This window comes from Streptomyces sp. NPDC026394 (assembly GCF_055567735.1).
Genome location: NZ_JBVHPX010000002.1, coordinates 222,731 through 450,951 on the forward strand (window position 1 = coordinate 222,731; position 228,221 = coordinate 450,951).

The 228,221-nt window shown below is 72.7% G+C and carries 190 protein-coding genes, 5 tRNA genes and 2 pseudogenes (1 of these 197 cut by a window edge); 80 read left to right on the forward strand and 117 right to left on the reverse strand.

Annotation, left to right across the window (positions count from 1 at the left end; all coding sequences use genetic code 11):
- The 3 genes from ACZ4QV_RS05195 to ACZ4QV_RS05205 all read left to right on the forward strand — a co-directional run.
- A protein-coding gene (locus ACZ4QV_RS05195; RefSeq protein ID WP_467762696.1) for a TetR/AcrR family transcriptional regulator crosses the window boundary here: on the forward strand, positions 1–375 show its 3' portion. It extends 186 nt beyond the left edge of the window; the window shows 375 of its 561 coding nt (coding positions 187–561); its start codon lies off the left edge, out of view; its stop codon occupies positions 373–375.
- Between the two features lie 74 nt (positions 376–449).
- Positions 450–1,778 carry a pyroglutamyl peptidase gene (locus ACZ4QV_RS05200; protein WP_467762596.1) on the forward strand — a complete coding sequence of 443 codons (1,329 nt, stop codon included), beginning with the start codon at positions 450–452 and terminating at the stop codon, positions 1,776–1,778.
- Positions 1,775–2,554, forward strand: coding sequence for a carbon-nitrogen hydrolase family protein (locus ACZ4QV_RS05205; RefSeq protein ID WP_467762597.1), 780 nt, complete (start codon positions 1,775–1,777; stop codon positions 2,552–2,554). Before ACZ4QV_RS05200 ends, ACZ4QV_RS05205 begins: the two co-directional genes overlap by 4 nt.
- Before the next feature lie 140 nt (positions 2,555–2,694).
- Here the strand turns inward: ACZ4QV_RS05205 and rbsK are convergent, their stop codons facing one another.
- From rbsK to ACZ4QV_RS05240, 7 genes and pseudogenes are all read right to left on the reverse strand, one after another.
- Entirely contained in the window at positions 2,695–3,594 is a 900-nt protein-coding gene (gene rbsK / locus ACZ4QV_RS05210; protein WP_361145222.1) for a ribokinase, read from the reverse strand.
- Positions 3,595–3,601: 7 nt separating this feature from the next.
- A pseudogene (locus ACZ4QV_RS05215) lies at positions 3,602–5,700 on the reverse strand (ABC transporter permease/substrate-binding protein).
- Positions 5,690–7,549, reverse strand: a complete 1,860-nt coding sequence (locus ACZ4QV_RS05220) for a sugar ABC transporter ATP-binding protein (RefSeq protein WP_467762598.1) — start codon at positions 7,547–7,549, stop codon at positions 5,690–5,692. Before ACZ4QV_RS05220 ends, ACZ4QV_RS05215 begins: the two are co-directional and overlap by 11 nt.
- A complete protein-coding gene (locus ACZ4QV_RS05225; RefSeq protein ID WP_361591269.1) occupies positions 7,546–8,580 on the reverse strand; it encodes a LacI family DNA-binding transcriptional regulator in 1,035 nt (344 codons plus the stop codon). Before ACZ4QV_RS05225 ends, ACZ4QV_RS05220 begins: the two co-directional genes overlap by 4 nt.
- 1,428 nt (positions 8,581–10,008) lie before the next feature.
- Positions 10,009–10,458 carry a hypothetical protein gene (locus tag ACZ4QV_RS05230; protein WP_361591302.1) on the reverse strand — a complete coding sequence of 150 codons (450 nt, stop codon included), beginning with the start codon at positions 10,456–10,458 and terminating at the stop codon, positions 10,009–10,011.
- A gap of 206 nt (positions 10,459–10,664) precedes the next feature.
- A complete protein-coding gene (locus ACZ4QV_RS05235) occupies positions 10,665–11,093 on the reverse strand; it encodes an organic hydroperoxide resistance protein (RefSeq protein ID WP_361143824.1) in 429 nt (142 codons plus the stop codon).
- 94 nt (positions 11,094–11,187) lie between these two features.
- Positions 11,188–12,210 carry an NADP-dependent oxidoreductase gene (locus tag ACZ4QV_RS05240; RefSeq protein ID WP_361143827.1) on the reverse strand — a complete coding sequence of 341 codons (1,023 nt, stop codon included), beginning with the start codon at positions 12,208–12,210 and terminating at the stop codon, positions 11,188–11,190.
- Between the two features lie 89 nt (positions 12,211–12,299).
- On the opposite strand from ACZ4QV_RS05240, the gene ACZ4QV_RS05245 reads away from it, so the two are divergent.
- The 3 genes from ACZ4QV_RS05245 to ACZ4QV_RS05255 all read left to right on the forward strand — a co-directional run bounded on the left by ACZ4QV_RS05245 (position 12,300) and on the right by ACZ4QV_RS05255 (position 14,354).
- Positions 12,300–12,731 (forward strand): MarR family winged helix-turn-helix transcriptional regulator, encoded by a 432-nt coding sequence (locus ACZ4QV_RS05245; protein ID WP_361143830.1) that lies wholly within the window; start codon positions 12,300–12,302, stop codon positions 12,729–12,731.
- Positions 12,732–12,871: 140 nt separating this feature from the next.
- Entirely contained in the window at positions 12,872–13,510 is a 639-nt protein-coding gene (locus ACZ4QV_RS05250) for a mycothiol-dependent nitroreductase Rv2466c family protein (protein ID WP_361591264.1), read from the forward strand.
- A gap of 40 nt (positions 13,511–13,550) precedes the next feature.
- Positions 13,551–14,354, forward strand: coding sequence for a maleylpyruvate isomerase family mycothiol-dependent enzyme (locus ACZ4QV_RS05255; protein ID WP_361143836.1), 804 nt, complete (start codon positions 13,551–13,553; stop codon positions 14,352–14,354).
- Here ACZ4QV_RS05255 and ACZ4QV_RS05260 read toward each other — a convergent pair.
- Positions 14,341–15,996, reverse strand: coding sequence for an MFS transporter (locus ACZ4QV_RS05260; RefSeq protein ID WP_361591260.1), 1,656 nt, complete (start codon positions 15,994–15,996; stop codon positions 14,341–14,343). The genes ACZ4QV_RS05255 and ACZ4QV_RS05260 overlap by 14 nt on opposite strands.
- Before the next feature lie 168 nt (positions 15,997–16,164).
- Here ACZ4QV_RS05260 and ACZ4QV_RS05265 point away from each other — a divergent pair, with 168 nt between their 5' ends.
- Positions 16,165–17,232 (forward strand): GntR family transcriptional regulator, encoded by a 1,068-nt coding sequence (locus ACZ4QV_RS05265; protein ID WP_361614699.1) that lies wholly within the window; start codon positions 16,165–16,167, stop codon positions 17,230–17,232.
- Here ACZ4QV_RS05265 and ACZ4QV_RS05270 read toward each other — a convergent pair.
- Together ACZ4QV_RS05270 and ACZ4QV_RS05275 are read right to left on the reverse strand one after the other, a co-directional pair.
- Positions 17,198–18,433, reverse strand: a complete 1,236-nt coding sequence (locus tag ACZ4QV_RS05270) for a PucR-like N-terminal domain-containing protein (protein WP_361638006.1) — start codon at positions 18,431–18,433, stop codon at positions 17,198–17,200. The two genes, ACZ4QV_RS05265 and ACZ4QV_RS05270, sit on opposite strands and share 35 nt — an antisense overlap.
- 14 nt (positions 18,434–18,447) lie before the next feature.
- On the reverse strand, positions 18,448–18,591 hold the full coding sequence (locus ACZ4QV_RS05275; protein ID WP_361638004.1) for a hypothetical protein: 144 nt from the start codon (positions 18,589–18,591) through the stop codon (positions 18,448–18,450).
- A gap of 284 nt (positions 18,592–18,875) precedes the next feature.
- On the opposite strand from ACZ4QV_RS05275, the gene pgfA reads away from it, so the two are divergent.
- The 9 genes from pgfA to ACZ4QV_RS05320 all read left to right on the forward strand — a co-directional run bounded on the left by pgfA (position 18,876) and on the right by ACZ4QV_RS05320 (position 30,722).
- Positions 18,876–19,823: a cell envelope lipid trafficking protein PgfA gene (gene pgfA / locus ACZ4QV_RS05280; protein WP_467762599.1), complete on the forward strand. Its 948-nt coding sequence runs from the start codon at positions 18,876–18,878 to the stop codon at positions 19,821–19,823.
- A gap of 291 nt (positions 19,824–20,114) precedes the next feature.
- Positions 20,115–21,332 (forward strand): glycosyltransferase family 4 protein, encoded by a 1,218-nt coding sequence (locus tag ACZ4QV_RS05285; protein WP_467762600.1) that lies wholly within the window; start codon positions 20,115–20,117, stop codon positions 21,330–21,332.
- Positions 21,333–21,339: 7 nt separating this feature from the next.
- Positions 21,340–22,065: a class I SAM-dependent methyltransferase gene (locus tag ACZ4QV_RS05290; protein WP_467762601.1), complete on the forward strand. Its 726-nt coding sequence runs from the start codon at positions 21,340–21,342 to the stop codon at positions 22,063–22,065.
- Entirely contained in the window at positions 22,062–26,531 is a 4,470-nt protein-coding gene (locus ACZ4QV_RS05295; protein WP_467762602.1) for an alpha-(1->3)-arabinofuranosyltransferase domain-containing protein, read from the forward strand. Before ACZ4QV_RS05290 ends, ACZ4QV_RS05295 begins: the two co-directional genes overlap by 4 nt.
- The gene (locus ACZ4QV_RS05300; RefSeq protein WP_361143859.1) at positions 26,528–28,075 is read left to right on the forward strand and encodes a condensation protein; all 1,548 of its coding nucleotides are present in this window, start codon (positions 26,528–26,530) and stop codon (positions 28,073–28,075) included. The genes ACZ4QV_RS05295 and ACZ4QV_RS05300 overlap by 4 nt, the downstream gene beginning before the upstream one ends.
- Positions 28,072–28,851, forward strand: a complete 780-nt coding sequence (locus ACZ4QV_RS05305; RefSeq protein ID WP_467762603.1) for a class I SAM-dependent methyltransferase — start codon at positions 28,072–28,074, stop codon at positions 28,849–28,851. The genes ACZ4QV_RS05300 and ACZ4QV_RS05305 overlap by 4 nt, the downstream gene beginning before the upstream one ends.
- A 4-nt stretch (positions 28,852–28,855) precedes the next feature.
- A complete protein-coding gene (locus ACZ4QV_RS05310) occupies positions 28,856–29,821 on the forward strand; it encodes a hypothetical protein (protein ID WP_467762604.1) in 966 nt (321 codons plus the stop codon).
- Positions 29,818–30,054, forward strand: coding sequence for a Trm112 family protein (locus tag ACZ4QV_RS05315; protein WP_361143864.1), 237 nt, complete (start codon positions 29,818–29,820; stop codon positions 30,052–30,054). Before ACZ4QV_RS05310 ends, ACZ4QV_RS05315 begins: the two co-directional genes overlap by 4 nt.
- Before the next feature lie 38 nt (positions 30,055–30,092).
- Entirely contained in the window at positions 30,093–30,722 is a 630-nt protein-coding gene (locus tag ACZ4QV_RS05320) for a hypothetical protein (RefSeq protein WP_361143867.1), read from the forward strand.
- Here the strand turns inward: ACZ4QV_RS05320 and ACZ4QV_RS05325 are convergent.
- Entirely contained in the window at positions 30,702–33,014 is a 2,313-nt protein-coding gene (locus ACZ4QV_RS05325; protein ID WP_467762605.1) for an ATP-binding cassette domain-containing protein, read from the reverse strand. The genes ACZ4QV_RS05320 and ACZ4QV_RS05325 overlap by 21 nt on opposite strands.
- A 61-nt stretch (positions 33,015–33,075) precedes the next feature.
- On the opposite strand from ACZ4QV_RS05325, the gene ACZ4QV_RS05330 reads away from it, so the two are divergent.
- Together ACZ4QV_RS05330 and ACZ4QV_RS05335 are read left to right on the forward strand one after the other, a co-directional pair.
- On the forward strand, positions 33,076–34,131 hold the full coding sequence (locus tag ACZ4QV_RS05330) for a helix-turn-helix transcriptional regulator (RefSeq protein ID WP_361143873.1): 1,056 nt from the start codon (positions 33,076–33,078) through the stop codon (positions 34,129–34,131).
- Between the two features lie 87 nt (positions 34,132–34,218).
- Entirely contained in the window at positions 34,219–35,250 is a 1,032-nt protein-coding gene (locus ACZ4QV_RS05335; protein WP_361143875.1) for a rod shape-determining protein, read from the forward strand.
- Between the two features lie 154 nt (positions 35,251–35,404).
- Here ACZ4QV_RS05335 and ACZ4QV_RS05340 read toward each other — a convergent pair whose 3' ends face one another.
- The 4 genes and pseudogenes from ACZ4QV_RS05340 to ACZ4QV_RS05355 form a co-directional block, all read right to left on the reverse strand.
- On the reverse strand, positions 35,405–36,001 hold the full coding sequence (locus ACZ4QV_RS05340) for a histidine phosphatase family protein (RefSeq protein ID WP_361591240.1): 597 nt from the start codon (positions 35,999–36,001) through the stop codon (positions 35,405–35,407).
- Complete coding sequence (gene trxA / locus ACZ4QV_RS05345) at positions 35,994–36,395, reverse strand: thioredoxin (protein WP_361143880.1); 402 nt, start codon at positions 36,393–36,395, stop codon at positions 35,994–35,996. The genes ACZ4QV_RS05340 and trxA overlap by 8 nt, the downstream gene beginning before the upstream one ends.
- A 116-nt stretch (positions 36,396–36,511) precedes the next feature.
- Positions 36,512–39,343 (reverse strand): molybdopterin-dependent oxidoreductase, encoded by a 2,832-nt coding sequence (locus ACZ4QV_RS05350; RefSeq protein ID WP_467762697.1) that lies wholly within the window; start codon positions 39,341–39,343, stop codon positions 36,512–36,514.
- Between the two features lie 168 nt (positions 39,344–39,511).
- Positions 39,512–40,390 (reverse strand): annotated as a pseudogene (locus tag ACZ4QV_RS05355) (FAD binding domain-containing protein); the annotation flags it as partial.
- Between the two features lie 255 nt (positions 40,391–40,645).
- Between ACZ4QV_RS05355 and ACZ4QV_RS05360 the strand changes: the two are divergent.
- Positions 40,646–41,005 carry a PucR family transcriptional regulator gene (locus tag ACZ4QV_RS05360; RefSeq protein WP_467762606.1) on the forward strand — a complete coding sequence of 120 codons (360 nt, stop codon included), beginning with the start codon at positions 40,646–40,648 and terminating at the stop codon, positions 41,003–41,005.
- Between the two features lie 87 nt (positions 41,006–41,092).
- Here the strand turns inward: ACZ4QV_RS05360 and ACZ4QV_RS05365 are convergent, their stop codons facing one another.
- The 3 genes from ACZ4QV_RS05365 to ACZ4QV_RS05375 all read right to left on the reverse strand — a co-directional run bounded on the left by ACZ4QV_RS05365 (position 41,093) and on the right by ACZ4QV_RS05375 (position 43,717).
- A complete protein-coding gene (locus ACZ4QV_RS05365) occupies positions 41,093–41,518 on the reverse strand; it encodes a hypothetical protein (protein WP_030023067.1) in 426 nt (141 codons plus the stop codon).
- Positions 41,519–42,298: 780 nt separating this feature from the next.
- Positions 42,299–42,841 carry a hypothetical protein gene (locus tag ACZ4QV_RS05370; RefSeq protein ID WP_467762607.1) on the reverse strand — a complete coding sequence of 181 codons (543 nt, stop codon included), beginning with the start codon at positions 42,839–42,841 and terminating at the stop codon, positions 42,299–42,301.
- Between the two features lie 54 nt (positions 42,842–42,895).
- On the reverse strand, positions 42,896–43,717 hold the full coding sequence (locus tag ACZ4QV_RS05375; RefSeq protein WP_467762608.1) for a DUF1963 domain-containing protein: 822 nt from the start codon (positions 43,715–43,717) through the stop codon (positions 42,896–42,898).
- Between the two features lie 267 nt (positions 43,718–43,984).
- Between ACZ4QV_RS05375 and ACZ4QV_RS05380 the strand changes: the two genes are divergently transcribed.
- Positions 43,985–44,563, forward strand: coding sequence for a TetR/AcrR family transcriptional regulator (locus ACZ4QV_RS05380; RefSeq protein WP_361143892.1), 579 nt, complete (start codon positions 43,985–43,987; stop codon positions 44,561–44,563).
- 75 nt (positions 44,564–44,638) lie between these two features.
- A complete protein-coding gene (locus ACZ4QV_RS05385; protein ID WP_467762609.1) occupies positions 44,639–45,517 on the forward strand; it encodes an alpha/beta fold hydrolase in 879 nt (292 codons plus the stop codon).
- A gap of 745 nt (positions 45,518–46,262) precedes the next feature.
- Here ACZ4QV_RS05385 and ACZ4QV_RS05390 read toward each other — a convergent pair.
- The 3 genes from ACZ4QV_RS05390 to ACZ4QV_RS05400 form a co-directional block, all read right to left on the reverse strand.
- Positions 46,263–46,339: transfer RNA gene (locus ACZ4QV_RS05390), tRNA-Ile, on the reverse strand.
- A gap of 180 nt (positions 46,340–46,519) precedes the next feature.
- A tRNA-Asn gene (locus ACZ4QV_RS05395) sits at positions 46,520–46,592 on the reverse strand.
- Between the two features lie 5 nt (positions 46,593–46,597).
- Positions 46,598–46,670: transfer RNA gene (locus tag ACZ4QV_RS05400), tRNA-Asn, on the reverse strand.
- 280 nt (positions 46,671–46,950) lie between these two features.
- On the opposite strand from ACZ4QV_RS05400, the gene ACZ4QV_RS05405 reads away from it, so the two are divergent.
- Positions 46,951–47,250 (forward strand): YtxH domain-containing protein, encoded by a 300-nt coding sequence (locus ACZ4QV_RS05405; RefSeq protein ID WP_125047183.1) that lies wholly within the window; start codon positions 46,951–46,953, stop codon positions 47,248–47,250.
- 124 nt (positions 47,251–47,374) lie between these two features.
- Positions 47,375–48,814, forward strand: a complete 1,440-nt coding sequence (locus tag ACZ4QV_RS05410) for an FGGY family carbohydrate kinase (RefSeq protein WP_361143899.1) — start codon at positions 47,375–47,377, stop codon at positions 48,812–48,814.
- 34 nt (positions 48,815–48,848) lie between these two features.
- Here the strand turns inward: ACZ4QV_RS05410 and ACZ4QV_RS05415 are convergent, their stop codons facing one another.
- From ACZ4QV_RS05415 to ACZ4QV_RS05440, 6 genes are all read right to left on the reverse strand, one after another.
- The gene (locus tag ACZ4QV_RS05415) at positions 48,849–50,045 is read right to left on the reverse strand and encodes an RNA polymerase sigma factor (RefSeq protein ID WP_361143902.1); all 1,197 of its coding nucleotides are present in this window, start codon (positions 50,043–50,045) and stop codon (positions 48,849–48,851) included.
- 301 nt (positions 50,046–50,346) lie between these two features.
- Complete coding sequence (gene dnaG, locus ACZ4QV_RS05420; protein WP_361143904.1) at positions 50,347–52,269, reverse strand: DNA primase; 1,923 nt, start codon at positions 52,267–52,269, stop codon at positions 50,347–50,349.
- Positions 52,270–52,436: 167 nt separating this feature from the next.
- A complete protein-coding gene (locus tag ACZ4QV_RS05425) occupies positions 52,437–53,399 on the reverse strand; it encodes a pyridoxal-phosphate dependent enzyme (protein ID WP_361143906.1) in 963 nt (320 codons plus the stop codon).
- A gap of 79 nt (positions 53,400–53,478) precedes the next feature.
- Entirely contained in the window at positions 53,479–54,756 is a 1,278-nt protein-coding gene (locus ACZ4QV_RS05430) for an NAD(P)/FAD-dependent oxidoreductase (RefSeq protein WP_467762610.1), read from the reverse strand.
- A 324-nt stretch (positions 54,757–55,080) separates the two neighbouring features.
- On the reverse strand, positions 55,081–56,430 hold the full coding sequence (locus ACZ4QV_RS05435) for a deoxyguanosinetriphosphate triphosphohydrolase (protein WP_361143911.1): 1,350 nt from the start codon (positions 56,428–56,430) through the stop codon (positions 55,081–55,083).
- A complete protein-coding gene (locus ACZ4QV_RS05440; RefSeq protein ID WP_361582150.1) occupies positions 56,427–57,383 on the reverse strand; it encodes a sirohydrochlorin chelatase in 957 nt (318 codons plus the stop codon). The genes ACZ4QV_RS05435 and ACZ4QV_RS05440 overlap by 4 nt, the downstream gene beginning before the upstream one ends.
- A 381-nt stretch (positions 57,384–57,764) precedes the next feature.
- Here ACZ4QV_RS05440 and ACZ4QV_RS05445 point away from each other — a divergent pair, with 381 nt between their 5' ends.
- The gene (locus ACZ4QV_RS05445) at positions 57,765–59,822 is read left to right on the forward strand and encodes a molybdopterin oxidoreductase family protein (protein ID WP_467762698.1); all 2,058 of its coding nucleotides are present in this window, start codon (positions 57,765–57,767) and stop codon (positions 59,820–59,822) included.
- An 18-nt stretch (positions 59,823–59,840) separates the two neighbouring features.
- Here the strand turns inward: ACZ4QV_RS05445 and ACZ4QV_RS05450 are convergent, their stop codons facing one another.
- The 4 genes from ACZ4QV_RS05450 to ACZ4QV_RS05465 all read right to left on the reverse strand — a co-directional run bounded on the left by ACZ4QV_RS05450 (position 59,841) and on the right by ACZ4QV_RS05465 (position 62,617).
- Complete coding sequence (locus ACZ4QV_RS05450; RefSeq protein WP_361143919.1) at positions 59,841–60,299, reverse strand: nuclear transport factor 2 family protein; 459 nt, start codon at positions 60,297–60,299, stop codon at positions 59,841–59,843.
- Between the two features lie 117 nt (positions 60,300–60,416).
- On the reverse strand, positions 60,417–60,872 hold the full coding sequence (locus ACZ4QV_RS05455) for a MarR family winged helix-turn-helix transcriptional regulator (RefSeq protein ID WP_361143921.1): 456 nt from the start codon (positions 60,870–60,872) through the stop codon (positions 60,417–60,419).
- Positions 60,873–61,012: 140 nt separating this feature from the next.
- Positions 61,013–62,047, reverse strand: coding sequence for an adenosine deaminase (locus ACZ4QV_RS05460; RefSeq protein ID WP_361143924.1), 1,035 nt, complete (start codon positions 62,045–62,047; stop codon positions 61,013–61,015).
- 75 nt (positions 62,048–62,122) lie between these two features.
- The gene (locus ACZ4QV_RS05465) at positions 62,123–62,617 is read right to left on the reverse strand and encodes a gamma-glutamylcyclotransferase family protein (protein WP_467762611.1); all 495 of its coding nucleotides are present in this window, start codon (positions 62,615–62,617) and stop codon (positions 62,123–62,125) included.
- A gap of 172 nt (positions 62,618–62,789) precedes the next feature.
- On the opposite strand from ACZ4QV_RS05465, the gene ACZ4QV_RS05470 reads away from it, so the two are divergent.
- Positions 62,790–63,476, forward strand: a complete 687-nt coding sequence (locus tag ACZ4QV_RS05470) for a SanA/YdcF family protein (protein WP_467762699.1) — start codon at positions 62,790–62,792, stop codon at positions 63,474–63,476.
- A 67-nt stretch (positions 63,477–63,543) separates the two neighbouring features.
- Here ACZ4QV_RS05470 and ACZ4QV_RS05475 read toward each other — a convergent pair whose 3' ends face one another.
- Positions 63,544–64,482: a trypsin-like serine peptidase gene (locus tag ACZ4QV_RS05475; RefSeq protein ID WP_361143929.1), complete on the reverse strand. Its 939-nt coding sequence runs from the start codon at positions 64,480–64,482 to the stop codon at positions 63,544–63,546.
- A gap of 106 nt (positions 64,483–64,588) precedes the next feature.
- Positions 64,589–64,885 (reverse strand): divalent-cation tolerance protein CutA, encoded by a 297-nt coding sequence (gene cutA / locus ACZ4QV_RS05480; RefSeq protein ID WP_031002013.1) that lies wholly within the window; start codon positions 64,883–64,885, stop codon positions 64,589–64,591.
- Between the two features lie 343 nt (positions 64,886–65,228).
- On the opposite strand from cutA, the gene ACZ4QV_RS05485 reads away from it, so the two are divergent.
- Entirely contained in the window at positions 65,229–65,561 is a 333-nt protein-coding gene (locus ACZ4QV_RS05485) for a cupin domain-containing protein (protein WP_031002012.1), read from the forward strand.
- A gap of 26 nt (positions 65,562–65,587) precedes the next feature.
- On the opposite strand, the gene ACZ4QV_RS05490 is transcribed toward ACZ4QV_RS05485, so the two are convergent.
- The 3 genes from ACZ4QV_RS05490 to fes all read right to left on the reverse strand — a co-directional run bounded on the left by ACZ4QV_RS05490 (position 65,588) and on the right by fes (position 68,423).
- Positions 65,588–66,373, reverse strand: a complete 786-nt coding sequence (locus ACZ4QV_RS05490) for a sulfite exporter TauE/SafE family protein (RefSeq protein WP_361143932.1) — start codon at positions 66,371–66,373, stop codon at positions 65,588–65,590.
- Positions 66,374–66,582: 209 nt separating this feature from the next.
- On the reverse strand, positions 66,583–66,876 hold the full coding sequence (locus tag ACZ4QV_RS05495; RefSeq protein WP_361614723.1) for a hypothetical protein: 294 nt from the start codon (positions 66,874–66,876) through the stop codon (positions 66,583–66,585).
- Positions 66,873–68,423: an enterochelin esterase gene (gene fes, locus ACZ4QV_RS05500; RefSeq protein ID WP_361143937.1), complete on the reverse strand. Its 1,551-nt coding sequence runs from the start codon at positions 68,421–68,423 to the stop codon at positions 66,873–66,875. The genes ACZ4QV_RS05495 and fes overlap by 4 nt, the downstream gene beginning before the upstream one ends.
- Positions 68,424–68,639: 216 nt before the next feature.
- Here fes and ACZ4QV_RS05505 point away from each other — a divergent pair, with 216 nt between their 5' ends.
- A complete protein-coding gene (locus tag ACZ4QV_RS05505) occupies positions 68,640–70,664 on the forward strand; it encodes a glycoside hydrolase (protein ID WP_361614726.1) in 2,025 nt (674 codons plus the stop codon).
- Positions 70,665–70,826: 162 nt separating this feature from the next.
- On the opposite strand, the gene ACZ4QV_RS05510 is transcribed toward ACZ4QV_RS05505, so the two are convergent.
- A complete protein-coding gene (locus ACZ4QV_RS05510; RefSeq protein ID WP_361143942.1) occupies positions 70,827–71,054 on the reverse strand; it encodes a con-10 family general stress protein in 228 nt (75 codons plus the stop codon).
- A gap of 328 nt (positions 71,055–71,382) precedes the next feature.
- Here ACZ4QV_RS05510 and ACZ4QV_RS05515 point away from each other — a divergent pair, with 328 nt between their 5' ends.
- The 5 genes from ACZ4QV_RS05515 to ACZ4QV_RS05535 all read left to right on the forward strand — a co-directional run bounded on the left by ACZ4QV_RS05515 (position 71,383) and on the right by ACZ4QV_RS05535 (position 77,004).
- On the forward strand, positions 71,383–72,684 hold the full coding sequence (locus ACZ4QV_RS05515) for an NAD(P)/FAD-dependent oxidoreductase (protein WP_361614730.1): 1,302 nt from the start codon (positions 71,383–71,385) through the stop codon (positions 72,682–72,684).
- 2 nt (positions 72,685–72,686) lie between these two features.
- Complete coding sequence (nirB, locus tag ACZ4QV_RS05520; RefSeq protein ID WP_361582174.1) at positions 72,687–75,311, forward strand: nitrite reductase large subunit NirB; 2,625 nt, start codon at positions 72,687–72,689, stop codon at positions 75,309–75,311.
- Positions 75,308–75,667 carry a nitrite reductase small subunit NirD gene (gene nirD / locus ACZ4QV_RS05525; RefSeq protein WP_361143949.1) on the forward strand — a complete coding sequence of 120 codons (360 nt, stop codon included), beginning with the start codon at positions 75,308–75,310 and terminating at the stop codon, positions 75,665–75,667. Before nirB ends, nirD begins: the two co-directional genes overlap by 4 nt.
- Before the next feature lie 153 nt (positions 75,668–75,820).
- Positions 75,821–76,759, forward strand: coding sequence for an oxidoreductase (locus ACZ4QV_RS05530; protein WP_361143952.1), 939 nt, complete (start codon positions 75,821–75,823; stop codon positions 76,757–76,759).
- Complete coding sequence (locus ACZ4QV_RS05535) at positions 76,756–77,004, forward strand: DUF1737 domain-containing protein (RefSeq protein WP_467762612.1); 249 nt, start codon at positions 76,756–76,758, stop codon at positions 77,002–77,004. Before ACZ4QV_RS05530 ends, ACZ4QV_RS05535 begins: the two co-directional genes overlap by 4 nt.
- A 27-nt stretch (positions 77,005–77,031) precedes the next feature.
- On the opposite strand, the gene ACZ4QV_RS05540 is transcribed toward ACZ4QV_RS05535, so the two are convergent.
- The gene (locus tag ACZ4QV_RS05540; protein WP_361143954.1) at positions 77,032–77,592 is read right to left on the reverse strand and encodes a hypothetical protein; all 561 of its coding nucleotides are present in this window, start codon (positions 77,590–77,592) and stop codon (positions 77,032–77,034) included.
- Positions 77,593–77,928: 336 nt separating this feature from the next.
- Here ACZ4QV_RS05540 and ACZ4QV_RS05545 point away from each other — a divergent pair, with 336 nt between their 5' ends.
- From ACZ4QV_RS05545 to ACZ4QV_RS05555, 3 genes are all read left to right on the forward strand, one after another.
- Positions 77,929–79,902 (forward strand): APC family permease, encoded by a 1,974-nt coding sequence (locus tag ACZ4QV_RS05545; RefSeq protein ID WP_361614733.1) that lies wholly within the window; start codon positions 77,929–77,931, stop codon positions 79,900–79,902.
- A gap of 119 nt (positions 79,903–80,021) precedes the next feature.
- Positions 80,022–80,186: a hypothetical protein gene (locus tag ACZ4QV_RS05550; RefSeq protein WP_361143958.1), complete on the forward strand. Its 165-nt coding sequence runs from the start codon at positions 80,022–80,024 to the stop codon at positions 80,184–80,186.
- 838 nt (positions 80,187–81,024) lie between these two features.
- The gene (locus ACZ4QV_RS05555; RefSeq protein WP_361582194.1) at positions 81,025–81,696 is read left to right on the forward strand and encodes a dioxygenase family protein; all 672 of its coding nucleotides are present in this window, start codon (positions 81,025–81,027) and stop codon (positions 81,694–81,696) included.
- Here the strand turns inward: ACZ4QV_RS05555 and ACZ4QV_RS05560 are convergent.
- On the reverse strand, positions 81,638–82,105 hold the full coding sequence (locus ACZ4QV_RS05560) for an ATP-binding protein (protein WP_361582197.1): 468 nt from the start codon (positions 82,103–82,105) through the stop codon (positions 81,638–81,640). The genes ACZ4QV_RS05555 and ACZ4QV_RS05560 overlap by 59 nt on opposite strands.
- Positions 82,106–82,299: 194 nt before the next feature.
- Between ACZ4QV_RS05560 and ACZ4QV_RS05565 the strand changes: the two genes are divergently transcribed.
- The 4 genes from ACZ4QV_RS05565 to ACZ4QV_RS05580 all read left to right on the forward strand — a co-directional run bounded on the left by ACZ4QV_RS05565 (position 82,300) and on the right by ACZ4QV_RS05580 (position 85,946).
- On the forward strand, positions 82,300–83,154 hold the full coding sequence (locus ACZ4QV_RS05565) for a helix-turn-helix domain-containing protein (protein WP_361143966.1): 855 nt from the start codon (positions 82,300–82,302) through the stop codon (positions 83,152–83,154).
- Between the two features lie 3 nt (positions 83,155–83,157).
- The gene (locus ACZ4QV_RS05570) at positions 83,158–83,343 is read left to right on the forward strand and encodes a DUF397 domain-containing protein (protein WP_361143969.1); all 186 of its coding nucleotides are present in this window, start codon (positions 83,158–83,160) and stop codon (positions 83,341–83,343) included.
- 5 nt (positions 83,344–83,348) lie between these two features.
- Positions 83,349–83,543: a DUF397 domain-containing protein gene (locus ACZ4QV_RS05575; RefSeq protein WP_467762700.1), complete on the forward strand. Its 195-nt coding sequence runs from the start codon at positions 83,349–83,351 to the stop codon at positions 83,541–83,543.
- Between the two features lie 126 nt (positions 83,544–83,669).
- Positions 83,670–85,946, forward strand: a complete 2,277-nt coding sequence (locus tag ACZ4QV_RS05580; protein ID WP_361582203.1) for an FG-GAP repeat domain-containing protein — start codon at positions 83,670–83,672, stop codon at positions 85,944–85,946.
- A gap of 99 nt (positions 85,947–86,045) precedes the next feature.
- On the opposite strand, the gene ACZ4QV_RS05585 is transcribed toward ACZ4QV_RS05580, so the two are convergent.
- A complete protein-coding gene (locus ACZ4QV_RS05585; RefSeq protein WP_361582206.1) occupies positions 86,046–86,330 on the reverse strand; it encodes a putative quinol monooxygenase in 285 nt (94 codons plus the stop codon).
- Between the two features lie 331 nt (positions 86,331–86,661).
- Between ACZ4QV_RS05585 and ACZ4QV_RS05590 the strand changes: the two genes are divergently transcribed.
- The 3 genes from ACZ4QV_RS05590 to ACZ4QV_RS05600 all read left to right on the forward strand — a co-directional run bounded on the left by ACZ4QV_RS05590 (position 86,662) and on the right by ACZ4QV_RS05600 (position 89,843).
- A complete protein-coding gene (locus ACZ4QV_RS05590; RefSeq protein WP_361582209.1) occupies positions 86,662–87,942 on the forward strand; it encodes an ABC transporter substrate-binding protein in 1,281 nt (426 codons plus the stop codon).
- Positions 87,943–88,055: 113 nt separating this feature from the next.
- Entirely contained in the window at positions 88,056–88,934 is an 879-nt protein-coding gene (locus ACZ4QV_RS05595) for a carbohydrate ABC transporter permease (protein ID WP_361145241.1), read from the forward strand.
- Positions 88,935–88,937: 3 nt separating this feature from the next.
- The gene (locus ACZ4QV_RS05600; RefSeq protein WP_467762613.1) at positions 88,938–89,843 is read left to right on the forward strand and encodes a carbohydrate ABC transporter permease; all 906 of its coding nucleotides are present in this window, start codon (positions 88,938–88,940) and stop codon (positions 89,841–89,843) included.
- A gap of 15 nt (positions 89,844–89,858) precedes the next feature.
- Here ACZ4QV_RS05600 and ACZ4QV_RS05605 read toward each other — a convergent pair whose 3' ends face one another.
- A complete protein-coding gene (locus ACZ4QV_RS05605; RefSeq protein WP_361582215.1) occupies positions 89,859–90,737 on the reverse strand; it encodes an SGNH/GDSL hydrolase family protein in 879 nt (292 codons plus the stop codon).
- 146 nt (positions 90,738–90,883) lie between these two features.
- On the opposite strand from ACZ4QV_RS05605, the gene ACZ4QV_RS05610 reads away from it, so the two are divergent.
- The 3 genes from ACZ4QV_RS05610 (at position 90,884) to ACZ4QV_RS05620 (ending at position 92,646) form a co-directional block, all read left to right on the forward strand.
- Positions 90,884–91,330, forward strand: a complete 447-nt coding sequence (locus tag ACZ4QV_RS05610; protein WP_361582218.1) for a GNAT family N-acetyltransferase — start codon at positions 90,884–90,886, stop codon at positions 91,328–91,330.
- Between the two features lie 62 nt (positions 91,331–91,392).
- The gene (locus ACZ4QV_RS05615; RefSeq protein ID WP_361143994.1) at positions 91,393–91,533 is read left to right on the forward strand and encodes a hypothetical protein; all 141 of its coding nucleotides are present in this window, start codon (positions 91,393–91,395) and stop codon (positions 91,531–91,533) included.
- Positions 91,534–91,698: 165 nt separating this feature from the next.
- On the forward strand, positions 91,699–92,646 hold the full coding sequence (locus ACZ4QV_RS05620; protein ID WP_361143995.1) for a TauD/TfdA dioxygenase family protein: 948 nt from the start codon (positions 91,699–91,701) through the stop codon (positions 92,644–92,646).
- A gap of 103 nt (positions 92,647–92,749) precedes the next feature.
- Here the strand turns inward: ACZ4QV_RS05620 and ACZ4QV_RS05625 are convergent, their stop codons facing one another.
- The 3 genes from ACZ4QV_RS05625 to dusB form a co-directional block, all read right to left on the reverse strand.
- Positions 92,750–93,658, reverse strand: a complete 909-nt coding sequence (locus ACZ4QV_RS05625) for an ArsR/SmtB family transcription factor (RefSeq protein ID WP_361143998.1) — start codon at positions 93,656–93,658, stop codon at positions 92,750–92,752.
- Between the two features lie 552 nt (positions 93,659–94,210).
- A complete protein-coding gene (ppdK, locus tag ACZ4QV_RS05630) occupies positions 94,211–96,949 on the reverse strand; it encodes a pyruvate, phosphate dikinase (RefSeq protein WP_361582223.1) in 2,739 nt (912 codons plus the stop codon).
- A gap of 429 nt (positions 96,950–97,378) precedes the next feature.
- Positions 97,379–98,506, reverse strand: a complete 1,128-nt coding sequence (dusB, locus tag ACZ4QV_RS05635; RefSeq protein WP_125056367.1) for a tRNA dihydrouridine synthase DusB — start codon at positions 98,504–98,506, stop codon at positions 97,379–97,381.
- Positions 98,507–98,782: 276 nt separating this feature from the next.
- On the opposite strand from dusB, the gene ACZ4QV_RS05640 reads away from it, so the two are divergent.
- Positions 98,783–100,261, forward strand: coding sequence for an MFS transporter (locus ACZ4QV_RS05640; protein WP_361582227.1), 1,479 nt, complete (start codon positions 98,783–98,785; stop codon positions 100,259–100,261).
- On the opposite strand, the gene ACZ4QV_RS05645 is transcribed toward ACZ4QV_RS05640, so the two are convergent.
- Complete coding sequence (locus ACZ4QV_RS05645; protein ID WP_361582230.1) at positions 100,234–101,250, reverse strand: helix-turn-helix transcriptional regulator; 1,017 nt, start codon at positions 101,248–101,250, stop codon at positions 100,234–100,236. The genes ACZ4QV_RS05640 and ACZ4QV_RS05645 overlap by 28 nt on opposite strands.
- A gap of 101 nt (positions 101,251–101,351) precedes the next feature.
- Here ACZ4QV_RS05645 and ACZ4QV_RS05650 point away from each other — a divergent pair, with 101 nt between their 5' ends.
- The 3 genes from ACZ4QV_RS05650 (at position 101,352) to ACZ4QV_RS05660 (ending at position 104,703) form a co-directional block, all read left to right on the forward strand.
- A complete protein-coding gene (locus ACZ4QV_RS05650) occupies positions 101,352–102,827 on the forward strand; it encodes an MFS transporter (protein WP_361582232.1) in 1,476 nt (491 codons plus the stop codon).
- A gap of 168 nt (positions 102,828–102,995) precedes the next feature.
- The gene (locus tag ACZ4QV_RS05655) at positions 102,996–104,003 is read left to right on the forward strand and encodes an aldo/keto reductase (protein WP_361582235.1); all 1,008 of its coding nucleotides are present in this window, start codon (positions 102,996–102,998) and stop codon (positions 104,001–104,003) included.
- Positions 104,004–104,118: 115 nt separating this feature from the next.
- Complete coding sequence (locus ACZ4QV_RS05660; RefSeq protein ID WP_361145244.1) at positions 104,119–104,703, forward strand: TetR/AcrR family transcriptional regulator; 585 nt, start codon at positions 104,119–104,121, stop codon at positions 104,701–104,703.
- Positions 104,704–105,137: 434 nt separating this feature from the next.
- Here ACZ4QV_RS05660 and ACZ4QV_RS05665 read toward each other — a convergent pair whose 3' ends face one another.
- The gene (locus ACZ4QV_RS05665; RefSeq protein ID WP_361582629.1) at positions 105,138–105,770 is read right to left on the reverse strand and encodes a response regulator transcription factor; all 633 of its coding nucleotides are present in this window, start codon (positions 105,768–105,770) and stop codon (positions 105,138–105,140) included.
- Between the two features lie 20 nt (positions 105,771–105,790).
- Entirely contained in the window at positions 105,791–107,002 is a 1,212-nt protein-coding gene (locus ACZ4QV_RS05670) for a sensor histidine kinase (RefSeq protein WP_361582238.1), read from the reverse strand.
- 176 nt (positions 107,003–107,178) lie between these two features.
- Between ACZ4QV_RS05670 and ACZ4QV_RS05675 the strand changes: the two genes are divergently transcribed.
- The gene (locus ACZ4QV_RS05675) at positions 107,179–107,586 is read left to right on the forward strand and encodes a hypothetical protein (protein WP_361582241.1); all 408 of its coding nucleotides are present in this window, start codon (positions 107,179–107,181) and stop codon (positions 107,584–107,586) included.
- 106 nt (positions 107,587–107,692) lie between these two features.
- Here the strand turns inward: ACZ4QV_RS05675 and ACZ4QV_RS05680 are convergent, their stop codons facing one another.
- Positions 107,693–109,075, reverse strand: a complete 1,383-nt coding sequence (locus ACZ4QV_RS05680; RefSeq protein WP_361144021.1) for a glycine--tRNA ligase — start codon at positions 109,073–109,075, stop codon at positions 107,693–107,695.
- Between the two features lie 199 nt (positions 109,076–109,274).
- Between ACZ4QV_RS05680 and ACZ4QV_RS05685 the strand changes: the two genes are divergently transcribed.
- The 4 genes from ACZ4QV_RS05685 to ACZ4QV_RS05700 all read left to right on the forward strand — a co-directional run bounded on the left by ACZ4QV_RS05685 (position 109,275) and on the right by ACZ4QV_RS05700 (position 112,559).
- On the forward strand, positions 109,275–110,264 hold the full coding sequence (locus tag ACZ4QV_RS05685; RefSeq protein ID WP_361582244.1) for a metal ABC transporter substrate-binding protein: 990 nt from the start codon (positions 109,275–109,277) through the stop codon (positions 110,262–110,264).
- A 70-nt stretch (positions 110,265–110,334) separates the two neighbouring features.
- A complete protein-coding gene (locus ACZ4QV_RS05690) occupies positions 110,335–111,108 on the forward strand; it encodes a metal ABC transporter ATP-binding protein (RefSeq protein ID WP_361144025.1) in 774 nt (257 codons plus the stop codon).
- Positions 111,109–111,124: 16 nt separating this feature from the next.
- Positions 111,125–112,045, forward strand: coding sequence for a metal ABC transporter permease (locus ACZ4QV_RS05695; RefSeq protein WP_361144028.1), 921 nt, complete (start codon positions 111,125–111,127; stop codon positions 112,043–112,045).
- A gap of 85 nt (positions 112,046–112,130) precedes the next feature.
- Complete coding sequence (locus ACZ4QV_RS05700; RefSeq protein ID WP_031001961.1) at positions 112,131–112,559, forward strand: Fur family transcriptional regulator; 429 nt, start codon at positions 112,131–112,133, stop codon at positions 112,557–112,559.
- A 77-nt stretch (positions 112,560–112,636) separates the two neighbouring features.
- Here the strand turns inward: ACZ4QV_RS05700 and ACZ4QV_RS05705 are convergent, their stop codons facing one another.
- From ACZ4QV_RS05705 to leuA, 4 genes are all read right to left on the reverse strand, one after another.
- On the reverse strand, positions 112,637–113,455 hold the full coding sequence (locus ACZ4QV_RS05705; protein WP_361144031.1) for an isoprenyl transferase: 819 nt from the start codon (positions 113,453–113,455) through the stop codon (positions 112,637–112,639).
- Positions 113,456–113,558: 103 nt separating this feature from the next.
- Entirely contained in the window at positions 113,559–114,305 is a 747-nt protein-coding gene (recO, locus tag ACZ4QV_RS05710; RefSeq protein WP_125047120.1) for a DNA repair protein RecO, read from the reverse strand.
- A 132-nt stretch (positions 114,306–114,437) separates the two neighbouring features.
- Complete coding sequence (locus ACZ4QV_RS05715; RefSeq protein ID WP_361144035.1) at positions 114,438–115,163, reverse strand: TerB family tellurite resistance protein; 726 nt, start codon at positions 115,161–115,163, stop codon at positions 114,438–114,440.
- 250 nt (positions 115,164–115,413) lie between these two features.
- Entirely contained in the window at positions 115,414–117,201 is a 1,788-nt protein-coding gene (leuA, locus tag ACZ4QV_RS05720) for a 2-isopropylmalate synthase (protein WP_361582251.1), read from the reverse strand.
- A 302-nt stretch (positions 117,202–117,503) separates the two neighbouring features.
- On the opposite strand from leuA, the gene ACZ4QV_RS05725 reads away from it, so the two are divergent.
- From ACZ4QV_RS05725 to ACZ4QV_RS05740, 4 genes are all read left to right on the forward strand, one after another.
- The gene (locus ACZ4QV_RS05725; protein ID WP_361144040.1) at positions 117,504–118,568 is read left to right on the forward strand and encodes a M4 family metallopeptidase; all 1,065 of its coding nucleotides are present in this window, start codon (positions 117,504–117,506) and stop codon (positions 118,566–118,568) included.
- Between the two features lie 61 nt (positions 118,569–118,629).
- Complete coding sequence (locus ACZ4QV_RS05730) at positions 118,630–118,896, forward strand: protealysin inhibitor emfourin (RefSeq protein ID WP_361144043.1); 267 nt, start codon at positions 118,630–118,632, stop codon at positions 118,894–118,896.
- A gap of 78 nt (positions 118,897–118,974) precedes the next feature.
- Positions 118,975–120,366, forward strand: a complete 1,392-nt coding sequence (locus tag ACZ4QV_RS05735) for a GH1 family beta-glucosidase (RefSeq protein WP_361582255.1) — start codon at positions 118,975–118,977, stop codon at positions 120,364–120,366.
- Complete coding sequence (locus ACZ4QV_RS05740) at positions 120,363–121,643, forward strand: MFS transporter (protein ID WP_361582258.1); 1,281 nt, start codon at positions 120,363–120,365, stop codon at positions 121,641–121,643. The genes ACZ4QV_RS05735 and ACZ4QV_RS05740 overlap by 4 nt, the downstream gene beginning before the upstream one ends.
- 41 nt (positions 121,644–121,684) lie before the next feature.
- On the opposite strand, the gene era is transcribed toward ACZ4QV_RS05740, so the two are convergent.
- The 5 genes from era to ACZ4QV_RS05765 form a co-directional block, all read right to left on the reverse strand.
- Positions 121,685–122,632: a GTPase Era gene (gene era, locus ACZ4QV_RS05745; RefSeq protein ID WP_467762614.1), complete on the reverse strand. Its 948-nt coding sequence runs from the start codon at positions 122,630–122,632 to the stop codon at positions 121,685–121,687.
- Between the two features lie 70 nt (positions 122,633–122,702).
- On the reverse strand, positions 122,703–123,971 hold the full coding sequence (locus ACZ4QV_RS05750; protein WP_361144053.1) for a cation:proton antiporter: 1,269 nt from the start codon (positions 123,969–123,971) through the stop codon (positions 122,703–122,705).
- 111 nt (positions 123,972–124,082) lie between these two features.
- Positions 124,083–125,561, reverse strand: coding sequence for a cytochrome P450 (locus ACZ4QV_RS05755; RefSeq protein ID WP_361582263.1), 1,479 nt, complete (start codon positions 125,559–125,561; stop codon positions 124,083–124,085).
- The gene (locus tag ACZ4QV_RS05760) at positions 125,558–126,658 is read right to left on the reverse strand and encodes an alpha-hydroxy acid oxidase (protein ID WP_361144058.1); all 1,101 of its coding nucleotides are present in this window, start codon (positions 126,656–126,658) and stop codon (positions 125,558–125,560) included. The genes ACZ4QV_RS05755 and ACZ4QV_RS05760 overlap by 4 nt, the downstream gene beginning before the upstream one ends.
- Positions 126,655–128,256 (reverse strand): NAD(P)-binding domain-containing protein, encoded by a 1,602-nt coding sequence (locus ACZ4QV_RS05765; RefSeq protein WP_361614770.1) that lies wholly within the window; start codon positions 128,254–128,256, stop codon positions 126,655–126,657. The genes ACZ4QV_RS05760 and ACZ4QV_RS05765 overlap by 4 nt, the downstream gene beginning before the upstream one ends.
- A 307-nt stretch (positions 128,257–128,563) precedes the next feature.
- Here ACZ4QV_RS05765 and ACZ4QV_RS05770 point away from each other — a divergent pair, with 307 nt between their 5' ends.
- Complete coding sequence (locus ACZ4QV_RS05770; RefSeq protein WP_361582267.1) at positions 128,564–130,111, forward strand: class I adenylate-forming enzyme family protein; 1,548 nt, start codon at positions 128,564–128,566, stop codon at positions 130,109–130,111.
- Between the two features lie 120 nt (positions 130,112–130,231).
- Here ACZ4QV_RS05770 and ACZ4QV_RS05775 read toward each other — a convergent pair whose 3' ends face one another.
- Together ACZ4QV_RS05775 and ACZ4QV_RS05780 are read right to left on the reverse strand one after the other, a co-directional pair.
- Entirely contained in the window at positions 130,232–130,585 is a 354-nt protein-coding gene (locus ACZ4QV_RS05775; RefSeq protein WP_361144063.1) for a cytidine deaminase, read from the reverse strand.
- Positions 130,586–130,658: 73 nt separating this feature from the next.
- Positions 130,659–131,489 carry a helix-turn-helix transcriptional regulator gene (locus ACZ4QV_RS05780; RefSeq protein ID WP_361614773.1) on the reverse strand — a complete coding sequence of 277 codons (831 nt, stop codon included), beginning with the start codon at positions 131,487–131,489 and terminating at the stop codon, positions 130,659–130,661.
- Positions 131,490–131,722: 233 nt separating this feature from the next.
- Here ACZ4QV_RS05780 and ACZ4QV_RS05785 point away from each other — a divergent pair, with 233 nt between their 5' ends.
- The gene (locus ACZ4QV_RS05785) at positions 131,723–133,234 is read left to right on the forward strand and encodes an MFS transporter (RefSeq protein WP_467762615.1); all 1,512 of its coding nucleotides are present in this window, start codon (positions 131,723–131,725) and stop codon (positions 133,232–133,234) included.
- On the opposite strand, the gene ACZ4QV_RS05790 is transcribed toward ACZ4QV_RS05785, so the two are convergent.
- A complete protein-coding gene (locus ACZ4QV_RS05790; protein WP_361144066.1) occupies positions 133,216–133,992 on the reverse strand; it encodes an AraC family transcriptional regulator in 777 nt (258 codons plus the stop codon). The genes ACZ4QV_RS05785 and ACZ4QV_RS05790 overlap by 19 nt on opposite strands.
- 101 nt (positions 133,993–134,093) lie before the next feature.
- Between ACZ4QV_RS05790 and ACZ4QV_RS05795 the strand changes: the two genes are divergently transcribed.
- Positions 134,094–135,326: an MFS transporter gene (locus ACZ4QV_RS05795; protein WP_361614750.1), complete on the forward strand. Its 1,233-nt coding sequence runs from the start codon at positions 134,094–134,096 to the stop codon at positions 135,324–135,326.
- On the opposite strand, the gene ACZ4QV_RS05800 is transcribed toward ACZ4QV_RS05795, so the two are convergent.
- From ACZ4QV_RS05800 to ACZ4QV_RS05815, 4 genes are all read right to left on the reverse strand, one after another.
- On the reverse strand, positions 135,317–136,633 hold the full coding sequence (locus ACZ4QV_RS05800; protein WP_361144072.1) for a hemolysin family protein: 1,317 nt from the start codon (positions 136,631–136,633) through the stop codon (positions 135,317–135,319). The two genes, ACZ4QV_RS05795 and ACZ4QV_RS05800, sit on opposite strands and share 10 nt — an antisense overlap.
- 14 nt (positions 136,634–136,647) lie before the next feature.
- Positions 136,648–137,145, reverse strand: coding sequence for an rRNA maturation RNase YbeY (gene ybeY / locus ACZ4QV_RS05805; RefSeq protein WP_031001943.1), 498 nt, complete (start codon positions 137,143–137,145; stop codon positions 136,648–136,650).
- Positions 137,146–137,165: 20 nt separating this feature from the next.
- Positions 137,166–139,265 (reverse strand): PhoH family protein, encoded by a 2,100-nt coding sequence (locus tag ACZ4QV_RS05810; RefSeq protein ID WP_361144075.1) that lies wholly within the window; start codon positions 139,263–139,265, stop codon positions 137,166–137,168.
- Between the two features lie 231 nt (positions 139,266–139,496).
- Positions 139,497–140,711, reverse strand: a complete 1,215-nt coding sequence (locus tag ACZ4QV_RS05815; RefSeq protein WP_361633405.1) for a carbohydrate kinase family protein — start codon at positions 140,709–140,711, stop codon at positions 139,497–139,499.
- Positions 140,712–140,777: 66 nt separating this feature from the next.
- On the opposite strand from ACZ4QV_RS05815, the gene ACZ4QV_RS05820 reads away from it, so the two are divergent.
- Positions 140,778–142,115, forward strand: a complete 1,338-nt coding sequence (locus ACZ4QV_RS05820; RefSeq protein ID WP_361582280.1) for a family 4 glycosyl hydrolase — start codon at positions 140,778–140,780, stop codon at positions 142,113–142,115.
- A gap of 13 nt (positions 142,116–142,128) precedes the next feature.
- Here ACZ4QV_RS05820 and ACZ4QV_RS05825 read toward each other — a convergent pair whose 3' ends face one another.
- The 3 genes from ACZ4QV_RS05825 to ACZ4QV_RS05835 all read right to left on the reverse strand — a co-directional run bounded on the left by ACZ4QV_RS05825 (position 142,129) and on the right by ACZ4QV_RS05835 (position 145,299).
- Positions 142,129–142,767: an MBL fold metallo-hydrolase gene (locus ACZ4QV_RS05825; protein ID WP_361614753.1), complete on the reverse strand. Its 639-nt coding sequence runs from the start codon at positions 142,765–142,767 to the stop codon at positions 142,129–142,131.
- Positions 142,767–143,852: an S-(hydroxymethyl)mycothiol dehydrogenase gene (locus ACZ4QV_RS05830; RefSeq protein ID WP_361144084.1), complete on the reverse strand. Its 1,086-nt coding sequence runs from the start codon at positions 143,850–143,852 to the stop codon at positions 142,767–142,769. The genes ACZ4QV_RS05825 and ACZ4QV_RS05830 overlap by 1 nt, the downstream gene beginning before the upstream one ends.
- Before the next feature lie 103 nt (positions 143,853–143,955).
- Positions 143,956–145,299, reverse strand: a complete 1,344-nt coding sequence (locus tag ACZ4QV_RS05835) for an enolase C-terminal domain-like protein (protein WP_361614756.1) — start codon at positions 145,297–145,299, stop codon at positions 143,956–143,958.
- A 402-nt stretch (positions 145,300–145,701) separates the two neighbouring features.
- On the opposite strand from ACZ4QV_RS05835, the gene ACZ4QV_RS05840 reads away from it, so the two are divergent.
- Entirely contained in the window at positions 145,702–146,505 is an 804-nt protein-coding gene (locus tag ACZ4QV_RS05840; protein WP_361144090.1) for an HAD family acid phosphatase, read from the forward strand.
- Between the two features lie 31 nt (positions 146,506–146,536).
- Here ACZ4QV_RS05840 and ACZ4QV_RS05845 read toward each other — a convergent pair whose 3' ends face one another.
- The 3 genes from ACZ4QV_RS05845 to ACZ4QV_RS05855 form a co-directional block, all read right to left on the reverse strand.
- Positions 146,537–147,442: a ribonuclease Z gene (locus tag ACZ4QV_RS05845; protein WP_361582285.1), complete on the reverse strand. Its 906-nt coding sequence runs from the start codon at positions 147,440–147,442 to the stop codon at positions 146,537–146,539.
- A gap of 24 nt (positions 147,443–147,466) precedes the next feature.
- Entirely contained in the window at positions 147,467–147,823 is a 357-nt protein-coding gene (locus tag ACZ4QV_RS05850; protein ID WP_030021988.1) for a histidine triad nucleotide-binding protein, read from the reverse strand.
- 192 nt (positions 147,824–148,015) lie between these two features.
- Positions 148,016–148,828 (reverse strand): hypothetical protein, encoded by an 813-nt coding sequence (locus ACZ4QV_RS05855; RefSeq protein WP_361614758.1) that lies wholly within the window; start codon positions 148,826–148,828, stop codon positions 148,016–148,018.
- Between the two features lie 161 nt (positions 148,829–148,989).
- Between ACZ4QV_RS05855 and ACZ4QV_RS05860 the strand changes: the two genes are divergently transcribed.
- Entirely contained in the window at positions 148,990–149,418 is a 429-nt protein-coding gene (locus ACZ4QV_RS05860; protein ID WP_361144098.1) for an OsmC family protein, read from the forward strand.
- A 138-nt stretch (positions 149,419–149,556) separates the two neighbouring features.
- On the opposite strand, the gene ACZ4QV_RS05865 is transcribed toward ACZ4QV_RS05860, so the two are convergent.
- From ACZ4QV_RS05865 to hrcA, 4 genes are all read right to left on the reverse strand, one after another.
- A complete protein-coding gene (locus tag ACZ4QV_RS05865) occupies positions 149,557–150,300 on the reverse strand; it encodes a 16S rRNA (uracil(1498)-N(3))-methyltransferase (RefSeq protein WP_361619056.1) in 744 nt (247 codons plus the stop codon).
- Positions 150,297–151,448 (reverse strand): nitronate monooxygenase, encoded by a 1,152-nt coding sequence (locus ACZ4QV_RS05870; protein WP_361633398.1) that lies wholly within the window; start codon positions 151,446–151,448, stop codon positions 150,297–150,299. Before ACZ4QV_RS05870 ends, ACZ4QV_RS05865 begins: the two co-directional genes overlap by 4 nt.
- A gap of 234 nt (positions 151,449–151,682) precedes the next feature.
- On the reverse strand, positions 151,683–152,819 hold the full coding sequence (dnaJ, locus tag ACZ4QV_RS05875; protein ID WP_467762616.1) for a molecular chaperone DnaJ: 1,137 nt from the start codon (positions 152,817–152,819) through the stop codon (positions 151,683–151,685).
- Entirely contained in the window at positions 152,820–153,836 is a 1,017-nt protein-coding gene (gene hrcA / locus ACZ4QV_RS05880; protein ID WP_030021995.1) for a heat-inducible transcriptional repressor HrcA, read from the reverse strand. It lies immediately after the preceding gene.
- Between the two features lie 252 nt (positions 153,837–154,088).
- On the opposite strand from hrcA, the gene ACZ4QV_RS05885 reads away from it, so the two are divergent.
- Entirely contained in the window at positions 154,089–154,823 is a 735-nt protein-coding gene (locus ACZ4QV_RS05885; protein WP_361582297.1) for an MBL fold metallo-hydrolase, read from the forward strand.
- 28 nt (positions 154,824–154,851) lie between these two features.
- Positions 154,852–155,679, forward strand: coding sequence for a DUF3097 domain-containing protein (locus ACZ4QV_RS05890; RefSeq protein WP_361144111.1), 828 nt, complete (start codon positions 154,852–154,854; stop codon positions 155,677–155,679).
- A gap of 15 nt (positions 155,680–155,694) precedes the next feature.
- On the opposite strand, the gene ACZ4QV_RS05895 is transcribed toward ACZ4QV_RS05890, so the two are convergent.
- The 3 genes from ACZ4QV_RS05895 to ACZ4QV_RS05905 all read right to left on the reverse strand — a co-directional run bounded on the left by ACZ4QV_RS05895 (position 155,695) and on the right by ACZ4QV_RS05905 (position 159,906).
- Positions 155,695–156,318 (reverse strand): Uma2 family endonuclease, encoded by a 624-nt coding sequence (locus tag ACZ4QV_RS05895; protein ID WP_361633394.1) that lies wholly within the window; start codon positions 156,316–156,318, stop codon positions 155,695–155,697.
- Between the two features lie 73 nt (positions 156,319–156,391).
- A complete protein-coding gene (gene hemW, locus ACZ4QV_RS05900) occupies positions 156,392–157,624 on the reverse strand; it encodes a radical SAM family heme chaperone HemW (RefSeq protein WP_361633391.1) in 1,233 nt (410 codons plus the stop codon).
- A 185-nt stretch (positions 157,625–157,809) separates the two neighbouring features.
- Positions 157,810–159,906 carry a SpoIIE family protein phosphatase gene (locus ACZ4QV_RS05905; RefSeq protein ID WP_467762701.1) on the reverse strand — a complete coding sequence of 699 codons (2,097 nt, stop codon included), beginning with the start codon at positions 159,904–159,906 and terminating at the stop codon, positions 157,810–157,812.
- Between the two features lie 917 nt (positions 159,907–160,823).
- Here ACZ4QV_RS05905 and ACZ4QV_RS05910 point away from each other — a divergent pair.
- Positions 160,824–164,855 (forward strand): HAMP domain-containing protein, encoded by a 4,032-nt coding sequence (locus ACZ4QV_RS05910; protein WP_467762702.1) that lies wholly within the window; start codon positions 160,824–160,826, stop codon positions 164,853–164,855.
- A complete protein-coding gene (locus ACZ4QV_RS05915; protein WP_361144120.1) occupies positions 164,852–165,448 on the forward strand; it encodes a response regulator in 597 nt (198 codons plus the stop codon). The genes ACZ4QV_RS05910 and ACZ4QV_RS05915 overlap by 4 nt, the downstream gene beginning before the upstream one ends.
- A gap of 161 nt (positions 165,449–165,609) precedes the next feature.
- On the opposite strand, the gene ACZ4QV_RS05920 is transcribed toward ACZ4QV_RS05915, so the two are convergent.
- The 3 genes from ACZ4QV_RS05920 to lepA all read right to left on the reverse strand — a co-directional run bounded on the left by ACZ4QV_RS05920 (position 165,610) and on the right by lepA (position 170,492).
- A complete protein-coding gene (locus ACZ4QV_RS05920; protein ID WP_361144123.1) occupies positions 165,610–167,499 on the reverse strand; it encodes an AMP-dependent synthetase/ligase in 1,890 nt (629 codons plus the stop codon).
- 536 nt (positions 167,500–168,035) lie between these two features.
- The gene (locus ACZ4QV_RS05925; protein WP_361582305.1) at positions 168,036–168,323 is read right to left on the reverse strand and encodes a hypothetical protein; all 288 of its coding nucleotides are present in this window, start codon (positions 168,321–168,323) and stop codon (positions 168,036–168,038) included.
- Between the two features lie 300 nt (positions 168,324–168,623).
- Positions 168,624–170,492 carry a translation elongation factor 4 gene (lepA, locus tag ACZ4QV_RS05930; protein ID WP_361144128.1) on the reverse strand — a complete coding sequence of 623 codons (1,869 nt, stop codon included), beginning with the start codon at positions 170,490–170,492 and terminating at the stop codon, positions 168,624–168,626.
- A 191-nt stretch (positions 170,493–170,683) separates the two neighbouring features.
- Between lepA and rpsT the strand changes: the two genes are divergently transcribed.
- Together rpsT and ACZ4QV_RS05940 are read left to right on the forward strand one after the other, a co-directional pair.
- On the forward strand, positions 170,684–170,950 hold the full coding sequence (gene rpsT, locus ACZ4QV_RS05935) for a 30S ribosomal protein S20 (protein WP_030023016.1): 267 nt from the start codon (positions 170,684–170,686) through the stop codon (positions 170,948–170,950).
- Between the two features lie 771 nt (positions 170,951–171,721).
- Positions 171,722–172,345, forward strand: a complete 624-nt coding sequence (locus ACZ4QV_RS05940) for a hypothetical protein (protein ID WP_361144132.1) — start codon at positions 171,722–171,724, stop codon at positions 172,343–172,345.
- A gap of 34 nt (positions 172,346–172,379) precedes the next feature.
- On the opposite strand, the gene holA is transcribed toward ACZ4QV_RS05940, so the two are convergent.
- Positions 172,380–173,363, reverse strand: a complete 984-nt coding sequence (gene holA, locus ACZ4QV_RS05945; RefSeq protein ID WP_361144135.1) for a DNA polymerase III subunit delta — start codon at positions 173,361–173,363, stop codon at positions 172,380–172,382.
- Positions 173,364–173,520: 157 nt separating this feature from the next.
- On the opposite strand from holA, the gene ACZ4QV_RS05950 reads away from it, so the two are divergent.
- Entirely contained in the window at positions 173,521–173,766 is a 246-nt protein-coding gene (locus ACZ4QV_RS05950) for a hypothetical protein (protein ID WP_030023012.1), read from the forward strand.
- Positions 173,767–173,832: 66 nt separating this feature from the next.
- Here the strand turns inward: ACZ4QV_RS05950 and ACZ4QV_RS05955 are convergent, their stop codons facing one another.
- Together ACZ4QV_RS05955 and ACZ4QV_RS05960 are read right to left on the reverse strand one after the other, a co-directional pair.
- Positions 173,833–174,627 (reverse strand): arylamine N-acetyltransferase family protein, encoded by a 795-nt coding sequence (locus ACZ4QV_RS05955; RefSeq protein ID WP_361144138.1) that lies wholly within the window; start codon positions 174,625–174,627, stop codon positions 173,833–173,835.
- A 362-nt stretch (positions 174,628–174,989) separates the two neighbouring features.
- The gene (locus tag ACZ4QV_RS05960) at positions 174,990–175,475 is read right to left on the reverse strand and encodes an RrF2 family transcriptional regulator (protein ID WP_361144141.1); all 486 of its coding nucleotides are present in this window, start codon (positions 175,473–175,475) and stop codon (positions 174,990–174,992) included.
- Between the two features lie 181 nt (positions 175,476–175,656).
- On the opposite strand from ACZ4QV_RS05960, the gene ACZ4QV_RS05965 reads away from it, so the two are divergent.
- Positions 175,657–177,213, forward strand: a complete 1,557-nt coding sequence (locus ACZ4QV_RS05965) for a substrate-binding domain-containing protein (RefSeq protein ID WP_361633388.1) — start codon at positions 175,657–175,659, stop codon at positions 177,211–177,213.
- Here ACZ4QV_RS05965 and ACZ4QV_RS05970 read toward each other — a convergent pair.
- The 5 genes from ACZ4QV_RS05970 to leuS all read right to left on the reverse strand — a co-directional run bounded on the left by ACZ4QV_RS05970 (position 177,116) and on the right by leuS (position 185,942).
- Positions 177,116–179,812 carry a ComEC/Rec2 family competence protein gene (locus ACZ4QV_RS05970; RefSeq protein WP_467762617.1) on the reverse strand — a complete coding sequence of 899 codons (2,697 nt, stop codon included), beginning with the start codon at positions 179,810–179,812 and terminating at the stop codon, positions 177,116–177,118. The genes ACZ4QV_RS05965 and ACZ4QV_RS05970 overlap by 98 nt on opposite strands.
- Positions 179,809–180,579, reverse strand: a complete 771-nt coding sequence (locus ACZ4QV_RS05975; protein WP_361633382.1) for a ComEA family DNA-binding protein — start codon at positions 180,577–180,579, stop codon at positions 179,809–179,811. Before ACZ4QV_RS05975 ends, ACZ4QV_RS05970 begins: the two co-directional genes overlap by 4 nt.
- A 558-nt stretch (positions 180,580–181,137) precedes the next feature.
- Complete coding sequence (locus tag ACZ4QV_RS05980; protein ID WP_361144151.1) at positions 181,138–181,983, reverse strand: DegV family protein; 846 nt, start codon at positions 181,981–181,983, stop codon at positions 181,138–181,140.
- 153 nt (positions 181,984–182,136) lie between these two features.
- Positions 182,137–182,901, reverse strand: a complete 765-nt coding sequence (locus ACZ4QV_RS05985) for a hypothetical protein (protein ID WP_361582329.1) — start codon at positions 182,899–182,901, stop codon at positions 182,137–182,139.
- Between the two features lie 167 nt (positions 182,902–183,068).
- Positions 183,069–185,942: a leucine--tRNA ligase gene (leuS, locus tag ACZ4QV_RS05990; RefSeq protein WP_467762618.1), complete on the reverse strand. Its 2,874-nt coding sequence runs from the start codon at positions 185,940–185,942 to the stop codon at positions 183,069–183,071.
- Between the two features lie 714 nt (positions 185,943–186,656).
- Between leuS and ACZ4QV_RS05995 the strand changes: the two genes are divergently transcribed.
- Together ACZ4QV_RS05995 and ACZ4QV_RS06000 are read left to right on the forward strand one after the other, a co-directional pair.
- Complete coding sequence (locus ACZ4QV_RS05995) at positions 186,657–187,646, forward strand: hypothetical protein (RefSeq protein WP_361633376.1); 990 nt, start codon at positions 186,657–186,659, stop codon at positions 187,644–187,646.
- Entirely contained in the window at positions 187,643–189,184 is a 1,542-nt protein-coding gene (locus ACZ4QV_RS06000; RefSeq protein ID WP_361144162.1) for an NADH-ubiquinone oxidoreductase-F iron-sulfur binding region domain-containing protein, read from the forward strand. Before ACZ4QV_RS05995 ends, ACZ4QV_RS06000 begins: the two co-directional genes overlap by 4 nt.
- A 34-nt stretch (positions 189,185–189,218) precedes the next feature.
- Here the strand turns inward: ACZ4QV_RS06000 and ACZ4QV_RS06005 are convergent, their stop codons facing one another.
- Complete coding sequence (locus tag ACZ4QV_RS06005; protein WP_467762619.1) at positions 189,219–189,527, reverse strand: hypothetical protein; 309 nt, start codon at positions 189,525–189,527, stop codon at positions 189,219–189,221.
- Positions 189,528–189,564: 37 nt separating this feature from the next.
- On the opposite strand from ACZ4QV_RS06005, the gene ACZ4QV_RS06010 reads away from it, so the two are divergent.
- Positions 189,565–189,987, forward strand: a complete 423-nt coding sequence (locus ACZ4QV_RS06010; RefSeq protein ID WP_467762620.1) for a winged helix-turn-helix transcriptional regulator — start codon at positions 189,565–189,567, stop codon at positions 189,985–189,987.
- A 24-nt stretch (positions 189,988–190,011) separates the two neighbouring features.
- Here the strand turns inward: ACZ4QV_RS06010 and ACZ4QV_RS06015 are convergent.
- Positions 190,012–190,084: transfer RNA gene (locus ACZ4QV_RS06015), tRNA-Ala, on the reverse strand.
- A 168-nt stretch (positions 190,085–190,252) separates the two neighbouring features.
- Here ACZ4QV_RS06015 and ACZ4QV_RS06020 point away from each other — a divergent pair.
- Complete coding sequence (locus ACZ4QV_RS06020; RefSeq protein WP_467762621.1) at positions 190,253–191,635, forward strand: glycosyltransferase 87 family protein; 1,383 nt, start codon at positions 190,253–190,255, stop codon at positions 191,633–191,635.
- 200 nt (positions 191,636–191,835) lie between these two features.
- Here the strand turns inward: ACZ4QV_RS06020 and phsA are convergent, their stop codons facing one another.
- The 10 genes from phsA to ACZ4QV_RS06070 form a co-directional block, all read right to left on the reverse strand.
- Positions 191,836–193,671, reverse strand: a complete 1,836-nt coding sequence (gene phsA / locus ACZ4QV_RS06025) for an O-aminophenol oxidase PhsA (RefSeq protein WP_467762622.1) — start codon at positions 193,669–193,671, stop codon at positions 191,836–191,838.
- A gap of 255 nt (positions 193,672–193,926) precedes the next feature.
- Positions 193,927–194,160 carry a hypothetical protein gene (locus ACZ4QV_RS06030; protein WP_030020510.1) on the reverse strand — a complete coding sequence of 78 codons (234 nt, stop codon included), beginning with the start codon at positions 194,158–194,160 and terminating at the stop codon, positions 193,927–193,929.
- A 3-nt stretch (positions 194,161–194,163) separates the two neighbouring features.
- Complete coding sequence (locus tag ACZ4QV_RS06035) at positions 194,164–194,394, reverse strand: hypothetical protein (protein WP_361582345.1); 231 nt, start codon at positions 194,392–194,394, stop codon at positions 194,164–194,166.
- A 265-nt stretch (positions 194,395–194,659) separates the two neighbouring features.
- Positions 194,660–194,732: transfer RNA gene (locus ACZ4QV_RS06040), tRNA-Ala, on the reverse strand.
- A gap of 149 nt (positions 194,733–194,881) precedes the next feature.
- Positions 194,882–195,535, reverse strand: a complete 654-nt coding sequence (locus tag ACZ4QV_RS06045) for a histidine phosphatase family protein (protein WP_361145264.1) — start codon at positions 195,533–195,535, stop codon at positions 194,882–194,884.
- Entirely contained in the window at positions 195,532–195,966 is a 435-nt protein-coding gene (gene rsfS / locus ACZ4QV_RS06050; protein ID WP_361144177.1) for a ribosome silencing factor, read from the reverse strand. The genes ACZ4QV_RS06045 and rsfS overlap by 4 nt, the downstream gene beginning before the upstream one ends.
- A 179-nt stretch (positions 195,967–196,145) precedes the next feature.
- Positions 196,146–198,032, reverse strand: coding sequence for an LCP family protein (locus ACZ4QV_RS06055; protein ID WP_361618958.1), 1,887 nt, complete (start codon positions 198,030–198,032; stop codon positions 196,146–196,148).
- 60 nt (positions 198,033–198,092) lie between these two features.
- A complete protein-coding gene (nadD, locus tag ACZ4QV_RS06060) occupies positions 198,093–198,722 on the reverse strand; it encodes a nicotinate-nucleotide adenylyltransferase (protein WP_050510248.1) in 630 nt (209 codons plus the stop codon).
- Positions 198,723–198,774: 52 nt separating this feature from the next.
- Positions 198,775–198,936 carry a hypothetical protein gene (locus ACZ4QV_RS06065; RefSeq protein ID WP_031001894.1) on the reverse strand — a complete coding sequence of 54 codons (162 nt, stop codon included), beginning with the start codon at positions 198,934–198,936 and terminating at the stop codon, positions 198,775–198,777.
- Between the two features lie 164 nt (positions 198,937–199,100).
- Complete coding sequence (locus ACZ4QV_RS06070; protein ID WP_361144183.1) at positions 199,101–199,277, reverse strand: hypothetical protein; 177 nt, start codon at positions 199,275–199,277, stop codon at positions 199,101–199,103.
- Positions 199,278–199,417: 140 nt separating this feature from the next.
- On the opposite strand from ACZ4QV_RS06070, the gene ACZ4QV_RS06075 reads away from it, so the two are divergent.
- Positions 199,418–200,536, forward strand: coding sequence for a M48 family metallopeptidase (locus ACZ4QV_RS06075; protein WP_361144186.1), 1,119 nt, complete (start codon positions 199,418–199,420; stop codon positions 200,534–200,536).
- On the opposite strand, the gene ACZ4QV_RS06080 is transcribed toward ACZ4QV_RS06075, so the two are convergent.
- The 13 genes from ACZ4QV_RS06080 to ACZ4QV_RS06140 all read right to left on the reverse strand — a co-directional run bounded on the left by ACZ4QV_RS06080 (position 200,499) and on the right by ACZ4QV_RS06140 (position 218,958).
- Positions 200,499–201,647, reverse strand: coding sequence for an SCO2583 family membrane protein (locus ACZ4QV_RS06080; protein ID WP_467762623.1), 1,149 nt, complete (start codon positions 201,645–201,647; stop codon positions 200,499–200,501). The genes ACZ4QV_RS06075 and ACZ4QV_RS06080 overlap by 38 nt on opposite strands.
- Positions 201,648–201,801: 154 nt before the next feature.
- Complete coding sequence (locus ACZ4QV_RS06085; RefSeq protein WP_361144191.1) at positions 201,802–202,437, reverse strand: SCO2584 family spore wall biosynthesis protein; 636 nt, start codon at positions 202,435–202,437, stop codon at positions 201,802–201,804.
- Between the two features lie 138 nt (positions 202,438–202,575).
- Complete coding sequence (locus tag ACZ4QV_RS06090; RefSeq protein ID WP_125056295.1) at positions 202,576–203,844, reverse strand: glutamate-5-semialdehyde dehydrogenase; 1,269 nt, start codon at positions 203,842–203,844, stop codon at positions 202,576–202,578.
- A gap of 153 nt (positions 203,845–203,997) precedes the next feature.
- The gene (locus tag ACZ4QV_RS06095) at positions 203,998–204,495 is read right to left on the reverse strand and encodes a hypothetical protein (protein WP_361144194.1); all 498 of its coding nucleotides are present in this window, start codon (positions 204,493–204,495) and stop codon (positions 203,998–204,000) included.
- 357 nt (positions 204,496–204,852) lie between these two features.
- On the reverse strand, positions 204,853–205,971 hold the full coding sequence (proB, locus tag ACZ4QV_RS06100; RefSeq protein WP_361633360.1) for a glutamate 5-kinase: 1,119 nt from the start codon (positions 205,969–205,971) through the stop codon (positions 204,853–204,855).
- 265 nt (positions 205,972–206,236) lie between these two features.
- Positions 206,237–207,673: a GTPase ObgE gene (gene obgE / locus ACZ4QV_RS06105; RefSeq protein ID WP_361144200.1), complete on the reverse strand. Its 1,437-nt coding sequence runs from the start codon at positions 207,671–207,673 to the stop codon at positions 206,237–206,239.
- A 142-nt stretch (positions 207,674–207,815) separates the two neighbouring features.
- The gene (gene rpmA, locus ACZ4QV_RS06110) at positions 207,816–208,073 is read right to left on the reverse strand and encodes a 50S ribosomal protein L27 (RefSeq protein WP_030020524.1); all 258 of its coding nucleotides are present in this window, start codon (positions 208,071–208,073) and stop codon (positions 207,816–207,818) included.
- Between the two features lie 14 nt (positions 208,074–208,087).
- On the reverse strand, positions 208,088–208,408 hold the full coding sequence (gene rplU / locus ACZ4QV_RS06115) for a 50S ribosomal protein L21 (protein ID WP_031001886.1): 321 nt from the start codon (positions 208,406–208,408) through the stop codon (positions 208,088–208,090).
- 227 nt (positions 208,409–208,635) lie between these two features.
- Positions 208,636–212,661, reverse strand: coding sequence for an Rne/Rng family ribonuclease (locus ACZ4QV_RS06120; protein WP_467762624.1), 4,026 nt, complete (start codon positions 212,659–212,661; stop codon positions 208,636–208,638).
- Positions 212,662–212,911: 250 nt separating this feature from the next.
- Entirely contained in the window at positions 212,912–213,655 is a 744-nt protein-coding gene (locus tag ACZ4QV_RS06125; RefSeq protein ID WP_361144206.1) for a TIGR03936 family radical SAM-associated protein, read from the reverse strand.
- Between the two features lie 118 nt (positions 213,656–213,773).
- Positions 213,774–214,982 carry a hypothetical protein gene (locus tag ACZ4QV_RS06130; protein ID WP_361582365.1) on the reverse strand — a complete coding sequence of 403 codons (1,209 nt, stop codon included), beginning with the start codon at positions 214,980–214,982 and terminating at the stop codon, positions 213,774–213,776.
- A 123-nt stretch (positions 214,983–215,105) separates the two neighbouring features.
- Positions 215,106–217,031 (reverse strand): TIGR03960 family B12-binding radical SAM protein, encoded by a 1,926-nt coding sequence (locus ACZ4QV_RS06135; RefSeq protein ID WP_361144211.1) that lies wholly within the window; start codon positions 217,029–217,031, stop codon positions 215,106–215,108.
- A gap of 232 nt (positions 217,032–217,263) precedes the next feature.
- On the reverse strand, positions 217,264–218,958 hold the full coding sequence (locus tag ACZ4QV_RS06140; RefSeq protein ID WP_361582369.1) for a CYTH and CHAD domain-containing protein: 1,695 nt from the start codon (positions 218,956–218,958) through the stop codon (positions 217,264–217,266).
- A gap of 296 nt (positions 218,959–219,254) precedes the next feature.
- Here ACZ4QV_RS06140 and ACZ4QV_RS06145 point away from each other — a divergent pair, with 296 nt between their 5' ends.
- The 3 genes from ACZ4QV_RS06145 to ACZ4QV_RS06155 all read left to right on the forward strand — a co-directional run bounded on the left by ACZ4QV_RS06145 (position 219,255) and on the right by ACZ4QV_RS06155 (position 223,071).
- Positions 219,255–220,634, forward strand: a complete 1,380-nt coding sequence (locus ACZ4QV_RS06145; RefSeq protein ID WP_361582372.1) for a family 2B encapsulin nanocompartment shell protein — start codon at positions 219,255–219,257, stop codon at positions 220,632–220,634.
- A 367-nt stretch (positions 220,635–221,001) separates the two neighbouring features.
- Positions 221,002–222,450, forward strand: a complete 1,449-nt coding sequence (locus ACZ4QV_RS06150; protein ID WP_361582644.1) for a cysteine desulfurase — start codon at positions 221,002–221,004, stop codon at positions 222,448–222,450.
- Positions 222,451–222,612: 162 nt separating this feature from the next.
- Entirely contained in the window at positions 222,613–223,071 is a 459-nt protein-coding gene (locus ACZ4QV_RS06155; protein WP_361144220.1) for a hypothetical protein, read from the forward strand.
- A gap of 43 nt (positions 223,072–223,114) precedes the next feature.
- Here ACZ4QV_RS06155 and rodA read toward each other — a convergent pair whose 3' ends face one another.
- The 4 genes from rodA to mreC are packed head-to-tail and all read right to left on the reverse strand — an operon-like array spanning position 223,115 to position 228,116.
- Positions 223,115–224,323 carry a rod shape-determining protein RodA gene (gene rodA, locus ACZ4QV_RS06160; protein WP_361144223.1) on the reverse strand — a complete coding sequence of 403 codons (1,209 nt, stop codon included), beginning with the start codon at positions 224,321–224,323 and terminating at the stop codon, positions 223,115–223,117.
- Positions 224,320–226,461 carry a penicillin-binding protein 2 gene (gene mrdA, locus ACZ4QV_RS06165; protein ID WP_361582377.1) on the reverse strand — a complete coding sequence of 714 codons (2,142 nt, stop codon included), beginning with the start codon at positions 226,459–226,461 and terminating at the stop codon, positions 224,320–224,322. The genes rodA and mrdA overlap by 4 nt, the downstream gene beginning before the upstream one ends.
- Positions 226,458–227,180 (reverse strand): rod shape-determining protein MreD, encoded by a 723-nt coding sequence (mreD, locus tag ACZ4QV_RS06170; protein ID WP_361144229.1) that lies wholly within the window; start codon positions 227,178–227,180, stop codon positions 226,458–226,460. Before mreD ends, mrdA begins: the two co-directional genes overlap by 4 nt.
- A gap of 3 nt (positions 227,181–227,183) precedes the next feature.
- Positions 227,184–228,116 carry a rod shape-determining protein MreC gene (mreC, locus tag ACZ4QV_RS06175; RefSeq protein WP_361144232.1) on the reverse strand — a complete coding sequence of 311 codons (933 nt, stop codon included), beginning with the start codon at positions 228,114–228,116 and terminating at the stop codon, positions 227,184–227,186.
- Positions 228,117–228,221: the final 105 nt, after the last annotated feature.

Below are 228,221 nucleotides of genomic sequence, written 5' to 3' on the forward strand. Positions count from 1 at the left end.
GACACCCTCGCCGGGCTGGTCGAGTACAACGCCGGGCGGCCCGGGGTCGTCCAGACGTACACGGTCCTGGCCGGGGACAGTGTCACCGAGGACCACCCGGCCCGTGACTTCTTCGAGCGGCGGTTCCGGCGGGTGCGGGAGGCGCTGGCCGGAGTGCTGCGGGCGGAGTACGGCGACCGGCTGCCGGGCGGGCTGACACCGGAGCGGGCCGCGCCGCTGCTGGCCGCCGTGATGGACGGCCTCCAGTTGCAGTGGCTGCTGGACCCGGCGGAGGTGGACATGCCGGCGGCGTTCGGGGACTTCCTGTCGCTGCTCGGGGCGGCCGACGGGGAGGGTGGCGCTCCGGCGGCCGGCGAGGGTGCGGTCGAGGGCTGACGGCGGCCGGTCCGCGCGGGAAGGAAGAGGATCAACCCCTTCCGCGCACGGTACGGCGCCGCTTTACTCACCCCATGAGACGCATACGCACCAGGATGGGTGTGCTCGGCGCCGCGCTGCTGACCGCGGCCCCGCTCGCCCTCACCGCCCCTTCCGCCACAGCGGCCTCCCCCGCCGCCGCCACCTCCCGGCCGGCGTCGGCCGCACCGACCGTCGAGGCGCAGCGGCTGTCGCAGCGCGCGCCGCAGGAGATCCTGCGGCGCAGCGGGTTCGCCGACGTGGCCGGGACGTTCGGCGACGGGCTCGCACGGGTGCACTCGTACGGGGCGGCGAAACGGTACGTCACGGAGGCCGGACGCGGCCTGTGGCGACGCGCGGTGGACCGCGTCCAGGGGCGAGGGCCGCAGGGCGGCGACCTGAGCCGGGACGACGACCGGCCGCTGTACTGGGCGCGGCTGGGCATGACCGAGGCGCTGCGCGAGTGGAAACCGCCGTTCCGGTTGACCGTTGGCCAACGGAACACACTGGCGGGGGCGCTGGAGCGCGGGTCGCGGGGGCAGGACTCGATCGACCTGCCCGGCGGCGGGCACGCCGGGAAGCGGACCCTGCGCGTCGTCGTGACCGGCTTCGACCCCTTCCAGCTGGACGCGGACGCCCGCCGCAGCAATCCGTCGGGGGCCGCGGCGCTCGCGCTGGACGGTACGACGGTCCGTACGTCCTCCGGGCGGCTCGCGCGGATCGAGGCCGCCGTCTTCCCCGTACGGTGGGCGGACTTCGCGGCGGGCACGGTGGAGCGGACACTGCTGCCGCACTTCCGGCGCGGGCCGCGGCAGGTGGACCTGTTCACCACCGTCAGCCAGGGACGGCCGGGGCGGTTCGACCTGGAGCGGACGAACGGCGCCTGGCGGGGCGGCTATCCGGACAACGCGCGCGTGTCCCGTACCGGGACGGTGCCCGTGCCGAAGGGCGTGCCGACCGTACGGCCGCAGCCGCAGTGGACCACCACGACCCTCCCGTACGCGCAGCTCACCACCACCGCCACCGGGCCGTTCCCGGTACGGGACAACACGGAGGTGACCGAGATCCCGGCGGGCGGCGGGGCACCCGTCGAGCGGCCGGACGGGCCGACGCCGGGCTCCACGGCCCGCGCGGGCGGCGGCGGTGACTACCTGTCCAACGAGATCGGCTACCGGGCGACGCTGCTGCGGGACGCGCTGAAGCTGAAGGTGCCGGGCGGCCATCTGCACACGCCGGTCCTCCAGTTCGGCGCCGGGAACACCGATCCGGCGACCGGCACGGTCACCGATCCCGACTTCGTACGGAACCGGACGGCCATCACCGGGCAGGTGCGGAGCCTCCTGGCCGCCGCGTTGTCAGTGGCACCGGGCATCATGGAGAAATGATCGTCGCAGCAGCGCAATTCCCGTCCGCGTCCCGGGACATCGAGGGCAACGCGGCGCGGATGGCCACTCTGCTCGCCGAGGCCGCCGGCCGCGGCGCCGAGCTGGTCGTCTTCGCCGAGCTGGCCCTGACCAACTACGAGCTCGACGCGATAGCCGCCGCCCCGGAGCGGTACGCCCTCGCGCCGGACGACCCGCGGCTGGCCCCCGTCCAGGACGCGTGCCGGACGGCGGGCGTCGCCGCGGTGGTCAACGGCCCGGGCCGTGGCCCGGCGGGGACGGCGGACGGCATGACCATCGCTTCGTTCGTGTACGGACCGGACGGCGCGCTGCTGACCCGCTACGACAAGCACCACCTGTACGGCCGGGAGAACGGCCTGTTCACGGCGGGGACGGACGCGGGCGGCCGGTTCACCTTCCGCGGCCTGAAGTTCGCCCTCGCCACCTGTTACGACAACGCCTTCCCCGAGGTGGCGGAGCAGGCCGCGGCCGACGGCTGCCAGGTGTATCTGGCCAGCTCGTTCCACGACTCGGTGGAGCGCACGGAGCAGTACGCCGCCAAGGCGCGGGACACCGGGCTCGACGTACTGCTCGCCAACGGCGTCGGCCCGGGGAGCGAGAGCGTGGCCTGCGGGTACAGCGGCATCTGGGCGGCGGACGGGACAGGCCTCGCGCGCCTGGCCGACGAGGCCGGGCCGGCCGTGGCCGAGGTGGGCCGGGCCGCCGGGCATGTGGCGGCGGGTGCGGAAGGCATACGGGAGCGGGTGAACGACCGGTGATCCGTGACCGGGACAACGTCCGGCGGCGGTCTGCGGAAGGCGGCTCCACATCGCTGACGAGGCACCACAGGTGAGCGGGCGCGGGCGGGACGGCCTGCGTACGGCCGCCCCGCCCGCGTCCCCGCGGCCGTGCCCGCCGGTCAGGACGGCAGTTCGTCCAGCGTCGGGTAGGACGGCTGGGCGCCCGGCTTGGTGACGGCCGCGGCGCCCACCCGTACGGCGAAGCGGGCGGCGTCCGTGAGGGAGGCGCCGCCGGCCAGGCGGGTCGCGAGGGCGCCGGTGAACGCGTCGCCCGCGCCCGTGGTGTCGACGGCCTCGACCTTCACGCCGGGGACCCGGCCGGTGCCGCCCTCGCCGTCCACGACCAGCGCGCCGTCGCCGCCGAGGGTGACCACGACCGAGCGGGCGCCCTGCTCGCGCAGCGCCCGGGCCCAGTCCTCCGGGGTGCCTTCGGTGCGGCCCGCGAGCTGCTGCGCCTCGTGCTCGTTGACCACGAGGGGGTCGGCGGCGGCGAGCAGCTCCGGGTCGAGGCTGTCGGGGGTGGGGGACGGGTTGAGGACGACCCGGGTGCCGGTCTCCGTGGCCGTGGCGGCGGCGGCCCGTACCGTCTCCACGGGCACCTCCAACTGGAGGGAGACGGCGGCGGACGCGGCGATGACGTCGCGGGCGGCCGCCACGTCCGCGGGGGTGAGCGCCGCGTTGGCGCCCGGGGAGACGACGATGCTGTTGTCGCCGTCCGGCCCCACGATGATCATCGCGGTGCCGGTGCGGGTGCCGGACTCGACAATCACGTGCGCGACGTCCGTGCCCGCGGCGCGCTGCGCGTCCAGCAGCAGTTCGCCGTACGCGTCGTCGCCGACCCGGGCCAGCAGGCCGACCCGGCCGCCGAGCCGGGCGGCGGCGGCCGCCTGGTTGGCGCCCTTGCCGCCCGCCGACTCGACCAGGTCGGAGCCGTGCACGGTCTCGCCCGCGCCGGGCCGCCGCGCCACCCGGACCGTCAGGTCCGCGTTGGCCGAGCCCACTACCAGTACGTCGTACATCTGCTTCTCACCCATCGAATTCCGCCGCGTTCTTGCCGGTCACCAGGACCACCGGCACCTTCACCTGCTTCGGCAGCCGCTCGCCGCGCGCCGCCCTGAGCGCCTGCGCCACGGCCTGCCTGCCCAGCAGCTTGGGCTGCTGGGCGACCGTGGCGGTCAGCGTCCCGCCGCGTACCGCCGCGACGCCCTCCGGCGTCCCGTCGAACGCCACGATCTTCACGTCCTTGCCCGCCCGGGCGCCCAGCGACTTGGCGGCGCCGAGCGCCATCTCGTCGTTGGCCGCGAAGACGCCGCCGATGTCCCGGTGTACTTGGAGCATATTGGACATCACGTCCATGCCCTTGGCCCGGTCGAAGTCGGCGGGCTGCCGCGCCACCACCTGGATGCCCGGGTACGCCTTGATGCCCTCCTCGAAGCCCTGCCCGCGCTCCCGGGCGGCCGAGGTGCCGGGCTGGCCCTCCAGGAAGGCCACCTTGCCCTTGCCGCCGAGGGACTCGGCCAGCGTCTTCGCGGCGAGCCGGCCTCCCGCGACGTTGTCGGAGGCGATGGCCGAGCCGACCCGGCCGCCGTTGACGCCGCGGTCCAGGGAGATCACCGGCACGTCCGCCCGGTTGGCGACCCCGACGGCCGGCACGGCGGCGTCGGAGTCCACCGGGTTGATGATCGCCGCCTTGACGTCCTGGCTGGTGAACGTCTCCATCTGGTTGATCTGCTGCATCGGGTCGTTCTGCGCGTCGGTGATGTTGATGTGCAGGCCGCGCCGGTCCGCCTCGGCCTGCGCGCCCTCACGGACGGCGACGAAGAACGGGTTGTTCAGGGTGGAGAGGGCCAGGCCCAGGTCGGTGTCGCCGCCGCGGTCGCAGCCGGACAGGGCGAGGGCACCGGCCAGGACAGCCGCGCCGAGCAGGCCCGTACGCCTGCGGAGCGAGTCGGTGCCCCTGCCGGGCGTACCGCTGTCGAGCGGCTCCGTACGCCGCTCGCGGAACGAGCCCGTACCCCCACCGGACGCGGCCCTGCCGGACGTACCCTTCCCGGGCGTACCCGTCCTGTACGTACCCGTCCTGGGCGTACCGCCGTCGAGCGGTCCCCTGGGCCACCTCATCGCGCGCTCCGGCGCCGCAGCGTGTCCAGGAGCACCGCCAGCGCGATGACCAGACCGGTGGCCACCTGCTGCCAGAACGCCGAGACGCTCAGCAGGTTCAGGCCGTTGCGCAGCACGGCGAGGATCAGGGCGCCGATGAGGGTGCCGGACGCCTTGCCGGAGCCGCCGGAGAGGCTGGCGCCGCCGATCACGACGGCGGCGATGGCGTCGAGTTCGTAGCCGACGGCGGCCTGCGGCTGGGCGGAGGTCAGCCGGGCCGCGAGGACGATGCCCGCGACCGCCGCGAACAGTCCGGACATCGCGTAGATCACCAGCTTGCGGCGCTTGACGTCGATGCCGGAGAGCCGGGCGGCCTCCTCGTTGCCGCCGATCGCGAACATCGCGCGGCCCGCGTACGTCCGGTTGAGGACCAGCGCCGCCACGAGCCCCATCGCGATCATGACCAGGACCGGGACGGGCAGCCAGCCGCCCAGCGTGTCCCCCAGCTTGCTGACCGAGGCGGGGAAGGCGATCGGCGTACCGCCGGTGATCACCAGAGCGAGGCCGCGGCCGACGGAGAGCATCGCGAGGGTGGCGATGAAGGCGGGCAGCTTCCCGTACGCGACCAGCGCGCCGGAGACCAGGCCGGCCGCCGCGCCGAGCGCGAGCCCCAGCAGGACGGCGGCCCACACCGGCAGGCCCGCGTCGGTCGCGGCCCAGGCGACCACGGTGGCGCTGAGGGCGGCCACCGAGCCGACCGACAGGTCGATGCCGGCCGAGACGATCACGAAGGTGACGCCGAAGGCGAGGATGGCGGTGACGGACGCCTGGACGCCGACGTTGAGGAGGTTCTGCCCGTTCAGGAAGTCCCCGGACAGGATCGCCATGACCACGATCAGGGCGATCAGGCCGCCCAGCGGGCCGTTCTTCAGGACCGCCCGGGTGAACCAGGGGCCGAAGCCGTCGTCGGGCGGGGCGGTGCCGACCGCCTCGGCGGCCGCTCCCGTCTTCACATCAGCGGACATCGGAGCCCTCCTTCGCGCTCTCGTTCGTCGTCGGGTGCGGTGACGTGCGCGACGCCGTCCCGTGCGGTGCCGTCCCGTGCGGTCCGGACGCGTCGGCGTCGGACCGCACCGCCAGTTCCATCACCGCGTCCTGCGTCGCCTCGTCGCCGGAGAGTTCACCGGCGAGCCGCCCCTGGGCCATGACCAGCACCCGGTCGCTCATACCGAGCACCTCGGGCAGGTCGCTGGAGATCATCAGCACCGCGCGGCCGGCTGCCGTCAGCTCGTTGACGAGCTGGTAGATCTCGACCTTCGCGCCCACGTCGATGCCGCGCGTCGGCTCGTCCAGGATCAGCAGCCGGGTGTCGGCCAGCAGCCACTTGCCGATGACGACCTTCTGCTGGTTGCCGCCGGACAGGGTCCGGGCGTGCTGCCCCAGGCCGCTCATCCGTACCTTCAGCCGGGCGGCCACCTCAGCGGCAGCGCGCCGCTGGCCGCGCCGGTCGACCAGGCCGCCGCGGGTGTCGCGGTCCAGCCGGGCCAGCGTCAGGTTGTCCTGGAGCGAGGCGTCCAGGACCAGCCCCTGGCCCTTGCGGTCCTCGGGGACCAGGCCGAGCCCGGCGCGCATCGCGGCCCGTACGTCGCCGGGGGCCAGCACCTGCCCGTCGACCTCGACGCTCCCGGCGTCGTAGTGATCCACGCCGAAGACCGCCCGCGCGACCTCGGTACGGCCGGCGCCGACCAGGCCCGCGAGGCCGACGACCTCACCGGCCCGCACCTCGAAGCCGATGTCCTCGAAGACGGGCGTGCCGTTGAGGCCGTGCCGTGTCAGGCCGCGGACGCGCAGCAGCGGCGCGCCGGGCTCGTCCGGGCGCTGCCGCGGGTACTGCTCGGCGATGTCCCGGCCCACCATCAGGCGGATCAGCTCGTCCTCGTCCGTACCGGCCGGCACCTCGGCGACCGAGCGGCCGTCGCGCAGTACGGTGACGCGGTCGCCGAGGGCGCGGATCTCCTCCAGGTGGTGGGTGATGAAGATGATCCCCACGCCGCCGGCGCGCAGTTCGCGCACGATGGTGAAGAGGGTATCGACCTCCTCGGAGGTCAGAACGGCGGTCGGCTCGTCCATGATCAGGACGCGGGCGCGCAGGCTCAGCGCCTTGGCGATCTCGACCATCTGGAGCCGGGCGATGCCCAGTTCGGCGACCGGGGTGTCCGGGGAGACGTCCAGGCGTACCCGGCGCAGCAGTTCGGCGGCGCGCGCCCGCATGGCCTTCTTGTCGATCAGACGGAGCGCGGTGCGGGGCTGCCGGCCCAGGAAGATGTTCTCCGCGACGGTCAGGCGGGGGACGAGATTGAACTCCTGGTAGATGGTGGCGATACCGAGCCGTTCGGCGTCCTGCGCGGTGCGGATGTGCACCTCGTGGAGAGCGTCGGGAGGGGTGGCGCGTGAGGTGCCGGGGGCTGGAGTGGTGTCGGGGGCACCGGGGCCGACGTGATCGCCGGGACGGCTGAGGCCGCCGTTGCTGACGTGGCCTACGGTTCTGCTGTGGTCGCCGGGCCCACCGGGACCGTTGTGTTCGCCAGGGCCGCCGGGGCCGCCGGATCCACCGGGGCCACCGATCGGGCCTGGACCGTCGGCCACGAGGATGCGGCCCGCGTCGGGGCGGTGGGCGCCGGAGAGCATCTTGATCAGGGTGCTCTTGCCCGCGCCGTTCTCGCCGAGCAGGACGTGCACCTCGCCCGCGCGCAGGCTCAAGTCCACGCCGTCCAGCGCGCGCACGCCGGGGAACGACTTCGTCACCCCCTCCATGCGCAGCAGTTCGCGGCCGGCCGGTGCGTCGTCCCGAACGTCGTCGTTGACGTCGGTCATGCGCTGCCCTCCTCCTCTTGGGTTTCCTCGCGGGTGGTGCCCGGTTCGCCGCAGGAGCGGCGGGTGACGAGGCGGGCCGGCAGCAGCACGGAGCCGGGCGCGCGCCCCTCGATCCGTTCCAGCAGGGTGTGCAGGGCGGCCCGGCCCAGCTCGCGGGTGGGCTGCGCGATGGCGGTGAGCGGCGGGTCGGTGTGTGCGAACCAGGGCACGTCGTCGTACACGACCAGCGCCATGTCGTCGGGGACGCGCAGCCCGCGCGCGCGGATCTCGTCCATCGCGCCGAGCGCCATCAGGTTGTCGGTGGCCAGTACGGCGTCGGGCGGCTCGGGCAGGTCCAGGAGGCGGCGCATCACCGCGCGGCCGCCGGTGGGCTGGAGGTCGGGCGTGGAGCCGACGCGCTCGTCCGGCAGCGCTATGCCGTGCGCGGCCAGCGCCGTACGGAAGAGTTCCAGCCGCTCGTCGCCGGTCGGCGTACCGGCCGGAGCCACGATGACCGCGGGGCGCCGCCGGCCGAGGGCGGCGAGGTGGGCGGCCAGGTCGGTGAGCGCCGCGGCGCCGTCGGCCCGTACGCACGGCGCGTCGACGCCCGGCACGATCCGGTCCAGCAGCACCAGCGGCGTGCCGGAGGCGACGACCTCGCGCAGCATCGCGGAGCCGGCACCGGCCGAGCTGACCAGCAGGCCGTCGATACGGCGGTCCAGCAGCGTACGGATGTAGTCGTCCTGCTGAGCGGTGCGTTCGGCGGCGTTGCCGATGATCAGGCTGTAGCCGAGGCCGCGCGCGGCGTCCTCGACGGCGTCGGCCAGCTCGGTGAAGAACGGGTTGGTCAGGTCGCTGATGACCAGTCCGAGCGTGCCGGTACGGGCGGTGCGCAGGGCGCGGGCGACGTTGTTGGGCCGGTACCCCAGCTCCTCGACGGCGGCGAGCACCCGCTCACGCGTCTCGGCCACCGGACTCCGCCCGTTCAGCACCCGGGAGACGGTCGCCACGGACACCCCGGCCCGCTCGGCCACATCCTTGATCTTCGCCATCCCGCCCCAGCCCTTCCATGCAGGTCCGCGCAGGCAGGTCGAGGACACCACGGCGCAGGGCGTCTCGATCGCACAACGGCGTGTAATCGATTTCGTGTGGGCTTACGTAATCGATTACACGACTCCGCCGTCAAGACGGCGCGAGAGTGGCCTGCGTCACAGGAGAGTCCGATAGGGGTGACGGCAGGCGGTGGTACACCGCTCGGCCCGCCCGTCACTCGACCCCTCGGACGCCTCGCGCCACCACGTTAGCCATCGCCCGCACGACACCCCAGAGCGTTTACGGCATTGGCGCGAACCTGACACCGGGTGGGCGCCGCTCCGGCCCTGGGGCGGGTTGCCCCTGGGGCCGCGGAACGCCTCTCGGGGCGCCCAGGGAACCGCTCCTGGGCAGGCCGCTCCAAGACAGCCCGCCCCCTCCGGAGCACTCCGGGGAGACCGGCGCCCGGGTAGATCACCCAGGGGAGGCCGCCCGGGGAAGGCCGCCCCAGGGCAGAAGCCCCCGGGAGAAGCCCCGACAGAGGCCGCCCCTCGGGGGACAGATTCTGGACAGGCCGCCCCGGGGGCCAGTTCCTGAGACAGACCGTGCCCGGGGGCAGTTCCCGAGACAGACCGCCCTTCAGGTGACTCCCCTAGGACAGGCCACCCTTCAGGTGACTCCCCTGGGACAGGCCACCCCTCGGAGACTTTCCGGCGGCAGGCCACCCCTTGGGGACTCCCCCGGGACAAACCGCCCCTCGGGGACTCCCCTCGGGACAGGCCACCCCTCGGGGCCCCGGGACAGATCACCTCTCGGGGCCCCGGGGACAGACCACCCTCAGGGCAGACCGACACCCAGGCCAGGCGCCCCCGCAGCAGACCGTCCACTCTCCCACGCAAGCCGCCCTCGAAGGAGCAGCCCACGGGGCAGGCCGCTCCGAGCAGACCACCTCCCCGGGGTAGCCCCCCAGCCCATCCAGCCCATCCATCCCATCCAGCCCCTTCAGCCCTTCTCCACCGGCAGCCCACAAAGGGGCTCCCGACCCCGGAGCAGGCATGACTCTCTCCCCGCCGGACGCGTGGCCCAGAGGTGATGTCCCCGGCTCCATAAGCATCGGCTGGCCGCCGGCCAAGAGCATGACCAGCGGCCTTTCCGCAGATCGGAAGGCCGCTCATCATGCGGATGGGGCGATCGATCGCTGCCGTGGGACGGCCGGACGGGGACGAGCAGAGGATGCACGCGGCCGGCGATCAACGGCATCGGTGACACCGGCGCCTTCCTCGGCCTGGCCACCCCCGCCTTCAGGACCTGACCTCCTCCTACGACAGGTCGGTCGCCCAGGGAAAACGCCGCACCCAAGCCCTCCCCTGCCTCGCTGGCCCAAGCCGACGTCCCGCCCGCGACACTCCGTGACGGGACCTCCTGCGGCCCGCAGCCGCCGGCCTCAGTCACCTGACCTGCGGGTCTGCGAGGAGAACGACTCGATCGGTCTCGACGTCGAAGCCGAGCACCGGATGGCCGTAGTCGCCTGCCGGGTCCATCGGCACGGGCTTGCGCAGCCACCGCCCTATCTCCCGAAGGAAGCCACGGAACACCCCAAGCCGCTTCCGGCCCTGCAACTCCCGCAGGTCGACGACGAAGTCGACCTCGTCGTCGGCGCGGGATCGGAAGATCGCCAACACCTCGGCAGTCATCCGCACCCGCAGCTCCGGGCACTCGGCGTACGCACCCGCGGGGCGGGACAGCACAGACTCCGCCCGGGGCACGGGGAGCACCGTCTCCCCCTCGGAGCGCCGGCGCCGCCAGCCCCTCTCCGCGATGAGATCGAGGGCCGCCTGCCAACCCTCTGCCGAAGCACTCGCGACACGCACGTACGGCAGCGACCCCACCAAGTCCAGGCCGAAGCAGGAACGACCAAGGGCCGCACCCCCTCCAGGAGTGCGGCCCTCAGCCCGAAGCCTCGCGTCAGCCGACGGCCGACGGCCAACCGTCGCCGGACACCCAGTCGCCAGCCGATGCCCGACCGCCGGTCGACACCCGAACGTCAACTGCCGGTCGACGCCCGGCTGCCGGTCGATCGACGCCGACCGATCGACACCAGCCGTCAGCCGACGCTGAGCTTGACGTCGATGTTGCCGCGGGTGGCGTTCGAGTACGGGCACACCTGGTGGGCCTTTTCGACCAGGTCCTTGGCGGTGGCCTCGTCCACGTTCGGGATGGTGGCGTTGATCTCGACCGTGAGGCCGAAGCCGCCGGACGGGGTCTTGCCGATGCCGACCTTGGCGGTCACCCGGGAGCCGGAGACGTCCGCCTTCTCCTGGCGGGCGACGACGCTGAGCGCGCCCTGGAAGCAGGCGCTGTAGCCGGCTGCGAAGAGCTGCTCGGGGTTGGTGCCGGCGCCGCTGCCACCCTGCTCCTTGGGCGGGTTGACGACGACGTCCAGCTTGCCGTCGTCGCTGGCGACGCGGCCGTCCCGGCCGTTCTCCGCGGTGGCGACGGCGGTGTAGACGACATCTACGGGCTGGATGGACATAGAGATCCTCCTGTGGTTCGCCGCGACTCGCGCCCACGATCGCGACGGCTTGGGGCCGAGCCTAGTGGCCCGGCGGAACCGGCTCCGTAAGGGGTCAGTCCGTGAGATCGACGATCATCTTGCCGGTGTTGTCACCGCGCAGCAGGCCGAGAAACGCCTCGAAACCGTTCTCGATGCCGGCGACCTTCGTCTCGCTGAACTTCAGCTCTCCCGAGCGCACCCAGGCCGAGACCTCGGAGACGAACTGCTCCTGGAGGTGGGAGTGGTCGGCGACGAGCATGCCCTGGATGCGCAGCCGCTTGCCGATGACCAGCGCGAGGTTGCGCGGCGCCGGGGTCGGCTCGGTGGCGTTGTACTGCGAGATCATGCCGCAGACGGCGACCCGGCCGTGCAGGTTCAGCGAGTCGATGGCGGCTTCCAGGTGGTCGCCGCCGACGTTGTCGAAGTAGACGTCGATGCCGTCGGGGGCGGCGTCCCTGAGCTGCTCCTTGACAGACCGGTCGGACTTGTAGTTGAAGGCGGCGTCGAAGCCGTACTCCTCCGTCAGCAGCTTGACCTTCTCGTCGGAGCCCGCGCTGCCGATGACGCGCGAAGCGCCCTTGAGCTTGGCGATCTGGCCGACCTCGCTGCCGACCGCGCCGGCCGCGCCGGACACGAAGACGGCGTCGCCCTCCTTGAAGGAGGCGACCTCCAGCAGGCCCGCGTAGGCCGTCAGGCCCGGCATGCCGAGCACGCCCAGGTAGGCGGAGAGGGGCGCCAGCGAACCGTCCACCTTGGCGATCTTGGCGGCGTCCACCACGGCGTACTCGCGCCAGCCCTTGAAGTGCAGGACGTGGTCACCGACCGCGAAGCCGTCGGCGTTGGAGGCGACGACCTCGCCGACCGCGCCGCCCTCCATCGGCTCGTCCAGCTTGAAGGGCGGGCTGTAGGACTTCACGTCGTTCATCCGGCCGCGCATGTACGGGTCGACGGAGAAGTACAGGTTGCGGACGAGGAGCTGCCCCTCGCCGGGCTCGGGGACCGCGGCCTCGCGCAGCGCGAAGTCCTCCGGCTTCGGCCAGCCGTGCGGACGGGCGACGAGATGCCATTCGCGGGCGGACGTGGGGAGTGCGGACATGGGCTGCTCCTCCTCGAAATGCTTCAGGTGCTGAAACAACCATGCTCCTAGATATTTCATGTTGTCAAGCAATTCGCTACCCTGGTGCCATGACTCCTCGCGCAGACCACCTGACCGCCGAGGTCGTCGAGCTGATCGGCACCGTCGTGGCCCGTTATCACGAGGAGTACGAGCACGCGGCGGCCGAGCATTCCCTGACCGGTGCCCAGGCGCGCGTTCTCGGCCTCCTCGCCCGCGAGGCGATGCCGATGCGCCGGATAGCCCTGAGCCTGAAGTGCGAGCCGTCGAACGTGACCGGGATCGTGGACCGGCTGGAGTCCCGCGGCCTGGTCGAGCGCCGCCCGGATCCGGCCGACCGCCGGGTCAAGCTGGCCGCCCCCACCGAGACGGGCCGGGCGACGGCGGCGCAACTGCGCGACTCGCTGGACTTCGCGCGCGAGCCGCTCGGCGAGCTGTCCGTGGCGGAGCGCGCGCTGCTCAAGGAGCTGCTCCAGCGGATGCTGGGCGTCACACCGGAGTAGCGCCGCGAGCCGGGCGGACGAGAACCGGCGTCCGCCGGCCGGCGGACGCGTCCCGGAAGCCGCCCGTCCGGATGCCGCGCCTCCGGAAGCCGCCGCTCTTACTCCCGGCCGGAAGTTGTGAAGCGAACTATCGTGGCGTCATGACTGCTCAGAATGCGTCTTCCCCGAACACCACCCGTCACACAGTCGACTTCTACTTCGACCCGCTCTGCCCGTTCGCCTGGATCACCTCGCGCTGGATCCTGGAGGTGGAGGCCCACCGCGACATCGACCTGCGCTTCCGCGTGATGAGCCTGGCCGTCCTCAACGACGGCCGTGAAGGGCTGCCGGAGCAGTACCAGGAACTGCTGGCCAAGGCGTGGGGGCCGGTGCGGGTGTGCATCGCCGCCGCCCAGAAGCACGGCGAGGAGGTACTGCGCGACCTGTACACCGCGCTCGGCACGCGCCTGCACAACGACAGCCGGGAGGACTACGCCACCGTCATCGAGGAGGCGCTCGCCGAGGCGGGCCTGCCCGTGGAGCTGGCCGGCGCCGCCGACAGCACGGAGTACGACGACGCGCTGCGCAAGAGCCACCACGAGGGCATGGACCCGGTCGGCGAAGAGGTCGGCACGCCCACCATCCACATCGACGGCGTGGCCTTCTTCGGCCCGGTGCTGACGGCGATCCCGCGCGGCGAGGATGCCGTACGCGTCTTCGACGGCGCCCGGCTGCTCGCCGGTTACGACAAGTTCTTCGAGCTGAAGCGGACGCGGACGGGGGACCTGGACTTCAGCTGACCCGAAGCCGGTTGTCAGTGGCGGGACTTACCGTGGCGTCATGAACGCTTCGACGTACGACCGCCACTGCTCCGAAATCGTCGAGCAGACCGACCTGTTGAGGTCGCTCGTGCGGGGCGCGGCCCGGCTGAGGACCCCGGTGCCCTCCTGCCCCGGCTGGAACGTCGGCCAGTTGCTGCGGCATCTGGGCGGTGCGCACCGCTGGGTCGAGGAGGTCGTGCGCACCGGTACGGAAAGGCCGCCCCCCGACGGGCACTTCCGTGATCTGTCGCCGTACGCCGACGAGGACCCGGCCGTACTGGACGGCTGGCTGGGCGAGGGGGCCGCCCTGCTGGCCGAGACCCTGCGGACCGCCGGGCCGAGCGCGGAAGCCTGGGTGCCCCTCCCCCAGCTCGGCCCGGCGGCCGCGTTCTTCGCCCGCCGGATGGCCAACGAGACGGCGATCCACCGCGCCGACGCGTTCCTGGCCGAGGGCGCGCCGTTCACCCTCGGCGAGGAGACCGCCGCCGACTGCTTCGGCGAGTGGCTGGAGCTGGCCGCGCAGCCGCAGACCCTCGATCACCGCCCGGAGCTGCGGGAACTTCTCGGCCCCGGCCGCACGCTGCGCTTCCGGGCCACCGGCACGGCACCGGGGACGGCGGCCGACTGGCTGGTCGACCTCACCGGTGCGGCGATCTCCTGGCGCCACGCGCCGCGCGAGGAGGCCGCCGTCACCGTCAGCGGTCCGCTGACCGACCTGCTGCTGGTCCTCTACCGCCGGCTGCCCGCCCGCAGCCCCGGCATCGTGATCGGTGGTGATGCGGAACTGCTGGACTCCTGGCTGGAGCGGGTCAGCTTCGGGTGACGGGGGCGCTGACGGAAGCGGTATCGGCGGAGGCGCCGTCGACGGAAGCGGCGTCGACGGACTCGCGCTCGCCCGCGGCCGGCCCGCACCCGGTCGCCTTCTCCCCCGGCTCCGGAGGCTGTGTCCGTACACCCCTGAGCAGCGCCGCCGCCAGCAGCGCGCCCAGGACCATGACGGCCGCCGCGCCGAGCATCGCCGCGTGCAGACCGCCGAGGAACGCCGTACGGGCCGCCGTGAGAAGCGCCTCGCCCGCCCGCCCCGGCAGTTCTCCCGCGACTGCCGCAGCTCCGGCCAGGGTTTCCCGTACGGTGTCCGCCGCGCCCGCGGGCAGCCCGCCGGGGACGACGCCGTCGATGTCGCCGCGGTAGACGGCGTTGCCGAGGGTGCCCAGGAGTGCCAGGCCCAGGGCGCCGCCCAGTTCGGAGCCGGATTCCAGGAGGGCGGAGGCCGAGCCGGCGCGCTGCGGCGGGGCGACGCCTAGGGCCAGTTCGGTGCCGAGCGACATCACCATGACCAGACCCGCCGCGTAGACACTGGCGCCCAGGAGCACGATCCACAGCGGGGTCTCCGCCGCCGTCCGGGACACCCACACGAACCCTCCCGCGGCGGCCAGGAAGCCGCCGGCGATGACGAACGCCCGGTCCACGCGGCGGGCGAGGGCGGTGGCGGCCGGGGCCGTGCCGCCGACCACGACGGTCGGCACGACGTTCCACAGGGCGGCCTCCAGCGGGCTCATGCCGCGTACGGACTGGAGGTACTGGGTGAAGAAGACCGCGCTGCCGACCAGCGCGAACATCGCCAGCAGGTTCATCAGGACGGAGCCCGAGTAGCCGCGGTGGCGGAAGAGTTCCAGGTCCAGCATCGGGTGCCGGGCGGTGCGCTGGCGGCGTACGAACGTGGCGGCGACCAGCAGTCCGGCCGCGACGGCCAGTGCGGGCAGCACCTCGAAGCCGTTGCGGGCCATCTCCTTGACGCCGTAGACGACCGGGAGCATCGCCGCCAGGGAGAGCAGCGCGCCCGGCAGGTCGAACCGGCCCGCCGCCGGGTTCTTGAACTCGGGCAGCAGCAGGGGCCCGGCCACGAGCAGCAGCACCATCGCCGGGGCGTTGATCAGGAAGACCGAGCCCCACCAGAAGTGCTCCAGCAGCACCCCGCTGAGCACCGGACCGAGCGCGATGCCGCCCATCATGCCGCCGGACCAGATCGCGACGGCCTTGCCGCGCTGCCCGGCGTCGTGGAAGAGGTTGCGGATCAGGGCCAGGGTGGACGGCATGAGGGTGGCGCCGCCGACGCCGAGCACCGCGCGGGCGGCGATGAGCATCTCGGCGCTCTGCGCGTAGGCGGCCAGGGCCGAGGCGACGCCGAACAGGACGGCGCCGGTGAGCAGCAGCTTGCGGCGGCCGATGCGGTCGCCGAGCGCGCCCATGGTGATCAGGAGTCCGGCCAGGACGAAGCCGTAGACATCGAGGATCCACAGTTGTTCGACGCCGCTGGGCGCGAGTTCGGCGGAGAGGAACGGTACGGCGAAGTAGAGCACCGAGACGTCCATCGAGACCAGCAGGCAGGGCAGCAGGAGCACCACGAGCGCGGTCCACTCGCGGCGCCCGGCGCGCGGAGGAGGTGCGTACGGAGTAAACGTCATAGCAAGGAAGGTAGACAGGGCGCGCTTACAGTGCAAACCATAGGCACTGCAAGGGAATTGGAGGTGCATCACACTAGTGCACCTCACCTGCCGCCACCGGCGCTGTCGCGACCTTGCTACCCTCGCAGCCCCTTGGTGCACTAGTACGGAGAACCGGAGGCCGCCACCATGGACCGCCCAGTCACCCCCGCCACGGGCCCTTCCGCCACCCCCGCGACGAACCCTTCGGCCGCCCCGCCGTACCGCCGCATCGTCGCCGAGATCCGGCGGCGTATCGATACCGGCGAACTGGCCGCGGGCGACCGTGTGCCGTCGACACGGCGGATCACCCAGGAGTGGGGGGTGGCGATGGCGACCGCGACCAAGGTCCTCACCACGCTGCGCCAGGAGGGCCTGGTCAGGGCGGTGCCGGGGGTGGGCACGGTGGTGGCGGAGGCGGCTACGGAAACGGGGGCGCGCGCGGACGGTGGGCCCGCGCCCCGGCCGCGCGGCAGCAGCGCTTCCGGCAGCAACGCCTCCGGCGACGGCCACCGCCCCCTCCCCGACGGTGATCACCAGCCCCCCGGCCTCAGCCGCGACCGCATCGTGCGGGCCGGCGTCCGGATCGCCGACGCCGAAGGGCTGCGCTCCCTGTCGATGCGCCGCGTGGCCGCCGAGTTCGGCGCTTCTTCCATGGCGCTCTACCGTCATGTGGCGAACAAGGACGAGCTGGTCATGCTGATGGCGGACGCCACCTTCGCCGAGATCGAACTGCCCGCCCCGGCGCCGCGGCACTGGCGCGCGCGGATGGAGGCCGGGGCCCGTCTCCAGTGGCAGCTCTACCAGCGGCATCCGTGGGTCGCCCAGTGGCTGTCGATCACCCGCCCGCAGCCGTTGCCGCACGCGATGACCCTCATCGAGTGGACCATGGGCTCGGCGACCCAGTTCGACCCGCTGACCAAGCTGCGGCTGGCCCTGACGCTGCTCAACCACGTACGCGGCACGGCGGTGGCCCTGGAGGAGGACCTGGAGGCCGAGCAGCAGACCGGCATGGACCAGGACCAGTGGATGGCGTCGCTGGAGCCGGAGTACGAGCGGATCATGGAGTCCGGTTCCTTCCCCATGTACGCGGGAATCGACGACATGGACGACGGGGGGACGCTGCGGCTGGACGCCATGTTCGAATTCGGGCTGGCCCGGCTGCTGGACGGCTTCGAGGTGTTCAGCGACGGCTGGACGGGCCGCCCGGCACACTGAGTTCGCCGCGCAGCCGCCGGGCCCGCAGCACCAGTTCCAGTTCGAAGCGGCGGTCCGGGTCGTCCACCTCGTCACCCCACAGCTCGCGTATCTGGCGCAGCCGGTAGCGGACGGTCTGCGGGTGGACGCCGAGCCGGGCAGCCACCTCGGGCGCGCCGCCGCGCGTCTCCAGCCAGGCGAGGAGGGTCTCGGCCAGCCGGCGTCCATGGGTGGGGCCGCAGTGCGCCAGGGGCTCCAGCCGCCGCCGGGTCAGGTCCTCGATGAGTTCCTCGGGCGGCAGGAGGACCAGCGCCTCGGTGTGATCGGTGCAGTGCAGAAGCTGCCCGGCGGGCAGCAGGCCCCGCTCGATCAGATCGACCGCGGTGTTCGCCCAGCGCAGCGACTTGGCCGCGTGCGCCAGCGGTACGGCCGGGCCGAGCGCGCCCGACCACCCCGCCGTGGCGCGCTGGAGCAGTTCCCGGCGCCCGGCGGCGTCCGGCTCCGGCACCACCATGCGGGGCCGCTCGCACTCCATGTCCAGGAGGACGTCCGTACCGACGGCGGGCGCGACGGACTCACGGGCGGGGCGCAGCAGTACGGCCACGGCGACCTGCGCGGGCAGCGCCCAGCCGATCCGGGCGGCGCGGTCGGTGAGCGCGGGGGCCGTGTGCGCGCGTGCCCCGGCCGCGAACAACTGGTCCATGAGGCGGCGTTGGTGCCGCAGCCGTTCGCCCGCCTGGCGGGCCGCGGCCTCGGCGAAGCCGCGTACCGATTCGGCGACCAGCCCGTCCAGGTACTCGAAGCCCGATTCAGCCAGTTCGTACATGGCCGGGGCCGGAATCGCCACCTGCTGGCCGATCTCGGCCAGCCGCCGCCAGGCCAGCCGTACGCCCAGCCGGTAGATGGCTTGCAGGGCGTCCAGGCTGCGGCCCTGGATGCCCGCGCCCCGGCCGAACTCCTGGAAGATGCGCGGGTGGACGTGCGGGCTGTCCAGGCCGACGGACATGTGCTCCACGAAGTGCTCCAGCGACTGCCGGATGCCGACCAGCGCGCGCGGCTCGCCGTACTCGTCCAGCGCCAAGGGAAGTTGCGGGTATTCGCGGCGGATCTCCGCCAGGATGCACTGGGCCAGCGCCGGGACCTCGTCCAGAGCGCGCGCGGCGAACTCCCTCACCTGCGCCGGGGGTACGTCACGCCAGGCCGAGCGGACCGTCTCCACCACGCCTGCGGCCTCCCCTAAGGCGCCCGGTCGAAGGTCACCAGGGGCACGTTCGGCTGTTCCGGCGTGGCGTCCAGGGCGGCGACGATACCGAGGGAGGCGCCTAAGGCCAGGGCGGCGGCGCCCAGCGAGGTCAGTACGGCGGCGAGCAGTCTGTGCATGGCGCGGCGGGCCCCTTCGGTGGCAGGTACGTCGAGGGTTGCGCGGCGCACCGGCCCGGTCCGGCCCGGTCCGCGGACGGCCTCGGGCGCACGCGGGACCGCACGGTGGCGGCCGCGGTGCCCTACCGCGCCGGCGGAGCGCCGGGCCGCGGCGGCCGCGGTGCCTGCCGAGTGTGTGGGGGCATTGACGGCATGTCAAGCATTCCCCTACGGTTCCCGCCCGTTCACCCGGACCACCGCCACGCCGCACGTGCACTGCCCCCGCCGCCCTCAGGAGTGCTCGTATGCGTAAGACCGCCTCACCCTTTTCCCTGGTCCTGCTGGGCCTCGGCGTCTTCCTCCTGGTGCTCGCCCCGATGCTCGCCTGGTACGTCGCGCCGCGCGCCCAGCGCACCCCGGTGGACGTCGACGTGACCACCGTCTTCACCGGCACCGGCAGCTACTTCGACACCGGGACGCTGCGCACCAGGAACAAGCAGAAGATCACCATCACCCGGCACGTACTGGGGGACGTGGCGGAGAGCGAACGCAGCGGGCGGGCCGTGTGGGACGTGTCCACGACCGTCGACACCCCGGTGACACTGGAGCTGAAGGACCCGCGCAAGGCGTTCCAGTGGACGCTGGAACGGTGGGTCACCGACCGTCGCACCAACGCCCCGGTGCACTGCTGCAAAGAGGCGCCGACCCGCTTCGAAGGGGACGCGTACCTGAAGTTCCCCTTCGACGTGCAGCGCCGGACCTACCGCTGGTGGGACAACACCCTGGGCGCCGCGGTCCCGCTCCGCTTCGCCGGCACCAAGCACGTGCAGGGGTACGAGGGCTATCGCTTCACGGGGACCGTCGCACCCACCAGGACGGGCAGCCGGCAGGTGCCCGGCCGGCTGGTCGGGCGGCCCGCGCAGGGCCAGGTGCAGGCCGAGGAGTGGTACGCGAACAGCGGGATCGAGCTGGTCGTCGAGCCGCGCACCGGCCGGATCATCAACGCCTCGATCTCGCCGCACAAGACGCTGCGGGCGCCCGGCGCGCGCACCGACGCGGTGACGCTGCTGCGCGGGTCGGGGCTGGAGTTCACACCCGCCACCCAGCGCAAGCAGGTGGCGCTGGCGGACGCGGACAGCACCAAGCTCAAGACGGTCGGCGAGACGGCGCCGCTCGCGGCCGCCGTGGCGGGCGGCGGGGCGACGCTTTTCGGGGTGGTGCTGGTGGTGCGCGGGAGGCGGCGGTTCAGCTGATCCTGCGCGAAGTGATGAGGCGTCAGGCGGAGTCGGGGCGGAAATTGTCACGCCGGTGAGTAGCCGCATCGAACAGGGCGGCGAAAACTATCGAGCTCACCCACCCGCGTCCCCGTCCCCGGAGCACCGGTCCCGCACCGGCCCCCCTACCGGTCCTCGTCACCAGACCCGCACCCGCACCCCGTCCCCCGCCCCCGTCCGCAGCCCCAGGCCGGCAGGTCCGCACGACTCAGTACGCAGTACGTCCCCCCACACCACTGGTACCGCACCCTGAGACGAGTTGGAGCGCACATGCCCCAGCACGTACGACCGTCCTTGTCCGCCGCACGCCATGCACCCCCCGCACGCCCTGAAACGTCCGCCCGCGCCACCCCACCAGTCACCCCCGCCCCCTCCGAACACTCCGACCTCCCCGCACCCCCACTCCCCCACCGCATCGTCTTCCTGGCCCGCCGCGACCTGGGCAACCCCGCCGCCGGCGGCTCCGAACTGCTCGTCGACCGCATCGCCGAGGGCCTGACCGCGCACGGCCACGAGGTCACCCTGCTGTGCGGCGGCCCCGCCGCCGACCGCGGCTACCGGGTGGTCTCCGCGGGCGGCGACGCCGGTCACTTTCTGCGGGTGCGACGGCAGTTCAGCCGCCGGGTCGGCGCGTGCGACCTGCTGGTCGAGGTCTGCAACGGGATGCCGTACCTGGCGCCCCTGTGGCACACCGGACCCACGCTGTGCCTGGTCAACCACGTCCACACGGACCTGTGGGGCCTGCGCTACCCCGCGCCCGCCGCCCGGCTCGGCCGCCGGCTGGAGCACTGGGCGCTGGCGGGTACCCACCGCGGCAACCTCATGGTCGCCGTGTCGGGCTCGACCGCCGCCGCGCTGCGCGGGCTCGGTGTGGAGCGGGAGCGTATCCGGCTGGTGCACAACGGCGTGGAGGAGCCGGGGCCGCTGCTCCCCGAGGCGCCGGAGCCGCTGTTCCTGGCCATGGGGCGGCTGGTCGAGTACAAGCGCGTCGATCTGCTGCTGCGCCTGTGGGAGCGGGTGCGGCCGGTCACCGGCGGCCGGCTGGTGATCGTCGGTGACGGCCCGGAGCGCCACCGGCTGACGGCCATGGCCGGTCCCGACGTGCACTTCACCGGCCGGATCAGCGAGCAGGACAAACACGAACTCCTCTGCCGCGCCTGGCTGCTGCTGCACCCGTCGCTGGTCGAGGGCTGGGGCCTGGTCGTCATGGAGGCGGCCGCCCGGCACACCCCGGCCGTCGGGTTCGACATCCCCGGCCTGCGCGACTCGGTCGACGACGGGGTGACCGGGCTGCTGGCGCGCGGCGAGAGTTCCTTCGCCGCGCACTGGTGCACGCTGGCGCTCAGCCGTCCGCGCCGGCAGGCGCTGGGTGCGGCAGCCGCGCAGCGCGCCGCGCGGTTCCGGTGGAGCGCCACGGTCCGCGGCTTCCGGGCCGTGGCGGCCGAGTCGTACGCCGAGGCGCACCTCGACCTCCCCGCCGGGCGGTGATGCTGAGGTGCGGGACCCTTCCCTGCGCAGATCTCTCACCCTCTTCCGCGCCTTCCTGCGCGAACAGCACGACCCCGAGCACTGCTACGGCCTGCTCGCCCGGGACGCCGCCGACCAGATCGAGCGGTACGAGCCGCTGAAGGGCCGGGTCGTGGCGGACGTCGGCGGCGGCAGCGGACACTTCACCGAGGAGTTCCGGCGCCGCGGCGCGCACGGCTACCTCTTCGAGCCCGACCTGCGCGAACTGGCCGCGCACGGCGGTCCTTCCAGTGGCGCGGTGCTCGCCGACGGCTACCTCCTCCCCCTGGCCGACGGCACCGCCGACATCTGCTTCTCCTCCAACGTCCTGGAGCACGTGGCGGACCCGCAGACCTTCCTCAGCGAGCTGGTACGGATCACCCGGCCCGGCGGCCTGATCTACCTGTCGTTCACCAACTGGCTGTCCCCCTGGGGCGGGCACGAGACGGCGCCCTGGCACTACCTGGGCGCCCGGCGGGCCCGCGAGCGTTACCGGCGGCGTACCGGCCGGGCCGCCAAGCACACCTTGGGCGAGAACCTGTTCGCCCTGCACGTCGGCCGGACGTTGCGCCAGGTCAGGGCGCGGGACGACGTGTGGATCGTGACGGCCCGCTCCCGGTACGCGCCGTTCCTCGCCGAAACGATCCCGCGCCTGCCGGGCGTACGCGAAGTAGCCACCTGGAACCTCCTCCTCATCCTGCGGCGGTTGCCATGACCCAGACGCTCGTGTCCAGCTCCCCCGGATCGCCGGACGCCGGAGGCACCCCGGCGTCCGCGCCGGGCGCGCCGCCGCCCGGACCGCCGCGGTCCCGGCGCTGGCTGCTGGCGTTCTGGGCCGTCACCTTCGTGCTCTTCCTCGCGCCCTCCGCCGGGAAGATGACCTTCGAGACGAAGCTGGGGGTGAGCACCGACCCCTGGCGGTTCCTGAGCGACCTGGGGCAGTTGTGGCACGACCGGGCGGGCTTCGGCGGCATCACGGACCAGTACGTCGGCTACGCGTTCCCGTCCCTGCCGTACTACGCGCTGACGGACCTCGTGCACCTGCCGGTGTGGCTCGCCGAGCGGCTGTGGATGTCGCTGATCGTCACCACCGCCTTCTGGGGCGCGCTGCGGCTGGCGGAACGGCTGCGCGTCGGCACGCCCCCGGCCCGGCTGCTCGCCGCCGCCGCGTACGCGCTGTGGCCGACGTTCACCATGGTCATCGGCTCCACGTCCGCCGCCGCGCTGCCGGGCGCGCTGCTTCCCTGGGTGCTGCTGCCGCTGACGAACCACCGCGCGTCGGCGCGCTTGGCCGCCACCCGCTCCGCGCTGCTCATCCCCTTCATGGGCGGCGTCAACGCAGCATCGACTCTGGCGTCGCTGCTGCCCGTCCTGCTGTATGTACTGTCGCGTACGGGCGCCCGGCGCAGAGCGCTGCTCGTGTGGTGGATACCGGGCGTCGTCCTGGCGACCGCGTGGTGGGCCGTACCGCTGCTGCTGCTCGGGGTGTACGGCGAGAACTTCATGCCGTACATCGAGCAGGCCACCACCACGACCGGCACCATGTCGGCGACCGAATTGCTGCGCGGCGCCGGGAACTGGACCGGCTACCTCAACTTCGGCGAACCCTGGCTGCCGGCCGGCTGGACCATGGCGGCGGGCGCCGCCGCGATCCTCGGCTCGGCGCTGGCCGCCGCGCTCGGCCTGGCCGGGCTGGCCCGCCGGGACACGCCGGAGCGGCGCTGGCTGCTGCTGACGGTGCTGGTGGTGGCCGGGATCTGCCTCACGGGGTACGCCGGGGCGCTGGGCGGCCCGTTCCACGGGCTGTGGCAGGACTGGCTCGACGGCTGGCTGCGACCGTTCCGCAACATCTACAAGTTCGGGCCGGGCCTGGCGCTGGCCCTCGCGTTCGGCCTGGCGCACCTCGTCGGAGTGGCCGGTGAGCGGCGCGGTACCCGGCGCGTCCCCGGGCGCCGCCACCTCCCGCTGGTCGTCGCGCTGCTGACCGTGCCCGCGCTCGCCCTGCCGTTCCTCGACGGGACGGTCCTCCAGCCCGGCGCCTTCAAGAAGCTGCCGAGCGCCTGGGAGCGGACCGCCGACTGGCTCAAGAAGAACACCCCCGACAACCGCGCCCTCGTCGTCCCCGCCACCGCGCACGGCATCTACACCTGGGGCTCCCCCATCGACCAGCCCCTGGACGTGCTCGCCCGCTCCCGGTGGGCGCAGCGCGACTACGTGCCGTTCGGGACGCCCGGCGTACGGCGCGCCCTGGACGCCGTCGAGCAGGCGCTGCTGTCCGGCTCCGAAGTACCGGGGCTGCGCGACTTCCTGGGCCGGGCGGGCCTGTACGACGTCGTCGTACGCAACGATCTCGACCCGGACCAGATCGGATACGTGCCGACACAGACCGTCAAGCGCACCCTGGAGGCGTCCGGCTACCGCCGGGTCGCCGCGTTCGGGCCGCTGACCACGGACGGGAAGATCGCCCCCGACACCCCCGTACAGATCCAGGGCCTGTACCCGCGCCAGCGCTCGGTGGAGATCTACGAACCGGTGGACACCCCGCGCCCCGGCCCGGTCACCGCCCGGCCCGTGTCGGACACCGCGCAGGTCAGCGGAGGGCCGGAGGCGCTGCTCCCGCTGTCCGCCGACCCCACGCTGCGCCACCGGCCGGCCGTGCTGACCGGTGACAACCACCCGGGCGTCGGCACCCCGCCGCTCCAGTTGACCGGCGACGGGCTGCGCCGTGCCGACACCCGGTTCGGACTGGTCAACTCCAACACGTCGTACACGTACGCGCCCGGGGAGCGGAATCACCCGGACAGCGTCCAGGACCCCGGGCGCCCGCCCCGGCAGATCCTGCCGGCCGAGGGCATCGACCACCAGACCACCGGGGTGCTGCGCGGCGCCGCCTCCGTCACCGCCTCCAGCAGCGGCAACTGGCTGTTCCACCTGCCGCAGTACGACCCGGTGCACGCCTTCGACGGCGACCCGGACACCGGCTGGGCCGAGGGCAGCGCGGGCGAACCGGTCGGCCAGTGGCTGCGGATCGGCTTCACCCGGCCCACGTCCGTACCGTCCCGGATCGCGCTGACACCGCTGCCGGGCGACGGCATGCGGGCGGCGCCGACTTCCGTACGCGTGCAGACCGACCGGGGCAGCGTCGAGAGCCCGTTGCTCACCAACGGCGCGCGGCAGCAGGTCGGAGCACCGGCCGGGGTCGCGAAGTGGCTGAAGATCACCATCACCGGGTCGCAGACGCCGCGCGCCGGGCTGTCCGGCGCGGGCTTCTCCGAGGTGTCGATACCGGACGTGCAGGTCACCCGGCTGCTGCGGCTCCCCGCGGACGCCGAGAAGTCCACGGCGCCGTCGGCCACGTACTCCCTGCACCGCGGCAGCGATCCCGGCGGCCTCTCGCCGGTCTCCGCCGAGGTGGGGCTGCACCGCCAGTTCCGTACGGGCACGAGCGCGTCGTACGAGGTGTCGGCCAAGGCTCTGGCCGTACCGGGGCCGGAACTCGACCGGCTCCTGGACCGCGTGGCCCCCCGGCAGAAGGAACGCGTCACCGCCACCGCCGACTCCACCAGCTTCGGCTCCGGCCGCTCGCTCAGCCCCCGCAACCTCGTCGACGGCGACCTGACCACCGCCTGGATCGCGGGCGACAAGCCGACCCTGCACCTGCGCTGGCCCGGCAAACGGGCCGTCGACCAGATCGTGCTGGCCGCGGCGGGCGGCATCTCCACCCGCCCCGAACAGGTCCTGGTCAACTCCCCCGACGGGGCCGCGACCGCCGGTGTCGACGAGAACGGCCAGGCCCGCTTCGACCCCATCACCACCGACCGCCTCGACATCACCATCAGCAAGGTCAAGGAACTCACCGTCCACAACCCGGTCGCCGACCAGGCCCTTCAACTCCCCGTCGGCCTCAGCGAGGTCTACATCCCGGCCCTGGACGCGCTGCGCACCCCGCCCCCCTCGGCCACCGACCGGTTCTCACTTGCGTGCGGGCAAGGCCCGCCGCTGGCCGTGGACGGCACCCTGCATGCCACCAAGGCTTCCGGACGCGTCCGCGACCTGACCGAACGCCGCCCCGTCACGGTCGAACTGTGCGCGGGCGAAGCACGCGACGGCAGCCTCGAACTCCCCTCCGGACAGCACCGGGTGGAGGCCGGCGACCAGGGCCCGCTGGCGCTGACGGACGTCACCCTCAGCCGGGGCAGCGCCCCCGCGCCCGCGAGCGAGCGGCGGTCCGTGAGGGCGGAGGACTGGGCGGGCGACCAGCGGTCGGTACAGGTGGGGGCCGGCGCCGCCGCGTACCTCCAGATGTACGAGAACGCCAACGACGGCTGGCACGCGACGCTCGACGGACGCGAACTGTCCCCCGTCCGGCTCGACGGCTGGCAGCAGGGGTTCCTGGTCCCGGCGGGCAGAGGGGGGCTCGTGAAACTGTCGTACGCGCCCGCCACGACGTACGATCTCGGGCTGCTCGGCGGTGCGCTGGGCATCGCCGTACTCATCGGCTCCGCCCTGGTACGGCGCACACCGCGGACGGTGCCGGAACCGCAGGCGCCGCCCGCGCCTTCCTGGGTGCTGGGCGTCGTCGCTCTCACCGTGGTCGTGGCCCTCGCCTCCGGGCCGTACGCCGTGATCGTGCCCCTGCTGGCACTGGCGGCCCGGTTCCGGCCGGGGCTCCTGGTGCCGGTCGCGCTGCTGGCCATGGTGGGCGCCGGGATCACGGCGGCGCTCGGCGCGGGCGAACCGGCCGCCGCCGACGCCGGGGCCTTCAGCGCCACGGCACAGGCGCTGGCCCTGCTGGCGCTGGCGGCCGCGGTGGTGACGGTGCCCGGCTCGTGGGCGCGGCGCGGGGCGCGTGCGGCAGGTGGGGCAGGGCCTCGGGGGGAGGCGGAGGCGGCAGAGGCGGCGAAGGAACCGGGGACGGGGCCGGGAGCGGCCAAGGGAGCGGGAACGGTGGCCATGCCGCCGGTCTCCGGGCCGGTGGCGTCGCGGCCGCCGGCACCGCCGCTGCCCAGACGACGACGCGGCGCGGCTCCGGGCCGCGCACCAGCTCCGGGCGACGCGCCCCCGAGCGGCACGCCTACGAAGGACGTACCACCGAACGACACTCCACCTCACGGAACCGCGAACGACGCACCACCTCGCGGCACTTCACCTAACCGGAGCGGGGAGGAACCCACTCGATGACCGCACTGCACCCGGCACGCCGGGAACCGGCCGGGGACGGGCCGCCCGGCGCGGCGGACCGGACCGTACGGCGCATCCCGTTCCCGGTGGTCGACGAGATCACCCGGCACTGCCTCACGGAGGACGAACCGGAAACCGTGCACATCGAGGTGCACCTGCCCGGACGGCCGGACCCCGACCGGCTGCGGGCGGCGTTCCGGGAGGCACTGTGCCGGCACCCCCGCATCCTGATGCGCCAGGCTCCGCACCGCTGGTGGCGGCGCCGGTACGAGTGGGAGCTGACGGGCGTGCCGGACGTGGACCCGGTCGTCTTCCCGCCACCGGGTCCGGACGCCCTCGTACGGGCCCGGGAGCGGGCCCTGGCCGACTGTCCGCCGCTGGACGCCTCGCCGCCGGTACGCCTGGAGGTCGTCGAGCGGGGGCCGGGCGAAGACGTGGGCGAGGGTGAGAAGGGGGAGGCGAACGGCGGCACGGTGCTGCTCGTCACCATCAACCACACCGCGCTGGACGGTCCGGCCTGCCTGCGGGTGCTGGCCACCGCCGCCCAGCTCTACGGGGGCGCCGAGAACTCCCCGGCGCCCCCGCCCGTCCGCGCGCCCGGGGCCGCCACGGGCGGCGCTGCCCAGGACACGCCGCCGCTCGGCGGGCATCGCCTGGCCCGGCCGGTACGGATCGCCGCCGAACGCGGGCCCCGGAAGGCAGCCGGCCGGGGTGGCCGGAACCGTCAGGGCGGCCCGGGCGGCCCGGCCGGCCCGGACGTCCAGGAACGCCGTGGCAACGGGATGCTCATCACCGAGCTGCCCGTGCCGGCCCGGCCGCCCCGTGTCGGCGGCGTCGCCGCCTTCACCGTCAACGACCAGCTCCTCGTGGCCACCTGCCTGATGGTGGCCCGCTGGAACCACGTCCACGGGCGCCCGAGCGCCCCCGTCGTCGTGACCATGCCGGTGGACGACCGCCCACGCGGTACGGACATGCCCATCGGCAACGGCACCCGGCTGGTCTCCGTCGGGTTCGGTCCGGAGGAGGAACGGGACGCGGCGCTGCTCACGGCCGACCCTCCCGATCCGGCCGCGGTCGCCCGGCTGCTGCGGCGCACCGCCGCCCGCACCCGCTCCCTGAAGTCCGCACCGGGCTCCCAACTCGGTCTCGGCGCGGCGCTGCTGACCGCGCCGGTGCTTCCCGTCGGCGCGCGCGGCGTCCTCACGCGGGCACTGCGCACCGCCGCCGCGCCCCTGGCGTCCACCACGCTGCTGTCCAACATCGGCCGCATCCCCTACCCGCTCGACTTCGGGGACGCGGGGCGCCCCACCGCCGTGTGGTTCTCGGCCCCGGCCCGTATGCCACGCGGCCTGACCGTCACCACCGTCTCCGTCGGCGGGCGCGTCCAGTTGGCGCTGCGCTGGTCGCACGCGCTCCTGGACGACGAGGCGGGCGCCCGCCTGGGCACCCTCTTCGCCCGGTCGCTCGCGGCCACGTCCTGGACCCCGGGGGCCGGAGAAGACGGCACGGACAGCACCGGCCGCGCCGAAGGGACCGCGCCGTGACCGCCGCCACCGCCCGGAACGCCCCCAGGGCTACGCCGGACCGCGAACCGCGCCGCCCGCTCCGGGAGTTCTACGAGAACCCCGCCGTACCCGTCGCCTCCGGTGACGCCCGGAGCCACCGCCAGGCGCTGATGCTGGCCCGGGCCCTGGGACCGGTCCGTCCCGGCGCGCCCCCGGCCACCGTCCTGGACGTCGGGTGCGGCGACGGGAGCGCGGCCGCCGTCGCGGCCCGGGTCCTGGCCGGCCACCGCATCGTCGGCGTCGACTGGTCGCAGGACGCGTTGCGCCGCGCCGCCACCCGGGTCCCGTACGCCGTGCGGGGTGAACTGGGCGACAACGGGCTGCCGTTCGCGGACGGCGGCGCCGACGCCGTCCTCTTCAGCGAGGTCATCGAGCACCTCGTCGACCCCGACGCGGCCCTCGACGAACTGCGCCGGGTACTGCGTCCCGGCGGTCACCTGATGCTCTCCACCCCCAATCTCGCTGCCTGGTACAACCGCGGACTCCTCCTCGCGGGGGTCCAGCCCGTCTTCTCGGAGGTGAGCATGCGAGGCATCCACGGACGGCCCGGCACCCAGGTCGTCGGCCATCTGCGCCTCTACACCGCCCGCGCCCTGCGCGGCTTCCTGCCGGCCTGCGGCTTCGAGGTCGTACGGATCGCGGGCGCGCCGTACCACGACGTGCCGCGTCCGCTGCGGCCCCTGGACCGCGCCGCCTGCCGTCTGCCTTCGCTGGCCTCCGTCCTGCTCGTCCATGCCCGCCGGAGAAGGGAGTAGGGCAGTGCTGTGGTGGGGCGTGGCGGCCGCTCTGCTCGCCAACGTCCTGTACAGCACCGGGTTCGTGCTGGAGAAGCGCGCCCTGTCCGCGCTGCCCGCACTGGACACCCGCCGGCCCGCCCGACTCGTCCGCCACCTGCTCGGCAGCCCGCTGTGGCTCGGCGGCTCGCTCGCCCTCGCCGCCGGTTTCGCCGCCCAGCTCGCGGTCTACCGCACCCTTCCCATCGCCGCCGCCCAAGGCATCTTCGTCTCCGGCCTGGTCCTGTTGCTCCTCCTGTCATCGGTCTTCCTCGGCGAGCGCACCACCGGCCGCGAACGCCGGAGCATCCTGGCGATCCTGCTCGCGCTCGGCATGGTCGTCGGGTCGCTCCAGGGCAGCGGCGCCGGCACCGTCACCCGCACCGCGCCCACCGGCACCCTGCTCGCCATCGCCCTGCCCTCGCTGGCCGCGGGGCTGTGGCTGTACGGGTCCGCCGAGCGGCGCGCCAAGCGCCGCCACCGCCAGCCCACCTCGGGCGTCCCCTACGGTGTGGCCGTCGGCCTGCTCTACGGCGTCAGCTCGCTCGCCATCAAGGGCGTCTCCGGACTGCTGAGCGCCCACGACCCGGCGGGCGCCGTCCGTGACGTGTTCACCTCCCCGTATCCGTATCTGCTGCTCTTCACCGGCGCGGTGGGCCTGGTGCTGTCGCAGACCGCGCTCCAGCGCTGCCGTGCCTCCCTCATCGTCCCCGTCTGCACCACCGTGACCTGTGTCTTCACCGTCGCCTGCGGCACGGTCGCCTTCGGCGAGCCGCTGCCCTCCGATCCCCTGCGTCTGGGCCTGCGCCTGGGCGGCACGGCGGTCGCCGTACTCGTCCTGCTGGCCCTGCCCAACCAGGACGCCCCGCCACCGGAACCGGAACCGGAGACGGACTGGGGCCTGGCACCCGCACCCGATACGCCCGCCCCTCCCCAAGGAGCTGAACCGTGACCCCCGACGACCCCCTGCTGAAGATCCTCGCCTGTCCGATCGACAAGGGCCCGCTGACCCTGCTCGTCCCGGACGACATCCTCTACAACCCGCGGCTGCGCCGCCGTTACCCGATTCTCGACAACATCCCCCAGCTCCTCCCCTCCTGCGGTGAACAGGTCACCGAGACCGAACACGAAGCCATCCTGCGCCGGCTGCCCCCGGACGAACGCCCGCCCGAGGAGCCCCGTTAGGGTGCTCGCCCGCCCTGTCGTCCGCGAACATGTCCATCATGAACCCCACCACTGACAACGGCCCGGGCGACGCATCCGGCAGCGGATCAGGCGGCGGCCCGGACAGGCCCGCCGACGGCCCCCGCGCCTTCCAGCTCGTCCTGCTGCGCCGTATGGCCGACCACCAGCCCGGCCTGGTCGAGGACGCGCTGCGCACCCTCGGCGCCTCCCGCGCCGAGCTGCGGGAGGCCAACCGCCGCTGGCAGGCGTGGACCCACTCGCCCCGGTCGCGCGGCGCGGTGCAGCGCTACCGCTCGCTGCTCGGCCGCCCCGAGTCCGTCACCGCCCGCCGCATCGGCGACCTGACCTGCGAGGCGCTGACCTGGCCCGTACCGCTCTGGCCCGATCTGCGGTTCGAGGTCCTGACCGGCCCGCAGGGCACCGCGTGGAACGCGTGGCTCGTCCGGGCGCCGGGCGCCGCCGCCCCCGCCCTGCGGACGGCCGGCGACCTGGTCCCGTGGTCCTGCACGGTCGACGAGGTGGCCCGCGCGTTCGCACCGGCCCGCCCCATGGAGGGCACGGCCCCCACCCGCTGGCGGCTCGCGTTCACGGCGCCCGGCGCGGACGGTGAACCGCGGCCGACGGTCGCGGAGTTCACCTGGGGCCTGCTACAACGCACCGTCGAGTGAGGCCCGCAGGCAGTCGGCCGTGGCCGAGCCGCGCGCCGCCAGCAGGCCGCGTGGCGTCCCGGCGTACACGATCTCGCCGCCGTGCCGGCCCCCGCCGGGCCCGAGGTCGACCACCCAGTCCGCCCGCTTGACCACATCGAGGTCGTGCTCGATGACCAGGACGGTGTTGCCGCCGTCCACCAGCCGGTCGAGCAGTTCCAGCAGGCCCGCCACGTCGGCCATGTGCAGCCCGGTGGTCGGCTCGTCGAGCACGTACACACTCCCCGTACGGTGCAGCCGGGTGGCCAGTTTGAGGCGTTGCCGTTCGCCGCCCGACAGGGAGGACACCGACTGTCCCAGCGTCAGGTAGCCGAGCCCGACCTCGACCAGGGCCGCCAGCTTCCGTACGGTCCCCGCCACCTCGTCGCCGCCGGCGAGGACGAGGTCGCCCGTCCTGAAGAACGCCACCGCCTCCTCCGCCGTCATCTCCAGCACGTCGGCGACCGACCTGCCGCTCAGGGTCAGGCCGAGCACCTCGTCCTTGTAGCGCCGCCCCCGGCACGCCTCGCAGGTCGAGGTCACCGGGTCCATGTACGCCAGGTCTACATGGATCACCCCGCGCCCCCGGCACTCCTCGCAGGCCCCGGCGGCGTTGAAGCTGAACAGCCCCGCCGGTACACCGTTCTCGCGCGCGAAGAGCGCCCGTACCGCGTCCATCGCCCCGAGGTACGTGGCCGGAGTGGACCGCGCGGACACCCCGATCGCCGACTGGTCGACCACCACGGCCTCCGGATGCGCCCCCACGAACGCCTCGGACACCAGCGTGCTCTTGCCGGAGCCCGCCACCCCGGTGACGACCGTGAGCGCCCCGGTGGGCACGCGGAAGTCCACGCCCTTGAGGTTGTGCAGCGTCACGTCCCGTACGGTCAGCCAGTCCGCCGGCGTACGGACGTCCGCCTTCACGCCCGTCACGCGCCGCAGCTCACGCCCCGTGGGCGTGTCGGAGGCCGCCAGCCCGCGCACCGACCCGGCGTAGACCACCTCGCCGCCGTGCGCTCCGGCACCGGGTCCCATGTCCACCACATGATCCGCGACGGCGATGACGTCCCGGTCGTGTTCGACGACGAGAACGGTGTTGCCCTTGTCACGCAAGCGCACCAGGAGGTCGTTGAGGCGGCGTACGTCGCTGGGGTGCAGCCCGGTGCTCGGCTCGTCGAAGACGTACGTCATGCCCGTCAGGCTGCTGCCCAGGTGGCGCACCATTTTCAGCCGCTGTCCCTCGCCGCCGGAAAGGGTGGCGGCCGGACGGTCGAGGCTGAGGTAGCCGAGGCCGATGCCGGTCAGCCGGTCCAGCGCGGTGACCGCCCGCGCCGCGACGGCCGCGCCCACCGGCTCCTCGGCCGGGTCGATGCCGCGCAGGACCTCGCTCAGTTCGGTGACCTCCAGCGCCGCCATCTCGGCGATGGACCGCCCCGCGACCTGGGACTTCAGGGCCGCCGCGGTCAGCCGCGCACCCCGGCACCGCGGGCAGGTCCCTTCGCGTACGTAGCCGCGCACCGTGTCCCTGGTCTTCTCGGAGAGCGCCGAGAGGTCCCGCTTCACATAGCGCCGGTCGAAGTTCTCGACCAGTCCCTCGTACGTGTTGTTGTAGGCCCGCTCACCGCGCTTGACGGTGAACCCCTTGCCGTACAGGAGCAGGTCCCACTCCCGCGGGGTGTACCGGTCCAGGGGTTTGTCCGGGTCGAAGAGGCCGGACGTCGCGTAGATCTGCCAGCCCGCCGTGCCGACGGCGAGCGGCGGGAAGCGGATCGCGCCCTCGTTGAGGGAGCGGCCGGTGTCCAGGAAGCGGTCGAGGTCGATGCGGGCGGTGCGGCCCAGCCCGGCGCACTCGGGGCACATCCCGGCCGGATCGTTGAAGGAGTACGCGGTGGCCTCACCCGCGCTCGGTGTGCCGCAGCGGGAGTAGAGCACCCGCAGGATCGCGTAGATGTCGGTCAGCGTGCCGACGGTGGAGCGCGCGCCGCCGCCGAGGGGCCGCTGGTCCACGACGACCGCCGGGGAGAGTCGCTCGATGGTGTCGGCCTTGGGCCGTTCGTGTTTGGGCAACTGGTTGCGTACGTACCAGGTGAAGGTCTCGTTCAGTTGGCGCTGCGACTCCACCGCCACCGTGTCGAAGACCACCGAGGACTTGCCCGAGCCGGACACCCCGGTGAAGACGGTGATGCGCCCCTTGGGGATCTCCAGGTCCACGTCCTTGAGGTTGTGCTCCCGTGCGCCGGTGATCCTGATGCTGTCCTCGTGCGTTGCTCCCATACGGCCACGCTAGGAACGAAGTAGGTCAGAACATGGCCGCCTTCCGGGGCATCCTGAGACCATGAGCGACACCCCGGCACGTCTCCTGAAGCTGCTCACGCTCCTCCAGACCGGCCGCGAGCGGACCGGCACCGAACTGGCCGAGCGGCTGGGCGTCAGCCCGCGCACGGTCCGCCGCGACATCGACCGGCTGCGCGGCCTCGGCTACCCCGTGGACGCGGCCATCGGCGCCGTCGGCGGCTACCGCCTCGCCTCCGGCACCGCGATGCCGCCGCTCCTCCTGGACGACGAGGAGGCCGTCGCCATCGCCGTGGGCCTGCACGCCGCGGCGGGCGGCACGGTCGCCGACGTGGCGGAGACCTCCGTACGGGCGCTGGCCAAGCTGGAACAGGTGCTGCCCGCCCGGCTACGGGACCGGGTCACCGCCCTCCAAGAGGCCACCGTCCCGCTCTACGGCCTGCTCACCGGCGCTGGCGAGGCCCCGGTCACCGACCCGGCCGTGCTGACCGCGCTCGCCACCGCGTGCCGCCGCAGCGAGCGGGTGCGCTTCGGGTACGCGGCGGCGGACGGCACCCCGAGCAGGCGGCACGCCGAGCCGTACCGCCTGGTCAGCGCGGACCAGCGGTGGTATCTCGTCGCGTACGACCTGGACCGCGCCGACTGGCGTACGTTCCGGGCGGACCGGGTCGACGGCCCGCGGCTCACCGGAGCCCGCTGCGTACCGGACCGCCGGCCGCCCACTCCGGACGCCGCCGCGTTCGTCGCGGAATCCGTCACCAGCCATCGCGCGCGGCACCGGGCACTGGTCACGCTGCACACCACTCTGGAGGACGCGACCGCGCGGCTCCCCGCGGGCACCGGCCTCCTGGAGCCGCTCACCCCGGACTCCTGCCTGCTGCGTACGGGAGGGGACGCGCTGGACTGGCTCGCGTTCCGGCTCGGCCTGCTCGGCGTCCCCTTCGAGGTGCACGAACCGCCGGAACTGATCGCTTACTTGCACGACGTGGGCGGCCGGCTGCTCGCCGCCGCCCGGCGCTCCACGCCTCCACCGGACTCCGGCGCCCAGGCCCTGTCAGCCCCGGCGTCCCCCAACCGGACCTCCTCAACGCGCACCTGACGACCCGTTGGCACACGATGGATCACGAGTGGCCGCCGGCGGCCACTCGGCCCGTACTGCCGAACGCTCCCCGGGGAGGCACCATCCATGACCGCCAGCCTGGCACAGTTGCTCCGTTGCTCGGTCGCCGTCGACCTGGGCGAGGCCCGCACCCGGATGTACGTCAAGAACCAGGGCCTGGCGGTGGACCAGCCGACCGTCGCGGCCGTCAACATCCGCACCGGCGCGCTGATCGCCGTCGGGGACCGCGCGGAGGTGATGGACGGCCGGACGCCGGACCACATCCGCGTCGTGCGTCCGGTCTCCGGCGGCACCGTCGTGGACATCGACATGGCCCAGCGGCTGCTGCGCAACCTGGTCGACGACAAGCTGCGCAAGGCGTGGCGGCGCAGACCCACCATGCGGGCCGCGATCTGCCTGCCGTACGGCAGTGAGCCGCTGGCGCAGCGGGCCGCGGTGGAGACCCTGAACGGGGTCGGTGCCCGCCGGGTGGAGATGGTCGACACGCTGGTCGCCGCGGCGGTCGGCTGCGACCTGCCGGTGGAGCAGCCCGAGGCCACCATGATCGTGGTGTGCGGGGCGGGAACCACGCAGATCGCGGTGCTCTCGCTCGGCTCGATCGTGGCGGCGGAGACCGTCCCGGTGGGCGGCAACGCCATCGACCATGCCGTCGTGCAGCACCTGAGACTCCAGCACAAGCTGCTGCTGCCGGGTCAGTCCGTACGGCCGCTGCACCTGATGCTCTCCAGCAACGGCGACCTGGCGGCGGGCCCGACCGAGGTGCACGGCCGGGACGTGGTCAGCGGGCTGGCCCGTTCGGTCATGGTCGAGACCGAGCCGGTCCAGCGGGCCATCGCCTCACCGCTGACCACCATCCTGGACGGGATCGGATCGGTGCTGCGGCGCTGCCCGCCGGACCTGGTGGCGGACCTGGGCGAGCGCGGCATCATGCTGGCGGGCGGCAGCGCGCTGATCCCCGGCCTCCAGTCGATGATCCGGCAGGCCACGACCATGCCGGTGCACGTCGCGGACCGGCCGGACATCTGCGCGGTGCTGGGGCTGGGCGCCATGATCGAGGGCAAGGTGGAGCCGCTGCACCTCGATCCGATGGCTACCTGAGGGGCGGCCGGTACGTCTGGCCGGCCGAGGAGCCGGCCGGTACGCCTGACCCGGCCGAGGAGCCGGCCGGTACGGCTTGGCCGACCGGGACGCCTGCCCCACCGGGGAACCGGCCGGTCGGTTCCGCCGGACGGCCCGGCCCCGGCCCCGGCCCTCACAGCGTCCGGGTGTTCCACCCCATCACCGCGGGCCGCCCGTGCTCCTCGCCGAGGACGCCCACCGTGCCCGTCTCGAAGGTGAACAGCGCGCCCGCCGACGGCGGCAGGCCCAGCCGACGGGCCGTCAGCACCCGCTGGAAGTGCCCGTGGCCGACCAGCACCACATCGCCGTCCGCCGTGCGCAGCTTTTCCTCGATGCGGGCGAGCACCCGGTCGGCGCGCGCGCCGACCTGCTCGGGCGACTCGCCCGGGTGTTCCGGGGGCCCGGCCGTCACGCCGTCGGTGAACAGGAACCAGTCGGGGCGGGTCCGGTGGATCTCGTCGGTGGAGATGCCCTCGTACCCGCCGTAGTCCCATTCGCTCAGGTCGGCGTCGATCTCCGGGTCCGGCAGGCCGGCCAGCTCGGCGGTGCGCCGGGCCCGCTGCAGCGGGCTGGAGAGCACCGCGCCGATCTTCCGGTCCGCCAGGACCGGCCGCAGGGAGCGGGCCTGCTCCTCACCGCGGGCGGTGAGCGGCAGGTCGGTCCAGCTGGTGTGCTGGCCCGATCTGCTCCACTCCGTCTCGCCGTGGCGGATCAGGAGCAGTTCACTCACCGCTGTTCTGCCCCTCCGGCTGCTGGCCCTCCTGGTTCTGGGCCTCTGCGACGGAGGCGCGGACCTCGTCCATGTCCAGGTTGCGGGCCTGGCCGATGACGTCCTCCAGGGCCTCCTCCGGCAGCGCGCCGGGCTGCGAGAACACCGCGATGTTCTCGCGGACGATCATCACGGTCGGGATCGACTGGATCTGGAAGGCGGCCGCCAGCTCGGGCTGCGCCTCCGTATCGACCTTCGCGTAGACGAGATCGGCGTGCTTCTCGGACGACCGTTCGAAAACCGGGCCGAACTGCTTGCACGGACCGCACCACTCGGCCCAGAAATCGATCAGGACGAAATCGTTGCCGGAGACGATCTCGTCGAAGTTGTCCTTGGTGAGCTCTACCGTGCTCATGCGTACTTCCCTGCTTCCGGTTCCGGTCTCTTTCGGTCCCGCCGCGACAACGGGTTCGTCGCCCGTCCTATTCCGCACGCCGGACCGTCCCGCACCCCTGCCCAGCAAACGCCGACCTATCCATACGAATTTCCACGCCCGTACGGCGGCGCCCCCGGCCCCCCTCGCGACAGCTCCCGCCACACCCGGTCCCGGGCCAGCGGCAGCCGGGTGAAGCGCACCCCGGTGGCGGCGCGGAGCGCGTTGGCCAGGGCCGGCGCGACCGGATTGAAGGGGCTCTCGCTCATCGACTTCGCGCCCGCCGGGCCGATCGTGTCGGACGTCGATGTGAAATACACCTCGGTACGGGGCACGTCGGCGAAGGCCGGCAGCCGGTACTCGCGGAACGCCGCGGTGCACACCGCCCCGCGCCCGTCCAGCCGTACGTCCTCGAAGAGCGCCGCCCCCAGCGCCTGGGCCACCCCGCCCTCGACCTGTCCCCGGCACTGCATGGGATTGATCACGGTGCCCGCGTCCGCCACGTGCACGCTGCGCAGAATGCGGATCTCCCCGCTGTCCGGGTCGACCGCGACGCGGAACCAGTGCGCGTTGAAGGCGACCGTACGCGGCGTCCCGGCGCAGTGGCCGTACCCGGTCAGCGGCCCGTCGCCGCCCCCGCGCGCGGCCCGGTCCCGGATCAGCCCCGCCAAGGACCGCGCCGCGCGCAGCACCGCCTCTCCCCCGACCACGGTCCCGGCCGACCCGAAGGCGCCGGTGTCGTGCCCGACCGCGTCGGTGTCCGCCTGCCGTACGGTGATCCGCGCACTCGTGGTGCCGAGCTCGGCGGCGGCGATCTGGCGCAGTGCGGTGGTGGTCCCGCTGCCGGATTCGATCGATCCGACGGCCAGTTCGTACGCGCCGTCGGCGGTGAGCGTGATCCGGGCCTCGGCGAAGTGCCCGCCCGGCCCGGCCGCGGCGATCATCGACACGGCACTGCCGTGGCCCACCAGCCATCCGGGCGGTACGTCCGGCACGTTCGAGGCGGTCGGCGCGTCGGGCACGTCCAAGACGGCCGGTACGTCGGGCACGTTCGAGGCGGTCCGCGCGTTCAGCAGGTGAGAGGCATCCGGCACGCCCGGCAGGCCGCGCGCACCCGGCGCGTCCGGCTCCACGGACGCGGAAGCCTCCCGCAACCTGCTCAGACACGCGTCCAGCCCGTAACTCCCGATGCGCAGATCGGTCACCCCGTCCATCCCGTCCACCACCGTCTCCAGCACGTCACCGGGCCGCACCACGTTGCGCTCCCGCAGCAGCAGCGGGTCGACGCCCAGCCGACGCGCCAGTTCGTCGAGCGCGCTCTCCAGCGCGAAGACGACCTGCCCGAGCCCGTAGCCGCGGAAGGCACCGGCGGGGACGGTATGGGTATGGACGGCGAAACCGTCCGCCTTCTTGTTCGGGCAGCGGTAGAGGGCGAGGGCGTCACCGCACCCGTGCGCCAGGACGGTGCGGGCGTGGTTGCCGTACGCGCCGGTGTCGGACACCACGTGCAGTTGGAGCGCGGTCAGGGTCCCGTCCCGGCGCGCACCAACCTTGACCCGTACGGTGAACGGGTGCCGCGTCGTCGCGCCGTGGAACTGCTCGGCCCGGGTGAACTCCAGCTTGACCGGACGCCCGGTCCGCAACGCCGCCAGCGCCACGACGTCCTCGACGAGCATCTCCTGCTTCCCGCCGAAAGCACCGCCGACCCGCCCCGCGACGACCCGCACCGCCTCGGGCTGCAGGTCCAGCAGCGAGCAGAGGGAGCGGCGTACGAGGTACGGCACCTGCGTACTGGTACGGACGACCAGCCGCCGGCTGGCCTGGCCGTCACTGCCCTGCGCGCCCGGGGCCGAGGCCGGGGCGGCGGACTCGAAGTACGCGACGGCGCCATGCGTCTCCAGACTCGCGTGCTGCGCCCGCGGCGTGCGGAAGGTCTCCTCGTACACCGCGTCGGCCGCGGCGAACCCGCGCGCCACGTCGCCGGTCTCCCCGTGCACCTCACCCACCACATTGGCCACGTACGGCCCGGCCTCGGACCGCTCTCCCTCCCCTCCGGCGTGCACCACGGGGGCGCCGGGCAGCATCGCCTCCTCCGGGGTGAGGACCGCGGGCAGCACCTCGTACGTCACCTCGACCCGGCGGCAGCCCTCCTCCGCCGCCGCCTCGCTGTCCGCGACCACCGCGGCCACCCGCTGGCCCACATGGCGGACCGTGTCGTCCAGCAGCCGGGTGTCGTGCGGATCGTCCTCGGGGTGCTCGTGCTGAGCGGTGGAGAAGCGGCGGTCAGGAACGTCATGGTGAGTGAAAACCGCGTGCACGCCCGGCACCCGCAGCGCGGCCCGGGTGTCGACGGCGGTGATCCGGGCGTGGGCGTGCGGCGAACGCAGCAGTTTCATGTGCAGGAGGCCGGACAGGGCGCCGGTGTCACGATCGAGGTCGAGGTCGAAGGTGTAGCGGGCCCTGCCGGTGACCACCTCCCGGCCGCCGGGCGCCGGCGCATTGCGGCCGATGGCATCGTCCACACCCGGTTCCTCGATGTGCCGAACGCCCCGTACGGCATCCTCGATGGCCCGATAACCGGTACAGCGGCACAGGTTTCCTTTGAAGGCGCGCGGCAGATCGGAGAGCAGCCCCTCATCGAGCGCGGCAGCCGTCATCACGAACCCCGCGGTGCAGAATCCGCACTGAAACCCCTGCGCCTCCAGAAACTGCCGCTGCACAGGATGCAGCCGCCCGCTCGCCTCACCGTCCGGCCCCACGTCGGCCAGACCTTCGATGGTGGTGACCGACCGCCCGTCGGCACGTACGGCCGGATACACGCAACTGTGCACGGGCTCGCCGTCCACGTGCACCGTGCATGATCCGCAATCCCCGGCGTCACAGCCCTTCTTGACGCCGAGGCAGCCACGCTCGCGCAGGTAGGTGCGCAGGCATTGGCCGGGGCGGGGCGCGGTGCGCGTGGGGGCGCCGTTGACCTCGGCACGGAAGGAAGCGCGGAGGCGCGGACGTACGGACGCGGACGGGTGCGGGAACGGGAACGGGTCAGCCGACCGGAACAGCGCCCGCGAAGGCGCCCCCCGCCCCGGCCGCCCCCTCCTCGGTTCCGCACCCGCCAACTCCTCCCGAATCTCCTCCCCCATCCGATACGTCATGTGCCGCCGCCACTCCGGCATCCCGTGAACGTCGTCGAACCACCCGTCGTCCGGTACGGCCCGCCCGATCGCCGCCCGCAGCTCGGAGGGGGACGGCGGCTCCGGGAACCGCAGCCGCACCGGCCGTACGGTGGCGGCGGTGATCGTCAGGGTGAACGCCCCGTCCACCGGGTCCCGTGTCCCGATCAGCAGCGCGGCGGAGCGCCCGAGCCCGTACAGCGACGTCTGCCGGAACGCCGTACGACGCTCCAGCGCGCGGGCCGGCAACGTGACCGAGCGCAGCAACTCGCCCTCCGCCAGCGCGTTGCGCCCGGGGCCCGTGACGAGGTCCGCCACCGGCAGTCGCCGCGCCGTTCCGTCCACGGCCAGCAGCAGGCAGGTGCCGTCCAGCGCCGCCGTCAGGGAGACCATCGGCGCGGCGGGCAGCGCGAGGCACAGATTCCCGCCGACGGTGGCCGTGTTCCAGATTTTGAACGAGGCCAAAAAGGCACGGCAGCACTGCTCGAAGAGCACCCCCACCGGCAACCAACCGCCACCGCCGCCACCACTGCCACCGAACCGGGACACCTCGGCAACAGTGCACGTCGCCGCGATCTCCAGCGCACCGTCCGGCAACCACCGGAACGGCTCCCAGCCCGTCCGGCTCAGATCCAGCAGCCGCCGCACCCCCGGCTGAGGCTCGGAGAAGAGGTACGTACCGCCACCGAGCCAGGCATCACCCGTCCGCCACCCCAAACGTCCCCTCGCACCCCTGACCTCCCCGCGTTTCTCGACCTCCCCGAGTCCCCCGACCTCCAGAACCTCCCGCACCGTATGCAGATCCATGTCCCGAGTGAAACAAGCACACCCCTCCAGCAGCCGCAGCCACGCACACACCTCCCGCCCCCGCCACCCCGCCCCAGTCCCCGCCACACCTCACGCTCCCGCACCTCCCCCCTTTCTCCCCCACCTCGCATCAGCGCAACTGCACACCCATCTCCCTAGCATTTACGATGCTTTTCCGCGCTCTCGCCTGGTGAGTGCGCACGGCAAGGTCAGGGCCCGAAGCCCGGCGCCCGGACGGTACGAGGAGCACACCCCATGCCGCACACCACCACCCCGCCCATCCCCGGGGGCAGCTCCGCCCCCGCCACCCTCGAACGGCTGCTGTCCGCCGTACCCGCCGACGTCCGCGCCGTCTTCAGCGCCCGCACCCTGCGCCCGCTCCTCCCCGAGCACGACAGGACCGGCACCCTGCTGCACACCCTGGAGGTCTTCCTCCGCCACGACGCCTCGTGGTCCCGTACCGCCGCCGCCCTCCACCTCCACGTCAACACCGTCCGCTACCGCGTCCAGCGCATAGAACACCTCACCGGCCGCGACCTCACCCGCCTCTCCCACCGCCTCGACCTGCACGCCGCCCTGCTGTGCCGCGCGGGGGCGACCGGTGGCGGAGCGTAGTCCGCGGCCCCTGACTCTCCACGCGAAAGGCGGGACGGCAACTGCCGCCCCGCCAGAACCGACCGGAATCGACCGGAATCGACCGGATCAGATGTGCAGCAGATACACGTACTTCCCGCCCGCGCCCGCGTTCAGATCCTTGTCATAACGCTCCCAGGGCTTCGGGGGCTGGTAGTCACGGTTGTCGGTGAGCGCGACGTCCAGCGAGTTGATCGGCGAGCCCTGCTCGGCGTTCCGCGTGTAGGCGGCGTAAATGTACTCGCCACCCGCGCCGGCGTTCAGGTCCTTGTTGAGCTTGCGGTAGCCGTGCGGGGGCTCGTCGCCCTTGGACAGGAAGACGATGTCGGTGATGGGGCCGAACGCGGCGTTGGGCGCGGAGAGCTTGCTGTCGGTCTCGAAGGCGAAGTACAGGTACTGGCCGCCGGAACCGGCGTTCAGATCCTTACTGATCTTCGTCCAGCCCTCGGGCTCCTGCTCGTCCCCTTCGAGGATCATGAGGTTGATGACAGCCATGGCGTCCGTTCCTTTCTCGTCGACGTACGGAGAAGAGGCGGGCTCACGCTATGGCCGCCACCCCTGAACCACATCGGGCGCAACCGGCCAGCGGGACGTTCGAATCGGCATCAGGTCACAGCACTGCTGAGCTGCTGACCATATGGTTCACCCCGCAAACACTCTCGAACACCGGCGCCGCGCAGCACGTGAACCACTGTCCGGTTCCGACGCCGCTCCCCTCTCGCAACACCCTGGCCCCTCTCAGGCACACGGACGGCGCGAAAGCCCCGTCCCGATACGGCCGTGGGCCATGGCTCGCGGCAAATGTTCCGCCGGGGCTTCTCAACCCGCACAAGGCCGGGACGCTTCGCTTGGGCGGGGAGCGATTGTCGGCTAAAGGCTTCAACTGGCCCTGTTCTGTGACGACAGCATCGGCAATGCGTGTTCACTACTGCCTACGGGTAGTAGCGTGATCAGGTCACTTCAGGTCCACCTCGAATGCGCCTTTCAGGCGTAGACGCCGGAGTTTCCAGAAGTACATAAAAGCCCGCGCTCCGCTAGGTAAAGCCACTGGTCGCGGCCTGTGGTCCCCTCGCACGCGGGGGTGGACCCGAGACCCGCGTCGAGGGCGCCACGAGCGCCGTGTGGTCCCCGCGCACGCGGGGGTGGACCCGAAGTGTTGCGTGCCTTGCTGCCTGGCGGGTGGCGGTCCCAGTGGGCGGACTGACGTGGCCGCAGGGAGCAAGCTCCGGGCCGCCGGTACAGCCTGCCGGGCCCGTCCCGGGCGCGGCCTCCGGCTCACTCGCTGCCCACCGCCTCAGCGGCGATGTAGCTCGCGCCATGGTGGGCTGCGGTGGCGGAGGCCAACTCCGGCAACTGAGCGGCGATCTGCGCACGCAACCATGCGGTCTCCTGCGCTCCAGCCGCGTCCTGCGCCTGGGCGTGCTCACCGCGCATCAGGGCCCTGCTCCGCCGCGGACTCCGTTCGGGCCGGTGCTTTCCGCTGTTGCGGACCGCGGACACCGGAAGGGCAAGGGCTGCGCGGACCCCGGCGACGTTCGCCGCCGCTTCCCGGTCCGGCTCCCCCGGCTCCCCGGCCGGCTGGGGAGCCTGCGCGGCGAGCCAGGCCCGGCTGCGGGCACCGAGCAGGTGCTCGGCGACACGCAGGCGTGCTTCCCGGGCGGCGGTGGCAGCGGCCTGCTCGGCCGCTTCGCTGCTGGGATGCAGGTGCCGACGGCGCAGTTGTGCTGCCCAAGCCTGCTCGGTTTCCGCCTCCGCCTCGGGCCGGCGGACCCGCGTCCACAGGGCAGAGAGATCGCCATTTCGGCGGGGCGGCTCCATAGCCGCGAGCTCCTGCGATGAGCGCCGGGGAGCGGGCCGCCCCGCCCCGCGCGGTCAGGCCATTTCGACGTAGCGGTGGGCCCGGTCGAAGCGCCGGGCCGCCAGATCCCGGTGGCGGATCACCCAGTGGGCCACGCCGGAGTCCAGTTCCGTGACGTCGTCACCGCACCTCCAGGTGGCCAGGAGCGCCCAGTCGCCGGCGTCCTCTTCAGGGGCCGTACCGCCCTGCTCGCAGGGGCCGGTCTCCTCGGGCGTACGGGCGTAGTGGACGGGGTCGTTCTGGGGCGAGACGGGATGGCCGCCGATCTGCAGGACCCAGGAAGGGCGGTAGCCGCCCACGTGTGCCCAGGCGTCGCTGAGTTCGTCGGCGAGTTCGAACTGCTCGTCCTCGGGGACGTCGCCCCATCTGTCGAGGGCGAAGCTCTCCGGCATTTGCGCGCTCGGCTGGTGCCAGACCGTGCGCAGTTCACGCGGCCGGTACGGCTCGCGCCGGCTGTGTTCGAGGAAGGTCGGGGTGACAGGGGTCCCGGCGGGGACGTACAGCACCGCGTCGGGTACCTGTCCCTCGATGCCTTGCACATCGGTGCCGGAGAAGAAGAGCAGGTGGCCGTCGGCGGGCAGTGGAAGGCTGGTCGCACCCGGCGGGAGGGCCGCGAGGTCGACGGAGGCCACGAAGGGGTCGGACGGCTTGACCACGCCGTGCGGCAGCAGGGGGTTGCCGCCGACCCGGGCCACCAGGGGGCCGTCACCGCCCTCGGCCAGGTACACCGCCGGCAGGGTGCCACGTATCCACTCCTCCACCTCCTCCGACGCCAAACCTTGGGATATCGCCTCGGCCCGGAAGCGGTTCATTCTGTCCATGCTCGCATCGGTCACCGGGACACCCTAACGGGCCCATGAGCAGGCAGCGACAGGGCACAACGCGCCTGCGGGAAAGGGGCTTTGCGCTCACAGCCGATGGCGACGGCCGCGCAGAGCATCGCATCGCGCACATGGCCTCGACGGCCTGCCCGCCTGCGCCCGCCGCGCGACCCGGCCACCGCCGAGGATGCTGGCGGCCAGTAGCCGTGAGGCCGGCCTGCGAGTGGTCAGGCCGCAGCCTCTTTTCTTGAGCGATCGATCCAGAAAGGCTAGAGTGAGGTCATGGCAAGGACCCGGGAGTTCGACACCGAGGCAGCGGTGAGCCGCGCCATGGAGCTGTTCTGGGCGCGCGGCTACGAGGCGACCTCGGTGCGCGATCTGGCCCAGCATCTGGGCATCGGACAGGGATCCTTGTACGCCGCGTTCGGCGGCAAGGACGGCCTGTACCGGGCCGCGCTGGAGCACTACCGCACCACCCTCGCGGCGGCCGCCCTGCGTGATCTGAAGGAGGAGACGGACGCCCGCGCGGCGATCCGTACGCTGCTGACGGAGCGGATCCGCATCGCCGTCGGTGACGGCGGCCGGGGCTGCCTGGCCGTCAACGCCGTCTGCGAGCGGCTGCCGCCGGACGCGGCGACCCGGCGCACCGTGCGCGACATGCAGGAGGCGAGCCGGGAGGCGCTGGCCGAGGTGCTGCGGGCGGCGAGGGAACGGGGCGAGATCGCGCAGCGGCACGACCCGCACACGGTCGCCGCCTTCCTCGTCACCTTCCTCAACGGCCTGCTGGTCTCCTCGAAGATCACCCCGGACACGCGGGCCCTCGAACCCCTCATCGACGTCGCACTGAGCACTCTCGACTGACGGTCCTCGCGCCCCGTAGGACGTTCGGTTTCCCTGCCTTCATTCTGTAACGCACGCCCAAGAAAGTGGTGTCCCATGATGTACGACCATGACGGAGCGCCCCTGCGCACCGGCCGTGCCGCCGTCAACGGCACGAGCCTGCACTACCGGACCGCCGGGTCCGGCCCCGCGGTCGTGCTGCTGCACGGCGTGCCGAAGACCGGCTACCACTGGCGCCACCTGGTCCCGAAGCTGGCGCCCCACCACACCGTCGTCGTGCCCGACCTGCGCGGTCTCGGCGACTCCGCCCGTCCCGCGGACGGCTACGACTCCGCGACGATGAGCGACGACATCGCCGAGCTGATGGCCCGCCTCGGACACGAGACCTACGCCGTGGTCGGCGAGGACTGGGGCGCGGTGATCGGCTACCAGCTCGCCGCCCGCCACCGCGACCACGTCACCTCCCTCGTCTTCGCCGAAGCCCTCTTCCCCGGCTTCGGCTTCGAGGACCACACCGCCCTCACTCCCGAGAACGTCTCCGGCATGCACCTGTGGCACCTGGGCTTCTACTTCCAGCCCGACGTGCCCGAGATGCTGATCTCCGGGCACGAACGCGAACTGATCACCTACATGATCAAGAACGAGCGCAGCCACCCCGACACCGCCACCCCCGACGCCGTCGAGGAGTACGTACGCTGCTACTCCCTGCCCGGCGGCATCCGCGCCATGCTCGCCGTCTACCGGGCGATGCTCACCGACGCCGAGCAGAACCGCAAGGCCGCCCAGAAGAAGCTCGACATCTCCGTCCTGGCGCTCGGCGGCTCCGCCTTCATCGGCGAGCGCAACGCGGAGCAGGCACGGTTCGTGGCCCACGACGTCACCGGACACGTCTTCGACGCGGGCCACGACCTCGCGGAGGAAGTACCTGACGAGATGGCCGCCGTCGTCCTGCCGTTCCTCGCCGCACACCGGTAGCCGCCGCCCCTCCGCCCGCCAGGGCAAAACCCAGCCCCCCCGACCGCCCCCGCCACCGGACAGACCTCGGAGGACGGGAATCACCCACGCACGCCGGGACCGGCCCTCTTCGCGACCGGCCACCGGGTGGTCCCCGCGCGTGCGGGGCTGTTCCCGGCCCGGGTGACGGCCGCTCGGCGGCCACTTCGTGGTCCCCACCTGCACGGAGCTGATCCGAACGCCACGGAAGGCAGAACCTTCAGAGCACCCTCGCCATCGGCCAACCGGTCGTCGCCGACGCAATGGGAAGACCTGCCGCCACCTGACCGCCGGCCGCCCGGCCTCACCGGCGGCTGCCGGGGCCTCGTCGGTCGAAGCTTTCCTCCGGCGCTGTGCCGTCATCGCGGATGGTGGCCTCGCCGTCTTCCGACGCTTGCCGGGAAGGGCACGGGCGGGGCACGCCGCATCGCCGCCCTCTGATCCGTGACGGTCACGACAGTGCTTCTGGATGCGAGACGGGCAGCACAGGCCCGGGCCGAGCGGCGATCACAACAAGTTCTTGTTCGTCCCGGGTCGGGGCCTTCCCCAACGGCCGTGGGAGCATCAACCACGACTTCCACCCCGGTGCCACTCCAAAACCCCAGGTCACCAGGGGATCAGAGTCCCGACCGGGCCACACAGGCCCGCGTCTGCCTCACCACTCCGAGGCAAACGCCTCACCCAACCGACCGCTCCGACCGCATTTGCGCAGGTCAGAACGATTCTTTGGTGGGGCGGGTGGGACTCGAACCCACGGCCGACGGATTATGAGTCCGCTGCTCTAACCGGCTGAGCTACCGCCCCGATACGGCGCGCCGCGCACATTTGTGCGCGCCGTCTGCCGCAGCATAGCCGCTCATACGATCTGTTGCGCGGGTGGGTCCTCGTTGGGCTGCCATGCCTGTCCAAGAGGACTTCGGACGCCGGGTGTTCGGTTCCCGCGCACAGGAAAGAGGACCCCCGCGGGGGTCCTCTTCCGTCCTGCTCCCCCGACTGGACTCGAACCAGTAACCCTCCGGTTAACAGCCGAATGCTCTGCCAATTGAGCTACAGGGGACCGAGCTCCCCCGACTGGACTCGAACCAGTAACCTGCCGGTTAACAGCCGGCTGCTCTGCCAATTGAGCTACAGGGGAATGCTCTGTGTGCCTCGAATGCACTCCGATCCGGGGCCTCCGGACGGCGCGCGCTCGCTGCTGCACATACATTAGCGCAAGCAGGGGGGTGCTCCGCCAATCGGTATGGCCGAGGGTGGTCCCGGATGATCTTCCGGTCCGCGGGTAGGCGGGCAGCACAGCCCCGCGAGCAGACGGGCAGCGCAGCCCGGCGGGCGCGCGGGTGGGCGGGCAGTACGGCCCGGTGGGCCCCTGCACAGTGCGCGCGAGCGAGACCGACGAGAGGGAAGGTGGAGCGACGATGCGCTACCGGCTGACGTTCATCACGGGACTGGCCATCGGATACGTGCTCGGCAGCAAGGCGGGCCGGGAGCGGTACGAGCAGCTTCGCAAGAGTGCCCGGCGGATCGCGCAGAACCCGGCCGTCCGGAACACCGCGGAGTCCGCCGCGCTCGGCGGCCGCGAGGTGGCCACCAAGGCGTTCGACAAGGTGTCCGCCAAGGTCGGGGACCGGATGCCGGGGCCTGTGGCGGAGCGCATCCGTGCGCTGCGCGAGCAGCGCGGCAGCGGTGAGGACGACTGGGGTACGAGCAACACCTGAACAAAGGATCTGAGCAAGAGGGCGCGCGGGCGGCCGGGACCGGCCGTCCGCGTTCGCCGCCCCTGCCCCGGGGGTGTGAACCTGGCAGCCGCGCCGTCCCGTCCATGGGGCATCATCTGGGGGCATGGGGATAGTCGCCGGGCTGGACAGTTCGTCCGAGAGCACACGGATCGTCGTCTGCGACGCGGACACGGGTGCCGTCATCAGGCAGGGGTACGCGCCGCACCCCGCCGAAAAGGGACACGAGATCGACCCGCAGGCGTGGCTGATGTCACTCGGCGAGGCCGCGGGCAACGGGCTGCTGGAGGGCGTGCAGGCGATCGGGGTCTCCGCCCAGCAGCAGGGGATGCTGCCGCTGGACGCGGACGGCGCTCTCGTACGGGCGGCGCTGGTCGGGAACGACAAGCGGGCGCAGAGTGCCGCGGCCGACCTGATCGACGCGCTCGGCGGGCGGGCCGCCTGGACGCAGGCCGTCGGTGCCGTCCCGCACGCCGCGCAGCCGCTGACCAAGCTGCGCTGGCTGGCACGGAACGAACCGGCGAACGCGGCGCGCGTCGCCGAGGTCCTGCAGCCGCACGACTGGCTGGTGTGGCAGCTGCTGGGGCGCCCGGCGCGGCGTACGACGGACCGGGGCGGCGCGTCCGGCACCGGGTACTGGTCGGCGGCGGCCGGTGCGTACCGGCCGGATCTGGTGGAGCTGGCGCTCGGGCACCAGGTGCGGCTGCCGGAGGTGCTGGGGCCGTCCGGCACCGCCGGGTTCACGCCCGAGGGGCTGCTGATCTCCGCCGGGACGGGCGAGACGATGGCCGCGGCGTTCGGGCTGGGGGTCAGCGCGGGTGACGCGGTGGTGTCGCTGGGCGCCTCGGGCTCGGTCTTCGGCATCCATCACGAGGCGCTGGCGGACTCCAACGGCACGATCACCTCGTTCGCCGACGCGACGGGGATGCATCTGCCGGTGGTGCACACGAGCAACGCGGTACGGGTGCTGCGGGGCACGGCCGAGATGCTGGGCACCGACCTCCAGGGGCTGTCCGAGCTGGCGCTGAAGTCGACGCCCGGCTCGTACGGCATGGTGCTGCTGCCCTACCTGGAGGGCGAGCGGACGCCGCACCTGCCGCACACGGCGGGATCGCTGCACGGGCTGCGGCGCGAGAGCATGAAGCCGGAGCATCTGGCGCGGGCGGCCTTCGAGGGCATGCTGTGCGGGCTCGCGGACGCGCTGGACGTGCTGCGCGGGCGGGGCGTCGAGGTGCGCCGGGTGTTCCTGCTGGGCGCGGCGGCGGAGCTGGGCGCGGTGCAGGCGGCGGCGCCGGGGCTGTTCGGGGCGCAGGTCGTGGTGCCGCAGCCGGCGGACTACGCGGCGCTGGGCGCGGCACGGCAGGCGGCCTGGGCGCTGGGCGCGGCGCACGGCACGCTGGCTCCGCACGAGCCGCCGCGCTGGCCCGCGGCGGCCAGCCAGGTGTTCGAGCCGGGCGAGGATCTGCCGGTCGGGCAGGCGGTGCGCCAGCAGTACATCGCGGTGCGGGAGGAGAGCTACGCGGGGGCGTTTTTGTCCGCTCAGTAGGAGATGAGGGGCGTACGGGACAGGAGGCGCGTCCTCAGTCGAGGTAGCCCCGTAGCTGGTCCGCGAAGGCGTGGTCGCGGAGTTTGTTCAGGGTCTTGGACTCGATCTGGCGGATGCGTTCACGGGTGACGCCGAAGATCCGGCCGATCTCCTCCAGGGTGCGGGGGCGGCCGTCGACGAGGCCGTAACGCAGCTGGACGACCTTGCGTTCCCGTTCGCCGAGAGTGGACAGGACCGCTTCGAGGTGTTCGCGCAGGAGCAGGAAGGCGGCCGACTCCACGGGGGACGCGGCGTCGCCGTCCTCGATGAGGTCGCCGAGGGCCACGTCGTCCTCCTCGCCCACGGGGGCGTGCAGGGAGACCGGTTCCTGGGCGAGGCGCAGCACCTCGCTGACCCGTTCGGGGGGCAGGTCGAGCTGGGCGGCGACCTCCTCGGGGGTGGGCTCGTAGCCGCGTTCCTGGAGCATCCGGCGCTGGACCCGGACGACCCGGTTGATCAGCTCGACGACGTGCACCGGGACGCGGATCGTGCGGGCCTGGTCGGCCAGCGCGCGGGACATGGCCTGGCGGATCCACCACGTGGCGTAGGTGGAGAATTTGTAGCCGCGGGCGTAGTCGAACTTCTCCACGGCGCGGATCAGCCCGAGGTTGCCCTCCTGGACGAGGTCGAGCATGGTCAGGCCGCGGCCGACGTAGCGCTTGGCGACGGAGACGACCAGGCGCAGGTTGGCCTCGATGAGGCGGCGCTTGGCCATCCGGCCGAGGACGACCAGCTTGTCGAGGTCCAGGGCGAGTTGGGAGTCCAGGTCGGGGGCGAGCCGCAGGCGTTCCTCGGCGAACAGGCCGGCTTCCACGCGGCGGGCCAGTTCGACCTCCTCCACGGCGGTGAGCAGCGGTATCCGGCCGATCTCGCGCAGGTACTGGCGGAACAGGTCGGAGGACGGGCCGCCGGCCTCGGCGCGCGGCGGCGGCTCCGGGGCGATCTCCTCCACGAGAATTTCGGGCGCGGGCGGCTCGGCCTGCTGCGGCACGGTGGCCGAATCCGCAGCCGGCGCGTCGGCGAGGGTCCGGGTCTGCACGGGGGCGACCTCCAGTGTGATCGCTGCTGAGGCGGCGGATAGGCCGGGACCGTCTGCGGCCGAGCCGCTGTCCGTCCCGTACATCAAGAGCGGTTCCGCGGGGGTTTCCGGTTCCGTACGTCCGGACCCGCCGCGCTCCGAGGACTCAGGCACCGCTCCTCAGTGTGGAGTACGACACAGTCCCGCCACGAGGGGCGTGCGGGCACTTTTTGGGTCCGGACGGTGACCGGGCGGCTACGGCGGGGTGGGTACGGGGGTATGGGAGCGCGGAGGTGCGGGGCAGGAGACGCGGAGTACGGAGGCACGGCGTGCGAGGGCACGGAGTACGGGGGCACGGCATGCGGGGTACGGGATGTCCGCGGTCGAGTCCCGCGGGTACGGGGTCGCGTACCGCGCGTGCGGGGCCCTTCGCGCGGGCAGCGGCCTCCTGCGCCCGGCTGCCGGGCGCGGGCGGTTACAGCGCCGCGTAACCGCGTTCGCGGAGGGACTGGCCGTACTGCTGGAGGACCCAGAGTTCGTTCTGGACGGCGGTCAGGTGCTGGGGGTCGGCGTTCGGGCCGAGGCGCTGGAGGACGCCGCGGATCTCCGTGACGCGGCTGTTGACGGCGGCCAGCCGGACGGCGACCAACTGGACGCCCGCGTACGCCTCGTCGGGGTCACGGCGGGTGTGCAGGGGCTCCACGGCCAGCTCGGTGACCATGGCACGGACCGTGTCGTCGGGGGCGGCCTCGCGGACCCGGGCGAGGTAGGTGTTGTCGCCCGCGGCGGACAGGGTGCCGCCCGCGTCCTCGATGCAGCGGCGGACGGTGGCGTACGGGGGCGCGGTGAACTCGTCGGCGCCGTACGCGTCGAAGGCGGGCGAGACCAGGTCGGGGCGCTGGAGGGCCAGCTTGAGCAGTTCCCGTTCGACGCGGTGGGCGGGGCTGCGCAGGTTCAGGGCGGGGCCGCGCGGGCCGGCCGGGGCCTGGGCGGTCTCGGGGCCCTGCGGGCCGGCGCGGCGGCCCGTACGGGAGGAGTCCTGGCCGTTCTGGCCGTCCCGGCCGCGTTCGCGGGCCCAGCGGGCGAGCTGGCCGACCCGGCGGACGACGAACTGGGTGTCGAGGATGCCGAGCATCCCGGCCAGTTGCACGGCGGACTCGTGCTGGATGGAGCTGTTCTTGATGTTGGCGACGATGGGCGCCGCCTCGTCGAGGGCGGCGGCGCGGCCCACGGCCGTGTCGAGGTTGTGCCGGGCCACGACCTGGCGCAGCGCGAACTCGAACAGCGGCGTACGGGACTCCACCAGGCCGGCGACGGCGGCGTCGCCCTCGGCCAGGCGCAGGTCGCAGGGGTCCATGCCGCCGGGGGTGATGGCGATGGAGGTCTGGGCGGCGAACTTCTGGTCGTCCTCGAAGGCGCGCAGCGCGGCCTTCTGGCCGGCCGCGTCGCCGTCGAAGGTGAAGACGACCTCGGAGCCGGAGTTGTCCATCAGCAGCCGGCGGAGGATCTTGATGTGGCCCTCGCCGAAGCTGGTGCCGCAGGTGGCGATGGCGGTGCGGACGCCGGCCAGGTGGCAGGCCATGACGTCGGTGTACCCCTCGACGACGACCGCCCGGTTGGTCTTGGCGATCTCCTTCTTGGCGAGGTCGATGCCGTACAGGACGTGGGACTTGCGGTAAAGGGGGGTCTCCGGGGTGTTCAGGTACTTGGGGCCGTTGTCGTCGTCGCGGAGTTTGCGGGCGCCGAAGCCGACGACCTCGCCGGCGATGTCGCGGATCGGCCACATCAGGCGGCCGCGGAAGCGGTCGATGGGGCCGCGGCGGCCGTCCTGGGAGAGGCCGGAGAGGATCAGTTCCTTGTCGCTGAAGCCGCGGCCGCGCAGGAACCGGGTGAGGTGGTCCCAGCCGGCCGGGCTGTAGCCGACGCCGAAGTGCTGGGCGGCGGCCTGGTCGAAGCCGCGGTCGGCGAGGAACTTGCGGCCGATCTCGGCCTCGGGGCTGTCAAGCTGCTCGGTGTAGTACTGGGCCGCGATCTTGTGTGCTTCGACCAGGCGGGTGCGCTCGCCCTGCTGGCGGCCCGGGGTGTAGCCGCCTTCCTCGTAGCGCAGCGTGATGCCGGCCTGGGAGGCGAGGCGCTCGATGGTCTCGGCGAAGGAGAGGTGGTCGAGCTTCATGATGAAGTCGACGACGTCCCCGCCCTCTTGGCAGCCGAAGCAGTGGTAGAGGCCCTTGGCCGGGCTGACGTGGAACGACGGGGACTTCTCGTCGTGGAAGGGGCAGAGGCCCTTGAGGTTGCCGCCGCCCGCGTTCCGCAACTGGAGGTACTCGGACACGACGGCGTCGATCGGGACCGCGTCCCGCACCGCCTTCACGTCGTCATCGTTGATCCTGCCAGCCACCCCTGAATTCTACGGGTGGGGTACGACAGTCCCCGCCGGACCCGTCCGGCGGGGCTGCCGGGCCGGGTGGAAAACGGCCGGAACGCCCGGTACGGCCGTCCTCAGGCCTTCCGGTTCCCCACTGTCCCCGGATCCTCCGGGCATCAGATCATCAGGCCCCCGGTTGCTCAGGCCATCAGCTCCAGGAACCGGTCCAGCCCGATGTTGCCGCCCGAGATCACCACCCCGACACGGCGCGGCAGCGGGTCGACGGCGCCGGCCAGCAGGGCGGCCAGCGCGGTCGCCCCGCTCGGCTCGGTGACGATCTTCAGCCGTTCGAAGGCGAGCCGCATCGCGGCCTTGATCTCGTCGTCGCCGACCAGCACCACCGAGTCCAGCAGCCGCTGGTTGATCGGGAACGTCAGTTCGCCGGGCTCCGGCAGCGCCTGCCCGTCGGCGATGGTGCGCGGTACGGGGATGCGGACCCGCTCGCCGGCCGCGAGCGAACGCCGGGTGTCGTCCCCGGTCTCCGGCTCGACGCCGATCATGCGGATGCCGGGGACCAGCGCGGTGGCGGCGACGGCCGAGCCCGCCGTCAGCCCGCCCCCGCCGACCGGTGTGAGCAGGGCGTCCAGCGGGCCGGCCGTCTCGATCAGCTCCAGGGCGGCGGTGCCCTGCCCGGCGATGACGTGCGGATGGTCGTACGGCGGGATCAGGGCCAGGCCGCGTTCGGCGGCGAGCCGCGCGCCGAGCGCGGCCCGGTCGCCGGTGTAGCGGTCGTACGTGACGATCTCGGCACCGTAGCCCTCGGTGGCGTCCCGTTTGGAGCGCGGCGCGTCCTCCGGCATGAGGATGACGGCGCTCGTGCCCAGCTCCCGGGCGGCCAGGGCGACCGCCTGGGCGTGGTTGCCGGAGGAGAACGCCGCGACGCCGCGGGCGAGCTGCTCCGGCGCCAGCCGCGAGACGGCGTGGTAGGCGCCGCGGAACTTGAAGGCGCCGGCCCGCTGGAAGTTCTCGCACTTGAGGTGCACCTCGGCGCCCACGAGGGTGTCGAGGGTGCGGGAACGGAGCACGGGGGTGCGGTGGACGACGCCCTTGAGGCGGGCGGCGGCGTCCCGGACGTCGTCGAGCGTGACGGTGACTCCGCTCACGGATCGGTGTCTCCCTGGGCGTCGAAGGGGGTACGGGTTCTCCCGCGCCGGGCGCGCGAACGCGCCCGGCGCCCCGGTTTCAGAGCAGCGAGTCCAGGGCCACCTGCGGATCGGCCAGCGCGTTCGGGTCGAGGACCCGGCCCGAGCGGATGAGCTGCTGGATCGGCCCGGTGACGTCCCACATGTTGACGTTCATGCCCGCCAGCAGCCGCCCCTCGCTCAGCCAGAAGGCGATGAACTCGCGCTTGCCGACGTCGCCGCGGCAGACCACCTGGTCGTACGAGCCCGGGGGCGCGTAGCCGGAGTACTCCAGTCCGATGTCGTACTGGTCGGAGAAGAAGTAGGGAATCCGGTCGTACGTGACGTCCTGGCCGAGCATGGCGCGGGCCGCGGCGGGGCCGCCGTTGAGGGCGTTGGCCCAGTGCTCGACGCGCAGCCCGGCCGGTTCGCCGTCCTCGGCGGCCAGCAGCGAGTACGGGAAGGCGGCGATGTCACCGGCCGCGAAAATGTGCGGGTCGGAGGTGCGCAGCGCGGCGTCCACGGCGACGCCGCCGCCGTGCGCCGGGTCCACCAGGGTGAGCCCGGCCTGTTCGGCCAGGGACGTGCGCGGGGCGGCGCCGATCGCGGCGAGCACGTCGTGGGCCGGGTGCTCCTCGCCGTCGTCGGTGCGCGCGGCCAGCACCACGCCGTCCTGCCCGGCGATCTCGGTCAGCCGGGCACCGAAGTGGAAGCGGACGCCGTGCTCGCGGTGCAGGTCGGTGAAGAGGCTGCCCAGTTCGGGCCCGACGACGCTGTGCAGCGGGGTCGGCCCGGGCTCCACGACGGTCACCTCGGCGCCGTACGAGCGGGCGGCGGCGGCGACTTCCAGGCCGATCCAGCCGGCCCCGGCGATGACGAGGTGGCCGTTGTCCCGGCCGAGGGACTGCAGGACGCCGCGCAGCCGCTCGGCGTGGGCGAGGCGGCGCAGGTGGTGGACGCCGACCAGGTCGGTGCCGGGGATCTCCAGGCGGCGCGGCTCGGCGCCGGTGGCCAGCAGGAGCTTGTCGTACGCGATCAGGGTGCCGTCGCCGAGCCGGACCGTGCGGGCCGCCGGGTCGAGGTGGACGGCGGGCTGGCCGAGGTGCAGTTCGATGTCCGCGCCGGCGTACCAGGCGGGTTCGTGGACGAAGACGCTGTCGCGCTCCTCCTTGCCGAGCAGGTACCCCTTGGAGAGCGGGGGGCGCTCGTACGGGTGGTCGCGCTCGTCGCAGATCAGTATGACCCGACCGGTGAAGCCTTCCGCACGAAGGGTCTCGGCGGCCTTTGCCCCGGCCAGGCCACCCCCGACGATGACGAACGTCTGGTGTGCGTCGACCACTTGCTTCCTCCTCGCTGCGGCGCGGTGCGTCCGCGTCCGTGAACGCCCCCGGTCGTGTCCCCCGTTCCCCGTTCTACCCCCCGCGGTGCTTGCGCCGCGCACTGCCCGGCGCGGGCGGTCGCGTGTCCCCGCCCGGTCGTGTGACGCGGATCTGTCATATCGCGTTCCGCGGCCGTCCACCCCGTCGTGCCCCTGTTTTGTTTCCCCGGCGCGCGGCACTCAAGCCCGAGCGTCCCGCAGCGGGCGTGCCGCGGGAAGAGGGCCCGTTCCCCGGGGAGCGCGCCGGCCCCGTCCATGGTGGCCCGGCGGCGCGGGCGCCGCTGGTCAGAGCGTGCCCCGCGGCCGGGTGAGCCGGGCGTGCAGGGAGCGTGCCGAAGCGTCGGTGAGGGCGGCGATCTGGTCGATCAGGGCGCGCATCCGGGCGGTGTCGTCGCCCGCCGCCTCGGCCCGGTCGTACAGGGCGCGGAACTGCGGGTCCAGGCCGTCGGGTGCGCGGGCGACCAGCGCCTCGGCCAGTTCGGCGATGACGACGCGCTGGTCGGCGCGGAGCGCCTCCTGGTCGGGGCGGCGCATGACGTAGCGTTCCGCGACCGCCTTCAACACGGCGCATTCCAGCCGCGTTCCGGGCGGTACGACGAGCCGGGCGCGGTGCCTGGTCAGCCTTCCGGTGCCCGGCCGGCCCGGGAGATGTCCCCACTCGGCGCGGGTGGCGGTCTCGGCGGCGAGGCAGAAGCGGCCGATGAGCTGGCTGGTGGCGTCCTTCAGCCGGGCCTGGGCGACGGCCGTGCCGTCGTAGCCGTGCGGCCACCACTCCTGGTCGAGCAGGCGGTCGAGGGCTGCGCCCAGTTCCGCCGGGTCGGCGCCGGGTGCGTAACGTTCGGCGGCGATCGCGAACACTTCGGCACGTTCGGGCTCGGCGAGCAGGCAGTTCGGGTCGACGTGGCCGGCGTGCAGTCCGTCCTCCACGTCGTGCACCGAGTACGCCACGTCGTCGGCCCAGTCCATGACCTGCGCCTCGAAGCTGCGGGACGCCTCGGGCGCGCCCTGCCGGAACCAGGTGAAGACGGGCAGGTCGTCCTCGTAGACGCCGAACTTGGGCGAACCGGGGTCGGTGGGGTGGCCGCCGCGCGGCCAGGGGTACTTGGTCGCGGCGTCCAGGGCGGCGCGGGTGAGGTTGAGGCCGACGCTGACGGCCGTGCCGTCCGTGTCGGGGACGAACCGTTTTGGTTCCAGGCGGGTGAGCAGCCGCAGCGACTGGGCGTTGCCCTCGAAGCCGCCGCAGGGCGCGGCGACCTCGTTGAGCGCCTGTTCGCCGTTGTGCCCGAACGGCGGGTGGCCCAGGTCGTGGGCGAGGCAGGCGGTCTCCACCAGGTCCGGGTCGCAGCCGAGCGCCGCGCCGAGTTCGCGGCCGACCTGGGCGCACTCCAGGGAGTGGGTGAGACGGGTGCGCGGACTGGCGTCCCACAGGTGTTCGGTGGTGCCCGGGGTGACGACCTGGGTCTTGCCCGCGAGGCGGCGCAGCGCGGCGGAGTGCAGCACCCGGGCCCGGTCCCGTTGGAAGGCGGTGCGGCCCGGGCGTTTGTCGGGCTCGGGGACCCAGCGTTCGGTGTCGGCCGCTCCGTACCCCGTACCGTCGTGGCCCGCTTCGCGGCCCGTCGTTCGTGTGCCCGTCATACGGTGACGGTAGCCGCCCCGAGGGTGTCCTGGACGCACCCGCCGCGTGCAGCGAGTGCCTGGTCGTAACGGTGCAGGACCAGCCGGGCCAGCGCGGGGTGGTCGCCGAGCGGTGCGGCGGCGGGCCCGGGGGCGGCCGCGGCGCACTGGGCGGCGAAGCGGCCGGGTGCGGTGAAGCAGGAGGCGAGGGCGGGCCGCGGGTGGCCGCGGGCGGCGAGGGCGCGCAGCGCGGCGGGGACGGAGAGCGGGGTGCCGCACGGGCCGCCTTCCGGGGGCGCCGAGGCGTAGGCGGGCAGGACGGGTACGCCGCCGAGGCGCTCGGACAGGAGCCGCGCCGTACGGGCCGTGTCGGCGGCCGATTCGGGGGCGCGCGACCCGGCGGCGGCCAGGACGACGGCGCTCGGACGCCGGGCGCCGGCCTCTTCGAGGCGGGCGTGCAGGGCTTCGGCGAGCAGGGGGTGGGGGCCGAGCGGGCGGGCGAGGTGCGTGGCGAGGTGCGGTGCGCCGGCCAGCGCGGCCGGGATGTCGTGGCCGACGTGGTGCCCGCGGGCGAGCAGCAGCGGTACGGCGACGGCCCGGCCGTCGAGCTCCGCCAGCGTGTCCGGGAGCAGGGGCGCGTTCAGTTCGATGTGGCCGAGGCGGACGACGAGCCCGGGGCGCAGCTCCCGTACCCGGTCCAGGAGGGCGGTGACGGTGCGCAGGGCGGCGGGGTCACGGCTGCCGTGCGCCACGGCTACCAGGGCGGGGCGGGAGTCGCCCGGTGGGCCGGCCGGGCGACGGGCGTCCGGTGGGCGGGCGGCCGGGGGCCGCGGGGGCAGGCCGCGTAGCCGGACCCGGCTGAGCCGGGCGCCGAGCTGGATGCTGATCTCCGTCATGAGCTGCGCCGTACTGTCGAAGGGGACCGCGGCGCACGGAAAGGCCGCGGGCGGCGGGGGCGGGGTCGACGCCTTCATGAGGGGAGCCTGGCACCGGGGCGTTGCCGGGCCGTTGCGCGGGTGTGACGGCTGGTTTCCGGTGGCTGACGGGCCGCCGGGGACGGGCGTGAGGGGTACGGGCCCGGTCCCCCGGCCTCCTCACCTCCCCCGTACGGGCACCGTGAGGCACGCTTCCCCGGCCCGTAACGCCGCCCCGGACCGGCGGAAACACGGGCGTCGCAGGCTGGCCGCATGAACGCCGCCACCCCCCGCACCCGTTCTGCCACCGCCACCCCGGCGGCCCCGCTCCCCGACTCGGCCACGGACCCGAACACGGCCCCGGCCACCCTCGCCGTCACTCTCCCGGGCCCGGACGCGCCCGTGGACACCCACTGCCCGTACTGCTCCCTCCAGTGCGGCATGGGCCTGCGCCGCCTTCCGGCGGGCGCCGCGGGCGCCCCCGCCGAGGTCGTGGAACGCCCCGCCTTCCCCGTCAACCGGGGCGCCCTGTGCGGCAAGGGCCGCACCGCCGCCCACCTGCTCGCGCCGGGTGCCCGGCTGACCGAGCCGCTGGTCCGCGACACGGCGACCGGCCGTCTCGTACCGGCGGACTGGGACACCGCCCTCGCCCGGGTCGCCGCGGGCCTGTCCCGTACCCGCGCCGCGCACGGCAAGGACGCGGTGGGCGTCTTCGGCGGGGGCGGGCTGACGAACGAGAAGGCGTACGCGCTGGGCAAGTTCGCGCGGGTGGTGCTCGGCACGTCGCAGATCGACTACAACGGCCGGTTCTGCATGTCCTCGGCCGCCGCCGCGCACCAGCGGGCCTTCGGTCTGGACCGCGGGCTGCCCTTCCCGCTGGCCGACGTCGCCCGCACCGGCTGCGTCATTCTGGTCGGCTCCAACCTGGCCGAAACCATGCCGCCCGCGCTGCACTACGTGACGGAGCTGAAGGAGAACGGCGGCCGGCTGATCGTCGTCGACCCGCGCCGCACCCGTACGGCCGACCAGGCCGACCTGCACCTGGCGCCGCGCCCCGGCACCGACCTGGCCCTCGCGCTCGGCCTGCTGCACCTGGTGGTGGCGGAGGGCCGTACGGACGAGGAGTTCATCGCGGCGCGCACCAGCGGCTGGCCGGCGGCCCGCGCCGCGGCGATGGCGCACTGGCCGGAACTGGTCGAGCGCATCACCGGCGTACCGGTCCCGCAACTCCGGTCGGCCGTGAGCCTGTTCTGCGCCGCGGACAGCGCCATGGTGCTCACGGCCCGCGGCCCCGAGCAGCAGTCCAAGGGCACGGACACGGTCGGCGCGTGGATCAACCTGTGCCTGGCGACCGGACGCGCCGGACGCGAGCACTCCGGCTACGGGTGCCTGACCGGCCAGGGCAACGGGCAGGGCGGCCGCGAACACGGCCAGAAGGCCGACCAGTTGCCGGGCTACCGCAAGCTGTCCGACCCGGCCGCGCGGGCGCACGTCGCAGGGGTGTGGGGCGTACCGCCCGAGTCCCTCCCGGGCCCCGGACGCAGCGCGTACGAGCTGCTGGACGCGCTGGGCCGGGACGTACGCGCCCTGCTCCTGATGGGCTCCAACCCCGTCGTCTCCGCACCCCGCGCCGCCCACGTCGAACAGCGCGTCAGGGCACTGGACTTCCTCGCGGTGGCCGACGTGGTGCTCTCGGAGACCGCGGCCCTCGCGGACGTGGTCCTCCCGGTGGCCCAGTGGGCCGAGGAGACCGGGACGACGACCAACCTGGAGGGCCGGGTCCTGCTGCGGCGCCGCGCCCTGCCCCCGCCGCCCGGCGTCCGTACGGACCTCCAGGTCCTCCATTCCCTCGCCGCCCTCCTCGGGTGGGAGAAGGGTTTCCCCGCCGCCCCGGAGGAGACCTTCGACGAACTGCGCCGCGCCTCGGCCGGCGGCCCCGCCGACTACGCCGGCATCACCTACCGCCGGATCGCCGCCGAGGACGGCGTCTTCTGGCCCTGCTCCGGCGAGGACCACCCCGGCACCCCGCGCCTCTTCCTGGACCGCTTCGCGACCCCGGACGGCCGGGCCCGCTTCGCCCCGGTCACCCACCGCCCGGCGGCCGAGGAGCCCGACGACCGCTACCCGGTGGTGCTGACGACCGGCCGGGTGCTGGCCCAGTACCAGTCGGGCGCCCAGACCCGCCGCGTCCCGGAGCTGACCACCGCGGCGCCGGGACCGTACGTCGAGATCCACCCCCGGCTCGCCCGGCAGTACGGCATCGAGGACGGCCGGCCGGTCGCGGTGGTCTCCCGCCGCGGCCGCGCGGTGGCCCCCGCCCGCTACAGCGAAGCGATCCGCGCGGACACCGTCTTCATGCCCTTCCACTGGCCGGGGCCCGGCCGCGCCAACACCCCGACCAATCCGGCCCTGGACCCGGTGTCGGGGATGCCGGAGTTCAAGACGTGCGCGGTACGGCTGGAACGGGCGGAACAGGCGGCCCGGGCGGAGGAGGCGTAGGAGCGACGGCCGGTGCCTTCACGGCGTGCAGGCTTCGGCGACCGAGAGGCTGTTCTCGTAGAGGTGGTGGCGGGTGATGCGGCCGTTCTCGACGGTGAGGCGCAGGGCGAACGGCCCCTCGAAGGTCTTGCCCGTCGCCCGTACGGTCCCCGCCACGTGCCCCGTCAGCACGGCGTCGGTGCCGTCCACGAGGAAGGCGTCGACGGAGGCGCGCGACTCCTCGGGCACCGTGTGGGCCGCCAGTTCCTCGGCCTGGGCGGCGCATTCGGCACCCGTGGTACGGGGGCGGATCCACGGGACGACGGGGTTCTCGGCGAGCAGCCAGTCCACCTCGTCGGCGAAGAGCGCGGTGAGCCGAGCGGTGTCCCCGGCCATCCGGGCGGCGAGGAACTGTTCCACGACGGCCCGGGTGGCCTCGGCGACCGGTGTCTTGTCCGTGGCCGTACCGGGGGTGTCGGCGGTGGGGTCGGCGGTCATGGCGCTCTCCTCGCGGTGCGGCCGGGCCCGGCGGGGGACCCCGCCGGTGTGTCCGATGCTGCCGTGGGCGGGGAGGCCGGTCGATTACCCCGGAGGTAAGGGGACGGATCGGCGCCCTCAGTGGTGCCGCATCTTCCCGCCGACATTGTGGATCATCCGCTGGAGCACCTTCAGCGTGCGCACGTACTCCTCGTCACTGATGCCGTCGTGGATCCGGGCGCGCATCTCCACCTGGAGAGCGGCGCAGGTGGCGTGCAGGGCCGCACCGTCGGCGGTGATGTGCAGCCGGTCGCCGTCGGCGGTGGCGAGGCCGCGGTCGAGGAGGTCGTCGACGGCCGCGCCGATGCCGTCGGCGCCGGTGTCCAGGTAGCCCTTGAGCATGTCGGTCACCTCCGCCCGGTCGCGGCCGCCGGGGTGGTCCACGAGCTGGTTGAGCACCCACCACTGGGGCTGGTTCAGGCCGTGGCGGGCCAGGCCGGCGCGGATGTGGGTGACGGCCGCCGTGTGGGCGGCCCAGGCCCAGTAGCCGATGGGCTGACCGGCCAGTTCGGCGTCGCTGTGCGAGTACTCCATGGTGGTGCCTCCTCTGCCCGTTGCGGGCGTCGTGCCTGATGAGGAAGAACCTAGGAACTCAACCGGACTTGAGGTCAATGGTGGCGTCGGTCACGCGGCCGGCGGCCGGGGACCATCGGCGCCCCCGGCCCGGCGCACGGTCACGTACGGCCGTGCGCCTCGACCTCCTTGAGGTACGCCTCGCGGGTCGGCTCGTCCAGGAAGGACGCGCGGAAGGAGTTGCGGGCGAGGGTGCGCAGGGTCTCCTCGTCCAGGTTCAGGGCGTCGCGTACGGCGGTGAAGTTGTCGTCGGCATAGCCGCCGAAGTAGGCGGGGTCGTCGGAGTTGACGGTGACCAGCAGGCCCGCTTCCAGCATGGCGGGCAGCGGGTGGTCGGCCAGTTCGTCGATGACGCGCAGCCGGACGTTGGACAGCGGGCAGACGGTGAGCGGCACCTGGTCGGCGACCAGGCGGGCGACCAGCCGCTCGTCCTCCAGGCAGCGCACGCCGTGGTCGACGCGGTCCACGCCGAGGACGTCCAGCGCCTCCCAGACGTACGACGGCGGGCCTTCCTCGCCCGCGTGGGCCACGCACTTGAGCCCGGCCTCCCGCGCCAGCGCGTAGACCTCGCGGAACTTCGACGGCGGGTGCCCGACCTCCGCCGAGTCCAGGCCGACGGCGGTGATCCGGTCCAGGTAGGGGCGGGCCGCCTCGAAGGTGGCGAGGGCCGACTCGGCGCTCTCGTCGCGCAGGAAGCACATGATCAGGCGGGTGGTGATGCCGTACCGCTCCTCGGCGGTGTCCAGGGCCCGCGTCAGGCCCTCGATCACCGTGCCGACGGGGACGCCGCGCGCGGTGTGCGCCTGCGGGTCGAAGAAGATCTCCGCGTGCCGGACGCCCTGCGCCCGCGCGCGAGCCAGGTAGGCGTGGGTGAGGTCGGCGAAGTCGTCCTCGGTGCGCAGGACCGCCATCAGCGCGTAGTAGAGGTTCAGGAACGACTGGAGGTCGCTGAAGGAGTACGCGCGGCGCAGCTCGTCCTCGGTGGCGTACGGCAGGGTGACGCCGTTGCGCTCGGCGAGGGCGAAGGCCAGCTCGGGTTCCAGGGTGCCCTCGATGTGGAGGTGGAGTTCCGCCTTGGGGAACGGGCCGTCCGCCGCGTTCTGCGCCGGGGCCGGGGCCGGGGAGGTGGGGGGCACGCTGAAATCACACCTGTCTGCTGCTGGGACTGCCGGGGCTGCCGGGTCCTGTGTGGTTCGGGGAAGTCGTCCAGATTAACGGGGCGGCGGTGCCGGGCGGGTGGCCGGGGCGGCCGTACGGTGCGCCGTTCCCGCAGCTCGGCCGCGCAGCCAGTCGCCGCCGGGTATCGGCGTGCCGGACGCGCGCAGGCGGCTCGCGAGCGGTTCGGCGGTCACGTACACCCAGGCCCGTACGGTCCGGCCGTCCGCGCACTCGGCCTCCCGCGCCACCCGCTCGTAGAGGTTGCCGGGCCCGCCCGGCACGTACCCCTCCAGCCGGTCCAGGGCGGCGCGCACCGCGTCGTGGACGTCTTCGCGCGGCGCTATGAGGTCACCGTGCACGACCGCTTCGGCGGGCCCCGGCACGGCGTACGGATACCCTGGCCCCTCGTACAGCGACACGCCTCTGACCAGCGCGGATTCCTCGGCCGCCGTACGCCCGCGCAGGCACCGGGCGTGGTTGGCCCGGCCGGGGCGCAGCGTTCCGTAGACGAAGAAGGGCAGGCGCTCGGGCTCGGGCTGAGTCGTCATCCGGCGGGCTCCTCCAGGGCGGGCGTACGGGTGGCCGGACGGACGGCCGGGGGCCTTCCTCCGTCTCCGCAACCATGCCAGGCCGTGGCGCGTCGCTGCTTACGGTGGCAACAAGAACAACGGGGGACATCCAGTGACACGTCAGACACAGAAGACGCGGCAGACCCGGTGGATACGTCGCGTGGCGGGCCGCCTGTGGTCGTGGCTGCGCCTGCCCCGGACGCGGCGCGGGCAGCGGCGGGCCTTCCAGGTCGCCGTGCTGGCGTGTGTCCTGGCGCTGCTGCCGGCGACGTGGATGAACGCCGCCGCGGCGTCCCGGGTCCGTACGGTCGAGGACGTGCCCGCCGCGCCGGTCGCCGTGGTCTTCGGCGCGGGCCTGTGGGACGGCGAGCCCTCCCCGTACCTCGCGCACCGGCTGGACGCCGCCGCCCGCCTGTACGAGCGGGGCACGGTCCGGGCGCTCCTCGTGACCGGCGACAACAGCCGCGAGGACTACGACGAGCCGGACGCCATGCGCCGGTACCTGGTCGCGCACGGCGTCCCGGCGGACCGGATCGTCAGCGACTACGCCGGCTTCGACACCTGGGACTCGTGCGCCCGCGCCCACCGGGTCTTCGGCGTGGACCGGGCCGTCCTGGTCAGCCAGGGCTTCCACATCCGGCGCGCGCTGGCGCTGTGCGGTGCGGCCGGTATCGACGCGTACGGGGTCGGCGTCGACGCCCGGCACGACGCGACCTGGTACTACGGCGGGACCCGCGAGGTGTTCGCGGCGGCGAAGGCGGCGGCCGAGGCCGCCGTACGGCCCGATCCGCGCTTCCTCGGACCGAAGGAGGACGGGGTGTCGGTGGCGCTGCGGTGACGGTGCGGCCCCGACGCACGGGGGGGGCGACGCCGCCGCCGTGCAGGCCGCGTCCCCGCCGCCTCCCTCAGGCCGCGACGGCGCGGGCGTAGAGCCGGAAGACCTCCGAGCCGTAGTACGGGCTGTAGGACGTCCGGTGGCTGTCCGGGCCGGACGGGCCGCCGCCGTTCAGGCCGCCGATGTTACCGACCAGGTACCCGGTCTTCGTCCGCTCGTCGAAGCGGCTCAGCCACGGGCCGCCCGACGTGCCGCCGTAGAACCCGCCGCACTCCATGCGCAACTGCCGCTGCCCGGTGAGCCGGCTGGTCCGTACTTCGCACCGGACGGCCTGGTCGGCGGGGTCGTTGCGGACGGTCGGATAGCCGATGACGGTGACGTCCGTGGCGTAACCGGGGGTGCGCAGCAGGATGTTGCCGCCGGTCACCGACTCCAGTGCGCGGCCTTCGCCGTCCGGTGCGACCGTCGCGAACGCGAAGTCCAGGTCCGAGCCGGGGCCGGTGGCGGTGCGTCGCGGATCGGTGAAGCCGCGTTCGACCGCCCAGACCCCGTACGGCTGGGTGGTGGCGCCGGAACGATACTGCGGGACGAAGGCCGCACGGGACCCCGGCTCGCAGTGGCCGGCCGTCAGGATGAGGTTGCGGTGCGGGCTGCGGACGACGCTCGCGGTGCAGTGGTGTGCCCGCGCGTCCTTGTCGACGGAGAACAGCACACCGACCGAGGGCACGCCGCCGAAGTGCCGGGCGGACCGGGCGGCGCCCGCCGTGGCCCGCGCGCCCGGCGCAGCGGCGCTCTTGCCGGCGCCCTCCCCCGGCGCAGCGGCGCTCTTGCCACCGCCCGCGCCTGCCGGGACGGCCGCCGCCATCCGCCCGGCCGTCCAGTACCGGGCCGCGGCCTCGCTCGTCCAGCCGCCCGCACCGCTGCCGCCGCCGTCATCGGCAACGGTGGTCGCACCACTCGCGGGCGCCACGAGGAGGCACAGCGCGAGTCCGGCGCCGACGGTGCTCACCCGGCCGCGGACCGGCCGTCCGCCCCGGCGCCCGCGCCGCCCCGCTGATCCCCGCGCCCCGGATCCCCGCACCTCGGGTCCCCGCGCCCCGGATCGCCGTCCCACGTCAGCTCGTCTCCTCCGCGACCCACGCGAGATAGCCGGCCCCGCCCCGCGTGACGGGCGTGGCGATGATCTCCGGCGTGTCGTAGTCGTGCGCCGCGACGAGGTACGTCTCCAGTGCCTCGTACCGCGCGGCCGCCGTCTTGAACAGGACCTGCCACTCCTGTGCCGTCTCGATCGCCTGCTCCCACCGGTACACGGACGTGACGGGCGCGCTGATCTGGGCGCACGCCGCCACCCGCGCCTCCACCGCGCCGCGCGCCAGCGCTTCCGCCTTCTCGGCGCTGTCGGTCGTCGTCATGACGGTCAGGAAGCCGGCCGGGCCGCCGTCCGCCGCCGCGGCGAGCTCCCGCCGCCCGCCGTGTTCCGCCGGTTCGTCTCGCATCCGGACGCCTCCTTCGGGCACTGGGTCGCTGATCAGGTTCCTCGCATCGTACGGACCCCGGTGATCGCCCGGCCGCCGGCACCGGCCGCGTGGCGGCCACCGGCGATTCCGCAGCCGAGCGGCCATTCGGCAGCCGACCGGCCACCCGTCAGGATGGTCCGGGCCGCCCGGTGGTGCGGTGGGCGGAGGCGATACGGGTACCAGTACCGGCACCGGTGCCGGTCCCGGCACCGCGGACCCCCGATCGAAAGGCCGCGTCATGGACGACCTCAGCTCGCTCACCCGCCGCCAGCTCGACGACGCCAGGGCCTCCGCTCACGGGCGCAGCGCCCACCTCTTCCTCCAGGACGGCCCGCTCCGGCAGACCGTGATCGCGCTCATCGAGGGCGCCGCCCTGGACGAGCACGTCACGCCGCCGGCCGCCAGCCTCCAGGTGCTGCACGGCCGGGTGCGGCTGACCGGGACGAGCGACGACCGGGACCTGATCGCCGGGCAGGTCGTGCCGGTTCCGCACGAGCGGCACGGCCTGAAGGCGCTCCAGGACTCCGCCGTCCTGCTGACCGCCGTCACGGCGACGAAGTCCATGAACTGACGGCAGCCGGCCGCCACCGGCGGCCCTCAGGCCAGCCACTGATCGAAACCCAGCTTGCACAGCAGCGACACGACGACCACGACCAGCACCCCGCGCACGAACCCGGCCCCCCGCTTGAGGGCCATGCGCGCGCCGACCGTACCGCCGACGAAGTTGAACACCGCGAGCAGTGCGCCCAGTTGCCACAGGACCGTGCCCTGGTAGGCGAACATGGCCAGGGCGCCGACGTTGGTGCACACGTTGACGACCTTGGCGGTCGCCGAGGACGTCACCAGGTCCATGTGCAGGATCGCGGCCAGCGCGACGACGAGGAAGGCGCCGGTGCCGGGGCCGATGAGGCCGTCGTAGAAGCCGATGCCCAGGCCCGCCACCAGGAACGCGAGCAGGAGGCGCCGCCGGGTCACGGGCCCCGAGGGCGGCGGGGCGGTGCCGAAGGCCGGGCGGAGGAGGACGAACGCCAGGACGCCCACCAGGACGGCCATGATGAGCGGGCGCAGCACTTCGCTGTCGATGCCCGCCGCGAAGAACGCGCCGCCCAGCGAGCCGCCGAGTGCGGCCAGGCCGATGCGCAGGGCGGTGCGCAGGTCGATCGGGGCCTTGCGTACGTAGGTCCAGGCCGCGGCGGCGGTGCCGACGACGGCCGTGGACTTGTTGGTCCCCAGGACGTATGCGGCGGGCGTGTGCGGGAGGCCGACGAGCAGGGCCGGCAGGAGCAGCAGACCGCCGCCGCCCACGACGGCGTCGATCCAGCCCGCCGCCAGGGCGGCCAGGCACAGCAGGAGAGTCGTCGTCAGAGATATGTCTGCGGGCACCGGGCGATCTTAAGGAGCCGGGCGGGGCGGGAGGGGGCTGCGTGGCGGGAGTCACAGGAGCGGCATGCGAGGGAGGCCCGGGGGCCGCGCAAGGGACGTGCGGTGCGCGGGTGATGGGCGGATGGCGGGCGGCCCGTGACCGCCGCCCGCCATCCGTCCGTATCAGGGGCGCCCCGCCCCGGCACTGGTGGGGCGGGGCGCCGCGTCCGTCATCCGGCGAGGGCCTTGGTACGCCGGTGAGGACGGTCAGGGGCGGACCGCTGCGGGCGGTCCTTGGGGAACCGCTGCGGGCGGTCCTTGGCGGGCCGTTGCGGGCGGTCCTTGGCGGGCCGGTACGCACGGTCCGTCGTGACGCGTTGCGGGCGGTCCGGGTGGCGGTCCGTGGCCGACGGGGGCGCCGGGTCCGCCGACTTGGCCGTACGGAAGCGGGGCGTACGCAGGATCGTGTGGTAGGCGCGGGACTTGAGGACGTAGTACGTGAGGCGCGGCGTGAGGGGCTTCATACCGGCCCCGGTGTTCCGGCGTCGGCGTCCGGCCGGCCCAGCAGGTCCGCCAGTCCCTCCGCCAGGCCGCCCGCCCAGCAGGCGTGGTCATGACCGCCGTTGTACTCCCTGTACGTGACCGGATGGCCGAGGACACGCAGCGTGTCGCGCAGTTCCCGGGAGCGGGTGCGCGCGTCCCCCTCGTACCGGCCCGCCCGCAGGTGCGTCCGCAGCTCGCGGCGGCCTCCCCCGGCGAATCGTTCCGCCAGCCAGGACGGCCGTTTCGCGACGTCGGCCCCGTTCACGGGCCCCGCCCCCTCCGGCCGCCACCACAGCGCGGGCGACTGGGCCAGTACGTTGCCGAACCGGCGCGGCGCCGCGAATCCGGCGTACAGCGCGGTGAGTCCGCCCAGGCTCTCGCCCGCGACCACCGTGCGCGACGGATCGAACGTCACCGGCAGCCGACCGGACGCCCAGGGCAGCAGTTCGGCGGCGAGGAAGTTCGTGTACGCCTGCCGGCCGCCGAACTCGCGGGCGCGGGTGGCGTTGTCCACGGCGTCCGGCGCCAGCACGACCAGCGGCGGCAGCACACCGTCCGCGATCAGCCGGTCGAAGAGGCCCTGCACACCGAGCCGCCCGAACCACATGTCGCCGTCCAGGAGCACCAGCGTGTCGGCCCCGCCGTCCGGGAGCGGCCCCGGCGGTACGTACGTCCACACGTCGCGGCGGGCGGCGAGGGCGGCACTGGTCAGCCGGTGCCGTTCCACCGTGCCCCGGGCCACGCTCTCGTCCGGTCCGGCGGCCCACGGCCGCCACGGCTGCGGCGGGGCGTCGGGCAGCTCGAAGACCGAGCCGCCCTCGCCGCGCCAACGGGACGGCAGGACGTGCGGGTTGAGCGGGTCGGGCCGTGCGGCGGCGAGCAGCGGGAGCAGCCGGGCCTGGAAGTCGTCCGCGGGCTCGGAGCCCGGTGCCGACCACAGCGCCGGCGCCTCCGGCATCGCGACCGACACGTCCCCCGTATGGGCCCGTCCGCCCTCCGTCCCCGTGTCGGGCGCGATGACGTACGAGCCCCGGTAGTCGGAGGGCAGCCGGTAGGTGAGGTGCCAGACGTCGGTGCCGTGGATCCGGCGCATCAGGCTGCCCGCGAGGTGCGTGCGGTCCACCAGGCGGTTGACCAGCAGGAGGACCCGGCGGGTCCGGCCCGTGCCGCGCCACAGGAAGGTGACGGCCCGGTGCCCGGGGTCCCAGGGGAGCGGCTCGACGAGCGGGGTCCCCTGCGTGGCGGCCTCGGCCCAGAACTCGCGTACGGCGGCGTCGCGTCCGCCCGACACGGAGGCGGCCAGCGCGACGATCCGCGGGCTGTCCACGATGTCGGCGATCCCGGCCGGTGCCGGGCGCGACGTGTGCGGCGGGCCGGCGGGTACGGCTTCCCCCGCCCCCGCTCCCGCCGGTCCGCCGGAGGGTGCGCCCGGCACCGTCCCCCGTACCGCCCCCGTCGCCGTACCCGTCGCGGCGCCCGGCCGGGTTCCCCCGACCGCGCCCGTCGACGCGCCCACCGATGTCTTCATCGACGCTCCCATCGACAACCCGCTTCCCGCCCGGCGCTCCGGCGCGGGCACAGACGACTTCGGCCGGGGCCGTACGCACCGCGTGACGACCTCGACTTAGGTAAGGCTAACCTAATCGCACATCGGTCCCCGGGACAACATCCCCGGGGACGGCGGATCAGAGCCGCCGCCCGGACTCTTAGAGAGTTCTTAACCCCGCGCACTATTCACGTGTCCATGGATTCCAAGATCGCCCCAACCGGCGGCGGCCCCCGCCCCGGCACCCGCGCCCGCACCCGCACCGGTACGCGCGTGCTCGCCGTCTCCCTCGCGCTGACGGCCACGGCCTCCGTCGGCGCCTCCGGGTGCAGCAGCCAGGCCGTGGCCGGGACCGTCGGAGGACGGCACGTCGACATTCCCGTACGGGGCGGCACGGCCACCGTCGACACCGGCACCCTGGCCGTCAACGCCCGTACGGCGGACGGCAGGAGCCTGGCCCTGTCCGCCCCGTCCGGTACCGCCCTCGGCAAGCCCGGCCCGGTCGAGCGCACCGACGGCGGCGCCCGCTGGAGCTACCCGGACAAGGGCCTGACGGTGACCGCGCGCGCCGACCACGGGCGGCTGCGGGTCAGCATGAAGGCGGACCGCGACGGCTCCGTAAGCTGGCCGGTGACCGGCACCGACCGGGCCGCGTCGTCCGTCCAGTTGCCGCGCGGCGAGGGCCTGGACATCCCCGTACGCGACACGTTCTGGAACTCGGCGAAGGGCGGCCTCACAGGCGACGCGATCGACATGGGCGGCCAGCTCGAACTGCCACTGTGGGGCTACTCCCTGGGCAAGGGGCGCGGCGTCAGCTACCTCACCCCCACCGATCTCGGCACCTCGCTGAAGTTCCGCTCCGACGGCGGGCGGCTGACCACCTCCACCACCCACGACTTCAACGGTGGCGACGGCACCCGCGACTACACCGTCACCTTCGCCCTCACCGACGGAAACCCCGTCGCACCGGGCGCCGACTACCGCTCCTGGCTCTCCGAGCACGGACAGCTCGGCAGCCTGCGCGAGAAGATCAGGAAGAACCCGGCGAACGGCCGGTTGCTCGGCGCCTTCCACGCCTACGTGTGGGGCGACGCGCGCAAGGCCGGCGGCGTCGAAGAGCTGCGGAAGCTGGGCGTGGACCGGATGTGGCTCGGTTACGACGCCGGGGCCGACCCGATGGACGCCGCGGCCGTCAAGGCGGCGAAGAAGGCGGGCTACCTCGTCGGCCCGTACGACACGTTCGCCAACGGCCAGGACCCGAAGACCGCCGACTCCCCCACCTCCGTGTGGCCCGGCACGGTCTACCCCGACTTCTGCGTACGGGACGCCCGGGGCAAGCCGGAGACCGGGTTCGGCAACCGCGGCTGCTACCTCAGCTCACGCGCCTTCGAACAGGCCGAGCCCAACCACCACTACCTCGCCGACCGCACCCGCGCCATGACGGCCAACGGCGCCGACAGCTACTTCCTCGACGTCGACGCGACCGGCGAGGAGTTCCGCGACCACAGCGCCGACCACCCGATGACCAAGGCGGACGACCGCGCGAACCGGCTGGCCCGGATGCGGCGCCTGGCCCAGGACAAGAAGCTCGTCCTGGGTTCGGAGAGCGCCCAGTCCTGGGCCAACAAGGTGCTGGCCTTCAACCACGGGGCGGCCACCCCGGTCGCCGACGGCCTGTGGAAGCTCCAGCGCGACAAGGAGACCTGGGGCGCCTGGTACCCGCAGAACGCCCCCAAGGCGTTCTTCAAACCCGTGGAGCTGCCGGCCGACCTGGCGAAGGCGATGTACGACCCGGCCTACCGGGTGCCGCTGTACGAGACCGCGCTGCACAGCTCGCTCGTCAACGCCGAGCGCTGGGAGCTGTCGTACAACAAGCTGCCCGAGCAGAAGACCGACCGCGCGCTGCTGGCGATGCTCTACAACATCCCGCTGAACTACGTGCTCGACGGCCCGTCCATCAAGAAGTCCGGGCCGGAACTGGCAGCGCTCCAGGAGTACTTCGCGCCGCTGCACAAGGCGGCGGGGACCGAGAAGCTGACCTCGTTCCGCCGCCTGACCGACGACAACCTCGTGCAGCGTACGGAGTTCGGCGACGGCAAGCTCACCGTCACCGCCAACTTCGGCACCACGGCGCACGCCGGCCTCCCCGGCGGCTGCGTGGACGCCGAGCTGCGCGGCGACAAGCAGCCGCGGCGCCTGTGCCCGGCGAAGGTCACGGGCTGAGTCGGCGGGCACCGGTCATGTGACAGGCCGACGCGGCAGCGCGAAGCGCTCCGAAGCAGTAGGCGGCAAGCCGTCCCAGGCCCTCGCGGCAGCGGGGCGGGCGTCCGGTGGACGCCCGCCCCTACGCCTCGCGCTCCCGCTCTCCGCGGGCGCCCGGCCGCGCTACTCGCCGTGGCGGGCGCGCCCGCCCTTCTGCCCGGCTTCGGCGGCCCGCTCACGGTCGTTGGCGAAGTTGCCGCCGCTTTCGTGGCCGCCCTTCTGCCCGGCGTCCGCCGCGCGCTGCGGGTCGTTGGCGAAGTTGCCGCCGCTCTCGTGGCCGCCCTTCTGCCCGGCGCGGGCGGCCTTCTCGCGGTCGTTGGCGAAGTTGCCGTTGTTGGTGGACTCAGCCATCACTACTCACCCTTACTTCGTTGTGGGCTGTTTCCTTCCAGTCAGGCGGGTTGCCTTGCGCCCCAGGACTAAACACCCGCACCAGGAAGAAAATCGGCGAAGCCGACCAACCCTCCCGAAGAGCCCACGCGCACCGCGCCACGAGCCTCCACCGTCCGCCCTACGGGCAGTCCACCACCCGTCCTATGGCCCCTGCCCCTGCTCCTGTCCCTGGGGGGGCACACGGCGCTCTCCTCACACCCCGCCCTCCCCCGTGCTGAGGGCAGCGTTCCCCGCGGGTAACAACGCGGATGCGGACGGGTAACAGCCGGACCGCACGCTGGCGGACATGACCTCGCAACAGCGTGTGGTGGTGATCGGCGGCGGAATGGCGGCCGCCCGGCTCGCGCAGCGCCTCCGCCCGGCCGGCGCCCCCGGCACCGGCGGCCCGGCGCTCACCGTCCTCGGCGAGGAGCCGCACGCGCCGTACAACCGTGTCCTGCTCGCCGAGGTGCTGGCCGGCCGGTACGCGCCCGAGGTCATCGCGCTGCCCGCCCCGCACGACGGCGTGCGGTGGCTGGGCGGGGTGCGGGCGGTACGGATCGACCGGGCGGCCCGTACGGTGCTGTGCGACGACGGGCAGGCCGTACCGTACGACCGGCTCGTCCTCGCGACCGGCTCCAACCCGGTGCTGCCGCCGCTGCGCGGCCTCTTCCCGCCCGGCCACGACGACCTTCCCGCCGGCGTGCACCCCTTCCGCACCCTGGACGACTGCACGGCGCTCGCCGCGGCCGCCGCCCGGCCGGGGGTGCGCGCGGTGGTGATCGGCGGCGGGCTGCTCGGTGTCTCCGCGGCCCGTGCGCTGGCCGAACGCGGTGTGTCGGTGCTGCTCGCGCAGCAGGGCGAGCACCTGATGGAACGGCAACTGGACGCCGGCGCCGCGGCCCTGCTGCGCGCGCACGTCGAGGCGTTGGGCGTGGAGGTCCACACGGAGTGCCGGGTGCGCGGGCTGCGCGTCGAGGACGGCTCCGTACGCGGCGTGGAACTCGCGGACGGTTACGTGCCCGACGCCGACCTGGTCGTCCTCGCCTGCGGGGTACGGCCGCGCGTCGGGCTCGCGCGGGCCGCCGGGCTGCCGGTGGACCGCGGCATCGTCGTGGACGACGAGCTGCGGACGGCCGATCCCCGTGTCCACGCGATCGGCGACTGCGCGCAGCACGACGGCGTGGTGTACGGCCTGGCGGGCGCCGCGCTCGAACAGGCGGACCTGCTGGCGCGGCTCCTCTCGGAGGAGGCAGCCCGTTACCACGGGACCCGTGCCCTCACCCGCCTCACCCTCACCGGCCCCGGTCCCGACCCCGGCTCGCCCTCCGCCCCCCTCGACCTCGCCGCCTTCGGCACCCCCTCCCCCGCTCCCGGCGACGACGTGATCCGCCTGTCCGACGCCACCCGCAGCGCCTACCGCCAGGTCATCGTCCGCGGTGACCGCCTCGTGGGCGGCATCCTCCTCGGCGACCTGGGCGCCGTCGGCACCCTCGCCCATACCTGGGAGGCCGACGACCCGCTGCCCGCGGCGCCCCTCCTGCACCTGCTCACCCCCGAACCCAGCGGCGGTCCCCGCACCGCCCCCACCCCCGACGGAGGCTCCTGACCATGGCCGAAACCGCCGTTCCCACCCTCGTGCTCATCGGCCACGGCATGGTCGGCCAGCGGTTCCTCGAAGCCCTCGCCGACCGCGGGGTGACCCGCCGGTCCCGGGTCGTCGTGCTGTGCGAGGAGCCCCGCCCCGCCTACGACCGGGTCCAGCTCACCTCGTACTTCTCCGGCCGCACGCCGGACGACCTGTCCCTCACCGACCCCGGCTTCATGGCCCGGCACGGCATCGAACTGCACCTCGGCGACCCGGCCACCGCCGTCGACCGCGCGGCGCGCACCGTCACCGCCCGTTCCGGCCTGACGGTCCGGTACGACACGCTCGTCCTGGCCACCGGCTCGTACCCCTTCGTGCCGCCGGTGCCCGGCGCGGACAGCACCGGCTGCTTCGTCTACCGGACCGTCGAGGACCTGCTCGCCATCGAGGAGTACGCCAGGAACTCCCGCACCGGCACGGTCGTCGGCGGCGGCCTGCTCGGCCTGGAGGCGGCCGGTGCCCTCAAGGGCCTCGGACTGCGCACCCACATCGTGGAGTTCCAGCCCCGGCTGATGGCGGTCCAGGTGGACGAGGGCGGCGGCAGCGCGCTGCGCCGGACCGTGGAGGAGATGGGCCTGAGCGTGCACACGGGCGTCGGCGGCAAGGAGGTCGTCGCGGACGCGGACGGTGCCGTACGGGCCATGGAGCTGTCCGACGGCTCGCGCGTCGAGACCGACCTGGTGGTCTTCTCGGCCGGGGTGCGCCCGCGCGACCAGCTCGCCCGCGACTGCGGGCTGACGGTGGGCGAGCGCGGCGGTATCCGCGTCGACGAGCGGTGCCGTACCGACGACCCGGCCGTGTACGCCATCGGCGAGTGCGCGCTGGCGGCCGACGGCAGGGTGTACGGCCTGGTGGCGCCCGGTTACGAGATGGCGGAGACGGCGGCGGCCGCGATCGCCGGCGACCGGGACGCGCCCGCCTTCACCGGCGCCGACACCTCCACCAAGCTCAAGCTCCTCGGCGTGGACGTGGCCTCCTTCGGGGACGCACACGGCACCGCGCCGGGCTGTCTCGACGTCGTGTACGCCGACTCCCGTTCCGGCGTCTACAAGAAGCTGGTCGTCGGCGCGGACGGCGAACTCCTCGGCGGTGTGCTGGTCGGCGACGCCGAGTCGTACGGGCTGCTGCGCCCGCTCACCGGCACCGTGCCGCCGGTCGCCCCGGAGCAGCTCGTCGTGCCCGCGGGCACCGGCGCACCGGCCGCGCTCGGACCCGCCGCCCTCCCCGACGAGGCGGTGATCTGCAACTGCCACAACGTCACCAAGGGCACCATCCGCACCGCCGTCTCCGAGCACTCCTGCACCACCGTGCCCGAGGTGAAGAAGTGCACCAAGGCGGGCACCGGCTGCGGCAGTTGCGTCAAGGCGCTGACCACCCTGGTCAACGACGAGCTGACGGCCGGCGGCGCGACCGTCGACCAGGGCCTGTGCGACTGCTTCCCGCACACCCGCGCCGAGCTGTACGAGATCGTCCGCACCCGCCGCCTCACCTCGTACGCCGCACTGCTGGACGGCCACGGGCGCGCGGCGGCGCGCGGCGGCGACGGCTGCGAGGTCTGCAAGCCGACGGTGGGGTCGATCATCGCGAGCCTGGCCCCCACCGTCGGCGCCGACGGGTACGTCCTGGACGGCGAGCAGTCCGCCCTCCAGGACACCAACGACCACTTCCTCGCCAACCTCCAGCGCAACGGCTCCTACTCGGTCGTCCCGCGCATCCCCGGCGGCGAGATCACCCCGGAGAAACTGATCGTCATCGGCGAGGTGGCCCGCGACTTCGGCCTGTACACGAAGATCACCGGCGGCCAGCGCATCGACCTGTTCGGCGCCCGCGTCGACCAGCTCCCGCGCATCTGGGCCCGCCTGGTCGACGCCGGGTTCGAGTCCGGACACGCGTACGGGAAGGCGCTGCGCACCGTGAAGTCGTGCGTCGGACAGACCTGGTGCCGCTACGGCGTCCAGGACTCCGTCCGGATGGCCATCGACCTGGAGCTGCGCTACCGGGGCCTGCGCTCACCGCACAAACTCAAGTCGGCCGTCTCCGGCTGCGCGCGCGAGTGCGCCGAGGCGCGCGGCAAGGACTTCGGCGTCATCGCCACCTCCAACGGCTGGAACCTCTACGTCGGCGGCAACGGCGGCGCCGACCCGCGCCACGCCGACCTGCTCGCCCAGGACCTGTCCGACGCCGAACTGGTCCGGCTCATCGACCGCTTCCTGATGTTCTACATCCGCACCGCCGACCGCCTGGAGCGCACCTCCGCCTGGCTGGAGCGCATCGAGGGCGGCCTCGACCACGTACGCGACGTGGTCGTGCACGACTCGCTCGGCCTGTGCGACGAGCTGGAGGCGCTGATGGCCGCACATGTGACGGCCTACCGCGACGAGTGGGCCGACACCCTCGCCGACCCGGAGCGCCTCGCCCGGTTCGTCTCCTTCGTCAACGCGCCGGACGCCCCCGACCCGGCCGTCCGCTTCGTCCCGGAGCGCGACCAGATCAAGCCGGATCTGCCCCTGCTGGCCGGGGCGACGCTGCCCGTCCGCACTGCTTCCGACAGCCGCACCCGCACCCTGGAAGGGACCGCCGCCCGATGACTCTCGCCGTCGAACTCCCCTCGGAGCCGCACTCGGGACAGCGATCGGACCCCACCTGGTTCCCGGTCTGCGACCCCTCCGCCCTCGTCCCCGGCCGGGGCGTCGCCGCCCTGCTCCCCGACGGCGGGCAGGTGGCGCTGTTCATGGACCGCGCGGGACGCCCGTACGCCATCGGCAACCGTGACCCGTTCACGGGCGCGTACGTGCTGTCCCGCGGCCTGACCGGCTCCGTGGGCGGCCGCCCGTTCGTCGCCTCGCCCCTCCTCAAGCAGCGCTTCGACCTGGAGACGGGCGCCTGCCTGGACGATCCGGCGGTGTCGGTGCCCGTCTACCGGGTGCGGGAGGTCGGGAGCTAGCTTCCCTCTGCACGCGTCCCGGCTCCGGTACCGCCGGGGCGAGGTCGCGGCCCGCCCGAGGCCGGGGTCGCGGCCCGCCCGGCCTGGCAGTATCCCCACCGGACCGGGCGTACGCTGGTGCCCCCGACGCCCCGACGAAGGAGCGCAGCAAGCGTGACCCGTTGGACCACGAGCCACATCCCCGACCAGACGGGCCGCTCGGCCGTCGTCACCGGCGCCAACAGCGGCATCGGCTACATCACCGCGCGCGAGCTGGCCCGCCGCGGCGCCCGTACCGTACTGGCCTGCCGCAACGAGGCACGCGGGCACGCCGCGCTCGCCCGGCTGCGCTCCGAAGTACCGGAAGCGGAGGCCGAGTTCCGACAACTGGACCTGGCCGACCTGGCGTCCGTACGCGCCTTCGCGGCGGGCCTGGACACCTTCGACGGCGACCGTCTGGACCTCCTCATCAACAACGCCGGTGTGATGGCGCTCCCGCACCGCCGTACCGCCGACGGCTTCGAGATGCAGTTCGGGACCAACCACCTCGGTCACTTCGCGCTCACCGGCCTCCTCCTGCCCAAGCTGCTGGCCACGCCCGGCGCTCGCGTCGTCACCGTCTCCAGCGGCTTCCACGTGCTGGGCAACGTCGACCTGGACGACCTCAACAGCGAGCGCGGCTACCGCCGCTGGATCGCCTACGGCCGTTCCAAGAGCGCCAACCTGCTCTTCGTCCACGAGCTGTCGCGCCGCCTGGCGCGCGCCGGTTCGCAGGTGGTGGCCGTCGCGGCGCACCCCGGGTACGCCGACACCAACCTGCAGACCGCCGGCGTACGGATGGAGGGCCGTACGGGCGCCGAGCGCGTCGTGGCGCTGGCCAATCGCGTCGTCGGCCAGTCCGCCGAGTCCGGCGCCCTGCCGACCCTGTGCGCCGCCACCGCCCCGCACATGAAGCCGGACGCCTTCCTCGGCCCCCGCACCGGCCTGCGCGGCGCGACCGCGCCGTCCCCCCGCGCCCCGTGGACGCGCAACGACGAGACGTCGGCGCGGCTGTGGGACGCGTCGGAGGAACTGACGGGCGTACGGTACGACTTCGGCGGTGCCGCCTCGTGAACGCCTCTTCCCCCGGCACGCCGCCGGACGGCATGCCCGTCTACCGTGTCCTGACCGGCCCGGACGACGCCACGTTCTGCCACCGGGTGAGCGAGATGCTCACCCTGGGCTACACCCTGCACGGCGGGCCGGCCGTGACCTTCAACGGCGAACGCGTCATCGTCGCCCAGGCGCTGCTCTGGCCGGCCGGGGCACAGGAGCCCCGGGCAGCCGGCTCGCAGGAGCCCCCGGCGGCGCAGGCGTAGCGGCCTCGGCGGCCTGTAGGCGGCCGGTCACTCCAGCCCCGAAGCCTCGAAGATCTTCCGGGCGCCGTCCCGGTCGACGCGCTCCCCCAGCACCCGCAGCACCTCGCTCCCCGACCGCAGCAGCCCGCGTTCCCGGGACAGCCGGGCGCCGGTGTCGAGGAGGTGCCACAGAGCCGGGTCGGCGGTGAGGACCTTGGGGTCCAGTTCGACGCGGTCGCCCACCGCGTCGCGCAGCACCAGCCGGGGCGCCATCCCGTCACTGCGGTGGACGAGGACCAGCAGGTCGGTACGGACCCGGCGCTCGCACAGCAGCCCGCGCACGGCGAGCCACCCCGCGCCGGCCGTCACCCGTGCCGGGAAGAGCGCCGCGAAGAGCACCACCGCGAGGGCCGTCCAGCAGGCGGCGCGCAGCGGGTCGAGGGTGCGGCAGGCGAGGTCGACGCCGAGCATGAGGCACAGGACGCCGGCCGTGCAGCAGGCCGTCGTGCGCAGTTCGGCCGTCCACCGGCGGTCGCGGTACGCCGCCGGGCCGTGCACCGGGGGTGGAAGGGCGTACCTCCTTCGCGTATGCCGTCCATCGCGCGTCACACCGCCTCTCCGTTCCATGACCGTGACGGTAGGACCGTGGCGCGCGCGTCGCCGGGACCTTGACGCGACACTGACGGCGCGTCGCGGGCGCTTGACGCACCGCTGACAACGCGGCCCCGCCGTACACCGCCGCGTACCGGTGCCCGTACCACCCGGTGCCCCGGCCACCCGTCCGCATCGGTACGTCCCCGCCGGGCATCAAGAAGGCGTGAAGAAGGCCGGATCACCCGCCAAAGCCACGCCAAGAACCGGCGCGCCCGTACGAACCGGCACTCACGCTGGGCTGGCCCCGTCACCGGGGTTCTCTTCCCGCAGCGCACGGAGGTACGGCGAACGATGTCGATGGTGTGGAAACCCACGGGTGGGACCGCGAGCCGGACCACGGACCGGACCGCGAGCCCGACCGCCAGCCGGGCAACCGGCCCGGCCGCATCCCCTCCCACCCATTCCTCCTCCGGCCCGTCCCCCGCCGGTCCCGCTCCCGGCTCCGGCTCCGCTGCCGCCCCTGCCGCCGCCCCCGACCCGGACGCCCGCCATCGTCTGACCTCCGTCCAGGGCCTCGCCGCCCTCTCCCTCGACGCGATGGCCTCCGTCGCGTACGGGCCCGAGTCCATCGTCCTGATCCTGGCCGCCGCCGGTGCGTACGGCCTCGGCTTCACCCTCCCGGTGACCCTCTGCATCGCCGCCCTGCTCGCCGTCCTGGTCGCCTCGTACCGGCAGGTGATCGCGGCCTTCCCGAACGGCGGCGGTTCGTACGCCGTCGCCAGGGCACACCTCGGGCGCCGTACGGCCCTGGCCGCCGCGGCCTCCCTCCTCCTCGACTACGTGCTGAACGTCGCCGTGTCGGTGACGGCCGGCGTCGCCGCGCTCACCTCCGCGTTCCCCGCCCTCTACGGTGAACGGCTGTGGCTGTGCCTCGGTGTGCTCGTCCTGGTGACCGGAGTGAACCTGCGCGGCATCGTCGACTCGGCGAAAGCCTTCCTCCTTCCCACCGCCGTCTTCGTGGGGTCGATCCTCACCGTCGTCACGGTCGGCCTGTTCCGGGACGCGCCCGTCTCCACCGCGTCGGCCGACGGCCACGCCTCGGTCTTGGCGGACAACGCGACCTCGGTCGGCGCGCTGCTCCTCCTGAAGGCGTTCGCCGCCGGCTGTTCGGCCCTGACCGGCGTCGAGGCCGTCGCCAACGCCGTACCGTCCTTCCGCGCGCCCGCCGCCAAGCGCGCGCAGCGCACCGAGGTCGCCCTGGGCGCCCTGCTCGGCGTGATGCTGATCGGCCTGTCGGTGCTCATCGGGCGCTTCCACCTCCAGCCGGTCGAAGGCGTCACCGTCCTCGCGCAGCTCGCGGACGCGTCGCTCGGCCACAACTGGGCTTTCTACGTCGTGCAGTGCGCCACGATGGTGCTGCTCGCCCTCGCCGCCAACACCAGTTTCGGCGGACTGCCGGTGTTGATGGGCCTGCTGGCCCGCGACAACTACCTGCCGCACGTCTTCGGCCTCAAGGCCGACCGGCAGGTGCACCGGCACGGTGTCCTCGCGCTGGCCGCCGTCGCCGCCCTGCTCCTCGGCTTCTCCGGCGGCGACGTGAACACCCTCGTGCCGCTCTTCGCCATCGGTGTCTTCGCCGGTTTCACCATCTGCCAGGTCGGCATGGTCCGCCACTGGCGGCAGGAACGTTCCCCCGGCTGGCGCGGCAAGGCCGCGCTCAACGGCTTCGGCGCGCTGCTGACCGGCGTCTCGGCCGTCGTCGTCACCGCGACGAAGTTCACCGAGGGCGCCTGGCTCATCGTCGTCGCGCTGCCGCTGCTCGTCCTCGCCTTCGAGGCCGTGCACCGGGCGTACGGCAGGATCGCGGACCGCCTGCACCTGGGCCGCATCCCCGAACCGCCGCACCGCGACCGCTCCCTCGTCGTCGTCCCCGTCTCCCACCTCTCCAAGCTCACCTGCGAGGCATTGAACGCCGCCGTCTCGCTCGGTGACGAGGTGGTGGCCGTCACCGTCACGTACGCCGCTCCCGAGGACCGCCACGCGGCGGAGTCCCTGCGCCGCGACTGGGAACTGTGGAGCCCCGGCGTCGACCTCCTCGAACTGCCCTCCGCCACCCGCACGGTCGGCCGCCCGATCGCCGCGTACGTACGCGAACTCGCCGACCGGCACCCCCGTACCCGGGTCACCGTCCTGATCCCCGAGGTCGAACCGGCCCACCTGTGGCAACGCCTCCTCCAGAACCAGCGCGGCGCGGTCGTCGCCCACGCGGTGCGCCGCACGACGGACGCGACGATCTGCCGACTGCGGTTCCGGGTGACGGCATAGCCGAGCGGGGGTGGGGCAGGCAGGGTGGGGCACAGGTGGCGGGCTGGTATCGCTGTCAGGGTCGCGGGGCCGGAAACCGGTGGGGCACCACCGAGCCCTGCTGTCAGGATCCGTTGTTCATGCTTCTCGGACGCGTACTCGCCATCCTCTCGCTGCTCTGCGCGCTCGCCGTGACGGCCATCGGTCTCTGGCGCGGCGACGGGTGGGGCATCGGCCTCGGCGCCTTCTCGACATGCAGCGCGATCCTCACCGTGACCGTGGTGTGGCGGTCCCGGCGCCCGTAGCGATCCGCCCTCACGGCCCGACGCCGCGCCCCGCTTCCCGGAACCGGGCGGCTGGAGGTCCTGCTCCGTCGGGTCCTCCCGCTCGGGCTGGTCTGGCGCCCGGACGAAGTCGTGCGCGCCGTTGTCCGAGGACTGTCCGCCCCAGTGGGGCAGCGGCCGGTCGCAGCCAGGACCGGGCGGGTTCCCCGTCGGCATCAGCGCCAGGTCGGAGCCGAGGAACGGCACGATGGAGTAGCCGCCGTCGCACATCGGCAGCACGTAGAACCGCTGCGCCTCCGTCTCCTTGTTGTTCGGGGCCTTGGGGGTCCCGGGGGTCCGCGAAGCGCATGCCGTCCCGGAGGTTGCCCGGGTTGACCGCCGGCCGCTTGCCCTCCCGCCCGTTCTCGAAGCTGTGGGCCGTGTTGTTCTTGTAGTAGCCCACCGGGTGGACCACCCACAGGTGCCGCTTGTTGTCGATGTTCTCCACGGGGTCGGTCTCGATCTGGAGGTCACCGTTGTAGGTGGTATCCGCCGGTGACCCGGTGGATGACCATCAGCTCGCGCCGGTGCTTCACGGAGGCGACGAAGGTGTCCAGGGTGTTGAGGTGCAAGGCTGCGCCTTTCTCCTGGTGGGACGGCTTCTCTGGGCATGCCCGTACCCGAGGCATCGGACGCCCGCACATGCCACCGGCCGGAAGCGTTCAGCGGGCACCCGCGTGGACACAGTCGATCTGGACAACGCCCACCGCACGCCGCATTGACGCGGGCGCACACCGTCGCCCCGGACCGCGCGCCCGTCTGTCGCCCCGGGCCGGTTCCCGTCCTTGCCCACCCCGCCGCCACGTGCGACAACGACCCCATGCCGACCTCACCGCCCCCGTACCGGGGCTTTCCCCTGCGCCGACCCACCCGGCCGCCGTTCCTCCTCCCCACCGACCCGGAAAGCGCCGAGCTGTACGGGCCGGTCTTCGGCCACACCGATGTGACGCCTCTCGACAGCGACCTCACCCGCCACCACCCGGGCACCCCCATCGGTGAACGCATCACCGTCACCGGCCGCCTCCTGGACCACCGGGGCCACCCGGTCCCCCACCAGCTCCTCGAACTCTGGCAGGCCAACGCCGCCGGCCGCTACGCGCACCAGGGCGACCGGCACGACGCCCCGCTGGACCCCCACTTCACCGGCGCGGGCCGCGCCCTGACCGACGCCGAGGGCCGCTACGCCTTCACCACGATCAAGCCGGGCCCGTACCCGCTCGGCACCCCCGACCACGCCTGGCGCGCCGCCCACCTGCACTTCTCCGTCTTCGGCCGCGCGTTCACCCAACGCCTGGTCACCCAGATGTACTTCGAGGGCGACCCGCTCCTGGCCCACGACTCAGTACTCCACGCGGCCCCGAGCGCCACAGCCCGCCGAAGCCTGGTCGCCACCTGCACCCCCGCTCCCCTGCTCCCGGGCCGCCCGCCGTCCCTCACCTACCACTGGAACATCGTTCTCGGCGGCCCCTCACCGACGGTCGCTCCCGCCTGACGTCCAGCTCGCACCACACCGTCTTGCCGTCCTGCCGCTCCCGCACACCCCACCGCACGGCCACCTCCTGCACGAGCACCAGCCCGAGCCCGCCGGGACTGTCGTCCCCTGGTCCCCGTACGTGCGGCCACGCTTCCCCGCGCGCATCACTGACCGCCAGCCGTAGCACCTCCTTGCCCACCGTCAGGTGCACGCGCACGAGCCGCCCGGGCACCCGGCCGTGCGTGATCGCGTTCGTCAGCAGCTCGGACACCAGCAACTCGGCGTCGTCCACGAGGTGCCCGTACCCCCACTCCCACAGCAGCCGGGCCATCCGGTACCGCGCGAGCCGCACACTCTTGGGGAACGGCGAGTAGTCGAGCAGGTCCTCGTGGAGGACGACTTCTGTGGGGTCATGCGGAGAGATCATCGACGGCCACCTCCGGGTTACGAGCAGCGCGCACCCTTGCGCCAACTGATGCGGCCGCGCGAGCAGTTCGTTCGTTACGGAAGGTAGGGGCGCGACGGCGTCACCCACAATCGAGCGGTGCAAATTTCACCCGTGAGGGTTGCGAGCCGCCATCTCGCACCCAGACCGCTCCCCCACGAGCGAAGGTGAGCGACATGGAACGTACAGGCCAGACGCCACAGGGCAATCGCATGTCGACCGTGCTGGGCCGCCGCCTCGGCGGCGAACTCACCAAGCACCGTCTCGCCGCCGGCCTCACACAAGGCCAAGCAGCCGAGGTCATCAGCGCGTCAACCGGCAAGGTCGCCAGGATGGAGAGCGGCTGGGTCCCGATGCGCGACCCGGACATCCGCATCCTGTGCGAGCTGTACGAGGTGAGCGACCCGGCAACGGTGGGCGGGCTGCTGGAACTGGCCCGCGTGGACCGGGAACGGCGGAAGGCGAAGGGGTGGTGGAGCGAGTTTCCGGGGCTCGGCGCGATGAAGGAGTACGTGACCTTGGAGAGTGTCGCGACCGCCATCAAGACCTGGCAGGTGGCCTACGTACCCGGCCTGCTGCAATGTGAGGCGTACATCCGCGCACTGAAGCCCGACCACGACTTCGTAGGTGCACGTCTGGCCCGCCAGCGGCGCCTCGACGGCGAATCCCCTCTACGTCTTCACGCGGTGGTCTACGAGGCGGCCCTCCGCAACCTGATCGGCGGCGCAGCCGTGATGCGCCAGCAGCTCGCGCATCTGGCACTGGCCTCCGAGAGGACGAACGTATCGGTCCGCATCCTGCCCTTCAGCGCGGGGGCGCAGGTGGGCATCGGGTGCGCATACAACGTCCTCTCCTTCACCGACCCCGGCGCCATGGACGTCGTGTACATCGAGATCCCCCGCACGCAGGTCTGGATCGAAGGAGGGGACGAGGCTACGGAACATGACGAAATGTTCGAGAGAATCGCAGGGGAAGCCCTGGACGAGCCCGCGTCTCGGACGTTCATCCGCAGCCTCAGCAAGGAACTGTGATTCATGCCGGAGTTCAACTACCGCAAGTCCACCCACAGCGACCCCGACCACGAGTGCGTGGAGGTGGCCTGCAACCTCTTGCACACTATCGCCATACGCGACTCCAAGCGCACCGACGGCCCCACCCTCCACGTCAGCCCCACCGCGTGGACGGCCTTCCTCGCCGCACTTCAGAGCAGCCACCCGTGAGCCCCATGTCTTACCACAAGTCCAGCTACAGCAATCCCGAGCACGAGTGCGTCGAAGTAGCCACCAACCGCCCCCACCTAGTCGCCATACGCGACTCCAAGCGCCCCACCGGCCCCACCCTCCACGTCCCCCCAACCGCCTGGACGGCGATCCTCACCACGCTCCACACCCCCACCGGGCAAAGTCCCGTAACCGCCTGACCTCACCATTGTTAGGATTTGCCGGACCTTGGGGGGCTCGTACATTTCGTCGGTCGGGAGGCGTGTGACCTCTCCCTGCCCTCCGCCGCACGCGGCGCTCCGTGCCGCACATCGCCAGGAGGGCACTTGAAACGTTCCACCGCGCCGGCGCCGAGACGGTCCCGGCTGTCCCGGCGGATACTGGGCGGAGCCGTCGCGCTCGGCCTCGCGGTGACCGGCGGGACGCTCGCGTCTCCCGCTGTGGCCGCGCCCGTGGAGCCGGAGGCTCCCACCTGGGACTACGTGCAGGACGTGGCGCTGAAGATCGCGCCGGGGTCCGAGATCGTCAGTGCGGGCCGTACCGGGTTCCTGTCCGTGGACCCGCAGAACAACGTGGTGTGGACGGACCATCTGGGCCGTACGACCACACTGGCCCGGGATTACGGCCAGTTCACGCACACGACGGCGCACGGCTCCGTGTCCGACGTCGTGGCGCTCGGCAACAACACCTTCGTCGGCGCCTCGACCAAGATCACGCTGCGGAACATGGTCACCGGGGCCACCACCCTCGTCGACCTGAAGAAGTACGGGTACCGCTACCTCGGCACCGTCGAGGGCCGGGTACTCGCCGCCGAGAAGACAGCCGACGGCGGCGAAGCGGTCCACATCCTGGAGTTCCAGGGCGAGGAGCTGACCGACCGGGCCGTCACCGAACTGAGCCCCAGGTTCGGTAGGTTCCGGCTGGCGGCGGGGGCTCCCGGAAAGGCACTGCTGCGGTACGACGTGGGTGTCCCCGACACGACGGCCCTCGCCTACTCGACCGTCGACCTGGCCACCGCCCACATCGTCTCGGGCCGCAACATGCTGGGCCCCAGCACCGAGGCCGCGGCCTTGTCGAGCACCCACATGGCCTCCATCGGGACGGAGATCCGCGGCGGCGAGGAAAACTATCTGAAGACCGTCGAGCTGGGCGGCGCCTCCACGCCGAAGACGACGTCCACGCGCCTGGACGGCGTCCGCCGCCCGACCCTGGGCCTGACCGGCGACTGGGTGCTGTACGGGAACCGGCAGAAGCTCACGGAGGGGTCCGCGCCGGATGAAGCGGCCCTCAAGGCGGTCCCGGTCGGCGGTGGCACCGCCCGCAAGGTGATGGACCACGTCACGTCCACCACACCCGCCCCGGACGGCACCCTGCTGGCGATGGGCGGCACCGTGGCCCAGGGCGAGGGGCTCTACCGGATCTCCGCGAAGGCCGGTGGCGAGGCGCCGACCGCGGAACTGGTCGCGGGCACCGGGCAGCCCACCAAGGTCACCCTGCTGGGCGCCGACGCACCGGGCACGGCCCAGCTCGACCAGCGGCCCTGGCACCCGCGCTGGCACCTGTCCCGGCGCAACGTCAGCATGACCGTCGCCCTGCGCCACGTCGCCTCCGGCAAGCAGAGCGTGTCCCACCTGAACCCGGACCTGCCGGACAACAACGGTGACGGCTGGGTGGATCTGGACTGGAACGGCCTGGTCACCGTGGGCGGCCGGGACGAGGCAGCGCCCAACGGCGGCTACACCTGGGAACTGACCGCCCAACCCCGTAACGGCATCGGCCCCGCCCTCCACCAGAAGGGCTCCTTCACGGTCGAGCGCAAGCCCGCCCCGCACGACTACACCGACAACGGTTCGCCGGACGTGCTCGTGCGTGACCGGGCGGGCAACCTGTCGCTCGAAGACACCGCCCACGATCCGCTGAACCCGCAGTTCCACAGCGCCCGCCGCATGGTGGTCGGCGGGGGCTGGAACATCTACGACCAGGTCGTCGCCGTCGGCGACGTGGCCGGCGCCTCCGCCGGTGACGTGGTGGCCCGCGACCGCTCCGGCGTCCTGTGGCTCTACCTCGGCAAGGGCGACGGCACCTTCGACAAACCGCTGAAGACCGGAGCCGGCTGGGGCGCGTACGACCAGATCACCGGCGGCAGCGACCTGAACGGCGACGGCCGCGGCGACCTGCTGGCCCGGGACCGCTCCGGCGTGCTCTGGCTCTACGAGGGCACCGGCAACTGGCGGGCACCCTTCGCCCCGCGCAAGAAGATCGGCACCGGCTGGGGCAGTTACGACAGCATCACCGCCGTCGGCGACGTGGCCGGGGCCTCCGCCGGCGACCTGGTCGCCCGCGACCGTTCCGGTGTCCTGTGGCTGTTCCTGGGCAAGGGGGACGGCACCCTCGACGGACGCGTGAAGATCGGCGCCGGCTGGGGCGGCTACCGCCAACTCGTCGGCATCGGCGACTCCGACGCCGACGGCCGCGCCGACCTGCTCGTCTCCACGCCGGACGGCAGCTCGTACGTCTACCACGGCACGGGCAACTGGCGGGCACCGTTCGCCCCACGCGAGGTGACCGGCATCAGGACTCCGTCGTACGAGACCATCGTCTGACGGGCCACACCGACGGCGACGACGCCGGGCGCACCCGCCCACCGGGGCCAGGGCCAGGAGCACTCAGATCATGGGTGACTGGTCCCGGCCATGTTCCGTTCAGGCCGCCTCGACGCCGGATATCCGGTACTTCCGTATCTCCGCGTCCAGGACGGCCGTCGTCCGCCCGGCCTCCGGTCCGCTGCCGCGGAACGCGGCCAGCTCGGCGTCGGACCCCCAGCGTTCGTAGACGTTGACGCGGCCGGGGTCCAGGCGGTCGGCCGTGAGGGTGAAGTCCAGGCAGCCGGGGGCCTTTCTGGCCTGTTCGGTCACCGCGTCGCAGCCGGCCAGGTACGCCTCACGGGCGTCAGGGGCGACGTGGAGCGTGCCGGACACGATGATCATGGGCGTCTCCTTCGGACGAGCGGACGGACGAGCGACGAGCGGGCGAGCAGAAGGGCAGTCGGGCAGTCGGGCAGTCGGACAGTGAATGCCTTGTAGCGAATCATGCACGAGGGGTCTGACAATCGGCCCGGGGTCGGTCTGAGCTGCGCGGACACGCGCGACGACACCGACACCCCCCGGCCGTTTTCGCGCAGGTGCCATGCGTTCTTCACGGTGGTACGGCAAAGTAGGCGCTCGCGGCGGACGGTGATCGACGATCACCGAAGCGGCACGACAGCCGGACGACGACCGACGCGCGAGGCGCGGCGGGCTACGTAGGGGGCGATCGGGCATGACTCGCGACATCGGCAGACGGCGGCTGCTCGGGGCGGCCGGAGGAGTGGCCGGAGGGGCGGCCCTCACGGCGGTCCTGGCGGCCTGTGGTTCCAACACCGGCCGCAGTGGCAAGGGTTCGGGGCCGGCGCTGAGCCAGTGGTACCACCAGTACGGGGAGCCGGGCACCGAGCAGGCCGTCAAGCGGTACGCGGCCGCGTACGACAAGGCGCGGGTCAGCGTGCAGTGGCGGCCCGGGGACTACGACCGGCAGACCGCCGCCGCGCTGCTGACGGACTCCGGTCCGGACGTCTTCGAGGTCAACGGGCCGAAGCTGGACCAGATCAAGGGCGGGCAGGTCGTGGACCTGACGGCGGAGATCGAGTCCGCCAAGGGCGACTTCAACCAGTCGGTGCTCGCGCCGAAGATCTGGCAGGACAAGGTCTGGGCGATTCCGCAGACCATGGACACCCAACTGCTGTTCTACCGCAAGAGCATGCTCAAGGCGGCGGGCGTCGAGCCGCCGCGCAGCGTCGACGAGCTGGTGGAGGCCGCGCGGACACTGACCGCGCGGCACCGGAAGGACAAGGTCAAGGGGCTGTTCCTGGGGAACGACGGCGGGGCCGCGGTGCTGGGCGGTACGCCGCTGTTCGCCGCGGGACTGAGCCTGATCACGGAGGACGGAAAGGTCGGCTTCGACGATCCGGCCGCCGCCCGGGTGCTCGGCAAGGTCCGGCAGTTGTACGCCGACGAATCGTTGCTGCTCGGGGCGCCGACGGACTGGTCCGACCCGGCGGCGTTCGTCCAGGGACTGACCGCCATGCAGTGGTCGGGCCTGTGGGCGCTGCCGCAGGTCAAGAAGGCGCTGGGGGACGACTTCGGGGTGCTGCCGTTCCCGAAGGACGGCGCCGGGCAGCCGGCCGTGCCCGTGGGCGCGTACGGGTCGGCGGTCAGTGCGCGCAGCAAGCACCGCGAGGAGGCCCGGGCGTACGTGAAGTGGCTGTGGGTGGACGGGACCGACAAGCAGGAGGACTTCGCCCTCTCGTACGGCTTCCACATCCCCGCCCGCACCTCGCTCGCCAAGAAGGCGAAGCAGCTCCGGGAGGGCGCGGCGGCCGACGCGGTCTCGTACGCCACCGAGTACGGCCACGCCGAGCCGCTGCTCTGGACGACGCCGAGCAGCACCGCCTACCAGGACGCGCTCAACCGCGTCATCAAGGGCGGCGCGAATCCGGAGAGCGAGCTGAAGGGCGTGGTGCGCAAGGTGGAGGCCGAGTTGCAGCGGGCGAAGACGAAGTGAGGGGGACGGACGCCCGGCCCGCGACCACCGGAACGGGTACGGGCAGGGGCGCGGGTACGGGTACGCGTACCGGCGGGCTCCTCGCGCGCCTCCAGGGGCAGCAGAACCGGAACCTGTGGTTCTGGGCGTTCGTCGGCCCGTTCGCGATCGGCCTGGCGCTGTTCACGTACGTACCGCTGGCCTGGAGCGTCTACCTCAGCTTCTTCGACGCCCACAACACGGTCGCCCCGACGGACTTCGTCGGACTGGACAACTACACGGCGATGCTCGGCGACGACGCCTTCGTCAGCAGCCTGGGCACGTTCCTGCTGTTCACCGCGTTCATCGTACCGGCGACGTTCGTGCTCTCGCTCGGCCTCGCGCTCATGGTCAACCGGCTGCGCTTCGCCCAGGCGTTCTTCCGCTCGGTCTTCTTCCTGCCGACCGCGTGCTCGTACGTGGTCGCGGCGCTGATCTGGAAGCTGTCGATCTTCAACGGGGTGCGGTTCGGGCTGGCCAACACCGTGCTCGGGTGGTTCGGCGCGGACCAGACCGCGTGGCTGTCCACGACCGACCCGCCCTGGTACTGGCTGGTGATCGTGACCGTACGGCTGTGGTTGCAGGCAGGTTTCTTCATGATCCTGTTCCTGGCGGGGCTGCAACGGATCCCGCCCCGCCTGTACGAGGCCGCCGCGGTGGACGGCGCGCGGCCCGGCTGGCAGACGCTGCGGTACATCACCCTGCCGCAACTGCGCGCCACCTCGGTCGCCGTCGTCCTGCTGCTGGTGATCAACGCGTTCCAGGCGTTCGACGAGTTCTACAACCTGATGTCCGACGCCCGCGGCTACCCGCCGTACGCCCGCCCGCCGCTGGTCTACCTCTACTACACCGCCCTCGGGCAGGAGCAGAACCTCGGCCTGGGCAGCGCGGGCGCGGTGATCCTGGCGCTGATCATCGCCGTGGCGACCGTCGTCCAGGCCCGCTGGTTCGGCCTCGGACGAAAGGAGGACTGAGCGATGGCGACCAGGCGCACGGGGATTACGGCCAGGCCCGTGGAAACGGGACGGACGCGGCGGGCGCGCGCGCCGCGGGACCCCCGCGTGCGGGCCGGGCGCGCGCTGCGCGCGGTGACCGTCACCGTCCTCGCCGTCCTCTTCCTCCTCCCGTTCTACCTGCTCGTACGCAACGGCCTGGCCACCGAGCAGGACATCACCGCCCCCGACTGGACGTTCTTCCCGCGCGACATCCAGTGGTCCAACCTGACCGAGGTCTTCGCCGACCCGAACCTGCCGATGGCCCGCGCGCTGCTCAACTCCACCCTGATCGCGGTCTCCACGACGGTGGGCACGGTGCTGCTGGCGTCCCTGGCCGGATACGGACTGGCCCGCATCCCGTACCGGCACGCGAACCTCGTCTTCTACGCGATCCTCGGCACCCTGATGGTCCCGGCGGCCGTCACGTTCGTCCCCAGCTTCGTCCTCGTCTCGTCGCTCGGCTGGATCTCGACCCTGCGCGGGCTGATCATCCCGACCCTGTTCAGCGCCTTCGCCTGCTTCATGTTCCGCCAGTACTTCCTCGGCTTCCCCCGGGAGCTGGAGGACGCGGCCCGGGTGGACGGGCTCGGGTACTGGCGTACGTACTGGCGGATCGTGGTGCCCAACTCGCGGCCCGTCTTCGCGGCCGTCGGCACGATCGTCTTCATCGGCGCCTGGAACGCGTTCCTGTGGCCGCTGGTCATCGGACAGGACCGGGAAGCGTGGACGGTGCAGGTCGCGCTGTCCACGTTCACCACGGCGCAGAACCTCAACCTGCACGAACTGTTCATCGCCGCGGCGATCTCGATCGCGCCGCTGGTGGTCGTGTTCGTACTGTTGCAGCGGTACATCGTGGCGGGGGTGGAGCGGTCGGGGATCGACGACTGAGCGGGGGCGGGGAGTTCACGGCGAGTCGATGGCGTCGGCCACCGTCGCGCCCGCGCGCGCCATGCCGGTGGCGTTCGGGTGGTACGGGGCCGCCGCCGAGCCCGGCAACAGCCCTTCCATCCACTTCTCGCCCGGCGCGGCGCAGACACCGTGCCCGGCACTGGGCGTCCGGAGGTCGACGAAGCCCGCGCCGTCCGCGGCGGCCCGCTCGGCGAGCATCGTGTGCAGCCGGTCGAAGGTGTTCTGGAGGTAGTCGGCGTCGCCTGGCCAGACGGGTTCTCCGGGCCAGCAGCCGCCCGGCCGGAAGTACGTGCCGTACGAGACGACGTAGACCTTCGCGTGAGGGGAACGCCGGTGGATCTGTCCGAGGGCAGAGGTGATCCTGGGCGCCGTACGGGTGATCCGTTCGGCGAGCCGGTCCCGGCCGCCTGCCGTGTAGACCGACTCGCACGTCCGGCCCAGGCCCGCCGACCGCGGGTGCAGCCGGACGCAGGACGGCAGGGCGGTGCCCAGGCTGATGTCGTTGGCGCCGACGGCCAGGGTGACCAGGTCGGTGTCCGGCCGCAGCGCGTCCAACTGGGGCGGTACGAGGACGAGCTGCCGTCCGGCCAAGTCCTTGGTGGAGGCGCCGCTGCACGTCACGTCGGTGAGGCGGGCGCCGAGCCGCGCGGCGGCGATGGTCGGCCAGTTCCGGTTCGAGCGCAGGCAGGGAAGGCTCGTCTGGACCGGAATCAGCGGACCGGCGGCCGAGGAGTCGCCGAGCGCGACGTAGTGGGGTTTTCGTACGGGGAAGGCATCGGCGGCGGCCACCGGCGCGCCGGGCGCGGCCAGTACAGCGGCCAGCGCGGCAGCCGCCGCGACAACGCATCCGGCACGGCGCGGGTTTCGGGCCATCGCACTCTCCTGCTGTTCGTGAGGGGACGACCGTGACAACCACGACGATCACGGACAAGGAAGACTCCCCGCAAGACCCGGCCGCCAAAAGCGCCGGCGCGGAAACTCGGTGGCGGTGCACGGGGCTCGTGTGGGAGAACTCAGCCATGAGCGATGCCACCACTTCGGCCCGGGAGACGGCACTCACGGTCGGCGCCCACGACGCCGCCCTGGACAAGCGCCTGGAGGACGAGCTCGACGCCTTCAACGCCGCTGCCACGGACGGCGCCGAACAGGCCGAATTCTCGGTGCGGGTGACGGACACGGAGGGCGAGTTGATCGGCGGACTGAGCGCCTGGGTGTGGGGCGGGCTGTGCGGTATCCACCTCCTGTGGGTACGGGAGGACAGCCGGGCGGCCGGCTGGGGCGCGAAGCTGCTGCACGCCGCGGAGCAGGAGGCGGTACGGCGCGGCTGCGACCGCGCGACGGTGTCCTCGTACACGTTCCAGGCGCCGGGCTTCTACGAGCGGCAGGGATATACCGAGGTCGGGCGCGTGCCGGGGATGCCGGGCGGGCACGCGGACGTGTATCTGTACAAGGAGCTGAAGGGCTGAGGCGGGCGGGGGCGGGCGGCGCCCCGTTTCCCGGACCTCCCGCATGAGGTACGGTGCGTGCCATGACCACGTACTCGACCTTCCGTGAGGCGGAGCCGCTGCGCCGCGGCCCCCACGGCGAGTGCGCGCCCCGCGGCATGACGTTTCTGCGCCGCCGCGGCCGGGTGGGTTCACCCCCGGCCGCCGCTTTCCGCTGTCGGTGACCTCCCGGGCGTGACGGCCCTCCCGACGGCAGCGTCCGCGCACCGCGGCAGCTCCGCACCCGTACGGCAGCGGCGCCTGTTCCCGTGATCCCGGTTCCTTCGGGGCCGGTACGAGCGCCGTGCCTCGCTCCGCATCTTCCGCTCCTCTCCCTCCAGGAGGACCCCTTGACGGCTACCGCCGACCACGCCGCCCCCGCCCGGCTCTCCCCCGCTCTCCGCGACCACCGCATCCCCGCCGACGGCCTCTACGAGGGCACCCGCGTCCTGCGCCGGACGCCCGAGGGCTGGGAGGACCGGCCCTACGAGCGGTTCGAGATCGTTCCGCAGGCCGCGACCATCGGCGCGGAGATCCGCGGCCTCGACCTGTCCCAGCCCCTGGCACCCGCGCTGCGCGAGGAGTTGAACCGTGCGCTGCTGGAGTGGAAGGTGCTGTTCTTCCGGGGGCAGCACCTCACCTCGGCCGCGCAGCGCGCGTTCGCCCGCCACTGGGGCGAGCTGGAGACCAATCCGCTGCTGGCCACGGGGGACGCCGAGGACGTCGTACGGTTCGACCGCAGCGCGGTGTCCACCTTCGAGAACGTCTGGCACACGGATGTGACGTTCCGCGAACGTCCGGCGCTGGGCGCCGTGTTGCAACTGCGCGAGGTCCCGCCGTCCGGCGGCGACACCCTGTGGGCGGACATGGCGGCCGCGTACGACAATCTGCCGCAGGACGTACGGGACCGTATCGACGGCGCGACCGCCGTGCACGACTTCCTGCCGGGCTTCGCGCGCTTCTACTCCGCCGAGCGGCTGGCCCCGTTCCAGGAGCAGTTCCCGCCGGTCGAGCACCCGGTCGTACGGCGGCACCCGGAGACCGGCCGCCGGATGCTGTTCGTCAACACCTCCTTCACCACCCGCATCGTGGGGTGGGAGCGGGCGGAGAGCGACCGGATGCTGCGGCTGCTGTTCCAGCAGGCGCACGTGCCGGAGTTCCAGGTGCGGTTCCGCTGGCAGGCGGGGGACATCGCCTTCTGGGACAACCGGGCCACGCAGCACTACGCGGTCAACGACTACGGGGCGGGGCGCCGGATCGCCGAGCGGGTGGCGATCACGGGGGATCGTCCGTACTGACGTGGGGCGTCCGAGCTCCCCGGGCGTGGGGCGCGGGCCGCCTCCCCCGGGCGCCGGGCCCCTCCCTCGGGTGCCGGACCGCTTCCCCCCGGCCGCCGGAACGTTACTGCACAGCCCCGGCCCCCGGCACCCGCACGTCCGCCTCCCGCGCCTCCAGCGCCGATATCTCCAGCCCCCGGGTGTCCACCCCCCGGACGTCCACCTCCGGGCCGCCCCGCAGCAGCGCCGCCCCCAGCGGCGTCAGCGTGTGCAGTACGGCGTTGCCGTGGCGCAGCGTCAGCAGCAGGCCCGCGTCGCGCAGCACCGTCGCGTGCTGGCTGGCCGAGGCCAGTGAGACGTCGACGCGCCGGGCCAGTTCGCTCGTCGTGCAGCCGCCGCCCACGCCGTGCAGGATCGCCGAGCGGGTCCGCCCGACGAGCTTGCCCAGCGAGTGGCCGGGCGAGACGGTCGGCATGACGCGGGGCGCGGGGTGTTCCAAGGGGTAGACGAGGACGGGGGTCAGGTCGGGGTCGGCGAAGGTGACGGGCGTGTGGCGGCAGAAGAACGACGGGAGCAGGAGCAGCCCCCGGCCGTTCAGGAACAGGTCGCGGTCCACCGGGTAGTCCACTTCCAGGACGGGCGGCCGCCAGCGCATCGTCGGCGGGAGCGAGGCGAGCAGGTGGTCCGCGCCGCCGTCCAGCAGCGCCCGGCCGCGGGCGGCCCGGTCCGCCTCGATACGGGCCTGGAGCAGCGGCCAGTAGGGCGCGACGGCGTTCTCGTAATAGCTCCGCAGCGCGCCGGCGAGCCGTCCGAGCGCCGCGGAATCGCCTTCGCTCAGCTCCCGCAGCCATGACGGCAGCGGCCGGGTCGCGGGCAGCCGCGAAAGTTCGGCGTGCAGTCGGGCGGGCGGGGTTGCGCGAAGTGCCGCCAGCCCTTCGTCGAGACCGAGCAGCCCCTCCGGCGGCGTCAGGAAATCCGGAAAATAGCCGCGCGTGGGAACGAGCGGCGCCAGCAGTCGTGTTTCACCATTCAACCTGCACCGTGCTTCGGAACGCCATTTGCCGAAGGCCGCGCCGGGCCGCCGGTCGCGCAGTCGGTGAAAACTTAAAACGGTCTCCCACAGCACGTCAGGGCGCGCGGCAATGCGCACCCGGGCCAGATCCGGTCCACTGAAATGGACGCGTAGCACCGAACCCCCACCAATGCTCCCTAGTCGACCCCCGGCCATCTGAGTATGCACGCAGACACAGCCTGTCACCACGCCCTTTTGGCCAGAGTTGAAAGGGGTCGCGCCAACACGGCGCGCAGGGAAAGCTGTAACTCAATTCGACGGCAGTGCGAATGGAACGGATTGCTCGATCCCGTGGGGGGTGACGAGGCAATGACCGACCGCTCAGCATTTGCCGTGGAAGGCCGTCAACCAGGCCGACATGGCTGACGGCAGCTCCCGAGGGGGGAGTCCGGAGAAAAGCGAGGGCGGCACCTCCGCACAGGTGCCGCCCTCGTCGGGTTCCGGAGCCGGCGTCAGGGTGAGGGTCGGTACAGTCTGACACCAACTCCGGTTGGCCTACCGGGTGTTACGGGTTCACCGACTGTCGCTGCCCAGGGACTCCGCCGCCGCGCGGCCCGCTTCGAGGCGGGCGACCGGGATGCGGAACGGGGAGCAGGAGACGTAGTCCAGGCCCACCTCGTGGAAGAAGTGCACCGACTCCGGGTCGCCGCCGTGCTCGCCGCAGACGCCGAGCTTGAGGTCGGGGCGGGTGGCGCGGCCGGCCTCGGCGGCGCTGCGGACCAGGGAGCCGACGCCGTCCTTGTCGATGGTCTCGAACGGGCTGACGCCGAAGATGCCCTTCTCCAGGTAGGCGGTGAAGAAGCTGGCCTCGACGTCGTCGCGGCTGAAGCCCCAGACCGTCTGGGTCAGGTCGTTGGTGCCGAAGGAGAAGAAGTCGGCCGACTCGGCGATCTGGCCGGCGGTCAGCGCCGCGCGGGGCAGTTCGATCATCGTGCCGAGGGTGAGCTTGAGGTCCACGCCGCGGGCCTGCTCGACCTCGGCGATGACCTGCTCGGCCTCCTCGCGGACGATCTCCAGCTCCTGGACGGTGCCGACCAGCGGGATCATGATTTCGGCGCGCGGATCGCCCTTGGCGGCGTTCTTGCGCTCGGCCGCCGCCTCGGCGATGGCCCGCACCTGCATGGCGAACAGGCCGGGGATGACCAGACCGAGGCGGACGCCGCGCAGGCCCAGCATCGGGTTCTGCTCGTGCAGCTTGTGCACGGCCTGGAGGAGGCGCAGGTCGTTCTCGTTGGCGTCCTTGCGGGACTCGGCGAGGGCGACACGTACGGAGAGTTCGGTGATGTCGGGCAGGAACTCGTGCAGCGGCGGGTCCAGGAGGCGGACCGTCACCGGCAGGCCGTCCATCGCCTCGAACAGCTCCACGAAGTCGGCCTTCTGGAGGGGCAGCAGACCGCCGAGGGCCGCCTCCCGGTCGGCGTCGGTGTCGGCGAGGATCAGGCGCTCGACCATCTCGCGGCGCTCACCGAGGAACATGTGCTCGGTGCGGCACAGGCCGATGCCCTGGGCGCCGAAGCGGCGGGCGCGGGCCGCGTCCTCGGCGTTGTCGGCGTTGGCCCGTACCCGCAGCCGGCGTACCCGGTCCGCGTACGCCATGATCCGGTGTACGGCCTTGACCAGCTCGTCGGCGTCGTCGGCGCCCGCGTGCATCCGGCCCTCGAAGTACTCGACGACCGGGGACGGGACGACCGGCACCTCGCCGAGGTAGACCTTGCCGGAGGAGCCGTCGATGGAGACGACGTCACCCTCCTCGATCACGATGCCGCCGGGCGCGGTCATGCACCGGCGCTTGGTGTCGACCTCCAGCTCCTCGGCGCCGCAGACACAGGTCTTGCCCATGCCGCGGGCGACGACGGCGGCGTGCGAGGTCTTGCCGCCGCGGGAGGTGAGGATGCCCTCGGCGGCGATCATGCCGTTGAGGTCGTCGGGGTTGGTCTCGCGGCGGATCAGGATGACCTTCTCGCCGGAGCGGGACCACTTGACCGCGGTGTAGGAGTCGAAGACGGCCTTGCCGACGGCGGCGCCGGGCGAGGCGGCGATGGCCCGGCCGATCATCTGCGTCTTCGCGTTCTCGTCGAAGCGCGGGAACATCAACTGGGCGAGCTGCGCGCCGTTGACCCGCTGGAGCGCCTCGGCCTCGTCGATCAGCCCCTGGTCGACGAGCTGGGTGGCGATACGGAACGCGGCGCCCGCGGTGCGCTTGCCGACGCGGGTCTGGAGCATCCACAGCTTGCCGCGCTCGATGGTGAACTCGATGTCGCACAGGTCCTTGTAGTGCGTTTCGAGCGTTTCCATGATCTGCATCAGCTCGTCGTAGGACGGCTTGTCGATGCCTTCGAGGTCGGCGAGCGGCACGGTGTTGCGGATGCCCGCGACGACGTCCTCGCCCTGCGCGTTCTGCAGGTAGTCGCCGTAGACGCCCTGCTGGCCGCTGGCCGGGTCGCGGGTGAAGGCGACGCCGGTGCCGGAGTCCGGGCCGAGGTTGCCGAAGACCATGGAGCAGACGTTGACGGCGGTGCCGAGGTCGCCGGGGATGCGCTCCTGGCGGCGGTAGAGCTTGGCACGGTCGGTGTTCCACGAGTCGAAGACCGCGCGGACGGCGAGGTCCATCTGCTCGCGGGGCTCCTGCGGGAAGTCCCGGCCGGTCTCCTTGGAGACGATGTCCTTGAACTGCCCGACGAGGTTCTTCAGGTCGGCCGCGTCCAGGTCGACGTCGACGCGGACGCCCTTGGCCTGCTTGGCCTCCTCCAGCGCCTCCTCGAAGAGGTCGCCGTCCACGCCGAGCACGGTCTTGCCGAACATCTGGATGAGGCGGCGGTAGGAGTCCCACGCGAAGCGCTCGTCGCCGGCCTGGGCGGCGAGGCCGGAAACCGACGCGTCGGACAGGCCGATGTTCAGCACGGTGTCCATCATGCCGGGCATCGAGAACTTCGCCCCGGAACGCACCGATACGAGAAGGGGGTTGTCGGCCTGGCCGAGCTTCTTGCCCATGGTCGCTTCGAGCGCTTCCAGGTGCTCACTGACCTCGGCACGCAGTGCCGCGGGCTCCTGGCCGCTGTCGAGGTAGACCTTGCACGCCTCGGTGGTGATCGTGAACCCCGGCGGAACGGGAAGCCCCAGGTTGGTCATCTCGGCGAGGTTGGCGCCCTTGCCGCCGAGAAGGTCCTTGAGGTCCTTGTTGCCCTCGGTGAAGTCGTAGACGAACTTCGAAGGCTCGGACGGGGTTACGTGGGGATCTTGTGTTTCCGGCACGGGAATCTCTCCTCGCCGCGGGCTGCCCTGACGGCGAGGAACATACCCAGATCGAAGGCGTCTGGGTACGTCCACTCGGTCGACATACGCCCGTAACCCGTCGTCCGCCAGCAGATCGAAAGTCGCGGCGGGCGGAGGTCCGGCTTCATGTCCTGAAGACATGATGGCGTGGAGCGACCAATGGATCGCTGGACGACTACGGAGTGCATTTTTCCGTCGAACAGCCGAACGCGTGATGAGTGGCACCCAGTGCCAGCATTGGAGAGGTGCACTCCTGCGCGAAACGCTCATCTGAGCGCACCCCCTATCAGGGGTGGCGAGAATCACGCCGTTGCACCGCCCCCGGTCCCGCGATGCGGACCCGGAATCGGACCGGTCGAAAGCCGAGAGGCCGGGCTTCCGCCCGGCCTCTCGCGTCGCGTTTGCTCCTCAGCCGCCCGAAGTGTCCAGTTCCGCGTCGGCCGTGACGCCCGTGCGGTCGTACGGGTCGTCCAGCCAGCCGTCCGGCAGGACCACCCGGTTCCGGCCAGATGTGCGGCCACGGGGTCCGTCCGCGCCCACGGGCCAGGGCTGGTCGAGGTCCAGCTCGCTCATCAGAGCATCCAGTTCGTCCAGTGACGAGGCGATTGCCAGCTTCTTGCGGGACTCCGAGCCGATCGAGAAGCCCTTGGTGTACCAGGCGACGTGCTTGCGGAAGTCGATGACACCGCGCGCCTCGTCCCCGATCCACTCCCCCAGCAGCGTGGCGTGCCGCAGCATCACGGCCGCGACCTCCTTGAGCGTCGGCTTCGCGTACGTCCCCGTCCCCTCGAAAGCCGCCACCAGGTCGCCGAACAGCCACGGCCGCCCCAGGCAGCCGCGCCCCACGACCACGCCGTCACAGCCGGTCTCACGCACCATCCGCAGCGCGTCGTCCGCCGACCAGATGTCCCCGTTGCCCAGCACCGGGATCTCCGGCACGGCTTCCTTCAGGCGCGCGATGGCGTCCCAGTCGGCCGTGCCGCCGTAGTGCTGGGCCGCGGTCCGGCCGTGCAGCGCGATGGCCGTGACACCCTCCTGGACCGCGATCCGGCCCGCGTCGAGGAAGGTGATGTGGTCGTCGTCGATGCCCTTGCGCATCTTCATGGTGACCGGCAGATCGCCCGCGTTGGTCACCGCCTCGCGCAGGATGGAGCGCAGCAGGTGCCGCTTGTACGGGAGGGCCGAGCCACCGCCCTTGCGGGTCACCTTCGGCACCGGGCAGCCGAAGTTCAGGTCGATGTGGTCGGCCAGGTCCTCTTCGGCGATCATGCGGACGGCCTTGCCGACGGTGTCCGGGTCGACGCCGTAGAGCTGGATGGAGCGCGGCTTCTCCGTCTCGTCGAAGTGGATCAGCTGCATGGTCTTCTCGTTGCGCTCGACCAGCGCCCGCGTCGTGATCATTTCGCTGACGAACAGGCCCTTGCCGCCCGAGAACTCCCGGCACAGCGTCCGGAAGGGGGCGTTGGTGATCCCGGCCATCGGCGCGAGGACCACGGGCGGCTGCACCGCGTGCGGGCCGATCTGCAGCTGAGTCATGAGGAGCGGGTTTCCTTCGGCGGTCGACGGGCGGACTGAGCGACCTCCCATTGTCGCGCACTCCGGCGACTGCCTCGCCAGAGCCGTGGGTCCCCCGGTCGCGGGCTCCCGCGGCGGGCTCGCCAGAGCCGTACGCCGCCCGGTCGCGGGCCCCCGCGGCAGCTTGTCGCGCACCGGCCCGCCCCGGCTCGTCGCGGGCTCCCGCGGCGGCCTGTCACGTCCACCACCGGCGGGCTCTCCAGAGCCGCCGGCCCACGTTCGTTGTACCGTTCACCTATGCCCGAGCCGAGCCACCGGCGGCGCCTGCTCGTCCTGGCGATCTGCTGCATGAGCCTGCTGATCGTCAGCCTCGACAACACCGTCCTGAACGTCGCCCTGCCGTCCATGCAGAAGGATCTGGACACCTCGGTCTCCGGGATGCAGTGGACGATCGACGCCTACACCCTGGTCCTCGCCTCGCTGCTGATGCTGGCCGGCTCCACCGCCGACCGGCTCGGCCGCCGCCGGGTCTTCCAGGCGGGCCTGGTGGTCTTCTCGCTCGGCTCGCTGCTGTGCAGCCTGGCGCCGAACCTGGAGTGCCTGGTCGCCTTCCGCATGGTGCAGGCCGTCGGCGGCTCGATGCTCAACCCCGTGGCCATGTCGATCATCACCAACACCTTCACCGAGCCGAAGGAGCGGGCCCGCGCGATCGGTGTGTGGGGCGGCGTGGTCGGCATCAGCATGGCGGCCGGGCCGATCGTCGGCGGGCTGCTGGTGCAGACCGTCGACTGGCGCGCGATCTTCTGGATCAACGTTCCCATCGGGGCGCTCGCCCTGTTCCTGACCATGCGCTACGTGCCGGAGTCGCGCGCGCCCAGGCCACGCCGCGTCGACCCCGTCGGCCAGCTGCTGGTGATCGTGCTGCTCGGCGCGCTCACGTACGCGATCATCGAGGCACCGGCCGCCGGCTGGACCTCGCCGCTGATCCTCGGCTTCGCCGCGGCGGCCGTCGCCGCACTCGCCGGACTGCTGCTGTACGAGCGGCGCCGCACCGAACCGCTGATCGACCTGCGGTTCTTCCGCAGCGCGCCGTTCAGCGGCGCCACGGTCGTGGCGGTCTGCGCGTTCGCCGCGCTCAGCGGCTTCCTCTTCGTCAACACGCTCTACCTCCAGGACGTGCGGGGCCTGTCCGCCCTGGACGCCGGGCTCTACATGCTGCCGATGGCGGGCATGACGCTGGTCTTCGCGCCGCTGTCCGGACGGCTGGTCGGCTCGGTGGGCCCGCGGCTGCCGCTGCTGCTGGCCGGGCTGGCGACGGCGGCCAGCGGGGTGCTGTTCGCGGGCTTCGAGGCGGAGGCGGACACACCGCTGCTCTTCACCGGGTACGTGCTCTTCGGCGTCGGCTTCGGGCTGGTCAACGCGCCCATCACCAACACCGCGGTGTCCGGGATGCCCCGTACGCAGGCAGGCGTGGCCGCGGCCATCGCCTCCACCAGCCGGCAGGTGGGCGGATCGCTGGGGGTCGCGGTGATCGGCGCCGTACTGGCCAGCGGCACCCGCGTCGCCGCCACCGGCAGCCGGTTCGTCGAGGCGAGCCGCCCCGCCTGGTGGATCATCGCCGGATGCGGCGCGGCCGTGCTGCTGCTGGGCGCGCTGACCACCGGCCGCTGGGCCCAGGGCACCGCGCGCCGCGCCGCGGAACGTCTGGAGTCCTCGGGGGACCAGGCCCCGCCGCAGGGGCCCGGCGGTCAGCCCTCGGCCCGGATCAATGCCTGAAGCTGCTCCAGCCGCTCGTGCGACACCTCGTCGTCGGGCGTGTAGGTGAGCATCTTCGGGCCGTGGCTGGGGCCGGTCCACAACCCGGTGGAGGACAGCCGCAGCACACCGACGTCCCGCTGGCGGAAGAGCTTGGACTGGCTCACCGGCCGTACGACCTCCTGCCGCGCCCAGATCTCCCGGAACTCCGGCGAGGCCGCCTCCAGCCGCGCCACCAGCGCCTTCCAGGCGGGCTCGGCGACATGGCCCGCCATCGAGGCACGGAACTTGGCGGCCATCACGCGCAGCGTCCCGTGCAGATCGACCAGGCTCTCCCGCCACTCCGTGTGGGTGAACGCCAGCCACAGGCAGTTGCGGTCCTCCTCCGGGAGCGCGTCCAGGTCGCACAGCAGCCGCCCGTAGGTGCGGTTGTACGCGAGGATGTCGAACCGGCTGTTCTGCACGACGGCGGGGAACGGCGACAACTGGTCGAGCATCTGCCGCATCGGCACCGGTACGCCCGTGCACTCCTTGCCGCGCACCGGATCGGTCGCACCGGCCAGCGCGAAGAGGTGGCCGCGCTCGGCCCGGTCCATCCGCAGCGCGCGGGCCACGGCGTCCAGCACCTGCGGCGAGACCCTGATGTCCCTCGCCTGCTCAAGCCACGTGTACCAGGTGACGCCGACGGCGGAGAGGTGGGCGACCTCCTCGCGGCGCAGGCCCGGCGTTCGGCGGCGGGCGCCGCGCGGCAGGCCGACCTGCTCCGGGGTGATCCGCTCGCGGCGGCTGCGCAGGAAGGCGGCCAGCTCACCGCGCCGGACGGCGCCGTCCGTGGGCGGCGGCTGCTGCGCTGTCCCCGGGTTCCCGGTCTCCGGATTCGAGGGCCCCGGCTGCGCCGCACCCGGGTTCACCGTCCCCGGCGTCGCCGTGATCGGCTTCGTCCCCGGGATCGGCTCCGTCCCCGGGATCGCTGTCCCCGGCTGCACCGTCTCCGGCATCGTGGCGGTCATGATCCCAGGATGCCGGAGCGGTCAGCCGGTTGCCAGGTAGATCCGGTACCAGGACAAGGAGACTCTGGTACCCCTCTGGGCGGCGGACGATCGTCTTCCTTGTGAGCGATACCGACGTACGCGACGTACGAACCGTCCCGACACGGGCCCCCGGGTCCGCCCCCACCCGCCCTACCGGCGCCACTCGTCCCACCCACCCCGCGCTGACCACGCTCGGCCTGGTCACCGTGCTCCTCGGCGCCGCCCTGCCGATGATCGACTTCTTCATCGTCAACGTCGCGCTGCCGACCATCGACCGCGACCTGCGCGCGGGCCCGGCCCTGCTGGAGATGGTCGTCGCGGGCTACGGCGTCGCGTACGCGGTCCTGCTCGTCGTCGGCGGACGGCTCGGTGACATGGTCGGCCGGCGCCGGCTCTACCTGTGGGGACTGGCGGCCTTCGGCCTCACCTCGCTCGCCTGCGGCCTGGCGCCGGACGCCTGGACACTGGTGGTGGCGCGCGTCGCCCAGGGTGCGGCGGCGGCGCTGCTGCTGCCGCAGGTGCTGGCCACCATTCAGGCCACGACGAGCGGAGCGCGCCGGGCCAAGGCGGTCAGCCTGTACGGCGGTACGGCCGGCGTGGCCAGCGCCGTCGGGCAGGTGCTCGGCGGGCTGCTGGTCGCCGCCGACCTGGCCGGGACCGGCTGGCGTGCGGTCTTCCTGGTCAACGTGCCGATCGCCGCGGTGGCGCTGCTGCTCGCGCTGCGCACCGTGCCCGAGACCCGCTCGCCGCGTCCCAGCCGGGTCGATGTGCCCGGCACCGTGCTGCTGGCCGTCGCGCTGATCAGCCTCCTGCTGCCGCTGACCGAGGGCCGCGCGGCAGGCTGGCCGGTGTGGTCCTGGCTGCTGCCGGCCGTCTTCCCGTTCGCCGCCGCGGCGTTCGTCGTCGTCGAGCGGCGCGCCGAACGGGCCGGACGTACGCCGCTCGTCCCGCCGTCCCTGCTGCGCCTGCGCTCCGTACGCAGCGGCCTGGCCGTGATCCTGCCGTTCTCGCTGGGTTTCGGCGGCTTCATGTTCGTGCTGGCCGTCGCCCTCCAGGACGGTCTGCGGTACGGGCCGCTGGCCGCCGGGCTCGCCCTCGCGCCGCTGTGCGTGACGTTCTTCTTCGCGTCGCTGGCCGGGCCGCGACTGGTGGCCCGCTTCGGGCGGCGAGTGGTGCTGGCCGGGTCGCTGATCCAAGGCGCCGGGCTGTTCGCACTGGCGCTCGTCTTCCGCACGCAGTGGCCCGGAGTGTCCGCGCCCGCCCTGGCGGCGGCCATGGCGGTCCTCGGCGTGGGCCAGGGTCTCGTCCTGCCGATCCTGCTGCGCATCGTCCTCAGCGAGCTGCCGGCGGCGCAGGCCGGAGTGGGCAGCGGCGCGATGGTCACCACCCAGCAGGCCGGTCTGGCACTGGGCGTCGCGACGCTCGGCACGCTCTTCCTCACGTTGCTGCCGTCACTGGGCGTGCAGAACGCCCTCGTCGTCGCGCTCCTCGCGCAGTTGGCGACGGTCGGGCTCAATGCGGTGCTCACGTTCCGGTTGCCGCGGGTGGTGCGGTAGCGCGCGGCCGGGCGGGGCAGGCCACAGCCGGGGCATTCGAATAACAGATATTGAAATCTGTCATCACACATGCCATGGTTGCGGAGAGCCGCCGCCACGCGCCGTGTTCCCCCGCGACGCGTGGCGGCCCCTCATCCACCTCCCTCCCCCGTTCCTGAGGAGCGCCCCGTGCAGACCCGCACCCTCGGCACCACAGGCCCGCGGTCCTCGGTCCTCGGCCTCGGCTGCATGGGCATGTCCGCCCTGTACGGCGACCCGGGCGACCGCGGCGAGTCCGTCGCCACCATCCACGCGGCCCTCGAAGCCGGCGTCACCCTGCTGGACACCGGCGACTTCTACGGCATGGGCCACAACGAGCTGCTGATCAACGAGGCGCTGCGCACCGCCCCCGCGGCCCGCCGCGAACAGGCGCTGACCAGCGTCAAGTTCGGCGCCCAGCGCACTGTCGAGGGCGACTTCATCGGCTTCGACGGCCGGCCCGCCGCGGTGCAGAGCTTCGCCGCGTACTCGCTCCAGCGGCTGGGCACCGACCACATCGACATCTACCGGGTCGCCCGCGTCGACCCCGACGTGCCGATCGAGGAGACGGTCGGCGCCATCGCCGAACTGGTCGAGGCCGGCCACGTACGGCACATCGGGCTGTCCGAAGCCGGCGCGGACACCCTGCGCCGGGCCGCCGCCGTCGCCCCGATCTCCGACCTCCAGATCGAGTACGCGATCATCTCCCGCGGCATCGAGGAGACGGTCCTGCCCACCGCGCGCGAGCTGGGCATCGGCGTCACCGCGTACGGTGTGCTCTCCCGCGGCCTGCTCAGCGGCCATTTCGCGCGCGACCGCGAGCTGTCCGCGGACGACTTCCGTGCGGCGAGCCCGCGCTTCCAGGGCGAGAACCTGCACCGCAACCTCGACCTGACCGACGCGCTGCGTGTGATCGCCGAACAGAAGGGCGTCACGGTCGCGCAGATCGCCATCGCCTGGGTCCTCGCCCAGGGCGAGGACATCGTGCCGCTGGTCGGCGCCCGCCGCCGGGACCGGCTGGCGGAGGCCCTGGGCGCGCTGGACGTCACGCTGGACGCCGACGACCTCGCGGCCATCGAGCGCGCCGTCCCGGCGGACGCCGCGGCCGGCGACCGCTACCCGGCACAGCAGATGGCCCTTCTGGACAGCGAACGCTGACCTTAGGGGCACGGTCGGGGAGCGTACGGGTACGGTCCGTGGAAGGACGTCTCCGCGTCCGCACCAGGACGCACCGCCCGGCGTGTCCTCGACCCGAAAGGCCCGTACGCCCGCCATGCCACCAGCCGAGACCCTGACCCCCGAACGCATCCTCGAAGTGACCGAGGACGTACTGCGCCGCTACGGCCCGGCCAAGGCCACCGTCGTCGACGTGGCGCGCGCGCTGGGCGTCAGCCACGGCAGCGTGTACCGGCACTTCCGCACGAAGACGGCGCTGCGCGAGGCGGTCACGCAGCGCTGGCTGGACCATGCGAGCTCGCGGCTGCGGGCCGTCGTCACCGAGGACGGCCCGGCGCCGGAGCGGCTGCGCCGCTGGGTGCACACGCTGTTCACCGCGAAGCGGCACAAGGCGGGCGACGACCCCGAACTGTTCGCGACCTACATGACGCTGGTCGGCGAGAGCGGCGGCGTCGTGGAGCAGCACCTCGCCGACCTGACCGGCCAACTGGCGGCGATCATCCTCGACGGCATCGAACAGGGCGCTTTCGCGCCGGGCGACTCGGCGACCCTGGCCCGCGCGGTCTTCGACGCGACCGGCCGCTTCCACGATCCGCACTACGCGGCGGAGTGGGCGCAGCCCGGCATCGAGGAGGCGCTGGGGGCGGTGGTGGAGTTGGTGTTGCGGGGGTTGCGGGCTTGACGTGACGGCGGCGATTGTCAGCGACGCCCACTACGCTGAGTGTTGACTGGATCACTTCGCGGGAAGGGCGCATCATGACAGTGATGCTCGAACGAGCGAAGATCATAGACGTCTCCCACGGCTCGACAGCCTTCCAGGAGCCGTGCCGCACCGTCCTGAGCATGGACGTGCCCGATGGCTACCGGGCGGGAATCATCGGGGGAAAGACCGTCATGTCGCCGTGTCGCTTTTCCCGAGCAGGAGCGATGTTACGGGCCCGATCCCTACGGCCTCCCCAGGGAAGGACCGGGAGAGAACGGGTACGCCAAGGGCGACACCGTCGAGTTCGGCGATCCGCTGCACATCCCCGCCCCTTTCGACTGCCAGCTCGACACGACCGACTTCGTCGTTGCCCTCCTGGACGACGAGGAAGAGTAGGGGACGCACGGCGCCCCTCACACCCCCAGGAACCGCAACACCGCCAGCACCCGCCGATGATCCGCGTCCGCCCTCGGCAGGTCCAGCTTGGCCAGGATGTTGTTGATGTGTTTCGCCACCGCCGACTCGCTCACCACGAGCGCTCCCGCGATACCCGCGTTCGACCGGCCCTCCGCCATCAGCGCCAGCACCTCCCGTTCGCGTTCGGTCAGCCGCTCCAGCGGGTCGCTGCGGCGGCGTACCAGCAACTGCGCCACCACCTGCGGGTCCAGCGCGGTCCCGCCGTCGGCGACCCGGCGCAGCGCCTCGATGAACTCCTCGACGTCCGCGACCCGTTGCTTGAGCAGATAGCCCATGCCGCTGGTGTTCGAGGCGAGGAGGTTGGCGGCGTACCGCTCCTCCACGTACTGCGACAGCATCAGCACCGCCGTACCGGGCCACCGCTCCCGGATCTCCAGCGCCGCGCGCATCCCTTCGTCCGTGAAGCCGGGTGGCATCCGTACGTCCACCACCGCGAGCTCCGGACGGTGCCCGTCCACCGCCGCCACCAGCGCCTCGGCGTCGCCGACCTCGGCGGCCACTTCGAAGCCGGCCGTCTCCAGCACCTTCACCAGCCCGATCCGCAGCAGGACGGAGTCCTCGGCGATCACGGCGCGGCGTACGGCGGGCGTCAGGTCGTGCACGGCAACTCCACGGTCATGGTGGTCGGGCCCCCGACGGGGCTGCTCATCCGGAACGCCCCGTCCACGGAGCGCACGCGCTGGGCGAGCCCCTTCAGGCCGCTCCCCCGGGCCGGATCGGCACCGCCCACCCCGTCGTCCGTGACGACCACCCGCAGTATCTCCCCGAGGCGGGTCACGTTCACCTCGGCCCGGGTCGCCTCGGCGTGCTTGGCCACATTGTTGAGGGCCTCGGAGACGACGAAGTAGGCGACCGCCTCGACGGCGGGCGCTGCCCGGTCGGGCAGTTCCGTCCACAGCCGCACCGGCAGCGGCGCCCGCGCCGCCAGGCCGGACAGGGCCGCGTCCAGACCGAGTTCGTCCAGGACGGCCGGGTGCAGGCCGCGCACCAGACTGTTCAGTTCCTCGATGGCTTCCTTGGCGTCCCGGTGCGCCTCGTCGATGACCTGCCGCGCCTCGGGCGGCAGGTCCTTGAGCGTGGCCTTCGCCAGCCCCAGGTTGAGCGCGAGCGCGACCAGCCGCTGCTGCGCGCCGTCGTGCAGGTCCCGTTCGATGCGGCGCCGTTCGGCGTCGGCGGCGTCGACCGCTCCGGCCCGGCTCTCGGTCAGGTCCTCCACGCGGCGTTCCAGTTCCTCGGAGCGGCTGACGTAGAGGACGGCGCGGCCGACGATGTTCTCCAGCCGTACGAGGCCGCCGGCCAGGGCGGGTACGGCGGCCAAGGCCGCCAGGCCGACGGCCGTGGCGTATCCGGCCCAGGTCCAGACCCCGGCGTGATGGACCCGCCATTCCCACCCGATCGCCCCGACCCACACCAGGCTGGTCGCCGCCGCCAGTGCCGCCACGAACGTCGCCAGCACGGCGAGTTCGAGGAGTCCGAAGAGCGGGCCGATCAGGCAGTTGTAGGCCCACTGCCGCTTCCCCTCACGCCGGCGCAACCTTGGCAGGTCCACGCCGCACAGTGTCCGGAACCGCCACCGCTGGGCCGCGGTCAGGCCGTAGGCGGCGATCAGGAGCAGCGTCACCGGGACCGGCAGCAGCAGGGTTCCGAGGTCGGACGCCGGCCCCAGGATGTCCATGAGCTGGAGCAGCACCCAGAAGATCAGCAGGGGCGGTACGGCATGCAGCGGCACTCCGGCGCCGATGAAGAGAAGATCGCGGCGCAGCCGTACGAGAGCACGGCGCAGCCGCGGTGGGGTGGTCATGGACAAACGGTATGCGGCGGCCTGACAGGCGGGCCATGAAGCCACTTTCCGCTCCGGAGGTGCAACTGGTGCCACCCCAGGTCGGACACCGGCGTTACTGACCACGGCCGCTCCCGCCGGGAGAGTGGATCACGAGCCCGAAAGCCGGGCCGGCCCGACCCGGAAAAGGCGCACCCATGGCACTCATCGCCTTCAACTCCTCCTGCACGGAACGCGCCTTCACCCTGGCGGCGCCCCGCCGTACCTGGGCGGGCCGCATCCTGACCGGCGCCGGACTCGCCCTGCTGCCGTGGATGGGCTACCTGGCGGGAACCCTGCCGCCCCCGGAGGCGGCGGCCTGGGTGGCGCTGGACGCGGTGGAAGCGGCGTGCCTGCTGGTCGCCGGCACCCGGCTGGTGAACGGGCGGCCCGGCCACCGGGCCGCCGCGGCGACGGCCGCGGTCCTGCTCCTCGCCGACGCGTGCGCCGACGTGGCGACGGCCGGGCCGGGCAGCGAGCTGGTGGGCGCCCTGGCCATGGCGGTCGGCGCGGAGCTGCCGCTGGCGATCACCTGCGCGGCGCTCGCCGTGCGACCGGCCCGGTGACGCCAGGCGGCGATCACGCGGAGCACGAACGCCGACCGGGCTGGGAAATTCCAGCCCGGCCGGCGTTCGAGGCCGTCTCTTCCGCGCGGCGGCGCCCCGCGAAGGGTCAGCAGCCGAGCAGTCGCGCGCCCAGGTACGCCTGGATCTGGTCCAGCGACACCCGCTCCTGCTTCATCGTGTCGCGCTCGCGCACGGTGACCGCGTTGTCGTCCAGGGTGTCGAAGTCGACGGTGACGCAGAACGGCGTGCCGATCTCGTCCTGGCGGCGGTAGCGGCGGCCGATGGCACCCGCGTCGTCGAAGTCGATGTTCCAGTTCTTGCGCAGGTCGGTGGCGAGGCCCTTGGCCTTCGGCGAGAGCTGCGGGTTGCGGGACAGCGGCAGCACGGCGACCTTGACCGGCGACAGGCGCGGGTCGAGGCGCAGCACCGTGCGCTTCTCCATCTTGCCCTTGGCGTTCGGCGCCTCGTCCTCGGTGTACGCGTCGAGCATGAAGGCGAGCATCGCGCGGCCGACACCGGCCGCGGGCTCGATGACGAACGGGGTGTAGCGCTCGCCGGCCTCCTGGTCGAAGTACGACAGGTCCTGGCCGGACGCCTTGGCGTGCGAGGACAGGTCGTAGTCGGTGCGGTTGGCGACGCCCTCCAGCTCGCCCCACTCCGAGCCGCCGAACTGGAAGCGGTACTCGATGTCGGCGGTGCGCTTGGAGTAGTGCGAGAGCTTCTCGGCGGGGTGCTCGTACCAGCGGATGTTCTCCTCGCGCAGGCCGAGGTCGCGGTACCAGTTGTACCGCTGCTCCATCCAGTACTCCTGCCACTGCTCGTCCTCGCCCGGCTTGACGAAGAACTCCATCTCCATCTGCTCGAACTCGCGGGTCCGGAAGATGAAGTTGCCGGGCGTGATCTCGTTGCGGAAGGACTTGCCCATCTGCGCGATGCCGAACGGCGGCTTCTTGCGGGAGGTCTGCTGGACCTGGGCGAAGTTGGTGAAGATGCCCTGCGCGGTCTCGGGACGCAGGTAGGCGACGGAGCCGCTGTCCTGGGTCGGGCCGAGGTGGGTGGAGAGCAGGCCGGAGAACTGCTTGGGCTCGGTGAACTGGCCCTTGTTGCCGCAGTTCGGGCAGTTGACCTCGGTCAGGCCGTTCTCGGGGAGGCGGCCGTGCTTGGCCTCGTACGCCTCTTCGAGGTGGTCGGCGCGGAACCGCTTGTGGCAGGCGGTGCACTCGGTCAGCGGGTCGGTGAAGGTCGCGACGTGGCCGGAGGCCACCCAGACCTCGGGGGCCAGGATCACCGACGAGTCGATACCGACCACGTCGTCGCGCGAGGTGACCATGGAACGCCACCACTGGCGCTTGATGTTCTCCTTGAGCTCGACGCCGAGCGGACCGTAGTCCCAGGCGGCGCGCTGGCCGCCGTAGATCTCACTGCACGGGTATACGAAGCCACGGCGCTTGCTCAGGCTGACGATTGTGTCGATCTTGTCGGCGGCCACGGTGCTCTCTTCATTGCGACGACGAACGGGTGGACAAGGCGGCGCCCTGCACCTCATTGAGGGGCGGCGGTCGGGATGCGCGCGGGCGAATAACTCAGGTTACCGGCGGCCCTGCCCCCCGGATCAAATCGGTTCCCCGGCAGCCCGCCCCGGAGCCCGTTGTTGACAATCGTTTCCACTTTTGTTGAAAATGAGTGTCATGAACGTACGACGTCACATACCCACCGCCGTCCTGGCCGGAGCCTCCGTACTCGGCGTGCTCACCCTCTCCGCCTGCTCCGACTCGGGCGGGGGCAAGGCCGACGGCAAGCTGAACGTGACGGCGTCGTTCTACCCGATGGAGTTCCTCGCCAAGGAGATCGGCAAGGACCACGTCCAGGTCACCGACCTGACCAAGCCCGGCACCGAGCCGCACGACCTGGAGCTCAGCCCCCGCCAGATCGCCGACCTCGGCGAATCCGACGCGATCGTCTACCTCAAGGGCGTGCAGCCCGCCGTCGACAAGGCCGTCCAGCAGTCCGGTGTGCAGCACACCGTCGACGCGGCGTCCCTGACCCAGCTCAAGAAGCACGGCTCGGAGGTCGACGGCCACGCCCACACCACCGGTGACAACGGCACCGGCCACGACGAGCACGGCCACGAAGGCCACGATCACGAGGGCGACGGCAACGACCCGCACCTCTGGCTCGACCCGGTGAAGCTCGCCCAGGTCGCCAAGGGCGTGGGCAAGACCCTCGCGGACGCCGACCCCGCACACAAGGCGGACTACGCCCGTAACACCGACGACCTGGTCAAGAAGCTGACCGACCTGGACAAGAAGTTCCAGGACGGCCTGAAGAACAAGAAGTCGGACACCTTCATCACCACCCACGCCGCCTTCGGCTACCTCGCCGAGCGCTACGGCCTGACCGAGGAAGCCATCAACGGCATCGACCCCGAGTCGGGCGACGTCAGCGGCAGCCGGATGAAGGAACTGCAGAAGCTGGCGAAGGACCACCACGTCAACACGGTCTTCTTCGAGACGCTGACCAGCCCCGCGATGGCCCGGACCCTGGCCAAGGATCTCGGCGTGAAGACCGATGTGCTCGACCCCATCGAGGGGATCACCGAGAAGTCCCGGGGCAAGGACTACGTCCAGGTCATGGAGGCCAACCTGGCGGCGCTCCAGAAGGCGCTCGGCGCCAAGTGACCGGGCGGACGGCACGGCGGCCGATGACGGGGCGGGACCAGCACGTACGGCACGACGGGAGGATGCGGCCATGAAGGACCAGGACACGGTCATATCGCTGCGCGGGGCGGGTGCGGCGCTCGGCGCGCGCCCCGTCCTGCGCGGCGTCGACCTGACCGTACGGCGCGGCGAGGTGGTGGCCCTGCTCGGCGCCAACGGCTCCGGGAAGTCCACCGCCGTCCGCGCGGTGGTCGGCCAGGTGCCGCTGACCAGCGGCGAGCTGGAGCTGTTCGGCACCCCGCAGCGCCGGTTCCGGGACTGGGCGCGCATCGGGTACGTCCCGCAGCGCACCACCGCGGCGGGCGGCGTGCCCGCCACCGTCCGCGAGATCGTCGCCTCCGGCCGGCTCTCCCGTACGAAGCTGAAGTGGCCCGGCCGGGCCGACCGGGACGCCGTCCACCGGGCACTGGACCTGGTGGGCATGGCGGACCGCGCCAAGGACTGCGTCGAAGCGCTCTCCGGCGGCCAGCACCAGCGGGTGCTGATCGCCCGCGCGCTGGTCGGCGCACCCGAGCTGCTGATCATGGACGAGCCGATGGCCGGGGTCGACCTGGCCAGCCAGGAGGTGCTGGCCGAGACGCTGCGGGGGCAGGTCGCGGCGGGCGCCACCGTGCTCCTCGTCCTGCACGAGCTGGGCCCGCTGGAGCCGCTGATCGACCGCGCGGTGGTGCTGCGCGACGGCTGTGTGGTGCACGACGGGCCTCCCCCGGAGGCCGTGGGCCAGCACGCCCTGCCCGGCCACGACCACGTCCACCCGCACGCGGACCCGGCCGCCGAGCCGGTCCGGACCGGGCTGCTGACCTGAGACGGACTGACCTGACATGGACCTCCTGAACTACGCCTTCATGCAGCGCGCGCTGCTCGCCGCCCTCCTGGTCGGCGTCACCGCGCCGGCCGTCGGCATCTACCTCGTACAGCGCCGCCAGGCGATCATGGGCGACGGCATCGGCCATGTCGCGCTGACCGGCGTCGCGCTGGGCTTTCTGCTGCGCACCTCGCCCGTGTGGATGGCCGTGCTGGTCGCCGCGCTCGGCGCGATCGCCATGGAGCTGGTGCGCTCCAAGGGCCGTACCCGCGGGGACATCGCGCTGGCGATGCTCTTCTACGGCGGTATGGCCGGCGGTGTGCTGATCGTCAACCTGGCGCCCGGCGGCTCCACCGCCAACCTCACCAGTTACCTCTTCGGCTCGATCACCAGCGTCTCCGCCGAGGACGTCACGGTCACCTGCCTGCTGGCCGCCTTCGTGATGGCCGTCACCCTCGGGCTGCGCCGGCAGTTGTTCGCCGTCTGCCAGGACGAGGAGTTCGCCCGGGTCATGGGCCTGCCCGTGCGGTGGCTGAACCTGCTGCTCGCGGTGACCGCCGCGCTCACCGTCACGGTCGCGATGCGCGCCGTCGGCCTGCTGCTGGTCAGCGCGCTGCTGGTGGTGCCGGTGGCCGCCGCGCAACAGGCCACCCGGGGCTTCGCGATGACCCTCGCGCTGGCCGTCGCCATCGGCGTCGTCGTCACCCTCTCCGGTACGGTCTTCTCCTTCTACGTGGACGTGCCGCCCGGCGCGAGCATCGTGCTGCTGGCCATCGCGGTCTTCGCGCTGATGGCGGCGCTGGCCGCCCCGCTGGCCAGAAAGCGCGCGCGGGCCGCCGCCAGAGCTGCCGAACAGTGCACTCTGGATCTGCCCGGCAGCCGCTCCCCCGGCGACGATGTCAGCGTGCCGGGGGCCAAGGGACAGGCATCTGCGTAAGCGTTGCACCCGGGCTCCGGTCATCACCTGGCACAATGGCCGGACTGATGTGCAGGGGGACGTCCCGAGACCTAGGGAGGCAACGGTGGCGAGCGCTGGATCTCCGGTGCGCGGCCGGTCGACGCGGCAGCGGGCCGCCGTGGCAGCGGCACTGGACGAGGTGGACGAGTTCCGCAGCGCGCAGGAGCTGCACGACATGCTCAAGCACCGGGGGGACTCGGTCGGGCTGACCACGGTCTACCGGACGTTGCAGTCCCTCGCCGACGCGGGCGAGGTCGACGTGCTGCGGACCAACGACGGCGAGGCCGTCTACCGGCGGTGCAGCACCGACGACCACCACCATCACCTGGTGTGCCGCAACTGCGGCAAGGCCGTCGAGGTGGAGGGTCCGGCCGTGGAGAAGTGGGCGGACCAGATCGCCGCCGAGCACGGCTTCCAGGACGTCGGGCACACCATCGAGATCTTCGGTACGTGCGGTGAGTGCGCCGCCAAGGCGGCCGCCGGCTCCGCCTGACGCGGAGCGCACCGGCAGCGGCACACGGAAGCGGCCGGCCCCCTGGCTCAGGGGACCGGCCGCTTTCGCGTACGGGCTCACTGCTGCGGCGCGGGCTCCGCCTCCGGGGCGGCGCCGAAACGGCGGTCCCGCTTGGCGTATTCGAGGCAGGCGTCCCACAGGTTCCGCCGGTCGAAATCCGGCCAGAGAATGTCCTGGAACACCATCTCGGCGTAGGCGCTCTGCCAGATCAGGTAGTTGGACGTGCGCTGTTCGCCCGACGGCCGGACGAACAGGTCCACGTCCGGCATGTCCGGGTAGTACATGTACTTGGCGACGGTCTTCTCGGTGACCTTCGCCGGGTCCAGCTTCCCGGCCCGCACATCGGCCGCGATGGCCGCCGCGGCGTCCGCGATCTCCGCCCGGCCGCCGTAGTTGACGCAGAAGTACAGCGTCATGACGTCGTTGTCCTTGGTCTGCTCCTGGGCGACCTGGAGCTCCTGCACCACGGACTTCCACAGCTTCGGCATCCGGCCGACCCAGCGGATCCGGATGCCCAGCGCGTCCATCTCGTCCCGGCGGCGGCGGATGACGTCGCGGTTGAAGTTCATCAGGAAGCGGACCTCGTCGGGCGAGCGCTTCCAGTTCTCGGTGGAGAAGGCGTACAGCGACAGGTTCTTGACGCCCATCTCGATGCAGCCCTTGAGCACGTCGAGGACGACGCCCTCGCCGACCTTGTGGCCCTCGGTGCGGGGCAGACCGCGCTCCTTGGCCCAGCGGCCGTTGCCGTCCATGACGACCGCCACGTGGTTCGGGACGAGCTCGCCGGGGATCTTCGGCGGACGCGCACCGGACGGGTGCGGCTCGGGCGTCTCGTACGTGCGTCGGCCGCGCCCCAGGAATCCGCGTCGTGCCATCCGGTCCACATCTCCTATGCCGTAGTGCGTGGTGCGTGCTGCCGTCGTGTCCGGACCGCCGTTCGTCTCCGGCCGGCGGTCGCCCCCGAGCTGCTGAGCCTATCTATTTCTCTACGTACCGCAGCGAGCGCAGGCCGCGCTCCAGGTGCCAGTGCAGGTAGGCCGCGACGAGCCCGCTGCCCTCGCGGACGTGCCGGGGTTCGCACGCGTCCGCCGTCGCCCAGTCGCCGGACAGCAGCGCCGCCAGCAGCCCGATGGCCTCGGAGGAGGGTACGACGCTGCCGGGCACCCGGCAGTCGCCGCACACCACACCGCCCGACCCCACGGAGAAGAACCGGTTCGGGCCGGGCAGGCCGCACTTGGCGCAGCCGTCGAAGCTGGGGGCGTAGCCGTTGACCGCGAGCGAGCGCAGCAGGAAGGCGTCCAGCACCAGGTGCGGTTCGTGCTCGCCGCGCGCGAGTGTGCGCAGTCCGCCGACCAGCAGCAGGTACTGCTGCACGGCCGGTTCGCCCTCGTGGTCGGTGAACCGCTCGGCGGTCTCCAGCATGGCCGTACCGGCGGTGTAACGGGCGTAGTCCGTGACGATGCCGCCCCCGTAGGCGGCGATGGTCTCACTCTGGGTGCACATCGGCAGGCCGCGCCCGACCAGCTCGCTGCCACGGGCGTAGAACTGCACGTCGACGTGGGAGAACGGCTCCAGGCGGGCGCCGAACTTGGACTTCGTACGGCGTACACCCCGGGCCACGGCGCGTACCCGGCCGTGACCGCGCGTGAGGAACGTGATGATCCGGTCCGCCTCGCCCAGCTTCTGGGTGCGCAGCACAATGCCGTCATCGCGGAACAGACTCATGCGCTCCATTCTCGCGCACCCGGCGGGGGCGGCGGCACACGGGCGGGCCCGGCCGGGCGGCCCGTACGGGTCTCCCAGGGCACTCGGAGCACTCAGCGCCCCCGGGGGGCCGCCCGGGGCGCCCGGAACCGCTCAGGACGGCGTACGGGCCGCCGCCAGCAGCCGGGCGGTGTCGTCCGGGCACAGCAGCAGGGCGGCGCCCACGGTGGTCAGGACCTCGCGCTCGGACGGCAGGTACGGGCCGTCGGCCAGGGCGATCCTGGCACCCTGGAGGAGCAGCGACTCCCGGCCCGCCGGGGCCAGGTGCGGCGCCAGCGGCTCCAGCGCCTCGTGCAGCTCTATGGCCAGCGCCGTGCCGCACGGGTCGAGGCCGCCGCCGGGGCGGCCGAGGCTTCCGGAGGCGGCGCGCGACAGGGCGTTGTCGTGCGCGCCGGGCAGCCGTCCGGTGTCCGCCGCGAGCGCGGCGAGCAGGGTCAGCAACTGGTCCTCCGTGCAGTCCGCGAAGCCGGCGGCGCGCACCGTGCCCACCGCGGTGCCGCGCACCCCGGGCGAGGCCGTGCCGCCGGCGGCCAGCACGGCCAGCGTGACGGTGTGCACGGCGTCCCTGAGCATCGCCGAGAAGCGCGTGGTGGTGGGGTGGTCCAGCGCGTCCAGCCCGAAGTGGCCGCGGCAGGCGGAGCACTCGACGACCGGGCCCGCGGTGCCGCGCGGCAGCAGCGGCACACCGAGGACGGTGAGACGCCGGCGGCCGGTCCGCCGGAGGTAGTTGCGGTCCCCGCCGCACTCGGGGCAGAAGAACTCGCCGTCGGCGACGGTGCGCCAGGACGTCCGCACACCCATCACAGCCAGCTTGTGCATCACGTCGACCCTCCGTAACGCTCCGGCATCTTTGCCGCGTTGACGTGATGTTAGCCACATCCGTGATGCGACGTCAGTAGTGCGGACCGGACCAGACGGCCGTTTAAACCGGTTGAACGCCCGAGCGCCCCCCGGCGCTCGCGGAGAGAGCCGGGGGACGCTCGGTACATCGCAGGTCACAGCCGGTGGGCGGCCCGGGTTCCGGTCAGGACCGGAAGCCGGGGGCACCGGCCGCACAACGGCCCGGTGATCAGCGGCTCGCGCGGTTGACCGCGGAGACGGCCGCCTTGATGGAGGCGCGCACGATGTTCGCGTCGATGCCGACGCCCCACAGCACCTTGTCGCCGATCGCGCACTCGATGTACGCGGCGGCCTGGGCGCCGACGCCCTCGCTCATCGTGTGCTCGACGTAGTCCAGCAGCCGTACGTCCACGTCGATCGCGTGCAGCGCGTCGAAGAACGCCGCCAGCGGACCGTTGCCGGTACCGGTCAGGACCGTGTCGGCGCCGTCCACGACCGCCTCGACGGTCAGCGCGTCGGTGCCCTCGGTCGTCGTGGAGGTCTGCGCGCTGCGCAGCGCGATCCGGCCCCAGGCGTTCTCCGGGGTCGGCAGGTACTCGTCCTGGAAGACCGACCAGATCGCGTCCGGCGTGACCTCGCCGCCCTCGGCGTCGGTCTTCTCCTGGATCGTCTTCGAGAACTCGATCTGCATCCGGCGCGGCAGGTCCAGCTTGTGGTCGTTCTTCAGGACGTACGCGATGCCGCCCTTGCCGGACTGCGAGTTGACGCGGATCACGGCCTCGTAGGAGCGGCCCACGTCCTTGGGGTCGATGGGCAGGTACGGGACCGCCCACTCCAGGTCGTCCACGCTCCTGCCCTGCTCGGCGGCCTGGACCTCCATGGCCTCGAAGCCCTTCTTGATGGCGTCCTGGTGGGAGCCGGAGAAGGCGGTGTAGACCAGGTCGCCCGCGTACGGGTGGCGCGGGTGGATCTCCATCTGGTTGCAGTACTCGGCAGTACGGCGGATCTCGTCGATCTGCGAGAAGTCGATCTGCGGGTCCACGCCCTGGCTGAACAGGTTCATGCCCAGGGTGACCAGGTCCACGTTGCCGGTGCGCTCGCCCTGCCCGAACAGGCAGCCCTCGATCCGGTCCGCACCGGCCATGATCGCCAGTTCGGCGGCGGCCACCGCGGTACCGCGGTCGTTGTGCGGGTGCACGGACAGGCAGATGTGCTCGCGCCGGGACAGGTTGCGCGACATCCACTCGAAGCGGTCGGCGTGCGTGGAGGGGGTGGAGCGCTCGACGGTGGCCGGCAGGTTCAGGATGATCTCGCGGCCCTCCTCGGGCTGCCAGACGTCCATCACGCCCTCGCAGACCTCCAGCGCGAAGTCCAGCTCGGTGTCGGTGAAGATCTCCGGGCTGTACTGGTAGCCGAACGCCGTCTCCGGGCCCAGGATCTTCTCCGCGTACTCCACGACCAGCCGCGTGCCGTCCACCGCGATCTGCTTGACCTGCTCGCGCGAGCCGCGGAAGACCACCCGGCGGAAGACCGGCGCGGTGGCGTTGTACAGGTGGACGGTGGCCTTGTGGGCGCCGCGCAGCGACTCCACGGTCCGCTCGATCAGCTCCTCGCGGGCCTGCGTCAGGACGGAGATCGTGACGTCCTCGGGGATCGCGCCCTCTTCGATGATCGACCGTACGAAGTCGAAGTCGGTGGCGCCGGACGAGGGGAAGCCGACCTCGATCTCCTTGTAGCCCATCTTCACCAGCAGGTCGAACATCTCGCGCTTGCGGGCCGGCGACATGGGGTCGATCAGCGCCTGGTTGCCGTCACGCAGGTCCGTGGACAGCCAGCGGGGGGCCTGGGTGATGCGGTTGTCCGGCCAGGTGCGGCCGGCGATGTCGACGGCCTCGTAGCCGCGGTAGCGGTGCACCGGCAGGCCGGAGGGCTTCTGGGTGTGCGTCGCGTTCGTGACGGGGGTGGGGCGGCCGACGGCGTTCTCAGCGTTCTGGGCGGGGATCGACGGATTCGTCATGGTGGCGCGGGGCTCCTCGTGTGTCCGCGGGGGAAGAGGCCGACGGGGCGAAAATCGCAGCACCGAATCCCGCGGGGAGGGGGTCGGCCTACGACAACAGACCCTCGCCGCGGCAGCTAAGGAGAAGCAGCCCGTAACGCATGATGCACCGCACCCTAGCCGAGGTGACGCGGAACCCGCGGCCCCGTATCAGTATGCGGGACCGGGCCCACGTAACCCCCGAACCACGATCTACCACACGTTTTCAGGAATCATGGCGCCAGGGAGTGACACGCTGATGACCCAGTGCCACATTGCCGTGCATGAACCCTGAAGCCACTGAGAGCCATCCCGTCTTCTGCACGATCGTGCCGCCCCACGTCCTCGACACGCTGTCCCGGCTGGAGGACACCGACCGCTCCCAGCGCGCCCTGCGCACCCTGGAGCACGACGCCCTGCAGCGCACCCGCCGCCGCATCACCACCGTCCGCGGCCTCGGCGCGCCCACCGGCACCGCGTCGGACAAGCCGAACCGCACCATCTACGACGCCAAGCGCCAAGAGGTGCTGCCCGGCAAGAAGGTGCACTCCGAGGACGACAAGCCGTCCAAGGACGCCTCCGTCAACCGCGCGCACGCGGGCCTCGGCGCCACCTTCGAGCTGTACCTGAAGGTCTACGGCCGGCATTCCATCGACGACTCCGGGCTGCCGCTGAACGCCACCGTCCACTACGGCGAGAACTACGACAACGCCTTCTGGGACGGCCAGCGCATGGTCTTCGGCGACGGCGACAACGACCTGTTCCTCGACTTCACCATCCCCGTCGACGTCATCGGCCACGAGCTGACCCACGGCGTCACCCAGCACACCGCCAACCTGGACTACTTCGGCCAGTCCGGCGCGCTCAACGAGTCCATGTCGGACGTCTTCGGCGCCCTGATCAAGCAGTACGCGCTCGGCCAGAACGCCTCCCAGGCCGACTGGCTGATCGGCGCCGGACTGCTCGGTCCGAACGTCACCGGCGAGGCGCTGCGCTCGATGAAGGCCCCGGGCACCGCGTACGACGACGACGTCCTGGGCAAGGACCCGCAGCCCGCGACGATGGACGACTACGTCAAGACCTCCCGCGACAACGGCGGCGTGCACATCAACTCCGGCATCCCCAACCACGCCTTCTACCTGCTCGCCACGGCTCTCGGCGGCAACGCGTGGGAGCGGGCGGGCCAGATCTGGTACAAGACGCTGACCGGCGGCCAACTCGACAAGGACGCCCAGTTCGACGACTTCGCCCGCCTCACGGTGGCCACCGCGCGCACCGAGTACGGTGAGGGCGACGTCCTCCAGGCCCTCCAGAAGGCTTGGTCCCAGGTGGGCGTACCCGCCACCTGATCCGCCACCATCTGGCCCGATCTGTCCGTTTCCCCGAGCCCCACTGGGTAGGAAGCCCGTCATGCGGATTCAAGTACGACGCACCGGCGGCTTCGCCGGTATCGAGCGCCACGCCGAGGTCGACACCTCCGGCCGCCCCGATGCCGCGGAATGGCACGCCCTGGCCGAGCAGGCAGCCGCCGCCGGCCGGGGTACGCCCCCGGTAGGCGTCCCCGACGGTTTCAGCTACCAGATCACCATCGACGGCCGTACGGTCTATGCCTCCGACCCCCGTCTCACCGCGGAACAGCGCAAGCTGATCAGCAGAGTGCTGAAGGAGGGCTGCTGACCGGCCACCGGGTGGCCGACTCCCGCCGCCCGCACGCCTCTTGACACCCGTTCCCGACGGTAACCAGTATCCCGGGCCATGGACGGTTCTCGTGCGCCGGGTGGGTCCTCGTCGGGTGCGCTGCCCCGCTTTCCCGCGGGGTTCGTGTGGGGGGTGTCGACGTCCGCCTACCAGATCGAGGGGGCGGTGGACGAGGACGGGCGCGGGCGGTCGGTGTGGGACGCCTTCGTGGAGCGGGCCGGGCGGGTCAAGGACGGCTCGGACGGCCGGGTCGCCACCGGGCACTACCACCGGTACCGCGAGGACGTCGCGCTGATCAAGGAGCTGGGGGCCGACGCGTACCGGTTCTCGGTCGCCTGGCCGCGGGTGATGCCGGACGGCGGCCCGCGGGTCAACGCAGCGGGGCTGGACTTCTACGACCGGCTGGTCGACGAGGTGTGCGCGGCGGGCGTCCGGCCGGTGCCGACGCTCTTCCACTGGGACACGCCGGAGGCCGTCGAGGCGGCGGGCGGGTGGCTGGAACGGGACACGGCGCGGCGGTTCGCGGCGTACGCGGACGCCGTGGCGGCGCGGCTCGGTGACCGGGTGGACCGGTGGATCACGCTCAACGAGCCCGCCGAGCTGACGCTGCTGGGATACGGGCTGGGGCAGCACGCGCCGGGCCGGGAGCTGGGGTTCGGGGCGCTGCCCGTGGCACACCACCTGCTGCTGGGCCACGGGCTGGCCGCGCAGGCGCTGCGGGCGAGGGGTGCGGGCGGCATCGGGATCGCCAATTCACACGGGCCGACGTGGGCCGCGTCGGAGTCGGCCGCCGATCAGGAGGCGGCCGGGCTGTACGACCTGCTGCTGAACCGCCTGTTCGCGGAGCCGGTGCTGCTGGGGCGTTATCCGGAGGAGGAGCTGACGGGGCCGCTGCTGTCCGGGGCCGGTCCGGTGGACGAGGACCTGCGGATCATCGGTGAACCGCTGGACTGGTACGGGGTGAACTACTACCAGCCGACGAAGGTGGGCGCGCCTGCGGCGGAGGGCGCCGGACCGGTCGACTTCGCGGGGATCGAGCTGCCGCCGGGGCTGCCGTTCGCGCCACGGGAGATCGAGGGGTATCCGCTGACGGACTTCGGGTGGCCGGTCGTGCCCGCGGCGCTGACCGAGCTGCTGACCGGATTCCGCGACCAGTACGGCGACCGCCTGCCGCCCGTCGTCATCACCGAGAACGGCTGCTCGTACGAGGGCGTCGAGGACCGGGAGCGGATCGCCTTCCTGGACGGGCACCTGCGGGCCCTGCACGACGCGATCACCGCCGGGGTCGACGTCCGCGGCTACTTCGTCTGGTCGCTGCTGGACAACTTCGAGTGGGCGGAGGGCTACGCCCGCAGGTTCGGACTGGTGCACGTCGACCGCGACACGCTGACCCGGACCCCGAAGGCTTCGTACCACTGGCTGCGGGACGCGCTACGGGCCCAGCGGTGACCGACGCGGGGGCCGCGGGCACGCCCGGGGACTCCGCGGGCACGTCCGGGGACCTCGCCGAGCCGGCCGAGCGGGTGGGCGGCGGCTGGACCGCGGCGCTGGCGCTGGCCAACGGGGCGATCTGGGTCGGCTGGTACGGACCGATCCAGGTCCTGCTGGCCCTCCAGGCGGCCGGGCTGGCGCCGCCCGGCTCGTCGAAGGAGTCGGTGCTGGCGTGGGTGACGGGCCTGGGCGCCGCGGTGTCGCTCGTCGCCAACCCGCTCTTCGGCGCGCTGTCGGACCGTACGGTGTCGCGGTTCGGGCGCCGTACGCCGTGGATCGCGGCCGGAGTCCTCGGCGGCGCGGCGGCACTGTGCCTGCTGGCGACCGCCCGGAACGTCGCCGTGATGGCGGCCGGGTGGTGCCTGGTGCAGCTCACGCTGAACGCCGCCTTCGCGGCGGTCACCGCGGCCGTACCGGACCGCGTCCCGCACCTCCGGCGCGGTGCGGTGGGCGGCTGGCTGGGCGCGGCGCAGATCCTGGGCGTGGTGACCGGTACGGGCCTGGCCACCGTCGCGGGCGGCGTCACGGCGGGGTACCTGGCCTGCGCCGGCTTCACGGTGCTGGCCCCGCTGCCGTTCGTACTGCGGCACCGGGACCGGCGGATCGGGCCCGGCGACCGGCCGCCGTTCGCGTGGCGGCCGTTCCTCGCCGGGTTCTGGATCAGCCCGCGCCGCCATCCCGACCTGGCGTGGGCGTGGCTGACCCGCTTCCTGGTCAACCTCGGCAACGCGATCGCGCTGCTGTACCTGCTCTACTACCTGCGCGACGCGCTGCACCGGCCCCGCCCGGGGGACGGCGTGCTGATCCTGACCGCCGTCAACGGGGTGATGCTGCTCGCCACCGTCGTCGTCGGCGGGGTGTGGTCGGACCGTTCGGGCCGCCGCAAGCCGTTCGTGCTCTGGTCCGGCGTGATCATGGCGGCGGCCACCGCGCTGCTCGCCGGGTGGCAGACCTGGACCGGCGCGCTGGTCGCCGCCGCGCTGCTGGGCATCGGCTTCGGCGTCTTCACGTCGGTGGACTTCGCCCTGATGACGGACGTGCTGCCGGCCGCCGCCCACCGGGGCCGGGACCTCGGCGTCATCAACGTCGCCAACTCGCTGCCGCAGGTGGCCGCCCCCGCGCTGGCCGCGCCGGTCGTGACCTACCTCGGCGGCTACCGGGTGCTGTACCTGGTCGCGGCGGGCATCGGGCTGGCCGGGGCGCTGCTGGTGCGGCGGATCCGCGGGGTGGAGTGAGGAACGGCCGGTCTCAGCGGTCCGGTCTCAGCGGTCCGGCCTCAGAAGCCGAGCTTGCGGAGCTGCTTCGGGTCGCGCTGCCAGTCCTTGGCGACCTTCACGTGCAGGTCGAGGAAGACCGGCGTGCCGAGCAGCGCCTCGATGTGCTTGCGGGACTTCACCCCGACGTCCTTGAGCCGCTTGCCCTTGGGGCCGATGATGATGCCCTTCTGGCTGGGCCGCTCGATGTAGACGTTGGCGTGGATGTCCAGCAGCGGCTTGTCCGCCGGGCGGTCCTCGCGCGGCAGCATCTCCTCGACGACGACCGCGATGGAGTGCGGCAGCTCGTCCCGTACGCCTTCGAGCGCCGCCTCCCGGATCAGCTCGGCGACCATGACCTGCTCGGGCTCGTCGGTGAGGTCGCCCTCGGGGTAGAGCGGGGGGCTCTCCGGGAGCATCGGGACGAGCAGGTCGGCGACGAGCTGCACCTGCTGGTCGCCCACCGCCGACACCGGAATGATCTCCGCCCACTCGATGCCCAGCTCCCGGCCGAGCTGGTCGACCGCGAGCAGTTGCTCGGCGAGCTGCTTGGAGTCCACCAGGTCGGTCTTGGTGACGATGGCGATCTTCGGGGTCTTCTTGATCCCGGCCAGCTCGGCCGCGATGTAGCGGTCGCCGGGGCCCAGCTTCTGGTCGGCGGGCAGGCAGAAGCCGATCACGTCGACCTCGGCCCAGGTGGTCCGTACGACGTCGTTGAGCCGCTCGCCGAGCAGGGTGCGCGGCTTGTGCAGGCCCGGGGTGTCGACCAGGACGAGCTGGGCGTCCGGGCGGTGCACGATGCCGCGCACGGTGTGCCGGGTGGTCTGCGGGCGGTTGGAGGTGATCGCCACCTTCGTGCCGACCAGAGCGTTCGTGAGGGTCGACTTGCCCGCGTTCGGGCGGCCGACGAAGCACGCGAAGCCGGCGCGGTGCTGGGCGGAGGACTCTGTACGAACGCTCATGGCGCCCATTGTCCCCGATCGGCGGGGCCGTGCCGACCACCAGGGCCGGGCTCCGGCCGTACGGGACGGGCGGCCGGGCTCAGGGCGCGGCGCCGACCCGCTCGGCCGGCGGCCGGTCCGGCGCCCGGCGCGCGTCGATCCGTTCCCACAGGGTCAGCATCGGCGACGCCATCACCGTCGTCACCAGCGCGACCACGACCAGCACCGCGAACATCGACGGGGTGACGATGCCGGCCGCCAGGCCGATGTTGATCGCGATGAGCTGCATCAGGCCCCGCGCGTTCATCAGCGTGCCGATGCGCAGCGCCACCCCGCCCTCCTCGCCGGCCAGCCGCGCGGCCAGCCAGCAGGCGCCCAGCTTGCCGAGGACGGCCACGGCGACACAGCCCGCGGTGAACAGCAGCAGGCCGGGCGAGGCCAGCAGCGCGAAGTCGGTGTTCAGGCCGGAGTAGGTGAAGAACAGGGGCAGGAAGACGATCCGGCTGATGGGCGCGATCGTCTCGACGGCCCGGTCCACCGCCGCGGCGCGCGGGAAGACCACGCCCAGGCTGAACGCGCCGAAGACGGCGTACAGGCCGATGCGGTCGGTGTACCAGGCGGCGATGAACAGCACGACGACGGTGATCAGCAGCAGCTCGTCGGGGCTGCGGCGGTTCACCAGGCCCGTGAGCCGGGTCCCGGAGCGGGCGAGCAGGACCAGGGCGACCACCAGGCCGGCGCTCCCGGCGAGGGCGACGACCAGCGGCCCGCTGCCGGTGCCGGTCAGGCTCAGCACGCCGGCGAGCAGGACCCACGCCAGCGCGTCGTCCACCGCTCCGGACGCCAGGGACAGCGAGCCGAAGCGGGTGCCGGTCAGGCCCCGCTCGGTGATGATCCGGGCCAGCATGGGGAACGCGGTGATGGCCAGGGTCACGCCGACGAAGAGGGCGGAGACGGCGACGGACACGTCCGCCGGGAAGACGTCGACCCGGCCGTGCACGGCGTAGGTCAGCCCCACGCCCAGCGCGAGCGGTACGAAGATCCCGGCCCCCGAGATCATCGCGGCCGGCCTCGCCACCGCCCGGATGCCGGCCGAGCGGAACTCGTACCCGGTCTGGAACATGAAGACGACCAGGCCGATCTGCCCGGCGACGTACAGCGCGGGCCGCAGCTCCGGCGGGAAGAGGGCCGTCTCCAGGCCGGGCGCCAGCAGACCCAGCACGGACGGCCCGAGCACCACCCCGGCGACCATCTCCCCCACCACGGGCGGCTGGCCCAGCGCGCGCAGGGCGCGTCCCACGAGCCGGCAGACGAGCAGGATGACGACGACGGCCAGGAAGAAGACCGGCCCTAACTCCGTGACGGTCATGGCGGAGGGTCCTTCGGCTCGCGGGGAGGGTGTGCGGATCAGGCGTACGGGCCGGGCGGGCGGACGTACGGACCGGGGGTGCGGGTCAGGTTCGCGGATCAGGGAGGCGGATCAGGCGTGCGGATAAGGGCAGCGCGCCGGTCCGTCGGTGCCGGTCGGCAGCGGGGTCCCCTGGGTGTCGTGGGCGGCGAAGTACCGCTCGGCCGGACGCAGGCGGCGGGCGTCCAGCACCATCCACGTACCGAGGACGAGCTGGACGCAGCTGCGCCACACGTCCTCCCACCGGTCGCGCACCCGCAGGAAGGCGCGGGCGGCGAACAGCCGGTGGGGCGGCAGCGGGCGGTCGCGCCGGACCAGCAGGCAGGGGGCACGGTGCGGGATGGAGCGGGTGTGCGCGACGTCGGAGTGGAGGGTGAAGCGGCTCAGTACCTCGCGGGTCGCGGCGCGCATGACCAGCGGGGCGAGCCGCCAGGCCGGGCAGGGCCGGTTGGCGGCGACGCCGAACGGGATGTGGTGCTGGTTCTTGGCGACGAGGTGTTCCCAGCGGGCGGGGTCGAAGACGTCCGGGTCGGTGTAGCCGGTGGCGTGGTAGTCGGGGTAGTTGAAGCACAGGACGGAGCCGGCGGGGATGACGGCGTCCGGGCCGAGCGGGATGTCGTCCGTGCTGATGCGGTGGGCGACGCCGAAGAGCGGGTAGAGGCGCAGCGTCTCGTCGAGGACGTTGGCGAAGTACCGGTCGTCGTCCGGCGCGGCGGCCAGCTTCCGCTGTACGTCCGGGTGTTGCGCCAGGACGAGCAGCAGGTGGGCCATGGCTTCGGAAAGCTGGACGACGGCCGTGTTGAAGAAGGTGCCCTGGAGGTAGTACGCCTGCTCCTCGGGCGTGAGGGAGCCCGGCAGGTGGCGCGGCGGCACGTGTCCGGCGGCGATGCGCTGCCGCAGGTGGCGGGTGAGCCGGGCCCGGCGGGCCAGGTGGCGTGGCCGGGTGCACTTCAGGGCGTCGACCACGTCCTCGGCGTTGTCGACGATCAGGCGCCGGACGTCGGCCGGGCACGGTTCGCGGAAGACGAGGCCGTAGAAGAATTCCGCCCAGACCGGCATCATCAGGTCGCGCAGCCGTACGAACGTGGCGCGGCCGACGCCCCGTCCGTCGAGCACGGCGGCGGTGCGGCGGGCCGCCGCCGCGGACAGGTCCTGGCTGGGCCCGGCGAGCACGGTGAGGGTGGTGCGGGCGACGTCGTCGTAGCGCGGGCCGTCCTCCAGGTGTTCCTGGTGCACTTCGGGGCCGGGCGCGAGCCAGTACCAGAAGAGGTCCGAGAGGGCGGCGCCGCGGCTGCGGCCGTTGGCGGCCGGGTGGGAGTAGACCTCCTGGAAGCGCTCGGCGGGGACGGCGGCGTTCGGGAAGGCGATGCCCTCGTCGCCGTTGATCCGGGCGAAGAGCGCGACGCGGGCGGCGACGACGGAGCGCGGCAGCCAGTACGGGACGGAGAGGGCGGCGGCCGTGGCGGCGAGCAGCCGGACGGTGCGGGGGCGGACGGAGAGCCGGGGGCGGCCGGGTACGGGGAGGCGGCCGGTGGCCCGGGCGCGGCTCATCCGTCCGCCCCCTTCCGTACGCCCCGGACGCTCCCCCGCGCGACGACGAGGTCCGGCCCGAGGTCGGCCGGGCCGGCGCCGCCGCACAGTGCCAGCACGTGGTCGAACTCCGCGCGCAGCAGCTCCAGTACGTGCCGGACGCCCTTCTCGCCGTCCGCGGCCAGTCCCCACAGCACCGGACGGCCGACACCGACGGCCGACGCGCCCAGCGCGAGGGCCACGGCGGCGTCGGAGCCCCGGCGGACGCCGCCGTCCAGGAGGACCGGCACCCGGCCCGCGACCGCCTCGGCCACGGCGGGCAGCGCCTCGACGCTCGCCGGTGCGGCGTCGAGCTGCCGGCCGCCGTGGTTGGAGACCAGCAGTCCGTCCACGCCCTCGGCGACGGCGATCCGCGCGTCCCCGGGGTGCAGGACGCCCTTGAGCAGCACCGGCAGCCGGGTCCGTGCCCGCAGTCTGCGCAGGTCGTCCCAGGACAGCCCCGGGGACATGGCGATGTCGCGGGGGCGGTCGTCGGGGGCGCCGGGCAGGCCGCGCATGTTCTCGGCGGCCAGGCCGGCGGGCAGGTCGTCGAAGCCGTGCCGGGCGTCCCGCTCGCGGCGGCCGAAGACGGGTGAGTCGACCGTGACGACCAGCGCCGAGCAGCCGGCCCGTTCCGCCCTGCGGACGAGCGCGAGGGTGACGTCCGGTTCGGGCTGGAGGTAGAGCTGGAACCAGACGGCCGCGTCGGCCTGCACGGCGCGGGCGGCGGCGGTGACCTCGGCCACCGGCACGGTCGCCGCCATGCCGGTGACCAGGACCGTGCCGGCGGCCGCCGTCGCGCGGGCGGTGGCCAGCTCGCCCTCGGGGTGCGCGAGGCGGTGGAAGGCGGTGGGCGAGACCAGGACGGGCAGCGCGAGGCGGTCGCCGCACAGCGTCACGGACAGGTCGCGGTCGGCCGCCCCGCGCAGGACGCGCGGCAGCAGGGCGAGCCTGCGGAACGCCGCCTCGTTCTCGTGGAGCGCCGTCTCGCCTCCGGCGCCCCCTGCGAAGAAGTCGTACACCCGGGGGTCCAGCCGCTCCCGGGCCCGCTCGCGCAGGTCGGCGAGGGTGGGGATCACGGCCGGGCCGCCGGGGCCGGGCCGGTGAGCCGGGGGCGCAGGAAGGTCCGCAGGGGTACGCGGTGGACCTCCTCGCTGTCCCACTCGTTCTCCAGGTTCTCGGTGAGGTGGTGTTCGGCGGTCGCCTTGCCGGGGGCGGCGCCGTCGAAGGCGCGCACGACCGGGTGCAGATAGCGGCCGTCCAGGCCGGTGGTGTCCTGCTGGGAGACGCGGCCGGCGGTGATGTCGAAGGGGTTGACCTTGTCGTGGTCCTCGCCGTATTCGAGGGTGACGGTGAAGTAGGAGCCGACCTCGCCGAAGCCGCCGTCGGCGACGGCGGTGTGCAGGTGGTCGACGGGGATTTCCTCGCAGTAGCGGACCGCGCCGTCCCGGTCGACGAGCACCGCGTCGCCGAGGAAGCCGAAGACCTGGAAGAGCGCCGAACTGCGGTTGACGCGGGCGATCACGGCGTCGGTGACCGCCTCGGCGGTGGCGGGCAGGGCGCGGGCGGGCCAGGGACGGTCGTGGTGGCGGGCTTCCAGGATGCGGTGCAGGGCCCGTACGCCGTACCGGAAGCCGTGGATGAAACCACTGGTCGATTTCTTGAAATCGCGCACCTGGGTGATGGTGCCGGCGAAGTACAGACCGGGGATGTTCGGGGATTCCCAGGCGTCGGTCTGGGCCGGGAAACGGTCGTTGACGGCGAGTTCGGGCCGGCAGTCCGGGGCGAATATCGACGGATCGAAGCGGAACCCGGTGGCGAGGATGACCCGGTCGTAAGCGATGTCCTTGACGACCTCGTTGACCCGGGAAAAGGACACGGACACCACGTAGGAGCCGTCCGGCTGCTGCCGGATACGCTCGATGTTTCCGTCCAGCACCGCGTTCTGCAATTTGAGCTGATAGGTGTCGAGGAAGTTGTTGTTGACGGCCCGCAGGTGTCCCACGAAATGGGTCTGCCAGGCGAGCTTCAGCGAGCCGGGCCCGGCGACGTGGATGACGGCGGCGGTCTCGATGAGGTTGTCGGCGGTCTCGAACGCGGAGTTGGCACGGCCGATGATCAGCACCCGCTGCCCGGTGAAACCGGCCGGGTCGACGGAGACCTCGTCGTAGCGCTCGACCGTCTCGACGCCCTCGATGGCGGGGATGTACGGGCGGGTGACGCCGGTCGCCACGATGATCCGCCGCGCGCGGTAGGCGGTGCCGTCGGCGGCGCGGGCGAGGAAGTCGCCGGGTCCGTCCGGACCCCCGTACGGCCGGGATATCTCGGTGATACGCGTGTGGTGACGGACGCGGATGCGGTGGGTGGCGGCGAAGTCGGCGAGGTAGCCGACCATCTCGTCGGCGTCCGGGAAATAGCGCGGGGTGCGGGCCGTGAACAGCGGGGTGCGCTCGTCGGAGAGCAGCGAGTTCCAGTCGGTGCGCATGTTCAGCTCGGGGTCGTCCCACCCGGTGTGCACCTTGTTGATCGAGATGAGGGTGCGGTGCCGGGGAAAGCGGGTGAAGAATTCACCGGGAGCCGCGCCCGACTCCACGATGAGATGGCTGCGCCCGGCCTGTTGCAGGAAATATCCGGCTTGCAATCCCGCGGGGCCGGCACCGACCACCAGATAGTCCATCGTTTCGTCGTGGCTCACGCAATTCTCCTGTCACCTGCGGGGGTATGGAGATGGAGCGGAAGCCGACAGTACTTGAGTATTAAAGAACGGCACCAGAGTGCATATAAGTGATCTGCGTCACACTCAATCCAAGGTTTGTGAGTACGCTGCACAAGCCAGTGTCACAAGGTCCGGGACTTTTACCCGGAACGCCCTTCTGTCGCGCACCGGCGGGTCGCCGCATTACTCTCCCGCACTCCCGGCCCCGCTTGCCCCGCCGGTCCCGTGACACATTTCAGCCGTTCACACCCACCGGAGCGGACACGAAATGAGCCAGCCGACCGCAAGTCCTTTCCCACAAGCCCTCGTCGACGCCTTCCACCGGCAGCCGGACGTACCGGCGTTCGAACACCGGGGGCGCGCCGTTCCGCGCCGTGCGGTCCTGGACCTGACCGGCCGCTGTGTGCGCGGACTGCGCGCGGCGGGCGTCGGCCCGGGGTCGTCCGTCGCGGTGGCCGCCGGCGTCACCCCCGAGGCGTTCGCCCTGCACCTCGCGGTGCATCTGCTGGGCGCCCGGCTGACCGGCCTGCGCCCCGGCCTGCCACCGGGCCATCTCGCCCGCGTCCTGGCCGACGGCGTCGACGTCCTCGTGCACGACGAGCCGTCGGCCGCCACCGAACTCCTCGCGGCGGTCGGCCCCGGCACCCGGCTCGGCCTGGAAAAGGACCTGCTGACCACCCGGGAACCTGCCTCCCCCGACGACCTCGTGGCACACGGCCGCCCGGACGACATCGCCCTGATCACCCTGACCAGCGGCAGCACCGGACAGCCCAAGGAGTGCGCGCACACCTACCGCAGCCTGACCGCGAGCTGGTCGTGGCAGCCCGCCCGCCGGTCCGCGCGGACCGGCGCCCTCGCGGCGGCTTACGCGCGCTTCCTGCTCTTCGGCACCCTCACCAGCGCGGTGATCTTCGAGCACCTGGGACTGTGCCTGCTGGGCGGCGGCACCGCCGTCATCCCGGAGCCGCCCCTGTCCTTCCCGGAGGTCTTCGCACGGCACCGCATCACCGCCTGCCTGCTGACCGTCCCCCGGCTGCACCACATCCTCAACTTCCTGCGCACCGCCCCCGACGACACCATGGACCTCACGAGCCTGCGGGCTCTCCTCGTGGCCGGATCTCCCCTGGCGCCCCACCGGCTCGCCGAGGCGGCCGAACGGCTCGGCCCCGTCGTGCACCAGGGCTACGGACAGACCGAGACCGGCATGCTCACCCTGCTCACCCCCGACGACCTGGCCCGCCACCCGGACACGGCGTACGGCTCGGTGGGGCGGCCCCTGGACGGGGTGGACATCGACGTACGGGACCCGGCCGACGGGCGGCCCCTCCCCGACGGCGCCACCGGTGAGATCTGGGTCCGTACGGCCGGAGCGCTGGCCGGTTACCGGCAGGACGAGGAGGAGACCCGCGCCGTCCTGCGGGACGGCTGGGTGCGCACCCGCGACCTCGGCCGCCTCGACGAGCACGGCTTCCTGCGGCTCACCGGGCGCACCCGGGACGTCGTCATCGTCAACGCCGTCCTGCACTACGCGGGGGCGATCGAACAGGCCCTGGCCGGGCACCCGGACGTCGACCAGGCGTACGTCGTGGGCGCGCCGGACGAACGGACCGGCGAGGCCGCCCACGCGTTCGTCGTACCGGCGGCGGACCGGCGCCCCGGCCTCGCGGCACTGCGTGCCCACGTCGCCGCCGCGCTGGGCCCGGCGAGCGTGCCCGCCACGATCACCGTCATACCGGAGGTGCCGGTGGCGGCGAGCGGCAAACCGGACAAGAAGGCGCTGCTGGAGCGGGTACGGGCGGACCGGGCGGCGGAGTGAGGACCGCCGCCCTCAGGCCCGGCCCGTCAGCCCGTCGATCGACTCACACGCCGGCCCCTCAGCCCGTCGATCAGCCCTTACGCCGGCCCGTCAGCCCGCGGGCCGTCACCCACCCCTACGTCAGCCCGCCTGGACCGTGGCCCGCAGCGTGCCGTCCGGACCGGCGACCAGCACCGGCGTACCGGCGCCGCCGAGGTCCCGCACGGCCGCGCGGTCCTCGTCCGAGGCCGCCTCCGCCTCGGTCACCACGGCCGCCGCCTCCAGCGACCGCGCGCCGCTCGCGACGGCCATGGCGACCGCCGTACGCAACGCGCTGAGCCGCAACGACTCCAGGGCGACGGTCCCCGCGACATAGGTGCGCCCGGTCTCGTCACGGACGGCGGCGCCCTCCGGCACCCCGTTGCGGGCGCGCGCGGAACGGGCCAGCGTGATGATCTTGCGGTCTTCCGGGTCCAGCGGTGCGGCTTCGCTCATACGGGCGAGCATATGCGTCCGGCGGCCCGGCGGGCACGAGGGGGCGCGTACGGCGGTGGCCGGTGCCGCCGCGTCACCCCGCCACCGAGAACATGCCGCCCCGGCGGCCCTCCGGCGAGGCCAGCCACTCCAGTTTCGCTCCCGTGTCCGCCTCCGCCGTACGGCGCGGATTGTGCAGCACGATGGTCAGATCCGGACGGGCCGGGACCCGCAGTTGGGTGGACTCGAAGAGCAGCGTGCCGACGAGCGGATGCTCCAGTTCCTTGTGGACCTGCCCGCCGTCCAGCACGTCCCCGCGCGCCCACAGGCGCGCGAACTCCTCGCTGGCCCCGGACACGTGCCGGACGACCGCCTCGTACCCCTCGTCACCGGGCCGCTCCGACCACGCCGCCCGGTACTGCGCCACGACCGTCGGCGCGTTCCGGGCCCAACTGGCGGCGCGGGCCCGGTAGACCGGATCGGTGAAGTACGCGATCAGGCAGTTGGAACTGGAGCCCTCCTGGCCGTGGTTGAGGACGATCCGCGACGCCTCGTTGAAGGCGATGTTGTTCCAGTACGGATCCATGATGTGCGCCGGGAACGGCATCCACGCGTCGATCAGCCGTTGCAGCCCCTCGCACATGTCGAGCGCCGCGGGATCCGGGTCCGGCCGCAGCGGCGGGTTGAGCCCGGCCAGCACGTACAGGTGCCGTCGCTCCACGCCGCTCAGCCGCAGCACCCGCGCCACGGAGTCCAGCACCTGCGGCGAGACGGTGATGTCACGCCCCTGCTCCAGCCACTGGTACCACGAAGCGCCGACCCCGGCGAGCACCGCGACCTCCTCACGGCGCAGCCCTGGCGTCCGGCGGCGCCCGCCGTCGGGCAGGCCCGCGTCGGCCGGGCTGACCCGGGCCCGGCGGCTCATCAGGAAGTCCCGCAGCTCCTGCCGGCGGCGCGGCTCGGCGCCGTCCGGGCCGCCGGACTCCCCTGTCGTCGGTACGGATTCCGCCCGTGCGGACTCGCTCACGCCGTTCCCCCTGTCGGCCACGACTTTCCGGCCGCCACCACGGCCGCCGCGTCCGGGCCGTGCCTGGTGGTCCGGACACCACGATAAGTTCCCGCTCCCCATGCCGTATTCCTGGGCCGCAGGCTCCTCGTATGCCGACCGACACTCTTCCGCCCGCCCCCGCCGGCCTCACCGACACCCCCGCGCCCTCCCCTGCTCCCGCATCCGCGACCGCACCCGCCCGTATGACCGCCCGCGCCAAACTGACCCTTCTCCTGCTCTGCGCCGCGCAGTTCATCGTCGCGCTGGACTTCTCGATCCTGAACGTGGCGCTCCCGGTCCTCGGCCGGGATCTCGGGATGGGACAGGCCGACCTCCAGTGGGCGGTCACCGCGTTCGCGCTGCCGTCCGGCGGATTCCTGCTGCTGTTCGGGCGGATCGCCGACCTGTACGGGCGGCGACGGCTCTTCCTCACCGGGCTCGCCCTCTTCACGGCGGCCTCCCTGCTCGCCGCGCTCGCCTGGAGCCCGGCCGTCTTCCTGGCCGGGCGCGCGCTGCAAGGGCTGGGCGCCGCGGTCATCGTGCCCACCGGCATGTCCCTGCTGACCACCACCTTCACCGAGGGCCCGCAGCGCGAACGCGCCCTCGGGATCAGCGGCACCCTGCTCTCGACGGGCTTCACCATCGGCATGGTGCTCGGCGGCACGCTGACCGACTCGCTCGGCTGGCGGTCGACGATGGGCGTCCTGGCGGTGGCCGGGATCGCCGTACTGGCGGTGGCGCCCGCGCTGCTCGCCGAATCCCGGCACCCCGAGCGTCCCCGGATCGACATACCCGGCGCGGTGACCGTCACCGGCGGCCTGCTCGCCCTGATCTACGCCCTGTCCACCGCCGCCGAGACCGGCTTCGGCCGCCCGGACGTCCTGGTCGCGCTGGCCCTCGGCGCCGTCCTGCTCGTCGCGTTCGTCGTCGTGGAGTCCCGGGCCGCCCAGCCGCTGGTCTCGCTGCCGATGCTGCGCCGCCCCACGGTGGCGTGGGGCAGTCTGGCGGGCCTGGTCACCTTCTCGATGATGAGCGCGGTGGTCTTCCTGCTGACGCTCTACCTCCAGGAAGTGCTGCGCCTCTCCGCCTTCCTCACCGGCCTCGTCTTCGGCGTGCAGGGACTCTTCGCGGTGGTCTCCGGCATGGTCGCGCCGAAGGTGATCGGACGGATCGGCGCCCGCCGCACGCTGGTCACCGGACTGGCCGTCCAGGCCGTCTGCACCGCCGCGCTGCTGGCCGTGGGCACGGCCGCGTCCGGCGTCTGGTGCGCGACGGCCGCCGTGACGGTCGCCTGCTTCGGGCATCTGTGGGCGATCGTCTCGTACGGAGTGATCGTCACCTCCGGTGTGCCGGACACCGAACAGGGCCTGGCCACCGGCCTGGTCACCAGCTCCCAGCAACTGGGCCTCACGGTCGGCATCCCGCTGCTGAGCGCTCTGGCGTCGGCCCGCGTCACGGCCCTGCGGGCGGACGGCGCGAGCTTCGCGGACGCCACGCTCGGCGGCGTCCGGCTGGGGCTCGGCGCGGACGCGCTGCTCGTCGCGGTGGTCGCCACGCTGGCCGCCGTCGGCCTCTCCCGGGCGGCCCGCCGGTCCCGTACGCCCTACACGCCTGCGAAGTAGGCCGACGGAGTGGTGCCCAGCGCCCGCCGGAACATGGCCGTGAAGGCGCTGGGCGTGGCATAGCCGAGGCCGGTGGCGACGGAGGTGACCGGAGTTCCCCTGGCCAGCAGGGTGACCGCGTGGACGAGCCTGGCCTGCTGCACCCAGCGGGCCGGGCTCATCCCCGTGGCGGCGGCGAACCTGCGGTGCAGACTGCGCGGGCTCAGATGGGCGCGGGCCGCGGCGCACGGGGTCGTCCAGTCCTCACCGGGGCTGCGCCGGATCGCCGCGCACAGGTCGCGCAGCCGGGGGTCGTCCGGGGCGGGCAGGTGCAGGGCCGGTACGGGGCGCGGCGCGAGTTCGTGCAGGAGCAGGTCCATCACCGTGCCGTCGCGGCCCCGTACGTCGTACTCCACCGGAAGCCGGGTGGCCTCGTCGATCAGCTCCCGCAGCAGCGGGGAGACCGAGACGACGGTGGGCGCGTCGGGCAGCCGCCAGGCGGACTGCGGCTCGATGTAGAGGGTGCGCATGGCGACCGCGCCCGCGCAGGTCATCGCGTGGGTCAGCCCGGCGGGCACCCACACGCCACGGGTGGCGGGCGCCACCCACACGCCGTGCCCGGTGGCCACCGAGATCGCGCCGGTGGTGCCGTAGATCAACTGGGCCCGGGGGTGCCGGTGATCGGGGATGTGGTGGCCGTCGGGCAGGTCACGGGCCATCGCGGCGACCGGCCGGGGCACCCGCTGGTAGTCCTCCCGGTCCTCGCTCTTGCCGTACACGCCGCCTCACTTTCCGCCTTCCCCCACCTGGCACGTTCTCGACAGAACTTGGCACTCCCGCACAAGCCTGCCACGCCCGCCCCGGCCTAGCGTCGGCTCATGTGATCGAACCAGCTTCCGCGCCCCCGCGCACCGACCGCCCGCCCCGCTCCGGCCTGACCCGTCCGACGGCCCTGCTGCTCGCCGCCACCAGCGCCGTCACCGCCGCCAACGTCTACCTGAACCAGCCGCTGCTGGGCGCCGCCGCCCACTCCCTCGGAGTGGCCCCGGACGTGCTCGGCGCGGTGCCCACCGCCACCCAGCTCGGCTACGCGGCAGGCATCCTGCTGCTCGTCCCGGCGGGCGACAGCCACGACCGCAGGCGGCTCATCCTCGGCCTCGGTACGGCGTCCGCGCTCGCCCTCGCCGCCTGTGCCCTCGCGCCCGGCGTGACCTGGCTGGTGGTGGCCGGCTTCGCGGTCGGCCTGCTCTCGCCCGTACCGCAGCTCGTCACACCGCTCGCGGTGGCCCTGGCGGCGGGCGGCGGCAACGCCGGCCGGGGCCGGGTCGTCGGCACCGTGCAGGCCGGTCTGCTGGTCGGGGTGCTCGCGTCCCGCGCGTACTCGGGGGCGCTGGCGGAGCAGGTGGGCTGGCGGGCGGTGTTCGGCTGCTCGTGCGCCCTGACGCTGCTGACCATGCTGGTCCTGAGCCGGGCCCTGCCCCGCGTCCCGGCGGCCGCGACCGTTTCGTACCGGTCCACGCTCGCCTCACTGCCGCGGCTGTTCGCCGCCCACCCGCCGGTCCGGCGGATCACCGTGTCCGGCGCGCTGGTGGGCATCGCGTTCGGCGCGTTCTGGACCACGCTGACGTTCCTGCTGGAAGGCGAGTACGGGTACGGGTCGACCGAGATCGGCCTGTTCGGGCTGGTGGCCGCGGCGAGCGCGCTGGCCTCCCCGTACGCCGGACGGCTGGCCGACCGGCTCGGGCGGCGCGGCGCGCTCGCGGCACTGATCGGGCTGGTGATCGCGGGGTGGCTGCTCCTGCTGCCGGGCGGCGGCTCGCTGTGGTGGCTGCTGGCGGGTGTGGTCGTGCTGGACGTCGGGGTCTGGGGCAGCCAGGCAGCCTCGCAGACCTCACTGTTCAGCCTTGACCCCGCCGTCCACAGCCGCCTCAACACCCTCTACTTCACCCTGCGCTTCTCCGGCATCGCCGTCGGCTCGCTGGCCGGCACGGTGGCCTGGTCGGGCGGCGGCTGGCCCGCCGTGGTGATCACCGGGACCACCACGGCGCTCGCCGGGCTGTGCGTCGCGGTCAGCCCCGACCGCTTCGCACTCCGTCGCCGCGGTCAGTCCTGACCGGCCGCGCCGCCGTCGCCCCTGACCGGCTCGCACAGCACCGTGACGATCTTGTTGCGGCGGCCGGCCGGGGCCTCCGCGGTCAGCCGCAGCGCCTTCGGCGAGAGTGTGGACGCGTTCTCGCCGAGGTCGATCTCGGCCGTCGCGCCCGCGATCGGCACCCGGCCCAGGTGCTTGGCGAGCAGGCCGCCGACCGTCTCCACGTCCTCGTCGTCCAGCTCCGCGAAGCCGTACAGCTCACCGAGGTCGCCGATGTCCAGCCGCGCGGTCACCCGGTACCGCCCGTCACCCAGGTCCTCCACGGGCGGCAGCTCCCGGTCGTACTCGTCGGTGATCTCGCCGACGATCTCCTCCAGGATGTCCTCGATCGTCACGATGCCGGCCGTACCGCCGTACTCGTCGATGACCACCGCGACGTGGTTGCGGTCCTGCTGCATCTCGCGCAGCAGGTCGCCGGCGTTCTTCGTGTCGGGCACGAAGACGGCGGGCCGCATCGCCGTGGAGACCAGCTCGGTCTCCGCGTCCCGGCTGATGTGCACCTTGCGGGCCAGGTCCTTCACGTACACGACGCCGACCACGTCGTCCTCGTTCTCGCCGGTCACCGGGATACGGGAGAACCCGGAGCGCAGCGCGAGGGTCAACGCCTGGCGGATGGTCTTGAACCGCTCGACCGAGATCAGGTCCGTCCGCGGCACCATCACCTCCCGCACCAGCGTGTCGCCGAGCTGGAAGACGGAGTGCACCATACGGCGCTCCTCGTCCTCGATCAGCGACTCCTTCTCCGCGAGGTCCACCAGCGAACGCAGCTCCGCCTCGGAGGCGAAGGGGCCCTGGCGGAAGCCCTTGCCCGGCGTCAGCGCGTTGCCCAGCAGGATCAGCAGCCGCGGGATCGGCCCCATGATCCGGGCCAGCGGCAGCAGCACGTACGCCGCGGCGGTGGCGGTGTTCAGCGGGTGCTGGCGGCCGATCGTACGGGGCGAGACGCCGACGGCGACGTACGAGACCAGCACCATCACCGCGATGGCCACGGTCAGCGCCTGCCACGTCTGCTCGAAGGAGCGCAGACAGGCGTACGTCACCAGCACCCCGGCCGCCATCTCGCAGCCGACGCGCACCAGCAGCGCGACATTCAGATAACGGACGGGGTCGGCGGCGACGGCGGCCAGCTTCGCGCTGCCCCGCCGCCCGGACCGCACGGCTTCCTCGGCACGGAAGCTGGTCGTACGGGCGAGCCCCGCCTCGGCACACGCCGCGAGCCACGCGACGACGACGAGCAGGACCGCGACCGCGATCAGCTGGGTGGTCACCGGAACTCCCGCCGTCAGGTGACGGTCGGGGCCGGCGACGGACCCGTCAGCCCGCGCTCGGCACGCCAGCCGTCGATGATCGCCGCCTGGAGGCCGAACATCTCGGCCTTCTCCGAGGGCTCCTCGTGGTCGTACCCGAGCAGGTGCAGGACGCCGTGCACGGTCAGCAACTGGAGCTCCTCGTCCATGCTGTGCCCGGTCGGCGCCTCCGCACCCTGCTTCTTGGCGACCTCCGGGCAGAGCACGATGTCACCGAGGAGCCCCTGCGGGGGCTCCTCGTCGTCCTTGGCCGGCGGACGCAGCTCGTCCATCGGGAAGGACATGACATCGGTCGGACCCGGCAGGTCCATCCACTGGAGGTGGAGCTGTTCCATGGCGTCGGCGTCGACGACGATGACCGACAGCTCGGAAAGCGGGTGGATACGCATCCGGGCCACGGCGTAGCGGGCGACATCCAGGATCGCCTGCTCGTCGATGTCCGTTCCGGACTCGTTGTTGACGTCGATCGACATGTGGTGCTGCTTCTCGTTTCTCAGGTGCGCCGGCCGTTGTGGCTGTTCTGGCCGTTCTGGCTGTCGTACTTCTCGTACGCATCGACAATACGGCCGACGAGCTTGTGCCGGACGACGTCCTGGCTGCTGAGCCGCGAGAAGTGCACGTCGTCCAGCCCCTCCAGGATCTCCTGGACCTGCCGCAGACCGCTCTTCGTACCGCCCGGGAGGTCGATCTGCGTGACGTCACCGGTGATGACGATCTTCGAGTCGAACCCGAGGCGGGTGAGGAACATCTTCATCTGCTCGGGGCTGGTGTTCTGCGCCTCGTCCAGGATGATGAAGGCGTCGTTGAGGGTGTTGTGCGTCAGCAGGTAGTCCTGTGTGACGTACAACGAGTCCTCGGCCGCCACCTGGATGCACACCGCTTCCTCGCGCCCCGCAGGTTCGATGGAGTCGATGAACCGCATCGGCCGTCCGCCGCCCCCGGCCGCGTGGTACTTCTCGGCCTTGCGGGTGAGGCGGAAGGGCTCGATGCCTTCGGGGAGACGGATGTCGACGATGTGCGCGTCCCGGCGATAGCCGCCACGAGCCGTCCCTTGCTTCCGGCCCTCGGCCGCCCGGCGGCGGCTGTACGCGACGCCGCCCAGCGACTGGACCAGCGCGATGACGTCGTCCCGGAGCAGGATCGAGGTCGTCGTGTATTGGATGCGGCAGGTCCGGTCGGCCTGGGTCACCGGGTCGCCGTCGGAGTCGAGCAGTCCCTGAAGGACGGCGAGCCGGACCTCCGTGGAGTTCTGGAGGTAATCGTCCGGCACGAACTTCGAGTACGACCCGGTGCCGAGCAGATCCAGGGCCCTCAGGGCGCCCGTGACCGGGTTCTCCAGCGTGACGACGTCGCCCGGCGCCTTGACGCGGTTGAGCACGTGGTCGACGTCGTTCTTCCGCCGGACGGACACACCGGGCAGCACCGTGCCGAGTGCGGTCGCCAGCTCCGGGTCGGCGGTGGAGTACGAAGGCGTCGTGCTGCCTGTGAGGCAGCCGTCACCGAGCAGCAGCCCCAGCGCGTACGGGTCCATGGGAACGGCGCGCTCGGGGAAGCAGACCGGAGCGGTGAGCAGCGGCAGCTCGTAGCGGCGAGCGTGCGCCGCGCGGAGGTTGCCGATCATCTCCTGGGTCTCCAGGACCCGCCACGGCTTGTCCCGGCGCTTGTCCGACGCGGTGCGGACCGTCCACAGGTGCTCGCCGCAGCACAGGGTCCAGGAACCGTCCTGTGCGGTGACGCGGTAGATGTCCCTCTCACCCTGCGGGTAGACACCGATGACCGGGGTGGGTTCACCATTGGAACCGATGACCAGGTCACCGACATGGAGGTCACCGATGGGTCGCCAACCATCCGGTGTCAGCACATTGGTGAACGTGGGCTGGCTGCGACCACGCATATAAGCCAGCGGCGCCACCTCGATCGTCCCCGCCGCCATCAGCCGCGGGATCGAGTCCGGGTCGAGCATGTCGTGCAGGGCGTCGTACAGCGGGCGCAGGTACGGGTCGATCTTTTCGTAGAGGGTGCCGGGGAGGAAGCCCAGGCGTTCGCCGGCCTCGACGGCGGGGCGGGTCAGGATGATGCGGTTGACCTGCTTGGACTGGAGGGCCTGGACCGCCTTGGCCATGGCCAGGTAGGTCTTGCCGGTGCCGGCGGGGCCGATGCCGAAGACGACCGTGTGCTGGTCGATGGCGTCGACGTAGCGCTTCTGGTTCAGGGTCTTGGGGCGGATGGTGCGGCCGCGGTTGGAGAGGATGTTCTGGGTGAGCACCTCGGCGGGGGTCTCGCTCGTCGCGCCCTCGCCGTCCGCCGCCGAGCGCAGCATGGCGATGGAGCGTTCCACCGCGTCCTCGGTCATCGGCTGGCCGGTGCGCAGCACCAGCATCATCTCGTCGAAGAGGCGCTGGATGAGAGCGACTTCCGCGGGGTCGCCGGTCGCCCGGATCTCGTTGCCCCGTACGTGGATGTCGGTGGCCGGGAAGGCGTTCTCGATGACCCGCAGCAGGGCGTCTCCGGACCCCAGGACCGTCACCATCGGGTGCTTGGCGGGGACGGTGAACTGGGCGTGCGCCTGCGGTCGTGTAGGTGTCTGAGTCATGGGCCGGCTCTCTGGCCTGCTCATCCCCCATTCGTTGCGCTGCAAAGACGGTGCCCGGCAGCTCGGCTCCTTGGGATACCCAGGGTACGACGGTGCACTGACAGGCCCGAAGCCTTTTCCGGCGTTCTCCTGTTCTCGTGTTCCTCCGGTGACGGAGAGCGTACGGCCGGGTGTCCCGCGGTCGGCCGGGCGTTCACCTGGGGGCGTGCGCGCGGCGCCCCGCGCGGGACCTCACGCGGGGCGGCGGAATCCGAGGGTCGGCAGGGCGCGGGCCAGCGGCCAGGCGCGGTCCGCGGTGGGCAGCAGGGCGTCCAGGAAGGCGTAGCGGCGGCGCAGCTCGGCTGCGTCCTGGGTACGGGCCGACGGAGCGGCGGCGCCGTCCGGAGTCCGCCCGTACGCTTCCGCCCGCACGATGCGCTGCCACCAGGCGGCGATCTCGACCCAGCCCGGCGCGGACAGCGAGCCGCCGAATTCCTGTACGGAGAGCGCGGCGGTCAGTCCGGCGAAGGCGAGCCGGTCGGCCAGTGGCCAGCCGGCCAGCGAGCCGGTGACGAAGCCCGCGACGAAGACGTCGCCGGCGCCGGTGGGGTCCATGGCCTCCACCGCGACCGCGGGCACCTCGGCGGTCTCGCCGGTGCGTCCGTCGACCGCGTACGCGCCCTCGGCGCCCAGGGTGACCACGGCGATCGGCACCCGGTCGGCCAGCTTGCGTGCGGCGGCGCGCGGGCAGTCCAGGCGGGTGTAGCGCATCGCCTCCTCCGCGTTGGGCAGGAAGGCTTCGCAGTGCTCCAGCTCGGCGAGGTCGGCCGGGTCCCAGCGGCCGGTGTCGTCCCAGCCCACGTCGGCGAAGATGCGGCTGCCGCGGTGGGCGGCGCAGCCGAGCCAGCCCTCGGGGCGGCCCGGCTCCAGCGAGGCGACGCAGGCCCGGGACGGCGGCGGGCAGCCCGGTGCGTGTTTGCCGTCGAAGGCGGTGCGGGCGGGGCCGCTGGGCGCTTCGTGGCCGTGCGAGACCATGGTGCGCTCGCCTTCGTACGCCATGGAGACGGTGACGGGAGAGTGCCAGCCCGCGACGGTGCGGGACAGCGACAGGTCGACGTGTTCGCCGCGCTCCAGCGCCTCCCAGCAGTACTCGCCGTACATGTCGTCGCCGAAGGCCGCGGCGAGCGAGGTGCGCAGGCCCAGGCGGGCGAGTGCGGTGGCCATGTTGGCGACGCCGCCGGGGCTGGAGCCCATGCCGCGGGCCCAGGACTCCGTGCCGCGTACCGGGGCGGAGTCCAGGCCGGTGAAGATGATGTCCAGGAAGACCGTGCCGGTGAGATAGACGTCGGTGGCCGGATCGCCTCCGGTCCGTACGGCGGCCAGGGGGTCGAGCGCGGGCGCGGGGCCCGGCGGGACGTGGCCGGCCGGGCCGTTGCCCGGGGTCCGCTGGACATCGTGTGCGCTCACCGTGCCTGCCCCTCTCATCCGTGCGCGTGACGCCAGTCTGCCCGATGCTGCGGTACGTTCCGGCTCATGAGGCTCACGATTTTGGGCGGCGGGGGTTTCCGGGTACCGCTCGTGCACCGCGCGCTCCTGGACGATCCCGCGCAGGCCGTCACCGAAGTGACCCTGTACGACACCGATCCGCGGCGGGTGGCCGTCATCGCCTCCGTGCTGGCCCGGCAGGCGGAGCGGCGGACCGGGCCCGGCCGGCCGTCCCCCGTTCGCGTACGGGTCGCCGAGTCGCTCGACGACGCGCTGCGCGGCACCGACTTCGTCTTCTCGGCGATCCGGGTCGGCGGCACGGCGGGCCGGATCACGGACGAGCGGATTCCGCTGGACGCGGGGGTGCTGGGGCAGGAGACGGTGGGTGCGGGCGGGGTGCTGTACGGGCTGCGCACGGTGCCCGTGGCGCTGCACATCGCCGAGCGGGTGGCGGCGCTCGCGCCGGACGCCTGGGTCGTCAACTTCACCAATCCCGCCGGGATCGTCACCGAGGCGATGGCGCAGGTGCTGGGCGAGCGGGTGATCGGCATCTGTGACTCGCCGGTCGGGCTGGTGCGGCGCGCCGCGCGCGCCGCGGGCGCCGATCCGGACCGGGTGACGTACGGCTACGTGGGGCTCAACCACCTGGGCTGGCTGCGCTCGTTGACGGCCGAGGACGGCACGGACCTGCTGAAGGGACTGCTGTCGGATTCCCGTGCGCTCACCTCTTTCGAGGAGGGCAAGCTGTTCGGGGCGGACTGGCTGCGGGCGCTGGGCTCCCTTCCCAACGAGTACCTGCACTACTACTACTTCCGCCGCGAGACGCTGGCCTCGGTGCGGGACGCGTCCGAAACCCGCGGGGAGTTCCTGGACCAGCAGCAGAGCGGCTTCTTCGAGGCGGCGTCCGGCGGCTCGCCCGAGGAGGCGTACGCACTCTGGGAGCGCACCCGGCAGGAGCGCGAGGAGACGTACATGGCCGACAGCCGGGAGGCGTCCGGCGGCTGGCAGCGGGACACCTGCGACATGGAGGAGGGCGGCGGTTACGACCAGGTGGCGCTGGCCGTGATGCGGGCCGTCTCGGGTGACCGGCCCGCGCGTCTCATCCTGAACGTACGCAACGGCACGACCGTGCCGCAGCTCGCGCCCGAGGCGATCATCGAGACGGTGTGCGAGGTGGACGCGGACGGCGCGCGGCCGTTGCCGTGTGCGCCCCTGCGGGAGGACCAACTGGGGCTGATGCTCCAGGTCAAGGCCGTCGAGCTGGCGACGGTCGAGGCGGCGGAGTTCAAGGACCGGGACGCGGCGCTGCGCGCGATGGCGCTGCACCCGCTGGTGGATTCACCGGCGGTGGCCGCCCGCATCCTGGAGCGGGCGGCCACGGACTGACCCGGGCCGGGGCTCAGTGCCCCCGCTTCACCCACGCGTCCAGGTGCGGCGCCTCGGCACCGATCGTGGTGCCGTCGCCGTGCCCGGTACGGACCTCGGTGCGCGGGGGCAGCGTCAGCAGCCGGTCGCGGATCGAGGCGACGATGGTCGGGAAGTCGGAGAACGACCGGCCGGTGGCGCCGGGGCCGCCCTGGAAGAGGGTGTCGCCGGTGAAGAGCGTGCCGTGTTCCCCCAGGTCCGGTGCGTACAGGCAGACCGCGCCCGGCGCGTGGCCGGGAGTGTGCAGCACGGTCAGGTCGACGCCGGCGACGGTGAGCACCTGGCCGTCCGCCAGTTCCTGCTCCGGTGCCCGGTCCGGGTGGGTCTGCTGCCACAGCGGCAGGTCAGCCGGGTGCAGGTGGACGGGCGCGCCGGTGCGGGCGGCGAGGGCGGGGGCCGCGTCGATGTGGTCGTTGTGCGCGTGCGTGCAGATGATGGCGCGCAGCGTACGGCCGTCGAGCGCCGCGAGGATCGCGTCGGCGTCGTGGGCGGCGTCGATGACGACGGCCTCGGTGTCGTCGCCGACGATCCACACGTTGTTGTCGACGTCCCACGTACCGCCGTCGAGCGCGAAGGTGCCGGACGTGACCAGGTGGTCGATGCGGGCCGTCATCAGAGCGTCACCACCGAACGCAGCACGTCGCCCTGGTGCATCCGCTCGAACGCCTGCTCGATACCGTCGATGCCGATGGTCTCCGTGACGAAGCCCGCCAGGTCGATCCGGCCCTGCTGGTGCAGGTCGACCAGCATCGGGAAGTCGCGGGACGGCAGGCAGTCGCCGTACCAGGACGACTTCAGCGCGCCGCCCCGGCCGAACACGTCCAGCAGCGGCAGCTCCAGCTTCATCTCCGGCGTCGGCACGCCGACCAGGACCACCGTGCCGGCCAGGTCGCGGGCGTAGAACGCCTGCCGGTAGGTCTCCGGGCGCCCCACCGCGTCGATCACCACGTCGGCGCCGAAGCCGCCGGTCAGCTCGCGGATCGCCTCGACGGGGTCGGCGGCGCGCGAGTTCACGGTGTGGGTGGCGCCCATCGTCTTGGCCATGGAGAGCTTGCGGTCCTCCACGTCCACGGCGATGATCCGCGCCGCGCCGGCCAGCCGGGCGCCGACGATCGCCGCGTCGCCCACGCCGCCGCAGCCGATCACCGCGACGGTGTCGCCGCGGCCCACCGCGCCCGTGTTGATGGCCGCGCCGATGCCGGCCATCACGCCGCAGCCCAGCAGCCCGGCCACGGCCGGCGACACCTCGGGGTCGACCTTGGTGCACTGCCCGGCCGCGACCAGCGTCTTGTCCGCGAACGCGCCGATGCCGAGGGCGGGGGTCAGCTCCGTCCCGTCCTTCAGCGTCATCTTCTGCCGCGCGTTGTGGGTGTCGAAGCAGTACTGCGGCCGGCCGCGCTTGCAGGCCCGGCACTTGCCGCACACCGCACGCCAGTTGAGGACGACGAAGTCCCCGGGCGCGACGTCGGTCACACCGTCCCCGACGGACTCCACGACGCCCGCCGCCTCGTGCCCGAGCAGGAACGGGAACTCGTCGTTGATTCCGCCCTGCTTGTAGTGCAGGTCCGTGTGGCACACCCCGCACGCCTGCACCTTCACCACGGCCTCGCCCGGTCCGGGATCCGGCACCAGGACGGTCTCCAGCCGCACCGGCTCGTTCTTCCCCGGCGCGATGACGCCGCGCACTTCCTGTGCCATCGGGACAGCTCCCTCCAAAGATCACGTACGGGATGAATACGGTACGCGTCCCCGGCGCCGGAAGCGCCGGTGCGTGGGTGGGCCGGCGACCGCGGGGCGCCGCTCACCACCGCGGCACCCGGGGCGTCACCCACCCCGGGTCGGCGGCCCGCATCGCCGCCGCGTCGTCGCGGTCGCGGAACGTGCCGTCGTCGGCCAGCCAGCGCGCGTGCAGGGCCGCCAGCCGGTCGCGGTCGAGCGTGACGCCGAGGCCCGGCGCGTCGGACACCGGCAGTGCGCCGTCGGTGAAGGCGAGGCGCTCGGTGAGGACGTCCTCCGTCTGCCAGGGGTAGTGGGTGTCGCAGGCGTGGCGCAGGTCGGGGACGGTCGCGGCGACGTGGTTCATGGCGGCGAGGCTGATGCCGAGGTGGGTGTTGGAGTGCATGGACAGACCGACGCCGAAGGCGCGGCAGATCGCGGCGAGTTCGCGGGTGTTGCGCAGGCCGCCCCAGTAGTGGTGGTCGGAGAGGACGATCTGGACGGCGTCCCGGGTGAACGCCTCCCGGATCTCGGCGAAGGTGGTCACGCACATGTTCGTGGCGAGCGGGAGGTCCGTACGGGAGGCGACCTCGGCCATGTGGGCGGTGGTGGCGGCGGGGTCCTCCAGGTATTCGAGGACGTCCTGGAGCTCGTGGGCGGCCTTCAGGGAGGTCGGGACGCTCCATGCGCCGTTCGGGTCCAGGCGCAGCGGGCGGCCGGGGAAGGCGGCGGCCAGCGCCCGGATGGCGGCGATCTCCTGCGCGGGCTCGAAGACGCCGCCCTTGAGCTTGAAGGAGCGGAAGCCGTACGTGTCATGGAGGCGGCGGGCCTGGGTGACGATGCCGGGCGGGTCGAGGGCCGCGCCCCAGTCGTCGGGTTCGCCACGGCCGCCGGGATGCGCGGCCCAGCGGTGGAAGAGGTAGGCGCTGTAGTCGACACGGTCGCGGACCTTGCCGCCGAGCAGGGCGTGGACGGGCAGGCCGGTGAGCCGCCCCCAGGCGTCCAGGCAGGCGACCTCGAAGCCGGAGAGGACGGAGAGCCGCAGCTTGTCGGCGGTCTGCACACCGCGCAGGCCGCCCGCGGTGACCTCACCGTCCCCGGTGGCCGCCGGGGAGTCGCCGCACACCTCGGCGGCCAGAAGCGGCAGTACGTTCAGATCCGTGACCGGGCGGCCGATCAGCGCGTCGGCCAGCGGGCCCGCCAGGTCGAGGTACTTCGTGTCGCCGTAGGTCTCGCCGAGACCGGTCGCCCCGCCCGCCGTGGTCACCTCGACGATCAGGCGGGGCGTGTAGGGCTGGTGGACGCCCTGGGTGTTCAGCAGGGGCGGGTCGGCCACGAGGACCGGGGTGAGGCGGATGGCGGTGACGGTGGTGGGAGCGGTCGGCGCCCGGGGCGCCTCTGTCTGCGTATGTAGACATGATCCGTCCATGGGGACGGAGAGTAGGGAGGCGGGCCTGGGGCGTCAATGGGGGCCCGGGCAAGTCGGGCGGGGTACGGGCGAGTTGGGCCACGGGAGAGTCGGGCGCGACTCCGGTGGGCGCGGCGATGCGCCACGGGGCGTCTGCGTACGGTATGAGTGCCCCAGCTCGAAGCAGTGGCGGAAGTTGTGGACGAGCGGGGTGAGCGGCGCCAGCCACTGCACCACGGGCAACAGACCGGGGCCCGGCAGGCTGAGCACCAGTCCGGGCAGAGATGGGGCGAGGCTGAACGTCCCGTCGCACCGACCCTTCCCGGCCAGCCTTTGCCAATCGTTGAATCTTCGCGCGTAGATGTCCGTGTAAACGCTCTGTTAAACCTAGGTGGCCCCCACCGGTTCACCTAGGAGCAGCACATGCGCCACCCTCTCCTCTCCCGCCGTCGGGTCCGTCTCGGCGCCGCGGCCGCCACGGCGGTCGTCGCCGGTACCGCGGCGTTCGGCGTCGGCCAGGCCACCGCCGAGCACTCCGTACCGCGTACGGACAAGGAGATCCCCAACCTCACCCAGGTGCAGGACAAGATCAAGGCGTACTACGGCGACACGGTGACCGCGGACGGGCAGCACCACGCCTCGCCGCACAGCAACTACGCCAAGCAGGTGCGCGGCATCACGGACTCGGCCCGGCGTTACCTCGACAAGGTCGCCAAGGACGCCGGCAAGCACCACCACGGCAAGAAGCCCGCCATCGTCCTGGACATGGACGACACCACCCTGCTGACGTACAACTACGAGCTGCAGGTCGGCTTCCACCACACCGAGGCGGCCCAGGACAAGTACCTGGCGAGCACCGACATGGAAGCGGTCTACGGCATGGACCGCCTCGTCAACCGGGCACACCGCCAGGGGATCGAGGTCTTCTTCGTCACCGGCCGCAAGGAGGCGCAGCGCGAGTGGAGCGTGCGCAACCTCAAGAACGTCGGCTACGGCGTCCCGCTCGACCGCGCGCACGTCTACCTCAAGGACAAGAAGAACCCGCCGGCCTACCTGCCGTGCGGCGCCACGTGCACGACGGTCCAGTTCAAGTCCGGCACCCGCAAGCACATCGAGTCGCGGGGCTACGACATCGTCGCCAACTTCGGCGATCAGTACAGCGACCTGAACGGCGGCTACGGCGACAAGACGTTCAAGCTGCCGAACCCGATGTACTTCCTGCCCTGACCCGGCACGGACTCCGGAGGCGGCAGGCTCCTCAGGCGCGCTTCGGCACCGGTACGCGCATCAGGTCGCGGGCGACGGTCAGTTCGCCCGCGAACCCGGCCGCCCGCGCCTGACGCTCGAACTCCGAAGGGTCCGCGTAGCGCTGGGAGAAGTGGGTGAGGACCAGGTGGCGCACGCCCGCGTCGGCGGCGACGCGCGCCGCCTGGCCCGCCGTCAGGTGCCCGTGGTCGGCGGCCAGCCGCTCGTCCTCGTCGAGGAACGTCGACTCGATGACGAGCAGGTCGCAGCCCTCGGCGAGGGCGTGCACCCCGTCGCACAGCCGGGTGTCCATGACGAAGGCGAAGCGCTGGCCCCGCCGTACCTCGCTCACCTCGTCGAGGGTGACGCCGTTCAGCTCCCCCTCGCGCTGGAGCCGGCCGACATCGGGCCCGGTGATGCCGCGCGCGGCGAGCCGCTCCGGCAGCATCCGGCGCCCGTCCGGCTCCACGAGGCGGTAACCGAACGACTCGACCGGGTGGGAGAGCTTGCGCGCCTCCAGGACGTACGACGGGGTACGGGCCAGCACCCCGTCGGCGGCCACCGGCTCCTCGCCCAGCCGTACCGTCTCGCGGTAGGCGGTGGCGTACCGCAGCCGGTCGAAGAACCGCTGCCCGCTCGCCGGGTAGTGCGCGGTGACCGGATGCGGCACCCGGTCGAGATTGATGCGCTGGATGACGCCGGCGAGCCCCAGCGAGTGGTCACCGTGGAAGTGGGTGACGCAGAGCCGGTGCAGGTCGTGCGCGGCGACCCCGGCCCGCAGCATCTGCCGCTGGGTGCCCTCCCCGGGGTCGAACATGATGCCTTCGCCGTCCCAGCGCAGCACGTAACCGTTGTGGTTACGGTGCCGGGTGGGCACCTGGCTGGCGGTGCCGAGGACGACGAACTCGCGTACGGACACGGTGCTGCGGCTCCTTCGCCCCGGTCAGACCAGGTGCTGGAGGTCGCGGCCGCCCAGTACGTGCGCGTGGGCGTGGAAGACGGTCTGGCCGGCGCCCGGACCGGTGTTGAAGATGATCCGGTAGCCGGTCGCGTCGACCTTCTCGTCGGCGGCCACCGCGGCGGCCTCGCTCAGCACCTCACCGGCGATCCGCGGCTCGGCGGCGGCCAGCTCCCCGGCGTTCGCGTAGTGCACCTTGGGGATCACCAGGACGTGGGTCGGCGCCTGCGGGCTGATGTCCCGGAAGGCGACGGTCGTCTCGGTCTCCCGCACGATCGTCGCGGGCACCTCGCCTGCCACGATCTTGCAGAACAGGCAGTCGGCCTGCGGTTCTCCCGCCACCGGTGGGCTCCTCCCGGGTCGCCGGCCGGTACGCGGCGGCCCCGTCCGTCCGGAGCCGGGCCGCCCGTACCGTGCCGTGTCGCATCACCATCACGTCTACGGACCGGATGGTACCGGGCCGCCTGCGCGGGGTGGTGCGGCGGCCGGGGTGCGGGGCACGTGCGGCGGCCGGGAGAGGTGGGGCGAGCGGGGTCAGCGTTGCGCTGCCCAGGTGTGCTGCTGGTCGGGGTTCTGCTGGTCCTGGTGGTCGTCGTTCTGGCCGTCGTGGTCGTTGTGGCCGTCGTGCCCGTTCTGACCGTCATGGTCGTTCCGGCCGTCGTGACCGCCCTGGCCGTCGTGGTCGTGGGAGCCGTCCGTGCAGGTGTCGCTGGAGGACGGGTCCGGGTCGGGATCGGGGTCCGGGTCGGGGGCGGGCGCCGTGACGGTGACCGTCACCGGCGGGGTGTCCGGCGGGTCGTCGGTCGGGTCGTCGGACGACTGGCCGCTGCTGGGCGGCTGGACGGTGCGGGTCACGGTCGGCCGCTGACTGCCGGTCGGCTCGTCGGCGTCGCAACTGCCGAGCACGCTCACCCGGAAGACGACCTGCCCGGCGACGCGCGCGGTCAGGTTGCCCCGTACGCAGCGCCCGTCGACCGCGGAGGTGACCCGCCCGGTGAGGGTGATGTCGCTCCCCCGGGCGGTCTGCCCCTGGCAGTCGACGGTGGCGACCGACTTCCGCTGCGCCGTGGCCGTCGGGTTCACGGTGGCCCGCTGGTCGCCCTGGAGCGTCGCCGTACAGCTCAGCCAGCTCACGTTCACGCCGATGCGCTCCAGCGCGCGCGTCCCCGCCTGGTCGGTGGTGACGGCGACCGACGAGGTGTTCAGCCCGCCGGCCGGCTCGCAGGCGGACACTCCGGCGATCGCCGCGCCCACGGTGCCCGCCACCGCGAGCAGTCTGCCGCGCCGGGTCCGGCCGGACCGTGCGTACCGCTCCCGCCCGTGCCGTACGTCTCGTAAGCGCCCCATGGCCCTCATGTCCGGCAGCTTCCCACCGCCGCAGGCGGACCGACAGCCCCGGCTCGGCCAGTGTGGGTCCGCCCCCTCATGGGCTCGCGGCGCACCGCGCCGACTTCACTAAGCTGATCGGGCACGGCCCGCCATCACCCCACGACCAGGAGTCATCCACCATGGCAACGACCCGCACCGCGCAGACCCACTGGGAAGGCAACCTGATGGAGGGCAAGGGCAGCGTCGCCCTCGCCTCCTCCAACGTCGGCACGTTCGACGTGAACTGGCCGGCCCGCGCCGAGCAGCCGAACGGCGTCACCAGCCCCGAGGAGCTGATCGCGGCGGCCCACTCGTCCTGCTACTCGATGGCCTTCTCGCACGGCCTCGCGGGCAAGGGCTACACCGTCGCGGCGCTGGACACCAAGGCCGACGTGACCTTCCAGCCTGGTGAGGGCATCACCGGCATCGTGCTGACCCTCAAGGCCAGCGTGCCCGGCCTGTCCGAGGAGGACTTCCAGGCCGCGGCCGAGGACGCGAAGAAGAACTGCCCGGTGAGCCAGGCGCTGGCCGGCGTCAAGAACATCACCCTCCACGCCGAGCTGGTCTGATCCGGCCGACGCCGAAGCGGCGGGGCCGCGGCGTGCGTGACGCCGCGGCCCCGCCGCGCTTCAGGCTGTGTCGCGCCGTCCCCGTCGTGCGTCCCAGCCGTGTGTCCCGGCCGTGCGCCCCGGTCGTCTGTCGCGCCGTCAGCTCCAGCGGCCGGTACGGCCCAGCAGCAGCGCGGTGGCCGCCGTACCCGCCGTCGACGTCCGCAGTACGCTCCACCCGAGCCGGTACGCCTTGGCGCCCGCCTCCTCGAAGGCCGCCAACTCCTCCGGCGACACGCCCCCTTCGGGGCCGACCACGAGCACGATCCGCCCGCTCGACGGGAGTTCGGCGGCGGCCAGCGGCGCACTGCCCGCGTCGCGGTCCTCGTGCAGTACGGCGGCGAAGTCCGCCTCCGCGAGGAGCGCCGCGACCTGCTTCGTCGACATCAGGTCGGCGACCTCGGGAAAGCGCAGCCGGCGCGCCTGCTTGCCCGCCTCGCGGGCGGTGTTGCGCCACTTGGCGAGGGACTTCGCGGCCCGCTCGCCCTTCCACTGCGTGATGCACCGGGACGCGGCCCACGGGACGACGGCGTCCACGCCGGTCTCCGTCATGGTCTCCACGGCCAGTTCACCGCGGTCGCCCTTGGGGAGGGCCTGGACGACGGTGATGCGCGGCGCCGGCTCCGGCTCGGTCTGCGTACCGGTCACATCGACGACGAGCCGGTCCTTGCCCTCGGCGGCCCGCACCACGCCCACCGCGCCGCTGCCGTGGCCGTCCGTCAGCACCACGGGTTCGCCCGCGCGAAGCCGCCGTACGGAGACCGCGTGCCGCCCCTCCGGCCCGTCCAGCACGGTCTCCCCCACGCCCGGGACACTCCCGACGAGAAACACCGGCGCCGTCACAGCGCACCCCCCAGCTCGCCCGGGAGCCCCGGACCGGCCTGGTAGCTCTCCGGCGCACCGGAGCCCCGCGCGTCTTCCCGGACCGATTCGGCGCGCGCCGCCTCCAGTTCGGCCACCAGCACCTCGACCAGTTGCCCGGCCGGCAGCTCCCGCGCCAACCGGTGCCCCTGGCCCGCCCACAGCGCCATGCCCTGCGCGTCGCCGGTCTTGGCGGCGGCCTTGCGCAGGCCCGAGGTGAGGTGGTGCACGGCCGGATAGGCGGCCGGGGCGTACGGGCCGTGCTCGCGCAGGAACCGGTTCACCAGGCTGCGGGCCGGGCGCCCGGAGAAGGCCCGGGTCAGCTCGGTCCGCGTGAACAGGGGGTTGGTCATCGCCTGCTTGTGCAGCGGATTCGCGCCGGACTCCGGGGTGACCAGGAACGCCGTACCGAGCTGCGCCATCGACGCGCCCGCCGCCAGCACCGCGGCGATCTGCGAGCCGCGCATCAGACCGCCGGCCGCGACGATCGGTATCTGCACGGCCTCCCGCACCTGCGCGATCAGCGACAGCAGCCCGACCCCGGCACCCGTGCCGTCGGCCTGCGGGTCGTCGCGGTGGGTGCCCTGGTGGCCGCCGGCCTCGATGCCCTGGACGCAGACCGCGTCGGCGCCGGACCACTGCGCGGCCTGCGCCTCGGCCGCCGTGGTGGCGGTGACGATCGTGTACGTACCGACCTTGGCGAACCCGTCGAGGACGGCGCGGGTCGGACACCCGAAGTGGAAGGAGACGACCGGAACCGGGTCCTCGCGCAGGATGGCGAGCTTCGCCTCGTACCCGTCGTCGACACCTTCGTACGGATCGATGTCGTCCAGCGGCGTCTCGTACCAGGCCGACTCGCCCGCGAGCTGCTCACGGTAGACCTCGACGGCCGCGTTGTCGGCCAGCGAGGGCTGCGGCATGAAGAGGTTCACACCGAAGGGGCGGTCGGTGAGCCCACGTAGCTGTTTGATCTCCTGATACATGCCGTCCGCGGTCTTGTACCCGGCGGCCAGGAAGCCGAGTCCGCCGGCGCCGCTGACGGCGGCGGCCAGCTCCGGGCGGGCGACGCCGCCTGCCATGGGGGCCTGCGCGATCGGATGACGGCAGAGATCGGTCAGCGCTGTGGGCATGCCCACATCGTGTCACGCCGCACGCGGGTGCCCGAACCGGGCCCGGACCCACCAAGATCAAACACGTCCGGCGATCAGGGCAGTTCGGGCAGGCGCCGAGGGCTCCGGGGACACCGGACGACGAACGGCGGCCGGACTCAAGCCCGACCGCCGCCGTGTGCCGGACGTGGGGTCACCGCCCGCTGCCGTGCCTGTCCGGGGGACGACCCCCGGACCCCCGGCACGACAACCCGCCTACCGCCCGTTGAACGCATCCTTCAGCCGCGAGAACAGCCCTTGCTGGCCCGGCTGGAACTGCCCCGTCGGGCGTTCCTCGCCGCGGAGCTTGGCGAGCCGCCGCAGCAGCTCCTCCTGCTCCGCGTCCAGCTTGGACGGCGTGATGACCTCGACGTGCACGATGAGGTCGCCGCGCCCGTTGCCGCGCAGGTGGGTGACGCCGCGGCCGTGCAGCGGGATCGACTGGCCGGACTGGGTGCCGGGCCGGATGTCGATCTCCTCCACGCCGTCCAGCGTCTCCAGCGGGCACTTGGTGCCCAGCGCCGCCGCCGTCATCGGGATGGTGACCGTGCAGTGCAGGTCGTCGCCGCGCCGCTGGAACGTCGGGTGCGACAGTTCGTGGATCTCCACGTACAGGTCGCCGGCCGGGCCGCCGCCGGGACCGACCTCGCCCTCGCCCGCGAGCTGGATGCGGGTGCCGTTGTCCACACCGGCCGGGATCTTGACCGTGAGCGTACGGCGGGAGCGGATCCGGCCGTCGCCGGCGCATTCCGGGCACGGGGTCGGCACGACCATACCGAAGCCCTGGCACTGCGGGCACGGCCGCGACGTCATGACCTGGCCCAGGAAGGACCGGGTGACCTGCGAGACCTCACCGCGGCCGCGGCACATGTCACAGGTCTGCGCCGAGGTGCCCGGCGCCGCGCCCTCTCCCGAACAGGTCGTACAGACGACGGCGGTGTCCACCTGGATGTCCTTGGTGGTCCCGAAGGCCGCCTCGTCCAGTTCGACGTCCAGCCGGATCATGGCGTCCTGGCCGCGCCGCGTGCGGGACCGGGGTCCGCGCTGCGAGGCCGTGCCGAAGAACGCGTCCATGATGTCGGAGAAGTTGCCGAAGCCCGCGCCGAAGCCGCCGGCCCCGCCGCCGCCACCCGCCTGCGAGAGGGGGTCGCCGCCCAGGTCGTAGACCTGCTTCTTCTGCGGGTCCGACAGCACCTCGTAAGCGGCGTTGATCTCCTTGAACCGCTCCTGGGTCTTCGGATCCGGGTTCACATCCGGGTGCAGCTCGCGGGCCAGCCGCCGGAAAGCCTTCTTGATCTCGTCCTGCGAGGCATCGCGTCGTACGCCCAGGACCGCGTAATAGTCCGTGGCCACTTACGACTCCGCGAGGATCTGTCCGACGTAACGTGCCACTGCGCGTACCGCTCCCATCGTTCCGGGGTAGTCCATGCGGGTCGGTCCGACCACGCCGAGTTTGGCGACTGCCTCGTCGCCCGAACCGTAACCGACCGCGACGACCGATGTGGACGTCAGGCCCTCATGGGCATTCTCATGCCCGATGCGTACGGTCATGCCGGAGTCCTTGGCCTCCCCCAGCAGTTTGAGGAGCACCACCTGCTCCTCCAGTGCCTCCAGCACCGGCCGGATGGTCAGTGGGAAATCGTGCCCGAAGCGCGTGAGATTGGCGGTGCCGCCGATCATCAGCCGCTCTTCGGTCTCCTCCACCAGAGTCTCCAGCAACACGGACAGCACTGTCGAGACCGTGCCCCGGTCCTCCTGCTCGAAGGACTCCGGGAGATCCTGCACGAGCTGCGGCACGTCCGTGAACCGCCGCCCCACCACGCGGCTGTTCAGCCGCGCCCGCAGATCCGCCAAGGAGGTCTCGCCGAACGGCGCCGGGCAGTCCACCATGCGCTGCTCTACCCGGCCGGTGTCCGTGATCAGCACCAGCATCAGCCGGGCCGGCGCCAGCGACAGCAGTTCCACGTGCCGCACCGTGGACCGGGTCAGCGACGGGTACTGCACGACGGCGACCTGCCGCGTCAGTTGCGCCAGCAGCCGTACCGTACGGCCCACGACGTCGTCCAGGTCGACGGCACCGTCCAGGAAGTTCTGGATGGCGCGCCGCTCGGGGCTGGACAGCGGCTTGACGCCGGCCAGCTTGTCGACGAAGAGGCGGTAGCCCTTGTCCGTCGGGATGCGCCCGGCGCTCGTGTGCGGCTGGGCGATGAAGCCCTCGTCCTCCAGCGCGGCCATGTCGTTGCGGACCGTGGCGGGTGAGACACCGAGCTGGTGCCGCTGGGTCAGCGCCTTGGAGCCGACCGGCTCCTCGGTCCCGACATAGTCCTGGACGATGGCGCGCAGCACTTCGAGTCTGCGTTCACTGAGCATCGCGCACACCTCCAGTCCGGCCGTGTCACCGGCGCGCGGCCGGGTTCTTCCGGGTCGTCTTCCCTGGCACTCATCAGGGCCGAGTGCCAGACCCTGACCAAGTGTACGGCCGGGTCGCACGGGCAGGGCAAGGGCGGCGGTACCGGAGTCGTGCTCCGGGCTCCCGCGAAATGCGTACCCCGTATGCCGCCGGGCATCCGGAACCTCCCGGTCCGGCGGGCAACGCTATCGCGATACGGCTAGCGTCTCGGTATGCGTACGACTTGGGAAGAGGCCGGGTGGGAACGGCTCGGCGCGGGCGTCGGCCGGCGCCGGATGCCCGGCTGGGACGAGACGGCCGGCGCCGTCGTCGGCTCGTCCGGCGTGCTGATCGTCGACACCGGCGCGACGCTCCGGGACGGCGCCGAGCTGCGCCGGCAGCTACGCGGCATCACGGGGCGGAACGTGACACATGTCGCGCTGACCCATCCCCATTTCGATCATGTGCTGGGCACCGCGGCCTTCGCGGGCGTCCAGGTCTTCGGCGCGGCCGGGCTCGACGAGTTCCTGCCGCGGGCCCAGGACGACCTGCGGCGCGACGCGGTGTCGCACGGCGTGGACCCGGACGCCGCCGCGGAGGCCGCCGACCTGCTCGTGACCCCGCACCACCTCGTCTCCGGCGAACGCACCGTCGACCTCGGCGACCGGCAGGTCCTGCTCGCCAACGTCGGCCCCGGCCACACCGCGCACGACCTGGTCGTCCTGGTCCCCGGCACGCACGGCTCGCCCGAGGTCGTCTTCTGCGGCGACCTGGTCGAGGAGTCCGGCGAACCCCAGGCCGGACCGGACGCGATCCCCGGCCGGTGGCCCGCCGCCCTGGACCGGCTGCTGGCCCTCGGCGGCGAGGACGCGGTGTACGTACCGGGGCACGGAGCTGTCGTGGATGCCCGATTCGTCCGTGAGCAACGCGACGCGCTGAGCCGCCGCTTCGGCGTGTCGCGGTACTGACCGGCCATCCCTTCTTATCGTCTGTCCAATGCGCAGCAGAGAGTACGGCCCGGACCTCACCCCGCCGTGGAAGAAGCAGCAGCCGGCCCCCGAGGTCGAGGCCGAACCGGACCTGGTCGTCGAAGAAGCCGTCACCGGATTCTGCGGCGCGGTCGTCCGCTGCGAGAAGACCGCCGAAGGCCCGACCGTCACCCTGGAGGACCGCTTCGGCAAGCACCGGGTCTTCCCGATGACCGCGCGCGGCTTCCTCCTGGACGGCAAGGCCGTCACCCTCGTACGGCCCTCGTCGCGCACCGCCGCACGCGGACCGGCCCGTACGGCGTCCGGCTCGCTGGCCGTCCCCGGCGCCCGCGCACGGGTCGCCCGCGCCGGGCGCATCTACGTGGAAGGGCGCCACGACGCCGAGCTGGTGGAACGCGTCTGGGGCGACGACCTGCGCATCGAGGGCGTCGTCGTCGAATACCTCGAAGGCGTCGACGACCTCCCGGCCATCGTCCGCTCCTTCTCCCCCGGCCCGGACGCCCGCCTCGGCGTCCTGGTGGACCACCTGGTCCCCGGCTCGAAGGAGTCCCGGATCGCGGCCTCGGTCACGGACGAGAACGTCCTGGTCGTCGGCCACCCGTACATCGACATCTGGGAAGCGGTGAAACCGTCCTCGGCCGGCATCCGCGCCTGGCCGTCCGTCCCCCGAGGCCAGGACTGGAAGACCGGCGTGTGCCGGGCCTTGGGCTGGCCGGAGAACACGGGCGCGGCGTGGCAGCGGATCCTCGGCTCGGTCCACTCGTACAGGGATCTGGAGCCGGCGCTGCTGGGGCGGGTGGAGGAACTGATCGACTTCGTTACGGCGCCGGACTGAGCGACTTCGGACCCGTTACGGGCGGGAGTGGGGTTTGGCGTCGGGAAGGGTTTGGAACTCACTGGTGTCCAGCTCGACGCCGAGGAGGTCGAGCGGTACGGGGTCGCCGAACTTTGCGATGCGCTGCACGGCGTAATCGGCGTACTCACCGGTGCCGGCGGGCTCGGTGAGCAGGACACAGTGGGCCATGGTCGGGTCGATGATCAGGTAGGCGGGGATCTTGCCGGCGGCGTAGATGCTGCGCTTGGTGCCGTAATCACGGTCGACGCTGGTCTTGGAGACGACTTCCACGAGCAGGGTGATCAGCTCGGTCGGCATGAGCCTCCCGGACTCCGGACCGGCGCCGCGCTCCAGAATCACAAGGTCGGGCTGAGGCTCACTGGCTTCTTCGAGGATTCCGACATCCTGGGTCTGGAGACGCTCCCAGCGCTCCCTCGGAATTTGGTCCTGGACGTCCTGGACGATCCGGTTGTGGACCATGTCAGGCCCGGCCGTCATCACAATTTCCCCCCGCAGGAGTTCCGTCTTATATCCCTCGGGAACCTCAAGTTCCTCGAAGAACGCGACAAGGGGGTGAGTGGTCGGTCGGTCATCCACAGCCGTCGTCTCCGTGGTCCTCCGCTTCACGCCGTCGCCCATGAGTACGACAGCAGGCTAGGGACCAGCGTAGGGCGATCCGCACGGGAAGCACATGATTCACCCAGCCGGGTGATCAGTCCACCAGATCCCGCACCACCGCGTCCGCCAGCAGGCGTCCGCGCAGGGTCAGGACGGCGCGGCCCTGTTCGTACGGGGCGGGTTGCAGGAGGCCGTCGGACAGGGCTCGGGCGGCGGCCGTGGCGCCGGCCGGGGCGAGGAGGTCCAGGGGGCAGCCGGCCGCGAGGCGGAGTTCGAGGAGGATGCGTTCGACGCGGCGGTCCTCGTCGGTCAGGAGTTCGCGGCCCGCGCCCGGGGACCGGCCCTCGCCGAGGGCCTGCGCGTACGCGCCGGGGTGCTTCACGTTCCACCACCGGACGCCGCCCACGTGGCTGTGCGCGCCGGGGCCCGCGCCCCACCAGTCCGCGCCCGTCCAGTACAACTCGTTGTGGCGGCAGCGGCCCGCCTCCGTCGTGGCCCAGTTGGAGACCTCGTACCACTGGAAGCCGGCCGCGGACATCGCCTCCTCGGTGATCAGATAGCGGTCCGCGTGCACGTCGTCGTCGGTCATCGGCACCTCGCCGCGCCGGATCCGGCGGGCCAGCTGGGTGCCCTCCTCGACGATCAGCGCGTACGCGGAGACGTGGTCGGGCGCCGCGCCGAGCGCCGCGTCCAGCGTGGCCCGCCAGTCGTCGTCGGACTCGCCGGGCGTCCCGTAGATCAGGTCCAGGTTGACGTGTTCGAAGCCCGCCGCGCGCGCCTCGGCGACGCAGGCTTCCGGGCGGCCCGGGGTGTGCGTACGGTCCAGGATCTTCAGGACGTGCTGCCGGGCGCTCTGCATGCCGAAGGAGATCCGGTTGAAGCCGGCCTCCCGCAGTTCGGCGAGGTAGCGCGGGTCGACGGACTCCGGGTTGGCCTCGGTGGTGACCTCGGCGCCGTCCGCCAGCCCGAACTCGTCACGGATCGCGGCGAGCATCCGCCCGAGGTCGGCGGCCGGGAGCAGGGTCGGTGTGCCGCCGCCGACGAAGACCGTCTCGACCGGCCGGGGGTCGTCGCCGAGCACCTTGCGGGCGAGCCGGATCTCCTCGGCGACGGTGTCCGCGTAGTTCTCCCGCGAGGCGAGCGCGCCGCCGGAACCGCGCAGCTCGGTGGCCGTGTACGTGTTGAAGTCGCAGTAGCCGCAGCGCGTCGCGCAGTACGGCACGTGCAGGTAGAACCCGAGCGGCCGGGCGGCCGCCCCCGTCAGGGCGTGACCGGGCAGCGACCCGTCTTCGGGCATGGGCTCACCGTCGGGGAGTGCGGAAGGCATGTGGTCCATTGTCCGGCATCGGACGGGGAGCGAGGGGAGCGCCTGCGGGCGGCCGGTACGGAGCAGTACGGGGGGCACAGTACGGATCAGGGCGCGGGGCGGTACGAGGCCGTGGCGGGCGACCGGTGCAGGGGGCCGCCCGGCCGCCTCCGTCCGTCCCGTCCCGCCGCGTCCCGCCCTGCCCGCTACCGCTGCCCGGTCGCCTGGAGCACCAGCAGCGCCAGGTCGTCGTCCGGCGGCGTGTCCGCGAACGCGTGCACCGCCCGCCGGATGTGTTCGGCGACCGCGGTGGCCCCCAGGCCGGCGCAGGCGGCGAAGTGGTGGGCCAGGCCGTCATCGTCGTCGAACTGGCGGTGGCCCGAGCGCCGCTCCGTCACCCCGTCCGTGACGCACAGCAGCGTCTCGCCGGGGGCCAGCTCGAAGGACTCGGACTCGTACGACGTGTCCTCCACCACTCCGACCAGCATCTGCGGCGCGGCGGCGATCCGTACCGCGCCGTCCGTGCCGAGGACCAGCGGCAACGGGTGCCCGGCGCTGGCCAGGGTGCACCGGGCGCCCGGCGTGCCGTCGGCGTGCGGCTCGATCTCGCCGTACAGGAGGGAGAGGAAGCGGGTCTGCTCGCCCTCGGCGCGCAGTTCGACGGAGGGGTCCAGCCCGCTGCCCGCGGCGGCGACCGCCGCCGTGACGGCCGCCACCGAGTCCGCGGCCTCGCGCGCCATGGTCTTGTTGAGCCGGTCCAGCACCTCCCCGACGCCGAACCCGTCGCGGGCCAGCAGCCGCAGGACGGGGCGGGCGAGACCGGTGACCGCCGCGGCTTCCGGGCCGTTGCCGCACACGTCGCCGAGGGCGAAGCACCAGCGTCCGTTCCCGGCGTGGAACAGGTCCCAGAAGTCGCCGCCGGCCCAGGCGCCCTCCCGCGGCTCGTACACCACGGAGGACTCCAGACCGGGGACGGCGGGCCGGCCCCTGGGGAGCAGACGGCGCTGGAGCACCTGGCTGATCCGTTCCTGGTTCCGGTACGCGCGGGCCGTGGCCAGGGCCCGCGCGACCCGGCGGGTCAGGTCCTCTATGAGGCCCACGACCTCGTCGGGGAAGCGCATCAGCCCGGCCCGCCCGATCAGCAGCGTGCCGTGGTCGCGGCCGCCGGCCACCAGGCGGCAGGCCAGTGCGGCGCCACCGGGCCCGTACCCGCTCGGCTCCTGCGGCCAGGGCCACGGCACGGCGGCCCCGGCGCCGTCCCGCTGCGGGCCGGGGACCGGCATCACCGGCGGGTCCTTCTCCAGAGCCATGCGCAGGGCGTCGATGCGGCTCTCGCTGGAATGCCAGACGCGGGCGAGCCGCGGGGCCTCGCCCGTGCCCTCCCGTCCGCCGCCGTGCAGCCAGACCGCGCACCAGTCGGCGAGGCGCGGTACGACCAACTGGGCGGCGAGGAGCGCCACCTGTTCCTCGTCGAGCTGCCCGGACAGCAGGTCGGACGCCTCCGCGAGGAAGGACAGGGCGCCGTGGTTGATCCAGTCCGCGTCGGTCCGCCGCGCCGGGGAGCGGCGGGCGGGCGTGGGGGCGAGCAGTTCGGCGGCGCGCAGGCCGCGCTGCAGTTCCAGGTCGTGGTGGGAGAACCGGGCCGGCGACCCGTAAGCGCGGTGCCGCGGGCCGGCCGGGAGCCGGAACCACACGGTCTTCAGGTCGCGCCGGTACGTGATGCCCCAGGACTCGGCGACGGCGCCGACCAGTTGCAGGCCGTGGCCCCGGCTCTCGTTCTCGGAGGCCGACTGGCGCGCCCGTACGGCGCGGGCGGGGTGGTGGTCGGAGACCTCGATGACGACCACGGTGCGGGGGTTGTCCGGGTTCGGGGCCGGGTTGGGTTTCGAGTTCGGGCCCGGATTCGGGTCCGGGGCCGGGGCTGCGTCCGTGGCCGCGCCGGCGCCCGCGCCCGTGCCCGCGATCGCGCCTGCCTCCGTATCCGCTGCCGTGCCCGTGTCCAGGTCCGTTTCCAGGCGGCACAGCAGTTCCACGGTGGTGCCCGCGTGCACCACGACGTTCGTGACCAGCTCGCTGACCAGCAGGACCGCCTCGTCGGCGAGGCGGTCACCGATGGCGTCCGCGCCGGGCAGCGACCGGGTCACCCAGTCGGCCAGGACGGCCCGCACGAACTGGCGCGCCGCCGCGGCCGCACGCGGATTGCCGGGCAGACTCGACCGGCGGACACTGTCCCGCCCGTCGGTGGCGGGCCCGGCGCCGCAACCGGAAGCCGGTCTGGAGGGCGGGGCGGCGGGGGCCTCCATGCGGGCGACCTCGGCAGGGGCGACCTCGGCAGATACGGCTTCCGCAGGATCGGTTTCGACGGATACGGCTTCGACGGATACGGCTGCGGCGGGAGCGGCAGGTGTCTCCGTCATCTCCGGAGTCCCTGGCGTTCCCGTCATGTCCGGCGTCTCCGGAGCCCCCAGCATCTCCGGCGCCCCACACGTCTCGCCGGCCCCCTCCCGCGCACCGGCCCCCTCGCCCGCCCCCGGCCCCATGGCCGAATCCGTCACCTCGGCCTCCCTCGCCCCGGTGGCCGGATCCGTCGCCTCCGTCGCCCCCTCCCCCACGACCGCCGCACCCGTCGCGCCGACCGTCTCCATGGCTGGGTCCGTGTCCGCCTCCGTGCGGGAATCCACCGGCCTGCCTCCTTCGGAACGTGCGTCGGTGAACTCCCCGTGCGGCCCGCCGGGAACCGCCCCGCCCTCACCCGACGGCCCCGCGCCCTGCGCGGACGGCCCCGAGTCTTGCGCCGACGGCCCCGCGCCCTCCGCCGCCGGGCCCGTGTCCACGGCCTGCGGGCCCCAGGCCCCGGCCTGCGGGCCCGTACGGGACGCGTCCTCCGGGGGAGCCCCGGCAGGGGTGCTTCCGGGAGCCGCCGCCCCGCCGGGACCGCCGCGGCCGGGGCGGAACGCCGCCCGGACCACCGCGGCGCCCCGGTCCGGGGCGTCCCTGTCTGACGAAGTTGTCGTCCTCATTGAGCAACTCCCGAGCAGTTCCGCAATAGCGCCGAATACGCCACTCCCAGAGTGACAGACTGAGCGCACCCATAAGCACCGAGTTACTGAAGTGGGGAGACATGGCGGTCGATTCGGCAGTGCCCCGAGTGTCCCTCGATACGGGCGGTGACGTCGTGCGCGCCGCCGATCTCAGACCGCTGCTGACCGCTCTGACGTCGATGGCGGCCGGAGATTTCCGTACGCGACTGCCGGTGGCCCAGGAGGGGCTGCTGGCCGAACTGTCCGCGGTCTTCAATCAGATAGCTTCCCGCAACCAGCACCTGTCCGACGAGTTGTTACGCCTGCGGTCGGAGGTCGTGCGCCAGGGCCGGCTGGACGAACGGATGTCCGCCAGCCCGGGTCCCGGCACCTGGGCCACCTCCGTACAGGCCGCCAACGCCATCATCGACGCCCTGGTCATCCCGACCACCCAGGCCACCCAGGTGCTGGACGCGGTGGCGGGCGGCGACCTGACCCTGCGGGTGGACCTGCACGACGGCAACCGCCCGCTGCGCGGCGACCGCCGGCGGCTGGGCCGGGCGGTGAACCGCATGGTCGACCAGTTGTCGCTGTTCACCGGCGAGGTGACCCGGGTGGCCCGCGAGTCCGGTACGGAGGGCCGGCTCGGCGGGCGCGCCAAGGTGGCCGGGCTGTCCGGGAGCTGGCGGGACGTGACCGAGGCGGTCAACACGATGGCGGCCAGGCTGACCGCCCAGGTGCGGGACATCGCGCTGGTGACGACGGCGGTGGCACGCGGCGACCTGACCCGGCAGGTGACGGTCGAGGCGGCGGGCGAGCTGCTGGAGCTGAAACTGACCGTCAACACGATGGTCGACCAGCTCTCCGCCTTCGCCGACGAGGTCACCCGCGTCGCCCGCGAAGTCGGCACCGAGGGACAGCTCGGCGGCCGGGCCCAGGTGCGGGGCGTGTCGGGCGTCTGGAAGGACCTCACCGACAACGTCAACTTCATGGCGTCCAACCTGACCAGCCAGGTGCGCAACATCGCCCAGGTGACCACGGCGGTGGCCAACGGTGACCTCAGTCAGAAGATCACCGTGGACGCGCGCGGCGAGATCCTCCAGCTCAAGCTGACCGTCAACACGATGGTCGACCAGCTCTCCGCCTTCGCCGACGAAGTCACCCGCGTCGCCCGCGAAGTCGGCACCGAAGGGCGGCTCGGCGGCCGGGCGCACGTACGCGGCGTGTCGGGCGTCTGGAAGGACCTCACCGACAACGTCAACTTCATGGCCGACAATCTCACCTCCCAGGTGCGCAACATCGCCCTGGTGGCGACGGCGGTCGCGGAGGGCGACCTGGGCCGCAAGATCACGGTCGAGGCGAAGGGCGAGATCCTGGAGGTGAAGTCGACGATCAACACGATGGTCGACCAGCTCTCCGCCTTCGCCGACGAGGTCACCCGCGTCGCCCGCGAAGTCGGCACGGAAGGCAACCTCGGCGGCCAGGCGCAGGTGCGCGGCGCCTCGGGTGTCTGGAAGGACCTGACGGACAACGTCAACTTCATGGCGTCCAACCTGACCTCCCAGGTGCGCAACATCGCGCAGGTGACCACGGCGGTGGCCGACGGCGACCTGTCGAAGAAGATCACGGTCGACGCGCGCGGCGAGATCCTGGAGCTGAAGGACACCGTCAACTCGATGGTGGAGCAGTTGCGGGCGTTCGCCGACGAGGTCACGCGGGTGGCGCGCGAGGTCGGCACGGAAGGCAATCTGGGCGGCCGGGCGCAGGTCCGGGGCGCGTCCGGGGTCTGGAAGGACCTGACGGACAACGTCAACTTCATGGCGTCCAACCTGACCACGCAGGTGCGCAACATCGCGCTGGTGGCCACCGCGGTCGCCCAGGGCGACCTGTCGAAGAAGATCGACGTGGACGCGCGCGGCGAGATCCTGGAGCTGAAGACCACGCTCAACACGATGGTCGACACCCTGTCGTCGTTCGCGTCCGAAGTCACCCGGGTCGCCCGCGAGGTGGGCAGCGAAGGGCAGCTGGGCGGGCAGGCCCGGGTCGAAGGGGTGTACGGCACCTGGAAACGGCTGACGACGAACGTCAACGAGCTGGCGTCGAACCTCACCACCCAGGTCCGGGCCATCGCCGAGGTGGCCTCGGCGGTGGCGGCCGGCGACATGACCCGTAACGTGACCGTGGAGACCCAGGGCGAGGTCGCGGAGCTGCGCGACAACATCAACCTGATGGTCTCCAACCTCCGGGAGACCACCCGCGCCAAGGACTGGCTGGAGTCGAACCTCGCGCGGCTGGCGGGGCTGATGCAGGGCCACCGGGACCTGATGGAGGTCGCCGACCTGATCCTGCGGGAGCTGACGCCGCTGGTGAACGCCCAGTACGGAGCCTTCTTCCTGGCCGACACCGACCGCGACGACCTCCAGATGGCCTTCATCGCCGGGTACGGCTCGTCCCTGGACACCACGATCGACACGCCGGGCTCCATGGACCACGGCCTGGTGCGCCAGGCGGCCCTGGAGAAGAAGCGCATCCTGGTGGAGGACGCCCCGCCGGACTACATCAAGATCAATTCAGGGCTGGGCGAGGCCAACCCGGCGACCGTCGTCATCATCCCGGTGCTGTTCGAGGACCAGACGCTGGGCGTCATCGAGCTGGCGTCCTTCTCCCGCTTCTCCGACGTGCACCTGGCCTTCTTCGACCAGTTCGTGAACACCATCGGCGTCGCCATCAACACCATCGTCGCCAACTCCCGGACGGAATCCCTGCTCGGCGAGTCGCAGCGGCTGGCCCGCCAGCTCCAGGAACGCACCGACGAGCTCCAGCGACGGCAGGCGGAACTCCAGCGGTCGAACGAGGAGCTGGAGGAGAAGGCGGCGCTGCTGGCCAGCTCGTCCCAGTACAAGTCCGAGTTCCTGGCGAACATGTCGCACGAGCTGCGCAACCCGCTGAACTCGCTGCTCATCCTCGCCCGGCTGCTCGCCGACAATCCGGACGGGCACCTGAACGAGCAGGAGGTGCAGTTCGCGATCACGATCCACCGGTCCGGGTCCGACCTGCTCCAGCTCATCAACGACATCCTCGATCTGTCGAAGATCGAGGCGGGCCGGATGGACGTACGGCCCAAGCGGCTGCCGCTGATCAAACTGCTCAACTACGTCCACGACACGTTCCGGCCGATGACCCTCGACCGGGGGCTGGCCTTCGAGGTGTCGGTGAGCGAGAACGTGCCCAAGGAGCTGTTCTCCGACGAACAGCGCCTCCAGCAGGTGCTGCGCAACCTGCTCTCCAACGCGGTGAAGTTCACCGCCGCCGGCAAGATCGACCTGCGGGTGAACCGCTCCGGGGACGGCACGATCGCCTTCACCGTCACGGACACCGGCATCGGTATCGCGCCGGAGAAGCTGCCGGTCATCTTCGAGGCGTTCCAGCAGGCGGACGGCACCACCAACCGCAAGTACGGCGGTACGGGCCTGGGACTGTCGATCAGCCGCGAGATCGCGGGGCTGCTCGGCGGCCGGATCACCGCGAGCAGCCGCCCCGGCGTCGGCAGCGTCTTCACCCTGCACGTGCCCATCGACTGCCCCGGCTACGCCGAGCCGCTGGACAGTCTGGACGGCGGTGAACAGCGCGCGGACGGGGCGCTGCAACTGGGGAAGACGCCGCGGCACCACCCGCGCTCGGGGCCGCCCGCCCCGCGCGACGAGGCGCCGTGGCCGACCACCACGCGGCTGGAGGACTGGGTGAGCGGGCCCTCGGGCACGTTGCTGTCCGGCTGCCAGGTCCTGGTCGTCGACGACGACATCCGCAATGTCTTCGCCCTCACCAATGTGCTGAGCCGGGTCGGCATGCGGGTCCTCTATGCCGAACACGGCCGGGAGGGCATCGAGATGCTGGAGAAGAATCCCGGTGTCAACCTGGTCCTGATGGACATCATGATGCCGGAGATGGACGGTTACGAAACCATTCGCGCGATCCGGCGTACGCCACGCTTCGCGGATCTGCCCGTCATCGTGCTCACCGCGAAAGCGATGCCCGGCGACCGCGAGAAATCCCTGGAGAGCGGAGCCAACGAATACGTCCCCAAACCCGTCGACGTGGACCGCCTGCTGGCAGTGACCGTCGATCTCCTGTCCCGGCACGCCTCCGGCACCCCGGCCCCGGGCGGTGAATCAGGCAAGCACGACCCCGACGCGACCTTTCCGAGGTCCCAAGGCACCGAAGGCCCATCATGACCCATGCACCCGACACCGGCGCCGGCGCCGGAACCGACGACCGGGCGGGCATCCTTCTCGTCGACGACATGGAGGACAACCTCGCCGCGCTCGAAGCGGTCCTGGGCTCGCTCGGCGAGCCGCTGGTCCGGGCCCGGTCCGGCGAGGAAGCCATGAAGGCACTGCTCCGGCAGGAATTCGCGGTCGTCCTGCTGGACATTCTCATGCCCGGCATGGACGGATTCGAGACCGCCTCCAACATCAAGCGTCTCGACCAGACGAAGGACATTCCGATCATCTTCCTGACCGGGACGGACAGCGACTCCGGATTCGCCTTCCGCGGGTATTCGACGGGCGCCGCCGACTACCTCACCAAGCCCTTCGATCCATGGGTGCTCCGCGCCAAGGTGAACGTCTTTCTCGACCTGCACCGCAAGAACCGGCAGTTGCGACGACTCATAAAGCAGGACCACGCCCGGATGGGCGAGTTGGCGGACCGAATCTCCGAGATCGAGCGACGCCTTTCCGGCAGTTCCGACCCCGGTGTACGCGATCTGACCGAGAGCGTGGCCCGCATGGGCGAATCGGTACGGGCGCTGCGGCGGGGGCGGTAGCGGCCCGGGGGGGGCGGGGTTCGGGACCCGTACGGGCTCCGGGCGGTACGGGCATCGGCGGGCACCGGTGCCCGTACCGCCCGGAGTCGGCGCGGCCGCCGCCGTCGGGGGCACAAGCCGCTACACCCCACGAGGCACAGCAGCCCCTTCTGGCGCAGCCGTCACGCCTCGCGGGCGCCCTCGTACATCTCTTCCAGCAGGTCCTTGAAGGCCCGTTCCACCACCGGCCGCTTGATCTTGAGGCTGGGGGTCACCTCGCCGTGCTCGATGTCCAGGTCCCGCGGCAGCAGCCGGAACTTGCGGATCTGCTGCCAACGCTGGAGCCCCTCGTTGACCCGCTCCACGTACCCCTCGATCAGTTCGCGGGTCCGCGCCGCGCCCACGACCTCGGCGTACGACTTCCCCTTGAGGCCGTGCTCGGCGGCCCAGCCCATGATCGTCGGCTCGTCGAGGGCGATCAGCGCGGTGCAGAAGTTCCGGTTGGCGCCGTGCACCAGCACATTGGAGACGAACGGGCAGACCGCCTTGAACTGCCCCTCGACCTCGGCCGGCGCGATGTACTTGCCGCCGGAGGTCTTGATCAGGTCCTTCTTGCGGTCGGTGATCCGCAGATAGCCGTCCGGGGACAGCTCGCCGATGTCGCCGGTGTGGAACCAGCCGTCCGACTCCAGCACCTCGGCCGTCTTCTCCGGCAGTCCGTGGTAGCCCGCCATGATGCCGGGCCCGCGCAGCAGCACCTCGCCGTCCTCGGCGATCCGCACCTCCGTGCCGGGCAGCGGCTTGCCGACCGTGCCGGTGCGGTACGCCTCGCCGGGGTTCACGAAGCTGGCCGCGCTGGTCTCGGTGAGTCCGTACCCCTCCAGGATGTGGATACCGGCGCCGGCGAAGAAGTAGCCGATCTCGGGGGCGAGGGCCGCGGAACCGGAAATCGCGGCGCGCAGCCGGCCGCCGAAGGCATCACGCAGCTTGGCGTAGACGAGCGCGTCGGCGATCTTGTGCTTGGCGCCGAGGGCGAAGGGGACGGAGGCGTTGCCGGTGCGGCGGAAGTTCTCCTGGGAGGCCTTGGCGTACTCCCGTGCCACGCCCGCCGCCCACTGGAAGATCTTGTACTTGGCGGCGCCGCCCTCCCGGGCCTTGGTCACCACGCCGTTGTAGACCTTCTCGAAGATCCGCGGTACGGCCGCCATGTAGGTGGGCTGCACCACCGGCAGATTTTCGATGATCTTGTCGACCCGGCCGTCCACCGCGATCACATGCCCGACGGAGATCTGCCCCGCGGTCAGCACCTTCCCGAAGACGTGCGCCAGCGGCAGCCAGAGGTACTGCACGTCGTCCTCGGTGACCAGGCCCGTGGCCTGGATCGCCCGCGCCATGTACGACCAGCAGTCGTGCGGCAGCCGTACGCCCTTGGGCCGGCCGGTGGTGCCCGAGGTGTAGATCAGGGTCGCGAGCTGGTCGGCGCGCAACGCCGCGATCTGCTCCCGTACGCAGTCCGGGTTCTTCTCCAGGTGGGCGGTGCCGCGCCGCTCCAGTTCGGCGAGGGAGAGCACCCAGTCCTCCGGGTCGCCCTCGGCGGGCTGCGCGTCGGCTTCCTCGATCACCACGACATGGGCCAGTTCCGGCAGGTCGGCGCGCTTCTCGCGGGCCTTGGCGAGCTGCCCCGCGTCCTCGGCGATCAGTACGCGGCTGCCGGAGTCGGCGAGGATGTACGCCGTCTCGTCCGCGTTGGTGCTGGGGTAGACGGTGGTGGTGGCCGCGCCGGAACACAGCACGCCGAGGTCGGTGAGGATCCACTCGACGCGGGTACTGGCGGCGAGCGCCACCCGCTCCTCGGCCCTGACGCCCAGCGAGATCAGGCCCGCGGCCACCGCGTACACCCGCCGGGCGGCCTCGGCCCAGCTCAGCACCTTCCAGTCGTCGGGCCCCCGGCCCGCGGCGGACGGCACCGGATAGCGGTACGCCTCGTGGTCGGGGGTTGCCGCGACACGCTCCAGGAAGAGGGTCGCCACGGAAGGTGGCCGGTTCTCGATCAGCGTCTGGGTGTCCGTCACGGCATCCTCCGGGGCCCGCTACGTTGCTGGTGACTCGCGAGTAACCTTCGAGCAGTGATCAGACTAGAGTGCGTCGCGCCATGGCGTAAGGGGCTGCGGCGGACTGGTTCAGGAGGGGACCAGCACGGTGGATGCCCCGTACACGTTTCGCCCTGACCGGGTGCGGGGTGGGACTCCGGCGGGCTGCCGGAGCGGATGCACGCTGCCCTGACCAGCGCCGATGCCCGCCATCCCAGGCACGGACGGTGGGGCCGACCGGTACGGGCGGGGGTGCCCACCGGTACGGGCGGGAGGCGGGCTGCCGTGTGAGCGAGGTCATCGGGTTCATCCCGCACACCGGTTACGGACCTGGCGTACGCCGTTCGTGGGGTACGGCTTCAGCCGATCGTGTGATCTGGAGGTGCGCCGCCGCCCGCGCGCCGGGCGGGCCGGCCGCCGGGTGCGCGCCCGGGTCGGCCGGCCCCGAGGTGCGGAGTCCGGAGGTACGAACTCCGGAAGCGCGGACGCGGGCGCACGGGCAGGCGGCGGACGGCCGGTCAGCGGCCGAGCGAAGCGGCCTGGAGGCCGATGCCGTCGGCGCTGGGCGCGTTCGAGGCGGCCGAGTCGCCGACCATGTGGCCGACCTTCTCGTCGCCCCGCAGCGTGCCGTTGACCTTCTTCAGCCCGTCGCCGAGGGAGGTGACGGCCTTCTGTGCACCGCCGACCGTCCCGCTGACGCCGCTCTTGAACTTGTCCGCCCCCGTCTGGTCGGCGAAGGCGGGCGCGGCGGCGCCCACGGACAGCGCGGCCCCGGCCAGCAGCACGGCGGCCTTGGTGTACTTCATACCCATCCCTTTCCGGCGCGGCCTCCTCTCGGCGGCACGGCACTCATGCCGCCCGGACGCCCCTGGGCCGCCCGGAACTCCGCTGCCACCCACGACAACGGTGTCCGGCGCGTCCCGGAAACCGCCTGGCCGCCGATTTCCCCGCCGACCGCCCGGATGCCGTACGGACCGGACGCCCGTTCCGTGACAGCACTCAGCCCCCGGCCGGGATCGGCCGGGGGCTGGACGCGCGGGCGGCGGAGGCTGGACGCGCGGGCGGCGGGCGGCCGGCCCACAGGCCCGGACCGCCCGCCTACGCGGCTACTTCTTGCCCTTGGAGTCGCCGTCGGAGTCGGAGGACAGCACGGCGATGAAGGCCTCCTGCGGGACCTCCACGCTGCCGACCATCTTCATCCGCTTCTTGCCTTCCTTCTGCTTCTCCAGCAGCTTCCGCTTACGGGAGATGTCACCGCCGTAGCACTTGGCGAGCACGTCCTTGCGGATGGCGCGGACCGTCTCACGGGCGATGACCCGGCTGCCGATGGCGGCCTGGATCGGCACCTCGAAGCTCTGCCGCGGGATCAGCTCGCGCAGCTTGGCGACCAGCCGCACGCCGTACGCGTACGCCTTGTCCTTGTGGCAGATCGCGGAGAACGCGTCGACCTTGTCGCCGTGCAGCAGGATGTCGACCTTGACCAGGTCGGCGGCCTGCTCGCCGGTGGGCTCGTAGTCCAGCGAGGCGTAACCGCGGGTCTTGGACTTGAGCTGGTCGAAGAAGTCGAAGACGACCTCGGCGAGCGGGAGGGTGTAGCGGATCTCGACCCGGTCCTCGGAGAGGTAGTCCATGCCGAGCAGGTTGCCGCGCCGGGTCTGGCACAGCTCCATGATCGCGCCGATGAACTCGCTGGGCGCCAGGATCGTGGCCCGTACGACCGGCTCGTGGACCTTGTCGATCTTGCCGGTCGGGAACTCGCTGGGGTTGGTGACCTCGTGCTCGGCGCCGTCCTCCATGTCCACGCGGTAGACCACGTTGGGGGCGGTGGCGATCAGGTCGAGGCCGAACTCGCGCTCCAGGCGCTCGCGGATGACCTCCAGGTGCAGCAGGCCCAGGAAGCCGACGCGGAAGCCGAAGCCGAGGGCCGCGGAGGTCTCCGGCTCGTAGACCAGCGCGGCGTCGTTGAGCTGGAGCTTGTCCAGGGCGTCGCGCAGCTCCGGGTAGTCGGAGCCGTCGAGCGGGTACAGGCCGGAGAAGACCATCGGCTTCGGGTCCTTGTAGCCGCCCAGCGGCTGGTCGGCTCCCTTGCTGAGCTGGGTGATGGTGTCGCCGACCTTGGACTGGCGGACGTCCTTCACGCCGGTGATCAGGTAGCCGACCTCGCCCACGGACAGGCCGTCGGCGGCCTTCATCTCGGGCGAGTTCGTGCCGATCTCCAGCAGCTCGTGGGCTGCGCCGGTGGACATCATCCGGATCCGCTCGCGCTTGCCGAGCGTGCCGTCGACGACCTTCACGTACGTCACGACGCCGCGGTACGCGTCGTAGACCGAGTCGAAGATCATCGCGCGGGCGGGCGCGTCCTTGACGCCGACCGGGGCCGGCACGTCGCGGACGACCTTGTCGAGCAGCTCGGCGACGCCCTCACCGGTCTTCGCGGAGACCTTCAGCACGTCCTCGGGCTCGCAGCCGACGAGGTTGGCCAGCTCCTTGGCGAACTTCTCGGGCTGCGCGGCCGGCAGGTCGATCTTGTTCAGCACCGGAATGATCTGGAGGTCGTGCTCCATCGCCAGGTACAGGTTGGCGAGGGTCTGCGCCTCGATGCCCTGGGCGGCGTCCACGAGGAGGATGCAGCCCTCGCACGCGGCGAGGGAGCGCGAGACCTCGTACGTGAAGTCCACGTGGCCCGGGGTGTCGATCATGTTGAGGATGTGGGTCGCGCCACTGTCCTCGTCGCTGCGGGCCCAGGGCAGCCGGACCGCCTGGGACTTGATCGTGATGCCGCGCTCGCGCTCGATGTCCATGCGGTCGAGGTACTGCGCGCGCATCTGCCGCTGCTCGACGACGCCGGTCAGCTGGAGCATCCGGTCGGCAAGCGTGGACTTGCCGTGGTCGATGTGCGCGATGATGCAAAAGTTACGGATGAGAGCCGGGGCGGTACGGCTCGGCTCCGGCACGTTCGTAGGGGTCGCGGGCACGCAGGGTCCATTCAGAGAACGCGGGTAGGCGGGACTCGGTTGTTTTTCGTCCCCCCATGGTCCCATGCGCGGCGGTCCTGGTCCGGTTTGGGAGGCCGAGGAGGCTGCTGGTAGCCTGGTCCACTGCGCTTTGTGCCCTCTCTCGTACGAGGCGCAACTCGAAATTCCAACGAACCTGAAAAGGCTCTTTCGTGGCGAACATCAAGTCCCAGATGAAGCGGATCAAGACCAACGAGAAGGCTCGTCAGCGCAACAAGGCTGTCAAGTCCTCGCTGCGTACCGCGATCCGTCGCACCCGTGAGGCCGTGGAGGCCGGTGACCTGCAGAAGGCCGCCACCGCCCAGGCCGAGGCCGCCAAGAAGCTGGACAAGGCCGTCAGCAAGGGTGTCATCCACAAGAACGCCGCCGCCAACAAGAAGTCGGCGCTGGCCAAGAAGGTCGCGGCCCTCAAGGCCTGACCTGTTCTGACGCTTCACCACTGCCGGTAAGGGCCCAGCGGCCCCTCTCTCCGCTCCTTCCGGTGCACCACCGCGCCGCACACGGCCTGCGTTCGCCACGCGGGTGCGGCGCACACACAGCTTGAGACGAAGGACCTCGCGGTCGCCCTTTCCCAGGGTGGCGCGGGGTCTTTTGTCGTTGTCGTGGGGGGGCGGGGGTGGGGGCGCTTGGGCATGGGGGCGGGCGCGAGGTGGCTGCGGGACGGGGGCGGGGCGGGCGCGGGGCTGGTGTGGGGCGGGTTGCGGGCCGGCGCGGGGCGGGGGCGGGGCGGGCGCGGGGCCGGTGTGGCGCGGTTGCGGGCCGGCGCGGGGCGGGTGCGGGGCTGGTGTGGGGCGGGGGCGGGGGCGGTGTGGCTCAGGTCACAATTACGGCCATGTGGCCGGTTCGGGTCCGCTACGCTGCCGCGCATGTCGATTCCGGGGGACCAGCACCATCCCTACGCGCAGCCACAGCCGTCCGCTCCCTCCCAGCCACCGCCCCTGCCGCACCAGCCGGGGGCAGGGCCGGGGCCGGGGGCAGGGCCGGGGCCGGGGGCAGGAGCGGGACCGGCGCCAGGAGTAGGACCGGGGCCGTACGGGCCCGGGGTGCCGCAGCACAATCCTTACGCTCAGGGGCCTGGGCCTGGGCCTGGGGCTGGGGCTGGACCCGGGTCCGGCGCGGGCGGTACCGGTGGCGGAGGTACGGCGCAGCACTGGCTGTGGGCGCTCGGCGGGGCGGTCGCCGCTTCGGCGATGGGCGGGGCGATCCTCTTCGCCGTCGGTGCCTTCGGGGACGCGCGGCCCGATCCCGACCTGGCGGGCTACTCGTACACGTCCGACCTGTGCGACCGGACCGCGTTCACGCCGTTCGAGAGCGCGAACTTCAAGATCAAACCGGCCGGGGGCTCCTCGTCGTCGGGGTCCTCCGGCAGCAGCGCGCAGAATCCGCAGTACAGCGGTGTCCAGCAGGGCGCGCTGGATTCGATGTGGTGCAACGCCGAGCTGAAGCCGTCCGGTGCGGACGGCAACGACTACTCCTCGACCTGGGTCTACAGCAGCGCCACCCTGCACAAGAAGACCGACCCGGCGGCCGAGTTCGCGGACAGCTACCGCGCGTACGGGAGCCAGCGCAGCTCGATCTCGTACCAGGTCACCCCGGTGCCGGGCATCGGTGACGAGGCGTACCTCGTCCGCCGGTCCGACGACAGCAGCGGCTCGTACGTGATCCTCGGGGTCCGCGACGGCTGGGCGACCTACCAGCTCACCTGGTCGAGCTACACCTCCCGCAGCAGCTCGGCGAAGCCACCGACGACCGAGCAGGTCACCGGGATGCTCAAGGCGAGCGCGACGGAGACGCTCCGCAAACTGCGGAGCTGAGGCCGGGCCCCGGCCCTTTCCGCTCCCCCGGCGGTCAGCGGGAGCGGGCGGCGCGGGCGATGGTGACGACGGCCTTCTCCAGTGCGTACTCGGGGTCGTCACCGCCGCCCTTGACGCCGGCGTCGGCGTCGGCCACCGCACGCAGCGCCGTCGCCACGCCGTCCGCCGACCAGCCGCGCATCTGCTGCCGCACCCGGTCGATCTTCCAGGGAGGCATGCCCAGCTCGCGGGCGAGGTCGCCTGGGCGGGCGCCGCGCGGGGCGGAGGCCAGCTTGCCGATGGCGCGGACGCCCTGGGCGAGCGCGCTGGTGATCATGACGGGGGCGACGCCCGTCGACATGGCCCAGCGCAGCGCCTCCAGCGCCTCGGCGGCCCGGCCCTCCACGGCACGGTCCGCGACGGTGAAGCTGGACGCCTCGGCGCGGCCGCGGTAGTAGCGGGCCACGATGGCGTCGTCGATGGTGCCCTCGATGTCGGCGACCAGCTGCGAACAGGCCGAGGCCAGTTCGCGCAGGTCACTGCCGAGCGCGTCCACCAGCGCCTGGCACGCCTCCGGGGTGGCGGACCGTCCCGCCGTACGGAACTCACCGCGCACGAAGGCGAGGCGGTCGGCGGGCTTGGTCATCTTGGCGCAGGCGACCTCCCGCGCACCGGCCTTGCGGGCGGCGTCCAGCAGGCCCTTGCCCTTGGCGCCGCCGGCGTGCAGCAGCACGAGGGTGATCTCCTCGACCGGGGAGCCGAGGTACTTCTTGACGTCCTTGACCGAGTCGGCGGACAGGTCCTGGGAATTGCGGACCACCACGACCTTGCGCTCGGCGAACAGCGACGGGCTGGTCAGCTCGGCCAGCGTGCCCGGCTGGAGCTGGTCGGGGGTGAGGTCGCGCACATCGGTGTCCGCGTCGGCGGCGCGGGCCGCCGCCACCACCTGCTGCACGGCGCGGTCCAGGAGCAGGTCCTCCTGGCCCACGGCGAGCGTGAGCGGGGCGAGCGGGTCGTCGTTTGCTGCTTTCCTGGCCATCGCGCACCAGCATCCCACGCCCCACTGACAGCGACGCCACCGACAGCGATGCCACTGACGGCGGCGCCACTGGCAGCCGCGTCACTGGCGGTGGCATCACTGGCGGCGGCGTGGTGCCCGGCCCGCGCCGCCGGACGACGACCGGGACAATGACCGGGTGAGCGATGTACGACATGTTCTGGTGCTGCCCGACCGCGACTCCGCCGAGGAGGTCGCCGAGGCGCTGGCCGAGCGCTTCGGCGTCACGGAGGAACCCCAGCTCGTCCGGGACGCCCTGGCGGGCGAGGACGACGCCGAGGACGCCCAGTGGCTGGTGGTCGTCGAAGATCCCACCGGGGTCCACGACCCGGCGAAGCTGGACGCCCTGGCCGATGAGTACGAGGGCTGGCTGGAGGCCGAGTGACGCGTCGGCCGTCTGCCGGTCGCGCAGCGCCCGCCCGTAAGGTGCCGCAGCCGGGGCAGGCGCACGTCAGCCGCGCAGCTCCGGTATCCGGTCCAGCGTGATGCCGAAGTGGGTGCGGTAGGCGGGGAGCACCTCGGCCTCGGACAGTTCTCGCTCGTCCCGGCCGCCGTCGGCGTCGGTGATCACGAGCGTACGGCCGGAGAGGGTGACGCGGCCGGTCTCCGTCAGCCGGGAGCAGACCAGTGACCGGGTGAAGGGCGAGTCCGGCGAGGTGCGGTGGTACCAGCAGCCCGCCGCGAAGTCGGCCAGGGCACGCGGCCGCTGTTCCAGCCGGTACTGGGGCACACCGTCCCGCAGGACGTCGAGGTCGCCGTCGGCGGTCTCCTCGATGCGGAACAGTCCGGCGGGGTCGGGCTGTTGGTCGCGGCTGTCCAGACGGAGCGGGTACTGGCTGTTCCTGCCGAAGCCGATGTCGGCGAGCCACGGTCCGCCCTGTCCGTCGGCGGTGTGGACGCGCAGCGCGAGGTGGTCGTACGGGATGCCGGGGCCTTCCGGGCCGAAGACCCGGGCGGCGAGCAGTTCGACGCGGTAGCCGAGGGCGCGGAGCAGGGCGGCGAAGGCGCCGTTGAGTTCGTAGCAGAAGCCGCCGCGTGAGGCACCGACGACCTTGTCCACCAGCGGCCTGTACTCCAGAGCCACGTCCTCGGCGAGGTGGACGGAGAGGTTCTCGAAGGGGACGGTCCGCAGGTGCCGCAGATGCAGGTCGTGCAGCGCCTCGGTGTCGGGCACCGCCGGACGGTCGGCACCGATTCGCCGCAGGTAGGCATCGGTACGCGCCTGGTCGAGCGGCTCGGCCCGCATCCGCTCGGCATCCGAGGGCCGACCGGCCGACTTCCCGCCGTCCGCAGGGGGCGGGGATTGCGCAGGGGTCGGGGGCTCCGCAGGGGCCGGGGGCTCCGCAGGGGCCGGGGGCTCCGCAGGGGTCGGGGGCTCCGCAGGGGTCGGGGGCTCCGCAGGGGTCGGGGGCTCCGCAGGGACCGGAGATGACGCCGATGCTGGGGAATCCTCCTGAGCCTGGGACGGCGCCGACGCCGCGGGGGCCGCCGAGGTCGGGAACGCCGGCGGTCCCGGAGATGTCGGCGCTTCCTGAGGTGTCGGCTGATGGGAGGTCGGCGGTCTCGGCGGGACGGGCTGGGACGCGGACCGGGTCTGCGGGGAGTCCATCAGGTGCTCGTCCTCTCGGTCGCGAACCAGCGGCGGGTGCGCTCCGCGGCCGGTCCAGGGACGCCGGCCAGGAGGTCGGCAACGGTCTGCTTGGCCAGTTCGCGGCGCCAGGCCAGCTCGGCCCTGCGCATCGCGGTGGAGATGCCGCAGGGGCGGCGGAAGTCCCGGTCGGGCGCTCCGGAACCGGGGCCCTGGCGGCGGATCTCGGTGCACCGGAAGACGTCGTCGGTGCCCTCGATGGCGGCGACGACATCCATCAGGGAGATCTGCTCGGGCGGCCTGGCCAGCCGGAAGCCGCCGCGGGCGCCCGGGGTCGAAGTCAGGACACCGGCCCGGACCAGGGCCTGGAGCCGCTTGTTCAGATACGCCTGGGGCAGATCGAAGGAGGCGGCGAGCCGGGCTGTCGACACGGGACGCGCGTCGCCGAGCGAGGCCAGGGTCACACAACAGTGCAGGGCCCATTCGACGCCCTCGCTCATCCTCATATTTCTGGAGTTTACAGGTCCTGATTAACGGGGTGGCCGGATGCGACAGGCCCCCTGCCGTCACCGGCCGCGCTAACAGCGGACGAACCTCTGATGACGGGATGCCGAAGGCGTACCGGGCCGCCTCCCCTGTCCCTGCATTGCAGGCATTCCGCCATCCGATCGGCTGTGCAAGGTAGTCGTGCCCCTGCCGGACACCGAGACGCTCCTCGCCGCTGCGGGTCTCGTCGCGACGGCCGTGCTCTGGGCCGTTCAGCGGTTCCTGCCGGGCCGCAAGAGCGTCGGTCACCGCGTCCGGATGGACACCGCGATCGGCATGAACCCGCGGGACGCCCACAGCCTGGTGCAACCGCGGCTGCTCAGGCAGGGCCAGGAGATCACCGACGCCACTCTGGCGCTGCTGCGGTTCGAGAACGACGGCGGCGAGGACATCGTGCGGCAGGACTACCAGGAGCCGCTGACGGCCGAGTTCACCGGGCGCACGGTGATCGGGGTGGAGGTGCCGGACGCCAACCCGCCTGACCTGGTCGGGATGCTCACCCGCAACGGCGGCGGTCTGCGGCACGACGGTGGCCGGCTCGTCATCCCCAGGGTGCCGTTGAACGAGCGTGACCACTTCAAGCTGCTGGTCCTGTTGTCGGCGGAGGACGGGAACGGGGACCGGAACGGAGGCGGGGCGCACCGCAGCCGTGGAGGGGGCGCGGGCGGCGGCCGGCCGGGCGAACTCGTCGTCGGCGGGTTCCTCAGCGGCGGGCGGATCCGGCGCAACGCGCAGCGCTGGGGACCGCGCGAACTGGGCCTCGGGCTGGGCGGCGTCTGCATCATCCTGGTCGGCCTGCTGGGCGGGCTGTTGCTCAACGGGCCCACCGGGGCGGCAAGTGCGGAGAGCGCGACCGGGCGGCTGACCGTCGACGGCTCCAGTGCCTTCGCACCGCCGATGCAGGACATCGCCCGGCAGTACACGGCCCGCTGCCGGGGAGCCGAGATCGAGGTGGCGGAGAGCGGCAGCCTGTCCGGGCTGGGGCGGCTGAACCGGGCCAGGAGATCCGCGCCGGCCGTCGGTCCGACGTTCCTGGCTGTGTCGGACGTCGCCGCGCCGGCCATCTACCGGGAGCCGGCGGGGCGGCGGGCCGGCGTCATCCTGCTCGGCATGGTCGTCAACGGCCGGACCGGCGTCGTCAACCTCACCTCCGAGCAGGTGCGCGGCATCTACGACGGCCGGTGCACCCACTGGAAGCAGCTCGGCGGCAGCGACCTGCCGGTCCGCATCGTCGGCCGGGACGCGGCGTCCGGCACCCGGCGGGCGTTCGAGACGGCCGTGCTGCGCGGCTCGGAGCCGGGCACGGTGTCGTCGTACGAATGCAACGGCAAGGACCGGGACGCGGCGGCCCGCGTCACGCGCTGCGAGGCGCACAGCACCGGCAGCCTGCCGGACACGGTCGGCCGCGTGCCGGGCGCGATCGGGTACGCGGAGGAGTACGCGGCGGCCAAGAATCCGCAGGTGACCCGCGTCCGGCCGAACGGGCGGGAGCCCGACATCGAGTGGGCCGGTCAACATGGCTATCCCTTCTGGACGGTGGAGTACCTCTACACGTACGGGCCGCCCGAGGCGGGCTCGCTCGCCGCGAAGTTCCGGGCGTTCATGGACTCCGGCACGGCGAAGAACATCCTGCGCAAGTACCGGCACGTGCCGTGCGCCGACCTGGCGAGCGCGCCGGGCTCCGCCTGCGGCCCCTGACGGTGGTGGTCAGCCGGTCCGCGCCGCCCAGTACCGCGACGGCGCCGTCGGTGTCCGTACGCAGCACCCGTGCTCCTTGAAAGCGCAGCGACTGGACGGTGCGCGGCGCCGGATGACCGTACGGGTTGCCGGCGCCGCAGCTGATCAGGGCGACGCGCGGCGCCAGGCGGCGTATCAGTTGCGGGTCCTGGTACGCGGACCCGTGGTGTGCGACCTTGAGGACGTCCACGGCGCTCAGGTCGGGGTACGCGGTCGACAACGCTTGCTGCGCGACCGGTTCGAGGTCGCCGAGGAGAAGGAAGCTCAGCCCGGCGGTGCGCAGCAGCAGCGTCACGCTGGCGTCGTTGGGACCTTCGACAGCACGTGTGGCGGGCGCGGAAAAGGGGTGGCCCGGTCCGGTGCCGGGCGGCCACAGGACCTCCCAGCTGAGCGGGCCGACGCTGCGCCGCTCCCCCGGCGTGGAACCGACCACCGGCACGCCCGCGGCCGCCGCGGTGCGGTGCACGAAGGCGGCCTGCCCGGGCGGCTCGGGCAGGGTCGTGGTCTCGATGGCACCGACCGAACGCCCGCGCAAGGCGCCGGGCAGTCCGCTGACGTGGTCGGCGTGAAAGTGGGTGAGGACGAGCAGCGCGATACGGCGTACGCCCAAGTCGGTCAGGCAACGGTCGATGGCGTCCGGCTCCGGGCCGGTGTCCACGACCAGGGCGGTGCCCTCCCCCGCCGCGAACACCAGACCGTCGCCCTGTCCCACGTCACAGGCCACCGCTCGCCAGTCGGGAGGCGGCCAGCCGGTGACGACACGGGTGACCGGGGCCGGCCGCAGCACCGCGACGAGCAGTGCCAGGACGCCGAGGACGCACAGCCAGGGCCGACGTGACATCCGCCGTCCCACCAGGACGAACGCCACCGTCACGACGGCCAGCAGCAGCGCTCCGGCCCATCCGCCCGGCCAATCCGCCTCCGCCCCGGGCAGGCCCGCCCCCGTACGGGCCACACCGGCGATCCACTCGGTCGGCCAGCTCGCGCACCAGGCCAGGGCGTGGGCCAGGGGCGGCGCGAACGGTGCGGTGGCGAGTGCCGCGAACCCCAGGACGGTGGCCGGGGCGACGGCGAGTTCGGCCAGCAGGTTGCAGGGGACGGCGACGAGACCGACGCGTGCGGCGAGCACCACGACGACGGGCGCGCAGACCGCCTGCGCCGCGGCCGCCGCGGCGAGCACCTCGGCGAGGCGGGGCGGCACGCGGCGGCGTTGCAGGGCCGCGCTCCAGCGAGGGGCGAGGGTGAGCAGGGCGCCGGTGGCCAGTACGGACAGCAGGAAACCGTAACTGCGGGCGAGCCAGGGGTCGTAGAGCACGAGTACCAGGACGGCGGCGGCGAGCGCGGGGACGAGCGAACGACGGCGTCCCGTCCCGATCGCCAGCAGGGTGACCAGTCCGCAGGCGGCGGCGCGCAGCACGCTGGGGTCGGGGCGGCAGACGATCACGAAGGCGAGGGCGATCGATCCGCCGATGAGGGCGGTGGTGCGCAGCGAGAGGCCCAGGAGCGGTGCCAGACCACGGCGTTCGGCCCGTACGGCGAGGTGGGGCGGGCCGATGAGCAGCACGAGCAGGATGGTCAGGTTGCTGCCGGAGACGGCGAGCAGGTGGGTCAGGTCGGTGGTGCGGAAGGCGTCGTCGAGGTCGGGCGGTACCCGCGCGGTGTCACCGACCACCAGGCCCGGCAGGAGGGCACGGGCATCGGGGCTCAGGTCGTCGCTGGCCTCCCGGAGTCCGGCCCGCAGGTCACCGGCGAGTCGCTGCAACGCGTCGGGGGCGGCCAGCACGTGCGGTTCTGATCCCGTGGTGACCCGTAGGGCGGCCGCGGCCCGGTCGGACGGCCGGAGGGGTGGTGCCGCGCGGGCCGCGACCCGGACGCGGGTCGAGGGCAGGAGGCGCTGCCAGTCGGCGAGGCGCTTCGTGCGGTGCACGACGACCAGTACGGGGGTACGGGTGGCGGTCACCGAGCCGTCCGGTGCGGTGACGCGGAGGACCTCCGCGGTGAACACGACGGCGGGCGGCGCTTGCCGGGCGCCGCTCACCCGTGGGCGGGTCAGCCGCGGATCGCCGGTCAGCTCCACCTCGGCCGTGACCGGGGCGTGCCGGCGCGCCAGTTCCGGCAGCGGGCCGCGCCGTACGTCCGCCGCGTGCAGAGCGGCGGACGCGGCTCCGGCGACCGCGCCGAGCAGCACTGCGGCGAGGGCGACCGAGGCGCCGGCGGCCCGCCGTCGCGGCCGGCGGACCGCGGCGACGACCACGACCGCCGCCAGCACCACGGCCGCGGCACACACCACCGCCACCGAGCCGCCGGACCACCCCAGGGCCAGTGCCGCCGCACCCCACGCGGCCGCCGCGGGCCCGGCCAGTCGAAGATCGACGGCTTCATCCGGCCGGCGGGGATCGGCGGCGCCGTAGGGGGAGGGTGCCGCCGCGTGGACGGCGGTTCGGTCGGCCGTTCGGCCGGGGGTGGCGCCGGGTGCGGTGTGGGGGCCGGAGGGCTGGGGCGGTGGGGGCGGCTGAGGTGATGGAGGCGGCTGGGGCGGCGTGGTGGGGTACGGGGTCATGGCTGGACCAGAGGCCGCAGGTCGGCGAAGCGGCGATCACCGATGCCGTTCACTTCACGGAGCTGTTCCACGGAGGTGAAGCCGCCGTGTGCGGTGCGGTACTCGATGATGTGCCGGGCGAGGACGGGGCCGACTCCGGGCAGGCTGTCGAGCTGTTCCGCGGTCGCGGTGTTCAGACTGACGGGGGCGGCTCCGGCGCCCGTACCACCGGACGCGCCGGCGCTCCCGGAAGCCGTGCCGCCGCCGGTGCCCGCCCCGGCAACCGCTCCGGCCCCGGCTCCCGTGGCCGCTCCGGGGCCCGTGCCCGCCCCCTGACCTGCCGCGCCCGGCGCCGCCCCTGCGACATCCACGGCGATCTGCTCCCCGTCGACCAGCAGCCGCGCCCGGTTCAGCCCTCGGGTGTCCGCACCGTCCAGCACTCCGCCCGCCGCTCTCAGCGCGTCGGCGACCCGGGCTCCCTGCGGCAGGCGATGGATGCCGGGACGGTGCACCTTCCCGACCACGTCGACCACGAGGAGCCGTCCCGCGGCGGTCGGCGGCGCGCCTCCCGGCGTCGGCGCCGCCACCTGCGGCTGCGGCGCCGGGGCGGGATTCGGCAGCGCCGGGGCCCGGGCGGCGGGCGGTACACGGACGGGCTCGGGCCGGGCCACCCAGAAGTGGTGGACCGCGAAGGCCACCGCCACCGCGAACACCACGACCAGGGCAGCCAGCGTCTTGGGGGCGATCGCGCATCTCGACTGCACCCACAGCGGCAGCCGCTCCCGCACGGCGAGCGCCAGCCGGGCGGCACGGTCGGGAGGTGCGCCTTCGCGGGCGGCCTGGGCCCGGTCAGCGGTCAGGTCGTCATCGGCTGACGCGGCTGGGGTGTCGGGAGTGCCTGGAGTACCGGGAACGCTCGGAGCACCGGAAACGCCTGAAGCCGACAGGTCGCCCGGAGACGGTGGACTGCCCGACGTCGGTGGACTGCCGTCCGCTTCCGCAGGGCTCGCACTCCGGTCCGGGCCAGGTGGGCCCCGGAACAGGCCCGCGGCCCGCGTACGTACCGCCGCGGCGGTCTCCGCACGCCGGGCGGCCCGCCCGCGCGGTCCGGAGCTGGAGCCAGGGTCGGAGCCCCAGCCAGGGCCGGTGGCCGACCCATCGAAGGGATTGGTTACGGAGAGTGATTGTGGCGTCATGCCCGCGAACGTTAGACACTTCGCGCCGATCCCGCTGCGAGCCGTCAAATCCCGGGGATAACCGGCCCGTTGTGGATAACCACGTCACCCGAAGGAGGCCTTCCGCGCCGGCCAAGGAGCATCTCCGCGCTATCCGAGGAGGATTCCGCGCTAACGCGGCGAGACCACAGCCCCCAGCAGCCCCGGCCCCGTGTGCGCCCCGATCACCGCTCCCACCTCGCTCACATGCAGCTCGGCCAGCCCCGGCACCCGCTCGCGCAGCCGTGCCGCGAGCGCGTCCGCCCGTTCGGCCGACGCGAGATGGTGCACGGCGACATCCACCTGCGCCTCCCCGGCCCGCTCCACGGCGATCTCCTCCAGCCGGGCGATCGCCTTCGACGCCGTACGGACCTTCTCCAAGAGGTCGATCCGCCCCTCGGCGAGCTGGAGCAGGGGCTTGACCGCGAGGGCCGAGCCGAGGAGCGCCTGCGCCGCCCCGATCCGGCCGCCCCGTCGCAGGTAGTCGAGGGTGTCGACGTAGAAGTAGGCGGACGTCTGCTCGGCACGCTTCTCGGCCGCGGCCACCGCCTCGTCCAGGCTGCCGCCGGACTCCGCGGCCTCGGCCGCCGCCAGGGCGCAGAAGCCGAGCGCCATGGCGACCATGCCGGTGTCCACGACCCGCACCGGTACGGGGGCCGCGGCGGCCGCCAGCACCGCCGCGTCGTACGTGCCGGAGAACTCCGAGGACAGGTGGAGCGAGACGATGCTTCCGGCCCCCGCCTCGGCGATGGCCCGGTAGGTGGACGCGAAAGCCTCGGGGCTCGGCCGCGATGTCGTCACGTACTTGCGCTTCTGCAGGGCCTGGGCGACCGATCTCGCCGAGATCTCGGTGCCCTCCTCCAGGGCCTGGTCACCGAGGACGACGGTGAGCGGTACCGCCGTGATCCGGTGGCGCTGCAGTGCCGCCCGCGGCAGGTAGGCCGTTGAATCGGTGACGATCGCGACATGGCGGGACATGACTGGGAGGTTATCCGGGGATCCCGGAGGCCGACAGTGCGGGCCCCTACCAAGATCCGCCGGCGTCGGACGGTACCGGGAGGAAGACGCCCGGCAGCGACTGCCGGTTGCTCGCCCCGGCCGATGTGCTCCCTGCCGCCCGCCCCTCCGCGCTCAGGTCGTCCGCTCCGTGCGCGGTGCCTTCTGCCATGCGTACGTGGGCTGCGTACGCGGGTCCCGGGCTGTGATGGCGGGCGTCTCGTCCTCGGCGGACCCCCACGGCTTCCGGCCCGCGGCCCCTTCCGAAGAAGCCCCGGACGCACCCCCGGGCGCCGCGGCCCCGTCGGCAGCCGCCGGGCCGCTCCCGGACGCCTCGATGCGGTCCTCCAGCGGCTCCTTCGACCAGTGCCGCAGCGCTCCGGCCTCCATGTCGATCTGCTCGCCGAGCGCGGCGAGGTCGTCGTCGGCGAACTGCCGTGCGCGGTCCCGGGCGGCCCAGCGCAGCGACTCCGCGGAGTGTGTGATGCGCTCCAGCCGCTCGCGCAGCTCGGGCAGCCGGGCCGTGACGCTGGCCTTGTCGGGCTCCCGCTCCAGCCGCTTGAGTTCGTCGTCCAACTCGTGACCGTGGGCGCTGAGCCGCTCGAAGAGGCCCAGCGCCTCGGTCAGCGAGGTGTCCTGCTCGGCGCCGGCGTGCAGCACGTCCTGGGTGGCCCGCATGGACGTACGCAGCGACAGCCGTAGCTGGGCCAGCTCACCGGCCACACCGGGCTGGGTGAACTGCCGGGCCCTGAGCGTGGTGTCCTCGACGGTCCGGCGCGCCTGTGCCACCCCGCGGTCCACCCCGCGCTTGGCCGCCTTGACGGCCTTGACCGTGACGAAGACGCCGGCCGCGACGAGCAGCAGAAAGAGGAGCCCGAAGATCGCGGCGACGGCTTCCATGGTTTCTCCTCGATGGCAACGGCGCGGTGGGCGGAGGCGCCGGGGTTCCGGCTCTTCCACCGTAAACGCCAAGGGCAGGTCGGGGGTTCCCTTCGAACCCCCAACCTGCCCTTAGTGGTCATCCCTCAGCCATGCCCCCGAAGGGCCACGGCACCGGGATCAGCGCGTCACGCAGGGACGATGTTCACCAGCTTCGGCGCCCGCACGATCACCTTGCGGATGCCCGCGCCGTCCAGCGCCGCCACGACCGCCGGGTCCGCCAGCGCCGCCGCCTCCAGGTCCGCGTCCGATACGGACGGCGAGACCTCCAGGCGCGCCTTGACCTTGCCCTTGATCTGCACGACGCAGGTCACGGTCTCGTCGACCACGTAGGCCGGGTCGGCGACGGGGAAGTCCTGGTGGACGACCGAGTCGGTGTGGCCCAGCTTGCGCCACAGTTCCTCGGCGATGTGCGGGGCCAGCGGGGCGATCAGCAGCACCAGGCGCTCGGCCACCGAGCGCGCGACCGGGCCGCCCGCCTTGGTCAGGTGGTTGTTCAGCTCCGTCACCTTGGCGATGGCGGTGTTGAAGCGCAGGTTGGCCAGGTCCTGGCCGACGCCGTCGATCGCCTTGTGCAGCGCGCGCAGCGTGTCCTCGTCCGGCTCGGCGTCGACGACGGTGGCCTCGCCGGTCGCCTCGTCCACGACGTTACGCCACAGCCGCTGCAGCAGACGGTACTGGCCGACCACGGCGCGGGTGTCCCACGGCCGGGAGACGTCCAGCGGGCCCATCGCCATCTCGTACAGGCGCAGGGTGTCCGCGCCGTACTCCCCGCAGATCTCGTCGGGCGTGACGGCGTTCTTCAGGGACTTGCCCATCTTGCCCAGGACGCGGCTGACCTTCTCGCCCTGGTAGTAGTAGGCGCCGTCGCGCTCCTCCACCTCGGCGGCGGGTACGGCGATGCCGCGGCTGTCGCGGTAGACGAATGCCTGGATCATGCCCTGGTTGTACAGCTTGTGGAACGGCTCGGAGGACGCAATGTGCCCCAGATCGTGCAGCACCTTGGACCAGAACCGCGCGTACAGCAGGTGCAGTACGGCGTGCTCCTGGCCGCCCACGTACAGGTCGACACCGCCGTGCGGCTGCCCCTCGCGCGGGCCCATCCAGTACTGCTCGACCTCCGGGTCGACCAGCGCAGAGCCGTTGCGCGGGTCGGTGTAGCGCAGCTCGTACCAGCAGGAACCGGCCCAGTTGGGCATGGTGTTGGTCTCGCGGCGGTACTTCTTCGGGCCGTCGCCCAGGTCCAGCTCGACGTTGACCCAGTCCTCGTTACGGGACAGCGGGGTCTCGGGCTGGGTGTCGGCGTCGTCCGGGTCGAAGGTGCGCGGCGAGTAGTCGTCGACCTCGGGCAGCTGCAGCGGCAGCATCGACTCGGGCAGCGCGTGCGCGACGCCGTCCTCGTCGTAGACGATCGGGAAGGGCTCGCCCCAGTAACGCTGGCGGCTGAACAGCCAGTCGCGCAGGCGGAAGTTGACGGTGCCCTCGCCGATACCGGCGGCGGCCAGCCACTCGGTGATCTTGATCTTGGCGTCCGGGACGGTCAGGCCGTCCAGCGTGATGTCGGCGCCCGCCGAGTTGACGATCTTCGCCTCGTACGAGTCGAAGGCGTCCTCCCAGGTGGCGGGGTCCTGGTCACGGCCGTCCGACGGCTCCACGACGCAGCGCATGGGCAGCTCGAAGGCGCGCGCGAAGGCGAAGTCACGGCTGTCGTGCGCCGGGACGGCCATGATCGCGCCGGTGCCGTAGCCCATCAGCACGTAGTCGGCGATGAAGACCGGGACGCGCTCGCCGCTGACCGGGTTGGTCGCGTACGCGCCGGTGAAGACGCCGGTCTTGTCCTTGGCCTCGGCCTGCCGCTCGACGTCCGACTTGGCCGCGGCCTGCTTGCGGTACGCGGCGACGGCCTCGGCCGGGGTGCCGTACCCGCCGGTCCAGACCTCGTGGGTGTCCTCGGGCCAGGCGTCCGGGACGATCGAACGCTCGCCGGAGACCAGCTCGTGCTCGGGCGCCAGCACCATGTAGGTGGCACCGAACAGGGTGTCCTGGCGGGTGGTGAAGACGGTGATCTTCCCGTCCCCTACGGGGAAGTCCACCCGCGCGCCCTCGGACCGGCCGATCCAGTTGCGCTGCTGCAGCTTGATGGCGTCCGGCCAGTCCAGCCCGTCCAGGTCCTCCAGCAGACGGTCCGCGTAGGCGGTGATGCGCATGTTCCACTGGCGCAGCTTGGCCTTGAAGACCGGGTAGTTGCCGCGCTCGGACCGGCCCTCGGCGGTGACCTCCTCGTTGGCCAGCACGGTACCCAGACCGGGGCACCAGTTGACCGGCGCGTCCGAGGCGTACGCCAGGCGGTACTCGCCCAGGACCTCGGCGCGCTCGGCGGCGCTCAGCGCGCTCCAGGGGCGCCCGTCCGGCGTCGTACGCTCACCGGCCTCGAACTGCGCCACCAGCTCGGCGATGGGGCGCGCCTTCTTCGCGTCGGCGTCGTACCAGGAGTTGAAGATCTGGACGAAGATCCACTGGGTCCACTTGTAGTAGTCCGGGTCGATCGTCTCGACGGAGCGGCGCGGGTCGTGGCCCAGGCCCAGCCGGCGCAGCTGGCGCCGCATGTTGACGATGTTGGCCTCGGTGGAGACCCGCGGGTGCGTGCCGGTCTGCACGGCGTACTGCTCGGCGGGCAGGCCGAAGGCGTCGAAGCCCAGGGTGTGCAGCACGTTGTGGCCGGTCATGCGCAGGTGGCGGCCGTACACGTCGGTCGCGATGAAGCCGAGCGGGTGGCCCACGTGCAGGCCCGCACCCGAGGGGTACGGGAACATGTCCATGATGAACTTCTTGGGCTTGGCCACCAGCTCCGGGTCGCCCGCCAGGTCGCCCTTCGGGTTCGGGGCCTCGTACGTGCCCTCCGCCTCCCAGAAGTCCTGCCAGCGCGCCTCGATGTCGGCGGCCAGCGCTGCCGTGTAGCGGTGCGGCGCTGCCACCTCGGCAGCCGAAGTCGTCTCGGTCATCGTCCTCAAAGCTCCATCGGTCGTCTCTGCCTGCGGCTACTGCGAAAAAGTGCGACTTTTGCGGAAACAAAAAGACCCCTCGCACAGGAGGGGACGCCGCGCCGATGCCGACCGGAAGCTCACCGGTCGGTACTGATCAGCGCGGCCCGCTAAGCAGAAGGCGTACGGCACGCATGGCGTCAGGGTACCGCAGGGGCCGCCGGGCCCGCTGGGAGCCGTCCCGCCGCGGAACGGGCGGCGGCCCGGCGGGCGGGGGCTCCGGGGCGGGGCGAAGGCGGGTGGCGGGCGTCCGCGACCGCCCTTCAGGATCCGCGGGGCGGCTTCCTCTGGACCCGCGCCACGGTTCCGTCGGACCGGCACCACGGCTCGGTCGGACCCACGCCACGGCTGGCCCGGACCCACGTCACAGCTCGGTCGAACCCGGTCATGGCTCGGCCGGATCCGGTCACGACACGGTCGACCGGGCCTGACAGGCGTGCTCGGCCGATTCCGACCAGCTTCCTCGAACGAGCCTCACGGACTCCCCCTCGGCCAGGACCGAGGAGCCTCTTCGGTACCGAGGCCGCTCCTCGGTCCGGACGAACCTCCTCGGGCAAGCCCGGTACCGACTCCCTCGAACAAGCCCGACAGCCGACGGTAGCAGCGCGCCACCCCGCAGCACTCCGCTTACGGAAAGCCCGCCGCCCCGATCCCGCACCGCCCTACTTTTCCCGCATGCGTCCCCACCGCAAGAGCCGTGCCGCCTCCGGCCCGCGGCCCCCCGGCTTACCCCGCCTCCCTGTCCGTCTCCCGTTCCGCCTTCCGGGCCGCCACCCGGGCCTGTCCCGCCCCTCCCCCGGCCCGCGCCGTCATGGCCTCCGGGTCAGCCCGCGCCGCACCACCCCTCCAGGACCGGCGACGGCCCCGGTCCCGGTCCCGCGCCGCCCGCGCCTGCGCCGCCGCCCCGCAGTCGCCGCCGGGGCCGTCGCCGCCCTCGCCCTCCTCCTGCTCTCCGGGACCGACCCGCTGCGCGGCTTCCTCGACTTCACGGGCGGTGTGCTGACGCTCGTCTCCCTCACGGCCGCCGTCGTCTGGGGGCTGGTCGCCGCAGGCCGTACGCTCCTGCTGCCCCGCAGCCGGCTGCTCGCCCAGGGCGTCCACCGGGCCCTGGGCACCGCCTCGCTCGGCTTCCTGGCCCTGCACATCGCGGTCAAGGTCGCCGAGGGGCACGCGCACGTACTCAACGCACTGCTGCCGTTCACCAGGACACCCGCCGGCGCTTCCGCACTGATCGGCTTCGGCGCCGTGGCCGGCTACCTGATGGTGCTGGCCGCCGCGACCGGCGCGCTCCGCAGCGCCTTCGCCGGCCGCGGCCGGGCCTCGGAGCGCTGGCGCGCCCTGCACGCCTGCGCGTACCCGGCGTGGTGTCTGGCGCTCGTCCACGGCCTGAAGGCCGGGCGTGCCCCCTCCGGGTGGGTCACCACCGGGTACGCGCTGTGCCTGGCGGCCGTCGCCGCCGCCCTCCTGGCGCGCGCTTTCCTCCCGCACGTCCTACGGGCCCGCCTGCACGCCCGTACTGCCGGCCCCCCGCCACCTCCACCGCCCCAGCCCCCCGCATCCCCGTACTCGGACTCCTCACCGTCCGACTCCGCGCCGCCGTACGGACGGCACGCGCTCCACCCCGTCCCGGCCCCTCCCGCCTCGCACGGCAGGAGCCGACCGTGACCGGCCCGCTGCCCGACGTCCCGCCCGTCCACGCCATCGGCCCGCCCCGGCTGACCGCGGGCTTCGACGAGGCCGAGCGCCTCGGCCGCCGGGCCCACCTGCTCACCCACGGCTCACCGCCGTCCCTGTCCATCGACCGGCTGACCGAGCTGGCCGGCGCCATCGCCCTGCGCGGGCGTGGCGGCGCGGGCTTCCCCCTCGTACGGAAGCTGGAGGCGGTGGCCCACCACGCGCGGCACTCCGGCGTCCGGCCAGCGGTCGTGGTCAACGGCTGCGAGGGCGAGCCCGCCTGCCGCAAGGACACCGTTCTGCTGTGCCGCGCGCCGCACCTCGTCCTGGACGGCGCGCTGCTCGCCGCCGAAGCCCTCGGCGCCCGCACGCTGGTGGTCGGCGTGACCAAGGACACGGCCGAGCGGTCGGTGCGGGACGCGCTGGCCGAGCGCGGGCTGAGCGACCGGCGGCGCGGGCGGTCGTTGCGTGCCCGGCTCGTCCGCGTACCGGAACGACTCGTCTCCGGTGAAGCGTCCGCGCTGATCCGGGCCGCTGAGGGCGGTCCGGCGCTGCCCCCGGGGCGGCGGGTGCGGGCCGCGGAGTCCGGACTCGGCGGCGCGCCCACGCTCTTCTCCAACGCCGAGACGTTCGCGCAACTCGCTGTCGCGGCCCGGACGGGCGCCCACCGGTACGCCGCGACCGGCGCGCCCCACGAACCCGGCACCCTGCTCCTGACCGTGTCCGGCGCGGTGCCCTCCCCCACCGTCGTCGAGGCACCGAGCGGGGTGCCGCTCCCGTACGTCCTCCAGATGTGTGCCGCCGACCCGGTCCCCGGCGGCGTCCTGGTGGGCGGCTACCACGGCGCCTGGCTGGACGCCCCGACCGCGTACGGGACGGTCGTCACCCGCGAGGCGCTCGCAGCCGGCGGCGGGGCACTTGGCGCGGGCGCGGTGCTGCCGGTACCCGCAGGCACCTGCCCGCTCGGCGAGACCCTGCTCGTAGCGCGCTGGCTCGCCGCTGAGTCATCGGGCCAGTGCGGGCCCTGCCGCCTGGGCCTGCCCTCCGTGGCAAGCGCGCTGGCGGACGCCTTGGCGGGCGGCGGCCAGGCAGCACTGGAAGGCGTACGGCGTGCCACGCAGACCGCGAACGGGCGCGGTGCCTGCAAACACCCCGACGGCGCCGTGCGGTTCGTGCTCTCCGCACTGGGCGCCTTCCCGGACGATCTCGCCGCGCACACCCTGGGCGGCGGCTGCGGCCGGGAGACCGCCGGCGTTCTTCCCCTCCCCGCACCGGAAGCAGCGGAGGCGGCCGACGGTACGGGCACGGGTACTGCGGGCTCGACGGCTGCCGCGAGCCGGTTGGCGGTGGACTGGACCCTGTGCGAAGGGCACGGCCTGTGCGCCAGGCTGCTCCCCGAAGCCGTACGCCTCGACCCGGACGGATACCCGCTCCTCCCCGACACCGCCCTCCCGCCCCGGCTCCACCACCGCGCCCAGCGCGCGGTCAGCCGCTGCCCCGCCCTCGCCCTGCGCCTGGAGAAGCCCTGACGGCTACCGCTCACACGGTCGTGGAGTCCGCCCGTCACCGGCCGGCCGCGGACGGCACCTGAGCGCGGCCGGCCGGAGCCCGGAAAGCCTCGGCGTCCCCGATCACCTCTTCGGCGCGGTTCCGCCGCTCGTACATGCGGCGGTACCGGTCTCCGACGAGGTCAGGGTCGGCCTCACCGCCCGGGATGACGCCGGAGGCGACGGTCACCGTGCCGACGTGAAGCCCTGCCGGTGCGCGTTCGGTGTGCAGGGTGAGCGCCCAGTTCCGCAGGCCGGACATGGCCACCCCGACATTGGCCGGAAAAGGTGCCGGCGCACCGACCACCACGCGCGTCTTCGCCATAGCCGTACCCCTCCGATCGCAGTGTCCGGCGGGACAAATGGAGCATCCTGGTCATCGGGCAACTCCGCGACGCACACTGCGCTTCGGCGAACTGCACCGCGCCGTCACCGGCATCTCCCAGCGGATGCTCACGCCGACGCTGCGACAGTTGGAACGCGACGGCCTGTTGCCCCGTACCGTCCACGCCTGCGTACCGCCACGCGTCGATCACGCGCTGACCGAGCTCGGCACGACGCCGCTGGACTCCGTCGTCGCGTTCGGGGAGTGGGCCACCGCCCACCGGAAGGAGATCGGCGCCAACCGGCGCCGCTACGACGCGGCCCATCCGCCACGGAAACGCCCCCGACCCCGGCAGTCCGCACCGGCTCGCCACACCACGCCGTCACGCCGCCGCGTCTTCGGGAAACGAAAAATCCCGTCCGATCTGTCAGATCGGACGGGATCTCATGAACCTCCGTGAGTCACCTCACGAGCGGCCCTTCTGTGGAGCTAAGGAGAATTGAACTCCTGACCTCCTGCATGCCATGCAGGCGCTCTACCAACTGAGCTATAGCCCCTTGCTGTGGTCCGCCGCGGTTCTTTTCCTTGCGGCTCCCCGCTGCGGCATCGCCTACATTACACGGCCCTCCCCGCCTTCTGCCAAATCGGTTGTCCTGGGGCCCCGGGGGAGGGCTCGATGTACTGTCGGCGGGCCGTGCCCGATTCGTCCTGGGGAGCTGTACGCCGTGTCCGCGCTGGAGCTGGAACAGTCCGCTGCACCCGGCGGTCCCTCCCCGCTGAGGGGCTTCGTCCGCCGCCGTCCGCTGCTGGTGGCGGCCGTCGGCTGTGTGCTGTCCTTCGCCGCCTTCTGGGTCGCCCAGCGGCTGGCGCACGTGACGATGGTCGACCTGATGGTCTACCGCGCCGAGGGCTGGACGGCCCGCAACGGCGAGGACCTCTACGACATGGTCGCGACCTCGGCGCACCTGCCCAACACCTATCCGCCCTTCGCAGCGCTGCTGTTCACGCCGCTCACGCTGGTCGGCGTGCCGGAGATGCGTACGCTCGCCACCCTCGGCAACCTCCTGCTGCTCGTCGCCGTCACCCACCTCGGCCTGCGGCTCGCGGGGCGGCCGAAGCGGGTGCCGCCGCTCGCCGCGGCGCTGGGGGTGGCCGCGCTGCTGGTCTGGTGCGAGCCGGTGTGGACGACGCTGCGCTACGGACAGATCAATCTGCTGCTCGCCGTCCTGGTCCTGTGGGACCTGACCCGTAAGGACACCAACCGGTGGGCCGGTGTCGGCATCGGTCTGGCGGCCGGCATCAAGCTCACTCCGGCCCTCTTCGCCGTCTTCCTCGCGCTGGCCGGGCTCGTACGGGCGTGGCAGCGCCTGCGTGCGGGCGCGGGGCCGCGGGACGCGTGGAACCCCTGGCTGCGGCAGGCCGCCGTCGCCTGTCTCACCTTCCTGGGCACCGCGCTGCTGTCCGCGCTCGTCCTGCCGCACGACTCCCGCCGCTTCTGGACGGAGATCATCTTCGCCGCCGACCGGGTCGGCGAGGTGGAGATCACCGCCAACCAGTCGCTGCGCGGCGCACTGGCCCGGCTGCTGCACACCCACGACCCCGGCCTGTGGTGGCTGGCGGCCGCAGCCGTCGTGGCCGTCCTCGGGCTGGCCGTGGCGGTCGGCGCGTTGCTGCACGGCCGCCGGGCCTGGGCGGCCGTCGCCTGTGCCGTGACCGCGCTGCTGGTCAGTCCGATCTCCTGGTCGCACCACTGGGTGTGGGGCGTACCGATGCTGATCCTGCTCGGCTCGGAGGCGATCGGCCGCGGCGGCTTCGGCAGCCGGGCGGGCCGGCGCTGGTGGGCGGGAACGCTGGCGATGGGCCTGCTCTTCTGCTCGTTCGCGCTGTGGTTCGTGCCGCACCGCTACCACCACCACGAGGAACTGCACCAGAACGGCGGCCAGATGCTGCTGTCCGGGATCTATCCGATCGCCGGGCTGGTCTTTCTGGCCCTGACCGCCGTGCTGGTGCGGAGGGACGGTGCGGGTGGCGGCGGTCCGCTGCCGAGCACAGGGCAGAGTGCGGCCACGCCGGACGCCGGCCCGGCGGCGGCCACACCGGGGCGCTGAGCAAGGACGCCGGGCCGGGGTGCCGGGCCGGGGTGCCGGGCCGGGGTGTCGGGGCGCTGAGCAAGGACGCCGGGCCAGGGTGCCGGGCCGGGGTGTCGGGGCGCTGAGCAAGGACGCCGGGCCAGGGTGCCGGGCCGCGCGGCTGAGCCGCCGCCCGGCCGCGCACCAGCTCCGTCTCAGCGCCTACACCCTCCCCCCTCTCAGCCGTGGCCGTGCCCGCCCGGCGGGTGGTGGTGGAACTTCAGCACCTCGCGCGGCATGACGACGAACGGCCGCATCATCCCCATGTCCTCGTGCTCCAGCAGATGGCAGTGGTACATGAAGCGGCCCGTCGCCCCCTGGAAGCGGGCGAGCACATTGACCATCTGGCCCGGCGGAACCTGTATGACGTCCTTCCAGCCCTGGTCGCCCGGGGATATCGGGGCCGTACCGCCGTAGGCGAGCGGGACGCGGGTGCCGCCGACCTTGTTGTCGTACGGGCTGCCCGGGTCGCCGTCCGCCGGATAGCGGTCGCGGCTCAGGACCTGGAAGTCCACGAGGTGGATGTGCATCGGGTGGACGCCGGCGCCGCCCAGGTTCAGGAAGCTCCACTGCTCCCAGTCGCCGAGCCGGACCGTGTGGCCCAGCGTGTCGTCGAACATCCGGGCCTTACGACGGTACGTGCGGGTCTTCCCGTCCGCGCCGTGGATCTGGACGACTCCTTCGACGGGGAACTCCAGGCCCGTGTCGGGGATCTCCTCCATCTCCCACATCTCCGGGTGGAAGTTGCCGACCGGGCCGGGCGGGGTGAGGACGACGAGCCGGTGCTCGTGGTGGGGCGCCGAGCCGTGGGTGAGCCGCTCGAAGGACGGGGAGATCACCTGCGGGAGCACGAACGGGTCACGCACCTGCGTGGTACCGACCCGGAACTGCAGTACGTCCGGATACGCCACCCCGGGCGCGGCGTTGACGAGCCGGAGCGTACGGCCGCGCAGCAGGCCGAAGTCGATGAGCAGGTCCATCCGCTCGGCGGACGCGACCGGCAGCGGGCCGTCCACCGGGACCGGCCGCGGCAGCAGGCCGCCGTCCGAGCCGATCTGCCACACCGCGCCCGTCACGGGCGCGCCCGTCGCGTCGTCCACCAGGCGGAGCTGGAAGGTGCGGGCGTTCGCCGCGTTCAGCACGCGGAAGCGGTACCAGCACGCCGCGACGTCGGCATGGGGCCAGATGACCCCGTTGACGAGGGTGTACGGGCCGGTGAAGGGCAGGGAGACGTTCTTGCCGTCCTTGTCCTGGGTCACGACCTGCGTCTTGTGCAGCAGACGGCCCGTCAGGCGGCCGTCCTCGTCCGTGTCGAGATTGCGGTCCTGGATGACCAGCGGTATCTCCCGCCTGCCGGAGGGCAGTTGCAGCATGTCCTCCTCGTCGTCGCGGACCAGGTACATCCCGGCCAGGCCCGCGAAGACGTTCCACCGCGTGAGGTCCATGGCGTGGTCGTGGTACCACCAGCACGTCGCACGGTGGTCGTTGGGATACTCCGAGAGCTGGGAGTCACCGGGCGAGACGGCGTTCTCCGACCAGCCGTCGTTGCCGCCGCCGGTCACCGCGCCGTGCAGGTGGGTGACCGTCCAGGGCGGCAGGTCGGCGACGCCTTCCACGAGTGTGCTGTTCGCGCGGCCCGGCTCGTCGGTGGGCAGGGGCGCGCCCGGTAAGGGCTTGGCCTCGGCGGCGGTGACCGGATAGCCGCCGGTGAGACGGTTGTGCCAGTTGACGCGGAGCCGCCGGCCGCGGCGCACCTCGATCGTCGGGCCCGGGTAGTGCCCCTCGTACGCCCATACCTTCGTGGGCGGGAGTTCGGAGTGCAGCCGGACCCAGGTGGTGGTCTGGTCGATGTCGACGCCGCGCAGCGCCTCCTTGCGGCCGGGCCGCAGGACGGGCGGGATACGCAGCTCGTCGACGAAGGGTGTCAGTCCGGCCGCGGCTTCCCGCTTGGACGGCGCGTCGGACGGCCGTTCCGGCGCCGCTTCCCGGACAGGATGAATCGTCAGATCACTCACGATGCGACCCCCGTGTCGCTTCCCCCGTGCCGCCGGCCGTCTCCGGCGGCAGCTTCACCCGTTCAACGCCGCGCCATTCGCACGGAGTTCCGCCTTCCACCAGAAATTTCGTACTGTGCTCGCAACCGCAGCTCATCCAGCTCACGCGGTACCTGACGGCCCATCCGTGGCCGAAGCCGGGTGGCCGTCACGAACCGTCACAGGGGCAAGGGACCAGAGGTCAGTGCCGGCCGCCGCCGGGCGCCCGCACCGCGCTCAGGCGGTCGCGAAGGAATAGAAACGCTTCAGCGTGCAGTGTTCGTCGAGCAGGCGCCCGTAGATCGGCTCCCCGTCGAGTTCGCGGTACGTCTCGATCGGGTCGCCTTTTATGACCAGGGCCCGCGCGCACTCCTCGCACCAGTACTGGTACTCGGGGTTGACCGGCTCCATGTCCCGGACGATCGGCGTCCCGCTGCCGCACCAGTCGCATTTCCTGCTGTGAGCGCCCATCAGTCAGCTCCAGCTGTGGCCGCAGGCCGTACAGACGAACGAGATGCCGCCGTTGTCGCCCAGCACCTGCGCCACGTGGGCCGAGCCGCAGGACGGGCACTGGAGCACGGCGCCGTGTGCGCCACCGGCGGGGCGGGCCGGACGGGGAGCGTTCTCGGGCAGCTGGCCGGCGCTCTGCGCGGGAGCGGTCGCATCGAGCAGGTCGTCGACCTCCTCCATGATGCTCGTGGGCATCGCGTTCTCTCCTCCCCTGCCGGCGCCGTCCGAATTCTGCCACGGACCGCCGACCGGGTCAGTCCCGCCGCCGTACCCGTTGTACCAGCACACCGCCGTACGACGGCCGGAGCGCCGGAGGGACCGGCGTCGAACGCGGGCGGGCCGCGCGGCCCCGTATCGCGGGCTTCCGACAAGGTCTACCCCGTTAAGCACCGGTTCGTGCGCCCGTCCGTGCACGAAATGATCCCGCCTCCCAGAGTGGGAGACGGGATCATCCGAGGTGTGGAGCTAAGGAGAATTGAACTCCTGACCTCCTGCATGCCATGCAGGCGCTCTACCAACTGAGCTATAGCCCCGGGTCTTGTTCCGCTCCTCCGGGATTTTCCCCGGCGGCGCCGCGAACAAGAAGAACTCTAGCCTGCGACCAGCCCAAATGTGAAATCCGGTCGCTCCGGGCCCCCGGAGAGGCGGCCCGCCGGGCCGCAGGGGCCGGTCACGGGACCGCTCAGTCGTCGTCGCCGAGCACCGGCTCCGGCAGTGTGCCGGCGTTGTGCTCCATCAGCCGCCAGCCGCGGGCGCCCTCGCCCAGGACGGACCAGCAGCAGTTCGACAGCCCGCCCAGCCCCTCCCAGTGGTGGGACTCCAGGCCCAGCAGCCGACCGATGGTCGTACGGATCGTGCCGCCGTGGCTGACGACGACCAGGGTGCCGCCGTCCGGCAGCTTGTCGGCGCTGCGCTCCACGACGGGGGCCGCGCGGTCGGCGACCTCGGTCTCCAGTTCGCCGCCGCCGCGCCGTACGGGCTCGCCGCGCTTCCACGCCGTGTACTGCTCCCCGTACCGCGCCACGATCTCCTCGTGGGTCAGGCCCTGCCAGGCGCCCGCGTACGTCTCGCGCAGCCCTGGGTCGTGCGTGACCTCCAGACCGGTGACGGCCGCCAGCTCACGGGCCGTGGCGGCGGCCCGGCGCAGGTCGGAGGCGATGATCGCGTCCGGATCGAGGGCCGCGAGCAGCCGGGCGGCGCGCCGCGCCTGCGCCACGCCCTCCCCGGTCAGCTCGATGTCCGTGGAGCCCTGGAAACGGCGCTCCAGGTTCCACGCCGTCTGGCCGTGGCGCCACAGGACTATCCGGCGGCCACGGCCGCTGCTGGTGCCGTTCAGCTCAGGTCTCCGTCCTGCTCGGCCGCCGTGGCCTCGGCGTGCGCGGCGGCCTTGCCGCGGGTGGCCTTGGCCTCCTCGGGGAGGTCCAGCTCGGGGCAGTCCTTCCACAGGCGTTCGAGGGCGTAGAAGACGCGCTCTTCGCTGTGCTGGACGTGGACGACGATGTCCACGTAGTCGAGCAGCACCCAGCGGGCCTCGCGGTCGCCTTCGCGGCGCACCGGCTTGGCGCCCAGGTCCTTGTTCAGCCGCTCCTCGATCTCGTCGACGATCGACTTGACCTGGCGGTCGTTGGGGGCCGAGGCCAGCAGGAACGCGTCGGTGATCGAGAGCACGTCGCTGACGTCGTACGCGATGATGTCGTGCGCGAGCTTGTCGGCGGCCGCCAGCGAGGCGGCCTTGATCAGCTCGATGGAGCGGTCGGTGGCGGTCACAATCCAGCTTTCGGGATGAGTGGTCAGGTACCCACCAAGGGTCTCACGGACCGCCGACACTCCCACCTGGCTTTACGGGCGGGGCCCGGCGCCCCCAGGGGAAGCCGGGCGGCCGGGCCCGTCGGCCCGTACCGCCCCCGGACTACCGGGCCGCCCGGCCCGTACCCGCCCGGCTTCCCTCAGCCCTTGTAGTCCTGCCCCAGCACCACTGTCACGTCGGCGTTCGAGGCGGCCTTGCCCTGCTTGACCGCGCCGGCCGGCAGGCCCAGCGTCTTGGCGGCCTCCTCGGCCTTCGCCTTCTGGGCGGCGTCCGCGTACGTCACCTCGGAGGCCGGCCTGGCCGCCGCGGTGCCGCCGTCGACGAACGAGTAACCGCCGTTGACCAGGGCGATCCGCACCTTGTCGGTCGCTTCCTTCTTGCCGGTGGCGTTCTGGACAGCGACCCTGGGGGTCGAGCTGGGGTCGGCCTTCTTGACCGTGCCGCCGAGCACCTCCTTGACCACACCGTCCGCCGCCTGCCGGCTGAGCGTGCCGTCCTGCTGCACCGGCAGCAGGGTGGTCCCGTAGGCGCCGGCCTTCGCCAGCTCGGCGCGCTGCGCGAGCGAGCTGCCCAGCTCCGCCTCGGTGAGCGGCGGGTCCAGCACCTGGAGCAGCGACTTCACGGTGGCCGTGGCGCCGTCCGCGTCGCTGGAGACCTTCTTCAAGGTGGCCTGCATCACCTGGCCGAAGCGCTCCAACTGCTTGGTCTGCGGCTCGCCGGGCGCCTGGAAAGTGGCGTACGCCACGGCCGCCTGGCCGTTCAGCTCCTGGCTCTTGCCCTGTTTGACGAGCGGGCCGTCGCCCTTCTTGGCGGCGGGGACGGTGACGTCGGTGTCCAGCGTGATGCCGCCGGTCGTCTCGACCAGGTTCTCCAGATACGGGGTGTCCAGCCGCCAGCTGGCCTTGATGTCGGCGCCGAAGAGGGTGTTCAGGGCCTCCCTGGTGGGGTCGATGCCCTGGTCCTTGACCGACTTGGCCAGCGTCGTGGACCCGCCGTCCTCGGTGGAGACCGCCAGGCTGTTCGGGAGCAGGACGGTGGTGCCCTTGTGGGTGCTCTCGTTGTCCACGAGGAGCGCGGTGGAGCTGTTGCCCTTGGGGTCCTTCAGGTGCACGACGAGCACATCGCGCTTCTCCCCGGCGCCCCCGGCCTCCTTGCCCGCCTCGGCGCCCGAGAGGCCGGGCAGTTTGCCCGCCCACCAGAGATAGCCGACGCCGCCGAGGAGCAGCAGGACCAGCAGCACGATCAGCATGACCTTGCGGCTGCGGCCGCGCCGTTTGGCCTCCTCACGCCGCTCGGTACGGCTCTCGGTGAACTTGAGCCAGTCGATGACGTCCTCGGAGTCCTCGGTCGGCTCCTCGATGAACGAGAACTGCTCGGTGCGGTAGTCCGTGTCCGGAGCGCTGCCGGGGCCCGGTGCGGCACCCTGGCCCGGCGCACGGCCCGCGGCCCCCGTGTCGCCCGGGGCCCCGTCACGCGGGCCCTGCGCGGCGGCCTCCCGGGCGGGCTGCCCGTACGGCTGGTGCTCCGGCTCCTGGTAGGCGACCTGCTCGTACGAGGGCTGCGCCGACTGCTGCGGGATCCAGCCCTGCTGCTGTTGTTGCTGCTGGGTCTGCTGCGGCAGACCGTGCTGCTGGGGCTGGTGGAACTGCTGGGGCTGCCCGTACGGGTCGTACTGCTGGGGGTACTGCGCCTGCTGGGGCGTCTGCTGCGGCACCTGCTGATGGCCGTACGGGTCGTAGCCGTATCCCTGGTGCCCCGCGTCGGCCTGGCCCGCTCCCTGCTGCCCCGGAATCTGCTGCCCGGCGCCCGGCTGCCCGCCCTGCTGCTGGTGGCCGTACGGGTCGTACGGACCCGGCGCGCCGTACGGGTCGTAGCCCACCGGCTGCCCGTACTGGTCGTACGCGGGCTGCTGCGGTGCTTCCGGGTGCACCGGCTGCCCGTAGGCGTCGTAGGTGTACCCCGGCTGCCCCTGCTGGTCCTGGGCATACGGGTCCCGCGGCACGTACGGGTCGTGTCGGTCGTTCACCGGTGCCCCTTTCCGTGAGCCCCGTCGGCGGCCGTCGTCGGCGGCCGTCGGCAACAGATGTCAACGGCCGTCGTGGCCGGTCAGGTCCTCGCGGTACAGGTCGCGCTTGTCGATGTAGCGCACGACACCGTCCGGCACCAGGTACCAGACCGGGTCCCCCTGGGCGACGCGCGCCCGGCAGTCGGTCGAGGAGATGGCCAGCGCCGGCACCTCGACCAGGGACACCGCCCCTTCGGGAAGCCCGGGATCGGCGAGTATGTGCCCGGGCCTGGTCACCCCGATGAAGTGGGCGAGTGAGAACAGCTCCGGCGCGTCGTGCCAGGTGAGGATCTGGCCGAGCGCGTCGGCGCCGGTGATGAAGAAGAGATCCGCGTCACGGTGCTGCTCGTGCAGCTCCCGCAGCGTGTCGATGGTGTACGTCTTGCCGCCGCGGTCGATGTCGATCCGGCTCACGGAGAACTGCGGGTTGGACGCGGTCGCGATGACCGTCATCAGATAGCGGTCCTCGGCCGGCGACACCGTCTTGTGGCTCTTCTGCCACGGCTGCCCGGTCGGGACGAATATGACCTCGTCGAGGTGGAACTGGCTGGCCACCTCGCTGGCGGCGACCAGGTGTCCGTGATGGATCGGGTCGAATGTCCCGCCCATCACTCCGAGCCGCCGCTTCACGGGCCCTGTCTGCTCTCCCATGCGTGCAGACCCTACTGGGCGCTGCGCGGTGCCGGGGTCCCGGTGCCCGCCCTCAGCGGTCCCGGTTGAAGCGGGTGGTGATCCAGAGCAGCAGGAGCAGGGCGATCAGTGCGCCGCCACCCGTGACGAACGGGTTGAGGCTCTCGTGCGCGCCGCCCTCCTGACCGCCTTCGGCGAGGGTGACCAGGTGCTGTGCGGTGGTGTGCAGGCTCATCGTCGGCAGAACCAATCCGGGATGGGGTCGGACAGAGACTTCCGCCACATCGTATGCGCGAGCTCACGCGTGTCTCACGCCGACTCCGCCGGGAGGGCGTTCGCACGCCCGTCCGCGGGGCCGCTCCGGGTCCGCGAGGGGTGGGCCGTCCGGGAAGGGGCGGGTCAGTCCCGGTCGTCGTGGCCGTCCTGGCCGTCCTTCCCGTAATTGCGCAGCAGGACCCATGCGAGGAACACGGCCCCGAGGATGCCGACGATCAGGACGGTGCGCAGGATCCATCCCGGGCCGTCGTTCTTCGAGGTCTCCGCCGCGGCGGCGAGCAGCACGCTCGTGTTCGGCATGACTGAAGCGCTCCCTTTGTACGGGCATGTGGGCATCTGCGGGCCCCGGTGCGCTCGCCAGCGTACGCCTGGGCATCCAAATGGCTGTCAGTGGCGTCCTCTAGTCTGAATCACACGCAGTCGAACAGGGGGAGGCCCCAATGACGGAGAGCCCAGGCGGCAGCGAGCGCGTACCGAGCCGGGACCGCAGGCGGTTCCCCGGGATCTCGTCCCGCGCCTACGAGCACCCGGCAGACCGTTCCGCGCTCGTGGCCCTGCGCAAGCTGAGCGGGTTCGACACCGTCTTCAAGACGCTCAGCGGCCTGTTGCCGGAGCGCAGCCTGCGGCTGCTGTTCCTGTCGGACTCGGTGCGCGTCAGCGACCAGCAGTTCGCGCACCTCAACGACATGCTGCGGGACGCCTGTTACATCCTGGACCTGGAGAAGGTCCCGCCGATGTACGTGAACCAGGACCCCCAGCCGAACGCGATGTGCATCGGTCTGGACGAGCCCGTCATCGTGCTGACCACGGGCCTGGTCGAGCTGCTCGACGAGGAGGAGATGCGCGCAGTCATCGGCCACGAGGTCGGCCACGCGCTGTCCGGTCACGCGGTGTACCGCACGATCCTGCTGTTCCTGACGAACCTGGCGCTGAAGGTCGCCTGGATCCCGCTGGGCAACGTCGCGATCATGGCGATAGTGACGGCGCTGCGCGAGTGGTTCCGCAAGTCGGAGCTGTCGGCGGACCGGGCCGGGCTGCTGGTCGGACAGGACCTGCAGGCGTCCATGCGCGGACTGATGAAGCTGGCCGGCGGCAACCACCTGCACGAGATGAACGTGGACGCGTTCCTGAAGCAGGCCGAGGAGTACGAGGCGGGCGGTGACCTGCGCGACTCCGTGCTGAAGGTGATGAACATGCTGCCGCGCAGCCACCCGTTCACCACCGTGCGGGCGGCCGAGCTGAAGAAGTGGGCGGCCAGCCGCGACCACCAGCGCATCATGGACGGCCACTATCCGCGCAGGGACGAGGACAAGGACACCTCGGTGTCCGAATCCTTCCGTGAGTCCGCCGCGCACTACGCCGAGTCGGTGCGCACCAGCAAGGACCCGCTGATGGGTCTGGTGCGCGACATCGCCGGCGGCGCCGGTGACCTCGGCGGCAAGCTGCGGGACACGGTCTTCCGCGGCGGCTCCCGGCCCGGCGGTACGGGCGGCTCGGGCGGTGCGAACGGGTCGGACGGCGCTAACGGTCCGGACGAGCCGGGCCCGGCTGGGAAGTAACCGCCAGTTTCCCGCACAGCCCCGTGTTCGAACGGCCGCGGGCGTACGGGTCGGTGGCCGCCGGCCCGGCGTCCCCGGCCCGTTGCCCCGCGAGCAGCGGCCGCAAGGCGCTCGACGCGTCGGCGGAGCAGGACATCGGCCCCGCCTGGAGGTTGCTCTCCAGCACCTCCAGGCGGTGGTCGTCCAGGTCGTCGCGGCTGATCCGGAAGCGCAGTTCGCGGCGGACGGTGAACAGCGAGGCAGCCGGGGCCTGTTGCCCCGCCGTGGCCTCGGCACCGGCCCCCGCGCCCCCGGCCGTACGGGCACCGGCCCCAGCACCCGCACCAGCCGGGCGTACCGCGTAGGCGAAGGTGAAGTCGGCGCTCACCTCCAGCGCGTCCGCGCCGACCTCGGTGGCCGACAGGGTGCCGGTCACCCGCACATCGGTGTCGGCCAGTTCCACCTCGTCCGGGTCGAAGCGGGTCAGCCAGCCGGTGGCCGCGTGCCGCCCGTCGTCGGCCGGGTGCGCCAGACTCCGGTCGAACTGGTCGAGTTGGCCGGGGTCGAGCAGCAGCCCCACCGGCCGTACGGAACCTCCCGTCAGGGTGGCCGGGTCGATCGAGGAACGCACGATGTAGTCCTTGGCGAGAGTCAGGGCGGAGACGACCTGACCGTCCGAGAAGTGCTCGGTCCGCGAGACCGCGGGCAGGTTCACGCCCGCCGCGCCGATGCGGTACTGCGCCGCGGGGCTGCGCGCGAAGAGGTCGGCCGGTTTGCCACCCGGCACGGCGCCGTCCGGCGCCAGCGGCACGACCGTGGACCGCAGCGGCTCCGCCGCCATCGGCTCGGGTGGCCGGTAGGGGTGGCGGACCCCCATGTAGATCGCGGTGCCGAAGGCGATGACGATCAGCAGGGCGAGGAGCACGGCCTGCCGGGCGCCGCCGAGCCGGGCCCAGGCGTGCCGGGTGCGCACGGCCCGTGCGTGGTCCTCCATGCGCTCCCTCGCCGAGTACTCCTGAAGGCGTGCAGCTCGTACGAACGATTCGTCGAAGACGACGGATCGGTATTCGTCCTCTCCGCCTCCCGCGGCGCCCCCGGGGGTCCCTTCGGGAGGGTCACCAGCACCGGCCATACCACAAGGGTAGGTCTGTGGAGGCGCCGATAAACGCCCTGGTACGGGACAAGTTCGGCGGGTTCTGCCGGAGCTGTGCCCCCCGCTTGCGGTGGCCGGACCCGTTCACGGGAGCCGCCCGGCGCGCCCGGGGAGGCGTGCGGGGCCCCGGCTCTCAGCCGGTGCGCGGAGCGGCGGAAGCCGGGGGCGGCGTCGACTCGGCCGAGGCGGACGCCGACGGCACCAGGCTGGAGCGGACGGGCGGTACGCCGTCCACGCCGCTGGTCGCGGGCGGGGGCGCCGGAGTCTGCGTGCGCCCGCCGGACGCGCCGCGGTAGACCGCGGAGAAGGCGAGCGCGACGAGGCCGATGCCCATGAGAACGGCGAGCACCCAGGCCACCGGGCGGTGCCAGCGGACACTGCCGCGGTACGGGCGCAGGGCGCCGCCGTACGGGCCGTACGGTCCGTGGGGTCCGTACGCGTCCGGATCCGCACCCCGCTCGCGGGCGGCGCCGGTGCCGCGGCCGTAGCGGCGGCCCGGGGTGCGGGGCCGGCCGTCCTGGGCGTCGTCGGCGTCCGGGTCGGTGCCGTACCCCGGGCGGGCGCGGGCGGCGTCGGCCTCGGCGCGTGCCTGGGCGGCGGCCAGCATCCGTTCCACCGCGGTGGGTTCGTGGAAGCGCGCGGACCGCACGAAGTCCTCGTCGAGGACCACGGAGGCGAAGTCCTCGTCCGCTTCCCCGTGGCTCGGCTGCCTGTGCTCGTCGGGCTCCTCGCCGTCCGGGAACGGCTTGCCCCCCACGTCGTCCGGCACCCGTCCAGACTAGCCCGGGGCGGTCGGTCGTGGGCGGGTAGCACGGGAATTCGGCCGCGGACCGGAGGACGGCACCTGGCACCGGTCCCGCCCCGGCCCACCCGAGTCCCCCGCCCGCACCATCAGCGCATGCGGCCGTCAGCGCGTGTGGCCGTCCCCGGTGACGACGTACTTCGTCGAGGTCAGCTCCGGAAGCCCCATCGGGCCGCGGGCGTGCAGCTTCTGCGTCGAGATGCCGATCTCGGCGCCGAACCCGAACTGGCTGCCGTCGGTGAAGCGGGTGGAGGCGTTGACCGCGACCGTCGTGGAGTCCACGAGCTGGGTGAACCGGCGGGCCGCCGCCTGCGAGGTGGTGACGATCGCCTCGGTGTGCCCGGAGGACCAGCGGCGGATGTGCGCCACCGCGGCGTCCAGGTCCTGCACGACGGCCGCGGCGATGTCGTACGAGAGGTACTCGGCCGCCCAGTCCTCGTCCGTGGCCGGCGCGACCAGGCCGGGGCCGGCCTGCTGCCACGCGGTGTCACCGTGCACGATCACCCCGGCCTGGGTCAGCGCCTCCAGCGCCCGCGGCAGGAACGTCTCCGCGATGCCCGCGTGCACCAGGACCGTCTCGGCGGCGTTGCAGACGCTGGGCCGCTGCGCCTTGGAGTTGATCAGGATGTCCAGCGCCATGTCGATGTCGGCGTGCTCGTCCACGTACACATGGCAGTTGCCGGTGCCGGTCTCGATCACCGGGACCGTGGACTCCTCGACGACCGTACGGATCAGCGAGGCGCCGCCGCGCGGGATCAGCACGTCGACCAGGCCGCGCGCCCGCATCAGCTCGCGCACCGAGTCGCGGCTCTCCCCCGGCACCAGCTGGACGACGTCGGCCGGCAGCCCGACGCTCGCCACCGCGTCCCGCAGCACCTCGACCAGCGCCGTGTTCGAGGCGTAGGCGGAGGACGAGCCGCGCAGCAGCACCGCGTTGCCGGCCTTCAGGCACAGCGCGGCGGCGTCCACGGTCACGTTCGGCCGGGCCTCGTAGATGATCCCGACGACGCCCAGCGGGACGCGGACCTGCCGCAGGTCGAGGCCGTTGGGCAGGGTGGAGCCGCGCAGCACCTCGCCCACCGGGTCGGGCAGCGCCACCACGTCGCGGACGTCGGCGGCCATCGCGGTGACCCGCTCGGGGGTCAGGGTGAGCCGGTCCACCAGGGACTCGCCGGTGCCCGCGGCCCGTGCCTTGGCGACGTCCCCGGCGTTGGCGGCGACGATCTCTTCGGTACGGGCCACCAGGGCGTCGGCGATGGCGAGCAGCGCGCCGTCGCGCGCGGTGCGCGGCTGCGGCGCCAGGACGGCCGCCGCCTCCTTGGCGCGCCGGGCGGTCTCGATGACGGGTGAGGAGTGCGCTGATTCGCTGGTCATGGCGGAAAGCGTAACCGGGCGGCGGAGTGCGGTCCGGCCGCGTTCCATCTGGCAAGACGTCGTGGCCCGCGCCCACCGGTACGGGCGCCGCGGGCCACGGTCCGCCGCCTGCCGGTACCGGTGCCCCTGCGGGTGCCCGCAGGGGCACGGGTGTCAGTACGGATGCACGCCCACCCGGGACGCGGGCGGCGGCCCGTACCCCTCGGCGACGCGCTGGTGGTACGTCTCCCGGTCGATGACCTCCAGGCCGACGATCTCCCACGGCGGCAGCCCGGCCGAGGAGCGGTGCTCGCCCCACAGCCGCAGGGCGACCGCCGCGGCGTCGTGCAGGTCGCGGGCCTCTTCCCAGTAGCGGATCTCGGCGTGGTCGTTGGCGTAGCGGCTGGTCAGCAGGAAGGGGTGGTCGTGGGCGAGCTGCTCCAGTGCCCGCCGGACCTCCTGGACGGGGGCCTCGGCCCCCGAGACGCTGAGGGTGACGTGCCACAGCCGGGACGCCTCGCGGCGCCCGGGCGACGGCCGCTCGGACGTCGCCCCGCCCGGCCCGGCACGGTCCCCGGACGCGGACCCGCCGGCCGGTCCGGCGGGTCCCACGCTGGTCAGTGTGCGCTCCGCCGTCCCTCGGGGCAGCGCCCCTGAGCGCCCTCGTCTCACCGGCGGCCTCCTGTTATGCGTATCGCTCCGCTCGTACCCACGGGGGCGGAGCCGATCGGTGCTGTCTTCCGTCACCGGCACCGGCCCGCCGCCGGCTGCGCCGCCGCGTACGGACCGCTCGGGTCAGCGCGGATCGCGCTGCTCCGGGGCCCGGTCGCGGGCGGTTCCTCGGCAGTGGTCCGGCACTGCTGTCCCTCGGCGCGCACTCGCGCGCGGCGGACGGCGCTCCCCGGACGCCGTCCCCGCAACAAAGTTGACCAGCCCGCGGGCCGTCGCGGGGGCATTTTCGAGAAGGTCTCCGTGGAAAGGCTGGTCTTTGGACCTTTCCTGCCACTTGTTTCCCTGTTGTGACGGCCGTCAGTGGTGCAGTACGACCAGATCGTCCCGGTGCACGACCTCGCGTTCGTACGCGGGCCCCAGCTCGCGGGCGAGGTCACGGGTGGAACGGCCGATCAGCCGCGGGATCTCCCGCGCGTCGAAGTTGACCAGGCCACGGGCGACGGCGCGGCCCGCGGTGTCCCGGAGCTCGACCGGGTCGCCGGCGCTGAACTCCCCGTCGACCGAGGCGATGCCGGCGGGCAGCAGCGAGGAGTGCCGTTCGACGACGGCCTCGACGGCGCCGTCGTCCAGCACCAGCGCGCCGCGCGGGGTGGAGGCGTGCGCCAGCCACAGCAGCCGGTCGGCGGAGCGGCGGCCGGTGCGCAGGAAGTGGGTGCCGGTGGGGCCGCCGGCCAGGGCGCCGGCGGCGTGCACCGCGGAGGTCAGGACGACCGGGACACCGGCCGCGGCGGCGATCCGGGCCGCCTCGACCTTGGTGACCATGCCGCCGGTGCCGACGCCGGCCCGGCCGGCGCTGCCGATCGAGATGCCTTCCAGGTCGGCCGGGCCGCTCACCTGCGCTATCCGGGAGGTGCCGGGCAGGCTCGGGTCGCCGTCGTAGAGCCCGTCCACGTCCGAGAGCAGCACGAGCAGGTCGGCCCGTACGAGGTGGGCGACCAGGGCCGCCAGCCGGTCGTTGTCGCCGAAGCGGATCTCGTCGGTGGCGACGGTGTCGTTCTCGTTGACGATCGGTACGGCGCCCATGGCCAGAAGCTGGTCCAGGGTCCGGAAGGCGTTGCGGTAGTGGGCGCGGCGGCTGGTGTCGTCCGAGGTGAGCAGGACCTGGCCGACGCGGCGGCCGTAGCGCGCGAAGGAGGCGGTGTAGCGGGCGACCAGCAGGCCCTGGCCGACGCTGGCGGCGGCCTGCTGCCGGGCCAGGTCGCGCGGGCGCCGGTCCAGGCCCAGCGGCGCCAGGCCGGCCGCGATGGCGCCGGAGGAGACCAGCACGATCTCCTTGTCCTGGTGCTTGGCCAGCACGTCCACCAGCGCGTCCACCCGGTCCGCGTCCAGACCGCCGCTCGCCGTGGTCAGCGAGGACGAACCGACCTTGACCACGATCCTGCGGGCGTCCGTCACGTCCTGCCTTGCGCCTGCCACTGCCTACCCCTGTGCTCGCCTGTGCGCCGCCGCGTACGGACGGTCCCGTGTCCGGGAGGTTCCGTACGGGTGTTTCCGTACCACCGCAATCTACGGCAGGGGGACCGGCGGGCGCCCGCCGGATTCCCACGGCCCGCCCCGCCGGCCGCTGTGGGGCTCACCCTTGAGGCGGCGCGGAGCGGCGTACGGCACGGGAAAGGCCCCCGGGAGCACCGGGGGCCTTCCGCACGTACGTACGGCCGCGGGAACGGACGACGGCACGGACTCAGAACGGACGGAAGTCCTGGTACTCGTCCTCCGCCTCGTCCCGCGCCGCCTCGCGGTCGCGGCGGCGCTGCGCGGCCGGGCGCGGCGCCTCCATGCGGTGGTCCTCACCGCGGCGGCCGAGCATCTCGGCGCCCGCCGCCATCATCGGCTCCCAGTCGAAGACGACCGCGTTGTCCTCGGGGCCGATCGCGATGCCGTCGCCGGCCTGCGCGCCGACCTTGCGGAGCTGGTCCTCGACGCCGAGGCGGTTGAGGCGGTCGGCGAGGTAACCGACGGCCTCGTCGTTGTTGAAGTCGGTCTGGCGCACCCAGCGCTCCGGCTTCTCGCCGCGGACGCGGAAGAAGCCCTCGCCCTCCGGGGTGACCGTGAAGCCCGCGTCGTCCACGGCCTTCGGGCGGATGACGATACGGGTGGCTTCCTGTACGGGCTTGGCGGCACGGGCTTCGGCGACGATGCCGGCCAGCGCGTACGACAGCTCCTTGAGGCCGGTGCGCGCGACGGCCGAGACCTCGAAGACGCGGTAGCCGCGCTCCTCCAGGTCGGGGCGGATCATGTCGGCGAGGTCCTGCCCGTCCGGGATGTCGATCTTGTTGAGGACGACCACCCGCGGCCGGTCGTCCAGGCCGCCGTACTGGGCCAGCTCCGCCTCGATGATGTCGAGGTCGGAGACCGGGTCGCGGTCCGACTCCAGGGTCGCGGTGTCCAGGACGTGCACCAGCACCTCGCAGCGTTCGACGTGCCGCAGGAACTCCAGGCCCAGGCCCTTGCCCTGGCTGGCGCCGGGGATCAGACCGGGGACGTCCGCGATGGTGTAGACGGTCGAACCGGCCGTGACCACGCCGAGGTTGGGGACCAGGGTGGTGAACGGGTAGTCGGCGATCTTCGGCTTGGCGGCCGAGAGCACCGAGATCAGCGAGGACTTGCCGGCGCTCGGGTAGCCGACCAGCGCGACGTCCGCGACGGTCTTGAGCTCCAGCACGATGTCGCGGGCCTCGCCGGGCTCGCCGAGCAGCGCGAAGCCGGGGGCCTTGCGGCGGGCGGAGGCCAGCGCGGCGTTGCCGAGGCCGCCGCGGCCGCCCTGCCCCGCCACGAAGGTGGTGCCCTGGCCGACCATGTCGGCGAGCACGTTGCCCGCGCGGTCCAGGACGACGGTGCCGTCCGGGACGGGCAGGACCAGGTCCTGGCCGTTCTTGCCGGCGCGGTGGTCACCGGCGCCGGGCTGGCCGTTGGTGGCCTTGCGGTGCGGGTGGTGGTGGTACTCCAGCAGCGTGGTGACGTCCTGGTCGACGACCAGGATCACGTCGCCGCCACGGCCGCCGTTGCCGCCGTCCGGGCCGCCGAGCGGCTTGAACTTCTCGCGCATCACGGAGGCCACGCCGTGGCCTCCGTTACCCGCGGCGACATGCAGCTCGACGCGGTCCACGAAGGTGGTCATGGTGGGAATGCCTCCAGATACGACGGAATTGTCTCTGTACTAACACGCCAAGGGCGGACCGGCCTTCCCGCGTACTGCGGGGAGAGGCGGTCCGCCCTCGGAGTGGTGCTGCTGAGCTATCGCTCGATGCCGGAGTGGTGGGTCACTCGGCGATCGGAACGATGTTCACGACCTTGCGGCCACGGTGGGTGCCGAACTGCACCGCACCCTCGGCCAGGGCGAACAGGGTGTCGTCGCCGCCACGGCCGACGCCCGTGCCCGGGTGGAAGTGGGTGCCGCGCTGGCGGACCAGGATCTCACCGGCGAGGACGGCCTGACCGCCGAAGCGCTTCACGCCGAGCCGCTGAGCATTGGAATCGCGACCGTTCCGAGTGGACGATGCGCCCTTCTTGTGTGCCATGTCTCCTCAGTCCCTTACTTCGCCGGCGAGTCGATGCCGGTGATCTTGATCGCCGTGTACTGCTGGCGGTGACCGATCCGCTTGCGGTAGCCGGTCTTGTTCTTGTACTTCAGGATGTCGATCTTGGCGCCCTTGTGGTGGTCCACAATCTCCGCCTGGACCTTCACCCCGGCCAGCACCCACGGGTCGCTGGTAACCGACTCGCCGTCGACGACGAGCAGCGTCGAGAGCTCGACCGCGTCGCCAACCTTGCCGGCAGAAATCTTGTCAACCTCGACGATGTCGCCGACAGCAACCTTGTGCTGACGACCACCGCTACGCACGATTGCGTACACGCGGATCTCACTCTCTCGCTAGATACGGGACCACTGATGCCAGCCGCTCACACGGGTTCGTGAGATCCCGTGGAATCCGAGTGGACGAGCGGCCTCCCCCGGCGGACCGGGAGGTGTTTGCTCAGGGGTTTGGCGTACTACAGACGCCGACGGTCAAGGTTACGGGGCCTTGACCGGGGGGTCAAACCGGCCCCGGGCACGTGGGCCCGGGGCACGGTCCGTCCGGTTCAGTCCTCCGTCGAAGCCGACACCGACGCGGCCGGGGCCTGCTCGGCGGCGGCGGTCTTCTTGGCCGCCGCCTTCTTCGTCGTGGTCTTCTTCGCGGTGGTCTTCTTGGTGGCGGCCTTCTTGGTGGCGGCCTTCTTGGCCGGGGCCTTCTCCGCCGCCGCCTTCTTGGCGGTGGTGGTCTTCTTCGCCGCCGCCTTCTTCGTCGTGGCCGTCTTCTTGGCCGCCGCCTTCTTCGCGGGCGCCTTCTTGGCCGCCTTCTTCGCCGCGGTCTTCTTGGCGGGCGCCTCCTCGGCGGCCTCCTCGACGGCGTCCGTGCTCACGGTGGCGTCCGTGCCCGCAGCGGCGTCCACGGGAGCCTCCACGGCCGGTTCGGCGGCTTCGGCAGCCGGCTCGGGCGCGGGCTCGGCGACCGGCTCCGGTGCGGCCTCCGCCGCCGGGGCCTCCTCGGCGGCCTTGGGCGAACCCGCGGGAGCGGTCGCCTTACGGGTCGCACGACGGCGCGGACGGGCCGGTGCGGGCTCCGCGGCCGGTTCCGGCTCCACGGCGGGCTCCGGCTCGGCGGCCGGCGCCGGCTCGGCGGCCTCCACCACGATCGCGGCGGCCTCGGACGCCTTGGGCGCGCCCGCCGGTGCGGACACCTTGCGGCTGGCGCGACGGCGGCCACGGCCGCGTGCGCCGCCGGCTGCCGCCTCGGCCTCCGCCGGGCTGCCGAACCACTCGTCGGTGTCGGCCACCGCGGGCTGCAGCTCCGCCTCGGTCACCGCGACGGGCTCCAGCTCGGGGTGCTCGTCGGCGCGCGCGGTCTCCGCGTCCTGGTGCTCGTCGTGGTGCTGGTGGTCGTGCTGCTGGTGGTCCTGGCCGGACCCGCCGCCCTTGCCCTTCTTCTTGCGCTTGCCGCCACCGCCGCCGGCCGAGGCCGGCTGGTCCATGTGGACGATGACGCCGCGGCCGTTGCAGTGCACGCACGACTCGGAGAAGGACTCCAGCAGGCCCTGGCCGACCCGCTTACGGGTCATCTGGACCAGGCCCAGCGAGGTGACCTCGGCGACCTGGTGCTTCGTACGGTCGCGGCCCAGGCACTCCAGCATCCGCCGCAGCACCAGGTCCCGGTTGGACTCCAGCACCATGTCGATGAAGTCGATGACGACGATGCCGCCCAGGTCGCGCAGCCGAAGCTGGCGCACGATCTCCTCGGCCGCCTCCAGGTTGTTCCTGGTCACGGTCTCTTCGAGGTTGCCGCCCTGACCGGTGAACTTCCCGGTGTTGACGTCGATGACGACCATGGCCTCGGTCTTGTCGATCACCAGCGAACCGCCGGAGGGCAGCCAGACCTTGCGGTCCAGCGCCTTCATCAGCTGCTCGTCGATGCGGTACGTCGCGAAGACGTCCACGTCCGAGGTCCACTTCTGGAGGCGGTCGGCCAGGTCCGGCGCCACGTGCGAGACGTAGCCGTGGATGGTCTGCCACGCCTCGTCACCGCTGACGATGACCTTGGAGAAGTCCTCGTTGAAGATGTCGCGGACGACCCGGACGGTCATGTCGGGCTCGCCGTACAGCAGGCTCGGCGAGCTGGTGGAGCCCGCCTTGGCCTTCTTCTGGATGTCCTCCCACTGCGCCTGCAGGCGCTCCACGTCGCGGCGCAGCTCGTCCTCGCTGGCGCCCTCGGCGGCGGTACGGACGATGACGCCCGCGTCCTCGGGGACGATCTTCTTCAGGATCTGCTTCAGCCGCGCCCGCTCGGTGTCCGGCAGCTTGCGGCTGATGCCGGTCATCGAGCCCTCGGGCACGTAGACCAGGTAGCGACCGGGCAGCGAGACCTGGCTGGTCAGGCGGGCGCCCTTGTGGCCGATCGGGTCCTTGGTGACCTGCACCAGCACGGACTGGCCGGACTTCAGCGCGGTCTCGATGCGGCGCGGCCCGTTGGCCATGCCGAGCGCCTCGAAGTTGACCTCGCCCGCGTACAGCACGGCGTTGCGGCCCTTGCCGATGTCGACGAAGGCGGCCTCCATCGACGGCAGGACGTTCTGCACCTTGCCGAGGTAGACGTTGCCGACGTACGAGGTCGACTGCTCCTTGTTGACGAAGTGCTCGACGAGCACGTCGTCCTCCAGGACGCCGATCTGGGTGCGCTCGCCGCTCTGGCGGACGACCATCACCCGCTCGACGGCCTCGCGGCGCGCCAGGAACTCCGCCTCGGTGATGATCGGCACCCGGCGGCGGCCCTGCTCGCGGCCCTCGCGGCGGCGCTGCTTCTTGGCCTCCAGACGCGTCGAGCCCTTGATGGACTGGACCTCGTCGGACGGCTCGTCCTTCTTGCGGGGCTCGCGGACCTTGACGACCGTGCGCTCCGGGTCGTCGCCGCCCTGCTGGCCGGCGTCCCCGTCACCGAGGTCACCGCTGCGCCGGCGCCGGCGACGGCGCCGACGGCTGCTGCTGGAGCCGCCGCCCTGCTGGTCGTCGTCGTCCTCCGCGGCGGACGCGGCCTGCTCGGCCTGCTCCTCCTCGGCGGCCGGCTGCCCGGCGTCGGACGGCCCGTCCTCACCGGACTGCTCGTCGCTGCCGTCGGCGGCCTCGCCGCGACGGCGGCGGCGGCCACCGCGACGGCGGCGGCGGGAGGGGCGGTCGCCCGACTCGTCGTCGCCCTGCGCGGCGTCGCCGCGCTCGTCGTCGGTGTCGTCGTCGGAGTCGTCGGTGTCGTCCTGGATGGCCTGCGTGTCCTGGACGGGCTCGGCCTTCTCCGCCTTCGGGGCGGGCGCCTGCTCGGCCGCGGGCTGCTGCTCGGGCTCGGCGGCGGCTCCCCGGCGGCGACGGCGGCGGCCGCCGGACGCGGGCTGCTCGTCCTGCTCGGCGGCGGGCTCCTCGGCGGCCTGCTCGGCCGCGGCAGCGGCAGCCGCGGCGGCGGTCTCCGGGGTCTGGAACATCGGCTCGGTGAAGACCGGCGCCTGGAACACGGCCGTCGGCGGACGGCGGTCACGGCGGCGGGAGCCACGGGCGGCGGGCTCCTCCGGCGCGGCCTCGGCCTCGGCGCGCGGCTGCTCGGCGGTGGCCTGCTCCTGCTGTGCGGTCTCGGCCGCACGGTCGGTACGGCGGCGCGAGCGACGGCGCGGCGTGTCACCGGAGCCGGACGCCGGCTCGGCGGCCTCGGCGCCGGAAGCGGCGGGCTGAGCGCTCTCCGCGGCCTCGGCCGCCTGCGGGGAGCCCGCGGGGGCGGTGGCCTTACGGGTCGCACGGCGGCGCGAACGGGCGGGCTTGGTGTCCTCGGCGGGCGCGGCCGGAGCCTCTTCCTGGGCCTGGGCCGCGGCGGTCTCCTCGGCCTCGTCCTCGTCCTCGGCGTCCGCCTGCGCCGGGGCGGCCGCCTGCGGCTGCTCGGCGGCGGGCTGCGGCGAGCCGGTGGGCGCGGTGGCCTTACGGGTCGCACGGCGGCGCGAACGGGCGGGCTTGGCGTCGTCGGACGCGGCGGGCTGCTCAGGGGCGGCGGGCGCGGCGGCCTGGTCGCCGGACGCGGCCTGCGCCTCGGGGGCCTGCGTCTCGGCGGGCGCCTCGGCGTTCGGCGAGCCGGCGGGCGCGGAGGCACGGCGGGTGGCGCGACGGCGGGGGCGGGCGCTCGGCGCCTCGTCCTCGGCGGCCGGCTGTGCCTCCCGCGGGGCCGGCGCCGCGGCGGCCGGAGCCTCGGCGGAAGTCTGTGCGGTCTCGGCCGCCTGCGGGGAGCCCGCGGGGGCGGTGGCCTTACGGGTGGCGCGGCGGCGGGTGCGCGCCGGCTTGGCGTCGTCGCCGGAGACGACCGTCGAGGCGGCGCCCTGGTCGTCCTGCGCGGCGCTCACGGCCGCGCTGCCGGTCGCCTCGGTACCGCTGTCCGCGGTCACCGGGCTCCCGGCGGTGGCGCTCGCCGCCCCCGAGGGCGGGCCGGCCGGCCGGGAGGCGGCGCGGCGCCGACGGCGCGGCGGCAGCGTGTCGCTGGGGGTGCCGCCCTCGGAGGACTGCTCCGAAGGGCCGCTGGGTTCGTTGGGCTCAATGGGTTCGAGCATGCGGGCGGTTCTCCCGTCACGCTCCCGGGCGCCGCGCCTGGATCCGGACGCGGCCCGCCGGTGTGGCACGGTGCCGCCCTCCGGGGCGCGGGCGCCGCACGGGAGCTGTCGTCTCGCTCGCCGGGCCCGTAGGTCGGGGACCGGCGAAAGTCTGCTGGTCAGTGCGTCTGCCGGACCGGGGTGGCTCCCTGGCTGATCGGCGACGCGACGACGGCGGTCCTGTGCAGAACCGTCCGGCGCCTCGCGGCGCTCAGCCGGCGGCCGTTGTTGTGCCGGCCTCGGCAGCGTCGCGGTCGGGCGCGAGCGGGTCGGTCACCGCGCCGGTCTCCTCATCGAGCAGCCCCTGCGCCAGCCTGGTCACCGCTGCGGGGACCGGCGGCGCCAGGTCGGCCGTAGCTCGGAGGCCGGACAGGACGTCGTCGGGTCGTACGGCAGGTGTCAAATGCCGAACAACCAGCCGCAGTATCGCACAGGCTTTGCCGTCCGGCCTATCGCCCTCGGGGGCGACGGCTTCCAGGCGGGTGACCGCGCCGCGCGCGTCGAAGGTCCGCATGCCGTTCTTCGTACGGCGTTCGACCTGCACTTCTTCGGCGGCGAGGAACGTCTCGGCGGCCCGTGCCGCCTCGGCCGGCTCGACGCCGTCGAGCCGCAGCTCCCACACCGACGCCTGCAACCGGTCGGCGAGGCCGGAGGTACGGGCCTCCACCGCGTCGGTGATGTCCAGACCGGCCGGCAGCGACTCGTCGAGCAGCTCCCGGAGCATGGCCGGATCGCGGCGCTCGGCGAGCTGGATCTCCAGGTACTCGGCCTCGCTGCCCGTACCGGTCGGCGCGGCGTTGGCGTACGACACCTTGGGGTGCGGGGTGAAGCCCGCCGAATAGGCCATGGGGACCTCGGCGCGGCGCAGCGCCCGCTCGAAAGCGCGCTGGAAGTCGCGGTGGCTGGTGAACCGGAGGCGGCCGCGCTTGGTGTAGCGCAGTCGGATGCGCTGCACCGCCGGTGCGGGCGGCGGGCCTTCGGGCTGTCGCTTGCCCAGTGTTACTTCTCCTTGGTGTGAGGGCGCTGCCGGACGTCACCCCGCGCGGGGCGGGGACGGTCCGTCCGGATGACGCCTACCCGGCGTCGCCCGGCCCGGGCCCCCGCCCAGGCGAGGACACGTCGCGCCCGGACGTCTTACCTAGAGTACGTGCCCGCGGTACCCCGGGTTCCCGCCGGGGCCGCGGCACCGCGGCGCGCTCCGGCTGCCCGGGTGCTCCGAACAGGGCCCGCCGGAGGTCGGCGCGGGTCTGCCGGACGGACTGCCGGGCGGCGGCCAGCCCCTGCCGTACGGACCGGCCGGCCGCGCCCGCCGCGCGCCGCACCGGGCGCCACAGGCCGTCCCGTACGGCATGGCCCACCGGGGTGAGAACGGTGCGGTACGCCCAGCGGAACGGCTCGACGAAGATCCACCGCAGGAGTGTGCCGAGGGCCCGGCCGACGGCCCGGGACACGTACCCGGCCACCCGCCAGCAGTGACCGAACGCGGCACCGGTCTCGCGCACGACGACGGTCACGGCGCCGACGACGGCCCGGCCCACCGGGGCGAGGACGTACCGCCACACCGCGACGGCCGGTACGACGACCGTCCACCGTACGAGGGCGGTGACGGCGGCCGCGATGCCGCGGGCCAGCCAGGCGACGCCGTGCCCGACGGGCGTCAGTACGTGCCGGTGGCACCACTGGGCGGGGAGCACGACCAGATGACGGCCGAGCCAGGCCAGCCCCGCCCCCAGCCCACGGACCAGCCGGCCGAAGCCGCCCGCGAGCCGCCTGAAGGCATGACCCACCGGAGTGAGGACCCAGCGGTACACCCAGAGCGCCGGCGCCACGACCAGGTGACGGACCAGCCAGGCCACGGCCACCCCGACGGCCACCCCGGCCGGCACCAGCACATACCGCCACAGAGCGGCCCACGGCCAGTAGAACAGCGCCTTGGCCAGCCAGAGCAACGCCGTACCGAAAGCCCGCGCGGTCCAGGCGATACCGTGTCCGATCGGCGTGAGGACCCGGCGGTACACCCAGGTCAGCGGCGCGACGACGAGGACGTGCCCCAGCCAGGACAGCCCGCGCCCCACAGGACGCAGCACCCCGCGGTGCACGGCACGGCCGCAGGCCGCGAGCGCGTCCCAGACCATGCGCACCGGCACCACGAGCACCAGGACGGCAATCCGCACCGGCAGCCGGACCACCCGCGTCAGGCAGCCCTCTCCCGGCGCGTACGGCTCCGGCACCCGGTCCCGTTCGTGCTCCTTGACCAGCGACGACCCACCCGTGGACTCCATCCGGTTTTCTCCCCCTCGCACCCGTTATGGGCACCGACGCACACATGCCGCGGCCCGGCCGCCGCATCGCTGCGGGGGCCGGGCCGGGGCACGGGCCGTGGCGCGCTCGCGCGCCTGGATCGCTTACTTGACGACGGTCAGCGGCAGCAGCTTCTTGCCCGTCGGGCCGATCTGGATGTCGAGATCGAGCTGCGGGCACACGCCGCAGTCGAAGCACGGGGTCCAGCGGCAGTCCTCGACCTCGGTCTCGTCGAGGGCGTCCTGCCAGTCCTCCCAGAGCCAGTCCTTGTCCAGACCGGAGTCCAGGTGGTCCCAGGGCAGGACCTCCTCGTACGTCCGCTCACGGGTGGTGTACCAGGCGACGTCCACGCCGTACTCGGGCAGCGTCTCCTCGGCGGCCTTCATCCAGCGGTCGTACGAGAAGTGCTCGCGCCAGCCGTCGAAGCGGCCGCCGCCCTCGTAGACGGCGCGGATGACCGAGCCGACGCGGCGGTCACCGCGCGAGAGCAGGCCCTCGACGATGCCGGGCTTGCCGTCGTGGTAGCGGAAGCCGATGGAGCGGCCGTACTTCTTGTCGCCGCGGATCTTGTCGCGCAGCTTCTCCAGGCGCGCGTCGGTCTCCTCGGCGGAGAGCTGCGGCGCCCACTGGAACGGCGTGTGCGGCTTGGGCACGAAGCCGCCGATGGAGACCGTGCAGCGGATGTCGTTGGAGTTGGCCACCTGGCGGCCCTTGGCGATCACGTTGACCGCCATGTCGCCGATCTGGAGGACGTCCTCGTCGGTCTCGGTGGGCAGGCCGCACATGAAGTACAGCTTCACCTGCCGCCAGCCGTTGCCGTAGGCCGTGGCGACCGTACGGATCAGGTCCTCTTCCGAGACCATCTTGTTGATGACCTTGCGCATCCGCTCGCTGCCGCCCTCGGGCGCGAAGGTCAGTCCCGAGCGTCGGCCGTTGCGCGTCAGCTCGTTGGCAAGATCGACGTTGAAGGCGTCGACGCGGGTCGACGGCAGCGACAGGCCGATCTTGTCTTCCTCGTACCGGTCGGCGAGGCCCTTGGCGATGTCGCCGATCTCGGTGTGGTCCGCGGAGGACAGCGACAGCAGGCCGACCTCCTCGAATCCCGTGGCCTTCAGACCCTTGTCCACCATCTCGCCGATGCCGGTGATGCTTCGCTCCCGCACGGGGCGCGTGATCATGCCTGCCTGGCAGAAACGGCAGCCGCGGGTGCAGCCACGGAAGATCTCGACCGACATCCGTTCGTGGACGGTCTCGGCCAGCGGGACGAGCGGCTGCTTGGGGTAGGGCCACTCGTCCAGGTCCATGACGGTGTGCTTGGACACCCGCCACGGGACGCCGGAGCGGTTCGGCACGACGCGCGAGATGCGCCCGTCGGCCAGGTACTCCACGTCGTAGAACTTGGGGACGTACACGCTGCCGGTCCTCGCGAGGCGGAACAGCAGCTCGTCGCGCCCGCCGGGACGGCCCTCGGCCTTCCAGGCGCGGATGATGTCGGTGATCTCCAGCACGGCCTGCTCGCCGTCGCCGACCACCGCGCAGTCCAGGAAGTCGGCGATCGGCTCCGGATTGAACGCCGCGTGACCGCCCGCGAGGATCAGCGGGTGGTCCTCCGTACGGTCCTTGGCCTCGATCGGGATGCCCGACAGGTCCAGGGCGGTGAGCAGGTTGGTGTAGCCCAGCTCGGTGGAGAAGGAGACGCCGAGCACGTCGAAGGCGCTGACCGGGCGGTGCGCGTCGACCGTGAACTGCGGCACCTTGTGCTCGCGCATCAGCGCTTCGAGGTCCGGCCACACGCTGTACGTGCGCTCGGCGAGCACGCCCTCGCGCTCGTTGAGGACCTCGTAAAGGATCATGACGCCCTGGTTGGGCAGCCCGACCTCGTAGGCGTCCGGGTACATGAGCGACCAGCGCACATCGCAGGAATCCCAGTCTTTGACGGTGGAGTTGAGCTCTCCACCGACGTACTGGATGGGCTTCTGGACATGCGGGAGAAGCGCTTCCAGGCGCGGGAAGACCGTCTCGACAGGCATCGCGGCGTCTTTCATGAGCTGGCAGGGGTGACCATCCAGCGTACCTCGGGAACGCGGCCCTGTTGACGAGACCGCCCTGGTGGGCAAGGGGTGACGGCGCGCGGACGGTGGGTCACCGGGCGGGCGGCGGCCCGCCGGGCGTGGCGCGGACCCGTGCTGCCCGCCACGCCACGGTCACCGCCACGGTCGTCGCCGCCGTCCCGCCCCCGCCCGCCGGCTCACCCGCGGCGCGTCACCCGCGCAGTTTCCTGCGGTGTGCCGGCTTCGACGCCTTCCGCCACACCCCGGGCAACTCCCGCTCCCCGGCCGCCGCGACCGCCTCCTCCCGCCCGTACAGCAGTCCGAAACTGAAGCCGCCCTCTCCCGCACCGTGCGCCTGTACGGCGAGGTCCCGCAGCGCCGCTCGGGCCAGCACGCTGTCCTGGTGTTCGCCGAGCAGTTGCTGCACCCGCTTCATGCGGGTGGCGAACTTCTTCGCCGGACGGCCCAGCACCGGCGTCGCCGCCTCCGCCGCGTACCGCACCCGCTTGGCCGCCTTGCGGGCGGCGTGCAGCGCCTCGTCGCGTTCCGGCCCGGGCGGCGCCGCCAGCGCGGCCGCCATCCGCCCGTCCAGCCGCCGGTAGTCCTTGAGCACGGCCTTCGCCATCGTGCGCCCCGGCGGGCGGGCCGCGGCCGGACGCAGCGGCGGGTCCGCCAGGAGCGTGTGCAGGCTCTCCAGCAGCGCCAGGTGCCGCGCCCCGTCCAGGACCGCGAGCAGCGACTGCCGGGAGCCGAGACGGCGGCGCTGCGACCACAGGCGCAGGCGCGCGGCCACCGGGCCCAGCCGCAGCTCACGCGGCAGCTCCCGCAGCCCCTCCCGCAGCCGCTCCGCCAGCACCTCACGGTCCCGGTCGACACCCAACTCACCGGCCAGCCACTTCAGTTCGTCGCTGATCGGATCGGTCACCGACCGGTCCAGCACCGCACCGTACGAGCGGAAGGCGCTGCGCAGCCGGCGGGTGGCGACCCGCATCTGGTGCACCGAGTCGGGTACGTCCCGGCGGACGGCCGGGTCCAGCTCGACGAGGGTGCGGATCTGCTCACGGACGTAGGCGAGGACGGCGTCACCGGCGGTACGGAGGCCGGCGGACCGGGGGGACACGCCGGCTTTTCCGGCCTTGCCGACCTTGCCGGGCTTGCCGGGCTTGGTCGCCTTGCCGGGTTTCCCGGCCGGGTCGGGCTTCCCCCGCTTCACCCGCTCCTGCGGCTGCTGGTCCGCCGTCTCCGCCAGCGCGCGGGCCAGCTTGGACGCCGAACTCGCGGGCCGTACCCCCGCGGCCGCGAAAACCTCCTCCACGGCGTCCAGGAGAGCGGGAGTCGCGTCCCCCACCAACTCCACCTCGATCTCGCGCCAGCGGACACCGACCGTCACCCGGCTTCCCGCAGACTCCTGGCCGTGGTCCTGATCCTGGTCGTGGTCGTGACCCTGACCCTGGTCCGGCCCCGCACCGTCCACCCGGTGCGCCACCACCTCGTCGACCGCCACCTCGGCGAGCGGCTCTCCCCGCTCGCTCTCCAGCACCCGCAGCGTGCGCCGGGTCCGCAACTGCGCCACCGGCGCCAGGCGTGCGCCGCGCACCCGCGAGCGCACCAGCGCCGCGAGCTCCGGCGGCACCCGGTCGGCGAGCGGCATCCGCACCTCGTCCCGTACGCCGGGGGCGACCGGCAGCTTCAGGTGCCAGCCCGCGTCGCCGCCCCCGGTGCGCCGCCGCAGCGTGACGCCGTCGGCGGCGAGCCGTTGGTCCGGGGTGTCGTAGTAGGTGGCGAGCAGGACTACGGTGCCCTGGTCCGCGACGGCCGCGACCCCGGCGACGCCGGTCAGGTCGGGCAGTTCGGTGCTGTCATCAGCCTCGTACTTTCGCTCGATTTCCCGCACGGTGTCCGCCATGGATCGAATCTAGCCGCGTGTGCGGCGCCGAGGCAGTCCCCGACCGGACGTTCCGACGGTGGCGCGCCACCCGCCGGAGGAGTTCCGGGCTGGCCACGCGGCGTCCGCACCGCAATCAGTTCATCTCCGCACGAACACCTGCGAATGCCGGACAGCTCCTTTCCGGCCGGTTGCGGAAATACGCCGTCTTGCCGTCGGCAGTTGCCGCTCGGACGATCGGTCCCCTCATCCCGCGTGCGGACCGCGGCGGCCACGAGGGCCGCGGTGCGTCCGCGCGCCCTTTCGCGAGGAGAGCGATGACCACCAACGGCCGCCAGAGCCTCAGTCCCGATGCGGCACGACAACTCGCCACCGCCACCAAGACCACGCCGCAGATGCGCGGCATCACCCCGCGCTACCTGCTGCGCGCCCTGCCGTGGGTGGACGTCGAGGCCGGTGTCTACCGCGTCAACCGCCGCCGTACCTTCATCCTCGGCGACGACCGGATCAGCACCTTCTCCGAGGGCGACAGCCACCGCATCGTGCCCGAGGACCTGCGGGAACTGCCGTTCCTGCGGCAGGCCGACGAGGGGCAACTGCGCGAACTGGCCGAGACGTGCGACGAGGTGACCTTCGAGGCCGGACAGTTACTGTGCTCGGAGAGCGACAGCGCGGACCGGCTCTGGGTGCTCGTACGGGGCCGCGCGGAGAAGCGGGTGACCGGCCGCTACGGCGAGGACGCGCTGCTGGAGATCGTCGGCGACGGCCAGTTCTTCGACCTGGAGGCCTGGGCCAGGGGCGAGACGCTGCCGTACCGGGTCCGCGCCCTCACCCCCGGTGTCGCGCTGTGCGTCCACCGCTCCAAGCTGGCCGAACTGGCCGACCGCGACGAGTCGTTGCGCACCTCGATGGAGTCCTACTGCTCCGGCGAAGGGCCCACGCCGGGCGCCGAGGCGCCGGTCGACCTGGCCTCCGGGCACGTCGGCGAACCGGTGCTGCCGGGCACGTACGTGGAGTACGAGGACGCACCGCGCGAGTACCACATGAGCCTCGCCCAGACCGTGCTGCGCGTGCACACCCGGGTCGCCGACCTGTACAACCAGCCCATCGACCAGACCCGGGCGCAGAGCAACCTGACCGTGCACGCCCTGCGTGAGCGGCAGGAGTCGATGATGCTCAACCACCCGGAGTTCGGCCTGTTCAACCAGGTCGCGCCGGGGATGCGGGTGCAGCCGCGCACCGGCGCGCCGACGCCGGACGACCTGGACGAGCTGCTGGCCAAGGTGTGGAAGCAGCCCGCGTACTTCGTGGCGCACCCGCGGGCGATCGCCGCGTTCGGGCGCGAATGTACCCGCCGGGGTGTGCCCCCGGTGACCGACACCCGGTTCGGCAGTCCGCTGCTGACCTGGCGCGGCGTGCCGCTGCTGCCGTCCGACAAGGTGGGCATCAACGGCGCGGGCACGACGGAGATCCTGCTGATGCGGGTGGGCGAGGCCGAGCAGGGCGTGGTGGGTCTGCGCCCCAGCTCGGTGCCCGACGAGGCGGAACCCGGCCTGTCCGTCCGCAACATGGGCGTGGACCAGAAGGCCATCACCTCGTACCTGGTCACGGCCTACTTCAACACCGCCGTCCTGGTCGAGGACGCCCTGGCCGTCCTCCAGAACGTCGAGGTGTCCAAGTACCATGACTACTCCTGAGGTCACGGGGCTCACGGCACCGCTGAGCGCGCTCCTGGGCAAGGGGACGAAGGCCGGCACCGCGACCCCGGCGGCGTCGCCTGCCGCCGGCACGGCCCCGGCCGGGCCGGCGAACACGGCACCGGAGACGTCAGCGGCCGCCTCACCGGCCACGGCACCGAGCATGGGAGCGGCTCCGGGCGCGGGGGCGACCGTCGTACCGGCCGCGGCCATGGCGGGCCTGCCGGGCATGCCGCCGGTTCCGAGCGCGGGCTCCGGCAGGGGCGGCGCGTCGTCAAGTGCCGCACCCGGTACGGCGTCCACGGCCCCCGGAGCGGAGCACTACCTCGGCTTCGACACCGTCCCGGGCATGAGCGCGATACCCGGAATGAGCGCGGCCCCGGCTACGCACGCGGTCCCGGACACGAACTCCGTCCCGGCCACGGGCGCCGTCCCCGGCGTGGGCGCGATCCCGGCCACGGGCGCGGCCCCTGCCGCGAGTGCCGCCCCGGCCCCCGACACGGCCACCACCGTCCCCACCGCTCCCACCGCTCCCGCCGTTCCCGCAACCGACCCCACCGCCGGTTCCGTCCCCCAGCAGTTCCCCGGTGCCCAACGCGGCGCCTTCTCCCCGGAGATGGCGCGCCGCGACGTCCCGATCCTGCACCGGCTGGTCAACGGCCGGCCGCTCGTGTGGCTCGACAACGGCGCCACCACGCAGAAACCGCGCCAGGTGATCGAGGCCGTGTCCGCGTTCTACGGCTCGGCCAACTCCAACATCCACCGCGGCGCCCACACCATGGCCCGCGACGCCACCGCCCTGTACGAAGCGGGCCGGGCCGCCGTCGCGGACTTCCTGGGCGCCCCGTCCCCCGAGGAGATCGTCTTCGTCCGGGGCACCACCGAGGCGATCAACCTGGTCGCCCAGACGTGGGGGCGGGCCAACGTCGGTCCGGGTGACGACATCCTCGTCCCCGTACTGGAGCACCACTCCGACATCGTGCCCTGGCAGCAGCTCGCCGCCGAGACGCACGCCCGGGTGGTGCCGGTCCCGCTGCTGCCGGACGGGCAGATCGACCAGTTCGCCTATGCCGACCTGCTGTCCTCCCGTACCCGCCTGGTGGCCGTCAGCCATGCCTCCAACGTGCTGGGCACCGTCCCACCGGTGGCGGAGATGACGGCGCTGGCCCACCGCTACGGCGCCAAGGTGCTGGTGGACGGCGCGCAGGCGGTGGCTCACTTCCCGGTCGACGTGCAGGCTCTGGACGCCGACTTCTACGCCTTCTCCGGTCACAAGCTGTTCGCGCCCACAGGGATCGGCGCGCTGTACGCCAAGCCCGAACTGCTGGCGTCGATGGCACCGTGGCAGGGCGGCGGGAACATGATCGAGTCCGTTTCCTTCGACCGCACGACGTTCGCGCCCGCACCGCACCTCTTCGAGGCCGGTACCGGGCACATCTCCGGCGTGGTGGGGCTGCTCGCGGCCCTCGACTGGCTGTCCTCCTTCGGCCACGAGGCCATCGCCGCGTACGAGGCCCAGTTGCTGGCCTACGCGCAGCAGGTGCTGGCGGCCGTACCCGGCCTGCGGGTGCTGGGCGAGGCCCCCGACCGCATCGGGGTGCTGGCCTTCACGCTCGCCGGGCACGACTCGACGGCGGTGGCGCAGGCCCTCGACCTGGAGGGCATCGCCGTCCGCTCAGGGCATCACTGCGCGCAGCCGGCCCTGGCCCACTACGGCCTGGACAGCGCCGTACGCGCCTCCCTGGCCCTCTACAACACTCCCGAGGAGGTGGACCAACTGGCGGCCTCCTTGCTGCGGCTCCAGCAGGGAGCGTGATCTGAACGGGAGTGCCCGCCCCGCCTCCGGGACGGGCACCCCCCGTTCCCGCCCCCCGTGCGGGAGCGGAGCGCCGTGCTCGGCAACCCTCCTCCGGGCCTGCCCGTCACCTGCCGGTACAGTGCGTTCCTTGACCGGCGCACATCAGAGCAGGGGGGAACGATGCTCGCGCATCTGACGGACACCGCACGCCAGTTGGCCGCTGTCCTCTGGCAGCAGCACACGGTCTACCGGGACCGGACGGGCGGGGTGGTCATACGGGGCGAGCACGTCCAGCGGTGGATCAGCCTGTCCGTCACCGGGACGCGGGGCGAGGTGCTCTTACGGGCGGGCCGCATCCTGGACGGCGGTACGAGCGCGCCCGCGCGGGCCGAGACGGTGATGCGGCTGGACAGCGGTACGGACGAACTGGCCGCCGCCTGCCGTCGGCTGCTGGCCGACACGGCCCTCAGCGGCGTCTCGGAGGCTCCCCGGGAGCCCCGGGCCGGCCGGTCCCGGCCGCAGGCCCGGCAGCGGGCGGGCGGGGCGCGGATCGCCCTGTGGGTGCTCCTCGCCACCGTGACGAGCGCCGCGGTGCTCGCCGCGCTGGTCGCCTACAGCTCCTACCGCGCCGCCCGCTGACGTACGGACGTGCCGTACGGATGTGACGTACGGCCGGCGCGGGTCAGGCCGACACCGGCCGCTGCACATGGATGGACTGGAGCAGCCCTATGGCGATCCAGACCGCGAACATGGACGTGCCGCCGTACGAGACGAACGGCAGCGGGAGCCCGGTGACCGGCATGATGCCGAGCGTCATGCCGATGTTCTCGAACGCCTGGAAGGAGAACCAGGAGACGCAGCCCGCCGCGACGATGGTGCTGTAGAGCTCGCTGGCCTCGCGGGCGATGCGGCAGGCACGCCAGAGGACGACGCCCAGCAGGACGATGATCAGGCCCGCGCCGAGGAAGCCCAGCTCCTCACCGGCGACGGTGAAGATGAAGTCGGTCTGCTGCTCCGGGACGAACTGGCCGGTGGTCTGGCTGCCCTGGAAGAGACCGGAGCCGGTCAGCCCGCCGCCGCCGATCGCGATGCGTGCCTGGTTGGTGTTGTAGCCGACGCCCGCCGGGTCCAGGCTCGGGTTGGCGAAGGCGGCGAAGCGGGCGATCTGGTAGTCGTCCAGCAGGCCGAGCTGCCAGATGGCGACGCAGCCGACGACGCCTGCGCCCACCAGCCCGAGGATCCACCGGTTGGAGGCGCCGGAGGCGAGCAGGACGCCGAGGATGATCGCGCCGAGGACCATGACGGAGCCGAGGTCCGGCATCAGCATGATGATGACGACGGGGATCGCGGCCAGGCCGAGGGCCTGCACGACGGTGCGGTGATCGGGGTGCGGGCGGTCGCCCGCGTCGACCCGGCCCGCGAGGATCACCGCCATCCCCAGTGTGATCGTGATCTTGGCGAATTCGGCGGGCTGCAGGGAGAGCCCGCCGGGGATGGCCAGCCACGAGCGGGAGCCGTTGATCGTGGCGCCCACCGGCGTCAGGACGAGCAGCGACAGCAGCAGCGAGAGGACGTACAGGATCGGTACCGCCCCGCGCAGCGTGCGGTGGCCGAGCCAGATCGCGCCGGCCGCCAGGGCCAGGCCGATGCCGGTGTTCAGCAGATGGCGCAGGAGGAAGCCGAACTCGTCGCCGTGGTTGAGTTCGGTGCGGTTGCGGGTCGCGGAGAAGACCAGCACCGCGCCGATCAGGGACAGGGCCAGGCAGCACAGCAGCATGACCCAGTCGAGCCGGCGGACGACCGAGTCGCGCGCCGTCAGCCTGCCCCAGGCACCGCGGTCCGGGGAGTAGCGGCGGACGGTGAAGCCGTTCGCCGTGTGCGAGCTGGTCACGGTTCCCGCCTTCCGGGCGCGGCGGACGGCGGGGTGGCGGCGACGGGCTTGATGGGCTGCGCCTGGATCGTGCCGTCGCCCAGGATCTTGGGCAGGCCGGTCTGCGGCCTGGGCAGCAGCGCGGCCTTCTCGTCGATCTTGCCCTTGTCGTCCACCCCGTACAGCGCGTTGTAGATCTTGCGCACGGCCGGGCCGGCGGAGCCCGACCCCGTACCGCCCTGGGAGATGGTCATGACGATCGTGTAGTCCTTGGTGTACGTGGCGAACCAGCCCGTCGTCTGCTTGCCGTAGACCTCGGCGGTACCCGTCTTGGCGTGCATCGGGATCTTGTCCTGCGGCCAGCCCTGGAAGCGCCAGGCGGCGGTGCCGCGGGTGGCGACACCGGCCAGCGCGCCGTCGATCTGGGACAGCGTCTTGGCCGTCACCGGCAGCTTCCCGTGCGCCTTGGGCTCGATGTTCTCGATGTGCTTGCCGTCCGGGCTGACGATGGCCTTGCCCACGGTCGGGTTGTACAGGGTGCCGCCGTTGGCGATGGCCGCGTAGATCGTCGCCATCTGTATCGGGGTGACCTGGGTGTCGCCCTGGCCGATGGAGTAGTTGACGGAGTCACCGGCGCGCATCTTCATGCCGGACTCGCAGTTCTCCCTGGCGATCTTCGAGACGTAGTCGTCGCCGGTCCGGCCCTGCTTGCACCAGCCGTCCTTGTTGGCCTCCCAGTACCGCTTCTTCCACTGGCGGTCCGGAACCCGGCCGGTGACCTCGTTGGGCAGGTCGATGCCGGTCTCCTTGCCGAGGCCGAACTGGTGTGCCGTCTTGTAGAACCAGTCGGCCGGGTTCTTCGGCTTGTTGCCGCCGTCCTTCTGCCACTGCTGGTAGGCGAGGCTGTAGAAAACGGTGTCGCAGGAGACCTCCAGCGCCCGGCCGAGGTTGATCGGGCCGTAGCCCTTGGACTCGAAGTTCTTGAAGACCTGGCCGCCGATGTTGAAGGAGGCGGTGCAGGGGTAGGTGCCGTTGAAGTCGTATCCGGCGTTGACCGCGGCCGAGGTCGAGATGACCTTGAAGATCGAGCCGGGCGCGGCCTGCCCCTGGATCGCCCGATTGAGCAGCGGGTAGTTGGACTCCTTTCCGGTCAGCTTCGCGTAGTCCTTGCCGCTGATGCCGCCGACCCAGGCGTTGGGATCGTAGGACGGGTTGGAGGCCATGGAGACGACCCGGCCGGTCTTGTTCTCCATGACGACCACGGCGCCCGCGTCGGCCTTGTAGTTGGTGCCGGTGTTCTTGTCGTGGGTGCCGCGGGCGTCCTTCATCGCCTGCGCCAGTTCCTTCTCCGCTATGGCCTGGACACGGGCGTCTATGCTCGTGACGACGTTGGAGCCGGGAACCGCCTTGTCGCTCTTGGCCTTGCCGATGACCCGGCCGAGGTTGTCGACCTCGTAGCGGGTCACGCCGGCCTTGCCGCGCAGCGCGCTGTCGTAGGTGCGCTCCAGCCCGGACCGGCCGATCTGGTCGGAGCGCAGCAGCGGCGAGCGGGTGTTCTTGGCCTTCTGGATCTCGTCGTCGGTGACCGGCGAGAGATAGCCGAGGACCTGCGCGGTCTCGGCCTTGCCGGGCGCGGCGTAGCGGCGTACGGCGGTGGGCTCGGCGGAGATGCCGGGGAAGTCCTCGGAGCGTTCGCGGATCTGGAGGGCCTGCTGGGTGGTGGCCTCGTCCGTGATCGGGATGGGCTGGAAGGGCGAGCCGTTCCAGCAGGGCTGCGGGGTCCTGGCGTCGCACAGCCGGACCTTGTTGCGGATCTCCGTCTCCGACATGCCCAGGACCTTGGCGAGCCGGCCGAGCACGGCCTTGCCGTCGTCCTTCATCTTCAGCAGGTCGGTACGGCTGGCGGAGACGACCAGGCGGGTCTGGTTGTCGGCGAGCGGGATGCCGCGGGCGTCGAGGATGGAGCCGCGGGTGGCCGGTTCGACGACCTGCTGGACGTGGTTGTTGCGGGCCTCGTCGGCGTACTCCCGGCCGTTGCGGATCTGGAGGTACCAGAGCCGGCCGCCGAGGGTCAGCAGCAGGGAGAAGACGAGGATCTGGATGGCGATCAGCCGGATCGTGACGCGCGAGGTACGGCCGGTCTCCGGAATGTTGGTCACAGTCGCTTGACCCCCTTGATGCGTCCTGCCCTGTTACGGGCCGATCTGCCGAGCAGTCCGCCGCGCTGGCCGCCGATCCGGGCCGGCTTGGCCGGGAGGTTGGTGCGCATCGAGCGGCTCGCCTTCAGGCCGGTACCGGAGCCGATCCAGCCGTGCACGCTCTTGCGGCCCTTGGCGGAGCCGCCTTGCCCGCCGGCGGCGTCCGCAGCCAGCGGGTCGTGGTCCGTCCTGCGGGCCAGCGCCATCACCAGGGGTACGGCGAACGGGGCCAGCAGCAGGTCGTAGAGCGTGGCGGTGAACAGCAGCCAGCCCAGGCCGACGTGCCGGGCGGCGGAGTCGCCGACGAGCGAGCCGACGCCCGCGTACAGCAGCGTCGAGCCGAGGGCGGCGGCGACCACGACGACCAGCGGCATGGTCGCCGAGCGGTGCTGCCCGGTGTCCGGCTTGGTCAGCCCGGCCACGTACCCGATGACGCACAGCACCAGCGCGTACCGGCCGATGGCGTGGTCGGAGGGCGGCGCGAGGTCGGCGAGCAGCCCGGCGCCGAAGCCGACCAGGGCGCCGCTGACGTGCCCGTACACCAGGGCGAGACCGAGGACGACCAGGAGCAGCAGGTCCGGTGTGGCGCCCGGGAGCTGGAGCCGCGCCAGCACACCGACCTGGACCAGCAGGGCCACGACCACCAGCGCGGCGGAGAGCAGGATCCTCTTGATGCGCATCGGTCAGCTCCTGGGGGAGGCGCTCGCGGTGGGGGTGGCCGTGACGGTGACCGTCGGCGTCGGCTTGGGTTTGGCGGGTTTCTGCGGCAGCACCGTGTCGCGCGGGTCCTCGCGGGGCGGCTGGACGACCACGCCGACGATGTCCAGCCGGGAGAAGCCGACGAACGGGCGGACCTGGAGGGAGCGGGTCAGGTCGCCGTTGGACGGGTCGACCTTGACGACCCGTCCGACCGGGACGCCGGGCACGAACGGCTTGTCGGCGCTGGAGCCGAAGGTGACCAGCCGGTCGCCCTTCTTCACCTCGGCCTTGCCGTTGAGGAGCTGTACGCGCAGCGAGTCGCCGCCCTGGCCGGTGGCGAAGCCGATCTCGTTGGTCTTCTCCATCCGGGTGCCGACGGTGAAGTCCGGGTCGTTGGCGAGCAGGACGGTGGCGGTACTGCGGCCGACGGTGGTGACCCGGCCGACCAGGCCGTCGCCGTTGAGGACGGTCATGTCGCGGGCGATGCCGTCCTGGGAGCCGGCGTCGATGGTGACGGTCCAGGAGAAGCCCTGCGCCGCGCCGATGGCGATGACCTGGGCGCCCTTGATGCCGTACTGGCCGGTGCCGGCGGTCTTGAGCATCTTGTCCAGCTCGGCGGCCCGGTTGCGGTTGCGGTCGGCGGAGCCGAGCTTCGCCTTGAGGGCGGCGTTCTCGCGTTCCAGGACGCTGATCCGGGTGTGCCGCTCGCCGGAGTCGCGTACCGCGCCGACCGCGTTGCCCACCGGGTCGACGACCGTGGCGATGCCGCTCTCGACCGGGCCGAAGGCCGCGGCGGCGGCCTGCCGGGCGGGGGCGAGCGGGGACCGTTCGCCGCCGCGGATGTCCACCGTGATCAGCGCGAACGCGATCGCGACCAGCAGCACCAGTAGCAGCCGGCTCTCTCGTGTGTCCCTCACGTGCGGCGGCCGTGTCCTTCCTCGTAGGACCGGCCGGCTGCGGGCCCGCGCCGGTCGCGCTGGGGAGTGCGGTTGTGCCTTTGTGCGCAGTGCGCGCCCGTCGGG

Coding starts and splice junctions, on each gene's coding strand:
- ACZ4QV_RS05200 (WP_467762596.1), top strand. CDS start 450: ATGAGACGCATACGCACCAGGATGGGTGTGCTCGGCGCCGCGCTGCTG.
- ACZ4QV_RS05205 (WP_467762597.1), top strand. CDS start 1,775: ATGATCGTCGCAGCAGCGCAATTCCCGTCCGCGTCCCGGGACATCGAG.
- rbsK (WP_361145222.1), bottom strand. CDS start 3,594: ATGTACGACGTACTGGTAGTGGGCTCGGCCAACGCGGACCTGACGGTC.
- ACZ4QV_RS05220 (WP_467762598.1), bottom strand. CDS start 7,549: ATGACCGACGTCAACGACGACGTTCGGGACGACGCACCGGCCGGCCGC.
- ACZ4QV_RS05225 (WP_361591269.1), bottom strand. CDS start 8,580: ATGGCGAAGATCAAGGATGTGGCCGAGCGGGCCGGGGTGTCCGTGGCG.
- ACZ4QV_RS05235 (WP_361143824.1), bottom strand. CDS start 11,093: ATGTCCATCCAGCCCGTAGATGTCGTCTACACCGCCGTCGCCACCGCG.
- ACZ4QV_RS05240 (WP_361143827.1), bottom strand. CDS start 12,210: ATGTCCGCACTCCCCACGTCCGCCCGCGAATGGCATCTCGTCGCCCGT.
- ACZ4QV_RS05245 (WP_361143830.1), top strand. CDS start 12,300: ATGACTCCTCGCGCAGACCACCTGACCGCCGAGGTCGTCGAGCTGATC.
- ACZ4QV_RS05250 (WP_361591264.1), top strand. CDS start 12,872: ATGACTGCTCAGAATGCGTCTTCCCCGAACACCACCCGTCACACAGTC.
- ACZ4QV_RS05255 (WP_361143836.1), top strand. CDS start 13,551: ATGAACGCTTCGACGTACGACCGCCACTGCTCCGAAATCGTCGAGCAG.
- ACZ4QV_RS05260 (WP_361591260.1), bottom strand. CDS start 15,996: ATGACGTTTACTCCGTACGCACCTCCTCCGCGCGCCGGGCGCCGCGAG.
- ACZ4QV_RS05265 (WP_361614699.1), top strand. CDS start 16,165: ATGGACCGCCCAGTCACCCCCGCCACGGGCCCTTCCGCCACCCCCGCG.
- ACZ4QV_RS05275 (WP_361638004.1), bottom strand. CDS start 18,591: ATGCACAGACTGCTCGCCGCCGTACTGACCTCGCTGGGCGCCGCCGCC.
- pgfA (WP_467762599.1), top strand. CDS start 18,876: ATGCGTAAGACCGCCTCACCCTTTTCCCTGGTCCTGCTGGGCCTCGGC.
- ACZ4QV_RS05285 (WP_467762600.1), top strand. CDS start 20,115: ATGCCCCAGCACGTACGACCGTCCTTGTCCGCCGCACGCCATGCACCC.
- ACZ4QV_RS05295 (WP_467762602.1), top strand. CDS start 22,062: ATGACCCAGACGCTCGTGTCCAGCTCCCCCGGATCGCCGGACGCCGGA.
- ACZ4QV_RS05300 (WP_361143859.1), top strand. CDS start 26,528: ATGACCGCACTGCACCCGGCACGCCGGGAACCGGCCGGGGACGGGCCG.
- ACZ4QV_RS05320 (WP_361143867.1), top strand. CDS start 30,093: ATGAACCCCACCACTGACAACGGCCCGGGCGACGCATCCGGCAGCGGA.
- ACZ4QV_RS05325 (WP_467762605.1), bottom strand. CDS start 33,014: ATGGGAGCAACGCACGAGGACAGCATCAGGATCACCGGCGCACGGGAG.
- ACZ4QV_RS05330 (WP_361143873.1), top strand. CDS start 33,076: ATGAGCGACACCCCGGCACGTCTCCTGAAGCTGCTCACGCTCCTCCAG.
- ACZ4QV_RS05335 (WP_361143875.1), top strand. CDS start 34,219: ATGACCGCCAGCCTGGCACAGTTGCTCCGTTGCTCGGTCGCCGTCGAC.
- trxA (WP_361143880.1), bottom strand. CDS start 36,395: ATGAGCACGGTAGAGCTCACCAAGGACAACTTCGACGAGATCGTCTCC.
- ACZ4QV_RS05360 (WP_467762606.1), top strand. CDS start 40,646: ATGCCGCACACCACCACCCCGCCCATCCCCGGGGGCAGCTCCGCCCCC.
- ACZ4QV_RS05365 (WP_030023067.1), bottom strand. CDS start 41,518: ATGGCTGTCATCAACCTCATGATCCTCGAAGGGGACGAGCAGGAGCCC.
- ACZ4QV_RS05370 (WP_467762607.1), bottom strand. CDS start 42,841: ATGGAGCCGCCCCGCCGAAATGGCGATCTCTCTGCCCTGTGGACGCGG.
- ACZ4QV_RS05380 (WP_361143892.1), top strand. CDS start 43,985: ATGGCAAGGACCCGGGAGTTCGACACCGAGGCAGCGGTGAGCCGCGCC.
- ACZ4QV_RS05385 (WP_467762609.1), top strand. CDS start 44,639: ATGATGTACGACCATGACGGAGCGCCCCTGCGCACCGGCCGTGCCGCC.
- ACZ4QV_RS05405 (WP_125047183.1), top strand. CDS start 46,951: ATGCGCTACCGGCTGACGTTCATCACGGGACTGGCCATCGGATACGTG.
- ACZ4QV_RS05410 (WP_361143899.1), top strand. CDS start 47,375: ATGGGGATAGTCGCCGGGCTGGACAGTTCGTCCGAGAGCACACGGATC.
- ACZ4QV_RS05435 (WP_361143911.1), bottom strand. CDS start 56,430: ATGACGGGCACACGAACGACGGGCCGCGAAGCGGGCCACGACGGTACG.
- ACZ4QV_RS05440 (WP_361582150.1), bottom strand. CDS start 57,383: ATGAAGGCGTCGACCCCGCCCCCGCCGCCCGCGGCCTTTCCGTGCGCC.
- ACZ4QV_RS05445 (WP_467762698.1), top strand. CDS start 57,765: ATGGGCCTGCGCCGCCTTCCGGCGGGCGCCGCGGGCGCCCCCGCCGAG.
- ACZ4QV_RS05450 (WP_361143919.1), bottom strand. CDS start 60,299: ATGACCGCCGACCCCACCGCCGACACCCCCGGTACGGCCACGGACAAG.
- ACZ4QV_RS05455 (WP_361143921.1), bottom strand. CDS start 60,872: ATGGAGTACTCGCACAGCGACGCCGAACTGGCCGGTCAGCCCATCGGC.
- ACZ4QV_RS05465 (WP_467762611.1), bottom strand. CDS start 62,617: ATGACGACTCAGCCCGAGCCCGAGCGCCTGCCCTTCTTCGTCTACGGA.
- cutA (WP_031002013.1), bottom strand. CDS start 64,885: ATGACGACGACCGACAGCGCCGAGAAGGCGGAAGCGCTGGCGCGCGGC.
- ACZ4QV_RS05485 (WP_031002012.1), top strand. CDS start 65,229: ATGGACGACCTCAGCTCGCTCACCCGCCGCCAGCTCGACGACGCCAGG.
- ACZ4QV_RS05495 (WP_361614723.1), bottom strand. CDS start 66,876: ATGAAGCCCCTCACGCCGCGCCTCACGTACTACGTCCTCAAGTCCCGC.
- fes (WP_361143937.1), bottom strand. CDS start 68,423: ATGAAGACATCGGTGGGCGCGTCGACGGGCGCGGTCGGGGGAACCCGG.
- ACZ4QV_RS05505 (WP_361614726.1), top strand. CDS start 68,640: ATGGATTCCAAGATCGCCCCAACCGGCGGCGGCCCCCGCCCCGGCACC.
- ACZ4QV_RS05510 (WP_361143942.1), bottom strand. CDS start 71,054: ATGGCTGAGTCCACCAACAACGGCAACTTCGCCAACGACCGCGAGAAG.
- ACZ4QV_RS05515 (WP_361614730.1), top strand. CDS start 71,383: ATGACCTCGCAACAGCGTGTGGTGGTGATCGGCGGCGGAATGGCGGCC.
- nirB (WP_361582174.1), top strand. CDS start 72,687: ATGGCCGAAACCGCCGTTCCCACCCTCGTGCTCATCGGCCACGGCATG.
- nirD (WP_361143949.1), top strand. CDS start 75,308: ATGACTCTCGCCGTCGAACTCCCCTCGGAGCCGCACTCGGGACAGCGA.
- ACZ4QV_RS05545 (WP_361614733.1), top strand. CDS start 77,929: ATGTCGATGGTGTGGAAACCCACGGGTGGGACCGCGAGCCGGACCACG.
- ACZ4QV_RS05550 (WP_361143958.1), top strand. CDS start 80,022: ATGCTTCTCGGACGCGTACTCGCCATCCTCTCGCTGCTCTGCGCGCTC.
- ACZ4QV_RS05555 (WP_361582194.1), top strand. CDS start 81,025: ATGCCGACCTCACCGCCCCCGTACCGGGGCTTTCCCCTGCGCCGACCC.
- ACZ4QV_RS05560 (WP_361582197.1), bottom strand. CDS start 82,105: ATGATCTCTCCGCATGACCCCACAGAAGTCGTCCTCCACGAGGACCTG.
- ACZ4QV_RS05565 (WP_361143966.1), top strand. CDS start 82,300: ATGGAACGTACAGGCCAGACGCCACAGGGCAATCGCATGTCGACCGTG.
- ACZ4QV_RS05570 (WP_361143969.1), top strand. CDS start 83,158: ATGCCGGAGTTCAACTACCGCAAGTCCACCCACAGCGACCCCGACCAC.
- ACZ4QV_RS05575 (WP_467762700.1), top strand. CDS start 83,349: ATGTCTTACCACAAGTCCAGCTACAGCAATCCCGAGCACGAGTGCGTC.
- ACZ4QV_RS05585 (WP_361582206.1), bottom strand. CDS start 86,330: ATGATCATCGTGTCCGGCACGCTCCACGTCGCCCCTGACGCCCGTGAG.
- ACZ4QV_RS05590 (WP_361582209.1), top strand. CDS start 86,662: ATGACTCGCGACATCGGCAGACGGCGGCTGCTCGGGGCGGCCGGAGGA.
- ACZ4QV_RS05600 (WP_467762613.1), top strand. CDS start 88,938: ATGGCGACCAGGCGCACGGGGATTACGGCCAGGCCCGTGGAAACGGGA.
- ACZ4QV_RS05605 (WP_361582215.1), bottom strand. CDS start 90,737: ATGGCCCGAAACCCGCGCCGTGCCGGATGCGTTGTCGCGGCGGCTGCC.
- ACZ4QV_RS05610 (WP_361582218.1), top strand. CDS start 90,884: ATGAGCGATGCCACCACTTCGGCCCGGGAGACGGCACTCACGGTCGGC.
- ACZ4QV_RS05615 (WP_361143994.1), top strand. CDS start 91,393: ATGACCACGTACTCGACCTTCCGTGAGGCGGAGCCGCTGCGCCGCGGC.
- dusB (WP_125056367.1), bottom strand. CDS start 98,506: ATGACTCAGCTGCAGATCGGCCCGCACGCGGTGCAGCCGCCCGTGGTC.
- ACZ4QV_RS05640 (WP_361582227.1), top strand. CDS start 98,783: ATGCCCGAGCCGAGCCACCGGCGGCGCCTGCTCGTCCTGGCGATCTGC.
- ACZ4QV_RS05645 (WP_361582230.1), bottom strand. CDS start 101,250: ATGACCGCCACGATGCCGGAGACGGTGCAGCCGGGGACAGCGATCCCG.
- ACZ4QV_RS05660 (WP_361145244.1), top strand. CDS start 104,119: ATGCCACCAGCCGAGACCCTGACCCCCGAACGCATCCTCGAAGTGACC.
- ACZ4QV_RS05670 (WP_361582238.1), bottom strand. CDS start 107,002: ATGACCACCCCACCGCGGCTGCGCCGTGCTCTCGTACGGCTGCGCCGC.
- ACZ4QV_RS05675 (WP_361582241.1), top strand. CDS start 107,179: ATGGCACTCATCGCCTTCAACTCCTCCTGCACGGAACGCGCCTTCACC.
- ACZ4QV_RS05685 (WP_361582244.1), top strand. CDS start 109,275: ATGAACGTACGACGTCACATACCCACCGCCGTCCTGGCCGGAGCCTCC.
- ACZ4QV_RS05690 (WP_361144025.1), top strand. CDS start 110,335: ATGAAGGACCAGGACACGGTCATATCGCTGCGCGGGGCGGGTGCGGCG.
- ACZ4QV_RS05695 (WP_361144028.1), top strand. CDS start 111,125: ATGGACCTCCTGAACTACGCCTTCATGCAGCGCGCGCTGCTCGCCGCC.
- ACZ4QV_RS05705 (WP_361144031.1), bottom strand. CDS start 113,455: ATGGCACGACGCGGATTCCTGGGGCGCGGCCGACGCACGTACGAGACG.
- recO (WP_125047120.1), bottom strand. CDS start 114,305: ATGAGTCTGTTCCGCGATGACGGCATTGTGCTGCGCACCCAGAAGCTG.
- ACZ4QV_RS05715 (WP_361144035.1), bottom strand. CDS start 115,163: ATGCACAAGCTGGCTGTGATGGGTGTGCGGACGTCCTGGCGCACCGTC.
- leuA (WP_361582251.1), bottom strand. CDS start 117,201: ATGACGAATCCGTCGATCCCCGCCCAGAACGCTGAGAACGCCGTCGGC.
- ACZ4QV_RS05725 (WP_361144040.1), top strand. CDS start 117,504: ATGAACCCTGAAGCCACTGAGAGCCATCCCGTCTTCTGCACGATCGTG.
- ACZ4QV_RS05730 (WP_361144043.1), top strand. CDS start 118,630: ATGCGGATTCAAGTACGACGCACCGGCGGCTTCGCCGGTATCGAGCGC.
- ACZ4QV_RS05735 (WP_361582255.1), top strand. CDS start 118,975: ATGGACGGTTCTCGTGCGCCGGGTGGGTCCTCGTCGGGTGCGCTGCCC.
- era (WP_467762614.1), bottom strand. CDS start 122,632: ATGGGCGCCATGAGCGTTCGTACAGAGTCCTCCGCCCAGCACCGCGCC.
- ACZ4QV_RS05750 (WP_361144053.1), bottom strand. CDS start 123,971: ATGACCGTCACGGAGTTAGGGCCGGTCTTCTTCCTGGCCGTCGTCGTC.
- ACZ4QV_RS05755 (WP_361582263.1), bottom strand. CDS start 125,561: ATGAGCCGCGCCCGGGCCACCGGCCGCCTCCCCGTACCCGGCCGCCCC.
- ACZ4QV_RS05765 (WP_361614770.1), bottom strand. CDS start 128,256: ATGGACTATCTGGTGGTCGGTGCCGGCCCCGCGGGATTGCAAGCCGGA.
- ACZ4QV_RS05770 (WP_361582267.1), top strand. CDS start 128,564: ATGAGCCAGCCGACCGCAAGTCCTTTCCCACAAGCCCTCGTCGACGCC.
- ACZ4QV_RS05775 (WP_361144063.1), bottom strand. CDS start 130,585: ATGAGCGAAGCCGCACCGCTGGACCCGGAAGACCGCAAGATCATCACG.
- ACZ4QV_RS05780 (WP_361614773.1), bottom strand. CDS start 131,489: ATGAGCCGCCGGGCCCGGGTCAGCCCGGCCGACGCGGGCCTGCCCGAC.
- ACZ4QV_RS05785 (WP_467762615.1), top strand. CDS start 131,723: ATGCCGACCGACACTCTTCCGCCCGCCCCCGCCGGCCTCACCGACACC.
- ybeY (WP_031001943.1), bottom strand. CDS start 137,145: ATGTCGATCGACGTCAACAACGAGTCCGGAACGGACATCGACGAGCAG.
- ACZ4QV_RS05810 (WP_361144075.1), bottom strand. CDS start 139,265: ATGACTCAGACACCTACACGACCGCAGGCGCACGCCCAGTTCACCGTC.
- ACZ4QV_RS05820 (WP_361582280.1), top strand. CDS start 140,778: ATGAGGCTCACGATTTTGGGCGGCGGGGGTTTCCGGGTACCGCTCGTG.
- ACZ4QV_RS05825 (WP_361614753.1), bottom strand. CDS start 142,767: ATGACGGCCCGCATCGACCACCTGGTCACGTCCGGCACCTTCGCGCTC.
- ACZ4QV_RS05830 (WP_361144084.1), bottom strand. CDS start 143,852: ATGGCACAGGAAGTGCGCGGCGTCATCGCGCCGGGGAAGAACGAGCCG.
- ACZ4QV_RS05835 (WP_361614756.1), bottom strand. CDS start 145,299: ATGGACGGATCATGTCTACATACGCAGACAGAGGCGCCCCGGGCGCCG.
- ACZ4QV_RS05840 (WP_361144090.1), top strand. CDS start 145,702: ATGCGCCACCCTCTCCTCTCCCGCCGTCGGGTCCGTCTCGGCGCCGCG.
- ACZ4QV_RS05855 (WP_361614758.1), bottom strand. CDS start 148,828: ATGGGGCGCTTACGAGACGTACGGCACGGGCGGGAGCGGTACGCACGG.
- ACZ4QV_RS05860 (WP_361144098.1), top strand. CDS start 148,990: ATGGCAACGACCCGCACCGCGCAGACCCACTGGGAAGGCAACCTGATG.
- ACZ4QV_RS05870 (WP_361633398.1), bottom strand. CDS start 151,448: ATGCCCACAGCGCTGACCGATCTCTGCCGTCATCCGATCGCGCAGGCC.
- hrcA (WP_030021995.1), bottom strand. CDS start 153,836: ATGCTCAGTGAACGCAGACTCGAAGTGCTGCGCGCCATCGTCCAGGAC.
- ACZ4QV_RS05885 (WP_361582297.1), top strand. CDS start 154,089: ATGCGTACGACTTGGGAAGAGGCCGGGTGGGAACGGCTCGGCGCGGGC.
- ACZ4QV_RS05890 (WP_361144111.1), top strand. CDS start 154,852: ATGCGCAGCAGAGAGTACGGCCCGGACCTCACCCCGCCGTGGAAGAAG.
- ACZ4QV_RS05895 (WP_361633394.1), bottom strand. CDS start 156,318: ATGGGCGACGGCGTGAAGCGGAGGACCACGGAGACGACGGCTGTGGAT.
- hemW (WP_361633391.1), bottom strand. CDS start 157,624: ATGCCTTCCGCACTCCCCGACGGTGAGCCCATGCCCGAAGACGGGTCG.
- ACZ4QV_RS05905 (WP_467762701.1), bottom strand. CDS start 159,906: ATGGAGGCCCCCGCCGCCCCGCCCTCCAGACCGGCTTCCGGTTGCGGC.
- ACZ4QV_RS05910 (WP_467762702.1), top strand. CDS start 160,824: ATGGCGGCCGGAGATTTCCGTACGCGACTGCCGGTGGCCCAGGAGGGG.
- ACZ4QV_RS05915 (WP_361144120.1), top strand. CDS start 164,852: ATGACCCATGCACCCGACACCGGCGCCGGCGCCGGAACCGACGACCGG.
- ACZ4QV_RS05925 (WP_361582305.1), bottom strand. CDS start 168,323: ATGAAGTACACCAAGGCCGCCGTGCTGCTGGCCGGGGCCGCGCTGTCC.
- ACZ4QV_RS05940 (WP_361144132.1), top strand. CDS start 171,722: ATGGGCGGGGCGATCCTCTTCGCCGTCGGTGCCTTCGGGGACGCGCGG.
- holA (WP_361144135.1), bottom strand. CDS start 173,363: ATGGCCAGGAAAGCAGCAAACGACGACCCGCTCGCCCCGCTCACGCTC.
- ACZ4QV_RS05955 (WP_361144138.1), bottom strand. CDS start 174,627: ATGCGGGCCGAGCCGCTCGACCAGGCGCGTACCGATGCCTACCTGCGG.
- ACZ4QV_RS05960 (WP_361144141.1), bottom strand. CDS start 175,475: ATGAGGATGAGCGAGGGCGTCGAATGGGCCCTGCACTGTTGTGTGACC.
- ACZ4QV_RS05970 (WP_467762617.1), bottom strand. CDS start 179,812: ATGACCCCGTACCCCACCACGCCGCCCCAGCCGCCTCCATCACCTCAG.
- ACZ4QV_RS05980 (WP_361144151.1), bottom strand. CDS start 181,983: ATGTCCCGCCATGTCGCGATCGTCACCGATTCAACGGCCTACCTGCCG.
- ACZ4QV_RS05985 (WP_361582329.1), bottom strand. CDS start 182,901: ATGGAAGCCGTCGCCGCGATCTTCGGGCTCCTCTTTCTGCTGCTCGTC.
- leuS (WP_467762618.1), bottom strand. CDS start 185,942: ATGACCGAGACGACTTCGGCTGCCGAGGTGGCAGCGCCGCACCGCTAC.
- ACZ4QV_RS05995 (WP_361633376.1), top strand. CDS start 186,657: ATGCGTCCCCACCGCAAGAGCCGTGCCGCCTCCGGCCCGCGGCCCCCC.
- ACZ4QV_RS06005 (WP_467762619.1), bottom strand. CDS start 189,527: ATGGCGAAGACGCGCGTGGTGGTCGGTGCGCCGGCACCTTTTCCGGCC.
- ACZ4QV_RS06010 (WP_467762620.1), top strand. CDS start 189,565: ATGGAGCATCCTGGTCATCGGGCAACTCCGCGACGCACACTGCGCTTC.
- ACZ4QV_RS06030 (WP_030020510.1), bottom strand. CDS start 194,160: ATGGGCGCTCACAGCAGGAAATGCGACTGGTGCGGCAGCGGGACGCCG.
- ACZ4QV_RS06035 (WP_361582345.1), bottom strand. CDS start 194,394: ATGCCCACGAGCATCATGGAGGAGGTCGACGACCTGCTCGATGCGACC.
- nadD (WP_050510248.1), bottom strand. CDS start 198,722: ATGGGAGAGCAGACAGGGCCCGTGAAGCGGCGGCTCGGAGTGATGGGC.
- ACZ4QV_RS06065 (WP_031001894.1), bottom strand. CDS start 198,936: ATGAGCCTGCACACCACCGCACAGCACCTGGTCACCCTCGCCGAAGGC.
- ACZ4QV_RS06070 (WP_361144183.1), bottom strand. CDS start 199,277: ATGCCGAACACGAGCGTGCTGCTCGCCGCCGCGGCGGAGACCTCGAAG.
- ACZ4QV_RS06075 (WP_361144186.1), top strand. CDS start 199,418: ATGACGGAGAGCCCAGGCGGCAGCGAGCGCGTACCGAGCCGGGACCGC.
- ACZ4QV_RS06080 (WP_467762623.1), bottom strand. CDS start 201,647: ATGGCCGGTGCTGGTGACCCTCCCGAAGGGACCCCCGGGGGCGCCGCG.
- ACZ4QV_RS06090 (WP_125056295.1), bottom strand. CDS start 203,844: ATGACCAGCGAATCAGCGCACTCCTCACCCGTCATCGAGACCGCCCGG.
- obgE (WP_361144200.1), bottom strand. CDS start 207,673: ATGACCACCTTCGTGGACCGCGTCGAGCTGCATGTCGCCGCGGGTAAC.
- rpmA (WP_030020524.1), bottom strand. CDS start 208,073: ATGGCACACAAGAAGGGCGCATCGTCCACTCGGAACGGTCGCGATTCC.
- ACZ4QV_RS06120 (WP_467762624.1), bottom strand. CDS start 212,661: ATGCTCGAACCCATTGAGCCCAACGAACCCAGCGGCCCTTCGGAGCAG.
- ACZ4QV_RS06130 (WP_361582365.1), bottom strand. CDS start 214,982: ATGGAGTCCACGGGTGGGTCGTCGCTGGTCAAGGAGCACGAACGGGAC.
- ACZ4QV_RS06135 (WP_361144211.1), bottom strand. CDS start 217,031: ATGCCTGTCGAGACGGTCTTCCCGCGCCTGGAAGCGCTTCTCCCGCAT.
- ACZ4QV_RS06140 (WP_361582369.1), bottom strand. CDS start 218,958: ATGGCGGACACCGTGCGGGAAATCGAGCGAAAGTACGAGGCTGATGAC.
- ACZ4QV_RS06145 (WP_361582372.1), top strand. CDS start 219,255: ATGACCACCAACGGCCGCCAGAGCCTCAGTCCCGATGCGGCACGACAA.
- ACZ4QV_RS06150 (WP_361582644.1), top strand. CDS start 221,002: ATGAGCGCGGCCCCGGCTACGCACGCGGTCCCGGACACGAACTCCGTC.
- ACZ4QV_RS06155 (WP_361144220.1), top strand. CDS start 222,613: ATGCTCGCGCATCTGACGGACACCGCACGCCAGTTGGCCGCTGTCCTC.
- mreD (WP_361144229.1), bottom strand. CDS start 227,180: ATGCGCATCAAGAGGATCCTGCTCTCCGCCGCGCTGGTGGTCGTGGCC.